Raw genomic sequence first — 230686 nt, forward strand, 5'->3', positions numbered from 1 at the left:
GTCAACAGTTTCAACAGAAAGCGCCTTTGCTTTTACTAAAAACGGCGCGTTACGCAATGCGGAATCAAATGAGTCATACTTCACATTCACTAAACTGCGCTGCTTTGGAATGGGGGTAATATCGAGTGTTGCCTCGGTAATAAAGGCCAAAGTCCCTTCTGAGCCGGTTAGAATACGCGTAAGATCAAAATGCTTCATATCATCGCTAAACACATGGCGTAAATCATAGCCCGTTAAAAAGCGATTCAATTTAGGAAATTTTTCGAGAATAAGCTGACGTTGTGCTTTGCAACGGGATAATACCGTTTGATATATCCGACCAACAGCAGAATCTTCTTTCGCAATAGTTTCAGCTAAAGCGCTGTCCATCGCGCGAGTTTCAAGCAATTCTCCGCCTAGTAAAACGGCTCTGACGCCTAATACATGATCGGAGGTTTTGCCATATACCATAGAGCCTTGCCCTGAAGCATCGGTATTGATCATTCCCCCTAATGTCGCACGATTACTGGTAGACAGTTCTGGCGCAAAAAAGAAACCATAGGGTTTTAAAAACAGATTAAGTTCATCTTTTATCACACCGGCTTCTACCTTTACCCATCGCTGTTCTGGGTTTATCTCAATAATACGTTTCATATAACGAGATAAATCCACCACGATACCCTCGGTTAACGCTTGACCATTAGTGCCGGTTCCGCCACCTCTTGGTGTCAAAGAGAGGGAATGAAAACGAGGTTCATCCACTAAACGTGCTACAATAGTCACATCCGCTGTAGAACGAGGAAAAATAACCGCCTGTGGTAGCAACTGATAAATACTGTTATCTGTTGCCATAGTGAGTCTATCGGCATAAGTGCTCGATATATCACCTGTAAAACCATTTTGTCGGAGTGTATTTAAAAATTCGGTTGTGAGTTCACTGACTTGCGGTGCTTGCGATATACGTGGGATCATTTGTTATAGCTCTTTAATCTAATTTATCCACATTGCTTTATTAAAACTATCTCAATGTATGCCAAGAGGTGCAATAATTTGAATTTGCACTTTCAGACCGATACCTGTTCACCTTATCATACAATTCTGGCAAATTGCGTAGTGACATAAACAACATGATATTTGCCATGTTTATTCATCTGCTTTTAGCATTTTATTCGTGTAGGGATTTAAAATCATGGAAAAACCGCAGATCCATACAGATATACCCAAAATTTTATTCACCGTTCTTTTTATTTCTTTTTTTATTATCGGTAGTTTTTGGATCCTGAATCCTTTTATCGTTGGTTTTATTTGGGCTGGCATGATAGTGGTTGCCACTTGGCCTTTACTCATTATTTTAGAAAAACGAGTAAAATATCGCTGGCTATCAACCATGATCATGATGATTTTAATATTACTGATTTTCGTCATTCCGATTATTTTGTTAATTAGTAGTGTTATTGACAACAGTGCTCCATTGATTGAACTAGCAAAATCACCTTCAGATATTCAACCACCACAACTACTATGGTTAAAAGAGATCCCCATGGTTGGTAATACGCTCTATGAAACTTGGCACTCTATTCTCGTTTCTGGTGGTAATGCCTTAATGGCGAAGATCCAACCCTATATTGGACAAGCAGCAAATTGGTTCTTTGCACAAGCCTTAAATATTGGCCGTTTTGCGCTTCACTTAGTTGTCATGTTACTTTTTTCAGGATTACTCTTTTTACAAGGTGAAAATGTTGTTGCTTGGTTACGTCATTTTGCTGTGCGTCTTGCCGGACAACGGGGTGATGCAGCCATTTTATTAGCCTCCATGTCAATTCGCGCAGTGGCGCTGGGTGTGGTGTTAACTGCGCTGATCCAAGCCGTTATTGGTGGTATTGGCTTAGGTATTTCGGGTGTGCCTTATGCCACAGTATTAACGGTATTGATGTTTATTTGCTGCCTTGCGCAATTAGGACCTTTGTTCGTTCTGGTTCCTTCTATTCTATGGCTATTTTGGACCGGTGATACTACATGGGGTATCGTCATGATCATTTGGGGTGGGATTGTGGCGACGATGGATGGTGTACTACGTCCATTCCTCATCAAAATGGGAGCTGACCTACCTATGGTACTGATTTTGACCGGTGTTATCGGTGGTATTTTAACACTCGGTATGATTGGTCTGTTTATTGGCCCTGTTGTATTAGCCGTAGCACACAGTTTATTGAATGCGTGGATCAATGAAGTTCCTAAACCCGATCCAGATTTAACAGAAACTGTAGAATTTATGAATAAAAACTTTATAGAAAAAGAGTAAATAATATAAAAGCATGTAAGTATCAACACTTACATGCTTTATAAGTATTACTTAAAACTTTAATAAAGATTATCAATTTATGAGTATTTTATTATTTTTATATCTTGAAATTTACAATTTGAAACAATTCTTATTTTTTTAAACCTGTTTGCTACCAGCGAGTTATATTCACTTCTTAATATCCTAATATTTTTTTGATTGAGATAATTCTTAGAGAATAATTAACTCATTTCTCTTAATATAAATCTCATCGAAACGAATGTTTCATTTAATTAATGGTTTTGCCTATTTTATTAATAGATTAAAAGGCGAGACCAAAGTATATAAAATATTGCTGTGTGTAGTCTTTGCCTGTCAGCCCATGATAGGCTTTTTTTTTATCTATTATTTATAAATAGTATAAAAAAAGCTCACATTATTTTGTGAGCTTTTAATTATTCAATAATAATATAATTATTGTTGTGCTAATTTCACCCAGGTTTTAATAACGGTATCTGGGTTTAAAGATAAGCTATCAATACCCTCTTCCATTAACCATTGTGCAAAATCTTCATGGTCAGAAGGGCCCTGTCCGCAGATCCCGACATATTTACCTTGACGTTTCGCTGATTGAATTGCCATAGATAATAGCGCTTTTACCGCATCATTACGTTCATCAAACAGTGATGAGACGACACCAGAATCACGATCTAAGCCCAATGTTAACTGAGTCATATCATTAGAGCCGATAGAGAAACCATCAAAATGAGCCAAGAATTGATCGGCTAATAAAGCATTGGATGGAATTTCACACATCATAATCACTTTTAAGCCATTCTCACCACGTTTTAAACCATTACGTGCTAACTCATCTATCACTTCTTCTGCTTGGCGCACCGTACGTACAAATGGGATCATCACTTCCACGTTAGTTAATCCCATCTCATTACGCACACGTTTCACTGCTTCACACTCGAGTGCAAAACAACGACGGAAATCATCCGATACGTAACGACCCGCACCACGGAAACCTAACATAGGGTTTTCTTCATCAGGCTCATAGCGATCGCCACCGACTAAGTTTGCATACTCATTTGATTTAAAATCAGACAAGCGAACAATGACACGTTTTGGCCAGAATGCTGCAGCGAGTGTTGCGATACCTTCGGTTAATTTACCAATATAATATTCAACAGGTGATGCATAACCCGCCATCATTTCATCAATTTCAGCTTTTAGTGCATCTGTTTGATCTTCGTATTCGAGTAAAGCGCGAGGATGCACACCAATCATACGGTTGATAATAAACTCTAAACGCGCAAGGCCTACCCCATCATTTGGTAACCCAGCAAAGTCAAAGGCGCGATCAGGATTACCGACGTTCATCATGATTTTTAAGCCAAGTTCTGGCATGTTATCGATTGCGGAGCTTTGAATAGAAAAATCGAGTTTCCCATCATAAACAAATCCGGTATCCCCTTCAGCACAAGAGACGGTGACCACTTGCCCTTCGCTAATACACTCCGTCGCATCGCCACAACCTACCACTGCTGGAATACCTAATTCACGAGCAATAATTGCCGCATGACATGTTCTTCCACCACGATTAGTCACAATCGCAGAGGCTTTTTTCATGATAGGCTCCCAATCAGGATCTGTCATATCGGTGACCAACACATCACCCGCCTCTATTCTATCCATCTCACTTAAGTTATGGATAACCTTAACCGTACCACTACCAATACGATGACCAATTGCACGACCTTCTACAATCACAGTGCCTGTTTCATTTAACTGATAGCGTTCCATAACTTGTTGGTTAGAACGAACTGTTTCTGGACGCGCTTGAACAATATATAGACGACCATTATGACCATCTTTAGCCCACTCGATATCCATTGGACGTCCATAATGTTGTTCAATCAATACCGCTTGTTTTGCTAGCTCTTGCACTTCATCATCAGTTAAAGAGAAACGATTGCGCAATGCTTCTGGCGTATCTTCAATACGGACTTGTTTACCATGCTCAATGCTATCGGCATAAACCATTTGGATCTTTTTAGACCCTAGGTTACGGCGCACAATTGCCGGTAAACCTTTCGCCAAAGTTGGTTTATGAACATAGAATTCATCTGGGTTAACTGCCCCCTGAACCACCATTTCCCCTAAACCATAAGCAGAGGTAATAAAGACTACTTGATCAAAGCCTGATTCAGTATCAATAGTAAACATCACCCCTGATGAAGCTAAATCAGAGCGAACCATACGTTGGACACCTGCAGATAAAGCAACACCGCGGTGATCGTAGCCTTGGTGAACACGATAAGAAATTGCGCGATCATTAAACAGTGAAGCAAACACGTGTTTAATCGCAACTAAAATTGCATCGATACCTTGAACGTTTAAAAATGTCTCTTGTTGGCCGGCAAAAGAAGCATCAGGCATATCTTCAGCGGTTGCTGATGATCGTACTGCAAATGAGGCTTCAGATTCACCTTCACTTAAGGTCTGATAAGCATCACGAATATCTTTCTCAAACTGAGGGGTAAAAGGTGTATCAATCACCCATTGGCGAATTTGGTTACCCGCTTGTGCTAATTGATTAACATCATCAACATCAATACTATCGAGCAGCTCATAAATACGCTGATTAATACCACTTTGTTCCAGAAAATCATTAAACGCTTGCGCTGTGGTGGCAAATCCATTAGGAACAGACACACCCAGTTCCGCAAGATTAGTGATCATTTCACCGAGGGAAGCATTTTTCCCACCAACACGATCAACGTCATTCATACCCAATTGGTTATACCAAAGTACATTGCACGGGGTGAGGCTATTGCTGGACATTGAGAACAATCCTTTTTTAAACAAATGAGAGAGAGAAAAAAAAGAAAAACCCGCTGTCAAAACGACAACATAAATAAGCGTATCACAATGTTATGGAGAATATAGAAAGGTGAATCGATCAACCAGAAAACTTTATTTTTTTATCCTTTATAATCACTAAAAATACTATAGATAATATTGTCTGAATTGCTAATTCAGCTAAAAAAAAGGTGAGAGGAATGATATTAAGTTTGAATTCAATTAACTGTGATAATAATAAACTTGTTGATAGAACTGTTTTTTTTATCTCTGACGGCACCGCTATTACCGCAGAAGTCTTAGGCCATGCGGTACTCTCACAATTCCCATTAAAAATGAAAAGCTATACCTTACCTTTTGTATCTTCTGTAGAAAGAGCGGAAGAAATAAAAAATAAGATTAATGAAATTTATAAAAAAAGTGGCGCCAAGCCTCTGGTTTTCTACTCTATTATTAGTCCTGACGTAAAACGAATAATAAATAGTAGTGAAGGATTCTGTCAGGATATTGTGCAGTCATTAGTTCTCCCCTTAGAAAAAGAAATTGGCGTTCAAGCGCTACCTCAATTAAATAAAACGCACGGTTTAACAGAAAAAAATCTCAGCAAATATGATGCTCGAATTGCTGCTATTGAATACACTTTATCTCATGATGATGGGATCTCTTTACGCAATCTCGACCAAGCGCAAGTGATCTTAATCGGTGTCTCACGCTGCGGTAAAACCCCTACCAGTTTATATTTAGCGATGCAATTTGGCATTCAAGCGGCTAATTACCCTTTTACTGCTGATGATATGGATTTTTTAAAATTGCCTCCTGAATTAAAAGAGTATCAACATAAATTGTTTGGCTTAACCATTGCCCCAGAACGCCTTGCTGCTATCCGTAGCGAACGTCGTGAAAACAGTCGTTATGCATCTATTCGTCAATGTCGTATTGAATTAGCGGAAGTTGAAGCGCTATTTAGGAAAAATAACATTCCTTACCTAAATACGACAAACTACTCTGTTGAAGAAATTTCCACTAAGGTAATTGATTCTATGGGATTAGCCAGAAGAATGTTCTAGAGACAGTAAGTTATTTTTTATTTATTTTTCACCAATAACAGTGTTGAAATTAGCTGAATTTCGTTTATTGTGATCTTAATCACTGGGTAGACTTACCCTGTATTTTTATTGAGATAAATTATGTTAAAAACAGACGAATTACGGACAAAGGCTTTAGCCAGCCTAGTAACGCCGGAAACGTTAGCTAATGAGTTACCCATCTCACAAGAGATTATCAGTAATATCACTTCTGCCCGTCAACGCATTGAAGCTATTCTCACTGGTGAAGATAAACGACTATTAGTTATTATTGGCCCTTGCTCTATACATGATCCCAAGGCGGCTAAAGAGTACGCAACAAAACTAAATCAACAAAAAGCGCGTTTTCATGACCGTCTAGAAATCGTGATGAGAACCTATTTTGAAAAACCGCGTACCGTTATTGGTTGGAAAGGCCTTATTTCTGATCCTTTCCTTGATAACTCTTGTAATGTTAATGAAGGCATTCGTATTGCAAGGAAACTGCTAATTGAGATCAACGCATTAGGACTCCCCACAGCCACTGAATTTCTTGATATGGTCACGGGGCAATATATTGCAGATTTAATCAGCTGGGGAGCAATCGGGGCAAGAACAACAGAGAGTCAAGTTCACCGTGAAATGGCCTCCGCCCTCTCTTGCCCTGTGGGATTTAAAAATGGCACTGACGGTAATATACGCATTGCGATAGATGCCATTCGTGCCGCTCGTGCCAGTCACACCTTTTTATCACCTGATAAAACGGGACGTATGACAATTTACCAAACCAGTGGAAATCCCTACGGTCATATTATTATGCGTGGTGGTAAAAAGCCTAATTATCATGCCAGTGATGTAGCAGATGCTGTTGATGCACTGAAACAACTTGATTTACCTGAACACTTGGTCATCGATTTTAGCCATGGTAATTGTGAAAAAATTCATCGTCGCCAACTTGAAGTTGCACGCAATGTCGCTCAACAAATTACGGATGGTTCACAAGCTATTGTCGGTGTTATGGCAGAAAGCTTTTTACAAGAGGGATCACAGAAAGTCACAGCAGATAAGGTGCTGACCTATGGACAATCTATCACTGATCCTTGTCTCAGTTGGGAAGATACCGAACAATTACTGGAATTATTAGCTCAAGCGGTTGAAAGTCGATTTAAATAATATCGCCAAAAAGGAGAGTTTTACCTCTCCTTTTTAACTTACACAAAAAGTCGTTATCCATCTTCATTAAGATTAAGCTTTATCTTCTCCCACGCTAATCAACTGTATGATTTTTATTCTAACACCCTATTTTTGTTGTTCTTTTGTTACTAATCATCTTAAATTTAGACGTTTACGTTAAAAAAAGCTTGTCTAAAATATTCTGATAACGATAATGATTATCATAATCATAACCTCTATCAGTATTGCTATTGAAATGAATAAAAATGTTCATAATTTAAACGATTCATCGATAACACGTGAAACAAGCTCCCCAGTCATTCAATCTATAAATAGCATAGAATTACTGGGTAAATCGGGCGTGGTTTATATTCAACATAACGGAGAGTTGTATCAGTTACGCCAAACAAAAACAGGAAAACTTATCCTAACAAAATAATTATTTAATCCCTTTTCGCAAGCCACCTATTTTGCTAGGCAGCCAGCTAATTCACTCCATATACAAGGACTTTTATGGATATTAATGGTATGTCTATGCTGAAAAGAAATTTCAAATACTCCACATTAGCTACAGCAATTTGTCTGTTATACGCGCCGACTACTTTTGCTCATATTGAAAAAGTAGAGACAGATACATTGACTGTTATTGGGCAACAAGACAATCAAATAACGGATTTTCAATCTGTCGTCGATACCCGTTCAGCACAAGCTCAAACCGCATCTACCACGGGACAATTGTTAAAACAAATCCCGGGGATCACCGTATCAGGGACGGGGATCACCAATGGTGGCAATATTATGATGCGTGGTTACGATCAAAGAGGTGTCAAAATCTTTGTGGATGGTATTCATCAACCTATTGATAATACTATGAACAAGCTTGGTGGCCTTTTTATTGAACCTTCACTTATTTCGCGCGTTAAAGTCAAACATGGTGGCTCTTCGGTTAAACATGGAAGTGGCGCGCTAGGTGGCGTTGTTTCGTTCTCAACTCTCCATCCAAATGAGTTATTAGACGCCAATAAAAACCTTGGTGCTAAATTATTTAGCTCATTCTCTTCTGCGGATAAACATTTTTCTTATGGTGGTGTGATCGCAGGTAGACATCAGTTAGTGGAAGGGTTATTGGCTTATAGCCAAAGAGAGCGTGGCCCGATACGTATTGCTGATGACTCAATATTAAATAACCACGAACGTATCAAAAATTATTTTGCAAAAGCCTATGTTTACCCTACAGAGGAACAAACCGTTATTTTTTCTGCCCGTCAATATAATAATGCAGGAGAGCAAAGAGAAGTTTTAAATCGAATGGGAGGGTTTGGAAAAAGAGACAGTAATAATATGTATCGAGCCACCAAACAAAATGATATCTCACTCACCTATCATTTAAATCCAAATAATTATGATTGGCTCGATCTGAGCACTCAACTTTATTATTCTCAGTTTAAAATTGCGCATACGTTTCTGACGGATACACGCAAAGAAATATATCCAGACATAGAAAGTGTGCTAGGTAATTCTGAAAAACGTACCCAATATACCTATGGTATGAAAGTAGAAAACGCCTTTAATTTAAATTACTTTCAAGATAGGTTGACTCAATCTGTGATTATCGGCATTGATGCTGAAAAACAGAAGATGGTATCGAATAATAAGGCTAAAAATTTCCCTTTATCACATATGGATAATGCCTCAGGTTGGGTTCATAACACGTTCAATACCCCTCTATTACCCATTACTTTAATTGCGGGTCTTCGTTACAACTATTATCAAAATGTCCCTGATAACAGTAAAACTTTAGATTACTACAAAGACTTAAATAAAAAAGGAGACATGACCTCCGCCGACAAATATCAAGAAACATATCAAAATATTTCTAAAAATATTGCGTTACGTCTCACACTGACCAAATGGTTACAGATCTATTCTTCTTATTCTGTTGCCTTTAGGGCGCCGACTTTAAGCGAAATGTATAATGACTCAGTACATTTCACTATAATTTCCCCTTTTAATAAGAAAAGCTATGATGCTCGTTGGGTTCCAAATTCCACATTAGAACCAGAGACGAATAGAACATGGGAACATGGTATCAATTTACAAAAAAATGCGTTGATTTTTACCAATGACCAGATAAACATTAAAGCTTCATATTACAGCACTGAATCGATTGACCACATTACTTATCAACAGTGGTATCATAGTCGTAAGCCTATCCAATTAAAAAATAGTCATATTGCGTTATCTCCCATTAAAGATGCTCGTGAACCTTTATTATTTCAATCAGTTAACTTGCCTAAAGCGCTTATTCACGGCTTTGATTTAAGATTGCTATATTCTCATCCATACATCGCTATGGGGGTAAATTACAATCAAACTAAAACCTTGGAACTGTCGTCTCTAGAGACTATTTCAATGGTGCGCCCTGAAACATTAACCGCTTTTATAAATGTACCCATTATCAAAACACCATTTTCTGTTGCTTGGTCAGGAAAGTTTGCCGGTCCAACGGCCAAAAAAGGCACACATAAATACCCTGGTTCAGAGGAAGTGACTACTCGATTAAAAGAAGATCTTCAGCAATACCCTGGCTATGGTGTGCATAGTTTTGCAGTCAACTATCAATCCAATAATAAAGATATACAAGCCTCATTGGTACTCGATAATGCATTCAACAAAGTGTATTACTCAACGGTAGGTGTGCCTCAAGAAGCTAGAAATATCAAAATGTCTGTCAGTTATCGCTGGTAAACAATAAAAAGAGCAATGATTTTTATCATAACGGGCTGTTGAGTTTAGCAGCCCATTTTAATAACGGAGATCGACCTGTATGTCTCAATCATCGCGATGCATAAAGGTGAGTGTTTTAGTTGTTGCAACAGCGATTAGCAGTGCATTCGCTGAAAATAAAAATCAAATCTATGGAGAAAAAAATAGCGGGGAGAGAAACACACAAATAATAACGGTTTATGCAACAGGTAACGAGCGAGATAGCTTTACATTACCAATGATGTCGACCGTCATAAAAAATAACAGTGCTTTGACAGAAACGGCTGGAAGTGCCACGGAGTTGTTGCGTCATATACCGGGCATTTCAATATCAGGAGCTGGCCGCACAAACGGTGAAACTATCAGTATGCGTGGCTACAGTAGTAACGGTGTTTTGACACTAGTAGATGGCATACGCCAAGGTACTGATACAGGTCATATTGACAGTATTTTTGTCGATCCTCTACTCATTAAACAAGTTGAAGTGGTTCGTGGCCCTTCAGCACTTTTATATGGAAGCGGTGCCCTCGGTGGGGTTGTGGCATATGATACCGTTGATGCCAGCGACTTGCTTGCAAAAAATGAACATGGTGGTGTGCGTGTTACAGCCCTTGGTAATACGGCACAACAGAGTCAAGGATTTGGCATTACCGCTTTTGGTCAACAAGACAATTTCGATGGATTACTCGCCCTCTCCGCTCGTGATAAAGGTACAACTCGCTATGGAGGCGGTTATCGTGCGCAAAACGATGAAACAATCATTAACTTATTATCTAAAGGACGTTGGTTTATTGATGATAGCAATACGTTAAGTGGCCAATTACGCTATTATCATAACAACGCACAACAGCCTAAGGATCCACAACTCGCCAATAACCCAACACCGGCTAATGTAGCGACAAATCGTACTACAACACAAAAAGATGCACAGTTAACCTATCAATATCATCCTAGTGATATGTCATGGATTAACCTAAAAACACAAGCCTATTACAGCGAGGTAGATATTAATGCGAAAACACAACAAAAAGGATTTGAAGGTAGAGAGCAAAAAACCTATGGCATTAAAATTGAAAATCGCACTCAATTAGCCACCTACCCCTTTGCTGCTCACGCTTTAACTTATGGCGGTGAGATCTATAAGCAAAAGCAATCACCCAGTGCAAATGCCGAAAGCTTCCCTAAAGCAGATATTCGTTTTATGTCAGGCTGGTTACAAGATGAAATGACTTTACGTGATGTACCCATTTCATTCATCGTCGGTACAAGGTTTGATAAATATAGCAGTCAAAATGATCGTTATGATGACATCAGCGCTGATAAATGGTCATCAAAAGGAGCCGTTAGTATTACACCCACAGATTGGTTAATGCTTTATACCTCTTATGCTCAAGCTTTTAGAGCACCAACAATTGGCGAGATGTATAACGATGCTAAACATTTTGATGCCCCATTCCCCGGAGCACCAACCAATTACTGGCGCCCTAACCCTAATTTAAAGCCCGAAACCAATTCAACAACTGAATACGGGTTCGGTTTTCAATTCGACGACTTATTATCTAATAATGATAATCTGAAAATTAAAGCTGCCCATTTCAATACGCGTGCAAAAGATTATATTGATACAGATGTCGCTATTTTTCAGGGATATACACAATCGACGAATATTCCAAGAGCAACTATTTGGGGTTGGGATATCGAGATGAATTATCAATCGAAGTTCTTTAGTTGGGATTTGGCTTATAACCATACAAAAGGAAAAGATAATGCCAGTAATGCCTCTATTACCTCTATTGAGCCAGATACATTAACCAGTCGCCTCGATATTCCCGTACCCAATAGTGATTTTTCCGTAGGTTGGGTGGGACAATTTACTAAAAAAACAGATTTTACAAAACATGATCGCTTTAATCGCCCGACCAATCGCCAACAAGCGGGTTATGGTGTCAATGATTTCTACCTCCGTTATGAAGGTAGTGCTTCATTAACAGGGCTAACAACCTCACTGGTACTGGGTAATGCATTTGATAAAAAATACTACTCTTCTGCGGGTATTCCTCAAGAGGGGCGCAATGCAAAAGTACTGGTGAGTTATCAATGGTAATTAACAATAAAATAAACGAAACAATAGGAGTTTCCGTGACTAAACCTCTTTATGAGAGCTACCTGCAAGCAAAAAATGAAAAAAAAGCATCTTATGCGCGTGATTTAGCAACTTACCTTAATGTAAGTGAAGCTGAGCTTACTCACGCGCGTGTTGGGCACGATGCTAAACGCTTACATGGTGATGTTCGTGATATTTTAACCGCTCTCGCAACCGTAGGCGAAGTGAAAGCCATTACTCGTAATGAAATTGCGGTTCATGAACATCTTGGTGAATATACCAATGCTCGTTTTAACGATCATGCAGGATTGATCTTAAACCCTCGAGCCCTCGATTTACGCTTTTTCTTCTCTCATTGGGCAAGTATCTTTGCATTAACCGAAGAGACGGCTCGTGGCATTCGTCATAGTATTCAATTCTTTGATCTTCATGGTGATTCTCTCCATAAAGTGTATACCACTGATAATACTCATATGGACGCATGGAATACCTTAATCGATACTTATTTATCACCAGAAAATCCCGTATTAGAGATTACCCCCGCTAAATCTTTTACTGATGCACCGGTAACAACGGCATTAGCACAACAGTTAGAACAGCAATGGCGCTCGATGACTGACGTTCATCAATTCTTTAAAATCCTGCAAGAAAATAATCTCAGTCGCCAGCAAGCGTTCAAAGCGGTCAGTGATGATTTAGCTTATCAAGTAGATAATAGTGCCTTAAAAACATTATTAGCACTGGCGAAAGAAGTACAAAATGAAATTATGATTTTCGTGGGAAATCGAGGTTGTGTACAGATCTTTACCGGTAAAATTGATCGTTTAGTACCTCATCAATTTGAAAATAGTGAACAAGTATGGATTAACATTTTTAATCCTGCATTTACACTGCATTTAATTGAGAGCGAAATTGTGGAAAGCTGGATCACTCGTAAGCCAACCCAAGATGGTTTTGTCACAAGTCTTGAACTATTTGATAGCAAAGGTCAACAGATTGCTCAGCTCTATGGACAACGCACTGAGGGAACAAAAGAACAACAACAATGGCGTGAGCAACTCAACGCTCTTGCTAAAATAGCTTAATAGAAGGATAGCTCAATGAAAAAATGGCTTCTTTTGATCCTGTGTAGTTTGATGACATTCACCAGCCTCGCTAAACAACGTATTGTCACTATTGGTGGTGATATTACTGAAATTGTTTTTGCATTAGGTGCAGGCGATCAGGTCATTGCTAGAGATAGTACGAGTTTAGTACCAGAGCAAGTTAAATCATTACCCGATGTGGGTTATATGCGCATGCTCAATCCTGAAGGTATTCTTTCGGTTAAACCGACGCTGATTATTGCTAGCGAATTAGCTCGCCCTTCTTTTGCATTACGTCGTATCGAAAAAGCAGGTGTACCTGTTGAAACTATTACGGGTACACGTTCATTAGAAGCCATTAATGAAAAAATCGATGCCATTGCAACCCTCTTACAAAAAGAAACAGAGAGTCAGCAATTAAAAGAAAAGCTCACTCAATCTATTAATCAAATTGCCACGACGCCTATTGATAAAAAAATTATTTATATCATGAGCCATGGTGGTGTTGCCCCTATGGCTGCCGGTCAAAATACTGCTGCAGATACGATTATCACACTGGTAGGCGGAAAAAATGCTATGCAAGGTTTTAGTAGTTACCGCTTACTGTCACAAGAAGGGGTTATTGCCAGCCAGCCTGATATTTTGTTGGTCACTAAAGAGGGAATAAAAGGTATTGGAGGTATCGAAAAACTGTGGGACTTGCCCGGCATAAAGTACACCCCCGCAGGTAAAAATAAGCGCTATATCGTTGTTGATGATATGGGTTTATTAGGCTTTACCTTATCAACCCCCAAAGTTATGCAACAAATTCGTCAAGCATTGGAGCAATAATGTCTCGTTTTCGCTCACCGTGGATGAGTATTGCCATTTTACTCATCTTATTTACCATCATTACGCTTATTTCTGTTAATAGCGGCCCGCTAGCACTCTCATTTAGTACTTTATGGGATCGCTCTTTTGATGATATAGAGTGGCAAATTTGGCTTGATATTCGTTTACCTCGAGTACTATTAGCTATTCTCGTCGGTGGCGCTTTAGCCATATCAGGCACCATCATGCAAGGACTATTTAGAAACTCACTTGCCGATCCTGGATTACTAGGTATTAGCAGTGGTGCTGCGCTAATGGTCGCTATTGTGATTATTTTACCCTTCTCTTTTTTATCCGTATTTTCTTTCTACAGTCATATTATTGCCGCCTTTATTGGCGGCTTAATAGTGGCAATGATTATTTTTTCATTGCATCAATTAAGTGATGGTAACTTGGCAAGATTGCTCCTAGCGGGAATTGCCATTAATGCGCTTTGTATGTCTTTTATTGGTGTATTGAGCTATATCAGCACAGATCAGCAACTGCGCCAATTTTCACTATGGATGATGGGCTCTTTAAGTAAAATAGACTGGAACACCTTGGCGATTGCAACTCTCGTGATTATTCCCATTAGTGCATTAGCCTGTTGGCAAGGTCATAAACTTAACCTATTACAACTCGGTGATGAAGAAGCACATTATTTAGGGTTAAATGTAAGAAAAACAAAATTTATTTTACTACTACTCAGTGCCATTTTAATCGGTTGTGCCGTTGCATTAAGTGGTGTTATTGGGTTTGTTGGTCTTGTGGTGCCCCACCTTATTCGTATGCGATTAGGCAGTAACCATATTTGGTTATTACCGGCCACCCTATTAGGGGGAGCAATACTCTTATTAGCCGCAGATACCCTGTCAAGAACCTTGGTATCCCCTGCGGAAATTCCTGTAGGACTTATTACCGGACTTCTTGGTGGACCTTATTTTCTTTGGCTTATTTTACGACAACCAGCAGGACGCATGTCATGATGGAAAATCAACACACTCCATTATTATATGGCAATAACTTGAGCTATAAAATCGGCAATAAAACTATTCTTGAGGATGTTTCTATTGCACTTAATACCGGTGAGCTTGTCACAATCATTGGTCCGAATGGTGCTGGGAAATCATCATTATTACGTTTATTGACCGGCTATACTCCCCCGACACAAGGAGAATGTTTTTTTAAAGGGAAAACTTACTCACAGTGGAATAGTCAATTATTAGCGCAAAACCGTGCTGTTATGCGACAAAACAGCCAGCTATCATTCTCTTTTTCTGTAGAAGAAGTCGTCGCTATGGGAAGAGCGCCACATGGGCAAAAACATAAACAAATCGCAATAGAAACCGCGCTATTACAAACCAATTGTTTAAAGCTTAAAACAAGAGATTACCGTCAATTATCAGGTGGAGAGCAACAAAGAGTGCAACTTGCTAGAGTGCTTGCTCAACTTTGGCAACCGACACCTGAGAATGTTGCGCTATTTCTTGATGAACCCACATCGGCACTTGACCTCTACCACCAGCAACAAAGTTTGCGTTTATTAAAGCAACTGGTCAAAACGCAAAATTTGATGGTGTGTTGTGTTCTGCACGATCTCAACCTCGCCTCCCTTTATGCTGATCGTATTTTATTACTGCATCAGGGAAAATTAGTTTGCGAAGGTACACCTCAAGATGTACTCACCGCTGAGAATATTGAAAAATGGTATGGCGCCGAGGTCAGTGTTAATACTCATCCTGAGTTATCTCAACCTCAAGTTTTTTTACGCCCATAAATAATAAAAGAGAAAGGACTGAGTCCTGTTGAATGCAGAGCTCAGTCCTTAAAAGACGCTTAATAACATAATTTCTATTGGATGATTATTACCTTCACCAAATAGAGTATTACTGCAATGGTAAAGCAAAACTCACTTTTACCGTCTCCATGGGTACTTCTGTTTTTATGCTTTGAATGCTAGGAATTTGTGTTAAATAATCAGCGTGAAAACGGCGATAAGTGGCGAGATCTTTTGTCACAATGCGAATAAGTGCATCACATTCTCCCGCCATTAGATGGCATTCAACCACTTCGGGTAATACTTTTATCGCCTTTACAAATTCTTCAATAGTTTCAGCATCTTGTGCTCTGAACCAAATTCGCGCAAATAAAGATAATCCTGCATCAACTTTACTACCATCTAATACGGCAACATAACGCGTGATCACACCTGACTCTTCAAGTAAACGTACACGACGTAAACAAGGAGATGGTGAGAGTCCCACTTCTTTTGCCAGTTCGATGTTTTGAATTTTGCCATCGCGCTGTAACACTTGCAAAATATGCTTGTCTATCTTATCCAATTTTATTGACATCAAAGATTAACCTTAGTTCTATTTGTGGAATTTTATTGCCAATTAATTATTTTTGTTAGCAACAAAGCAACCCGATTTTTACGAAAATATCATATAATTTTTCAGCTAAATTGCACAGCAAAAACGATATTTTCTTCAATTGCTCAATCAGGTGAAAAAGATGGAATTTAACACTTTGTTATTCTTTGCCCTTACAGTACTGCCTTTAATTTGCACACCTGGCCCCGATATTCTTTTTATCTCCTCACAAGGATTAGCGGGAGGAATAAAATCAGCGTGGTTTGCCAATATCGGTGTCATTTCAGGTTATATCACACATGCTATTCTTAGTGCTTTGGGTCTTGCAACGATAATGGCAACCTATCCCATTTTCTTTTATCTACTAAAGTGGCTAGGTGTGATTTATATTACCTACTTAGCAATCAAAATGCTGATATCTGCCTGCCAAAAAGGCCAACTCACACTACATGCAGATAAAAAAACACATCTCTTTCGCAAGGGCTTTTTAACGAGTTTTCTTAATCCGAAAGGCTTACTCGTCTATCTGGCTATTTTACCAAATTTTATCAATAACCAGAATGATATCGCTATGCAATCTCTGCTTTTATCTGGGATATTTATCACTATTTGTCTATTTATCTATGGCTTTTTAGGTACGATTTTCGCTTATATTGGTTTAAAAGGCGGATTAAGTGATAAAGGACGCCGTTATAATGATGGCATTGCCGGCAGTTTACTTACCTTTGCAGCCGTTAATTTAGCCCTTAATTAGAGGGCTAGCATCACTTTATAGTGATATTTGCTCAATGCCGTGCAATATGACCATTTAACTGATGAATACGTACGCTAATGTTCTATTTACGACGTAATTTTCGACACCCTTCACCAATAATTTGCATTCCTTTTTCAGTCTGACCATTCCATTGAAAAGAAGAGTTTAAACGAAAAGCATGATTAAACTGTGAACTGGTCGAAAACATAGCACCTGGTGCAATACTCACCCCTCTTTCGAGAGCAAAATGGTACAATGAATTAGCATCAAAGCTTGGCTCGAATTCTAACCATAGGAAATAGCCTCCGACAGGAATATTCACTTTAACATCTTTAGGTAAATGCGTTTGTATGGCCTGTAACATACGATAACGTCTCTGCTCTAATAATAATCTTAAGCGACGTAGGTGCCCGTCATACCCCCCTTGTGATAAATAGTCAGCGATAGCTTGTTGTGTTGGCATACTCGCTGATACAGTACTCATCATTTGTAACTGCTGTATTTTAGTCGCATGTTTTCCGGCTGCGACCCACCCGACTCGAAATCCTGGCGCTAAACATTTAGAAAAAGAAGCGCAGTGCAATACGCTATTGGATTTATCAAAGCCTTTCACAGGCATTGGCGCTTTTGGACTATTATACAGTTCACCATAGACATCATCTTCAATTAAGGTTATCTGTTTTGCCGCTAAAATTTCTACTAGTCTGATTTTATTTTCATCAGGCATAGTGCCACCTAATGGATTTTGGCAATGACTCATCAACCAACACGCTTTAATGTCGTATTGTTCTACCACCTTCTCTAACTCATCTAAACAAATGCCTGTCACCGGATCGGTTTTGATGGCAATCGCTTTTAATCGTAAACGCTCTATCGCCTGTAATGCGCCATAAAAAGCAGGAGATTCTATGACAACCCAATCTCCTGGCTCAGTAACAGCTTGTAAACTAAAACTTAATGATTCCATCGCACCTGCGGTGATCACAATATCGTCAGGCGATACATGAATACCTTGCAGTGCATAGCGTTGGGCTATATTACGACGTAGTTTTTCATTACCAGGAGGTAAATTAATCACTGAACTTTGAGGGGCTAAATGTCTAGCGGCAGAGGCTAATGCTCGGCTTAATTTAGGTTGAATGAATAAACTGGGATCTGGAAAGGCGGAACCGAACGGAATGATATTGGGATCTTTACAGGCTTGAAGAACATTGAATATAGAGGCGCTTATCTCAACATTTTCACTCATATGTAGCCCTTTGCTGGCAGTTACTTGAGCAAAACCTGTATTGCGATGTGCAACATAATAACCTGATTGCGGACGAGCGGTGATCCACCCTTGACTTTCTAACAGTTGATAAGATTGTAAAACGGTCATTAAACTTAAACCTGATTGTTTAACCGTATCCCGTAATGAGGGTAAACGATCACCTGATTGCCAAATATTATCTTCAATTTGTTGGCGTATCTGTGCCGCAAGCTGTTCATATCGAGTCATATTTACCTATTCACCCTCAAACTGTTATAGTCGTTTTTAAACTTATTGTCACTATTATAGTTTACTGTCATATGGTCTACTTATCCACACGATTTACCTGCTATTTACAGATCAGCGCGATTTGTATATCAAAATAATGAGGTTGTTTATGTTTGGGTTAAGTGCCTTTGATTTGGCGCGTATCCAATTTGCGTTTACCGTTTCTTTCCATATTATCTTCCCCGCAATTACTATAGGGCTAGCCAGCTTCTTAGCTGTCTTGGAAGGCTTATGGCTAAAAACTCGCAATAAGGATTATTTAGCGCTATTCCATTTTTGGTCAAAAATATTCGCTGTTAACTTTGCTATGGGCGTCGTCTCTGGTCTCGTTATGGCATATCAGTTCGGTACTAATTGGAGCTTTTTCTCCGATTTTGCCGGCTCTATCACCGGCCCTTTATTGACTTATGAAGTACTTACAGCATTCTTCTTAGAAGCTGGATTTCTAGGTGTGATGTTATTTGGCTGGAACAAAGTAGGTGAAAAATTACACTTTTTCGCCACTTGCATGGTGGCATTGGGTACATTAATGTCAACATTTTGGATTTTAGCCTCCAACAGTTGGATGCAAACACCACAGGGATTCGAAATCGTCAACAATCAAGTAGTTCCCGTTGATTGGCTAGCGGTTATTTTTAATCCTTCCTTCCCTTATCGTCTTGCTCATATGGGCGTTGCTGCATTTCTTGCTTCGGCATTCTTTATTGCCGCCTCGGCTTCATGGCATTTATTAAAAGGCAACAAGACCTCTGCAATGAAGAAGATGCTCTCGATGTCTATATGGATTATCTTAATCTTAGCGCCTATTCAAGCACTTATTGGTGATATGCATGGTTTAAATACGTTAAAACATCAACCCGCCAAAATTGCCGCGATTGAAGGGCATTGGCAAAATAATCCTGGTGAGGCTACACCGTTAATTCTATTTGGTATACCGGATATGGATGAAGAAAAAACCAAATATGCCCTTCAAATTCCTTATTTAGGTAGCCTGATATTAACTCATAGTTTAGATAAACAAGTACCAGCACTAAAAGAATTTCCTAAAGATGATAGGCCAAATTCACTGATTGTTTTTTGGTCATTTCGTATTATGGTCGGCCTTGGCATGCTGATGATTTTAGTGGGTGTATGGGGCACATGGTTACGTTATAAGAAAAAATTATATCAATCTAACCTCTTCTTGCGATTCACTTTTCTAATGGCTCCTTCAGGATTAATTGCCATTTTAGCGGGTTGGTTTACTACAGAAGTAGGTCGACAACCTTGGGTTGTGTATGGGATACAACGAACACGTGATGCGGTATCTGCTCATGGTGAAATGCATATGAGCATTAGCCTACTGATTTTCTTTATCGTTTATGGATCTGTATTCGGAATTGGATATGCCTATATGTTAAAACTTATCCGCAAAGGTGCGCCGGAGGTTCAAGATGGGAATTGATTTACCCGTTATTTGGTTCATCATCATCGTATTTAGCACATTAATGTATATTGTGATGGATGGCTTCGATCTCGGCATTGGCATGCTCTATCCTTTTATAAAAGAGAGAGAAGATCGCGATTTAATGATGAATACTGTCGCCCCAGTATGGGATGGCAATGAAACATGGCTAGTTTTAGGTGGTGCGGCGCTATTTGGTGCGTTTCCTTTAGCGTATTCAGTGATCCTTGATGCTTTAGCCATGCCTTTAACTATCATGCTAGTTGCGCTTATTTTCAGGGGCGTTGCTTTTGAATTTCGCTTTAAAGCCGATGACACTCATAAAGTTTTTTGGGATAACGCCTTTATTGTCGGCTCTCTATTAACCACCTTTATGCAAGGTATAGTCGTCGGTAGTATTGTTCAAGGTTTACCCATTATTGACCGTACTTTTGCAGGAAGCTATTTTGATTGGCTATCACCCTTTGCCCTGTTTTGTGGCTTTGGTCTAGTCATTGCCTACTCACTGTTAGGGTGTGGCTGGCTCATTATGAAAACTCAAGGCCATTTACAACAGAGTTTGTATAAAGTGATCTTGCCATTAACGTTCGTTATGCTAGCAGTGATAGCCATAGTCAGTTTATGGACACCATTAGCACAACCGGCGATTGCTGAACGTTGGTTTTCACTACCCAATATTTTCTTTTTCTTACCTGTACCACTGCTAGTGTTATATAGCGCTTGGTTGATTATTCGCGCAGTAAAGAAAAAAGGTCATTACTTACCTTTCTTTGCTTCTCTAGCGATTATATTTCTTGGTTTTACTGGGCTAGGGATTAGTATCTGGCCAAATATTATACCGCCGGCAATTAGTTTTATCGATGCATCAGCACCACCGGAAAGCCAAGGTTTTATGCTCGTTGGTGCGCTATTTATCATTCCCATTATTCTCGTTTATACATTCTGGAGTTATTACGTATTCAGAGGAAAAACCAATTATGAAGAAGGCTATCACTGATCCGAACCCTGAAACAAAACCCTCATTACTGAAAAAATGGGGTTGGTTAATTACCATTTGGTTTTGTAGTGTTTTAGCGCTATTTGCCGTTTCTTCGCTATTTCGTTTTTTAATGACGGCAGCGGGAATGAAAGTAAAGTAAAAAATCAATCAGGTAATATAAAAATAAAGCGGGATAAATTCCCGCTTTATTTTAGTTAAAAAAATTCCTCTTTTTAACTCGCGTTACTGTTAGTGACTCTCCCCTCATAAAAATACAAGCGCTTTAATTTGTTGATTTTTATTTTCTTTATTTACATCTTATTTGAACTACATCACGCTTCGACAAGTCAATCTTATTCATGGCTTTACTAAATTAGTGTTAATAGTGATAATGACTATCATTATTGATTGTAAATGATAATATATAACAAGTAATAAATAGCTTAGATGGGTTGGATAAACGTGAGTAATCAAGACAGCACGCAACAAAAGAATATTTATCGTCCTGCACCACCTCGTTTGGTGCAAGTAAAACGTATAGTAGATATCACGCCGGGCATGCGCTCTATTACCTTTACTAGCGATGACTTGGACAATTATCCAAGTCACACAGGGGGTGCCCATTTAAAAATATTTTTACCTGTAGAAGGCCAAACTAAACCAACAATTCCAACACTCACTGACAAAGGCCCTAGTTGGCCCGAAAACCAACCAAGAGCGATAGTACGAACTTACAGTGTGCGAGCTATTCGTCCTGAATTAAAAGAGCTTGATATTGAATTTGCGGTTCATGAAGATGCAGGGCCGGCCATTAATTTTGCTTTAAATGCCAAGGTAGGTGATTATATTGGCATTACTAATCCTGGAGGCCCTGATCCCCTATTGGCTCCCGCCTCTCATTACTATATGGCAGCCGATCCCAGCTCATTACCCGCTTTAATGGCATTAATTGAAACAATGTCACCCGATGTACAGGGTAAAGCGGTGATCCGCATAGAAAATGAATCCGATCGCCAAATCATTGATGCTCCTCAGGGGCTAGAAATTGTTTGGCTAGTCGGCTCTGTTGAAACACAAACTCAACCTCTGATTGATGAATTTATCTCTTGGTCGTTACCAAAGGAAGATGTGGCATTTTGGATCGCCGGAGAAGATAAAATTATCCGTGCACTAAGACGTTATATTCGTCGTGATAAAGGCTATGAGCGCGGACAGATTTATGCTATCCCTTATTGGCGTTTTGGCTTTAATGAAGAAGGTTATCATGCAGAGCGTCATCATGTTATGGATAATGAAGATGTAAGCTAAGCGTATTTTAGATAAAACGAGTTGGCTGTACCGGCAGCATATTAAGACCCTCATTTAATATGCTGCCTTTTTATAGGAATGATAATAGCGAAGAAATCTTTAATATTTAACTTATATAAACAATAATTCACCTAACACAACTCCTGACAAAACAAACAAAAAAACTATCAACTCATCAAAATTAAATAAATAACAGAAATAAAACCCAATTTACACAGTCAATTTAAACAAAAAAATATAAACCATTAAGCCAATCAAAAGTTTTCACTAAAATAATATTTAATTATTATTGAAACAGAACAGTAATTTAATTATTATACCGCAGCTTGACGTTACTCTTTATTAGCTAAAAATAACATATTGAACTTAATTTATTTATATTTTTAGAGTGAAAAATTCAAAAACAATAGCAAATAATAATTTTATTATCTTCAATTGATTATTAGAATTTGACTGAGTCAAAAAATAATAGAGATTAACCTAAATCTATGTATTTTTACTATTGAATTAAGGATGAAAAATGAATTGGTACTTAGAGGTTATTAAAAATAATTATGCTAATTTTTCAGGTCGTGCGCGTCGAAAAGAATATTGGATGTTTATAGTGGTAAATACCATTATTTTAGCTGTGTTATATGGGATCATGTTCTCTTCTATCGACAGTTATACTGGTGAAATGAGTGGTACAGGCTTTGCTGCTTTGATTATTATCGGTATCTACTCTTTAGCAACTATTATTCCTAATATTGCCGTGACAGTGCGCCGTTTTCATGACCAAGATAGATCTGGTTGGATGATTTTATTATCATTTATTCCTTTCGTTGGCGGACTGATCCTGTTTATTTTTATGTGCTTAGATGGTACTAGAGGTGAAAATAGATTTGGTCTTGATCCTAAAGCCTAATAGCTAATTAATTTCTATCTTAATACAGTGAGTAAACTATTTATATAATTTACTTACTGTATTGATTCTCCTTTCTCTTACAGTTACTTCTCTTATCCCCTATTAGCATAGGATTTTATGCCTGATTATTTTAAGTAATATTATCCACATACTATTATGCTCATGTATGCCATATAGTAATTTAAATAACATGAATGTTTTTTATCGGCAGCATATTAATACTCTTATTTAATATGCTGCCTTTTTTATTGCTATGCTAAAGAAATATTTTAATCACTATATGCTGCTAATACATGCTGACATAGACTAGAACGCACACAATCTTCTTCATTAAATTTAATGACACCAACACGCTCATTAGCTTGAAAACGACTTAGTGCATCTGCTAATCCTGAATTTACATTGGCAGGTAAATCGCATTGAGTAATATCACCGTTAACAATCACTGTCACATTTTCTCCCATTCGCGTTAAAAATAATTTCATTTGATTAATGGTGACATTTTGCGCTTCATCCAATATGACAAATGCATTTTCAAAAGTACGTCCTCGCATATAGGCAAATGGGGCTATTTCAACTTTGCCTATTTCAGGCCGTAAACAATATTGTAAAAAAGAGGCGCCTAAACGTTTAACTAATACATCATAGACAGGACGAAAATAAGGCGCGAATTTTTCTGCTATATCGCCAGGAAGAAAACCTAAATCTTCATCAGCTTGTAATACAGGCCGAGTAACAATAATTCGCTCTATCTCTTTATTAATAAGGGCATCAGCAGCCATTGCTGCACTTAAAAACGTTTTACCACACCCCGCTTCCCCTGTTGCAAAAACCAAATTTTGATGTTTAATAGCGTTCATATATTGGCGTTGAACTTCATTGCGAGGAGAGAGTGTTCGTTGATCACGTTTCTCTCTCGCCATACCAATTGTTTCTAGATCCCCAAATCCTGGTAAAACCATAACATTATCTCGATGGGCGGCATTACGTTGCTCTTTACGTAATGTACGTTTATTTTCTCTACGTAAACGTGTTGCTACTTTTTGTCTACTCATAATGGTATTTACCTTTGTTAGTCTCAAAAAGTCATCAGAACAATCATTGTTTGACTAGAAAATAAGGTGAGCCTCCCTCAGACTCTATTGCGCTGTAGAAAACAAAAAAGCCGGTCACAAACTTGAGCATTAAACATCAATGCACAGTTGCTACCAGCTTTGTCTTGGTGATTTAAAATTTTGATTGCTTCTGTCATTCATATTCCCCATCATGGAGTTAGAGTGAAAATTAACGAAGCTTTATGACAGTATAATGACAGAACAAAAATTTTTTCAATATTTAAGTCATTAATAACGCGATTAAGTTAACATTTTGCTAACAAAGAGCGCTATTGAGGGGAATAAAATGCGTTTTTTAAAATTACCTTTTATTTATTGGCTGCTACTCAATTGCATCCCATTTATTGGCTTTGAACTACACTCAGGCAATATAAAACCCGGTGTTTTTTTCTATTTAGGTGCTCTAACGATCATCACTTCAGGGATTTGGCTATTTTTCTGCCTTTACTTTTTTATCAAACATAATACATCTCCTAACCCTCACCAGACACCGCGCCATTTAGTCACCACAGGTCCATATAAAATAAGTAGAAATCCTATGTATCTTGGCTTTCTCGATATTAGTATTGGGCTGTTTTTTATTTTTGGTAACTGGGGATTTTTAGGGGCTGCGCTTGCCTTCTACTTTATTACCGATCGCTATACTATTGTGCAAGAAGAGAAAATATTAAGTGAGCGGTTTCCACAAGCGTGGCGACAATATTGCCGCCACGTTCGACGCTGGATATAACAGATGTAGACTAAAGCGCTTTACAGTTATTTGCTAATCGGTAACCCGCTTTAGTTGCTTCATTTTCGGTTTTAAAATATACCGCATTTTTATCTGACATGGTTCTATAACCAGTACAGTGTGAAAAATGATAAATTTTACTATTTAGATTACCTTTGATCTGCTCATCTTGGGAGACTGTGGGCGCTTTAGGCATTTCTATTTTGTCAGTTGTAGGACGATATGTTGCAGTTAATCCTGCACCACTATTTTTATGTCCTAACTGCCACTTCATTTGTCCCGTAACAAAGGGATTATGATGCCCAACAATGTTAGCAATTCGATTATCTCGCTCTCTTTCCCACGGTGTTGGTGGGTAAGCTTTATCCCATGCCATAAAAAGCTGTTGTTGTTGACGTGACATTGAGAGGTTATAACGATCATGTAAGTAGAAATAGACACGTGCAACTTGGCCTTTCACCTCATTACGAGGCTCAAAGGTGCGAGAAGCAAAATCGACCCGACTGCGACACTGGCCATATTGATAAGGCGCTTGAGATGATAATTGACCAAAGCTAAAATTACTGCGATCACCATTCACCTCTCCAATCGAAGGCGCTAGATTATGTAAATCAGCCTCAATTTTGCCAAAAATAGGATCGTTTTTAACACAGTTAGCTCGCCCACCATTTTGCCAGCATTGACGTTGATGACCAAAAACCCAAGCAGGGACGATATGTTCCCATTCAATGCGTGAAGCTCGGGTGGCTTGTGCCCTCACTTGATAACCACAACTGGCTAAATTAACACGTCCCCCCGATTTTCCTACCCACTCCCAATGACAACCACAATACAGCGTACCTTGGTTGTTTTGATTTTGATCATAATAAATGCGTTCTCTGGCTAGCTGTTTTGCTTTAGTGAAATTTTCCGGTGCCTGTGCGGATACATTTAGCGTAATAATAAATAAACCTAACGCTAAAACAATATAGTGTAATATTTTTCTCAAAGTGCTATCTACCTTATACTCTCTTTTATTAAACCTAATAAGATTTATTATTAAATAACCAACTAATAATCTTATTTTTATTTGCGCTTACCATACCTTTTTTATTTATTTGAAGATATCTTTTTAATTCATTTTTTGATGGATTTACTAAAACAATACAAATGAAAAGTGCTAGAAAAAGGCGCTATTCATGTCATTGTGTAAAAACATCTTTGCTATGGTTTAAAGATTGGTATTTTAATGGAATAGATAAAATGAATGAGAATATGCTGAATTTAATGAATGAGCTCGTGGAAATAACCAAAAAGCATGCGAACAATGAAGATGTTAAAGCGCATGCTAATTTAGAGTCAGAAAATAAATTAAGAATTCAAATTATTATTTCTGGTAAAAACGAACTGGATATTACATTAAATTCGCTACAACATGCGGTATAAAGCATTTATACACTGGGACGTTTACGATATAACCACAATCCTGGTAAAGATAGCCCAATAGAAAGAGCACCCACAATAAATGAAGCTTTAAGAAAATTAGTCACTAAAGCTTCAAAAATTTCTTCGCTATAGCCTATTTGAGTCAACTTCACCACGGAGATCATCGCAACATAAGCATTGATCCCAGGAAACATAGGAATAATCGCTGCAACAGTGAAAACTTTTGGATGAGCTAACCACCAGCGTGACCATTGAATACCTATACAACCGACTAGAATAGCGGCACAAAAGCTTGCCCACTCAATATTCATACCACTTATCATTAATACCGTACGAGAGCCATGCCCTATTGCACCTAACAACGCACAATATTTTAATGCACGTAACGGTACATTAAATACCATTGCAAACCCCACCGCAGGTATTGCCGCTAAAATCATATCTTCAATTAGCGTTAGAATAATGTTGATTATGCCCAATCTCTTAACTCCCATACTGCCATCGCTAAAATAACCCCTAAGCAGGTAGCAAGTGTTAACATCGTCGCCATCGCCCAGCGTGCGAGTCCTGTATTAACATGACCTTTAAACATATCAGCAACAGCATTAATTAAAGGAAATCCAGGAACTAATAATAGAACGCTCGCGGCCATTGATATAGTGGCAGTAACTTGAAAATAAGGGAGTTTTAGCAATAAACCTGATACTGATGTCGCAACAAATGCCGTAATACAAAAGTTGATTAAAGGATTTACTTGACGATGAGTGAGGAGCTGACGAACCCACATTCCCATTCCTCCCCCCAAAGCAGAGACTAAAAAGCCATCCCAATCACCGCCATTCAATTTGGAAAAACATCCACAAGAAAGTGCAACCATAACAATAATTATCCAACGTGGATAACGTAGTGGTTTGATATGTTCAAAACGTTTCCTTGCTTCATCAATATCCGCGAGATGATGCTCAACTAAAATAACAATGTGCTGAACTTCGGTAACAACATGCATATTGATACCACGATCAACAATTTTTCGTGTTGAGGTTTGGCAATGACCATTAACTATTGTCGTTAATACCACCGCATTGGCTGAAATGGCCGTTTCAACTTGATGAACGCCTAAAGCCAGCCCAAGTCGCGTTGAGAGCTGTTCAACCAACATACTTTCAGCACCATGTTGTAACAACAATAGCGCCGTTTGAATACATAATTTCGTAATTTCACGCTGTTTATCTTGTGAAATGGCATATTCTTCAGCCATTATCTGATTATCCATACTACGCCTTAGTATTTATCAAAAAACGCGCCATAACCAATTGAAAGCTTATCAGTATAGTTCAATCATGACGCTATCGTCTTTCTATACTATTATGAATAATTAAAATATTTAAGGCTGAAAGTAGATCAAAGTTTTCTCTTACTATCATATGATTGTAATAAATATAAAATATAGTGATTATATTTCTCAAATAGTATTGATATTAGTCATCATATGTTGCCAAAGGAAATCAAGATCTTCCGGAATAGGTTGTGAATTAAATAACTGTTTTTTAAGTTCTTTTTCTTTTATATTACCAATATGAGAAATAAGCACAGGATAAACTACATTTTTAAAAAAATGTTTCCCGTGTATATATTGTTTTAATTGTTGATCTACTGTGCATGCATTTATTTCTTGCTTTTTATGCTTGAGTTTTTCTAATAATTGAGAAGGCTCAAGATATTGATGCCACTTTTGTAAAATTTGTTCAATTTTTACTGTATCATTGCTTGTATTAAGTTCTAATAACGATTCTTTAAATCCCAAACTTCTTAATCCTTCCCATAAAGGATTAATGATTGCCCATACCGCAGCATGATTTCGCCAATTTTCAAGCTGAGTCTCGATATCTTTCCTTAATGTTTCACATCCATTTTCTATGCTATTTTTCTTATTTTCAGGTAATGCAGACCAAATTTCATCAGGAAGAACAAGATAGTTCTCAATACAAAAACGAGGAAGAATGAATAAATTGGGTAATTGTTCTTGTTTTTCCTCAATTTTAGCATTATCCCATTCATCTCTATCGACAATACCAAGCCAATCTTGTTCTTGGGCTAAAATATCCAACATATTTTGTTTCTTGCCCGTGCTAGCAATAACCCAATACTGTTCCCAACTAGGAAACTTTTTTCTTAAAAAAGCGCCAAAAGCTAACTCATCATCACTGCCTTCAACTAATAATACTTTTTTAGTTGAGCTACCTACTTGTTGATCTTTTATTCGATTAATTGTTCCATCAATTTTCGACATTCACCGATCCTTTTAGCAAAGTAAGATCAATACGTGAACCAAAATTTTCATAGCGTTGCCAAACTTCTGTTGAGTGTGACGTTAAAATTAACTGCCCTTTCTTATTAGCCACAATATTTTCGATAGCCGCTAAGAGAGGTGCTATAACAGAAGGATGTAGATGTAGATCAGGTTCATCTATTAATACAATTCCTCCTGGTTTTAGCCAACGTTGGATTGTAAATAACATAATAAGTATTTGATGTTCGCCAGAACTTAACTCATCAAACGTATGTTGCCTTCCATTTGATAAAATAATCTGTTGACGTGTACCTGGAAGAATTTCACTATCAATTCTTTTATCTGAAAAAAAGTAATTTAAACTCTTTATCATGTTAGGGTATTCATTAGGCAGTGTCGCTTTTAAATTAAACAGTGAAGTTTCTATTTGCCCATTCCAATCATTAGTCACCGTATAAGTCGCGAGCCATGCTTGGTTAAGATCGTCTGGGTATAATGATTTTCTCGTTGCTGTTGGATTTACCCATTTACGCGCTTCTGCATCTAAATAGACAATATTAGGAATAGATAATTCTGGATCCAATTCATTATAAAGTGATTGAATACGTCTTTTCCCTAAATATTTATAGGTCTCAATCAGATTATCATTATGTTTATTTTCACTAGATGGAAAATATAATTTATTTTTCTTTTTATTATTTGAAATTTCACCTATCCACATTACATCTAAATAGTTTGTTACTACTTGGGAAAAAAAATCATCTGAACCATAAAAAAGTCCAATTTTAATCTTATCATCAGAAGAAAGATTAAAATCTTCAAAAATAATAGCGATCCCTCCCCAACGTTCTAACCATTTTCGTGTATTGCTCGCTGGAGCTAACGGTTGTTCAGTACTTAGCCAAATACCTAATGCTTCCCATAAAATAGCTATGCCCCGTAATAAAGTCGATTTACCACAACCATTATTACCGGTAAATAAAACTTGAGCTTCAATCTCATTAGACCAATCATCTTCTAACTTAATAACACCATCAGCTAATGGTCCTACAGATTGTGTATAAATTGAACTAATTCTCATTGGAATGCCCTGAAATGTTTACTTTAATAGCTAAAATACCATCTCTTTATTCTCGCGTCTTTACCTCTTTCACACAACGATAAAATATTCTCTTTCTATTGTTAACTTACATCATCAATATGACTATTACGCTTTCAAATTAGTATAAAAGCACCTTAGGATGCTTTTATACCTAACTTAACTTATTCATAATCCTTTATTTATTATTTATTGCCCAGAAGTTTATTAGCTTGAGCATAAGCCCCATCAAGGGTTTCTTCAACAAAGATAGGTACACCGTACACCGCAGAAACAACGGGAGATAACTGCATCAGTTGCTCTTTATCATTTGTTTGTTGATTGACGGTCATGATCATTCCAGCACAATATTGACTTAATGGCATTTTCCCTGTTTTCAGCCAGCGTCTAACGGCTTTCATGCCCTCCATATCCTCTTGTTCATTTTTCTTGTTGATAGGTGGGTAAACCAATACAAAGTTTTGTTTTTGAGCAAGCACTAAGTCCATTTCAGCAATCCAGTTATTAGCATGCTCTAACGTTTCTGGGAAAACCTGCATGGTAATAATGGGAAATTGGTCAACAGACATTATTGTAAAATTGTTATTATTCAACATATTGTTATCTCTCAGTCATTATCTTTACTTTAGATTAGAATAATTATCATTTACATTCAATAAAAAAGGCTCTTTATTAGTGCACTGATCGCATTAATAGACAATTTTTGTCAGCAATAAATTTCTATCGACTTATATTATATTTATTCTTTTAATATATAAAACACTATAATTATTTTATATATTCTTTATAATTATTTTATTTTTAATAAATAAGCTATTCATAAAATGACCACTTTATAAATTTGAAAATATATTTAAAGTCATTTAAAGATTATCATGACAGAATTCATTAATTTATAACTAAGAGAAAATTAATATGGTAAGTTTTTTGAGAACAAAGTCCGCTGTCTTATTATCAATAGTTATTTTTCCTATTTTCTTTTTATTATCAGGCTGTTTTTCATTCGGGTTAATGTTATCAACTAAAAATGATAATGGCTATCATCGTTCTCATTGGAAAGGCGATTCAATTACCGCACTCTCTCTAGCAAAAGATAGTAACGGTACTAGCGGATGGGTATTTATTGGTGAGCATTTTGATTATTTATTAATAAGAGGTGGAGATAACGCAGTAAATATTTTAAGAGATCCTCTTATCCACCATGATAAATTGAGCGTAGAAAATCCAGTTGAATTTATTATTGATAATCAAAAGAAGCAATTTAATGGGAAAATTAAAATAAATTATAACTGGATAACTCAAACCGATAAAGAAGCAGCACTAACTTACGGTTTTATATGTAAAAAAGATATAAACACCTGTTCACTAAAAATAGATAATTTACTTGGAACAGTTCATCAAAAAAATAAAGAACAAAAAAATGAGTATTTACTACCTTTTAACCATCCCTTTAATGTTGAATTCTACCAATACAAAGAAAATCTTATTGGTGCCAGCACACCAAGAATATTATTACCCGTTACTTTGGCGCTAGATATAGTTACATCTCCTTTACAATTGCTGATGATCCCAATACTAAGCAAGTAGTATCGATAAAATAATTGATTATCAAACACTAAATATTCTAGTTTGATTAATAAGGAGATAGTGTTACCTCTATCTCCTTTTATACCATATTATACTATGATGTTAGCCTATTTCATCGCTTATAGGATTAACGCACAACCAACACAGATTGTTTGGCGTAAGCCACAATTCCTGATGCATTAGAGCCTAATAAATGAGTTGAAATGCTAGGACGACGAGAGCCAACGACAATTAAATCCGCTTTAATTTTTTCTGCCAGCTCTAACACTTTATCTCTTGCTGAGCCAAATGCGGCAGAGAAATCAACTTGCTCTTTAGGTAAATCTACAGAATTAGCTAATTCTTGCAGTTGTTCTTGAACTCGTTCAATCGCTTTATTAGCAAAAGAGCTTAACATATCATAATGGTAGCTATAACTAATTGAAAAACGTGAAACATCAGGAATAGCATGAAACAAATGGATCTTAGCCCCTTCAAGCTTTGCAATATAAACAGCGTGTTGTAAAGCCTTTTCGGTTAATTCATCTTCTGAAATATCCACAGGCACTAGAATTGTCTTATACATAGCAACTCCTCATTATTAATTATCGTCTGTTTGTTATTTTGATTTTTTCAACCAACAGTATGATTGCTAATCCTCTTCAAGATGCCATTTATGTAATTGTCGATGAATAAAAGGGGTCACCACTAATCCAATCGATAAAATAAAAACACACTGAAGAAACAAACCATAAATCGCAATAAAAAAACGCCCTGTTGGTGTTGCAGGCGCAGGCTCTACCGGTTGACCACTTAACATTGATATTGCGTTTAATGAGGACTCCATAAAAGTATGTCCTTCAATAAAATAGAACCCTAGCACGCCCGGTAATAATCCTAAAAAAAAGAATACAGTACCTATTATATAGTAGCGTAGAATACGTAGAATAAAATGGTCGAGCCTTAAAAGTTCTTGTGTAAATTTTTCCATCCCATTGACTCTATTAATGCGCAACCCAATGAAAATAATTTAATAATGGTAAAATAGATAATTTAAAAGAGAAAAAATAGGTTATGAAACCTCATAACCTATTAGCATGTGTCAATTAACGAACCACTAACACAGAAATATCTGCATAACGAACAACGCCTGCGGCCGTAGAGCCTAATAAATGTGTGCTAATGTTGGGTCTGCGAGAGCCGATAACAATTAAATCTGCTTGAATATCTTTTGCTGTCGTTAAAATTTCATCACGGGGAGAGCCAAAAGTGACAGTGTAAGCCACTTTTTCAGCAGGCAGATCCACCGAATCCACCAACATTTGCATATCATTTTCGGCTTTTACTGTCGCTTTGTCTTTAATTTCGGGATAACCCAGTGAATAAGCATTAATAATGGCTGAAGAGATAGGAAGCACATGGATAAGATGTAAATTAGCTCCTGTTTCTTTGGCTAAATAAACAGCATGGCGTACTGCTTTACTGGTTAACTCTTCTTCTACAATATCGATAGGCACTAAAATTGTTTTATACATAATAACTCCTCTCAACTCTCCATTTGCCTTAATAGTATCGCAATAACCTCAAGATTACTGTGAGTCAATTAACTAAAACCAACCTAATATCAATTATCAATCGGCTTTAAGTATTAATGAGTTACTACAAAAAATAAACTACTCAGTTAAAATAAATCAGTGCTGTGCTGTTGGTGGGTTGCCCACATTTGGTTGCGAACCGCACGGATGGTATCAATAAGCTCTGATGCGGTTAATCCTATTGGCCCTATTCCTTGTTTTATTAATTGGTCTGCGGCAATACCATGTATCCATACGGCACTCGGCACAGCCTCTGCGATTGGCATACCTTGTGCTAAAAAACTTGCCATGACACCGGTTAATACATCACCGCTCCCTGCTGTCGATAATCCACTGTTCCCTGTTGTATTTACTGTGATATTTCCTTGAGGTGAAGCAATCACCGTTCCTTGTCCTTTCACTATGGCCCAGCAATGATATTGGCGTGTAATTTCTATTGCTGCTTGTTGACGGTTATTTTGAATATCAGCAACATCACAATGAAGTAAAGTTGCGGCCTCTTTCGGATGGGGCGTTAATACACAATTAGCGGTTAAATTCGTGTTAATATGCGATAAGTTTAATTGAGCCAATAACACCAGCGCATCGGCATCAAAAACATAAGGTATTTTCTCGTTACGTTGTGCTAGTACTGTAGTCAGCAATTGTTCCGAATCAGAGGAGAGCCCTAAACCGCAGCCAATCGCCCATGCTGATATTTGTGGTTGCTCTAATAATGTTATGGCTGTTTGTAGCATCAGTTCGGGTGCACTATCAATAAAAGGCAGTGGCAATTGTGGTTGTGCAAAGCCCAAAAAGACTTTACCACACCCTGCTTTAAGCGCACTTTTTCCCGCCAAAACAATCGCACCACTCATGCCTTCTGAGCTGCCGATAATGGCTAATGTACCAAAAGTGCCTTTATGTGTATTTCCCATATTTCGCTGAGCGAGTGCAGGATAGTGAGATATTGCTTGTAATAGTTGCTCTCTGTTCATCTATTATTCCTCATATTCCTCACCTTTTATTGCTGAGTGTTTATTTTTATATCAAACCGCATTAAACGGTAATGGGTAATTTAAAGTATAGCGTGATATCGATGACATAATCATAATAAGAGTGTGCTAGCGGAAATGATTTCTTATCTACTATTTGTTTATTCGTTTTATTCATTTATTTCTTTTATGGGCGATAAGAAAAGCTATTCATACCAGATGAATACAATGTTATTCTGTTACTAGGCATTATTTTTAGGTTAATAAACAAACGATATAAAGGGAAATTCACCATGAATGAGAAGTTTAAAACACAAGCAGATGTTGAAACATTAGCGCAAGAAGTTGCATGCCTAAAAACGCTTGTGACTTATATGTTAAAAGCATTAGGTCAAGCAGATGCTGGACGCGTTATCTTAAATATTGAGCGAGCTATTTCCGAAGTTGCTGATGAACAACAAGCAGAAACCTTCCGCAACACATTAAACCAAATTAAAACAGCTTATCGTCAATAATGATATTGACGTCATCAAAGTGCAATTGCGCATGATTTTAATTTATTGTCGCTTCTTTTTGTGCTGCACAAATAAGCAAAAAGTAAATCTGAAAAGTCTATATACTTAATTCCGAAATAAACCATTCTTTATTCATTTAACTGCCCCTCTATTGTTATAGAGGGGATTTTTTTATCTGTAATAAATAACTAATGTTAATCCTATTCTGATTTAACGCTATATGGGTTTATATGTTACACTTACAGTGTACGCACCAAAAATAAACCATGAGGCTTATAATGAAACCACTTCTGTTATCCCTGCTTTTACTTCCTGCTGTTGCATTTGCTAACCCAAGTAAAATGGCTGAAGATTATTGCAATACATTCAAAGATATCTCAGTAAAAGCTTATGATACTAATGAAGCGCCTGAGAAAATCGCCAAAGACGCATTAGCAACATTGAAATCTCAAAACTTTGATTTTGCAAAACTAGATGCAACGGAAGCTGATTTTTCTAATGGCACCGTTGAAGTTGTTAAATCTTTACGTGATGCAAAAGCAGAAATTGGTTCACGTGAAGAGTTCCAAGAAGGCTTAACGCAAATTGTTGCGGCATGTAAAATTCAAATGGATTCTGTTTTACAAGAGCAGAAAAAATAATCCATTGACTGCCTTAAATGATTAAGCGCAGAGTCCAAGGAGCAGAAATAATCCTGCTCTTTTTTTATTAAAACTCCCCTATTTCATTTCTTACGTTTAACCCTGCTAACTTTTCCCTGCCGCTATTTATTGTGCATGATAGTATCCATCTATTGCGATTAAGGTTTATAATACTTTAGTAAATAATCATTAGAACTGGCCATAACAAGGAGATATTGTGAGCAACGAACAATCCATCCAGCGATTAAGAAGACTACGCCAGTCAGAGAACCTGCGCGCGCTGTTTCAAGAAACGACACTCAGCAAAAATGATCTAGCCCTACCTATTTTCGTTGAAGAAGGCTTAGAGGATTATCAGCCGATCAAAAGTATGCCAGGTGTGGTACGTATTCCTGAAAAACGCCTTGCTTATGAAATTGAGCGTATCGCTAAAGCGGGTATCAAAACGGTCATGACCTTTGGTGTCTCACACCATCTTGATGAAACAGGTAGCGACGCTTGGAAAAGCGACGGTCTAGTTTCTCGCATGTCTCGTATTTGTAAAGATGCTGTACCAGAAATGATTGTTATGTCAGATACTTGTTTCTGTGAATATACTTCACACGGACACTGTGGCGTTTTACATGGTGAACATGTCGATAATGATGAAACTATCCATAATTTAGGTCTACAGGCGGTTGCCGCCGCACAAGCTGGTGCTGATTTTATTGCTCCCTCTGCCGCAATGGATGGTCAAGTTGCCGCTATTCGTGCTGCATTAGATCAAGCAGGATTTACCGATACCGGTATTGTTTCCTACTCAACTAAATTTGCTTCTGCATTATATGGCCCATTCCGTGATGCTGCTGGCTCTCGCTTAATTGGTGATCGTAAAACATATCAAATGAATCCGATGAATCGTCGGGAAGCTATCCGCGAATCATTGATTGATGAGCAAGAAGGTGCGGATATGTTAATGGTTAAGCCTGCTGGTGCTTATTTAGATATTATTCGTGATGTTCGTGAACGTACACTATTACCGTTAGCAGCCTACCAAATTAGTGGGGAGTATGCGCAAATCAAATTTGCTGCATTAGCGGGTGCTATCGATGAAGATCGCGTGGTAATGGAAACACTAGGCTCCATTAAACGCGCAGGTGCTGATTTAATTCTCTCTTACTTTGCGCTTGATTTAGCAGAAAGAAATCTACTTTAATCACCCTTGTATCTAGATGACAAGTGAATAGATCACTAGGAATCTTCAGTATATGACTAACCCCACCACTAAAAACATGGCGGTTAGATACGCTAAATACTTCAAGTTATAACGATAATTTGAAGTATTTTTCACCCTATATTATGAGGCGACTATGGATAACTGTATTTTCTGTCAAATTGTAGCGGGAAAAGCACCTTGCCATAAAATTTGGGAGGATGAACATCATCTTGCGTTTCTTTCAATCTTCCCTAATACCAAGGGTTTTACGGTTGTTATTCCGAAAAAACACTATCCAAGTTATGCTTTTGATTTAAGCGATGAAGCCTTAGCGTTATTGATCATCGCCACTAAAAAAGTGGCAAAAATCCTAGATAAAACATTCCCAGATGTGTCACGCACGGGAATGTTTTTTGAAGGTTTTGGCGTTGATCATGTTCATAGCAAACTCAGCCCAATGCACGGCACGGGTGATATGACAAAATGGGCGCCCATTGAAAACAAACAAAAGGTTTTCTTTGATAACTACCCTGGCTATCTTTCATCTCATGATTTTGAGCGCGCAAATGATGAGGAATTAGCGCAATTAGCTGCGCTTATTCGCCAAAATAGTCAGTAATTGATCCAGCCATAATAAACTAATAGCAATAACGGATAAGCATTTATTACTTATCCGTTATTAGTTAATATTGCACAATTATTCTTTATTTATACGTAATTCGCGTTGGCTTAGCTAACATAATTTCTGTCTTAGCCGGCTCGGTTTGTGCAATCACTTTACCGTGACGAATAGAGTAACGTACAGGGACTTGACGACGTAAAGCATCAAAACCATTTTCAGCAGGAAGAATAATAAAGTTAGCACTATTACCGACTTCCACACCATAATCCGTTAATGCCAATGTTTTTGCACTATTATGACTGATAAGTTGTAATCCATTATCAATTTGCCCATAGCCCATTAACTGACAAACATGTAACCCCATATGCAGCACTTGTAGCATATTTGCTGTACCTAATGGATACCATGGATCAAAGACATCGTCATGACCAAAGCAAACATTAATACCACTCGCTAACATCTCTTTGACACGGGTGATCCCCCGACGTTTTGGATAACTATCAAAACGCCCTTGCAAATGGATATTCACTAATGGATTGGCTACAAAATTAATGCCTGACATTTTTAATAAACGAAATAAACGCGAAGTATAAGCGCCATTATAAGAGTGCATAGCGGTTGTATGACTTGCTGTTACCCGTGAGCCGATATTTTCTTTATGTGCTAATGCAGCAACGGTTTCAACAAAACGCGATTGTTCATCATCAATTTCATCACAATGCACATCAATAAGTCGATCGTATTTCAGCGCTAATGCGAAGGTTTTATGTAGTGACTCCACGCCATACTCACGGGTAAATTCAAAGTGCGGGATTGCCCCCACAACATCCGCACCTAATTTCAAGGCCTCTTCTAATAATGCTTCGCCATTAGGGTAAGATAATATCCCTTCTTGGGGAAATGCCACAATTTGTAAATCAACCCAAGGTTTGACTTCTTGTTTGACTTCTAACATGGCTTTTAAAGCCGTTAACGATGCATCAGAAACATCAACATGGGTTCTTACATGCTGAATACCATTGGCGATTTGCCATTGTAATGTTTGCCACGCCCGTTGTTTAACATCATCATGGGTGAGTAATGCTTTTCTTTCTGCCCAACGCTCAATACCTTCAAATAAGGTTCCTGATTGATTCCAGTTTGGCTGTCCTGCTGTCTGCGTGGTGTCTAAATGAATATGAGGTTCAACAAAAGGAGCGTGAACCAATCCACCTTGTGCATCTAACCCTTGGGGATGAAAATCGCTTTGCGGTTGTGGCTCAATGGCTGCAATCTGGTTATTTTTAACTGTAATGCGCCATAAACCTTCTTTTCCAGCTAAACGAGCATGATTAATTTGTTCTATATTTTTACCCAGCATGACTTATCTCCGCTTGTCGAGCTGTACGACGATTTAATATTGGATTTAATACCGCGTAACTGATTGCGCCACCTAATACGGCATTAACAGGTACGATCCCTGGTAACCAGTGACCGGCAGCAATACCGATGGCCACAGCAAGTAAGGCTACCCAGTTCACATTTTGCATTTTGTCAGCATTGAATTGATTATACCGCGCTCTATTCATCAGATAATCTGCAATAATAACGCCACCTACAGGGGGGATCGCCGCGGATAGAAAGGTTAACCAACCAACAAAATTATTATAAAGCCATAGCGCACACAATGTGCCGATAATGCCATTAACCACAGATAATTTTTTACTGGATAACCCTGTGATATTGGCAAAACCTAACCCTGATGCATATAACGCATTATCATTGGTCGTCCAGATATTTAAACCTAATACAATGATCGCCGGCAGTAATAAACCTTGCGCTATCATCACATCGGAAATATCCGCCATGCCTAATGATGCCGCTCCCGCAGCACCAAAGACAAACATCAAAGTATTTCCTAAGAAAAAAGCCACAATAGCGACAATCACGGCAATTTTAGGGTTACGTCCAAAACGAACAAAATCCGCCGTTAATGTACCGGCACTAATAAAAGAGCCTACCACCATGGCAAGGGCTAAATTAAAATCAAGTTGTTCGGCAGGCTTCACAGCCATTAGTGTATTAAGCCCTCCCATATCATGTACCGCAAGATATACCGAGTAACTTCCTAGGATAGCAATAGCAGGAACCGCAATAATGGAGAGGATAGTTAATGCAGAGATACCAAAAAACACGGTGATAGTCATTAAAATTCCTGATATTGCAATCAGGAGATTAATATCAATCCCCGTGGCTTTACCAACGGGAATAGCAAACATCGCAACACCGACACCAAACCAACCGACTTGTGTACCACCGAGTAAAAATGAGGGAAGCCAAGAGCCTTTAATACCAAAAGAGTAACGAGCAAGAAGATGAGTGGTGAGACCTGTTTTAGAACCAATAAAACCAAGAAATGCGGTGTAAATACCAAGGAGAAGATTACCGATAAGAACTGCGAGGAAGAAATCATTAAAGGAGAGACCAGTACCAAGAGCGCCGCCAGTCCACATACTGGCTGAAAAAAACGTTAATCCCAACATCACAAAGGTTAACGCTAATCCACCCTTTCTTGCGGATATGGGCACCGGGCCCTGACTATAATTGTTGTCCTGAGACACTTTAACCCCCTATTCATTTCACCAGGCCAAAAAATCTGACGCATTCTATCGGCATAAAAATTTTATGCAAACGTTTTCGTACTCTGTTTATGATAATTAATGGGATCGGTGATAGAAAAAAAATTGATATATCTCACATCAATCCTGATGTTATGGTTGTTTTACTTGAGTCACTCGACTTATTTAAAATGATTGTAAAAAGGAGATTGCTTTAGAAATATTTATGATAACAATGGAAAGTTCATAATCATTTAATTATGAAAAAATACATAAATAATATTTAATAAAACTTAAAAAAATAAAATAATAACGAAAAAAGAAGCTTTACTTTCAGTCACAAAAAAGAGGAATTTTCATTCCTCTTGACTATTGTTTTGATAAGTTAATTAATTTCTTCTGGCAGGTGAATGTCCAGCAACATAGTAATCTGCTTGGCTTGCTGGCAATGGTTTAATGCCTTTAATTTTGTCTGCCATTTTTTCAGCAATCATAATGGTTGTCGCATTTAAATTGCCAGTAATTATATTGGGCATAATGGAAGCATCAATAACTCTTAAGCTTTCTATACCATGAACGCGTCCGGCACCATCTACGACGGCCATTTCATCATTTCCCATTTTACAACTACCACAAGGGTGAAATGCTGTTTCTGCCCGTTCACGTACAAAAGCATCCAGCTGTTCATCCGTTTGAATATCTTTCCCCGGACTAATTTCTTCACCGCGATAGGGATCTAATGCAGGTTGCGCCATAATTTCTCTCGTGATACGAATAGCAGCCCTAAACTCTTGCCAATCTTGCTCTGTTGACATGTAATTAAACAAGATGCTTGGATGCTGATGTGGATCTCGTGAGGTTATTTTTATACGTCCGCGACTGGGTGAACGCATCGACCCCACATGAGCTTGAAAACCATGCACTTCCACTGCATTACTGCCATTATAATTAATCGCCACTGGTAAAAAGTGAAACTGAATATTTGGCCAAGCAAACTTTTCACTTGAGCGAATAAAACCCCCTGCTTCAAATTGATTGCTCGCGCCAATACCCGTTCCTTTAAATAACCACTCGGCACCAATTTTAGGTTGGTTATACCATTTTAACGCCGGATAAAGTGAAACGGGTTGTTTGCATTCATATTGCAGATACATCTCTAGATGATCTTGCAAATTCTGCCCTACACCCGGTAAAACATGTACTGGCGAAATATCAAACTCGTTGAGAACATCTTCAGGGCCGACACCTGAGCGTTGTAAGATTTGTGGTGATGCAATCGCCCCGGCACAAAGCAGTATTTCTTTACGTGCTTTCACATGCTGTGGCGTGGTATTCGTTCCTTTAAAATAGCGCACACCACTTGCTTTTTTACCCTCAAATTCAATAATATCGGTTGTAGCATGTGTCTCAATAGTTAAGTTTTTGCGCGATTTAGCTTGGTCAAGATAACCCCGTGCCGTACTGGCTCGACGCCCATGGGGGGTTACCGTTCTATCCATAGGGCCAAATCCTTCTTGCTGATAACCATTGAGATCATCAGTTCTAGGATATCCAGCTTGTACACCGGCTTCGACCATCGCATGGAATAAAACATTATTCCCCTTTTTCGGTGTAGTCACACTAACAGGCCCACTATCACCATGATAATCATTAGCCCCAATATCTCGGGTTTCTGCTTTACGAAAATAGGGTAAGCAATTTAAATAATTCCAATCTTCAAGGCCGGGTAATTTGGCCCACTCATCAAAATCCATCGCGTTACCACGAATGTAACACATACCATTAATGAGTGATGATCCTCCTAATCCTTTACCTCGACCGCACTCCATGCGGCGGTTATTCATATGTGGCTCAGGCTCTGTTTCATAAGCCCAATTATAGCGTCTACCCTGTAACGGATAAGCTAATGCTGCTGGCATTTGTGTGCGAAAATCGAACCTGTAGTCCGGTCCTCCAGCTTCAAGGAGCAGCACAGTAACATCAGGATCTTCTGTCAAGCGGGTAGCAAGAACGTTACCGGCTGAACCAGCACCGATAATAATGTAGTCATAGACCATTGTTATCTCCTCTGTTTCAGTCATTAAAATTAAAAATAGAATGGATTAAAAAACGGATGAAAACTCCCCAAGTTCAACTTGAATAGATTTGATTTGAGTGTAATTTTGTAGTGTGACAAGCCCATTTTCACGGCCAACACCGGAATGTTTATAACCACCAACAGGCATTTCTGCTGCAGATTCACCCCAAGTATTGATCCAGCAAATTCCGGCTTCTAATTGATGTATAACGCGATGTGCCGTTGTCAGATCTCGAGTCACCAAGCCTGCGGCTAATCCATAGACACTATTATTGGCGCGTAAAATAACTTCATCTTCTGTTTGATAACTTAAAATGCTCATTACAGGGCCGAAGATTTCGTCCTGCGTGATTTTCATATCATCAGTACAATCGGTAAATACCGTTGGCGCCACATAAGCCCCTTTCGCCAATGCACCAGCGAATAAACGTTCACCACCACAAAGTAGTTTTGCACCTTGAGCTTTACCTAACTCGATATAGCTTAAAACTTTTTCAAGATGAGGGAAGCTGACTAATGGTCCAAAGTTGGTATCCATTTCCAGTGGTGAACCAACGCGAATACGAGAGACACGCTCAATGATTTTAGCTTCAAAAGCTTGTTTTAACTTTTCTGGCACAAATACGCGTGTTCCATTGGTACATACTTGTCCTGAACTATAGAAATTAGCCATCATGGCGATATCGGCTGCGGTATCAAGATCGGCATCATCAAAAATAATTAACGGTGACTTACCACCTAGCTCCATAGTGACATCTTTTAAGCTTGATGAAGAAGCGCTCGCCATCACTTTTTTCCCAGTATCGATCCCCCCCGTAAATGAGACCTTAGCGATATCAGGGTGCTGCGTTAGCCATTGCCCTACAGTGGCATCACCCGTGACCACATTAAATACCCCTTGAGGCAAACCCGCTTCAGTATATATTTCAGCCAATTTTAATGCCGTTAATGATGTCATTTCACTCGGTTTAAAAATCATCGCATTACCTGCTGCTAATGCAGGTGCTGATTTCCATAACGCAATTTGAATTGGATAATTCCATGCACCAATGCCGGCAACAACACCTAATGGCTCACGACGGGTGTAAACAAAAGCGCTGTCACGTAGTGGGATCTGCTCCCCTTCTAGGGCAGGAATAAGACCCGCATAGTATTCCAATACATCAGCACCGGTGACAATATCGACATAACGTGTTTCAGACAGGGGTTTACCGGTGTCTAACGTTTCTAAATGCGCTAACTCATCATTACGTTCACGTAAAATATCCACGGCACGTCGAAGAATACGGGAGCGCGCCATCGCAGGCATGGCAGCCCATATTTTTTGTCCTTGCTTTGCACTTTCTACCGCCCAATTAATATCTTCTTCACAGGCTGATTGTAAATGTGCAATCACCTCACCTGTAGCAGGATTAATTGCGGCAAATTGTTCACATTCAGGTTGTGCGCAATCAACATATCCACCATGAATATAAAGCTTGTGTAACGGTGGGTTTTGCATATTTTCTCCTTTATAGTGAGTAAGTTAAGTCTGTTTATCCTGGCAAAGATTAAGTTGCATATCGATATACTCATCAGTAATTTTTTTTGCTTCTGCTAACGAAAATGGCTCCTCGCTAAGGGCACTACGTAGCCATAAACCATCGATTAAAGCGGCCAAGCCTTTGGCGGCTAAGCGTGCTTTATCTTTTGTTAACGCACGTCCAAATTCATAACAGAGATTAGAGTACAAACGTCTATCATTAACCTTTTGTAAACGATGCAAATTAGGCTGATGCATGCTACTTGCCCAAAAAGCCAGCCAAGTTTTCATTGCGGTTTCACTGGTTTGTGACGTATCAAAGTTACCATCGACAATGGCTTGAATACGCAATTTAGGCTCAGCATCGCTTAAAATACGTAATCGCATTGCGACGGCAAAACCTAACTGATATTGGATATGGCGCATTGCCGCTTCCAATAAACCATTTTTATCACGGAAGTAGTGGCTTATAATGCCATTAGATACCCCGGCCTTTCGTGCAATTAATGCAATGCTGGCATCTTGCATTCCGACCTCATTAATCACCGCTAATGTCGCCTGAATTAATTGCTGTTTACGTATCGACTGCATCCCTATCTTCGGCATGTTTTCAAGACCTAAAAAATACATTGAACACTTTTATTAAACGTTTTTTTAATTGAACATTCAATCAATATTAACTATTGTTTATCACAATTAATTCACAAATGACATAAGGAGCAGATCGTGAAAATTTGAATCTTTGCATATAAATCAATTGATTAGCAAAGAATGCAACTTTTAACTTTTAGATGAATAAATTTTTGGAATTTCTGATGACAACTCTTAATAGCTCAAAAAAACCACAGAAAGACAAGCTCAATTCTGTTGTTTTTTTCGCTTCCGCAACGCTGATTTTAGCGTTCTCTTTTTTCACTATTTTAATGACAGATACCGCCAATGCGTGGATCATTAAAACACTAGGTTGGGTATCAAAAACCTTTGGTTGGTACTATTTATTAGCGGCAACTTTGTACATTGTTTTCGTTATTTTCGTTGCCACATCTCGCTTTGGTAATATTAAATTAGGCCCAGAACAATCAAAGCCTGAATTTAGTGTATTAAGCTGGTCTGCTATGTTGTTTGCCGCGGGGATCGGGATTGACTTAATGTTTTTCTCAGTCGCTGAGCCTATTACCCAATATATGCTACCGCCTACTGGCGAAGGTGAAACAATAGAAGCAGCCCGTCAGTCGATGGTGTGGACATTATTCCACTATGGCCTGACGGGCTGGTCTATGTATGCACTGATTGGTATTGCACTCGGGTATTTTAGTTATCGTTATAATTTACCCTTGACCATCCGCTCTGCACTTTATCCTATCTTTGGTAATCGTATTTATGGCCCCATCGGTCATACGGTCGATATTGCTGCCGTATTGGGTACTATTTTTGGTATTGCCACCACCTTAGGTATTGGCGTAGTACAACTTAATTATGGGTTGAAAGTTCTCTTCGATTTACCGCAAGGGTTAGGTGTACAAGGTGGTTTAATTCTACTTTCCGTAATTATGGCGGTGATCTCAGCCACATCAGGCGTCAATAAAGGCATACGTATTCTTTCAGAATTAAATGTATTACTCGCTTTAGGGTTAATTTTATTTATCCTATTTGCTGGTGATACTGAATTTTTATTAAATGCGTTAGTACTTAATGTCGGTGATTATGTAAATCGATTCTTAGGAATGACACTAAATAGCTTTGCTTTTGATAGACCGACGGATTGGATGAATAGCTGGACACTTTTCTTCTGGGCTTGGTGGGTTGCTTGGTCACCTTTTGTGGGCTTATTTTTAGCACGTATCTCAAGGGGGAGAACTATCCGTCAATTCGTTATAGGCACCTTGATCATCCCTTTTGTATTCACGCTATTATGGTTGTCTATCTTTGGTAATAGTGCACTTTATGAAGTGATCCACGGTAATCAAACCTTTGCTGAAACAGTATTAGCCTCACCAGAAAAAGGCTTTTATTCTTTACTTGAACTCTATCCGGGATTTGGTTTAACTGCTTCCGTAGCGACTATTACAGGATTACTTTTCTATGTAACCTCGGCAGACTCCGGTTCATTAGTTTTAGGTAATTTCACTTCTCAACTGAGTGATATAAATAATGATGCCCCAAATTGGCTGCGCATATTCTGGTCTATCGCTATTGGTCTATTAACATTAGGTATGTTAATGGCAGACGGGGTTTCTGCTTTGCAAAATACCACGGTTATTATGGGATTACCTTTTAGCTTTGTTATTTTCTTTATTATGGCAGGACTATATAAGTCATTAAAAGTAGAAGATTTTAGACGCGTCAGTTCATTAAACACCAATGCGCCAGCACCTCTTTATGGTAACACCACCATGAACTGGAAACAGCGTCTAGGTCGAGTGATGAATTTCCCAGGTACTACCTATACCCAACGGATGTTAGATTTAGTTTGTACCCCAGCGATGCAAGATGTGGCTAATGAGCTGTCATTACGTGGTGCAAATGTCTCGTTTAATCTTTACCCGCTGGAAGAAGAGCCTCGTTTAAACCATTTAGAATTAGTGGTTGATTTAGGCCAAGAGCAGCATTTTATTTATCAAATATGGCCACAAAAATATTCAGTACCTGCATTTACTTATCGTGCTCGTCGAGGAAAATCCCATTATTACCGGCTAGAAACCTATTTATGGGAAGGTTCACAGGGTAACGATTTAATGGACTACACCAAGGAGCAAGTGATCAGTGATATTCTCGACCAATATGAAAAACACTTAAACTTTATTCACTTAAGTCGTGAAGCGCCCGGTGCAACATTAACATTTCCAGAATCAAATTAATTAGCGACTGAGCTATCTTATCTCTCAAGGGAACCCGTTTTATCGGTTCCCTTTTTTATTAGCCTGCATCACACACCTCATGCAATACATCGCTATTTTCTGACTTTATTTCATATTGACATGCTTAAGCTAATTCCTAAAAACTGACCTAACAGTGAATAAATAATCAAAATTAAAACATATTTATTTACTTATTGTGTTTTTTTAGTAATCTACATAAACAATAAAAATGTAGAATAATTTACTTGGGAAACATCACATGAATCGTCGTTCATTTTTAACATCATCAAGCTTAGTGATCGGGGGACTTTCATTAAGTTCGTTTGTTAGCGCTGCCTATGCCGCAGAAACTTCAAACCCTAAACAGCTATTTAATGCAGAAAATCCTTTACTGTTAAACTTTAATGAAAACTCGCTAGGCATGTCATCCAATGCCAAACAGGCGATTATTGATGCACTTCCCCATGCTTTTCGCTATCCAGATGATGCGCGAAGCGCACTTATCAGTGCATTAGGTGAAGAATTTAAGCTATCAGACAAACACATCACTCTAGGTAATGGCTCCTCTGAAACCATACAAGCAGCCGTACAATATGTGGCTAATAAAGCGCAAAAAGCAGGTAAAGCGGCACAACTAATTGTGCCTGATCCAACGTTTAATTATGCCGAACTTTATGCTGAACCTTTAGGTGTCAATATCGTAAAAGTGCCGGTTGATAACACATTGGCTTTTGATTTAACCGCCATGCAGAAAAAAGCACAAGCATTTGATGGTATTAGCATGGTATATCTGTGCAATCCTAATAACCCAACCGCAATGCTGACACCAACAGCGGCATTAACAAATTGGATCACCTCAGCAAAAGAAAATGTCTTTTTTATTATTGATGAAGCTTACGCTGAATTTGTGACAACACCTGAATTTACCAGTGCGATAGCATTAGTTGCTCAAGGTTATAAAAACTTGATTGTTACCCGTACATTTTCAAAAATTTATGCATTAGCTGGATTAAGGGTAGGCTATGGTGTGGCAGTCCCTGAGGTAATTAGTGAAGTAGATAGTTTCGTTTCTATTGATAATACCAATACTGCCGGTGCTGTTAGCGCATTAGCCTCGTTAAAAGATCACGCTTTTGTGGCATATAGTCGCAAGTCAATTGATGTATCACGACAAATGGTGGTTGATACTTTAAACGCCTTAAATATCGAGTATGCACCTTCTCACGCCAACTTTATTTTTCATAAAGTCAAAGGTGATGTGAAAACTTATCAAGAGAGAATGAAAGCGGCAAATATTATGGTAGGACGTGAGTTTCCTCCCGCATTAGGTTGGAGCCGTTTGACCTTAGGAACCCCTGAGGAGATGAGTTATTTTGTCGCGACGTTAAAAGAGTTTAGAACTAAAGGATGGATATAATCCTCTACAACCAATAGTTATAAATGTATTTAAAAGGGAACGACACAGTTCCCTTGTTATTTACAGATATTCTAAAGAAAATAATACTTCACCATTTGCACTTCCCCCAACTACGTCCTTATTAGTTGCGATATATTGCGCATAAAAATCGAGAGAAATATTATTAGTTGTCTCTACAGGGTAAATCATACTACTTTTTCCCGGTAATATTTTATTCTGATTTTTATCTAAAATAGCAATACCTATATTTTGAGCCGCATTTTTTTCTGCCAACTTAAACAAGGTACTATCCTTACTGTCAGTATCACCACTAAACATTACTTTTACACCGCTAGTAACAATACTGCAATCAGTTAAGTTAAGTGTAAACTTTACTGGCTCTGTTGTATTTTTTTGCTGAAAATCTTTTGTTCCCCAAACCCCTAAGTCAACAAATTTATTTAGCGAATCAGGGCTGACTCTACAAGTATTTGCCACAATGTTCGCTTTTATAACAATATTTGTATTAGCTAATTCTGCTGTTGCATCTTTAGTAAAAAATACTGTATATCCGCTAAAAAGTAGCATTCCCCATAATAGAAAGCGCATTATTTTTCTAGTATGTAATAACTCATTCATGATATTAGCCTATTAAAATTAAGGGAAATCAACTCTTAGAAAGCCACTTGATGTGACAGCGCCTTCAGTTGGTGTTTTTCCATCAATACTTACGGGATAAACATTAATCGTGACATTAGCATCAGCATTTTGGTTGAGTCTGAAAGGAATAAAACTTGATAAATCATTAGGTGTTAATTCAGATCCACTTGAATTAGCAACCACAAAGCCAACACTTTTATTATTAGAAACAATAGCATTACCTTGAACTGAATCTGCTTGTAATCGCATTGTTAAATCAGCACTGGCATCTATATTGTCACATTGAATACTTAAGTTTCTAGAAACCGTATTAACTCCTTCGGCTTTTTTCCCTGCTACTTTAAAACTTGATGCAGGAATATTGTCAAAATCAATATTCAACACTTGCCCTGAATTAATAACGCAAGATTGTGGAACTGTCATTGAAAGATTTAAAAATAGCTTTGTAATGATAGTTTGTTTAGTCGCACAATTCTGTGGTTGGCAAAAACCAAATTCGCCTACAAAAATATTTTTTACATAGGTACCAGAAATAATAGCCTTGTCAATTTTTATTCTGGTTTGATACTTTCTTACAGAAACGACGCTTTCTTCGTTTTCAGTATAAGTACGGGAACCACAAGTAGAGCTTAGCGTAGGTACATTATAAGGGACATAAATTGTTCTACAATTATTAGTCATTCTTAACGCAACAGAAATATAGTCATCTATCTTAGAATAAATCCAGTCATTATTGCTGGTATTTGCACTAGGAATATTACCATTGGAATATGTCGCCCATGTTTGCGCTTGTCCCGCATTCCATCTTAATGTAATTCGATTGGACAAAGTAATATCAGAAGCATCTTTAGTAACACCGACTTTATTTTCCGTCTTTGATAGTTGTCCACTAAGCGTGGAATATTCATTCGCATTACAACCACTGACACAGCTCACAGCGACTGCATTATTTGAAATAATGGCTATTATTGTAAACAATACTATTCTAATCATAATAAAATCCGTAAATATGCTTGTTTTTAATATTGGCATGTGGAAGAAATAAAATAGATACCTTTTTCTTTTGATGACTTCTCATTAATTTGGTAATCAAATATACATTGTTGATCAGCCATTTTTCCCCATTTTGCTTTTAGCCTACCAACAGGTGCTAAACCAGAGATAAAAACATTCCCATTATCGCCAACAATACCACTTACGGAACGCTCTTCATCAACAACCATCGCACCGAAAGGTATAATAGCGCCATCTTTTTTGCTTAATGTAACCATTGCTCGATAGCCAATATTCGTTTTAAAATTAGCTTCAACCAATGCCCCTTTAGTAGGAACTACATTAATAATCGTATTTTCTAATTCAATATTTTCTTCTAATGAATTAACATCTAATGAAACTCGATTATTTTTATATGTTGAAGCAAACGGTAAGACAGCATAACCATTATTATCAGTTAATATACCATTTGCATTTTCTACTTTAATATTATTAGCATCATTTGCTTTAATAAGAATATTGGTATCCCCTAAAGGTTGAGTTAAAGTAATACCTCCTGCATGAGCAACAATACCACCATTTAAACTATAATTAAACTCATGCCAATCATTACTATAATTATATCCGCTACCTATATTAGCATATTTACCTTTATAATTAGCATAAACCATTCCTGAATAACCAGAACCATTATGCGTATATCCTTGTTGAATATTATAATTTAAATTATTGTCTTCAAGGAGAGTTCCTGTTAGTCCCACTTGATTGACCCAAACATTGTCATCGCTTCTATTCATTGAGTAAACAGCATACATACTATTTCTACTTGAATGTAAGTCACTTACAGTTTGTTGGTTAAATACATCATTAAGAGGAATTGATATATTAAAAGCTACATTTTTATTATCACCACGCATACCCGGTGATTTTAATTTCGATAAACTAAGACTATAATTTATCCTATCAATATTAGCATTATAACCCAGTTGCCATAACTGTTCAGTTTCAGTTGTGCGCCAATAGTTTTGGTAAGAGCCTAAAATATACAAAGAACTATTATTGGTAATTTGCTGATTTATATTAAGTTGAAACCTCCCTTTTTTAGAATAATTTAAATTATAGTAGTTAGATAAGTTATCCTCATCTCTTATTATTCCATTATCTGTTACTATTTCACGCCCTGCCATTTTTTTATAACTAACTTCATTTAGGGTATAGTAGCCTTGCGTTGAATATCGATACCCCATTATTTGAAAGTTAGTGCCTGTGCTATTAATCGATTTAGCATAAAGTAATCGGAATGACTGCCCTTTTTTATGCTCATCGTTTGGCAATATACTATTCGCCTGTATTACATCTGCTGATATCGCCCCAAAGGTGCCTAGATTACCACCTAAACCAATCGCATAGGCTTGATAATTATTTGAAAATTGGCTTCCTCCATATAACGTCATATTATAAGGTAAGCCATATACTAAACTTAATTGACCAAAATTAGGTTTATCTTGATAATCTGCTCCGCTACGAAATTCCCCTCCAATCAATTCGTATTTTAAGCGTCCTTCACGTTGTAAAATAGGCACATTTGAATAAGGTACAACAAATTGTGTAATTTTACCGTTATTCTCTTTGATTGTGACATCTAAATTACCGCTACTTGATGTGGCATAGAGATCTTTTATTTCAAATGCACCTGGAGGTACAGAAATTTGATAAATAACAAAACCATTCTGCTTGACTGTAACAATAGCATTGCTATTCGCAATACCCTTTATCGTAGGTGCAAATCCTCTCATGCTATCAGGCAACATATTATCATCAGATTCTAGCTTAATCCCTCTAAAACCAAGACTATCAAAAATGGTTCCATTAGAAAAAGAGTCACCAAGGGTTAATTCAGCACGTAATGGAATAATAGGTTTTTGTACATATGTTCTTATATTCCTCCATTTATTTTGCTTACTTTCACCACTGGCATAGTTCCATGAACTTTCATTTCTAAATCGCCATGAACCAAGATTAATACCAGGATTTAAGTTTAAAAAATAATTATTATTATCAACGTTATCCTTAAAGTTCTTACTATTTCTTCCTGTGAAATTATAATTTAGTAAAAACGCATTAATCCCATTATCCCATTTTTCAGGTGGGATAAAGCCACGAACATTATTTTTAAACATTATTTGTGGAATACTTAAAAATAATTTTTGTCCTTCAAAATCGAATTTAACACTTGAGTTTTCTATTTTATCTAAAATATTCTCACAAGCACTATCTTTACTTTCTACCTCTTCTGATTTCTTTTTGCTATTTTCAGTTAAAGTTATTCCAAAATTTGTCAAAGTTTTATTATCTATACAAGGTAATAAACCTGTATCATCGGATGATGCATCGCTTTCATAAAATATTAAATTTTTTGTTTCAACATATTCATCGTTTACATAAATTTCTACTGAATACATTCCTTCAGGTTGGCCTTCACCTTTATCAAATCGAGATAAATCTGCTACTTCATTATCAATATTTGAAATTAAGTTAGGATTAAAAAAACTATCCGCATACACCACACCAGAAAAGCATGTACCTAAAAAGATATATAAATTAAAACATATAGTTTTAGATTTTAGCATAATAAAGCCTTATCATTAATGAATGTTATAGCATTACTTACCAATCTGTTTCGTTACTTTGGGTGTACTAGCACCATAATCATTAATAGTTTGATAAGATATTTGACTATAGTTAGGCTTGCTGACTTTAATCATTACTGTTCCCATAGGAGGAACCATAATACTATTTAGCTGTTCATTATCAGCTTCTAAATTAATTAATGTCGCATAATAAGGTGAAGGATTATTTACTATTATGTTTCCTTGTGATTTTTTAAACTCAAGACTATTAGGTACATCCTCTATGTTAAAATTTAATCCTTGAGGTCTAATAAAAATTTTTATTCTAGATAATACTGCTAGCTGTAATATATTTTTATCTTTTATTTCTTCTCGCTCAATTTCAGGGATTGCTTTTGTATTTAACCAGAACAAACTTTCTCTATCATTTGGTAATGCCTTACCAGCATAAATTATTCTTAGCTTGTTTTCACTTTCTGGTTTGCTGACAAACAGTGGTGGTGTAACAATAAATTCATTACTTTTTTGATCTTGGCTATCATCAATCCATGATTGCACTAAAAAGCGTAATCTTTTATCTGTATTATTAAGAGTAATTGACGTCTGTTTTGCATCCATAGGATAGACTATGCGTGTTGCAGCTAATGCAACACCTCCCGCATATGATAGCGATGAAAAACTGAAGAGAAAAAATAACGCAATAAAGTGTTTAGATATTAAATGCATATTAACCTCAAATGATAGGTTTATTTATTGATAATTGAAAACAAACCAAACTACGCTGTCAGCTTTTCCACCGATAACGTTTTCTTTCGTTGCCAGATAACTTGCTTTAAATTTTAGTTTTAATTCATTCTCTTCAATAAATTTATACTTATTGAATTTATTAGGAATAATTATTTCACCTTCATCATTAAATAATGCAACACCTAATCCTGAAGCTGAATTTTGTTGATCGGTGATGCTAAATAATCGTTTATCATTATTGTTTACATCACCTATAATAATTATACTGACTTTATCCGTAATACTTTTATTACATCCCATTAATTTAATAAAAAATGGGATTTTTATAGAGTGACTTCCTACTCCATGAAATTGGTTACTACTAATAACACCAAGATCAACAATTTGATATTCACTTTCAGAAGATACTGTACAAGCAGGCTCTACAATTCCCCCTTTAAAAGTCACAATACCATCGTCTAAAGAAATATTTTCCCTGTCATTAGAATAGGCTGTAAATGAAAGAGTAAAAAATAGGACAATAGAATATATTAAACTATATTTCATATTTCCCTCGATATAAAAGTATGACCTTTATCAGGTCATACTTTAAATTAATCCAATTTATTTATTCATATTGCATTTTGAAAGTTACATCAGCATCAGCATGACCAGGGGTAACGGTATCTAATGTAGATTTATAACGTGCAACAAAGTTAAGTGTATTTGATCCATCAATTAACTGTTTTGCTGTAGAAAAAACAGAGCCGTCTGGTGGTAACACTTTTCCTGTATGGTCTGTAATTTCAATACCAACGCCCGTCGCAGCACCCGCACCACCTGTTGTAATATTGCTTACAGCTAATACTGTTTTATCATTTGAATCACTTACACCTGAAAATGAAACTGAGGCATTTTGTGCGACAGTCGTATCACAAGCTTCTAAATTGATATAAAAATCAGTATTACCAACTGTTTTCCCTACACTATCAAATTGTGCGGTACGATATTGTCCAATATTAACAGTTTGATCTATTGATTTTGTACTAACAACACATGCAGCATTAACAATTTCTCCAGTAAAATTAATTTTACCACCATTAACAATAGTCGCTGCAGAAGCAACACCGCTCAGTGATAAAACAGATACTGTAAATAGAGCTTTAACTAACATCTTTTTTTTAAGCATTGACTTTTCCTTTTACATTACAGGTAAATATACACAACAACTTCACTTATAAATTAAAATAGTAAATCTATATTAGATAACAATATTTGAATCCATATACTAATTATATGATAAAGTGTTAACTGCCTTAATAAGGGTAATTTAATAAACATTAAATAAATAGGGTTTTAATTTTAAATAAAATCCCTATTAATTCATTGATATACTTAATATACTTGCCACCAATAATATTATTTATCTTACATTTAAATAATATTCTCAAAGAATGGAATATTATTATCAGAATCATATTTTATTTTATATTTTAATGTGATAACTCTTTTGGAAACCTTTTCAAAGAAATCACTTATTGAAATATCAAATATATTTAGTATGTGAAAAAGTATATCAATAGGTATTTTATTTATTCCTCGTTCATAACGAGAAATTTGTTGTTGAGAGATATTCAATAATTTTCCTAACTCAGCCCCCGTCATAGAATTACGTTGCCTTAAAAGAAAAAGTTCATATCCAATCGAATGACAAAATATTTTTCTTTCTGAAATATATTCAAAATTCAATGAGAAATTATTTATTTCCAAAATTCACTTCCTCAACTGTATTTGCATTTAATTTACTTTATGAGATTAATAAAATCAATTATTCAAAAATTTCTAACGAATTAAAAACCTCATAATAAAACACTAAATAAGAGTAGGTAAATATACTCATTTTATTTGTATCAGGGAGTTAATTGATTATCTGATTTGAATAGTCGTTTTAAGACAGTGATTAATTCTAAAATTACGAGAAAATAGACACAAATAAGACATAATAATCTATTAATGAAAACATATTAAATTTTTATTAATTTTTAATAGAAATATTTTTTATTGTTTTTGCTTACTGTAAAACCAAGGGTTAGTACAAAACTTATACTTTTTGTTTCAAATGTTATTTTAACAAAGTTACAATAATAAACTTTATTAATGATTATACCTTTATATCTCATCCTAAAAATTTTTACTTGATATAAATTAATATTTATTTATTTTTTTTGGTACTGATATTTGTAATTAGATAAGTTTTTTTAACCATTATTTTATCTTATTAAAAAATAATATTTTTATAACTATAAAAACTTTTGATATTAAAATCATAAACTGATAAAAACAACATAATTCATTGATAATAAATGATTTTCATCATTATCAACACTTTTCATATTTAAAAAAATGATAATATCAAATAGAAAATAAATTTTTAGAAAAAATCTATTACAAATAAGTTTATTTGAATATTAAATTTTTGAGCCATATGCTTTATATATAAAGAAAAAGGGCCTGAATAAATTCAGACCCTTTTTTCTATTAATATAATTTTATTATTTATTAAAGCGGATCGACTTTTAAACAAGATACCGCATGGCGGAAACTTCCCTCTAATAAGGGGCGCGTTTTAGCACATTCTTCATCAGCCATCGGACAACGTGTACGGAAAATACAGCCTGATGGTGGATTAATTGGTGAAGGAAGCTCTCCTTCTAACAAATCAATATGCTTGTTACGCTCTTTATCCGGATCAGGAATAGGCACCGCTGACATCAATGCTTTGGTATAAGGGTGTAATGGGTGATGATAAACTTCATCATAAGTCCCCAATTCCACCGCATGACCTAAATACATCACTAAGACACGATCTGAGATGTGTTTCACTACCGCAAGATCATGCGCAATAAAGATGAGCGATAATCCCATCTCTTTTTGGATATCTTTCAGTAGATTGACTACCTGAGCTTGAATAGAAACATCCAGAGCCGATACAGGTTCGTCACAGATAACCAGTTTTGGCTCTAAGATCAGTGCGCGAGCAATACCAATCCGTTGACACTGTCCACCAGAAAACTCATGAGGATAGCGATTAATTAAGTTTGGTAATAACCCCACTCGCATCATCATCGCTTTGACTTTTTCAACCACTTCAGCCTGTTTCATTTTCGGATGATAGGTTTTTAGTGGTTCAGCAATAATATCGCCAATCGTCATTCTTGGGTTTAAGGAGGCAAGTGGATCTTGGAATATCATCTGAATATCTTGACGAACATCGCGCCACTGTTTATTGCCCATGCCTAATAAGTCATGGCCTAACCAAGTGACTGTACCACCCGATGCTTTAACTAAGCCGATAATGGCACGCGCAAAAGTTGATTTACCACAACCTGATTCCCCTACTACACCTAAGGTTTCACCTTCGTATAAACGTAAGGTAACACCATCAACGGCTTTGAGGCTTTTTTTAGGTTGCCAGAACCACTGCTTATTATCTTGTACATCGAAATAAACTTTTAGATCGTTGACTTCGAGGATCACTTTTCTATCTTGTAAGGTGGCTTGGCTCATACTAACTCCTCCGCCGCTTTAAAACAGGCTCGTAATCTTCCCTGAGCAAATTGTGTTAATTGAGGTTCACTATTCAAACACTGCTCTGTTGCATATTGGCAACGAGGCTGGAATGGGCAACCTTTAGGTAAACGCAATAAGTTAGGAGGATTACCCGGAATGGTCGCCAAACGTTCATCTTCACCATCTAAACGAGGTACTGCTTGCAGCAATCCAATAGAATATGGGTGTGATGGTTGGTAGAAAATATCTCGCGCATTACCATATTCCATGGTTCGCCCAGCATACATTACCAGTACTTTGTCGCAAATACCCGCAACCACACCGAGGTCATGGGTGATCATGATAATGGCTGTATTAAGCTCTTTTTTTAGCTCGTTTAGCAGTGTCATGATTTGTGCCTGAACAGTCACATCCAGTGCCGTTGTTGGCTCATCAGCAATTAATAGTTTTGGCTTACATAATAGTGCCATCGCTATCATTACCCGTTGGCGCATCCCACCAGAGAACTCATGGGGATACATGCCCATACGTTTATGGGCTTCGGGCATTTTTACTGCATCAAGCATGCGAACAGATTCCGCATATGCATCATTTTTACTCATACCCTTATGAAGCATAAGCACTTCTATTAACTGAGTGCCGACTTTCATATAGGGGTTAAGTGAGGTCATCGGATCTTGAAATATCATGGATATTTCTTCAGCACGCATTTTGTTTAATTGACTTTGGCGTAAGTTTAAAATTTCACGACCATTAAAATGAGCACTTCCAGCAGTACGACCGTTTTTAGCTAATAATCCCATTAAGGCGAACGCCGTTTGCGATTTCCCAGAGCCAGATTCACCGACAATTCCTAAGGTTTCCCCTGCAGATAGCTCAAAGTTGAGCTTATTTACTGCGGTTACATCCCCATCTGGAGTACCAAAGGTGACACAGAGATCTTTTACACTTAACAATGGCTTATTTGTTGAATTTGTCATCATGTTCTCCTTAACGATCTTTCGGATCTAACGCGTCACGTAAACCATCACCGATAAAGTTAAAGCAAAACAAGGTGACAACTAAAAATGCAGCTGGGAAAAGTAATAACCAAGGAGAAACTTCCATTGAATTTGCACCATCACTCAGTAGTGCTCCCCAACTACTTAATGGCTCTTGTGTGCCTAATCCTAAGAAACTTAAAAATGATTCAAATAAGATCATGCTAGGAACCAGTAATGAAGCGTATACCACAACAACACCTAATACATTAGGCACGATGTGTTTAAGGACGATATTACGTGATGACACACCACAGACTAACGCCGCTTCAATAAACTCTTTACGTTTTAAACTAAGTGTTTGTCCCCGTACGATACGAGCCATATCGAGCCAAGATACCATGCCGATGGCAACAAAGATCAGTAAGATATTTTGCCCAAAAAAGGTCACCAGTAAGATAACAAAGAACATAAATGGGAAGGAGTTTAATATCTCCAGTAAACGCATCATCACTGAGTCAACGCGCCCACCGATATAACCTGCCATCGCGCCATAGAGGGTGCCAACAATCACCGCGACAAATGCCGCTGCAATACCTACCATCAGTGAAATACGTCCACCAATTGCTACACGAACTAATAAGTCACGTCCTGATGAGTCAGTGCCAAAATAGTGCGCTGAGGCAAAATCAGGTGGCATTGACATCATTTCCCAATCCGTATCGTCATAAACAAAAGGCGATAACATGGGGGCGAAAATGACAAAAAGTAAAATACAAAATAGTAGTACTAGGCTGGTGATCGCCGCTTTATTGTGCATAAAACGACGACGGGCATCTTGCCATAAACTACGACCTTCAACATCTAGCTGCTCCGAGAAATTCCCCAGAGCTTCGCTATTTTCTTTCATCGATAACATAACGTGCTCCAGTCTCTATTAATAACGAATTTTCGGATCGATTACGGCGTATAAAATATCAACAATGGCATTAAATAAAATGGTTAAACCACCCACAATAATGGTTAAACTCAATACCAATGAGTAGTCTCGATTTAATGCACCATTAACGAAAAGTTGACCAATACCCGGTAATCCAAAAATGGTTTCAATGACCATAGAGCCTGTAATAATCCCCACAAATGCCGGCCCCATATAAGAGATCACTGGCAGTAATGCTGGTTTTAACGCATGACGTAGCACTATGCGTTTCATTGGTAAGCCTTTAGCTTTGGCCGTTCTGATAAAGTTTGAGTGTAAAACTTCAATCATAGAACTACGTGTGATACGCGAAATACTTGCAATGTAGGAGAGCGATAATGCAACCATCGGCAGTAACATGTACTGAATTTGCCCACCATTCCAACCTCCCGCCGGTAACCAACGTAAGGTAATCGCAAAGATAAGCACTAATAGTGGCGCCACCACAAAGCTCGGTATCACAACCCCCGTCATGGCAAATGTCATGACGGTATAATCCCATTTGGTATTTTGATTCAGTGCGGCTATCACGCCTGCCCCCACACCAAAAATAACCGCTAATACAAAGGCCGATAGCCCTAATTTTGCAGAAACAGGGAATGCTTTACCGACTAAAGTGTTAACACTGTAGTCTTTATATTTAAAAGAAGGCCCTAAATCCCCTTTCGATAATTGAATTAAATAATCGAAGTATTGTTTGTAAATGGGATCGTTTAAATGATATTTCGCTTCGATGTTGGCCATAACTTCAGGGGGTAATTTCCTTTCCCCAGTAAAAGGGCTACCCGGCGCTAAGCGCATCATAAAGAACGAAATCGTTATTAGAATAAAAAGTGTCGGGATCGCTTCCAAAAAGCGACGAAAAATAAATTTGAGCATTGCCCGTTCCTATAACACAAACCTATTCAGGCGTGGTGATAAAAAGACCTCGCTTAACTTAAGCAAGGTCTCGCCCGATTATTTAGCAATAATATACAAGTCTTTAGTATGTAAATTATCCAGTGGATCTTTACCAGAATAACCACCGACATAAGGTTTAACCAAACGGGTGTTTACGTAGTAGTAAAGTGGAACAATGGCAGAATCTTTATCTAATACACCTTCTGCTTTTTGATAAATTTCTGCACGTTCATCATCCGATTTCACGCGTAAAGATTCTTTCATATACGCATCAAATTGTTTGTTTTTATAGTGAACGGTATTATTACTGCTGTAAGACAGCATCATGTTAAGGAATGAAGAAGGTTCGTTATAATCTGCACACCATCCTGCACGTGCAACATCATAATTACCTTGGTGACGTGTATCTAAGAACGTTTTCCACTCTTGGTTTTCAAGAGAAACCTCAGCACCTAAGTTTTTCTTCCAAATAGAAGAGGCCGCAATCGCGACTTTTTTATGTAGATCAGAGGTGTTATACAGTAACTTGAATTTTAATGGATTGGCTTTGTTATAACCCGCCTCTTCTAATAATTGGCGCGCCTTTTCATTACGTTGCTCTTGGGTCCAAGAAGCGAACCACTCTGGTTTACTCTCTTTAATGCCATCGGTGAAAGGCGGTGTAAATCCGTAAGCAGGGATATCACCTTGGTTTTTCACTTTATAGGTGATGATATCTCTATCCATAGATAGTTTTAGTGCTTCACGTACTCGTGGATCGTCAAAGGGAGCTTTCTCATTATTAATTTCATAATAATAAGTACATAAGTATGGACTGATACGTAATTCATCTGGGATCTCTTTTTTCAATTTTTGGAAAAATTCAATCGGCAGATTGCTATAAGTCATATCGATTTCACCCGCACGATAGCGGTTTACATCGGTGACTTCTGATGAGATAGGTAAAAAAGTGACTTTATTGATAACCGTATTTTTATTGTCCCAATAGGTTGGACTACGCTCTAATTCAATACGTTCGTTTACCGTCCAATTTTTCAGTACATAAGCACCATTGCCGACAAAGTTCGCAGGTTGCGTCCACTTTTCACCAAATTTTTCAATCACTTTTTGATTCACTGGCGACATCGAGGAGTGAGCTAGCAATTTAGGTAAATAAGGTACGGCCTCTGATAATGTGATTTCTAAGGTATTATTATCAAGCGCTTTAACACCTAGTTCCGTCGGTTTTTTCTTACCGGCGATAATATCGTCAATATTAACAATATGGGCATATTGTAGATAACTTTCATAAGGTGATGCTGTATTCGGATCTGCTAAACGTTGCCAGCTATAAACAAAGTCTTGCGCTGTTACAGGGTCACCGTTTGACCATTTCGCGTCTTCACGAATTTTGAACGTCCAAACAGTAAAATCTTTATTTTCCCAGCTAGTCGCAGAGCCCGGTAGAATTTCACCATCAGGCCCTACAATCGTGATCCCTTCAAATAGATCTCGTGCCAATGCAGATTCAGGTACACCCTCAATTTTATGAGGATCAAGTGATTGTGGCTCAGAGCCATTATTACGCACTAACTCTTGTTTATCAGCCAGTTTTACCCCATCAGGCACAACAGCCGCAGTAGCATTGAGCGCCGTAAAACCAAAGATAGTACCAATGGCGATCGCTAGCGCACTTTTTTTAGTTACATTTATCATCTTATCAAATACTCCCAGTTAGTGAGTCGGCCATTGTTCGGCCTTCCTGTGATGCTTCGCTGTGTTTTTGGAACGTTTTACACAACTTATTGTTTTACAAAAAATAAAATATTGTTGCGGATTGACTATCTATGCTTAACTGCATGATGTCTTTATCATTTTTGTGCCGTTATATTTTGTGTAGTACTTTTTATGCTGTACTTTTTTAAATTGCTTTTGCTAATTAAAATCAGATATAGCTATAGATGCGTTATAACTTACCAGTTTTATTTATCTGCCTTTATAAAATAGCGCTTTAAGTCCGTATAATCAAAGGGGTCTTTACCGGTAAATCCGCCCACTTTAGGACTGACCATTCTGACACTCACACGATAATAGACTGGTACAATAGCGGAGTCCTTGTCTAACAAGGCTTCAGCACGTTGATACAGTTGGTGACGCGCTTCATTATCAGTGGCCAGTAATGCATTCTTTAATGCGGCATCATAATCACTATTTTCATATAAAATAGTATTTAGACTGCTAGTGGAGAGGAAAGAGTTTAAAAATGATGTTGGTTCATTGTAATCGGCACACCATGTTGCCCTTGCTACTTGGTAATTACCTTGGTTACGATTTTCTAACGTCGTTTTCCACTCTTGATTTTGTAAAGTGACATTAGCACCAATATTCTTTTTCCACATAGAAGCGGCAGCAATAGCTTGTTGCTTATTCTGATCGGATGTGTTGTACAACAATGTAAAAGATAATGGGTTTTGGCTGTCATAACCGGCTTCTTTTAATAATTCACGCGCTCTTTCATGACGCTGTTGTTGCGTCCAACCTGCCCATTTAGGGGGTTTAAACTTGCCATTATTAATAAAAGGTGGAGTAAAAGAATAAGCCGGTATTTGCCCTTGCCCCATGATCTTTTCCGCGATAATTTCTCTATCTAAACTTAATTTTACCGCTTCACGCACACGGGGATCATCAAAAGGTGGACGTTTATTATTAAGCTCATAAAAGAAAGTACATAGGTAAGGCGTAACATGTAGATTCTCTGGTTGCTCTTGTTTCATCTTTCGATAAAGCGTAGGAGGAATAGCGCTATTGGTGATTTGAACTTCACCGCTACGGTAGCGATTAATATCACTGGTTTCTGAACTAATAGGTAAAAAAGTCGCTCGTTCAATAATGGTGTTTTTGTTATCCCAATAAAGTGGATTACGTTTTAAAGTGATTTTTTCATTAACCACCCAATTATCAATTAAATACGCCCCATTACCGACAAAGTTTTCCGGGCGAGTCCAATTGACACCATATTTTTCAACAATCTCTTTTTTAACTGGTTTTAATGAGGTGTGGTTTAGCATATCCACCAGATAGGGAACCGGTTGTGTGAGCGTAACTTGCAAAGTATGTGGATCAATTGCTTTTACCCCTAGACTCTCTGGGGATTTCTTGCCTGTCAGAATATCTGCAACATTTTCCACATAGGCATATTCAAGATAACTGGCATAAGGCGAGCCAGTTTGGGGATCCGTTAATCGACGCCAACTATAAACAAAATCATCTGCAGTAACCGGTGTACCATCACTCCATTTCGCATCATCGCGTAAATAGAAAGTCCATATTTTATTGTCTTCTGAGCTCTCCCATTTAGCGGCAACCCCCGGCATACTTTCGCCATTAGGCCCCATATAAGTGAGCCCTTCTAATAAATTTAAAATAATATTACTTTCTGGTACCCCTTCCACTTTATGTGGATCAAGGGAGGAAACTTCAGTGCCATTATTAATAACAATATCTTGTTGTTTCGCAAGAAGAGTACCTTCTGGAGGTATTACCGCATGAGAAAGAAAAGAGGTCAGCGCAAGTGATATAATGCTGACAGGAAACATCATTTTTAACATAACTTTCTTTTTCATGGGTACCTCTCCTAATAAATAATCATCTATAGCGGGGTTACTCAATTTACATATAAATTATTTTTAAATAATATTCAGATATTTCATGCTATTTAATATGTTGAGATAATTGTTAGATAAAATTAATAACAATATTCTTCTTTTTTACACTTATAGTGAATTTTGTCAATTAGTGCGGTGTTATTATCACTTAAACTTTACTAAGCCCAGTAGACTTCTATCTTATGAAAAAAGAAAATTCTCATCACGCTATCTACAACAACAAATAAACATTTAATTAACACCGCGCAACTTTTATAGATAGAAAACCTACATAGCTCACAAAATTAATATAATCAGATGGGTTTTTAGCGAGGATACAGAACTTTATGATGTGTTCGGTGTAAGTTTTTTTTCACACAACTTGATTATAAACAATAACAAATCTGTCTTTAAATGACAGAAACTGGCTAATCTAAAAATAACGGTAGATTAATAAAAAAACATTTTTATTATTTGTTTTTAAAAATTAATATATTTTTTGAAATACAATTAAAATCAGTACTATTTTCATTTATATCCCGATGAATTAGCAAAAAAATATCCTTTATCGTTGTTATGAACCATAAAGGATATTCTGAGCGTTAGCCTACTTCTTCAAAATTTTTGCTTTAATTGGCTAAAGTCGTACCAAACCATTGTAGCTTTTGATTTAAACTGACGACTTCACCAACAATAATTAATGCAGGACTTTTCATTGAGCTTGCCATTTCAGTTAGTTGCTGTAATTGACCAACAACCACTTTTTGTGTCGCCAGTGTACCTTTTTCTACTATTGCCACTGGCATAGTGGCACGCATATGCTGATTAAGTAACATTTGCTGAATGTAATCGGCTTTACTTAGCCCCATATAAAAAACCAAAGTTTGGTTATCTTGTGCGATACATTGCCATTGTGCGTCGTTCAGCCCTTTTCCATGCCCAGTAATAAAACGCACACTTTGTGCATAATCCCGATGTGTTAACGGAATACCGGCATAAGTGGTACAGCCTGATGCCGCGGTAATGCCAGGCACCACAGAAAAAGGTATTTGATGCTCAATTAAAGCTTCTAACTCTTCACTTCCTCGACCAAAAATAAAAGGATCACCCCCTTTTAACCTCACTACCCTTTTCCCTGCCTTAGCGTGATTAATAAGAATTTGGTTAATCTCCTCTTGAGGAACACAATGAAAACCAGCTCGTTTACCAACATAAATACGTTCAGCATCTCTGCGCACTAAATGCATAACCTCATCAGAGACTAATCTATCATAAACCACGACATCGGCTTGCTGACATTGTTGCAGCCCTTTAATAGTCATTAATCCAGCATCTCCAGGGCCTGCTCCCACCAACACCACACTCCCTTGGGGTTGGTTATTTTCCGCTAGCAATGTGCTGATACGTTGTTGAATACCGTTATCTCTACCTGCATCAATTTCCGCTTGTAGCGCTTTATCTGCAAAAAAACGCTCCCAAAAATAGCGTCTAGCACCCATGGTGGCAAAACGTTGTTTAACTTGCTCACGTAATTTCCCTGCTAACTGCGCTAAAGCGCCTAGCGAGTTGGGCAACCACTGTTCCATTTTTTCACGTAAGATACGTGCAAGTACTGGGGCTTTTCCTCCCGAAGAAATTGCAACCATAATAGGGGAACGGTCAATCACTGAGGGCATAATAAAGCTAGCTTGCTTGGGCGAGTCAACCACGTTACAAAAAATGCGTTGTTCTGTGGCCTGCTGATAGACGAGTTGATTCACTTGCTCATTATCTGTGGCCGCAATGACTAGCCATTTGTCAGCTAAATCAGCAACACTAAATTCAGCCGTGAAACACTGTAATCGTTGCTCGTTTTGCCACTGCATAAATTGTGGTGTGAATGTCGGTGCAACGACGGATATAACCGCTCCCGCTTCCATCAGTAAACGTGCCTTACGCTCTGCCACTTCACCGCCACCTACTAATAAACAAGGTTTATTGTTGAGCTGACAGAATATTGGAAAATAATCCATCTGGGTCCCCTATTTATTGGTTTTATCAATGACGCGAACGCACACTGACGGTATTGCCTTCGACTTTGACTTCATAATGAGTAATTGAATAGTTCTCATCTTCAAGGCAATAACCATCTGTTAAGCGAAAATGCTGCTTTTTCAGTGGACTGACGATATATAACTCATTGTCATGCTCTGCAATTAATCCCCGTGATAAAACACTCGCTTGCGCGAAGGGATCAATATTACTTAATGCGTAGAGCCGTTCATCTTGGTATGGACGGAAAATAGCCACCTGATCTTGCTCCACCAGCGCACAAACGCCAGTCCCCACAGTGATGTCATCTAATTGGCAAACCGCTATCCATTGACTCATGATTGCGTCTCCTCTGTTACCATTTTGATATCAATACGTTCATGCACGCGGGCAGGACGATGCTGAGCACGCTCTTTTACCATCTGTATATTAGGATCGGGCATCGGATTGTTAATAAAGTGCACAAAACGTTTCAATGCTTGTGGTGAATCAAGGGTTTCTTGCCACTCACAGGCTACGCGCTCTTGTAAAACTTTAAGCTCTTTTTCTAACTGTGCATTTAAGCCTAACTTGTCGTGAATAATGACCTCACGTAAATATTCAACGCCCCCTTCTAGGCTTTCTAACCAAACGGAGGTTCGTTGTAATTTGTCTGCAATACGGATATAGAACATCATAAAGCGGTCAATATAATGGATCAGCGTTTCTTCATCTAAATCCGCCGCGAATAGATCGCCATGACGTGGTTTCATGCCCCCATTACCACCAAAATAGAGATTCCAGCCTTTTTCTGTGGCAATAATCCCTACATCTTTCCCCTGAGCTTCGGAGCATTCACGGGTACAACCAGATACCCCAAATTTCATTTTATGCGGCGTGCGGATCCCTTTATAACGATGTTCTAAAAAGACACCTAATCCAACACTATCGCCAACCCCAAAACGACACCAACTGTTTCCTACACAAGTTTTTACCATACGGATCGCTTTGGCATAGGCATGGCCTGTTTCAAAACCCGCGGCAATTAATTTCTGCCAAATCGCCGGTAAATCTTGCTTCTGTGCACCAAACATCGCCATACGTTGAGAGCCTGTGATTTTGGTGTATAAATTGTATTCTTGCGCAATTTGTCCAATCGCAATAATACCCGCTGGCGTAATTTCACCGCCGGGGGAGCGTGGAATAATAGAGTAAGTGCCATCTTTTTGCAGATTGGCGAGGAAGTTATCATTCGTATCTTGTAACGCAACTAAGTCATCACGCAAGATATAGTCGTTCCAACACGAAGCCAGCAGAGAGCCGACGGTCGGTTTACAAATTTCACAGCCATAGCCTTGACCATGTTTTTTCAATAGTTCATCAAAGCTTTTCAGCCCTTCAACACGAATAAGATGATAAAGCTCTTGGCGAGAATAGTGAAAGTGTTCACAAAGGTGATGGTTAACTTCAATGCCTTGTTTTGTGAGTTCCGCATTTAATACTTGAGTGATAAGCGGAATACATCCCCCACACCCCGTTCCCGCTTTTGTTTCTGCTTTAATCGCCGCAACCGTATGACAACCTCGTTCAATAGCTTGAATAATGTCGCCTTTGCTTACATCAAAACAGGAGCAAATTTGTGCCGTTTCAGGTAATGAATCAACCCCGATTGCCGGTTTACTTCCAGCATGAGCAGGTAAGATTAATGTGTCAGGATGTTCTGGTAATTCAATTGTATTTAATGCTAACTGTAACAGATTGCCATAATCTTCCGTGTCCCCAACCAATACCGCACCTAATAGGTATTTATTGTCTTCACTCACTATCAGGCGTTTATAAATCTCTTTACCTTCATCAAGATAAATATAGCTACGACAACCTGCTTGGCGACCATGAGCATCACCAATTCCCCCTACATCAACCCCGAGTAGTTTTAATTTTGCACTTAAATCCGCCCCTTGGAATGCTGTCTGTTGACCTAATAGATGATCAACGGCTACCTGAGCCATTTTATAACCTGGGGCAACTAACCCAAATGTTTGGTTATGCCAAGAAGCACACTCCCCAATGGCATAAATATCTGCATCTGAGGTTTGGCAATAGTCATTAATCACAATTCCCCCTCGTGGTGCTATATCGAGAGAACATTGGCGTGCTAATTTATCTTTCGGACGTATACCGGTTGAAAATACGACAAAATCAACCTCAAGTGAGGAGCCATCGGCAAACTGTAATGTTTTACGCGCATTTTCCCCTGTCGATAAGATCGCTTGGGTGTTTTTCGCTGTGTGTACTTTAACCCCCATGCGCTCTATTTTACGTTTGAGTTGCTCTCCTCCCATGCTATCAAGCTGTTCTGCCATTAGCGTTGGCGCAAATTCAATCACATGGGTTTCAATACCTAAACTTTTTAGCGCACCAGCGGCTTCTAAACCTAACAGCCCGCCGCCAATAACCGCCCCTTTACGGCTTAAACGAGCACAAGCTTCAATCGCATTTAAATCTTCGATAGTTCGGTAAACAAAACAATCTGGTGAGTTGTTTCCATTAATAGGAGGAACCCATGGGTAGGAGCCTGTTGCCATGATCAATTTGTCGTAGCTAACACAACGCCCGGTATTGGTGTGCACCACTTTTTCTTCACGATTAATGGTGATCACACGCTCACCCACTAATACTTCAATATGATGTTTCTCGTAATAACCGGGTTTAACTAACGAGAGCTCTTCAGCGGTGTGATGAGAAAAATAGGAAGAGAGATGGACTCTATCATATGCAATACGAGGTTCTTCACAAAAGACGATAATATTGAACGTTTCATTGCCGCCCTTATCAATCAATTCTTCTATATAACGGTGTCCAACCATGCCGTTACCGATGATTGCGAGTGTTTTCTTGCTCATTTTTGCCTCAGATCTAAAGGTATCTAAGGTTAAAATACGAGGCTACTCATAAGAGATATTGATGAATATCAAATACAGCTTAATCAATTCAGCCAATACAACTTAATAGTCAACATATTACTACCAAAGTAGTATTTTATTCGTCGTTTGTTGCGATGAATTATTCCTCAACCATAATTAATTCAAAAGGCTTATAACGAGGTGTTATATATAAGTGTAATAAAAACTTTGCGAAATGCGCTTATTTTGCCTAAGTTAATTTCCAAAAGTAATAACTAATAAGTTATTGACATAATAACGAAAGCGAGACTATTTCAGGGAGCGTCCAATGAAAGTGAAAACCAAATTATTATCATTACTTGTGATGGGTGCTCTCAGTGCCCCTGTATTGGCAGCAACACCCGCCAATACATTGATTGTAGTACAAGGCCTTGATGATATTGTTAGCCTTGATCCTGCCGAAAGTAACGAATTATCAAGTATTCAGACCGTACCAAGTTTATATCAACGTATTGTTCAGCCTAACCGTGACAATCCAGAAATTAACGAGCCAATTTTAGTCGAGAGTTGGCAGGCTCACCCTGAACAAAAATCTATCGTCTTTAAAATTAAACAGGATGCAAAATTTGCCTCCGGTAATAGCGTACGCCCAGAAGATATTATCTTCTCTTACCAGCGTGCAGTGACGATGAATAAATCCCCTGCTTTTATTTTAAATGTGCTAGGTTGGAAAGCAGATAATATTAATACCCTATTGAAAAAAGTCAGTGATAAAGAGATTGAAGTACGTTGGACAGCAGATGTTAGCCCTGATGTGGTACTTAACATCCTTTCTACACCAATCGCTTCTATTGTTGATGAGAAATTGATTGCCGCACATATTAAAAATAATGACTTTGGTAATAATTGGCTAAAAATGAATTCGGCTGGTAGTGGTGCTTATAAAATGCGTGCCTACAAACCTCGCCAAGCCATTGTGTTAGAAGCTAACCCTCTTTCACCGACCGGTGCGCCTAAGATAGCCAATATTATTATCAAAAATGTGCCCGATCCCGCTTCACGCCGTCTGTTAATTGAAAAAGGCGATGCGGATATTGCCCGTGACTTAGGTACAGACCAAACTGCAGCATTAGCAGGTAAACCGGGCATTCAAATTTTAAATATCCCTTCTGCTGAGCAAGTCTATATGGCGTTTAATACCGGTAGCGGAAATCCGCTTCTTAGCAATCCGGCATTTTGGCAAGCAGCGCGCTATTTGGTCGATTATAAAGGGATCACCAATGACTTAATGCGTGGGCAATATTTTATTCACCAAAGTTTCTTACCGGTGGGATTACCGGGGGCATTAGAAGATAATCCATTTAGTTTTGATCCGCAAAAAGCGAAAGATATCTTAGCAAAAGCAGGAATTACTCATGCACGTTTTACTCTCGATGTAGAAAACAAAGTTCCTTACATCACCGTTGCACAATCTATTCAAGCAAGCTTTGCACAAGCGGGTGTACAGGTTGATCTGTTACCTGCTGCCGGTAGTCAAGTTTATAGCCGAGTGAGAGCAAGGCAGCACCAAGCGGCGATCCGTTTTTGGATCCCCGACTATTTTGATGCTCACTCCAATGCTAGCGCTTTTGCCTATAATGACGGGCAATCAAATACCGTGGCTTGGTTAAATAATTGGAATATTCCTGAGTTAAGTAAACAAACACTCGTCGCCCTTAATGAAGCGGATAAGGCTAAACGTCAGTCCCTTTATACTGAAATGCAAAAAGAGCTACAACGCAGTTCACCTTACGTGTTTATCGACCAAGGCAAAAATCAGATTGTATTACGGGATAACGTGAAAGGTTATGCTCAAGGTCTAAATGCCGATATGGTCTATTACGACAAAGTCACTAAGTGATCATTTTCCTGCCGCCACTCACAATCATGTTATTGTGAGTGGTCTATTTTTTGCGATTTCAAGGCTGTTGCCGTATGAATACACTCACGATATCCACTCGCCTAAAAAGCCAGTTGTTTACCTTGGTTCAAGGTATATTGACATTGGCGCTAACACTTTTAGGGTTACTGGTTATTACTTTTACGCTTTCTGCGTTTTCCCCTGTTGATCCTGTTTTACAAATTGTTGGTGATCACGCCAGTATTGAAACTTATAATCAAGTAAAACATGAGTTAGGGTTAGATTTACCCATCTACATGCAATTTTTCCACTATGTAGAAGCACTATTGCAAGGAAATTTAGGTACGGCGACGTCAACGGGTCAACCGGTATTTGATGATTTAATCGCCACCTTTCCAGCCACTTTGGAATTAGCCACTGTCGCCTTAGTCATTGGCGCTAGTTTGGGGATTTTATTTGGTGTGTTATGTGCGCGTTTTGTTGGCACCCCCTTTGATTTTACCTTACGCTTTTTAACGCTATTAGGTAGCTCAGTCCCTATTTTCTGGTTAGGTTTGATATTACTCCTTATTTTTTATGCCACATTGCAATGGACAGCAGGCCCAGGACGTTTGGATGATATTTATCAATTTACCATTGAGCCTGTAACCGGCTTTGCCTTGATTGACACTCTACTGGCAGGTGATAAAGATGCCTTTCTAAACGCCCTATCACATCTCATATTACCGGTTTCTCTGCTAGCCTATTTTGCGCTGGCATCTATTACCCGTTTAACACGCTCTGCCTGTTTAAATGAGATGAATAAAGAGTACGTCACTCTCGCCAGAGCAAAAGGGATTGGCGAATTACGTCTCTTATTTACCCATGTATTACCTAATATTCGCGGTGTGTTGATGACCATTATCGCCTTGTCTTATACAGGGATGTTAGAAGGTGCCGTATTAACAGAAACGGTATTTTCTTGGCCGGGGATTGGTCGTTATCTCACAACGGCTCTCTTTGCGGGTGATACCACCGCAATTATGGGGGGCACACTTGTTATTGGTCTATGTTTTGTGCTGATTAATAATATGACAGATATCGTTATTCGTTTGACTGATCCGAGGTTACGCTAATGTCACTCTCCTTTTTAACAAAAATAGCGCGTTCACCTTCAGCGTTTATCGGTCTGTCATTGTTGCTTCTTCTGCTACTAATTGCCATTTTTGCCCCTTGGCTAGCGCCTTATGATCCAAATTGGCAACACGCTGCACAACGCTTATTAGCCCCCAATGCTGCACACTGGTTAGGTACTGATAGTTATGGTCGCGATATTCTTTCACGCTTAATTTATGGTACACGCCCAATGTTAGGTTTGGTGGGTCTTGTTGCCTTGATAACACTACCATTAGGGCTATTTATTGGCATTTTATCCGGTTATTACGGCGGTTGGACAGAGCGGATTTTAATGCGTTTTACCGACATCATTATGTCTATGCCCTCCTTAATTTTAGCCTTTGCCTTTGTCGCCATGTTAGGGCCGGGATTACTTAACGGTGCATTAGCCCTTGCACTTACAGCATGGCCGGCTTATGCCCGCCAAGCCCGTAGTGAAATTCAACACTTACGTAATAGTGATTACCTTGCAGCCGCTGAAATGATGGGAATTAACGGTATTAGACTATTATGGGGGCATATTCTTCCTTTATGTTTACCGTCTGCCATTGTACGTTTAGCCCTTAATTTAGCGGTGATCATTCTTGCTGCAGCAGGTTTAGGTTTCCTTGGGCTAGGTGCTCGCCCTCCCATGGCGGAATGGGGAGCAATGATTGCCGAAGGGATGCCCGTTATTTTTGATCAGTGGTGGGTGGCCGCTATTCCGGGTACGGCAATTTTAATCAGTAGCCTTGCTTTTAACTTATTGGGTGATGGATTACGCGATGTATTAGGAGAAAGCCATGAATAAAGCCCCTTTAATCGAAGTCGATAATCTGTGTATTGATTTTCCACGTGCTAGAGTGGTGAATAATGTCTCCTTTCAGTTAGGACAAGAGCGGTTAGCGCTGGTGGGTGAATCTGGTTCAGGAAAATCGATGACGGCACGCTCATTAATGGGCTTAGTGCGTAAGCCGGGCAAAGTTTCTGCTGATAAATTGCATTTTATGGGGGACGATCTCCTCGCTTATTCTCCTAAGCAATGGAACCAGTTACGAGGAAAAACAATATCAATGGTATTACAAGATCCTCGTTATGCATTAAACCCAGTGAAAACCATTTATCAGCAAGTAGAAGAAACGGTAAAACTCCATCAAAAATTATCCCATAAAGATCAACATGCATTAATTACTGAAACTTTGCTTTCCGTGGGATTACCGGAACAGAGTATTTCTCGCTACCCCGGTGAATTATCGGGCGGTATGGGACAACGCGCGATGATCGCTATTGCGCTGATTAATAACCCAACGGTACTGATTGCGGATGAGCCAACTTCCGCACTAGATGCACAGCTACGACATCAAATATTAGAACTTATCATTACCCAATGCGCACAACGAGATATGGCTTTGTTGTTAATTAGCCATGATCTACCTTTAGTGGCTGAATATTGTGATCGTGTTATGGTCATGTATCAAGGGGAGCAAGTGGATGAACTTGAGGCAAAAGCATTACCTCAAGCCACACATCCATACACCCGCACCTTATGGACCTGTCGCCCTAATGCGAGTACCTATGGCACACAATTACCGGTATTAGATAGAACACTGAATTTTAAAGGTACACCTTATGCTAATTGATATTCATCATTTACGCGTTCAATTTGAACAAAATAGACAGATTAAGCAGGTGGTAAAAGGTGTCAATCTACAAGTTAAACAAGGCGAAACCTTTAGTTTAATTGGTCGTTCTGGTTGCGGTAAATCAACTGTATTACGGGTTATAGCCGGATTATTACATCATTGGCAAGGGGATATTAAGTTGTTAGGGCAAGCAATTAAGCCACAGCAACGCTTTCAAGGTAAGTTACGCCGTAACATACAGATGGTGTTTCAAGATCCCTATGCTTCATTACACCCTCAACATCGGATAGAACGAGCATTTATTGAGCCGTTAAAAATTCATCATATTGCTTATGATAAAACAACAATAACCTCAGCGTTAGAGCAAGTCGGTTTAGAAGGCGATATTGCTTATCGTTATCCACATCAACTATCAGGTGGACAACGTCAACGTGTGGCTATAGCCAGAGCATTACTGTTGCAACCACAGTTGTTATTATTAGATGAGCCAACCTCTGCACTGGATATGTCGGTACAAGCAGAAATTTTAAATCTGCTTAATACCTTAAAAAAACAGCATAACATGACTTACCTTTTGGTCAGCCATGATGCAGATGTTATTGCACATATGTCGGATAGCGCAGCGCTAATGGAAGAGGGTCAATTGACTTGCTATTATGATAGAAAAGCGCTTTCTCAAGGGCTTCATCGTCTTGATTAATTAAAAATAGCCACAAAAAAGATAACAAAGAGAGAAATGATAAGAGCAGTATTAAATATCAATACTGCTCTATTGGTAATATTACACTGTGCTTATACTAATAATCCCGGAAAAATAGAACGTAACCCAGTGACAATAAATTCAATACCTAACGACATCAACAATAACCCCATAATACGCGTGACAACGTTGATACCGGTTTGACCTAAGTATTTAACTAATAAAGTGGCACTACGAAACAGTAACCAACAACAAAAAGCAAAAAAGATACTGGTCGCAGCAAGACCTAAGAAATTAGTCACCCCTTCCCAACGTGAACTCCAAACAATACAGGAGCTAATTGCGCCAGGACCTGCCATCAATGGCAATGCTAAAGGCACCACCGCAACACTGCTACGTACTGCTGATTCATTTTTTTCTTGGTTATTTTGTTTATCTTCTCCTAAGCGCCCATTTATCATGGTCATTGCGATTGTCACTATCAGCATCCCCCCAGCGATACGAAATGAGTCAATAGAGATGCCAAAAATACTCAGTATCGAATCACCTATTAATAGGGAAATAACCAAAATAATCGCAACGGAGCCATTGGCAATTAAGTTTGTTTTATTACGTCCTGCATCCGTTTGATAACTCGTCATACTGATAAATACAGGCAAGATCCCTATCGGGTTTACAATAGCAAAAAGACCGACAAAAAATTTAATATAACCGGATAAATCCAGCAGTGCCCCCATGAAAAGCCCCTTCTTGGCTAATAAACATGCGAATTATGCTCTAAAAGATAGAGTAACTCCAAAAAATGCGCGTTACTTTAAATCAATAAACCAGTTAATTCTATTACTTAACATTATTTTGGCTAAATTTTTCGCTAGTAAACAACCATAACTCCAGTGATTTAATTTTATATCCTAGAGAGTCTTACAACAAAAAAATAGTCCATTTATTTTTGTAATTAATTATCATTACCATTTAAACACTTGCTGAAAGGTGTCAGCTTGCTATTATTGTGATGTAGATCACTTTAATTAATTAGAAAGATGATAAGCTGTCATCATTCAGAAAAAGGAGATCTTTTTAAAATATATTTGTATTTGTTATTGTTTTTTCTTAGCTTTTTAAGCAAATTAGAGCTTCTAATAATAATGACTTAAATAAGTATAGAAATTTTGATTTGAGCTATTCTTATTTAGTGATGATTTTACCGGCTAATTTGCTTAAAAAGTTTAACATTTTATCAGGAGTCTCTTTATGTCTGTAACTAACGTTACTGAACTCAATGATCTGGTTGCTCGTGTAAAAAAAGCTCAGCTTGAATTTGCTAACTTTTCTCAAGAAAAAGTTGACGCAATTTTTCGTGCTGCTGCATTAGCTGCCGCTGACGCCCGTATTCCTCTTGCAAAATTAGCTGTTGAAGAGTCTGGCATGGGTATCGTTGAAGATAAAGTGATCAAAAACCACTTTGCTTCAGAATATATCTACAATGCGTATAAGGACGAAAAAACCTGCGGTATTTTGTCTGAAGATTTAACCTACGGTACTATCACTATTGCTGAACCTATCGGTATTATCTGTGGTATCGTGCCAACAACTAACCCTACTTCTACCGCTATTTTTAAAGCATTAATCAGCTTAAAAACACGCAACGGTATTATTTTCTCTCCTCATCCACGGGCGAAATTAGCCACAAACCGTGCGGCTGAAATTGTGTTAAACGCTGCAATCGCCGCGGGTGCACCAAAAGATATTATCGGCTGGATCGATGAACCTTCAGTGGCATTATCCAATGCATTAATGCACCATGATGATATTAACCTGATCTTAGCAACAGGTGGCCCAGGAATGGTAAAAGCCGCTTACAGTTCAGGTAAACCTGCTATCGGTGTTGGTGCGGGTAATACTCCTGTTGTTATTGATGACTCAGCAGACATTAAACGTGCAGTTGCTTCTATTTTGATGTCAAAAACCTTTGATAATGGGGTTATTTGTGCTTCAGAGCAATCTGTTATCGTCGTAGACAGTATCTATAAACAAGTTCGTGAACGTTTCGCCACTCACGGCGGCTACATGTTAACCGGTAAAGAGTTAAAAGCTGTTCAAGATATTATCTTAAAAGATGGTAACTTGAATGCGGCCATCGTTGGTCAACCGGCAGTGAAAATCGCAGAAATGGCCGGTATTGAAGTGCCTGTTAACACTAAGATTTTAATTGGTGAAGTTAAAGAAACTACTGATGCAGAACCTTTTGCTCACGAAAAACTATCGCCTCTGTTAGCAATGTACCATGCACAAAACTTTGAAGATGCGGTACATAAAGCAGAAAAATTAGTTGAAATGGGCGGTATTGGTCATACTTCTTGTTTATATACCGATCAAGACAACTGTCCTGAACATGTTGCCTACTTTGGCGACAAAATGAAAACGTCCCGTATTTTAATCAATACACCGGCATCACAAGGGGGTATTGGTGACTTATACAACTTTAAACTCGCTCCTTCTCTCACTTTAGGCTGTGGCTCATGGGGTGGTAACTCCATTTCTGAGAACGTAGGGCCAAAACACCTTATCAACACTAAAACCGTGGCGAAAAGAGCAGAAAATATGTTGTGGCACAAACTTCCTAAATCAATTTATTTCCGCCGTGGTTGCTTACCTATTGCACTGGAAGAGATTGCAACTGATGGTAAAAAACGCGCATTTATCGTTACAGACAGTTTCTTATTCAACAACGGTTACGTTGATGAAGTGACCAATGTACTGAAAAAATTTGGTGTTGAAACGGAAGTTTTCTTTGAAGTTGAAGCAGATCCCACATTAAGTGTCGTACGCAAAGGTGCAGAGCAGATGAACAGCTTTAAACCTGATGTGATCATCGCATTAGGTGGCGGTTCACCAATGGATGCGGCTAAGATTATGTGGGTAATGTATGAACACCCAGAAACACACTTCGAAGAATTAGCATTACGCTTTATGGATATCCGTAAACGTATTTATAAATTCCCGAAAATGGGTGTGAAGGCTCAAATGGTAGCAATTACCACAACATCAGGTACAGGCTCTGAAGTTACACCATTTGCTGTTGTGACTGATGATGAAACAGGCCAAAAATATCCATTAGCAGACTACGCATTAACGCCAGATATGGCGATTGTAGATGCCAATCTGGTGATGAATATGCCAAAATCACTCTGTGCTTTTGGTGGTTTAGATGCGGTGACTCACGCATTAGAAGCTTATGTTTCTGTATTAGCCAATGAGTATTCTGATGGTCAGGCACTGCAAGCTCTGAAATTGCTGAAAGAATATCTGCCAGCAAGCTATCATGAAGGTGCTAAAAATCCGGTTGCTCGTGAGCGTGTCCACAATGCAGCCACCATCGCAGGTATTGCATTTGCTAACGCCTTCTTAGGGGTTTGTCACTCAATGGCGCATAAATTAGGCTCTGAATTCCATATTCCTCATGGTCTTGCCAATGCGTTATTAATTTCTAACGTTATTCGTTATAACGCGAATGATAACCCAACAAAACAGACTGCATTTAGCCAATATGACCGTCCACAAGCACGTCGTCGTTATGCTGAAATTGCTGATCACTTAGAACTGTCTGCTCCTGGTGATCGCACAGCCGCTAAGATTGAAAAACTGTTAGCTTGGTTAGAAGAGATGAAATCTTCATTAGGTATCCCTGCTTCTATCCGTGAGGCGGGCGTACAAGAAAGTGATTTCTTAGCGAAAGTGGATAAATTATCAGAAGATGCGTTTGATGATCAGTGTACCGGTGCTAACCCACGTTATCCGCTGATCTCTGAGTTAAAACAACTGTTATTAGATTCTTACTACGGTCGCGAATTTAACGAGCACCCTGTTGCTGAGGTAAAAGAAGCGAAGCCTGCGAAAAAAAGCAGTAAGAAATAATAGCGCTATCTCTGTATTAACAGATTAGCCTTCAATCTTCGATGATTGCTTTACTATAAAACCAGCCACAAGGCTGGTTTTATTTTGTCTATCAATGGATAACAATAATGTTCTAATCCCCTTATCTCTCAATTTATTTTTCTTCCTTGTATTTAATATGACGTCCAGCAAGATAGATGAGAGAGCCGCCTTGTGATTATCACTTTTAGGTATACGTTGCTAAAACAGCACCAATCGCCCTCTCCCTCATTTTTATCAACATCCATCTCTTTATTCAGCTTAACCGTGATTAAGCGCTTAACGTGCTTTACAGCGCCTTGATATCTGATTACCTAGAAATGAAAACGCTAAAATTTCTCATTGAGTTAAACCACACGACACAATTATTCTTATGATAAGGTTTATCACACAAAAATGAGAGTTGAGCAAAAGTAGGCACTATTAATGTAATAAAATGAGGTGCTTATTTTTTAATAAGCACTTTTTACCGCAACACCATAAAAAAGAGAAATATCAAAAGATTTTGATCTATCGAAGAAAGGAATAAACTTATAAAAATAAAATTTCAATAAAATATTATCGAACTCACTTTTGCTTATTAAGCAGTATATAACATTCAAAGTAGGGGCTATTTGTATATTTTTTATCTAATAAATACTACTTTAGTGGTAATTCACATGTTTATATTTGGTCTATTAAGCACAGTTTCCTCTTTTTTACTCATAACCAATATGAATATTTAGATATAAACATTTCACCTGAGCCATTAAATGGTTGAAATATTTTTTCACTCACAAGCATTTTTTCTCTTCTTTATTCAGTTTTATTAAACTATAAATAATGGCGAAGTATCAAATGTCATCATCTTAGAACATTTGTAAAAATCAATATCTACATCACAAAACAAAGAACCTACGTATATCTGATTACCTTTTTATTGATTAAAGATAATGAAACGGAGAAAACGAATAAATGTTTCTAGAAAAAAACTAACATTTTTTTACATTATTGATGCTATTTTCAGTTATGAATTATAAAATACAGTAAATATAAAACGTAACTTCTAAAAATAGATAACCTTTTTTTAGTATAACAAGAGATAACATTTATTTAGACGATTATATTTCCCCCCCTCTATTCCCGCACCAATTAACAATAGAGAAGAGGAATTTTGCATTATAACTGTTCAATTCGTCCTTTTAACGTAGCCTCTGTATAATGTTTGCGGCACACTGAAACATATTTTTCATTACCACCTATTTCCACTTGTGCGCCGTCTGAAAGTACTTTCCCATTTGCCGCTAAGCGTAATACTTTATTTGCTTTACGCCCGCAGTAACAAACTGTTTTAAGCTCAACGAGCTTGTCAGCCCATGCAAGCAAATAAGCACTACCAGTAAATAATTCACCTCTAAAATCCGTTCTTAAGCCATAGGTTAAAACGGGTATATCATAACTATCGGTAATTTCACAAAGTTGCTCTACATGTGCTTTAGTCAAAAATTGGCATTCATCAATCAAAACACAATGAATAGGCTCTTTATTATTTTCAGCTAAAATAGCATCACGAATATTCATATCATCACTGAAAAGCAATGCATCAGCACTTAACCCTATCCTTGAGGTTACTTTTCCCTTGGCAAAACGTGTGTCTATCGCTGCCGTAAAAATCAAAGTTCGCATTCCTCGCTCATTATAGTTATAAGAAGACTGCAATAAAGATGTTGATTTTCCGGCATTCATAGCTGAATAATAAAAGTAAAGCTGAGCCATCAGCTCTCTCCTTAAATAGTGTGTATTATCGCGGGAAGCAGTTTAACATAAACAAACGAGAAGTTATCAACGACAACTATTTATAGCCTTTATTTCTATAAAAGATATAGCGAAAAAAGCGCAGGATCACTGATGAGGCAAATTTTTTGTTTAAAAAATAAATAGCCTTAATAGGTACTTAACATATTAACCCCGCCTTTGATATACAGTTATTAAACTATGAAAGTTACTCTAAGCGCATTTTTAGAAAAAAATCCGTTATTATAAAAAAGTAGACAACGTTTTCTATTCTTTTACATTAGCGCTATCACCAGTTAAAAGATGTATATCATTACTAATATTTCCTTTATTGGCGAAAGATGCCCCAACTTTTAATATTTTTTTGTAAAGATATTCGTTTTAAAAAAAGAAAATTTACGTTTGGTTTGTATTTAGCTATTGCAGAATTTTAAATAGCAATCTATTATTAGTATTACATCAGCCAACAACATTTATTTGAGACCAGGAAAATGAGCGAATCTTTAAAAATATTAAATAACATCCGTACTCTTCGTGCACAGGCAAGAGAAACTTCTTTAGAAACTTTAGAAGAAATGCTTGAGAAACTTGAAGTCGTTGTTAATGAACGCCGCGAAGAAGAACAAGCAATGCAAGCTGAAATTGAAGAACGTCAGCAAAAATTACAAAAATACCGTGAGCTATTAATTGCCGATGGTATTGATCCAACTGACCTGCTTGAAGCTGCTGGCGCAAGCAAAACTGGTCGTGCTAAACGTGCAGCACGTCCTGCTAAATATTCATACGTTGATGATAATGGTGAAACTAAAACTTGGACAGGCCAAGGCCGTACACCAGCTGTAATCAAACGTGCAATTGAAGAAGAAGGCAAATCTTTAGAAGATTTCCTCATCTAATTTAATGCATACTCTATTTAAAATACCCTTTTAAAAATTAAAAGGGTATTTTTCTTGTTTAGTCATTTTTATTAAACGAGCGTTTAACTTTAATAGGCTGATGAAGCTTTTAAATAAAAAGGGCTTTACAAATATAGTGAATGTATTGATAAAATTAATTAGTTAATTTTATAATAAAAAAGGAGCTTTAAGGCTCCTTTTTGTCTTGTGCATTATATCTATGCTCTGATTATTGCTGGTAATAATCTACATACCAATCCACAAACTGCTTCACACCATACTCTACTGCAGTGTTGGGTGAAAAACCTGTTGTCTGAGCTAAATCGCTACAATCAGCACAGGTTGAAAGTACATCACCATCTTGCATCGGCATTAAGTTCAATTTAGCTTTAATATTGAGTGATTTTTCTATTGCTGTAATAAAATCCATTAACTTTGTAGGCTGTCCATTACCCACATTATATATTTTATAAGGTGCAGAACTTGATGAAGTTTCCCCCTGCTCTACGGTCCAATTTGGGTTGGGTTGAGGAATAATATTAATTAAACGTACCACAGAACTGACAATATCATCGACATAAGTGAAATCACGGGTCATATTTCCGCCATTATAAACATCGATAGGCTCACCCGCTAACATAGCTTTAGTAAATTTAAATAGTGCCATATCAGGACGCCCCCAAGGACCATATACGGTAAAAAATCGCAGTCCTGTTGTGGGTAGCTGATATAAATGAGAATAGCTATGAGACATTAATTCGTTGGCTTTTTTCGTCGCAGCATAAAGTGACACCGGATGATCAACACTATCTTCTGTAGAGAAAGGTTGCTTTTGATTTAAACCATATACCGAGCTTGATGACGAATAAATCAAATGCCCAACGTTATGATGGCGACAACCTTCTAATATATTAATATGGCCTACAATATTAGCATCGATATATGCCATTGGGTTTTCAATTGAATAACGAACGCCAGGCTGAGCCGCCAAGTGAATAACTCGATCAAAACGGTGATCAGCAAATAATTGCGCAATACTCACTGAATCTGTAATATCAATTTTATCAAATTGGAAGTTATCCAACTGATTAAGTTTAGCTAATCGTGCTTCTTTTAAGCGCACATCATAATAATCATTGAGATTATCTATCCCGACAACATGATAACCCATTTCTATCAAACGCTGGCTTAAATGGTAGCCAATAAATCCTGCTGCACCTGTTACTAATATTTTCATATTATACTCAAATAACCCAATTAATTGATTTCTGCGCTAAACGCTATCATGCTTAATATCACCTCAATTAACATCATAACGCTTAACCTAGTCAATGCCGATATATATATCAATATTAGCACTGTAATTTATCATCTTTTATAGCGGTACTTTTAAGCTTTAAGCCATAAATAAATGCCGCACCACATTATAAAATTAAAATGACAGTGCGACACTATTAACAAGATAAATCGTTAAATTTTGTTACTCAACACATTAAGCTTGCAGTGATTTTATCCATTTCGTGAACTCTTCGCCAAACTCTTCGTGCTGTAAACCATATTCAACAAAAGCTTTCATATAACCTAATTTATTACCACAATCGTGGCTTTTCCCTTGTAGGTGATAAGCTTCTACAGGCTCTTTTTCAATTAACATTGCAATCGCGTCAGTTAATTGAATTTCATCCCCTGCTCCTGGTGCCGTTTTGGCTAATAAAGGCCAAATGTTTTCAGACAACACATAACGACCAACAATAGATAAATTTGAAGGTGCTTCTTCTTTCTTCGGTTTTTCTACCACACGAGTAATGGGTTTACTGTCGCCAGGCTGTAAATGTTCTCCCATGCAGTCAACAATCCCGTAGTTAGATACTTCCTCTTCAGGAACAGGCTCTACTAAAATTTGACTTGCGCCAGATTGTTCAAAATGAGAAAGCATCTCTTTTAAATTAACCTTAGTCAGATCAGCACTATATCGGTCTAAAATAACATCCGGCAAGATAACAGCGAAAGGCTCATCACCCACCAAAGGTTTTGCACATAAAATGGCATGGCCTAACCCTTTTGCTATTCCTTGGCGAGTTTGCATAATAGTAACGTGACTTGGACAAATACCTTGTACTTCTTCCAACAACTGACGTTTAACTCGTTTTTCTAAAATAGCTTCTAATTCAAAACTGGTATCAAAATGGTTTTCAATAGAATTTTTTGAAGAGTGTGTAACTAGCACAATTTCATTGATGCCAGCTGCAATACATTCATTAACAACATATTGAATTAAAGGTTTATCAACAACAGGTAGCATCTCTTTTGGGATAGCCTTGGTGGCAGGCAACATTCTTGTTCCTAGCCCTGCAACAGGGATCACCGCTTTTCTTACTTTACGCACCACTGATGACATTACTCTTCTCCTACAAATTAAGTACCATGATATTCCTATGATGTTATGGTACATATAAAAAAATAATCGCCAGAGTATACCAGCTAATATCTACGGATAAACAGAGCATCATCGCTTAATTGAGATTGTTCTTCATTTATGTTTAATATATGTGCAATAACAGATTTTATTTAATCTAAATTTAACGTTTATGTATAGGTGAGAACATTAAATTAATTTTATGGTGCTGATTCCAAATTTTACATTGCCAATCTATTCCCACACACTTTATTTGGTTAATATATAAAGAGTGTAGTGTTCCTAAAGGTATACCACTATTTAAAACATATTTTTTATTCTCTGTTTTTATTTCAGCTCGTAGTCCTGCTGACGCTAATAATATATTTTTTTCCTTGGTGTGGTAATAACCTAAAATCAGCGGGAATGATCCTCTCACCCCCATATCCTCAAGCATTTTATTGATTTTATTCAATATGTTATACATACTAGGTAAGAAGCGTCTTTTCTCAGTAGCTTTTAGGAAACGATTAAAAACCACCCTTAAAAGCAGCGCAACGAGTAACCCATTTTCTTCATCATTAGAGACGTCAACACAGTAAAAAATGATTTGATCTTTTGATAAAGTCGCTATATCAAATAACAACCCCATTTGGGATGCATCATTTAATTGACGATAATTAACATTATATCCTGCGACAATTTGTTTAACTTGCGGTTGCATCTGTTTAACAAAGGATTGAATATAATGAGGCTGTTCTCGTAAGTTATTCCAAAGAGGTCCAAGTTGTCCCCTTGCAATTAATTCAGACTCAAAAAAACCTGGACATAATACTTCAATGACCTTCTGTTTTAACTTAGCTAAATTAGTTACGGGCTTAAGAAAAACGTCCTGAGCGCCAAAGCGCAACATATCATCAATTTCAGCCATGTTGTCAGTACATGAAATAGCAATAACAGGGAAAGACCAATGACGCTGCTCTAGATGACATAAAAAAGTCGGCCCATTCATAACAGGCATTCTGATATCACATAAAATAAGATCAGGTCTTAGTCCCTCTTCAAGTAACAACAATGCTTGGCTACCATTGTCAGTCGCATAAACGCAAGCCTTTTCGTGTGAAAAATACTCAGTGAGCATTGTGCGAAATACAACCTCATCATCAATAATGAGAATTTTTTTACCGACTAAGGCTTTATTCATTAGTAATACCCATAACTATCATTTCACTTGCGGTTTATTTAGCGTTACATTATTAGTTTAGTTCAACATTGACGTTTATTATTCCTAATCGCTATTTTTCTGATGGGGATCGTCGTATAAAAATGGATCAGGACATTACCTTGTCAAATTTATGCCCCTGCAATAGCCAATTGCCTTATAGTGAGTGCTGTGAGCCTTACTTATTAGGGACAAAAAATGCCCCTACAGCTCAAGCGTTAATGCGCTCTCGCTATAGTGCTTTTGTGACTCATAATGCAGATCACCTAATCAAAACATGGCACCCTTCGTGTCGTACACCTTCTTTACGGGATGAGTTAATCGCCACGTTTCCCAATACACAATGGCTAGGGTTACATATTATATCGGCACAAGAAAACCCTCGTGATAACGAAGCCTTTGTTGAATTCTCAGCTTGCTTTATTGAAATAAATGCTGATGATAAGCAGTATCTACATGAACGCTCTCGTTTTCTAAAAATAGACGACTGCTGGTTTTATATTGATGGTGTACAGCCTAAAGTAGGACGAAACGATCCCTGTCCTTGTGGCTCAGGCCGTAAATACAAAAAATGTTGTGAACACAACAGAAAATAATTGCAAACACAGAAGTAAATTAAAGGATTTATCCATACATGCAACACCAAAATACTCAAAAGAAAATACTACGTACTATTTGTCCAGATGCGAAAGGGCTTATCGCAAAAATTACTAATATTTGTTATAAACATCAGCTCAATATTGTTCAAAATAATGAGTTTGTTGATCATCGCACTGGACGCTTTTTTATGCGCACTGAGCTAGAAGGTATTTTTAATGATGAAACCTTTTTAGCCGATTTAGATGATGCACTTCCACAAGGCTCACAGCGAGAGCTTAATACTGCCGGTCGCCGCCGTATCGTCATTATGGTCACTAAAGAAGCCCATTGTATTGGTGACCTCTTAATGAAAAGCGCTTTTGGTGATCTGGATGTTGAAATTGCAGCAGTTATTGGTAATCACGACACGCTAAAACACCTTGTTGAGCAATTTGGGATCCCTTTCCATCTCATTAGTCATGAAGGGTTAACCCGTGATCAGCATGATGAAAAACTGATAGCACAAATTGACCAATACAAACCTGATTATGTGGTATTAGCTAAATATATGCGTGTATTAACCCCCGCATTTGTACAACATTACCCAAATCAAATTATTAATATTCATCACTCTTTCTTACCGGCATTTATTGGCGCCCGCCCATATCATCAAGCCTATGAACGTGGTGTAAAAATTATTGGCGCCACAGCTCACTATGTAAATGATAATTTAGATGAAGGCCCTATTATTACTCAAAATGTAATAAACGTAGACCACACTTTTTCAGCAGAAGATATGATGCGCGCAGGACGGGATGTAGAAAAAAACGTACTAAGCCACGCCCTCTATTGGGTGCTCTCGCAACGTGTTTTTGTCTATGGCAACAGAACAATTATTTTGTAGGCTTACCCGTTTTAAATTAGTGTAACTACGACACAAGCCTAAAGTAACAAGAGCCTGGGATAGTTATTTTATCACAGGCTCTTTTTATTTTTTGTTACACATCCAAGTCAATCACTATAGCTTTCTATCTAAAATCAATACGATATAGCACAACAGTTAAGCAAAGCGGATATTTTTAAAGCAGTTGATCGCTTTTTCTTAAAATAGCACTTTACACATCTCAGGTATTTGGTATTATTGCGCCCGCTGTCACGGACAGCAAGACAATTTAATGTTGGTGGGATACCCAAGCGGCCAAAGGGAGCAGACTGTAAATCTGCCGTCACAGACTTCGAAGGTTCGAATCCTTCTCCCACCACCATCTTCAATACTCTTCACTATTTTTTCATTCCAATTCTTTTATTAAATCAACAAACCTGTTCAATATACTCGAGTGATATTTAGATTTATAGATATAACAATTATAAATCAGCTCCGTTTGTGTTAAAGGTATAAAGCACAGTTGCTTTTCATCCTCACTTTTAATCGGGTTTTCATCAGTAAATAATAGCGAATGGTGAGTTTGAATAAAGTTTAAACAACAATTTAAATCATCCATCAATCTAATACTGACAGGTTTACCCTGATCCGCTATTTCATTTTCTAATTTCTTTATTTTTGCTGTTTTATATAAAGCGGGATCACATAACCAAATATTTTCTTTTAGCAATGTATTGATATTCTCTTGTGCTTTTTGTGCTAAGATTTGTTGGCAACATATTCCTAGATATTTATTTTTAACTTGATGTATTAAGCTAAACTTTTCACTAATAATTTTATCTGAGCTTAAGATTAACGTGTTTCCATCATAATCTGGTATCTCTTCAAAATTATCTTTCGAAAATCTCATCATATTTATATGTGAACAATTCTTATTGGCTGCTTGATAGAGTGCTGTTAAATATTGACTTTTACCCCAATCATAATAAACATGAATGCTATTATTAATAATGCCCGATGTGTGTTTTTTTGTTATCTCTTTTTCTTGCAGATAAAGTGATTTTAAATCATTATAGAGTTCTAACCCTTCTTGCGTTAAACTCATACCAAACTTTTCCCGCTTAAACAAGCGCTTCCCTAGCACGGCTTCAAAATCTTTGATTGATTTCGCTACAGGTGGTGTCGTTCGGTTCATCACACGAGCAGCTTTACTTAAGGATCCATTTTCAACGACGGCCATAAAGGCCTCTAATTTACGAGAAAAAAACATAATCCACCATTCCTTTGCTGTGTTAAACAAAACAATTAAATTAATTTTATTAATATAAATAAAACACATATTAACTGAAAGAAATCCATGCGAAATAAATATTATTTTTAATTATCTTTACCTCCTATAAATATAATTTATAATTCAATTGATATTTTTATTCTGTCATTTTGCTTTACATATAAAAAATGATAATACTTATATTCTTCTATCAAAGAATAGTTTATGTTTCTACTTTATTTAATTAATATTTTTTGTTAGGCATAAACTTATTAATATTATTAGTTGCCATACATTTTGCTATTTGGCTACGATTTATCTATATCACGCGATTATATCTCGATGACAGGTATTAACATTGGCATGTAACCGACTTACATTTATTTCATTATCCTGTTAGTATAAGTTATCCTATTATTCAATCTATAAATGGTTATAGTCACATGAAATTTGTCTCATTCAATATTAATGGATTACGTGCTCGCCCTCATCAGCTCGAAGCCATTGTAGAAAAACACCAACCCGATGTTATTGGACTGCAAGAAACAAAAGTTCATGATGATATGTTTCCATTAGAAACTGTCAGTGCCTTGGGCTACCACGTTTTTTATCATGGACAGAAAGGCCATTATGGTGTGGCTTTGTTAACTAAGGCGAAACCTGTCGCGGTACGTAAAGGATTCCCTGGTGATGGTGAAGAAGCTCAGCGTCGTATGATCATGGCGGACATTGAAACCCCCGCTGGATTATTAACGGTAATGAATGGTTATTTCCCTCAAGGTGAAAGTCGTGATCATGAGACAAAATTCCCTGCTAAAGCAAAATTCTATGCTGATCTACAGCAGTATCTGACCACCAGCTTAACGCCTTCCTCTCCCGTACTGATTATGGGGGATTTAAATATTAGCCCAACCGATAAAGATATCGGTATCGGCGAAAATAATATGAAACGTTGGCTAAAAATGGGTAAATGTTCATTTTTACCGGAAGAGCGAGAGTGGTTAGCAACGCTTATGGGTTGGGGATTAACCGATACTTACCGCGCCCAACATCCTGAAGTCGAAGACCAATTTTCTTGGTTTGATTATCGCTCAAAAGGCTTTGATGATAACCGAGGCTTACGTATCGATTTACTGCTAGCAAGTCGTTGCTTAGCAGATAATTGTATTTCAACCGGCATTGACTACGATATTCGTGCGATGGAAAAACCTTCCGATCACGCACCTGTTTGGGCCGAGTTTAAGCTTTAATTCCCTCTCCCCCCTTATTGATAAACCCCACTTTAAATAGATTAAAAGTGGGGTTTATTTATATATTAGTTAGCGTCTTACACAATCAACTAAGCATCACTCTTTATATTGCGATTCGTAGATTGAGACTGCGCTGAACGACTTTTCCCTTGTGCACTTTTTTTCGTCGCACCTTTACGTTTTTTATTCTGCGCAGGCGCAGGCAGGTTTCTAAACGCTTGAATATTAGGACGACGTTTAGCTTGAGTAATTAATTCAAATAGTGTGTTACTTAATGGCATCATAAAATCTTGATACTTAAATTGCTTCTCACTAATTTGCGTTAATATTGATTCCCAATGAGCGGTCATATCGGGTAATGTCGCCATATCTGGCAAAACATGAATTAATGCTCTTCCTGCTGGTGTCGAGTTGATAGCTCGCCCTTTCTTTTGCAGAAAGCCGCGTTTAAACAGTAATTCAATAATACCAGCCCTAGTCGCTTCAGTACCTAGCCCATCCGTCGCTCTTAGGATTTTCTTTAGCTCTTTGTCTTGCACAAAACGTGCAATACCGGTCATAGCCGAAAGTAGCGTAGCATCTGTAAAAGGTCTTGGTGGTTGGGTCTGCTTGGCAACAATTTCGCCTTTTTCACAAAGTAACTCATCACCTTTAGCCACAATAGGTAAGGCGCTACCATCATTTTCCGCATCTTGCTCTTTACTACCTAATAAGGTACGCCAGCCGGCTTGTGCTAAAAATCGTGCCTTAGCAATAAACTTTCCATTCTCAATATCGAGTTCAATCACACATTTGCGGTACACCGCATCTGGCATAAATTGCATTAGATATTGTCGGGCAATCAAATAGTAAATATTCTTTTCATTTTCACTTAATGAAATATTACCTGTTTTCGCAGTAGGAATAATGGCATGGTGCGCATCTACTTTCTTGTCATCCCAGCAACGGTTCTTTTTATCAATATCTAATGTTTCTTGTGGTAAAAGACTATTATCATGCACACTAATGGCATTCATCACCGCATGACGCCCAGCAAAGTGTTCATCAGGGAGATAGCGACTATCGGAGCGTGGATAAGTAATAAGTTTATGCGTTTCATATAAGCGTTGACATGTGTCTAACACTTGTTGAGCGCTTAAACCAAAGCGTTTCGCCGCTTCAATTTGTAAAGCAGATAATGAAAAAGGCAAAGGTGCTATTTCAGACTCTTGTTTATCTTGATAATCGGTAACATTAGCAGGCTTGCCAGCTATTCTATCAACAACATGCTCTGCTAATTTGCGATGTAATAAACGCCCTTCTTCATCTTGCCAAGGCTCGCAGTGTTCACTCGGCTGCCAAATAGCGGTAAATCGCTCATCTGCAGGAGTAACGATATGCGCTTTGACTTCAAAAAAATCTTTCGGTACAAAGTTTTCAATTTCTTCATCACGGCGTACGACTAAACCTAGCACCGGGGTTTGTACTCGCCCAACAGAGAGTACGCCTTGGTAACCATTGCGCTGTCCTAATAACGTGTAAGCGCGTGTCATGTTAATGCCATATAGCCAATCCGCCCTCGCTCTTGCTAAGGCAGAAACACATAATGGAATAAATTCATGATTGTAGCGGAGCTTATCAATTGCTCGAGATACCGCGGCGGGGTTTAAATCGTTAATCAGGCAGCGGCGTGCCTGTTTCCTTTGAGCATCACTAATATTAAGGTAATTAAGTACTTCATCTACTAACAGTTGCCCTTCGCGATCGGGGTCTCCTGCGTGGATCACTTCATCGGCTTGTTTTAGTAATGTGTTGATCGTATCTAGCTGTTTTTTCACATCAGCGCGCGGTTTGAGTTGCCATTTATTCGGAATAATGGGCAAATCATCTAACGACCAACGCGCATAGCGCGGATCATATGCATCCGGCTCAGCCTGCTCAAGTAAATGACCAACACACCACGTCACATACTGGTTATCACCACAAACAATAAAACCATCACCACGTTTATGCGGTTTTGGTAATACATCAGCAATAGCTCGAGCAAGGCTGGGTTTTTCTGCAATAAATAATCTCATTACGTTAGTTTGTCACTTCAATTAACGCTCTTCCTGCTTTCGGCTCTGTTAATTCACCGATCGAGGTCAAATCAATATTAAAGCGTTTAGCAACTTCTTTTACTTGCTCAACGGCTTCTGGCTGTACTGCCAGTAATAAGCCACCTGAAGTTTGCGGATCACATAATAATTTACGTTGCATTTCGCTGATATTACCAATCAAATGGCCATAACTTTCAAAATTACGTCCAGTACCGCCCGGTACACATCCTTGCTCTATATACGCTTCTACTTCAGGTAATCGTGGTACTTGTGAAAAGTGAATAGTGGCTTGTAATCCAGAGCCTTCACAAATCTCGCTAAGGTGACCTAATAGACCAAAACCTGTCACATCGGTCATTGCCGTGACCCCTTCAATATCAGAAAAATCAGTACCCGCTTTATTCATACGGCACATAATTTCAGTAGCTAGGCCCTGATGCTCAGGTTTTAATAAGCCTTTTTTCTCTGCGGTAGTTAATACCCCAATACCTAAAGGTTTAGTTAAAAAAAGTTGGCATCCTGCTTTAGCTGCACTGTTTTTCTTAATTTTACTCACCGGTACAACGCCCGTTACCGCTAAACCAAAAATAGGTTCAGGAGCATCAATCGAATGCCCACCAGCAAGGGAAATCCCCGCTTCTTGACAGGCGGCTCGCCCACCTTCGATAACTTCACGAGCAATTTCAGGCGCAAGTTTATCAATTGGCCAACCTAAAATTGCTATTGCCATAATAGGTTTACCCCCCATAGCGAAAATATCACTAATCGCATTAGTCGCCGCAATACGCCCAAAGTCATAGGGGTTATCAACAATTGGCATAAAAAAATCAGTGGTACTGATAATTCCAGTGCCATTACCTAAATCATAAACAGCGGCATCATCTTTCGTTTCATTACCAACCAATAAATGGGGATCGTGAAACTTAGCCTGTTCACTATGTAAAATCGTTTCCAAAACTTTTGGTGAAATTTTGCAGCCACATCCGGCACCATGACTGTATTGTGTTAAACGAATTGCTTCAGACATAACATGTCATCCTTTTAAAAATAAGTCACAAAATCAGTTAAATCAGCAGGAGAAACCGTTGTAGGTGCTTTCAATGCGGGAGTACCAAGATATAAGAAACCAACAATATGGTCGTGTTCACCACAACCTAATCCCGCTCTTACCACTGGATCATGAGTCCAAGAGCCTGAACGCCAAATACCACTATAACCTTGTGCCACTGCAGCCATTTGCATCGCCTGAACACAACAGCCTGCCGCAACAATTTGCTCCCATTCAGGAACTTTAGGATGCGCTTTAACTTTGGCAATCACGGTAATAATTAAAGGTGCACGAAAAGGTGCGTTTTTTGCTTTTTCTTCTACCTCAGCACCTAGTTGACTCACCACCGCCGCTTTATGTAATAATTGACTAAAACGCTCAATACCATCCTCTTTCATCACGACAAAGTGCCAAGGTTTAAGGGCGCCATGATCGGGGGCTCTCATACCTGCTTGTAAAATAGCTTCAAGCTGTTGGTTATTTGGGGCTGGAGTAGTCAGTCGAGACGCTGAACGTCGATTTAAAAGCAGTGTTAATGCATCCATTTTTGTATTCTCCTGTCAGTATTATTGTAGCAAAATCCCTTAAGAGCAGGGATAGACAGTTGTTATCAATTCGCAGTATAATAAAATGTTATATTACCACCACCGAGAAATTTAAGCGGATATTTTTAGCTAAAATAGGATTGTACTTAAGCCAATATTGAGCGTTTGTTCAAAATATGAATGTTTTAGCTTTTAGGTGTAATACACTGCCCAAGCGCAATAAAATACGTGACAGACTTTCGCTAGTCGCTATATTAGAATGGTGTTTAAATATTTGCAGTCTAAGTAGTCAATCGAGTTTTGTTATTAAAGGATCGAAGTGAGATGTAGGGAATATTAGCGTTTTTTATTCTAAAAATAGCCGTGACCTTTGCTGTCTATTGTTCACCTGCAAGGCATACTCTCATGTAAATAAGGTATGTTGTGGCTATACAGCTAATTTCTTGAGTCGCTCAATATTGAAATAAATACTTTAATAATAGAAACTTAAACCTTTACCATCAATTCTAGCATAACTGTTTAGGATTAATTTTTAGCTTTACATGATGTGGAGATAATATGAGTAAAATTATGGAGTTAATCGGCACTATTTTTCGATTTAGTTGGCAGGCGATTAACTTTATCAGGAAACTAATCTTAAACGTTATTTTCTTCTTTCTACTTTTTATGGGTGTAGGACTCTATTTCATCGTCCAAGAAACGCAAAAACCTACCGATTACCAAGGTGCATTACTGGTTGATTTAAAAGGCGTTATTGTTGACCAAACAGCTAACCAAAATCCTTTAGGGCAAATGAGCCGAGAGCTTTTGGGTGTTTCGGGTAGCCAGTTACAAGAAAATTCGTTATTCGAAGTCGTTGATACCTTACGCAAAGCAGCGACTGACCCCAAAATTAAAGGAATGGTACTAAAACTTGACGAATTTGCTGGGGCAGACCAACCTTCACTCAATTATGTTGGTAAAGCGCTGACTGAATTTAAAAAAACAGGCAAACCTATCTATGCGATTAGTGGTTATTATAGCCAACCGCAATATTACTTAGCCTCTTATGCAGATAAAATTTATTTAGCATCACAAGGTGCTGTGGGTATTTATGGTTTAGGTTTTAGTAATCTCTATTACAAATCGCTATTAGAAAAACTTAAAGTTAATACCCATATATTCCGTGTAGGAACCTATAAATCAGCTGTTGAACCGCTGATGCGCGATAATATGTCTGATGAAGCTCGAGCCGCATCGAATCGATTAGTTTCCGTACTCTGGTCTAATTATTTAACGCAAGTTGCAGAAAATCGTAGTATTACCAAGGAAGATGTTTTCCCTGGTGCAAAAGAGATGATTGTCGAGTTGCGTAAAGCCGATGGCGATAATGCTACTTATGCACTTAATCGCAAACTGGTCGATACTGTTAGCTCTTATGCCCAATTTGAAGCGGATATGAAAGAGACCTTTCAATGGGATCATGAAGCTAAGCAGTTTAATAATATCAGTATTTATGATTATGCCGATAACCTCACCGCATTCGCCCCAGAAAACGAAGACGGCAATATTGCGGTTGTGGTCGTTCAAGGCGCAATTATTGATGGTGAAAGCATTCCTGGCTCTGCAGGTGGTTCAACCATTGCTAATCAAATCCGTCAAGCGCGTTTAAATCCTAATATTAGAGCATTAGTATTACGAGTTAATAGCCCCGGTGGTAGTGTATCTGCATCTGAGCAGATCCGCAGTGAAATAGCCGCCTTTAAACAAGAGAAAAAACATGTCGTGGTTTCAATGGGCGGAATGGCTGCATCAGGGGGATATTGGATCTCTACACCTGCGAGTAAAATTATCGCTAGCCCTTCAACATTAACAGGCTCTATTGGTATATTTGGTGTCATCAATACCTTTGAAAATAGCTTAGAATCAATAGGTGTGCATAGTGATGGCGTGAGTACATCGCCTCTTGCAGGACTTTCGGTAACCAATAAATTACCAGAAGATTTTTCAGAGCTATTCCAACTTAATATTGAAAGTGGCTATAAAACATTCCTGAAATTAGTAGCTGAATCACGTAATAAAACACCGGCACAAGTTGATCGTATTGCGCAAGGTCGTGTTTGGGTTGGTGTTGATGCTAAACAAGTAGGATTAGTTGATGAATTTGGTGATTTCGATGATGCTATTAATGCAGCAGCAACCATGGCAAAAATCAAACAACCAGTCATTGATTGGATGAAACCGGAATTAAGCTTATCAGAGCAAATATTAATGAGCTTATCGGCCAATGCAAAAGCCATTATTCCTGATCCATTACAAGCCTATTTACCTGCACCGGTATTTAAAGAAGTTAAAACACAAACTGAGTTTTATCGTAATATGAACGATCCGCAAAACCGCTATGCGTATTGTTTATCTTGTGGTGATATTCAATAAATAAGTGTGCTCCCGCTCAATATGAGCGGGATTATCTTAGCCTTTGATTATTTTTTAGTTATTTTGCTAAATGGTGTAAATAATGATTTAAAACATCAATTGCTGTATTTCAATTGTGCTTTTTGTCTCCCCTTTCTTTTTTTATTCTGCAAACCCCCTATAATCAACTCTTTCTTATCGCTTAATTCATAAGAGTGTTAGGTCTGATGCAAAAAAAATCCATTTACGTTGTGTATACTGGTGGAACTATCGGTATGCAACATTCTGATCACGGCTATATACCTGTATCAGGACATTTACAACGCCAATTAGCTAAGATGCCCGAATTCCATCGTGAAGAGATGCCCAATTTCACAATCAAAGAGCACCTTCCTTTAATTGATTCATCAAATATTACCCCTGAAGATTGGCAATCTATCGCTGATGATATTAGCGAGAATTATTGCCACTATGATGGTTTTGTCATCTTGCATGGTACCGATACCATGGCATTTACCGCTTCTGCACTTTCCTTTATGTTTGAGGGGCTGGCAAAACCGGTTATCGTCACCGGCTCTCAAATTCCATTAGAAGCTTTACGCTCAGATGGACAAACTAACCTATTAAATGCTCTCTATATTGCTGCACATCATCCGATTAATGAAGTTGCACTGTTTTTCAACAATACTCTGTATCGTGGTAATCGTGCGATAAAAGCACATGCAGATGGCTTCAATGCTTTTGCTTCTCCTAATAGTGCACCTTTATTAGAAGCAGGCATTAATATTAAAACGTTTAAAATAAACCCATTACCTAAGCCAAAAGGTGAGTTTATTGCTCATCATATTACCCCTCAACCAATTGGTGTGGTAACAATATATCCGGGACTTTCTGATGAGGTGGTGAAAAATATCTTAATGCAACCCGTTAAGGCACTTATTTTGCGATCTTATGGTGTGGGTAATGCTCCTTCTCATCCTGCCTTGTTATCAACGCTACGCGAAGCAACTGAGCGCGGTATTGTCGTTGTTAACCTAACACAATGTATTTCTGGTCGTGTCAATATGGGAGGCTATGCAACAGGACAAGCACTTGCCGATGTTGGGGTGATCAGTGGTTATGATATGACTTTTGAAGCAGCGTTAACTAAACTCCACTATCTACTTAGTCAGCAATATAGCTATACTGAGATCTGCCGTTTAATGCAACAAAACCTCCGTGGTGAAATGACATTAAACGATGACGACTAGGTCTAATCAAAGGTAACTCCTGTGAAAAATTCAGCGTTATTATTAGTTGATCTACAAAATGATTTCTGTACCGGTGGCGCATTGGCTGTTAAGGAAAGTGATACCGTCATAGATACGGCAAATCGACTTATTGATTATTTTCAACGCCATCAGCGTCCTATTATTGCGAGTAAAGATTGGCATCCCGCAGATCATCTCAGCTTTGCAAAAAATTCAGGTACTGTTGTTGGCGAAATTGGCCAATTAAATGGCCGCCCACAAGTTTGGTGGCCAGTGCATTGTGTACAAAATAGCCATGGCGCTGATTTTCATCCATTATTAACAGATGATTTAATTAGTCATATTATTTATAAAGGCCAAAATCGACTTATCGATAGTTATAGTGCTTTTTTTGATAATGACCATGAATATCAAACAGGATTGCATACTCTTTTACAAAGCATGCAGATCGAGCATCTCACCATTCTAGGGATAGCAACTGATTATTGCGTTAAATTTACCGTGTTAGATGCATTACAATTGGGTTATCAAGTATCAGTGGTTATGGATGGTTGTCGAGGTGTCAATATTCAACCAGATGATAGCCAACTCGCATTTAATCAAATGCAACAACATGGGGCAGTTTTAGTTGATTCAGTAACAATGCTTAAAAGTGACAAATAATATAAACAACATGATTAGCAATTATCATTCTCTACTTGTATGAATAGTAGAACTAAAAAGTGGTGATTTATCCAAATAATAAACTAATAAATCACCACCGTTACGCTAACTTTCATTATTTAAATTTAAAAACGTCTTAATCATCATCCATTGGTGTTAATGTGGCTAAACGTTCAGCTTGAAATTGCGCTTTTAGCTCTTGTTTGCTTTTCATCGTAATTTGTCCGTTTGTGCCAACCGTCATATGTTCCGGATTATGGTTATTCTGCGCTTGCCATAAGAGAACAATTTGCATGCAATGCTCTTTTTGCTCTGCCGTGAGTGCAACGCCGTCTGGCCATTTACCTAGCTCAACTGCGGTAGAAAGACGTTGATAAATCTCAGGTGTGACCATTGAAATTAAATCATTAACTTCCATTGATTGCTCCATATATCAAATTACCACGCAAAAGCTGAATCGTTTTTTTATTTGTTAATTTATTGTTAATAGCGACTATTTAGCCCTTTTGCACTTCACCTGTTTCTGTATTGCTAAATGCCAAAGAGGCAGAATTAACACAATAACGTTGTCCTGTCGGTGCTGGGCCATCATTAAATACATGCCCTAAATGAGCACCACATTGATGACAGCGGATCTCTGTTCTTTTCATATTATGCGAAAAATCATCAAGATAAAGAATTGCATCATCACTTACAGGTTGATAAAAACTTGGCCAGCCACATCCTGCATCAAATTTAGTTTCCGAATAAAACAAAGGCGCAGAACAACATAAGCAATGATAAATACCTGTTTCTCTATTATGTAATAATTTACCACTAAACGGCGGTTCAGTACCCCGCTGTTGCGTCACATAATGCTGCATTTCATTGAGGTTTGATAAATCAATGTGATTGTTATCACTTGAAATATGCACTTTTTTTTCATTATTGCTCATAAACACCTCACACTGACAAAAATGTTTTTTAAAACAACAGCAAATAATAACAAAGATTTAACAACAAATCTGGAAAATATAGTCTAAAATCAATGAGAGTAATCTTTAGTTTTTGAAATGTGATACATTTCACATAACGGAGCAAAGGTAACTTCATTTATCGGCAATGATCCCGATAATACACAGCGTAATATTTATCTAAAACGACCAATCCTTAAGCAAAAAGTGTTTTTTTAATTGATTTTTTGCAATTATTGACACGATTCCGCTTGACGACTGGCGCGGTTTTGGTAACTTTAGAAGCAACTTTTTAATTCACTAATAAAGCTGGTGGAATACATATGACTATCAAAGTAGGTATTAATGGTTTTGGTCGTATCGGCCGCATCGTTTTCCGTGCTGCACAAGAACGTTCAGATATCGAAATCGTAGGTATTAACGATCTGTTAGACGCAGAATACATGGCATACATGCTGAAATACGATTCAACTCATGGTCGTTTCAACGGTACTGTTGAAGTAAAAGATGGCCACCTCGTTGTTAATGGTAAAACCATCCGCGTAACATCAGAAAGAGATCCAGCAAACCTGAAATGGAACGAAATTGGTGTTGATGTTGTTGCTGAAGCAACTGGTCTGTTCTTAACTGACGAAACTGCACGTAAACACATCCAAGCTGGTGCGAAAAAAGTTGTTCTGACTGGTCCTTCAAAAGACAGCACACCTATGTTCGTTATGGGTGTAAACCACAAATCATATGCAGGTCAAGATATCGTTTCTAACGCATCTTGTACAACTAACTGCTTAGCGCCTTTAGCAAAAGTTATCAACGACAAATTCGGTATCGTTGAAGGTCTGATGACAACTGTTCACGCAACAACTGCAACTCAACGTACTGTTGATGGTCCTTCAATGAAAGACTGGCGTGGTGGTCGTGGTGCTTCTCAAAACATCATCCCTTCATCAACTGGTGCTGCTAAAGCAGTAGGTAAAGTTATTCCTGAACTGAATGGCAAACTGACTGGTATGTCTTTCCGTGTTCCTACTCCTAACGTTTCTGTTGTTGACTTAACTGCACGTCTGGAAAAACCAGCAACTTATGCTCAAATCTGTGAAGCAATCAAAGAAGCTGCCGAAGGCGAACTGAAAGGCGTTCTGGGTTACACTGAAGATGCAGTTGTTTCAACTGACTTCAACGGTGAAGTATTAACTTCAGTATTCGATGCTAAAGCAGGTATCGCGCTGAATGACAACTTTGTTAAATTAGTTTCTTGGTACGATAACGAAGTTGGTTATTCAAACAAAGTTCTAGATCTGATTTCTCATATCTCTAAATAATTAGAGTTTAGAAAGCCAAGATTGATTTTAGAGCCACCCTTTCGGTGGCTCTTTTATTTTTTTACTCGGCAGTTTATTGTATTCAAATAGTCCGCGACATAAGGTTATAAAATAATGAATGAGAAAATTTTTTCTTTGCCGGTTATTGAACAAATATCACCTTACTTAAGTCGACGCCAATTAGGTGAACTCCCTATTCTGGTGATCTCTCACCCCAAAGTACGTGCGGCTATTAGTCTTCAAGGTGCCCATCTTATCGCATGGCAACCCGCACAAACGCATCCCGTTTTGTGGCTCAGTGAAGATGCCTTATTTACTCCCGGTGTTGCTATTCGTGGTGGTATCCCTATTTGTTGGCCTTGGTTTGCCTCAGCGGGAACACCAAGCCATGGATTTGCACGTATCTTACCTTGGGAATTTAGTGCTCATTCTGAACAAGAAGACGGAGTGCTTATCACCATGACACTCAAAGAAAGTGCACAAACTCAAAAGTATTGGCCTCATGAATTTACTGTTATTGCTCGATTTAAATTAGGTGATACCTGTGAAATTGAATTAGAGTCATACGGTGACTATGAAGCCACTGCGGCGCTACACTCCTATTTTAATGTCAGTGATATCGATAAAGTTTCCATTACAGGCCTTGGTAGTCACTATATTGACACAGTGGCGGATAAAGAAGTTTATACCAACGAAACAGCCCTACGCTTTAACGGCCGTACTGACAGACTTTATACTGAACCTGAAGATTTTAATCTTATTCATGATGATGGTTGGGATCGTACTATTGAGGTTCACCATTATCATCACAGTGATGTCGTTTGTTGGAATCCAGGTGCAGAACTCGCCAGTTCAATGAAAGATATGAGCTCAGGTGGTTACCGTAAAATGGCATGTGTTGAAACAGCTCGTATTCATCGTCCACTTAAGCCGGATAATGTTCATCCTGGACGTTTATCTGCTGTGATACGCGTACGCAAAAATATTGCTGAAAAATAGTTTGCCACTCTACTTTGTCGAACGAAAAAAGCTTCGAACAAATTCGAAGCTTTTAGTTATCGAAAGCAACTTAACTTACCGTTTTACCGTTAGAAAGTATAAGTGACACCTGTCCATAAAATAGCCGTTACCGATTTATTTACCATCGGGCTATCTTTAACTTCGCTGGGTAAGCGATCCACTCGTCCCATCGCGAAGAAATCCCAGTTTTCAGCAAACTTATAGTTAGCTGAGATTTCAACATAAGGTCTCCAGCTATCATTTGGTCGATATTCTGCTAAACCACTACGCTGAGATTCTCCCTGACTAATCCCATATGCGTAACGATTCTGCTTTTTATTTTCCCAAACAGCACCAATTCCCGGTTGAAGTGACCAATTGCCTAGTTCAAAAGGATAAAGGTAAGCAGCATCAGCAATAATGCCATTACTTTTACCTAAAAGATCACCTGAAATAATCCCTCGTAAACTTCCCCATGACTCATGATGTTTATAGGTGAATCCACCCATGACGGTATCACGGCGACGATTAAGTTTTTTCATCTGCTCATCATCAGAGTCACTTGGTTTAAATGCTTGTGGGTAATAGTGAACATCGACAGACAGCTGATCTTTCGGTGAATTCCATAAATAATATCCTGCGGCTAATGTCGCAAAATAGAAATTTTCAGATTGATAATTAACCAAAGGTACAGGTAATAAATAGTCTTTAGATTTAGCACCCTTATAAGGTGTTACTTGTGATAATACAGAACCCCCTATTGACCATTCTCCCGCAAAGGCTGTCGGTGTACTCAATCCAGCGATTATGGCTAAAGAAATAACAATTTTCTTTTTACTCACGATGATTTTCCATATTGTCTTTGATAAAACAGTGACCAAAAAACGACTGTTGTTATGGTGCACTAAAAGTTAGCTAATAGATTACAATCATTTTATTTTTTACATAAAATGACTGGCAATAAGTGCTTGTCCTAATGCAATTCCACCATCACCAGATGGCAATATCATAGGGGTTAATACCTTTTTATTGTTTAATTTTTGCTTAAACAGATCCTTAAGTAAGATATTATTGAATACCCCTCCTGTTAAAACAATAGTATCAATCTGATGTTCTTGCGCAGCTTGCAGAGCAATATCACCCAAACTTTCGGCTAATAAATAGTGAAATAACCAAGCCTTCTCACTGGTATTCAATGTGATGCTTTCCCATTGTGACCAGAAAATGGACAAATCAACATGCTTATCTTTTACAGGCATTAAATGTCCATATTGCTTGATGATATCAGCATACCGATCTACGTGACACTGTAACGCAGCACTTTGTAAGTAGCATGCCGCTTCGCCTTCCCAGCTTATTTGTTTAGGTGATAATCCCAAAGAGCAAGCAACTGCGTCAAATAATCGTCCACAAGATGATGCTAGCGGTGAATTTAAACCACGAGCCACTGCCTTACTCAAAATCTGTAACTCAGTGAGCGGAATTGCTTGGGTGATAACACTACCTTGCCAATCTTTTGTAAAAGTAGCTAAATGTGCGAACCAATTTCGCCAAGGCTGTATTGAAGCTAAATTTCCTCCCGGCATAGCAACCGCAGGTAGCCCGCCAATACGTTGAGATTTTTTATAATCCACCAGCAAACACTCGCCTCCCCATAAAGAGCCATCTTGTCCATACCCTAGACCATCAAGGGCTATACCAATTACTGCGCCTTGTTGCTGTGTATGTCCATGCTCTGCTAAGCAAGAGACAATATGTGCATGGTGATGGGGAACTTCTATAACAGGAATATGTTGCTGTTCAGCTAGCTGTTTACCTATTTGATGGCTGATATAATTAGGATGAGCATCAATGGCAATCGCTTTGGGCGTAAAACGATAGATCTGTTGAAACAGCGTGAGTGATTTCAGTAATTGTTGCCTCACACTTAAATCATCTAAATCACCTAAATGCGGCCCCATAATAGCTTGGTGCTCTTTTAAGAGACAAAACACATTTTTCAGATCCCCTCCTAAAGCCAAAATTGCAGGTTGTGCATCAAAAGTGGTTGGCAATGCGATAGCATCTGGTACATAACCCCGTGAACGGCGGATCATCACACACTGACCATCTTCAATACGCACTAATGAATCGTCCGCTCTTTGTATAATCTCCCTATTATGCATTAGAAATAATTCTGCAATATCACCAAGCTGAATTAACGCCTCTTCATTGGTTAATGCAGGAGTGTGTCCCGTCGCATTACCAGAGGTCATGACTAATGGAATTTGTGTTTCATGTGCGAGAAGATGTTGCAAAGGATTAGCTGGTAACATAACACCTACTTCTGTTAATCCAGGTGCAATCAGTTCACTTAATGAAATAGGGGCGATTTCTTTAGGAATAAGTACGATAGGTGCTGCGGTACTGGTTAATGTTTCTATCACTTTTGAGTAAAACTCGGCATTATCGCTCGGTTTTTGGATCTGCTCAGTCCCGGTTAACATCACCGCAAGTGGTTTGGCTGGACGATGTTTACGCGCTCTTAAACGCGCAACACTTTCACTATTGCGTGCGTCACAGACTAAATGAAAGCCACCAATGCCTTTTACAGCAACAATTTTCCCCGCTAATAGCGCCTGACAAGCTTGCGTTAATGCCCGCTCTTTTATTGCAAGTTGTTGCCCTTGATGATCTGCCAACCAAATATGAGGCCCACAGACAGGACAGGCATTAGGTTGTGCATGAAAACGCCTATCTGCGGGATCTTGATATTCATGTTGGCAAGTCGGACAAAATGGAAATGCAGACATAGAGGTAAAAGGCCTGTCGTAAGGCATTTTTTTTATAATAGTAAAACGGGGACCGCAATGGGTGCAGTTTATAAAAGGATAGTGATAACGACGATTTTGTGGATCAAACAACTCATCAATACAAGCCTGACAAGTCGCTGCATCAGGTACAACTTGTGTATCCATTTCTCCACCACCACTTTTTACAATAGTAAAGTCCGTGGGGAGTTGCTCCCATTGATAAGGTGTTTGTTCAATACGTTCAATGCGTGCAAGAGGAGGACATTGAGCTGTTAATGCATTAATAAAGTGTTGATTTTGCGGTGATAACGTTAAGTGGATCAATACTCCTAAGCTATCATTACTCACCTGCCCTAATAAACCAAAATGATGTGCTAATTGCCAAACAAAGGGGCGAAAGCCAACACCTTGAACCTTTCCTTTCACACGCAATGTAATGCCGTTACTCATAGGATCACCAAATCAAAATAAGTTTAAGCTTATTCTAGTTTAGTGATTATTAACAACTTTCATTTAGATCAGAAAAAGTAGAGTTTGCTACATTTATCGTCACTTCAACCGCCACTCGCGGTGCAATAGCGCACAGTAATTCATAACCAATAGTGCCACAAGCCAGTGCAACTTCATCAACCGGTAATTGATTTCCCCATAGCTCAACAGGGCTTCCATGTTCAACATCCGGCAAGTCGGTTACATCAATAGTAAGCATATCCATTGAAATACGCCCAACTAATTGTGTTTTATGTCCTTTAACGATAACGGGAGTACCATCTGGGGCATGCCTTGGATAACCATCAGCATAACCACAAGCGACAACAGCAATTCTCATATCACGTTGTGCGGTATATCGGCTACCATAACCAATTTGCTCACCTTTTTTTACTGACTGAATGGCTAATACTTCACTGTTAAAGGTCATCACAGGTTGCAAATCAAAATCAGCAATATCTTGCCACACCCCAGAGGGGGATACACCATATAAAATAATACCGGGACGAACCCATGAATGATGGGTTTGTGGTTCAAATAAAATAGCCGCAGAATTGGCTAAACAGCGCGGTAAATCATTTACCATTGAGCTATCAATAATCTGTTTTTGTGTCGCCATATTCAGCCCTGTATCAGCATTGGCAAAATGGGACATTTGTACAATAGAGCCAATGTTAGTTATGCCTTTTGCTCTTTGTATGGCTTGCTGATAGTCTTCTGGTCGGTAACCTAACCGATTCATGCCACTATTGAGTTTCAGATAAATATTGATAGGCCGCTCTAATTGCGCTTGCTCAATGGCTTCAAATTGCCAATCAGCATGCACAACCGTCGTTAATGAATAACGCTCTAATAAATACACATCATCTGGTTTGAAAAAACCTTCAAGCAAAAGAATGGGGCCTACCCATCCTTGCTCTCTTAGCATAATTGCTTTATCTAATTCAATTAAGGCAAAACCATCGGTATGACTTAATGCAGGCCAAACACAAGAAAGACCATGTCCATAAGCATCAGCTTTAACCACTGACCATACTTTACTTCCCTGCGCTTTCGATTTGATCACCGAAAGATTATGACTCAGCGCATCTAAATTTATGCTAATTTTGGCAGGTCTGGACATCGTCTCTCCTTAATTAATAAACAGCGTCAAGTTTTTGCCCTGGACGGAGCAATTTAGTATTAAATCCATCGATATAACGGAACACGGAGAGATCATCTGCAGCAATTGCCGTTTTATTACCTGATATTAAATCAGCTAACAGTTGTCCTGAGCCACATGCCATCGTCCATCCTAATGTACCATGCCCCGTATTTAGGGATAAATTACGATATGCGGTTGGCCCAACTATCGGTGTACCATCTGGCGTCATTGGCCTTAAGCCTGTCCAGAATGTCGCTTTACTGATATCACCACCACCCTCATAGAGATCTTGAACAACCATTTTGAGCGTTTCACAACGTGATTTTAAAATATTCAAATTAAAACCTACCACTTCCGCCATACCGCCCACACGAATGCGATTATCAAAGCGAGTCACCGCAATCTTATATGTTTCATCTAAAATAGTGGATGTTGGTGCTCTGCTTGCATCAATAATAGGCATGGTTAATGAATAGCCTTTTAAAGGATAAACCGGAATTGTGATTTTATTTTTCAAAAATTCAGTCGAGTACGATCCCATGGCGACAACATAGTGATCTGCGGTTAATAAACCATCATGGCATTGCACACCGGTGACTTTATCACCATCAAAAAGTAGGTGTTTTATTTCTTTATTAAATAAGAAGGTAACCCCGGCCTCTTCAGCCATTTTAGCCAGTTTCTTAGTAAAGATTTGGCAATCACCCGTTTCATCATTAGGAAGACGTAATCCTCCGGTAAGTTTATGACTCACATGCTCTAAAGCGGGTTCTGCTGATTTTAGTTGCTCGGCTGTTAGCAGTTCATAAGCCACACCTTCTTGCTTTAATACAGCAATATCATTAGCGGCATTATCAAATTGTTTTTGATCACGAAATAGCTGTAACGTTCCCCCTTGGCGTCCTTCGTATTCAATACCGGTATCTTGGCGTAATTGACGGATACAATCACGACTATACTCAGCAATACGCACCATACGACTCTTATTCATCGCATAATGAGAAGCATCACAATTACGTAGCATTTGCCACATCCAGCGTAATTGGAACAGTGAGCCATCAGGTCGGATCGCTAAAGGTGCATGTTTTTGAAACATCCATTTTACTGCTTTTAATGGAATACCCGGGGCACCCCAAGGTGTTGCATAACCCGGAGATATTTGCCCTGCATTACCTGCACTCGTCTCTTCTGCCGCACTACTTTGCCTATCGACAACAATGACTTCATGCCCTTGTTGTACTAAGTACCACGCACTTGTTACACCAATAACGCCGCCACCTAAGATGATCACTTTCATGGCTAGACTCCAAATAATTTACATTGATATAACATAAGAATAATATTCCATACACAAAAAGCCAGCACAGAATAATCATCTAGCACCACAAAAAAGCAAATTTTAGAGTCAAATCACATTTAATTAGTAATAACAGTGTTAGTTTTGCAGAGTAATTATTAATTCTATTTAAAAATCAAGTTGATAGAGTATTTAGCGCTTTTTATAAAAATAATACATAAATATATTATTCAAATATAAATTAAATAAGCCAATAAAAACCCATCATGCAATTTTTATGAAAAACCAAAAAAATTATCATTATCAGAATATAATATTAAGATGAGATATGTTTCAAATTTTTTTTACTAAAAATAGCCAAATTAAAGTATCACCTAAAAATGGCTGGTTAAACTAGGCTTGCTGTTTTTAGCCCGCTATTCTTTCACTTCTCCAATAATAGTCATCATATTTCTATTACTACCATTTTCTGGATAATAAAAAATCAGCACTGGATCAATAAGATCCAATGCTGATGTTAAGACGGGATAAACGCGATGAATTAACGTTTTACTTCTTCTAAGTCACTAGGTAGTGGCGATTGAAGCTCATGCCAAATAATGCCACTCTCTTTTCCGTATTGGCGAACGCAATCCATAACATGCTCAGTATCTTTTTGTTCACATAGCAACGCCAATTTTTTATAAAATGATAGCGCCAACTCTTTCGCCTGAACATTAGAGAAATAATAACGCCCTACACGGGTATATAATCCCTTAAGTCCGTTTAAGATCAATCCATAAATAGGATTACCGCTGGCAAATGCCAAACCACGGAAAATGTTATAGTCCAACTCACTAAACTCATCAGCACTATTTTCAGTCGTTAGTTGATGAGTCAGTACTTCTAGGGATTTTTCTGGATTATTTTTAAATGCCGTGCGAATAAAAATTGCTGAGATATTCGTTCTTACGGCTAATAAATTATCGATTAATTGTGGCACGCGATCATGATCAAGACGCGCGACAGTTTCAAGAATATTAAGACCTGACGTTTCCCAAAAGTTATTCACTTTAGTTGGTTTTCCATGCTGGATAGTTAACCAACCATCACGAGCTAAACGTTGCAAAACCTCTCTCAATGTCGTTCTTGTCACACCAATTAATTCGGAAAGCTCACGTTCTGCGGGCAGAATAGAACCTGGTGGAAAACGGTTGTTCCAAATACTTTCAACAATGTACTCTTCCGCAAAACCTGCGGGGCTTTGAGCCTTAATAACCATATTTTTATTTCTTCCGAAGCGTTTTTTCTGCTAATAATAGAAAAGATAATATCAGAATGCTTAATTTTGATATAGCTCAACCATCGCTAAATAGTGAATGGCATCATAAAACATGACACTGTTTTATCAATTTATTATTTACGAATACGCTTAATTTCACAGCGATTAGAGCGTATTATGACTAGATTGCGCATTTTAGGCGCCTAAAATCTCTATTCGGAGGATAAAAAACATAATGGATATGAGTATAAGACAAGCATTACTGAAAAATTTCATGGGGAACTCCCCTGATTGGTATAAGCTTGCTATTATTACTTTTTTAATCATCAACCCACTGATTTTTTTCTTTGTTGACCCTTTCATTGCTGGCTGGCTACTCGTTGTTGAGTTTATCTTCACTTTAGCCATGGCATTAAAATGTTATCCGCTACAACCAGGGGGATTACTTGCTATTGAGGCCGTCATTATTGGTATGACAACGCCGAAACAAATAGGTCATGAAATAGCCAACAACCTTGAAGTCATTTTATTACTGGTCTTTATGGTTGCGGGTATTTATTTTATGAAGCAATTACTTCTATTTGCTTTTACAAAATTACTCCTCTCTATTCGATCTAAACGCTTATTATCATTAGCATTCTGTTTTGCTAGTGCCTTTTTATCTGCTTTTTTAGACGCTTTAACCGTGATTGCCGTGGTGATCAGTGTTTCTTTAGGCTTCTATTCCATCTACCATAACTTTGCCTCTAACCAGGCTGATGCAGAGTTAAGCAATGATGGCTTTATTGATAGCACAGAGAAAAAACAGACCTTAGAACAATTCCGTGCTTTCTTACGTAGCTTAATGATGCATGCCGGTGTTGGTACAGCATTAGGTGGTGTGATGACGATGGTTGGTGAGCCACAAAACTTGATCATTGCAAAACACTTAGAATGGGATTTTGTCACCTTCTTTATCAGGATGTCACCCGTTACTATTCCCGTTTTCTTTGCTGGACTTGCAGTATGTTATTTGGTTGAGCGCTTTAAGCTGTTTGGTTATGGTGCCGAGCTACCTGAATTAGTGCGTAAAGTTCTCACTGACTACGATAAAAAGAACAGTGAAAAACGAACTCAACAAGAAAAAGCCCAGTTATTAATCCAAGCATTAATTGGTATTTGGTTAATTGTTGCACTGGCCTTACACCTTGCTGAGGTTGGTATTATTGGTCTTTCTGTTATTATCTTAGCCACCACTTTCTGTGGTATCACTGAAGAGCACGCTTTAGGTAAAGCTTTTGAAGAAGCACTGCCTTTCACCGCATTACTTACGGTATTCTTCTCCGTTGTTGCCGTGATTATTGATCAACAGCTATTTGGTCCTATTATTCAATTTGTTCTACAGGCATCAGAATCTTCACAACTGTCACTCTTTTATCTCTTTAATGGCCTACTTTCTGCCATTTCAGATAATGTATTTGTGGGTACGGTCTATATCAGTGAAGCATTAAGCGCATTGCAAGAAGGATTAATTAGCCAATCTCAATATGAACATATTGGTGTCGCAATTAATACTGGGACTAACTTACCGTCAGTGGCAACGCCAAACGGACAAGCGGCTTTCTTATTCTTATTAACTTCAGCATTATCCCCGCTGATCCGCTTATCTTATGGACGTATGGTGATGATGGCTCTTCCTTATACCATTGTTATGACACTGTTAGGATTACTAGCTGTAGAATTCTGGCTCGTGCCAATGACACATTGGTTATATGAAATTGGCTTAATCGCTATTCCATAAAAAACCATCATGAAATGAGTATTTTTTAGGGCTTTTAATGTTTAAAAGCCCTATTTTTTCATAAAAACACCTATTAATGTAAATATTTGTGAAATAAGAGATTTTACCTTTTTTTTAGTCTAGTTTTTAGGCAGAATAACAACTTATTTCAATATTATCATGGACATTGTTATGTTGAGTGCTCTTCGTCACTGGTCACAAAGTCGTTTTTCATGGTTACTGCTGGCATTAACGGCAATTGGTCTTGAAGGTGCGGCATTGTATTTTCAGTACGGAATGGAATTAATGCCTTGTGTGATGTGTGTTTATCAGCGCATTGCTGTATTAGGGATCTTAGTTGCCGCATTAATTGGTTTTTCTTCGCCAAAACTGACACTAATGCGCATGGCGGGTAGTTTTTTATGGCTTTATGCCTCATACCGCGGTATTGAGCTAGCTTGGGAACATACGCAACTTATTCTTAATCCATCACCTTTTGCAACTTGTGATTTCTTTGTTACCTTGCCTTCTTGGTTTGCATTGCAAGATTGGTTCCCTGCCGTATTCCAAGCATCGGGGGATTGTTCTGTTAGCCAATGGCGGTTCTTGTCATTAGAAATGCCACAATGGATGTTAATTATCTTTTCTGCTTATTTTATTGTTGGTTTATTAGTATTAATCAGCCAAGTCACCTCTTCTTTTTCCAAAAAAGACTAACATACGCTACTGTTAGCTATAGAAAGATAGAGCGCAGATAAATTATTATCATCACAAAAATAGGCGCTTAATCAGACATTAAGCGCCTATTTTTCTAATTATCATTTATTTATGCATATCCCCAAGCGTATTAACCTGGAATACAGGCACCATCAATCAACGCTTGTTCACTACAACGTTTACCATTAGCAAATTGACAAACGGGTGTTTGACCGCCGTGTAATTCATAAGTTAACGCAGGCACTCCACCAGAAAATATACAGGTCTCTTTTGCTGGTTCCTCTAAAGGAATAGAAGGTGTGGTCGCTATCGTTTTATTGCTATTAATCACTTGAGCGGTGGTATTTTGCGCTTGTTTAGATTGACTACAGCCAGTAAGCAACGCAAAGCTGGTCAACATCAACAAAAAACACGTTGCTTTCATTTTTCTTTGCATTATAAAAACACCTAAATTATCTCTGTTATCTCTGATTAGTGTGAGGTGCTATTGGAAAGTAAGTTAATCACTAAGACGCCGGCAATAATTAATGTCATACCGACGATGGCGGGTAAATCGAGTTTTTGTTGATAGACAAAAACAGCCGCAACAGAAACTAAAACAATACCTAATCCGCTCCAAATTGCATATGCAATACCCAGTGGCATGACTTTCACAACTTGAGATAGCGCCCAAAAAGAAAAACAATACCCCACCACGACGACAATAGATGGATATAATCGACTAAAGCCATCGGATGCTTTTAACACCGTTGTTGCAATAACTTCAGATATAATGGCTAATATTAGGTAAGTTAATCCATTCATTTCTTCGCCCTACTAAGATCCAAATTCAATTTTGTGAATTCTATCACAAGATATTTCTGTGATATCTATTTTAGAACAACAAAAAAGGCATCTATTCAGCGCAATAGATGCCTTAAAATGCTATTTATAGATTTTGTTTAATGGAGCCGGTTTTTTTCGCGAGGTTTGCCTCCCATCGCAACACGATAACGGGTAAAAATAAAGCCACACCACGCTAGTGCAATAATACTTAAGGCTGTTCCTGCATAGCCGATATTTGGCATTCCCGCGTGCAATATTACTTGATTACCTAACAAAGCCCCTGCCCCAATACCGATATTAAAGATACCTGAGTAGATCGACATGGCGATATCTGTTGCATCAGGTGCTAAGTCAATCACTTTAACCTGCAATCCTAACGCAATACACATAAAGCCTATCCCCCAAAAGATGATTAAGGCAATAAATGTGAGTGTATGTTGGCTACTTATCATCAGCGTACTTAAGCATACGGTTAAGAGAATAAGTGCAAAGAATAAGAATGAGGTTGGCATTTTGGTACTATAGCGACTAAATAACACACTCCCCAAAATTCCTGCACCGCCAAAAATCAGTAATACAATAGTGGCAAAATTTTCATCTAATTTTGCAATATCAATAACAAAAGGCTCAATATAACTATAAGCAGTAAAATGAGCGGTTACTGCGATCACCGTTAGTAAGAAAATACCCACTAATGGTGCTCGTTTTAGCAATATTGGGACACTTTTTAACGAGCCGGAATGTTCACTGGGTAATAAAGGTAAATAGCGCATTAAAGCAAGCATGGTTATCAGCGCCAGTACACCTATACCCAAAAAGGTAGCTCGCCATCCTAACCATTGTCCAACCACCCTTCCCAGAGGTAAACCCAGCACGGTAGCTAGTGCAACACCGGTTGCTAATAAACTTAATGCTTGTGCTTTTTTACCATGGGGTGCCATTCTTATTGCTAATGAGGCAGTAATCGACCAAAAAACAGCATGAGCAAAGGCGACTCCAACCCGACCTACAATTAGCGAATTAAAATCCCATGCCACGCCAGATAAGACATGGCTTAGAATAAATACAATAAACAAAATAATCAGTAGCTTACGTCGCTCTACTTTGCTGGTCATTATCATTAATGGCAAAGACATTAGGGCAACAACCCAAGCATAAATAGTGATCATCAACCCTGTTTGAGCCGGCACCATGGCAAAACTTTCAGAAATATTACTTAACAATGCAACAGGTACAAACTCTGTCGTATTAAATACGAAAGCAGCAAATGATAGAATAATTACCCTGATCCACGCCGTCTTACGGCTTACTTCATTAATGCTATTGGGTGTGGTGATATTCATAATTGTTTAAATACTTTTCAGTGAATTTTATAAATAGATAAAAGATACTTATGTACTACTGCCAGTGAATTTCATAAAAAGAAGCGCAAATACCCATCGTTATATTTTATAACATCTAAATAGAATAGATAATAAAGCGTGTTTTATAAAGCGATAAGTAAAGATAAAAACAAACTAATGAATAGAAAAACATCTGACTAAAACGAATCAGCCTATTATGTTAGCATAGGCATAGCGCTAAATTAAATCCCTACATTGGCTTCTTTTTAACGTTAACATTTTATTTGGATCGCAAAAGGGAGATCGGCAAGGAAAAATAGCGTTACTGAATCACATTTTTATTAATAAAAAATGATAACCATTTCATGCTATTATAAATAGATCTTCACGGGCTTATTGTTGCAGTTAGTCTAATAATAGAGAGTCTATATTATAAAAACAAAGAGAATAACTATACAGTAGCTTAATACTTATGGATTAATTCTGTCTATAAATTGAATAGCTTGCTCACAGGCAAAGCTTTGGGCTGGAGATGAGCTATCATTAAGGCTATTTTTAATAGCAAAAATTTGCTCAATTGATGACCGAGGAAGTAACAAACTACCTTCCGCTAGTGCTTTTTCAACACTGTCTAATTTAGACACGAGTTGATTACAACTTTCACTGTTTTCTAATGATTGATAACGTGCCATGACATCATCACGCTTACCTTTGACAAAAGAAAACATATCGTTGATTTGTGTTGAGGAGTTTTCAATAACATTACGGCTATTATTCCAAGCAGCAACGGTATCTTCTTTAAATACAGAAACAACTAAGATTGCAACAAAAATAGCAATCATAATAGTCAATGATATAATTCCTCCTGCAATAATAATTATTTGTTTCATGAAAGCCCCCACATCACTAATCATCTTTGTATCTGTATATAATTAAAGCCATTCATATTCAATATTGATTACAATTCTTTTTATTTTTTACATTTTATTACGCAGACAGGTAGCCCTATTGGCATAAGAAATAATTTATTGTTATAATTTAAATATTGTTAAGTTATTATACTTAAATTCTGATTTTAATTATTATTTGGATATGCGTTAAAAATAAGATTTATCGCAAGTATATCTGGTTTTCATTATAGCCATTATAACGATTATTTATTCAAGCATATTGATAATACTTTATAAGATAAAACGTCATTAAAAGTAAAGTATTCTAAACTTTTAGTTGTAACCTTGACCTTCCCCTAAGGGGGATCTTTAGAATAAAGATAATTCATACAATATAAAGGGAACAATGATGAAAAAAGTTTTACCTATCGCCATCGTTTTAATGGGTTCACTCTCTTTTGGTGCAATAGCCAATAATTCACATATGAATATGAATATGGGTACTAATGTGGCACAGAGTAACTCTCCTATGAACCAAGAGCTCATGGATTCAATGAATAAAATGCATGAAAATATGGCAAAAGGAATGAATAGTGCTAATGCAGATGTTGCATTTGCGCAGGGAATGATTGCTCACCATTTGGGAGCAATTGATATGGCAAAAATCGAGCTAAAGTATGGTACTGATCCTGAAATGCGCAAATTAGCACAAGCTATTATTGATGCACAAGGCCCTGAAATTGAACAAATGCAAAAATGGTTAGAAAAAAATAATACCAATATGCAAAATAACTAATATTTGAAACGCAGACGTTCTATTAAGGAAAGTCTGCGTTTTCTTACATTGCCATGTCATTAACCTGTAACTATTAGCGAAATAACAGCATTATATCTTCTCTATTTAATGTTATTGCACTATTAAACATCAGTATACCTAAAAATATAAACAATATTCCTGCTAATAGACGTAGTAGCTCCGCCATATACCTAAAAGATAAATTAGTATTTTTTACCGAAAACCGATAAGCAACATTTCGCATATAATAAACTGTTAATGCAATTGCAGTAATGGTTAAAGCCGTTCCTATTGCCATTGCAATGACAGCTGCTATTCCCCAAAGATAGATATTTAATGCATATGAAAATAACAATACTAACAATGCGCCAGAGCAAGGGCGGCTACCAATAGCGAATAGTACCAACAATTGTGCCGACCAATTCCCTTGTAATTCATTGGAAGTCACCACATGTTTATGACCACAACATGATGTTTGTGAGATGGTTTGATTGCTTTTATGTTTATAGAGATATCTAGATCGCTTGATGATAGGTGTTGCCTGTTTAATATAAAAAGCACGCTTTTTATAGTCTGACAATAAACGACGAATAGACTGGATAAAAATAATAATGCCAGATAATGAAATTAATAAATAGCTACTATTTTCAATGTAATGACTCGCTATTTTTAAATGAGAGCTTGATAGGTTTAATATTATTAATATAACAGTGATGATAACTATGGCAACTGTACCTTGTAGCAATGAAGCAAGGACACTTAACCACGCACTTTGTTTTAATTTAGTCGGGTGAGTAGCAATATAAGTACTAATAATGACTTTTCCATGCCCAGGGCCAACAGCATGCAGTAACCCATACAAAAAACTAACACCTATTAATATAAAGCCTACTTGCCAATTATTTTCGCTAATATCTTGCATTAATTCTGCAAGATAGCTATTGATAACTTTTTGCCATTGAACATTAAAATAAGTTAGTTCAGACCAATAATAAGCAATCAATAACAAACAACTGGCTATCACTGTGAGTAAGCTAATTAGTAATCCCCTTTCCTTCGTTATATTTATTGGCATAATACTTGTACTCGTTGTGTAAAAGAGAGCCCTAAATTTAAATCACTATCAGTAGAGCCATTGATATCTAATGATTGTGCATATTCTTTTAAACTTTCATCAGCAAAAGGTTCAATCAGTTTGTGTTTACAATCAGCGATCATTTCTAAAGGCAATATGATCTGTGTATTGTCACGATAGGTCATGCTGACATAAAAAGTGGGATCATAAGTTAAAAGTTCAAAATGATGTTTAGCGAATGGCAATGGGGTGATAAATAGCACATCAAAGCTAAACTTCACCTGTAACTTCTCTTTTATAAGAGTGTAATGGCTTGGTATACGACGAAACTTTTGTTTTTTCCCATCCATATAAAACTCGGAAAAATAGTTCTGAGATAATATATTGCTCATTAATCTCGCCGCCTGTTTTTTCCAAATATCACTTTCTGGTTGCGCATTATATATATCGTACAGAATATCCATTGAGGTTATCGGATCCATAACCCAAGAAAAAGTTAATCCAATTAACTTATCATCTTGTGTATTAAAAGTTGTTTGCATATCAATAAAGCTATGAGGATGTGCTAAAACTTTTGGTGTAGTCATCAATAAAAAGAAAGACATCAATATCGGAACTGCTCGCCAAGAGAAATTTTTAAAATTAGCTATCCACATAAACAAAACCACCCATGATATTTTGTTATAATATAACATCACGGATTTGTAAAATGATAGTCATTTTATGAAATTATTCTAGGTGTGTTATAACTTGGTTTAGTGAAAGCGAGGTGTTTAGAAAGCAAAAAGCCACCCTATTGGGTGGCTTAGTATTTTTAACTTACTAAAGTAGTAGTAAAGTTTTATATGGTGCCCAGGGCGGGACTTGAACCCGCACAGCCTAGAGGCCGAGGGATTTTAAATCCCTTGTGTCTACCGATTTCACCACCTGGGCTAAATTGTATTTATTTATTTTTCTTGGTACTTATTTATTAGTTAAGTACATAATAAATAAACTTAAATCATTTTTTGTTTTAACTTTATGTAACTAATAACAATATTTATTACGCTAAAACTACTTTTCCTATACCAACCACCAGCGTTGTAGTTAGAAGAAAAAACGGACCTAAATTAAGGTCCGTATTTTATATGGTGCCCAGGGCGGGACTTGAACCCGCACAGCCTAAAGGCCGAGGGATTTTAAATCCCTTGTGTCTACCGATTTCACCACCTGGGCTAAATTCTGTGGTGCGTCCGTAAAATTATAACTAATTTTTACTGGTAAGGACGACTAACTACTTCCCAATGCCATTATTTATGGTCTTTTTACACCACTCTCTCAATTAGGAGTGGTGCCCAGGGCGGGACTTGAACCCGCACAGCCTAAAGGCCGAGGGATTTTAAATCCCTTGTGTCTACCGATTTCACCACCTGGGCATTTATGGAGGCGCGTCCCGGAATCGAACCGAGGTACACGGATTTGCAATCCGCTGCATGACCACTCTGCCAACGCGCCTCAACTGCTCAATCTCTTAAGAGATTGGAGCGGGAAACGAGACTCGAACTCGCGACCCCAACCTTGGCAAGGTTGTGCTCTACCAACTGAGCTATTCCCGCTTTACCGAACTTGCTGATTTACTTATTTATTTCTGTAAACCGTTGTGCCTTTCGATGCGTTGCATTCTACTGATTTCCTGAATCTAGTCAACACTATATTTGCATCTTTTTGACTGTTCGGTGAATTTTCAGTCATTTCGATCAAGCTTCACGCAAATCTGACCATGCAGCACTCAAATATTGGAACATAGACCAGAATGTTAATACCGTCGCAATGTATAACAATACAAATCCGAACCACTCAGCTTCAATAGTCGGACGCCATAATAGCACAACAAGTGCACCCATTTGTGCGGTAGTCTTCACTTTTCCGATCCAAGAAACTGCCACACTATTACGTTTACCTAATTCAGCCATCCACTCTCTTAGTGATGAGATGATAATTTCACGTGCGATCATGGTCGCTGCCGGTAAAGTGATCCACCATACATGATAGTGTTCAGTAATTAATACTAATGCTGTAGCAACCATTACCTTATCCGCAACTGGATCAAGGAAAGCCCCAAAGCGAGTGGTTTGCTTCCAACGGCGGGCTAAAAAACCGTCAAACCAGTCAGTGGCGGCAGCTACCATAAAAATAATGGCACAAATAAGGGGAGCATCTTTAAATGGTAAATAAAACACCAAAACAAAGAATGGAATTAAAGCGACACGAAATAAAGTTAGCCAAGTTGGAATATTTAGTTGCATAGCGTTCTACACGACCTAGAAAAGTGAGAGTTATTAATATGGTGCATCAATACACTTAGTGTTTCAACGCATTAAAAATTTTTTCTGCTAACGCGGTCGAAATTGTGGGAACTTTCGCAATTTCTTCAACGCTTGCATCACGTAAAGCTTGTAAACCACCCATATACTTCAATAGCATTTGACGTCGTTTTGGTCCCACCCCCTCAATCGATTCTAGAGAGCTGGTGTTTTTAACCTTAGCACGACGCTGACGATGCCCCGTTATTGCGTGACGATGCGACTCATCACGAATATGTTGGATCAAATGTAACGCGGGTGAATCAGAAGGAAGTGCCACACCTTCGCCTTCTGGTTTAAAAAATAGTGTCTCTAACCCCGCTTTACGATCACTCCCCTTCGCGACACCAATTAATTTAGGGTGTGATTTATCCCAATCGACATCAAGTGATTGAAATACGTCAATGGCTTGTGCTAATTGCCCTTTACCACCATCGATAAAAATAATATCAGGTATTTTACTCTCTTCTAATGACTTGCCATAACGACGAGTCAAAACTTGATTCATCGCGGCATAATCATCCCCCGGAGTGATCCCACTAATATTATAGCGCCTGTATTCCGATTTTAATGGGCCATTCATGTCAAATACGACACATGAAGCCACAGTTTGCTCTCCCATAGTGTGACTAATATCAAAACATTCCATTCGTTTTATCTCTTTCATCTCTAAAAGTGACATTAACGAGTTATAACGTTGAGAAATGGTTGATTGTTCAACTTGCTTAGTGGCTAATGCCGTAGCTGCATTAGTTCGTGCTAGTTTTAAATAGCGTGCTCTATCACCACGGGGTTTAGTTTGGATATGGATCTTACGTCCTGCTATCGAAGAAATTGACTCCGCTAAAATCGTTTTATCTTCAAGATTAAAATCGAGCAAAATTTCTGTGGGTAAAGTGCGGATCGCACTGCCTTGTAAATAAAATTGTCCAATAAAGGTTTGTACCACTTCGTCTAATGATGTATTTGCCGGTACTTTAGGAAAATAACTACGACTACCAAGCACTTTACCTTGACGGAAAAAGAGCACATACACACAAGCAATAGCACCATTAAATGCCACGCTAATCACATCGAGATCATCGCCAATATTAGCCACAAACTGTTTTTCAGTAACTTGTCTTACCGCGTGAATTTGGTCACGAATACGCGCAGCCTCTTCAAAGCGTAACGCTTGGCTTGCCTCTTCCATTCGTTTAATTAAGCCTTCAATCACTTGGCTGTCATCGCCGGATAAAAAAAGACGCACATAATTGACTTGCTGTGCATACTCTTCATCAGAGACATAACCTTTTACACAAGGGGCGAGACAACGGCCTATTTGATATTGCAAACAAGGGCGTGAGCGATTGCGGTAAACACTATCTTCACATTGACGAATAGGAAATAATTTTTGCATCAAAGCTAATGTTTCTCTCACCGCCAAAGAGTTAGGGAAAGGGCCAAAGTATTCCCCTTTAGCATGTTTAGCACCACGATAACTCGCCAATCTTGGGTGTTTGTCTGCACTTAAATAAATATACGGATAGGACTTATCATCTCGTAGTAACACATTATAGCGAGGCTGATAACGCTGAATATAGCTATGCTCTAAAAGTAGCGCTTCTGTCTCCGTATGTGTCACGGTAACATCAATATTGGCAATACATTTTACTAATGCTTCTGTTTTACGACTATTCACCTGAGCACGAAAGTAGCTTGATAATCGTTTTTTCAGATCTTTTGCTTTTCCAACATAAATAACGGTGCCTGAGGCGTCATACATTCGATACACACCCGGTTGACTCGTTACTCGACTTAGAAATGCTTTAGCATCAAATATGTTTTCCACTTTGTAAGTAACTCTCTATCTCGATTAACCCATAACGAACTGCTATATGAGTTAATTCTACATCACCTGAGATTTTAAGTTTACTAAACATTCGATAACGATAGCTATTTACTGTTTTAGTGCTGATATTCAGCTCTTGTGCAATTTGTGCTATTTTTTTCCCTCTTATAATCATCGACATTATCTGTAACTCTCTTTCAGAAAGATGATGTAGCGGATTTAAGTCTGCTTGTACTTTAGTTAGTGCAATATCCATAGCAATTTCTGGACTAATATAACGTTGACCAATACAGACTTGTCGAATGGCCTGAAGCACATTCGCAGCAGAGGAATCTATAACGATAAACCCTTCAATACCTAACTGTAGCAATGTGACGGAAAGTATTGAGTCTATTTTAGGCGAAATAACCACTATTTTTATAATGGGAGAAAAACGTTTAATTCTTTTTATTACATCTATTAAAGAGACAGTAGGTAAAGAATAAAAAATAATAAGATTGACAGAATATTGTCTGCAATAACGAAAAGCTTCACTTTCATCATTCATAATCTTACGAATGTTAATTTTTTTAATCTGGCAAAGTAATTTTTCTATACCTAAACTAAATATTTCAACTTGACTGATTACTAGAGTATTTATCAACGATATCAATCCTTAAAAATATTTAATAAAATTAAAAATAAATCAAGGCAATAAAATTTATAATGACAAATGCTATTATAATATCGTTAGAATTTCCATATTTTTATTTTTTATTCACGCAACAATGATATTATAAATAAATTATTATTCTTACCGCATTAATTAATAATGTATTAAAATCATACACACATTTATAAAGAATATAAAATAAAGCTAATAACATATAATAATAATTAATTATAGGAATAAAGTACTTCCTATATAAAATATAAGAAGCACTTTAGTACTTTAAAAATGATCAAATGTCACCGCTTTATCAAAAGATAATTTACCTAATCGTGGAAAAGGTTTTCCTTTACCTTTACCAATGGCAATCATTAAACAGATAGCATAGTGATCAGGCAAGTTAATTGTTTTTGCTACCTCGGCAAAATCAAACCCATCCATAGGACAAGAATCAAAACCGCGCTCTTGTGCTAATAACATCAGTGTTTGAGCAAACAAACCCGCACTACGCATAATCTCATCCCGTTGTACTTGTGGTTTATTACGATAATAACTATCAACAGCACTGCACATAATATCTCTGACTTCAGGGTTAGCATCTTGCCAAATTGTTTTAACTTCACTCTCCCAAACATTGAGATCTGCACATAAAACAATCAGCATAGCAGAGTCTGTTATTTGAGGCTGATCCCAACCCACTTTTCTTAATGCTTGACGTTGCTTAACATCATCAACAACCAAAAGACGCCAATGCTGCAGATTAAATGCACTTGGCGTATATTGTAACGCATCTTCAAGTAAGGCTTTTTTCTCTTCTTGTGGTATTTTGAAATCAGCATCAAACTGTTTTGTTGCACGACGGTTTTTTACTGCATCAATTACATTCATTATTTTCCATCCATTTGCTAATCATTGACATTTATTTATCTATTATAGAAGAAATGCGTTCAGTATGCAGACTGTGCTATTATTTCTAATTATCTTTGTTAATTAATCAGTTATAACGAAAAAACTACTTATTAATAACAAAATATCGTTATAATAGTATTATCAAATATACGATAAACCTTTATTTTTCCTATTTGTTTTTAAGCGTAAAAGAAGGCGAAAACAATTGATTTAAGCCTAACACTTAAATTTGAAAAAAGGGTATCATCAAAGGCTACTATTCAATATAACAGACCTTGCAAAGTATATTAACCCTATGAAATTAAATGATGAATTAACTAATTCTATCGCATCAGTCACAGAAGCTGCTGCTATTGCGGCTATGCCATGGGTAGGTAAACAAGATAAAAATGCGGCAGATGCTGCCGCAGTTGCCGCCATGCGAGAGCGCCTTAATAGCCTTAATATCAATGGCCAAATTGTTATTGGTGAAGGTGAAATTGATGAAGCACCTATGCTCTATATTGGCGAACCAGTAGGCAACGGCCAAGGTGAAAAAATAGAAATCGCCGTTGATCCTATCGATGGTACTCGCATGGTCGCTACCGGTGAAAATAATTCTTTGGCTATTTTAGCTGCAGGTTTTGAAGGTAGTTTTTTACAAGCACCCGATATGTACATGGAAAAACTGGTTGTCGGTAAAAAAGCAGCAGGTGTGATCGACCTTAACCATTGCCTTGAATATAACCTTGATGCTATTGCACAAACATTAAATAAATCATTAAGCCAGTTAACACTAGCTATTTTAGATAAACCGCGCCATCACGATATTATCATTGATTTGCGTAATAGAGGTATTAATGTCATCACTTTGCCGGATGGCGATGTGCTTGCTTCTTTATATGCCACAATGCCTAATAATCCTATTGATGTTATGTACGGCATTGGTGGCGCGCCAGAAGGTGTAATTAGTGCCGCTATTGCTAAAGCTTTAGGTGGTGATATGCAAGCGCGCCTTATTACCCGCGATATTGCTAAAGGTAATAATGCAACAAATAGAGAAATTGCAGCACAAGAAATCTCTCGATGCCATAATATGGGAACTGATGTTAATATTACATTGCCACTTGAAATATTGGTGCGCCATCAGGATGTTATGTTTGCAGCAACCGCAATTACTGCCGGTGACCTATTATCCGGTGTCACTGAACAAAGCGATTATTTGCGTACACACTCGTTAGTGATTAATGGCTCCACACACTCATTACGTTATATCGAAAACTATCATTTACGCTAACACGAGAATAACAACTAAAAAAGCGACACGGGCTTACGTGTCGCAAAATGTATTTAAGGGGTATTTATAGTTATAATTAATTCATGCTAATAAATTAGCTGGATTATCAATACACAGCTTATCTATTATCGTCTTATCAATGCCACGCTGTGCTAATAATGAAAGAAAAACGTTAGGCACAAAACCCCAACCATTTCCGCCATTTTTTGCCCACATCTGTTTTAAAAACACATCATGACTTAATACAATTTGGTTACCATAACCTCTTTCTATTAAGGTTGCGACAGCTTCAACCGTATCCATCACACTGGGTGCCGCGCCTTCTTTAGGGAAAGAAATATCAAGACCTATCATGTCAAATTCAAGCCAAACACCTCGATCAAGCATTTTGCATTGATAATCGATATCTTTACCAGAAGGATCTGAATGGGCTAACGATATTTTGGCTGGATCACACCCCATTTCTGTTAAAAGAATATCTAATACTTCATCACCACGGCGTTGCCAACCTGGCATATGAATATTCATTGAGGCATAAGGGTTATTATTTTGAGCCAGTGCAGCGGCACGTAAACTATTTTTTTCACCATCTGTAAAGAAAGGAGATACACCAATTTCGCCAATCATACCAGCACGAATATCTGTACCGTCAATGCCGATATTTAATTCATCATCGATCATTTTTGCCATCGCATCAATATCATCAGCTAGGCGTTTTCCTTCAAATTTCTCAATATAAAGGCCGGAAGAAGCAACGACATTAATCCCCGTTAATTCTGCAACTTGTTTTAATTTTCTAATATCACGACCAATTGACGATGAACCTGTAGCATCAACAATCGTTTTGCCCCCAAGCTCTTTAAAATTATTTAATTCAAAAATAACGTCTTCAATGGGTTTTTTATCCATATTATCGCAACAACAATATGGATCGTATTTTAGTCCCCACTGAATATCTGCACTGACTTTTTTATCTACTAAAACGTGTGAGAATTCATAAAAAGGTTCATCAACAACGCCAGATAAATCATTAAATAAATGTTCGTGAGGTAGTGTCAGCCCCATATCCGCTTTTTTAACCGGACCCGTTACCGTTTGAATATAACCTTTCATGATTATGCCCCTGCTCTTTTTACTGATTTAGTCGCTTTAAACTCAGGAATGGTAGTAACAATGGCGCCGACTAAGGCAAATAACGTACCGATGATTGTGACTAAATAAACAGTATTTCCCAACGAAGGTAATAATAGGTCAATTAATACTGAACCCAGTAATTGGCCCGCAGTTGATGCAACACCTAACATTAGTAACCCTAAGCCTCGTACTAAAATAGCCATTAATGCAATAGACATTAACCCTAAAGGCCCACCTAAATACATCCACCATGTAGCAGGAAGCTCCAGTGTTATATGCCCTAACGCCATACGTACTACTAACGCAATCGTTAAAACAGTAAATCCAACAATAAAGTTCCAAGTAATAGAAACCATCATCGAACCTGTTGCTTCAGCCACTTTTGAATTACCTGCTGGTTGCCATCCCGCTAATAAACCCGCTAAAAAAGGTAGAATAGCTAAGTAAATAAAAGAGGTTGAATGCCACTGCGGAGAAACGACAAAAAGAGTAGCAACAACAGCTAATACGGCACCTAATACACGATATGGGGTGAAGTATTTCTTCTCATCCACACCTATACCAAAGCGGTCACATAATAAACCTGATAATAACAGTGCTGAAATTAATGCTGTTTGGAATGTAGCTATTCCTAATGCACTGGCTGATGCTCCTTCAGAAAAAACCACCATTGCGCCACAGAGGCCAGCAAACCAGTTCCATAATGGAATTTTACGTGTTTTAATTAATGTCGGAATAGAAGCAAATTGCTGACGATATTGTTTTTTGGACATAATGATAAAAAACATGACCACTAAACCACTGGCAAAAGAGATAACTGCACTAGCATTACCGTCTTTTAATACATGTCCCAGTTGCCCATTCACCGCAGACTGCATTGGTGATAGCATCCCTGCTAACACAGTTGCTACCATCAGCAAGGGTGTTGATAAATTTTTTGTACTCATAAGATGTTCCTTTTGGATTATTGACTATGAGTGATTTCTTTTTTATTTTTCAAGTAATCGGTTATTTTGTTATTAGCGCAGAGTGTATCTCCGCGCTTTTTTACTTTTCTTACTGCTATTGTTATTAAGAACTAACGTGCGATTTGCTTTAGAATATTGACCCACATATCAGCATAATGTGGCCATGCTAAAAACTCTTTGCTCCCCCAATGCGGTGAACAGTCACTCATAAAACAAGCTGTTTTTCCTTTTTCAAATTGACCAAACACCAGTAGTGGATCTTCGCCAATATTCAAAACCGTTTCAGTGTTATGTTTAGCGAACACTTTGTTATAACCAAGGAACATCGGCCATTCACTAAAACCTTTTATCGTGGCATGCTCTGCATTAACTGGAGTTGCGAATACTCCTTCTGGGGCTTCCACACGATCATCACCCTCTAACATTTCAACAGGTAACACTTGTGCCAATAAGGTATTTTTATAGTTTGCTTTCGCTTCAATACCCATAAATGATAGATAGCCGCCAATCATTAATAAGCCACCACCATTAGCAACAAACTGTTTAATTAGCCCTAATGCATTTGGAAGTACTTTCATGTTGTAGAAAGTATCGTTTTGCAAGAGGAAAGTATTAGCACCAATATCACTGATCACGATGACATCATATTTTGCTAATTCTTCATCAGTCTGAGGAAATGCGACCTGAACGGTATGTGCAGGCATATAATCAACTGCTACCCCTTTTTCCCTTAAACAATTTAATAAAAAAGTGGCACCTTCCTCATATTTACTAGAAGTGAAACTGTCGTAGCCTTTTGAGTGGATCATATGAATGTGCCATGACTCACCAATAAATAAGATTTTCATTTTTTTTCCTCTTTCAAAAAGATTATTTATTCAGGGGATTGAGTGACAATCTGTGAATATGTTGTTTGATTGATGCGATGCATGACATTAATATCTTCAGGCATTTCTGAAGCATTACTCGTCTCAACAGCTAGTGATGCAAAAGCTGATGCATAGCGTAACGCGTAAGAAAACTGTTTTCCTTTTGCTAATGAGGCTGCTAGTGCACCATTAAAAGCATCACCAGCGCCCGCTGTATTTTTTACCACCGCAGGATAAGCTGGTGAGTAAATATATTTATAACCGTCATAAGCTAATGAACCTTTACTACCTAAAGTAATGACAACTTTATTAACACCTTTTTGATAAATAGCATTGGCTGCATTTTTAGCAGATACTAAATCAACAACTTCAATACCTGATAATAAGCTGGCTTCTGTTTCATTAGGTGTTAATATATCTAACATTGGCAATAGCTTATCAATAACTTTATTGTAAGGTGCAGGATTTAAAATAATGGGAATATTATTTTCATTCCCGATTGAAATAATTTCCTTTAATGCTTCAATATTAGTTTCTAATTGCAATAAAATTATATCGGCATCTATAATTTTATCTTTTTGTATTTTTACCTCATCAGAAGAAATATCCATATTAGCCCCTGAATAAATAGAAATAATATTTTCACCACTCTCTTCTGACACAAAGATTGATGCTGTTCCAGTTTGATGATTTTCAGTTTGATATATCGTTGATGTTTTTATTCTTGATGACGATATAAAATTTACTGCATAATCACTAAACTGATCAGTACCGATTTTGGTGATAAAATGCACCTGTGCATCAGCATAACTTGCCGCTAATGCTTGATTACATCCTTTACCTCCTGGTGAGAAGATAAATTTATTCGCCAATAAAGATTCCCCGGTTTCTGGCAGTCTGGGCAAATAACTAATCATATCAACATTAAATGAACCTAATACACATACTTTATTTACTGCCGGCTGCCCCGCTAAATTAATTTTATCAATTTGATCATTACATTCTAAAAATTGTATGATTTCTTTTTTGGCAACTTTGTCTAATGTTTCAAATTCAATAAAGGCCCCACCATGGCATCTTTTAATTATTCCTTTCTCAGCCAATGTATTTAAATCTGATCGTATCGTTTCTTTGGTAACACTAAGCTCTTTTGCTAAAACAGAAACTTTTACTGCACCATGACCTTTGATCAGATTAACAATTTTTTTATGACGCTCTGCTTTCATTTAATGTTACCTCTATGGCAACAACTTTAATTTATTAGTTGTTATGGGATTGTGATTACAATCATATGTTATTTATTAAAAGCAAAAAAAAGCAGAAACACAAAAATAAAAAACAAAAAAAAGCAGAAATAAATAATGATAGTAATAAGATTACTTAATATATAGAAGCCATCTCCCCTCTCATAAAAACACAAATAAAATCAAATAATAAAATAACAAACACTATATTGATTATAAAACAATCTAATATTAATTATTTGTTTTTTAAAACTTAAATAATTAACTTAAAAAACAATAAAAAATAAAAACCTTATTTTATAATAATTTAGAGTTACTAGAATAATCAAAAATAAAAACAATCATCACTATGTTTAAATAATCAACTATTTTAGTGAATCGAGCAAAGCTTAAAATAAATTAATCTTCCATTTTTATAGTTCATAAATTAGTACAATTCTTCTTACCATTAAAATGTATAGCCAATGATAATGTAAATTAATCATGTCAACTTATAATTAGAAATACAGATACAATGATTAAAATAGAAGCAGTTTTTATTGTCTCATTTTGTGAGGTAGATAACATTAATAACAACAGTCATTGAACAAACTAAGTATAAATAACCTATTTTAAGTAGGCAAAGTAAGTAAAAATCTTGCTTTATTTATTGATTTATTTTTTTACTCGTCAATCTTTGGCTTATTTTGTAAATAGCTGAGAATACTAAACCACTAACAGCAACTCACTGATACAAAATATAACTCCAATAAAAAATAAAAACTTAGATATAAAAACTAAAAATCAAAAAATTCAAGAAGATAAAATCAGCAACAATGTGTTCTAAAATATCTAATACCTAAATAGATTGTAAAACAACCTATTTATCAGACATATTCCGACACATTTATTTTCTAGCGATGTTTAAACTTAGTGTCTAAGATTATAAATATAAATTGAGCACCAATAATCTGATAAATACACAACGTAAAGACATAAGGATATACCTATGAAAATAAAATCACTTATTGCTATTTCATTATTAAGTGTTAGTGCTTCTCTTTTTGCCGCTGAAAGCACCAGCACAACACAACAAGTTCAAGGCGTAACTCAAGCACAAAAAGATCTCAATGATTATGAAAAAGTCATGGTAGAAAAAGTTTGGGTTACCACGCAAGCCATTGACGAGAAAGGCAATAAAGTTGACGCTAATAATCCACAAGTCAGTAATTATTTTGGCCTAGCAGAATATTATCCTAATGGCACTTTTATTATGTTTACCCCTGAAGGTAAACAAAAAATGCAAGGGGATTGGTCAATGTCTAATGATGGAAAAACGCGTACATTAGTTGCCAAAGATGCACAAGGAAAAACACTATTTACTCGTGATGTAGAAAATATCACCATCAATAATGATGAGTATACCTATCGTATTTACCCAACTGAAGGGGATAATACTGTTTATTTTGATATTATTCATCACGTTAAGAAATAATCATAATACGTTGTTTCACCTGTTATAAATAATTAAGGGCTATTTTATGGTAAGTAAAATAGCCCTTTTTTTAGTTGTATGACCTTAATATAACTAGCCTTAAATCAAATTTTGAGCTTCCCCATCAACCCAATAAATCACATTAAGCGCTTCTTCTGGTGTTGGGACTTCCAGTTTGCTCAACATTCTTTCCATCACTTTATCGGGAACCGCTTCCTTTCTTGCGCTGTTTTGTTTTTTCCATTGCAAATAAGGGACTTCAATATATACCAATGTCACTTTAGCTTGATAACGATAAAACAGAGCAATAAGTTGATTACGCATTTGTTTAGTAATATTTGTTGCATTCCAAACAAAAGGCTTATGCTCTCTTAAATATATTCTCGCTTGCTCTTTGGCAAGTTGTGCAATCCATCCATTCGCATCACGATCATCTGGTTTTATATTATGCTGCTGACGTAATGCATCTAAACTTACTACAGGCATATCTGCACAATATTGGCGAATATAACTATCTTTGCCCATTCCCGGTAGCCCACAAAGCACAATAACTTCACTTCCTTGCTCAGGATAAGGTTCATAGTGAGGATCGACACTATTTTCACTATGAAAATAGTGAAATCGAGCGCCATCAGAAATAAATCGTGCGGGTGTTCTCCAACAATTTAATTCTTCACAGTAAAGTGTAAATAACGCTATTTTATCCAATAAAGAGGGCTTATCTTCACAGCTTCGTCCCAGAACATCCGCCTTAGCCAGCAATGCCAATAAATAACAATCTACCCTTAACGAAGCCGCTAATAAGGCTTTTTTAGGATCGGGTTTATCCATTAACCATAAAGGTAATCCGTGATAGCGTACTAATGCCGCAATCTGTTCTCTATCAATAAAGCTAACCGGCACTTTTTCATATAAAAAACGTCTTGTCGTTAATTCTCCTTTACGAGCATGGCCTGGCGAAATAATTCGCCCATTCTCTTCACGGGTAGTTGAACGTTTTTCTACATCATGTAAAAGTGCTGCAATCCATAGAATTTGTTGCTCTCTTTCTGACAGCTCTTGGTATTCAGGGAGTGATTTTATAGCGTGGATCACCTGCTGTGTATGAATAGCTACATCACCTTCAGCATGGTGGATCGGATCTTGTCGAACACCGGACATATCACTAATTTCATCATAGTACTCACCAAGTTGTTCCCATGACATTTCGCTATGTAATTTTTTATGAAGCATCATGAGACTCCTGTGTTTTTTCCCAAATCAGTGGCGCTCTTTTCCAATTACGTTTCCAATGCACATCTGTTTTAACATGATCTTTTCTCACATATTTAAACACCCGATGTGAAAATTCATCTAATGAAAATGCTTGAGCATCTCGTGTGACAATGCCTTCCATCGCACTTGGTTTCTTGGTTAACACATCTCGTGATTGAAAAGAGCTATGCTTTTGTGCGTGTAAAATAATATTCTTTTCAAACTCTATTTTATTTTCCGATTTTGGTAGCGAGATTTCCGGTACGGTGGGTAAATCAAATAAAGTGGCATAAAATTGCACTTCTTCCCAACTTAGCCATTTATCCTGACAACGTATGGCAAAAACATAGAAATACTCTTCCAAATGTTGGTATTCAATAGAATGAATGGCATAAAGATTTTCACCAAAAATATCTAAATTACCTAAATCATTTCTGATGGATTGCCAACGCTGGCGTAGTTGTACTGTCCATGCAGATTGTGTCGGAGTCGCATGAGAGCGAGCAAAAACTCCCATTCGATTTAAGCAATTATTTTCACCATCTAATTTTTCAGTATGAATAAGATGCTTTATTTTGCAGATATCTTGCCACCAATTGGCATTAATACGATCATCGCTTGTTGTGCCTGGTGAAAAAGGATAGTGATATGTTCTGTCATATTTTTTTGATTGATTATTCATTGTGTTATACTCATTAAGTAACAGGAACCCTACTAAATTTATATTAAAATTCAGTGAGTATATTTATCTGTATTTGCACTATTTATCTTCAGTGCCTTAATGCGTATTACATAACCACAACCTAATAACTCAAAAATAACAAAAGAAATAATTTTTGACATACTACCTGTATTATCAAGATAGCACTAGAAAAAAATGTTTATATTTATTATTCATTTTCTCTCAATTTTTTTCGTTATTTAACACTCCATGATGATTGTTCATCTATCCTTAATAGGGTGACAACGCTAATAATGTCACTCTATGGGTATTTATACTTAAATAATGATAAATATCTTAATCCTCAGTCGCTGTTTACATAACGATATTGCACATGGGAGGTAGTATGTATCACGATCTTCAAGGAAAAGTTGCTGTAGTAACAGGTTCGTCACGAGGAATTGGTGCAGCAGTAGTGACGAGATTAGTTCAAGAAGGAATGAACGTTGTTATCAACTATCACTCTGATGAAAATGAAGCTCAAGCATTAGCCGATAGCCTAAATAGACATGGTAAAGGTAAAGCGATTATTTTTGGCGGTGACATTAGTGATGAAAAAATTGCTCATAACTTTATTTATAAGGCGATTGACCACTTTGGTCAGCTCGATCTTCTGATCAATAATGCGGGAATTGAGACACAAACCCCTTCCCATGCAGTGAATTTAGAAGATTGGCGTAAAATTATTGATATAAATTTAACCAGTTATTTTCTAACGGCTCGCTCCGCATTGAAATATTTCGTTGAGAATAAGATCAAAGGCAATATTATTAATATGTCTTCTGTTCATGAAGTGATCCCATGGCCGACTTTTGCTAGTTACGCTGCCAGTAAAGGTGGCGTGAGAATGTTAACGCAATCACTGGCTCTTGAATATGCACACTATGGTATTCGTATTAACGCCATTGGCCCAGGTGCTATTAATACCCCAATAAATAAAGAAAAAATGCAAGATGATGCGTTACGCAAAGAATTAGAAGAGATGATCCCAATGAAATATGCCGCAGAGCCTGAAGCAGTGGCTAATGTTGCTGCTTGGTTAGCATCGGAGCAATCTACTTATATTACTGGACAAACTATTTTCATTGATGGCGGTATGACACTTTATCCCTCATTTCAAGGTGGAAAAGGTTAAAGCCGTTCACTGTCGTCCATACTGTTAAGATAACCTTCTTTCCAAATTTTGCGGTTTATTTATACTTATTCTTTGGGAAGAAGGCTTTTATCCTTATTTTATTCAATCAAAATAACATTTTCGGAATGGATAATATTATCAGGAAAAATAAGTGCTCTTTCAGAAATAAACGGCATATGTAATGTACGTGTGCCCGTTGAAATAGAAACCCCTGCTTTTAACCATGCATCAGCCACCAGCTCTGTACAAAAAACACCTTTATCTTGCTGAATACTGAAGTTTTCCCCTACTCGATTTAAAACAGCTTCTAACGCTTGTTGTCGTGCTTGTTCACTTCCACGCACTTGGTAAAAGCGTACAGAATTAGGCTTAGCACGACTGATAAAGAAATCCAAACTATCGATAGTAACACCATCTTTACTATCAGCATGTTCACTGGGTGTTGAGTGAACAACCTGTATACCTTGCTCAGTTATCCACAACATTCCTACGTGGCTGAACCCGCTGTTATCAACTTGCTTTATTATGTCGCTAATAACTTCATCACCATCGCGAAAAACCAGATCACCACTTTTTAACTGATAAGGGAAAGCGAGCACAGTCAATGTGCTCGCTAAGTATAAAGTTAATGCAAGAGTAAAGCGTATTATCACTTAACTTCAACTTTCCATTTGCCATCAACTTTGATCATATTTTGATTTTCTGTTTTTTCTTCACCATTTTTCAACACTGTTTTGAGTGTGACAACGGCTTTATTTTTATCTTCGCTGTATTCAACTTTTGCTACTTCAACCTTACCCAAGCCACCTTGCTCTTTAATTTTTTTGCCCGCTTCGGCAACGATCATTTTAAATTTGCCGGTAATTTGCTCTGCCATTGGATCTTTTTCTAAATCACCAAAATACATTAATGACACAGCCTTATCACCATCACCGGAAGCGACAGCTTCAATAAATTCAACCGCGGCTTTTCCTGCTTCGTCTTGTTTATCACCACATGCAGATAATGTCATCATTGCCACCGCAAGAAACATAAATCCCATCATTTTCTTTAACATAAATTCACCATCACCATAAATATTTAATTTAATACAATAAGCATCTTATATAAAAAGGAAAACCATCTCATACAACACACTAATTTATTTATAAACTATGTTTGTGCAATAGAAAAATAACTTTTCTATCGCGGAATTATACGTGACATTAATAGGTTTCGTCATAAATTTTTTTTAATATAGAATAATCCTAGTAAAAAATATTTGAAAAAATCCCCCCAACAATCGAGTAAAATATTTCTATCTATATTTATAAAAAAATATTGAATATATAATGAATCTAAAAGTGAGCAGAAACATTATTACCATATAAAACTTTTTTATGTTCTATTTTTGTATTTTTATCTCGAAAAAAGAGGATCGGCAACGCATCACGCTGTCGCCATTAACAGATTCAATAAAAATAGTTATCTGTTAGCAAAATAGGTAAAATGCCATATCATTGACAAAGCTTATTTTAAAACACACAAAGACAGTATGTTGCAAAATCAGTTACGATAGTGATACAAAATTACAATAATGTTTATCTCAATAAAACAAATCTATTTGTTTTTTAATATTTAATCATGATATGACAACACGATTTTCTAAGTAGACCTATAACATTTCGGTGTAAAATACAAATAAAGACTAGAAATTTTGTGACACAATGCGCCTTTTTACACCATTAAGTCAATTTAAGATAAATAGAAACTGCATTTTGGATCATGAATAGGTAATCTAGCCATCTGATTTCAATGACCAAACATGAATAGTTATAAGGGTATGCTATGTTTACTTCACAGCTCATGCTGGTCGGTTATGTTTTATTAGTCAGTCCATGCGGGCATGATTCTTGTGATGCGGTTCCAGTAACAGAAACCATTTATACCAAGGATGAATGTACTATTCGCTTAAACTATCTCAAAAAGAAAAGACCCGATCTCTATATTTTTTGTGGTGAAGTATTACGTGATCCCGAAGTGACCGATGAAAATCCATACCTAACACCGCCAAATAGCGCCGATGATGTCTTTCAATTAAAATAATCACCCTTTTTCGTTGAACACCCCACAAAATACAATTTAATTTGTTTTCTAGTTACGGTATACTCTTTATACTTAAAATATGTAAGGACACGTATTAGGAGTCACTCATGTCTATTGCAAAACGCACCAAAGACAAACGTATTGCGTTAGGTTTAACACAGTCTGAGCTTGCTACCTTGGCTGGTACAACGCAACAATCAATTGAACAACTTGAGAGTGGCAAAACCAAACGCCCTCGTTTTTTACCTGAATTAGCAAAAGCGTTAAATTGTGAATTATCGTGGTTGCTCGAAGGGGATAATAAACAAACACACGCTTCTGAAATACCTCCCCAAGATGAATGGCATTCAGTCAGTGAATGGGATAACGATACCCCTCTCAATGCTGATGAAGTCGAGATCCGTTATTTTAAAAGTATTGAACTTGCCGCTGGTGATGGCTGCTGTACTAACGAAGATCATAATGGTTATAAATTGAGATTCTCCAAAAGCACACTACGCCGCTATGGCGCTTCACCACAAAATGTGATCTGTTTTTCCGTCTATGGTGATAGTATGTCTCCGGTTATTCCAAATGGTTCAACAGTGACCGTTGATACAGGTAATACGCGGATTGTGGATGGCGGTATTTATGCTATCGAACAAGATTCATTATTTAGAATAAAATTGCTCTACCGTCAGCCAGGCGGAAAATTAATTATTCGTAGCTACAATAAAGATGAATTTCCTGATGAATTTGCAGAAATTGACTCCGTTAAAATTATGGGACGCGTTATTCACTGGTCTGTGATGGCTTGGTGATCATCTGCATATTTTTATTTTAGTTTTTACTTTCTTGCACAATTTTCCCATTAGATAATAACAGCGTTTTATCTGCTAATGCTTGCAATTCACGAGGCTCATGAGTGACTATTATCATCGTTATCTGCTGTTTTTTTAATGAGATAATAAGCTCCCACAGCTGATAACGTGTTTCCCAATCCAAACTTGAAAAGGGTTCATCCATTAATAACAGTTTGGGTTGGCTAATGAGTGCTCTTGCTAATGCAACTCGTTGCTGCTCTCCCCCTGATATTTGAGATGGATAACGTGTTGCTAAATGAGCAATTCCCATCTGTTCAAGTAACGCTATCTCTTTTTCTTTACTGCGCTTTTGCTTAGCCGCATATTGTGCCAGCCATAAATTTTGCTTTACAGTGAGAAAAGGGAATAAATAAAGACGCTGATTTAAATAACGACAGGGGCGCTGCCAAACAGGTAATTTATTCATATTTTGGTTAGCTAAAACAATATCCCCTGTATAGCCGGTATAACCCGCAATAGCATTGAGTAACGTTGTTTTGCCGCTACCTGATGAGCCACTGATCCCTAAACAACACCCTTGCTCTAGGTGTAATGAAACCTCGGTTAAAATACCGGTAGTTAACGAGTGAATGGTTAACATGCTAATTTCCTATCACGCTGTAAACGGTGTAAAGCAAACAATAGAGTAATTGCAATTGCTATCAGTACTAAAGCGCAACCTATCGCAAGCGAGAAATCACCACTCGCTATATTTAAATAGATTGCCATTGGTAAGGTTTCTGTTTTTAATCGTGTGGCCCCTGCCAACATTAATGTTGCCCCAAACTCCCCTAATGCTCGAGAAAAAGCCACAATACAACCACTGATTAATACAGACCAACAAAGTGGGATCTCAACCAAAATAAGCGTTTTTGTTGGTGTTAATCCTAAATTCTGTGCGGTTTGAATATAAGCAGGATCAATGGCTTTAAACGCCGCAAGGCTATTACGCATAATGATTGCACTTGCCACATATGTTTGAGCAATAATAATCCCCAAGGGAGAAAAAAGGGCGCGAGATAATTGAGGGAAAACCCCTGTTAAAGGCCCTTGATGACCTAACAATAATAATAATCCAATACCTATTACCAAAGGAGGCGTGACTAAGGGTAAATCGAGTAACGCATCAATAAAACGCTGTCCTTTAAATGACGATCTTGCCATCACCCAAGCTGCAGGTACAGCTAAGAGCACGGCTAAACACAATGATGTTAACGCGGTGCTCAGTGACATCAATACGGCAAAATGAAATTCAGCATCAGTAATAACCATGGTGAGTTCGTGATAAGAGAGTTGGCAAATTAATGCAATAAGTGATCCCAATATCAAAAATAATAATAATAAAAGTGGTATTAGTGCCCAACGATACACAGTGAAGCCTTCTCTTAATCTACTAATGACATTTATTGTAAAAATGAAAAAAGCCACCTGTGAGCCGGTGGCAAAAATACAAATAATGTGAGAAAAATCTATGGTTTTGAAATAACAGGTAGAAAACCATAATCAGTAAAAGCCTTTATTCCTTCGGGACGAGAAAAATAATCAGCCAATTGTTGTGCTTGTGTGGGGTTTGTTGAGGTTTTTAACACCGCTAGTGTCGCAATTTCTTCGGGGCTTCCTTCAGGTATGGGTAATAAAACTAATTTATCTTGGTTTTTCATTGCATCAGCGTAACCAATAATGGCAGCATCAACCTCACCATTTAATAAATACATAAGTAACTGTTTAATGGTTGCTGTACGAACAACCACTTTATTTCGTAACTGCTCACCTTGGCCTGACGCTTCGATTAATTGTTCACCGCTTTTACCTAATGCAATTGCTTTTGCATCTCCCATACCTAATTTCAATGAACTATTTGCAAGATCTGTAATAGTTTTGATCTCACCGATTTTATCTTTTCTGACAGCAATAACAGGAATATGACGCACAATAGGATATTGGCTAACCACCTGATTTTGTTTCGCTAATTTTTCTACATACTCTTGAGAGCCGGGAAAAAACAGATCACCTTGTTGAGTGAGATTAAAGCGTGTAAGAATTTGGCCTGAACCGCCATATTCGATAGTCACTGTATTGCCGGTTTCTTTTTCAAATAGACCAACAACTTGCTCTACAGGCTGTTTTAATCCTGCGCCAGCATAAAGATGAAGCTCTACAGCAAAGCTATTATGGCAAAATAATCCTAGTGCAAAACCTAAACCTACCAAAACTTGGCGTTTCATAACATCCTCAAACACAATATCGTTATATAATTTTTTATATAATGATAGATATGAGAAATTAAGGCAAGATCTTAGTAAGAAAAAAACAGCAAAGTGCTAGCAAGCTATCATTTTACTTTTCATCTCTAATTTATTTATTAAGATATTTTTATCACTCTGTCGCTAGAATAAAAATACATAATCACTCATATTTTGATATGCAATCTAGATGAAAAATAACAGCAATATTAATAACAAATCCTCGTTTAAACGAGGATCTCACTATTAAATACTCAATTCCAATAATGCTAATGCCGTCACTTCATCGATGACAATATCTGTAGCATATCCCCCTTTTATTGCGCCTATGGTTGCAGCAACATTTTCAACGCCTCCAGCAATAAAAATACGCTGTGGGATCTGTCTTAACTGTGCAAGACTAATTCCCATAATTCTAAGGTCGATATCAGAAAGCAGAGGATTACCTTGTGCATCATAGAATCGACCACAAATGACACCAACAGCACCTAAATCGCGATATTGTGCCATCTCATTTGTGGTGAGTACGCCTGTTGTAATCAAAGGATTGTCATCTTGAGTATTACCCACTACAAACAAAGCTTTATTACATTGATTTAAAGCAGAGAAATTACGCCGTATTATGGGTTCTGCTTGTAGCTCCATTGCCAAACGTGCATTTGACACTACAGCCGGTACATGCAAATTAATACTGCAACCTGAAAACTTATTGGCGATCAAAGCGGCAGATTCCGCAGTAGTAAAATCAGGTTGTGGAGCTACAGCCCCAATCATTTGTAACACAGTGACATTTTCTAGTGTTTTAGTGGGGAGATAGTGCCCTAGTTTATGGATTGTTCTTCCCCAAGCTACGCCTAAAATATCATCATTGCTGATTATCTGAGAAAGATACATAGCTCCTGCTTTAGCTAATCTTTCTCGATTCATATTTGATGTTTGTTGCGATTTATTCTTTTCTTCATCAGGTAAAATAAGCACATTATTAAGATTAAATTTTGCTTTTATTCTGATTGAATAATCAATCGTAGAAAATACTGATGAATCCAAGCTTATATTAACGAAACCTTTTTCTCTCGCGAGATGTAAATACTTCACAACAGTCACTCGAGAAACGCTCATAATATTTGCAACTTCACTTTGACTGAGTCCGTCCTGATAGTAAAGCCATGCAGCATAAAGAACGGGATCATTATCAAATAAACTCGCATTTTTTAGCGAATTATTATCCATTTTAAACCCCACTATTTTTTATAAATCTTATTAATAATTAATTTATTTTATATTTACGATATTGCAGAAGGTAATAACAATTTTTGTTGAATATGTTCTTATAACACAATTAGATACATTTCATTTAACAACTACTAATATCGGCAAATGGGTGTTTTTCTTTACAAAAAGAAACTGAAAATATGTAAAATCAACTTAATAATGCCGTAATTATCTCATATCGAGAAAGTTTTTTTTGAAAATATGTTTTTATTCGGTTAAAAAGAGAAATCTTAGCGTTAAGTTTTAAAAAGTTTTATTTTGATGATATTAAAGTTAATTACCCTATAACAAATTAACCATAGACTCATTAATACAGAGGAAAAATATGATTATCGCTTATTCAACAGCCCCTAATGAAACTGTCGCCCATGAAATAGCTCACCATCTTATACAGGCAAAGCTTGCAGCTTGTATTAACGTCCTTCCTAATATCAAATCTATCTATCATTGGAATAATGAAATTGTTGAAGATAATGAGGTACTTATGATGATCAAAAGCGAGAGTTCAAAACAACAGATTTTGATTGATACACTAGTAAAAATGCACCCTTACGATACACCAGAAGTCATTATTGTTCCTATAGAAAATGGGTTTCATGGTTATCTAGAATGGATACATCAAAGCCTAAATTAATGATTATTTCATTGCATTATCATGCTATTTCATCTTATTTGTGATAAAAATGATAGAATTTTGTAAATAAAACAACACTTACAATCTCAATAATGAGACAAATAAACAAAGTAAAATATTAAGATTAATTACTATTTAACTGCTAAATCATTTTTAAAAACTTTTCTTTTTGAGATTATCTTTATATTCACAGAAAAAATATAAGCAATAAATTATTATTAAATTTTTATAAGTCAAAGAAATGAACAATAATACGCTAATGAGCAAAGGAAAAAATAAAAAAACAACAAACTGGTTTTTATAGGTTATTATCCTAAAGAATAAATTTAACCGATATCTTACCCTGGTTATTTTCTGTTATAATTAACAAGCTTTCTCTATATTACATGTAAAAAAGGAGTGAGTTGTGAAAACAAACAGAGTCGCAAGACGTATTTTAGGTTTACCTTATAATTTAAGTCGGTCTAAAAAGAAAGTGCGTTTTTCCATTATTACGCCTACAGAAAGTGATAATCTTCCCGCAGAGTTAAAAAATGCAACTCGGATCTGTTTAAAACAAGATTTCAGAAAAAATGCGCAAAATAAGCGTATTTATATGAAATTAACCGATGCTTATCCAGATTATCTTCTAGTAAGTTAATTACTTATGCCTAATGTTAGATTATAAATAACTTTTATTTTATTATTTATAACTAATAGTTTATCCCTTACAACCTTGTAAGGGATAATAGTATTCTATTATTGATATAATTCTTTACGAATATTCACTAATACTTGCTTAATTAATTGAGGATTGATTTTTTCTGGTAATTGACTTTGTTGAAAAGCTTGCTCAATTTTTTCTATTAATATTTTACTTCGCTCAAATAATGTTTCATAACTTAAAGCCCCAGATTTAATTTCTAACAATTCATCCCTGTTATCACACCAAACTTTGACTTTTTTTTCAGTGGCAATTCCTAATGCAATATAAAGCAACCTAAAAGTGTGCATCATATTTTTACTATCGTAACTTCGTCCATGTTCAATATTTTGCTGATAGCGGGCTTCATTACGCTCCTCAACCCATTGCCAATAAGCATGATACTGCTTGCAATAGGTACTGTAGCCGTCTTTATTAAAACTAAGATAGGCTTGTAATATGGCTGTTTCAGAGACACTGCTTAGTAAAACATCGGTGGCATTATCTTTTTTTATTACGCCTTGATAATCACTATTTGGATCATAAAAAACTGCATAAAGATTTTGTGCATGATTGATTTTAACCAACCCAATATTTTGCTGCTCCCAACAACGTTTTTTAAGCCAATTATTCAGTAATAGGCTTTTTCCATTTTCAATGATATAACAGAAATCAAGGATCGTTTTTAACTCTTTATCTATAGGATCCATGATTTTCTTATTTAACCCTTGCGCTTTTTTTATTTGCCCTTGAGCATAATGCACAAAAGTCTGTACGCATTCCTTTGATAAAAACCATTCTGGGTTAAATTGCATAAATAATGGATGACGATAAATAACAACATGCTCTGGTGCATTTAATAATTCTAAAATATTAGGATTAGACGCACACAGTAATTCAACAAATCGCCCTAATTCATAATAAACGATATCATTAGTTTTATTACTTACTTGTGGCACATAATCAGAGCAATAAAACATCTCTTTAGGTAGATAAAAAACACCTTTAATATCAGTATCTGAACTATCTGTTGCCAAATTTTGTGAACGACTACCTGAAATTGTTTCAAATAAAAGGTAAGGCTTTATATTGTCAATGGTCAGTTTCATCAAGTATTTTCCTAAACCAATTATTTAATATTTCACTATCTGGTACGGTGCGTTTCGCTAATTGAGTTGCTGTTTCTTGCCATAAAAAAGTGATCAGTTTTTGCATATTATCGGTTGGTAGCCAAGTAAAGTGTTCATCTTTATCTGCTTTAAAGCTCACTAACTCTCGAATAATTATTTGCTCATCTGTGGTTAATATATTTATTAGCTGATTAAGCTCCATCGGTGGGATATTCCCCGTTTTTACTGTCCAATAAGCAGCTAAAAGTGAACGTAAGAGATAGAAATATTTTTTTAATTTTATGGGCTCATCTATCGCTTTACTTGCATGACTCTCTTCAAAATGATGTCTACTAACGGCTTTTGCGATCCCTCTATAATGATGAACAATGATTTGGGGTTGATAATATAATTGTGCCAACTCAAATAATTCTTTTTGGATACCAGCATATTGTTGATAAACAATAGGTGATTGTAACCACTCAAATAAGATAGCATTTGACTTACGTAATAGATGCAATGCTTTCGTAATATCCCAAGCTCCTACATCAAACCAATTATTTTCTATCCACTCAAATGTTTCTTTAGGTTTATCAATTGAAAGATATGCATTGCGAGGCCGTATAAAAATACCTCGTACATCATAGTCACTATCCGTTGATGCGAAGCCCCAAGCACGGCTTCCACTTTCAGCAACATAAAGTAGTTTTATTTGATGCGTTTGCTCTATTTGTGGCAGTTTTTTTAATATCTGATTATGCATGATGATGTTACTCGGTATTTCCTTACAACTCTTAAATTTAATAATGTTGCCAATTATGATGATGACTAGAGCTAACAATAGCAACATAACTACTTTAGTGTCTTAATTTTATAATTTATATTTTGATACCGTCGCCTATACCGTCATTTTTTTCGGTTCTTGTCAACCATTAGCAACCATAGAAAACAAAAAAGCCACCAGTAACATACTGATGGCTCTTGGTTTTTTAACCTTTATCAACTAGTGCTGATAAACGGTATTTTATTCCCACTCAATCGTTGCTGGTGGTTTTCCGCTGATATCATAAACCACGCGAGAAATACCATTTACTTCATTGATAATGCGGTTAGAAACACGGCCTAAGAAATCGTAAGGTAGGTGTGCCCAATGTGCAGTCATAAAGTCTACGGTTTCTACAGCACGTAATGAAACTACCCAGTCGTATTTACGGCCATCGCCCATAACACCCACTGAACGGACAGGTAGGAATACTGTAAATGCTTGGCTGACTTTATTGTATAAATCGGCTTTATGTAGCTCTTCAATAAAGATAGCGTCAGCACGACGTAGTAAATCACAATACTCTTTCTTGATTTCACCCAATACGCGCACCCCTAAACCTGGTCCTGGGAATGGATGACGGTATAGCATGTCGTAAGGTAAACCTAACTCAAGTCCGATTTTACGCACTTCATCTTTAAATAGTTCTTTTAATGGCTCCACTAAACCTAACTTCATATCTTCAGGTAAGCCACCTACGTTATGGTGTGATTTGATCACATGCGCTTTACCTGTTGCAGATGCGGCTGATTCAATCACATCAGGATAGATTGTGCCTTGTGCTAGCCATTTGACTTGCGGTAATTTAACCGCTTCTTCATCAAAGATTTCAATGAAGGTATGACCGATAATTTTGCGTTTTTTCTCCGGATCGTTTTCACCTTTTAGCGCAGTTAAGAAACGATCTTCAGCTTCAACATGGATAATATTGAGGTCAAATTTGCCTTTAAACATCGCCATAACTTGTTCGGCTTCGTTAAGGCGTAATAAGCCATTATCAACAAATACACAGGTTAAGCGTTTACCAATGGCACGATTTAATAATAATGCGGTAACAGAAGAGTCTACACCACCCGATAGCGCGAGAATAACGTGATCGTCGCCAATTTGTTGTTTTAAACGAGCAACAGTATCTTCAATAATCGCCGCGGATGTCCATAATGCGTCACAACCACAGATATCTAACACAAAGCGTTTTAAAATGGCTAAACCTTGATGGGTATGGGTAACTTCTGGGTGGAACTGTACACCATAGAAACGCTTCTCTTCATTTGCCATAATCGCAAATGGGCAAGTTTCAGTGCTAGCAATAGTGACAAAATCAGCGGGAATAGCCGTAACTTTATCACCGTGGCTCATCCATACATCTAATAAAGGTTTGCCATCTTCACTTACGGAGTCTTGAATATCACGGAACAGTTCGCAGGTTTCGCGGATCTCAACTTGTGAATAACCAAATTCACGTTCACCTGAGACTTCAACATCACCGCCTAATTGCATAGACATAGTTTGCATGCCATAGCAGATGCCTAATACCGGCACCCCCGCATTAAAGACGTATTCCGGAGCGCGTGGGCTATTGTCTTCTGTAGTACTTTCAGGGCCACCAGACAGAATAATACCATTGGGGTTAAATTCACGAATTTGTTCTTCGGTAACATCCCATGCCCAGAGTTCACAATAAACGCCGATTTCGCGAATACGGCGAGCAATAAGTTGTGTATATTGCGAACCGAAATCAAGGATAAGAATGCGATGATTATGGATATTTGCTGTCATTTGTGGTGAATTCCAAAACAAATAAAAAGTCATTAAATTGAAAGGCTTGTTAACATTTTCTGTTTTCAAGCCTTTCTCGAATAATTACATACCTAAACGATAGTTAGGCGATTCTTTCGTGATAGTCACATCATGAACATGGCTTTCCTGAATACCCGCACCACTGATGCGAACAAATTCAGCTTTGGTATTTAATTCTTTGATGGTTGCACAGCCTGTTAAGCCCATACATGAACGTAAGCCACCCATTTGTTGGTGAACGATATTTTTCAGTAAGCCTTTATATGCCACACGACCTTCAATACCTTCTGGTACTAATTTGTCTGCTGCATTATCAGTTTGGAAATAACGATCTGATGAACCTTTAGACATTGCGCCTAAAGAGCCCATACCGCGGTAAGATTTATAAGAGCGACCTTGGAATAGCTCGATTTCACCCGGAGATTCTTCTGTACCTGCAAACATAGAGCCAACCATTACACATGCTGCTCCAGCGGCTAATGCTTTAGCAATATCACCAGAGAAACGAATACCACCATCAGCAATCACCGGAATATTGCGATCTTTCAGTGCTTCAACAGCATCAGCAATCGCAGTGATTTGTGGAACCCCAACACCTGTTACGATACGAGTGGTACAAATAGAGCCAGGGCCAATACCCACTTTAACAGCACTCACACCTGCATCCGCCAGCGCTAAAGCCCCTTCTGCGGTTGCCACATTACCCCCAATAATAGGTAAGTTTGGATATAAAGCGCGAGTTTCACGAATACGCTGTAATACCCCTTCGGAATGACCATGTGAGGAGTCGATAAGAAGAACATCAACACCAGCTGCCACTAATGCGGCGATACGCTCTTCGTTACCTGCACCAGCGCCAACCGCAGCACCTACACGTAAACGACCATGCTCATCTTTACATGCATTAGGCTTGCGTTCTGCTTTTTTGAAATCTTTAACGGTGATCATGCCTTTTAAGTGGAAATGATCATCGACTACTAAGGCTTTTTCTACGCGCTTCTCATGCATTTTTTGCATAACAACATCACGCGCTTCACCTTCTTTAACGGTAACTAAACGCTCTTTTGGCGTCATTACCGCAGTGACAGGTTGATCTAAATCAGTGACAAAGCGAACATCACGACCAGTAATAATACCCACTAATTCATTATCTTTAGTCACTACCGGATAGCCAGCAAAACCATTACGCTCTGTCATTGCTTGGACTTCGCGTAAAGAAGTTTCTGGTGTTACCGTGATAGGATCCGTCACAACACCGCTTTCATGTTTTTTAACACGACGAACTTCTTCAGCTTGGCGTTCGATAGGCATGTTTTTGTGGATAAAACCAATTCCACCTTCTTGAGCTAATGCAATAGCTAAAGATGCTTCAGTCACAGTATCCATTGCAGCAGAAAGCATAGGCACATTTAAGCGAATTGTTTCAGTCAGTTGAGTAGATAAATCAGCAGTATTAGGAAGGACAGTCGAGTGTGCAGGAACTAACAAAACATCATCAAATGTAAGTGCTTCTTTTTTAATTCGTAACATAGCAATATCTCACCAAGGCGGCTTTTAAGAAATGGAAAATATTGCCGCGGCATTATACACACCGTAATCGGTTGCTTCTAGCTTTTTTTGAAAATTTTTATTGATCCTCTGGCTAACTTAGGTAGTATCAGTCAATTAAGTCTTTGTTTTAAAATTTGATCTGGCTCACATGACTCTACCGATAAACAATAATATTTTTACTGTTAGCCGTCTAAATAAGACCGTTCGCCAGTTATTAGAAATGGAAATGGGTCGCATTTGGATCAGTGCTGAAATTTCCAATTTTACTCAACCTGCTTCTGGTCATTGGTATTTCACGTTAAAAGATACCCATGCTCAAATTAGAGCGGCGATGTTTCGCGGTCAAAACACAAAAGTCACTTTTCGCCCTCAACATGGTCAGCAAGTATTAGTACGTGCGACTATCACGCTGTACGAACCTCGTGGTGATTACCAACTGATTGTCGAAAGCATGCAACCGGCGGGTGATGGATTATTACAGCAGCAATTTGAGCTTTTAAAACAAAAACTAAGTGCTGAAGGTTTATTTGATGCTCTTCATAAAAAACCACTACCAACACCTGCTAAACAAATTGGGGTGATCACCTCCTCAACTGGCGCAGCCTTACACGATATTTTAAATATTTTACGTCGTCGTGATCCCTCATTACCTATTATTATTTATCCCACAGCCGTTCAAGGTGCGGAAGCACCAATGCAGATAGTCCATGCCATTGAGCTGGCTAACCGTCGTAAAGAATGTGATGTGCTAATTGTCGGCCGAGGTGGCGGCTCATTGGAAGATCTCTGGGCATTTAACGATGAGCGCGTAGCCCGTGCTATTTTTGCTAGTGATATTCCTATTGTCAGTGCCGTGGGTCATGAAACTGATGTGACTATTGCTGATTTTATTGCCGATCTTAGAGCGCCAACCCCTTCTGCCGCTGCTGAGTTAATTAGTCGCAACAAACTTGAGCTATTACGCCAATTGCAGTCACAGCAACAACGTCTTGAAATGGCGATGGATTATTATCTAGCAAAAAAATTACGCGCACTAACACAACTTCATCATCGCTTACAACAACAGCATCCACACTTACGCCTTGCTCGCCAACAAAATGTATTGGCTACAACTAAACAGCGTTTAGTGACCAGTTTTCAGCGCCTCCTACAAACAAAACAGAATCAACATACTCAGCTACAAAAACGCCTTAATTACCAAGAGCCAAGCCCTCAAATACAAGCACTACTGCGCCAACAACAACAGTTAATTTATCGTATGAGAGAAAGTATTTCACAACAGCTTGCTCGTCAACGTGAACAATTTGCAATTAGCTGTTCACGTTTAGAAAGTGTGAGTCCTCTCGCAACCCTTTCTCGTGGTTACAGTATTAGTGAAGTTGCTTCAGGTGACGTACTGAAAAATACGAAACAAGTTAAAAAAGGTGATACGCTAAAAACGCGTGTTGAAGATGGCTGGATCACCAGTGAAGTGATAAATACACAAAAAATACCTGCTAAACGTAAACCAGCCCCCAAGAGTAAGTCATCCATTTAAACCATATACATGGCAACCATAACAACGGCATCTTAATGATGCCGTTTGTGTTACTTGGTAACGATGGATAGCAGAAAACGCTTTCGCCCTGCTTTCAGGGTATATTACCGTTTATATTAAAAACGAATTTCTCCACCAAACAGGAAACTTCTGCCTCTAGCCGTTTGTTTATTTTGTCCCTGTTCATCCATAATTGGCGCTGAATTACTTCTATCAAGTGCATTTGAATAATTTTTATTCATGAGATTATGTACCGCAAATTTTAATGACACATTTTTATTCATTTGATAGTTAGCGTACGCGTTGATCACGGTAGGGATTTTTTCTTGTTCGACCATGGGAATAGTGCCTGTATCAAAATCAAACCCTTCAGCTGAAGCTTTACGACTTTTACCGGTAATTTGAATGATGGTGCCTAATTCGAGAGATCGGTCATCGAATAACCTCACACCAGCATCAATCGTTGCGTAGTATTTGGGAAGTTCTGATGCAGGACTTTGCCCAAAATCCCCCATCGCAAGAGAAGTGGGTTGTGAGGTGCGCTCATTGCTATAAGAAAGCGTGGTATAAAATACATCAGCATCATAGTTTACTTGTAGTTCATAGCCTCTCATCGTCACAGGATCAAGGCTATTTGTGTATAAATAGATATTTCCATCGTATTCCATGCCACTGTAGTCATCGTCAGTAAAAGTGCCATCGATTTTACAACGTTTACCCCCTTTACAAACATTATAAGAATCACTGGAAATATAGTTTTTAACTTTAGTATGATACCAAAGTGCTTTTAAGCGAAAGCTGTCTCCAGCAACAATTAAATCAGGGCGATAACTATTAAAACCTATTTGGAAAGTATCCGCTTTCTCACTTCTTAAAAAGGGGTTCATCGATGCCCCACCTTCATTAGCAAAGAAAATTTCCTGTGGGTTTGGTGCCCTTGTCGTATGGGCATAACTGATAAATGGTTCAAATTCAGGGATAATTTGTGCAGAAAAGAGTGCTCCCGGCTCCCACGCTTTTTCGTGGCGATTAACATTCATCGCACCTTCAGGGAAACACGCTGCTTTGGGATCACAAGCGGGTTTATATCCTTTAATATGATAATCCGTATAGTTTAAATTTAATGCGAGGGTATAAATATCGTATTCAAATTTTATTTGTGAAAAAAGACTGCTGATGTCGTTTTTTCCTTGCGGAGCAAATACATTGTATTCAATCATATTTTGTGATTGCCATGGATCGCTCGAAGGAGCTGTCACTTCTCGATTATAATCAATCGACATCAGTTTAGTGCCTAATGTTAGTGCCATATCCAGCTCATGATAATTAAATCGACTGGTATTTTTAGCGACAAGTGCATTGGAAATATTTTTCGCATGTCCATTGCGTAATGACATTAAAGAGTCACCGGCAAATTTTTGCGAAGCTTGGCTTCTACTCAATAATATTTCACTATCAAAAAGATCGTTTAGTGGGGTATAACGATATTTAGCATAATAATCTTGGCTCTCTATGGTTCTTCGATTAAATTTATTATTATAAAACCGACCGCTTAATTCTATTTCATGAGAATCATTAGGTTTAAACGATATTTTTGCTAATTCAGAATGTGGCTTTTGGTTAAAGTCTTTAGTGGTTGCAAACTCATGACTATTAAAACCTGCCCCATTTTTATAAGAAGATTCAATATTATGTCCACTTATGGCAAATATAGCGCCAATATAACCATCATGATTAAGTATCGGCTGTTTTCCTGCAATCGCAACCATACCGTTATAACCTAATCCATTAGTCCCTCGAGCCGCTTTACTTCTTATTCCCCAACGATGATTAGAAAATAAAACATCATCAATACCTATTGTTTTAAAATTAGCACTCCCCGCTAACGCATTAATACTATTTTCACCATCTTGTTGACCACGAGAAATATCAATTTGCACAATAAAGTTAGGATCGATCATGCTATTAAACTGGTTGTATGGTTGTCCACCATGCGCATATTGGCTAGGTGACGTGCTATACATCGTTTGTGTCACCCCATCAATCATCATATTGACTCGACCAAAACCACTTAATCCCCGGATATTAACCCCAACACCCGGCTGACTGGCATCCATTTGGGTGTAAGTTCCCGGTGTAGATCGTAATGCTTGTTCTACCGAGCTAAGATTATTGATTTCACCAATAGCGCTATAAGCCCCCGGCTTAGATAACGCTTTTTGCTCTGGTGTTTGTTTTTGTGCCGATGAGACTTTTAAACTACTAAATTGAACTGTTTTTTCCGTTTCAGCCGCAAACACCAGAGAATGAATACCAGAAAATAGAATACAAGAGCCAAGTATTTTCCTTGTTAATTGAGTTTTCATAATAAACCTATTCTTTGTTTTATTTAAATAGGCTCACTTTGCTTTCTATAAGCTAAAAGTTATTTAATTTAATAAATAACGATATTGTTATTATTGTTTTATAAGATAAAAATTAATAGCATTAACCCTGTCTCTCATTAAAGAGAGACAGGTTAATCATTAAAAATTTAAAAGGCTTGGTTTAATTACTTGATATTTTGTGTCTTAAAATAAATATCAGGCTGCTCTAACATTAAAATAAAGGCATATTCTCTCGCAGTATCACGTAGACGATTAAAACGACCGGATTTACCTCCATGTCCTGCACTCATATCGGTTTCAAGCAGAAGTAAATTATTATCTGTTTTTAATTCACGTAATTTAGCCACCCATTTTGCCGGCTCCCAATATTGAACTTGAGAATCATGTAAACCTGTAGTGACCAATAAATGAGGATAGGCTTTGGCCTCAACATTATCGTAAGGGCTATAAGATTTTAAGCGGAAATAAACATCTTTATCTGCAGGATCACCCCACTCTTCATATTCACCTGTTGTTAGCGGAATAGAAGCATCCAGCATGGTTGTCAAAACATCGACAAATGGTACCTGAGCCACAACACCACGGTAGAGTTCAGGTGCCATATTGATAACGGCTCCCATAAGTAATCCACCAGCACTACCGCCCATCGCGTAGACATGTTTGGGTGCACCATAACCTTGGTTAATAAGGTATTTTGTGGCATCGATAAAGTCAGTAAAGGAGTTGACTTTATGCTCCATTTTCCCTTGGTTATACCAGCGTTTGCCTAATTCACCACCACCTCTAACATGGACAATGGCATATACAAAACCTCTATCTAATAAACTTAAACGGGCAGAGCTAAACGAGGGGTCGATACTGCTGCCGTAAGAGCCATAACCGTAAATTAAGATTGGATTTTCGCCTTTCTTAAATAAGTCTTTACGATAAACCAGCGATACAGGCACCTCGACACCATCTTGTGCTTTTACCCAAATACGTTCACTTTCATACAAATCATGCTTAAAGCCTTTCACTTCCTGCTGTTTAAGCAATTGTTTTTCTTTGGTTTGCATATTCCATTGATAGGTAGAAGAAGGCGTAGTCATTGAGGTATAACCAAAACGTAACTCTTCACTATCAGCTTGTGGATTGACACTTAGCCATGCCATATAGACAGGATCATCAAAAATAATATTTGTTGATTGTCCTGTTTTCCAATCAATTTGGCGTAATGACACTAAACCTTGTTTGCGCTCTTCAAGCACTAACCAACGATTAAACAGTTCGAAGCTTTCCAAGTCTACTTCTGGCTGAGGAGCAATTACGGTTTGCCAAGGTGCATCGATAGAGGCCGTTTTATAAAGACCATATAGCTCACTTTCATGATTAGAGCGAATATAAAATTCACCTTTAAAATGATCGATATAATATTCTCGCCCTTCTTGGCGAGGAGAAAAAACCACCATGGGTTTTTCTGGTGCATTGGCATCAATTAAACGATATTCAGAGGTTGTAGAGCTTGCAATAGTGACTAGAATATAATCTTCTGATTTGCTTTTCTCCATCCAGGTATAAAAACGATCATCATTCTCTTCAAAGATTTTCACGTCTTGTTTTCTATCACTACCGTATTGATGGCGATAAATTTGGTATGGCAATAAAGTTTGCGGATCTTTATCTACATAGAACAGTGTTTGGCTATCATTTGCCCATACTAAATTCGCTGAAATATTGGTTAAAACATTCTCTTGCCATGTTTTATCTGTCAGATCTTTATAAGCAACTGTATAGTTACGACGTCCTTCTTTATCTTCAGCAATAGCAATACGTTTGTTATCTGGACTAATGGCTAAATCACCTAATTGATAAAACTCATGCCCTTTAGCTCGCTCATTACCATCAACAAGAATTTCCCATTCTCCATCACTTCCTATTGGTTTACGTTGATAAATAGGAAAGTCTTTACCTTCTTGGTAAATGGTTTGGTAAGTATAGCCATTATAATCATAAGGCACTGAGGCATCATTTTGTGCCATACGCTCAACCATCTCATTATAGAGCGTATTTTCTAGTGTTTTGCCCGCTGCCATTACTGACTCAGTATAAGCATTTTCAGCCTTAAGATAGTCAATAACTTGTTTATCTTTGCGTGCATCATCCCTAAGCCAATAATAATTATCAGTACGAGTGTCACCATGATCTGTCATCACATGGGGGATTTTATTCGCTTTCGGTGGCATCATAATAACGTCCTTCTCTGTTTGAGCCATTGTCGGTGTTGCGGTGATCAAGATTGCCATCATGGCACCTGTTAATCCCTGCGTCACCGTTTTTCTTGTCGCGGATAACATGTTTAATTCCTTGTTATGTTAGGATTATAAAGTCAATGTGGAAAATTCAATTGCCATTTCAATTGTTATTTGACCATTAAAAAGCAGTTCTTCTGGGGGCTTTGGTAATGGCTGAGCACGCTTAATAACACTTTGTGCCTCTTTATCTAGTGAGCGCACACCACTGCTATTAATCAATTCGCAGGCTATGACATAACCTTGTCCATCAACAATAAAACGCACTTTAGGTGCTCCCGTACGCCCTTTTCTTTTCGCTTCTTCAGGATAAGCTTTATAACGATTTAAATGACCTTTGGCCTTAGCTTGCCATAATGCCAAGGCATCTGCTTCTTTATTTGCATCACTATCATAATTTGCAGAAACATCGTTAGCCTGTTGTTTCGCAACAGAATGGCTTGTTGAGGGCGCGGATAAACTCGATACATTTTCACTGACAATAGGTGAAGGTTTGGTTGGTGCAATTGAAGGGGCAACCTTAACTGAAGTCTGGTTTTGTAGCACTTTTTTCGGCTTTTCAAGCAAAATATCTGCATTTTCATTAATAATAAGATTGGGTTGTTTCTCCGCAATCTCTTGCTGCTGCTTTTTTTGGCTGGCGACAGCCATTTGCTGATCAACACCGACAATCTGTTTTTCTTTATTCACCGCTTGGACGTTTTCACTTAAGCTAAGCATAACAGCCGGTGCAGGTTGATGGATTATCACCGGGCGTTGTTGCGTGATATAAAAATAACTAATGACTAAAGTAAAATGAAATACTATTGATAAAATAAAGCCTGAATATCGACAAGGCTGTAATTGCGCCATTTGGTTAACGGAAGAAGAGATCAACATATGCGTATTATCAATAATCAAGGATGGGCTGCAGGAGTTATCCACAAATAATCGGCATGTTCAGAGGTAATATCGCTACCTTCTTCTGCCATAATAAGTACCGTGACTGTTTCATTAGGGGCTAAATCTTTAATATGTAAAGGTACACCCATTAATTTAGTGGCATGAAATGAGCCGGCAATCAACAGTGCGGGCATAGGGGCATTTAATAAACTTTTTGCCATTGCACGATCACGCAGTTGTTGGATCACGGTCATTTTTTCAATTTGTGTTTTATCAAGTGCACCACCATGAGAAAGCTCAATAGTTTTACTAATAAGCTGACGAACAGCAGGTTGCGTTGAATATTCACCTTCAATATTAGGTGGATTTTTATATGCATTTGTAATATCACTGCGATCGATATTAGCAGCTAACAATGGATAATCTGCTTGTAGCCCTTCTTTAATCAGATTGCCATACCCTTTCCAAGACCAGCCTTTATTCCAATTGAGTACAGACATTAAACGTTCATCACGTAAATATTGTGAGCTAGAGTAACGTTTTTTCGTATTATCAACTAAGTTTTGCTGATCTGGCGTCAACATCTCTAATAAAACCGCACCTTGAGGACGTTTATTGGGAAGTTGTGTCATTAACCAATACTCAATCTCATGGTGATATTGATTGTCATGTTTTTCGCCAACAATCACCCGCGATTGGCTGGCTAATTGAGTTAATAGCGCATTAGCTGTGATTGTCTTTCCTGTACGCGTATCAATAATATTGGCTGATGTAATAATAGCGGGAGTTGTGCTAGGTACGGTGTTTTTTTCTACTGTACTACATGCGCAGACAGTAATAAGTGAAGCTAATAACAGGAACCATTTAGATATTGAAAAAAACATATTAACCTTATAGTTATATTTACTTATTTTTAATATAGGCTTAGATTAATATTAATAAGAATAATTATCAATATCATTGTTATAATTATTTGTATTTAATGTTGACGGATTGATACCGTAAAATAAAAACGCCTTTTATTAAAAAAGGCGCTTTGCTTAAAGTGGTTATTTTAATCAGTTTAGCGATTAGCGTTGAGATTGTGTTTGTGCTTCAACCACAGCTAATGCCACCATATTAACAATGCGACGAACAGATGCAATTGGCGTTAAAATATGGGCAGGCTTAGCAACTCCCATTAACACTGGACCTACCGTTACCCCATCGGAGCTAGTGACACGTAATAAGTTATAGCTAATGCGCGCCGCTTCCATTGTTGGCATCACTAACAGATTAGCTGAACCTTTTAGTGGGCTGTCTGGCATAATATCGCGACGAATTGACTCAACTAGAGCAGCATCAGCATGCATTTCACCATCAATTTCTAATTCTGGTGCGCGTTGTTTAATAAGCTCTAACGCTTTTCTTAATTTTATGGATGATGGGCTGTCAAAAGAGCCAAAACTTGAGCGGGATACTAATGCTGCTTTTGGCTCAATACCAAAGCGACGAATAGTATCTGCCGCCATTATAGTGATGTCAGCAAGTTGCTCAGCGGTAGGATCTTCATTTACATAGGTATCAGTAATAAAGGTGTTACCACTCGGCAGTAATAGTGCATTCATCGCCCCTGCAGTATTAGATCCTTCACGTAAACCAAAAACATTTTTATATATTTCAAAATGTTCCGAATAACTTCCCACGGTTCCACAGATCAAGCCGTCTGCTTCCCCTCTACGTACCATAATTGCGCCAATCAGTGTTGGATTACCAATAACGGCTCGACGAGCTTGTTCTTGCGAAACACCACGACGTTTCATTATTTGATAATATTCTTGCCAATACTCTTTAAAACGCGGATCGTTTTCATTGTTTACAACTTCAAAATCTCTACCCGCTTGAATATGTAAGCCTAATTTCTGAATACGCATTTCAATCACACTAGGACGACCAATTAGGATCGGCTCAGCAAGTCCTAAAGTGACTAATTCTTGAGTCGCATGCAGAACGCGGTTATCTTCCCCTTCCGCCAATACAATGCGTTTTTTCTCTTTTTTCGCTTGAGCAAAGATAGGTTTCATAAATAAATTCGTTTTATAAACGAATTCATTGAGGTGTTCGATATAAGCGGCGAAATCTTCAATTGGACGGGTTGCTACACCTGAATCCATTGCAGCTTTTGCAACGGCAGGCGCAATTTTAACAATTAAACGTGGATCAAAAGGTTTTGGAATAATGTATTCTGGGCCAAATGACAGTTCTTGATCGCCATATGCGCTAGCAACCTCTTCATTTTGTTCTGCCAGTGCCAATTCAGCAATTGCATGTACACAGGCAAGTTTCATCTCTTCATTGATAGCGGTTGCCCCCACATCCAGCGCACCACGGAAAATGAACGGGAAACAGAGAACATTATTGACCTGATTAGGAAAATCAGAGCGTCCGGTACAAATAATCGCATCTGATCGTACCGCTTTGACTAACGGTGGTAAAATTTCTGGCTCCGGATTTGCTAGCGCAAGGATCAGCGGGTCGCGTGCCATTTTTTTCACCATCTCTTGGGTCAGTACCCCCGGCCCTGAGCACCCTAAGAAAATATCGGCATCGTTGATCACATCATCAAGTGTGCGGCTGCCGTTATCTTTAATCGCATAAGCCGCTTTAGTTTCTGCCATATTGGCTTCACGGCCTTGATAAATAACCCCTTTTGAGTCACAAACAACAATATTTTCACGCTTTAACCCTAAAGCGACAAGAAGGTTCATACACGCGATAGAAGCAGCACCGGCACCTGAAACCACTAAGCGAACTTTATCAATATTTTTACGAACAATACGTAACCCGTTGATAATAGCGGCCGTAGAAATAATTGCCGTACCATGCTGATCATCATGAAAGACAGGGATATTCATTCTCTCACGCAGTTTTTGTTCAATATAGAAGCATTCCGGTGCTTTAATATCTTCTAAATTGATCCCACCAAAAGTCGGTTCTAATGAAGCGATAATATCCACCAATTTATCAGGATCGGTTTCATTCACTTCAATATCAAATACATCAATGCCGGAGAATTTTTTAAATAATACGCCTTTACCTTCCATCACAGGTTTACCTGCTAAGGCGCCAATATTACCGAGTCCTAAAACAGCCGTACCATTAGAGATAACGGCAACCAAATTACCTTTCGCTGTAAAGCGATACGCAGCTAAAGGATTAGCCGCAATTTCAAGGCAAGGAGCCGCAACACCCGGTGAATAAGCTAATGCTAAGTCACGTTGTGTTATTAGTGGTTTAGTTGGTGTCACTGTGATTTTGCCAGGATTAGGGAATTCATGAAAATCCAATGCACTTTGTTGTAGTTTGTCTTCCATCTTCATATCCTTTGTATCAATAGGGTAAGGGCTTGGTTAGTATAATGGTAATAGCTCGTTAAATCATGATGGTATCGACACTTTTTTCAAATTAGTTCATCTCATTTATTATAAACCGCTCATACCTATTTCTGGGTATATTATTAACCCAGTTTAATTTCATTATGGAAATAAACACGAACAGAAAAAATACAATCTTTGTTTATTATTTATCTATAACTAAATTAACTCTTAAAATAATTAAACTTTTTATATTGTTTTATAAATCAATAACTATTTTTACTTGTAGTTGCATTTTAATATAGTTAAAAATTAACTTAATACATTGTAATAAAAGGATTTATCTATCATTAGAACTTTTATTAGTCGTTTTGGTTATTTTCTTTTTTACCCGTAACAATAATTGGTGTAATATTGCCAACCGTCAATTTTATTTTCTTATTGTTTTAATAAGATATCTGATTCTAATTTTTATTCCTTATTTGGAATTTATTTTTTATTTTCTGCTGTTGAAAAGATTACGCATATTATTTTTTAGGGAGAGGGGTTATGCCTAGCTACTCAATTATGATAGTGGATGATCACCCTATCATGAGATATGGATTACGGCTATTGTTAGAGCAAGACAAGGAATTTATTGTAGTAAGCGAAAGTGGCAATGCTCAAGAAGCAATCACCACAGCAAAACAGTTAAATCCTGATCTTATTATGATGGATTTACACCTTCAAGGACGCTCTGGTATTGATATTATTCGTTCTCTGCGTCGCTGTGGTTTAACATCTTATGTATTGGTTTTATCAATTTCAGATTCTCGCAATGATGTGTATGCTGCATTAGATGCTGGTGCTAACGGTTATTTATTGAAAGAGTGTGAACTTGATATGTTGCTACTCAGTTTACGTAAAGCGGTGGTTGGGCGCCCCGTTTACAGTGAAAAAGTTTGGCAATATATCCAATTAAGACAAAACTATTCTGATCCGCTATCTGCGTTAACAAAAAGAGAACTTGATGTCCTTCAAGAAGTGGCGGTGGGAATGAAAAATAAACAGATTGCCGAAAATCTGTTTATCTCAGAAGAAACCGTCAAAGTACATATTCGTAATATCTTAAAGAAACTACAAGTGACATCACGTTTAGCGGCGAGCCTTATCTTAATTAAGCATCAGCACTAAACGAATTTACCCCGACATTAAGTCGGGGTAATTAAGTTCTTAAGGAAGCCATTCTCTCACTTTAGAAAATCACTCAATAGGGACAGGATAACTTAATACTTTGAAGTGATTATCGGGTAACTTTTCAATTTTTAACTGATAAAGCTCTCGGTTGATACCGTTAATCACTATATCCAGTTCACTAAATGCTGACTGTACATCACTATTTCTAGCCCAAGCAGGAATATCTTTGACACCATAATAAAAATAGATAGTACTTTTATCTGAATCGATAGGTTGTATCTCTTTTATTTGGCTAATAAAAAGGTGTCCATAACAAAAATCTTGATATGGTTGCCAAGCTTTTCGTCCCTTCTCGCTTAGAGAGAACACCCACTCGTCACCATCGACAGTTTGTTCAATTAAACCAGCATCCATTAATGCATTCATTCGCTCTAAAACCCATGGAGCATCATTTTCATTACTGTAAACGGGCCATTTCCCTTCGCCTAAACACAATAAATAATCACTGTTAAAAAATGCCTGTAGGGCTGTTTTATACTCATCAACCTTTTTGCTGTCTTCATCTTCATTAGCCCAGCTAAAAGTAGAGAGTAAAAGCAATATAAGACTCAGTGAAATACTTTTCATATTTTCTTTTACCAACGGAAATCTTTATTTCTATTACTCTACGTTACACAATTCGTTACACTTAGGTGACAGGTTAATATCCAATATATTTTATAATGTAAATAGGATTTTTCACTACAACAAAACCTGCTACTTTGGATCTGTATAACACTTATACGTATTGATACCAATATTACGTATTGTCATATAAGGAAAATATCATGTCTACTACTAACCTGACATACACGATGTACGGCATAAAAAATTGCGATACAATCAAAAAAGCACGTAAATGGCTAGATGATAATCATATTCCTTATGTTTTTCATGATTACCGTAAAGACGGTTTGAAGGAAGCATTATTACTCACCTTTACAGAAAATTTAGATTGGCAGACATTGGTGAACAAAAGAGGAACAACTTGGCGTCAATTATCTGATGAAGAAAAAAATGCTATCACTGATGTGAATGCAGCCATTGCACTTATGCTTGATAAACCTGCCATTATTAAACGTCCAATTTTAGTCTCTTCTGATAATCGTTTTATGGTAGGTTTTAATGCTAATGATTACCTGACTTTTACAGGAGCCTAATTTTTATGTCCTGCCCTGTTATTGAACTTGCACAACAACTTATTTCTCGACCTTCCGTAAGCCCAGATGACCAAGGTTGTCAGCAACTGATCATCGAAAGATTAACACCTTTGGGCTTTACCATTGAAAAAATGCCTTTTGGTCAGACCGAAAATCTTTGGGCATGTCGTGGTGGTGAGGGAGAAACCCTCGCATTTGCAGGACATACCGATGTTGTTCCTCCCGGCGCTAATGCATTATGGGATAACCCGCCTTTTGAGCCATCTATTCGTGATGGAATGTTATATGGCCGAGGTGCCGCCGATATGAAAGGCTCTCTCGCAGCCATGGTTGTCGCGGCTGAACGATTTGTACATGCTTATCCGCAACATCGTGGGCGTCTTGCTTTTTTAATTACCTCCGATGAAGAAGCCGATGCGCATGATGGTACCGTTAAAGTGGTCGAGTCATTAATATCTCGAGGAGAGCGACTTGATTATTGCTTAGTGGGTGAACCATCAAGTCAGCATCAACTCGGCGATATGATAAAAAATGGCCGACGGGGTTCAATAACAGCAAATGTCACTATTTATGGTACGCAGGGCCACGTTGCTTACCCTCACCTTGCACAAAACCCTATTCATATGGCGTCACCTTTTATTCACGAGTTAGTGAATACGGTATGGGATAATGGCAATGAGTATTTTCCCGCCACTACCATGCAAATTGCCAATATTCATAGTGGAACAGGCAGTAATAATGTGATCCCAGGTGAGTTATTTATACAGTTTAACTTTCGTTTTAGCACCGCTATTACAGATGAAGAAATTCGTCAACGTACTGAAGCATTACTACAAAAATATCAGTTGCGTTATCACATTTCTTGGTCTTTATCTGGGCAACCTTTTATCACTGGTGAAGGAAAACTACTGGATGCGGTACGTTATTCAGTAAAACACTACACCAATATAGAGCCAACGCTTTCAACTAGCGGAGGCACCTCCGATGGACGATTTATCGCCCAAATGGGTGCGCAAGTTGTTGAATTAGGGCCTATTAATGCCACCATTCATAAAGTAAATGAGTGTGTCAGTGCTGCTGATTTACAACAACTTAGTCGCATCTATCAGCGGATCATGGAGCAGATTATTTTATGATAACCCCTTTAATGTTAACGGGTCGTTCTACGGATCATTTAGTGACTTTATCAGAACGACATCATTTACAGTTTAACGCGACAAAAGCCTTTTTAGCGTTACAACAGCAAGCGGCCAAAGCGGGATTTAAATTAATGCCTGCCAGTTCATTTAGAAGTTTTGAACGTCAGTTAGCGATATGGAATGGCAAATTTGAAGGCACTCGCCCTGTATTAGATGCTGAAAGTCAACCTATTGATATTCAGACATTATCAGAAGGCCAACGCTGTGAGGCGATTTTAAAATGGTCTGCATTACCCGGAGCAAGTCGCCATCATTGGGGCACCGAAATTGATTTTTACGATCCTTTCCGTTTACCTAATGGGCAATCATTGCAATTAGAACCTTGGGAGTATGAACAAGGGGGCTATTTTGCACAACTTAATGACTGGCTGACTGAAAATATGTCAGCTTACGATTTTTATCGCCCTTTTACCGATAAAGAGAGTTATATTGCCTATGAGCCTTGGCATATCAGTTATTTGCCTCTCTCTTATGAAGCTTCACAGGCCTATACTATCGATATCCTTCGCGCTGTTTTAGAAGAAGAGCCGATTTTAGGTAAACAATGGCTATTAGATAACTTAGAAACGGTTTATCAACGCTATATTGTGCTACCAGAATAATTAGATTTTATTTATCTTAGGAGACATCTTGTTTATCTATTACAGGAAGTCTCCACATAAATATCAACAGACAGGCTAAAATTATCAGCAATAAAATTCTCACCCACCACATTGAGACCAACCATAGCGAGATAGCAAAAGTCACTAAAATGACTAAAATAGCTTTCGGCTTAGCCCCCTTAGGCATGGCGCGATAAGTTTGCCAATAACGCAAATAACCACCAAACCAAGAGCGATATAGCAACCAGTGATGAAAGCGTGTTGATGAGCGAGAAAAACACCATGCAGCTAATAACAAAAATGGTGTAGTGGGTAACACGGGTAAAACAACACCTAATGTGGCTAATCCAACAGATAACCACCCTGCTATAATCAATAATATCCGTTTCATGTTATGCTTTCCAAATTATGCTTGGTCGCTCTAAGGTAAAGAGTAAATAAAAAAGCTCCTCATTCTCAATAACAATTTTAAAACATAAGGCGGGTTTATGCACTGGATCACTGACTATTGGTGGGTTATTTTAATTCTTTTAGTTGGAATAATTATTAATGCCATAAAAGATATGAATAAAATAGATCCAAAACAGTTTCTAAAAAATAAACGGAAACTGCCTCCCCATCGCGATTTTAATGATAAATGGGATGATGAGGACGATTGGCCCAACAAAAATGACCAGAAGAAGTAGTCGTTAACCAATGTTGGTAAGCCTGTGCTAATTGCTCATCTTTTTCTGCCATCAGTTGTTGGCATTGCCGACGTAGTGTCGTGACAAGGGCTTTCTTACCCGATAACGAAAATTGTTTTACACAGGCCTCTACAGATTGCTTATCAATAAAAAATGCCACTAATAACGGGTAGCGTGATCTATCACCTTGCAGAAAATAACCAACACTTTGATATACCGTTAATATAGAGCGATGGGCGAAAGCAAAACCTGCCATCATCAGCCAGTGATCTGCTTCACTGGCGCTAGGCAATGCAGTAGCAAGAGAGATACCTGTTTGCTGAGTGATATAATCACTTTGTAATGCGAGTGCTTGTTGTGCAACTTGTAATAATTGCTGCCCCTGAGCACTGATTGGGTAAATAGCCATAGTAGTATAACAGCCACTACTGGCTTCTTTATGAACGCCTAATCTCACCAGATAAAAACCACATTGTTGCCAAAAATTGGCTAATGCGTCGGTATAGCCAAAACTGACAGAAAGGTAATCAATATTCTGTTTCTGGCACTGCTTAGCAATATCCGCAACTAATTTTGCAGCGACTTTTTGACGTCGATATGCTGGCAATACCGCAATTCGGCTGATGCGTAATGAAGTTAAACACATTGCCTCAATGGATAAGCCGTAAGTGACTAACGATTGGGCAACAAGATTACCTTTTGGTCGACGTATACCTCGCCAAACATCTTGTGCTAAGGCTTTCGCTAGTCCCCCTTCTTCAATACACCACACCGCCCCAACAAGATGCCGATGAATAAATGCAGACCAATAATGCTGTTTTTGTCCATCGAATAAACGTCGAAGATCTAAAGGTGTGGTTCGATAATGAGCACTGGTTAAAAGTTGATAAAAATTGGCTCGTTGTTCACTATCGAAATGCTGGCATGAGGTGATCACCACCTCGCCAGATTGGTTAGCATGATGAAAAGAAGGCTCATCAAGTAACAACAGTTGATTCAGCCAATTTTCGAGTGGATCGTCCTGCGCCCAGCGAATAGGTACGGTGAGTTGATAATTTTGTAACTTTGGAATGCTATCACCCAGTTTTAAAATAAAGCCGCGCCCTGTTCCTTCATAGCCTTGTACCGTGGTGGTCATTAACACTCGAGGGAAGTGCTGACAAAGAGCTATCAGTTGAGCAATGGGTATAGTCGCCGCTTCATCAATAATTAACCAATCTCGACACAAATGCTCTGTATCACAAAGGGCTAACAAATTATCCGGTGAGTAGAACTCGATGGTTTTATGTGTATGAGATAATAGCACTTCAATACTGTTTCTCGCAGGGGCACAAACCGTCACTGAGCCAGGCCATTGCTCTATCAACATTCCTGCTAACGCTGATTTTCCTCTGCCTCGTGGTGCCGTGATACTCCATACGCCAGATTTTGCCTGTAAAAGATGCGCTAATAACTGTCGCTGTTGTATGGTTGGCATCCCTTGAGGCAACGCCCACTGTTGGCCTGTATTTTTTATTTCAGGTAGAACAAGGGGCTGCGATGCTTGCCAAATAATGGCCTGTTTATCTGCTAGTGTAATTTTTGCTAACCAAGCCATAAAATGGGGAGTAGATATAACCCCTTGCGCATCATTCCAGCGCTGACTATCGTTATCAATATAATGTTGCCACTGAACAATATCGGGTAAACATAAGATAAGCCAACTTCCTGCTTTCAACGTTCCCGTTAGCATCGCTAGTGCATCAGCATTAAAAGCATGGTTAGCGTCAAATACAGCGTGAAGATATTCACGGCCTAATAGTTGATGAGCATGTTCTGGTTTTATCGCCTCAGACATCTCTGAAGAGAGTATTAGCCAATCGCCTTTACACTGCTGTTGGATAGCTCGAAGTTGTTCCCTTTGCCATGTATAGCTCCCCGCTAAAAGGAGTAATCGCCGCTGGCCTAGTCGAGCGAAGGCTTGTTGATAGCGCAATAAATCTAAAGATGGCACTACTATGACTTACCTATCAATAACGAAAGGATCCCCGCAGCAATCAGTGGACCTACTGGAACCCCTCTAAATAGAGCGACACCAATAACAGTTCCTACGAGTAAACCCGCTACCGTTGACGGTTGGTTATTCATAAGTGACACCCCCCGTGCCCCTAACCAAGAGACGATGATACCAATTGCAATCGCTAGTAATGATTTCCAATTTAAAAAAGAATTGAAAACTTCTTGTGCGGAAATGCGGCCTGTGGCAATCGGTGTCATAACACCTATGGTGAGGATCAAGATCCCAATGGTCATACCGTATTTTTCGACTAATGGAAAATATTGGTTTAACGGTGTGATTTTAATAACCAATAAAAAGATCATCGCTAAAGTGACAGTCATATTATGACTAATAATGCCCAGGCCTGCGAGTACCAGCAAAATTAGCAATGAGGGATCAACATTACTCATCTATTTTTATAATCCTTCTCTTTCTCTGAATCATTCTAATATCATTTAAGCGTGAGATGTTATTAGTTCAATGACGAAGAAGCAAATGTATCACAAGATTTAATATCGCCACTATTGTAGCCGCGCATAAACCATGTCTTACGTTGTTCTGCAGTGCCGTGAGTAAAGCTATCCGGTACAGCGTAACCCTGTTGTTGGCGTTGCAGCCTATCATCACCGATAGCTTGTGCGGTTTTAATGGCCGTCAGTAAGTCCGCTTCATCAACACGGCCTTCACCGGCAATAAAGCGCCCCCACATACCCGCAAAACAATCAGCTTGCAGTTCTAGTCTTACTGATAAGCGATTTGCTTCCACTTTTGAACGTGCCATTTGCTGTTTTTCACGCATTTGTGTGGTGATACCAAGTAGATGCTGAACATGATGTCCCACTTCATGAGAAATCACATAACCTTGAGCAAACTCTCCACCCCCACCAAGGCTGTTTTTCATTTCATTATAAAAAGAGAGATCGAGATAAATTTTTTGGTCTGCAGGACAATAAAAAGGCCCCATCATTTTAGTGCCGGTACCGCATTGCGTTGTGGTACTGTTGGTATATAGCACTAATTTAGGATCACGATATTGCTCGCCGGCTTTGGCAAACATCCCTTGCCAAAAATCTTCCGTACTGGCTAATACAACACTGCTAAAATCTGCCGCTTCATTATAAAGGGCGGATTGTTGTTGGCTATTTTGTGTTGGTTGTGATGTTTGCCCTGTAAGCGAATTAAAATCAAACCCCATAAAGCTTGCGATCACCAAAATAATAATGATCACAAAGCCATATTTTGTACGTAATAATAGTGCAATTAATCCTAATGGGAGATTACCACCACCGGATGCAGAAGAAGGCTGCCCTCTTCTATCTTCAACATTATTGCTTCTTCGGCGATCATTCCAACGCATAACCCTTCCCCATTATGTAATTCACTTAATTTTAATTGCTAGGTCATTTTGATGACAACTTATCTTAGATAATAACAAAAATTATCTCATCGCTATTGCCTATTTTTTAAGAGCAAAATAATAGCACCCATTAGTCACTTTCAATTCATCTTAGTTAATTTTTCTTTATAGCATATTAAAAAGGTCAGTTTTTAAGCTGACCTTTTTCTTTTATGGATAATATTGCTGACGTAATCGATTGCGCAGTTAGTCTAAAGAAACACCAATTCGACGTGCAACTTCTTCATAGGCTTCAATTAATCCACCTAAACTTTGACGGAAGCGATCTTTATCCATTTTATCTAAGGTGTTTTTATCCCATAAACGGCTACCATCTGGTGAGAATTCATCCCCCAGCACAACTTTACCGTTAAAGAGGCCAAACTCTAATTTAAAGTCAACGAGGATCAGACCGGCTTTATCAAATAGTTCACTGAGGACATCGTTTGCTTTATAACTAAGACGTTTCATTTCTGCGAGGTTTTCTTTTGATACCCAACCAAAAGTTTCACAGTAAGATTCATTAACCATCGGATCATGACGGGCATCGTCTTTTAAGAAGAGATCAAAAATAGGTGGGTTTAAGACAGTACCTTCTTCAATACCTAAACGTTTAACCAGTGATCCAGCCGCTCGGTTACGAATAACACATTCAACAGGCACCATATCGAGTTTTTTTACTAGCACTTCATTATCAGAGAGCAAACGTTCCATCTGCGTTGGGATACCCGCTTCTTCCAATTTGTTCATAATGAAATAATTGAACTTATTGTTCACCATTCCTTTACGATCAAACTGTTCAATACGTTGGCCATCTAACGCTGATGTATCGTTTCTGAATTCAAGAATAAGATAATCAGAAGACTCAGTGGTATAAACCGTTTTCGCTTTACCACGATACAACTCAGCTTTTTTTTGCATCTGACACACTCCAAAGATGTGATAGGTTTAACAAGAAACTTGCTTTCCATACTCTACTCTAGATTGGATAAAAAAGCTTTTAAAACGTGGAGGGGATCACTAAAAAATATCACTGTCGACTATTTTTTAGCGGCTCTAATCAATAAGAGAAATAAGTGAATTGAGTGATAAAAAGGCCGCACATTTTATGTACGGCCTGATATTTAATAGATAAAAAGAGCTTTTATTTTATTGGCTTACTAAAGGCCGCTTTCATTGCAGCAACCATCTGATCATTTTCAGACTGTGTAAGAGGTTTACCTTTATCACTGATAAATTGCAAACTACTGCGGTTATTTAAGTCACCGACTTGTAGTTTGTAATCCCCTTCATTAATTGTCGGTTTATCAACCCCTAACGTGCTCCAACTTGCACTACTTAAGCCTTTATAAGTCACTTCAATTGAACCTTTCGAACGAGTACGATCGCCCATTTTCATACCCACGCTTTCTAGCGCGATAGGTAATCTATCCCACACAACATCAAATGGTGCTCGAACAATAATGACAGGCAGTCCGGCATTATCACTTCCCGTTTGTACGTCGATAATACCTTGCAAATTACTCGTTGCGCTATTTTCACTTAAGTTACGCATGCGGTTTAAACCGTCAACCACTTCATTTAATAGTAAGGTGTTATAACGCTTCACTTCCATTGGATCGGAAATCTCGTTTTCACCTTGGCGTAACCCAGTATTCGTAATCGTTAATATCACAACATTACCTGACTGGCTTATCGCTAAATTATGGCGACTTTGGAAAGGCACATTTTCATCAGCACGAGTCCAAGTGATCCAATCGGTAACAATCTGTTTTTGTCCTGCATCACTTTTAGCCAGTGCCACACCTTTATCCGCTAAAACAGCAGAAACTTGCTCGTATAAGGTGGTATTTTCGGGCGTGTTGGGTAATAACAGTCGGCTATTATCCGCATTATTCTCACTACGTGAGCCACTTAATAAGTTTAAAGCCTGTGTTGGTGGGCGAATATCTAATGCTAAACCCACAGGTTCACTCTTTTTAGGCGTAGGAATATCATATTCCCCATTTTGCAAAGGCAACACCATACCCGCTGGGACAACTAAATTTTTTAGCGCTGCTGACTCTAAATACGACTCGTCACCACTGACTTGACGTTTATAGCGCTGATCACTGGAACAGGCTGCCAATAAAACCACCAGCGACAGACCCGCGACTTTCATAATCTTTGATTTATGCAATAGTGTTGCCATTAAAATTCCCTAAGTTTTACAGTATTCCCGCTGTTAACAGCGCTTTCTCTACGATATCCTGACCCGCTGATGTTAATGGAGTCATCGGTAAGCGCAATGTGGCGTCTTCAATCAATCCAATACGTTGACACGCCCATTTAGCTGGGATTGGGTTAGGTTCAACAAATAACTGATGATGTAAGTCCATCAGGCGTCGATTAAGTTCACGTGCTTTTGCAAACTCACCCGCTTTTGCCAATCGACATAATTCTACCATTTCTAACGCAGCAACGTTAGCAGTAACCGAAATAACACCATGACCGCCAAGTTGCATAAAGTCTAATGAGGATGCGTCATCTCCACTTAATAAGATAAAACTATCATCATTAACTAACTGTTGGATTTGACTAACACGACTTAAGTTCCCTGTCGCCTCTTTAATTGCCACAATATTATCCAACTGAGCTAAACGTGCAACTGTTACTGGCAATAAATCACATCCTGTACGGCCGGGCACATTATACAAGATTTGGGGTAAAGCCGTGCTTTCAGAAATCGCTTTAAAATGTTGATAAAGCCCTTCTTGGGAAGGTTTATTATAGTATGGAGTAACCGTTAAGCACCCTGCAATACCTTTATTTTCAAACTGTTGTGTAAACCAAATAGCTTCAGAAGTTGCATTAGCCCCCGTGCCTGCAATCACAGGAATACGACCATCAGCCATATCCAGAGTCATTAATACGACATCAACATGCTCATCATGGCTTAATGTTGCCGATTCTCCCGTTGTTCCCACAGAGACAATAGCATCTGTACCCGCTTTAACATGATAATCGACCAACTTGCGTAAACTAACTCGGTCAACATTGCCTTTCGCATCCATAGGGGTGACTAATGCCACCATACTGCCTGTAAAATCAAAATTGTTACTTACCATAATTCATTGCTCCGAGATAGACTTATACACAATGGTACTCATTCATTGCTCTATTGAAAACTACTTAACTCTAGGTTTCTAATGAAATTTGCTAATATTCTTTGATTTGAATTAAAGAGAGATAATAATGAAAGATAGTGCGCTTCTGATCTTGGCAGAAATCAAATTTTGTGTTTACCTGTTAGGAATAAACTGAAAGTCAAAAGGAAGCCTATTTTGCCTATACCTGATAAACATTTTCTCGTACTCACTGCATTAGGGACTGACCGTCCTGGTATCGTTGATACCATTACGCAATTAGTTAGCCAATGCGGGTGTAATATCGAAGACAGCCGGCTTGCGATGTTCGGTCAAGAATTTACGTTTATCATGCTACTTTCTGGTGGTTGGAATGCGATTGCCCAACTTGAAGCATTACTGCCGATAAAAAGTGCAGAACTTGATTTATTGACTGTGATGAAAAGAACCAAAATGGGTGCGCCAGTCTCTTACCCATCAACCATTACTGCAAAAGTAGATATAGAAGATGCCCCCGGCATTGTTGAACGTTTTACCAATTTATTTAGTCAACATCACTTTAATCTTGCAGAATTAGTTTCTAAAACCCATCCTTCTGAGGATGGTACTCCTGCTCGTTTAGAAATTCAGATCACGGCCCATAATCCGCTAGATGATCATGGTCTCGTTATTCATGAGAAATTCAATCAATTATGTACAGAGTTAAACGCTCAAGGCACAATAAGTATCGTAAATAGTCTGATGATGAAACAATAAAAGAATGGAGAATTAGGTAATGAACCCATTAAAAGCCGGTGATAAGGCACCTCAATTCAGTCTGCCTGATCAAGATGGAGAAATCATTAATCTGTCTGATTTTGCTGGCCAACGTGTGCTCGTTTATTTTTATCCAAAAGCGATGACACCAGGCTGTACAACGCAAGCTTGTGGCTTACGTGATGAGATGGATACACTAAAAAAAGCCAACGTCGAGGTATTGGGAATTAGTACTGATAAGTCAGAAAAACTTTCCCGTTTTGCCGAAAAAGAGATGTTAAACTTCACCTTACTTTCTGATGAAGATCATAAAGTTGCAGAGCAATTTGGCATTTGGGGTGAAAAACAATTTATGGGGAAAACTTACGATGGTATTCATCGTACGACGTTCCTAATTGATAAAAACGGTGTGATTGAACATGTGTTTGATAATTTTAAAACCAGCAATCACCACCAAGTGGTTATCGATTATTTAGCTGCACACCCATAGTTTATGATCACAGCTTAGTGCTGATAAATAAAACAGACAGCCATTAACTATCGCTGTCTGTTTTTTTATTATCAATAAGTTGATGATAAATCGCGTCTATATTACTTTTTCTTTTCTAATGTTTCTAAAGGTGGCTCATTGGCAATTTCATCAGGCAGCGCATGTAATACTGCTTTGATTAACGTCGCTAAAGGAATGGCGAAAAACACCCCCCAAAAGCCCCACATACCACCAAATATAATCACGGATAAGATAATGACTAAGGGGTGCATATTGACAGCTTCAGAGAATAATATCGGTACTAATAAGTTGCTATCTAAACCTTGAACCACTAAGTAAGCGATAAATAGCGCCCAAAAATCAGAGCCTAATCCCCATTGAGAAAGTGCAATTACAATGACTGGAATAGTCGCGAGTACCGCCCCCACATAAGGCACTAAAACCGAAACGCCAACTAAAACCGCTAATAAGACTGAATAACGCAAATCAAAAAAAGCAAAGACAAAATAGGTAAATACACCAACAATCACCATTTCGGTAACCTTACCACGAATATAGTTGGTGATTTGCTGATTAACCTCAATCCACACTTGTGCTGCAAGAATTCTATTTTTGGGTAATACCCGACGGACAGCATTGAGCATTTGTTGCTTATCTTTTAATAAAAAGAACGTCATTAATGGCACAAGGATCAGATAAATAGAGAGCGTGATAACACCGATTAAAGAGGCTAAAGAGACTTTTAACACTGACTCTGCCACCGTTGAAAATTTACTGCGCAAGTTTTCCGCCATCATATCCACGATGCCAACATCCATTAATGCGGGGAATCGTTCAGGTAATTCTCGAGCAAATGCATTGAATTTATTGATCATATTAGGGATATCTGAAATTAGCGTCATGGCTTGTTGCCATACCGTTGGCGCTAAAATCAAAATAACAATGGCACTAATACCTATAAATAGTGTCAGAACGATTGATACGGCCCAAATTCGTGCACATCCTAACTTCTCAAGTAAGTGTGTTGGCCATTCCAGCAAATAAGCTAATACAATGGCGACTAATAATGGTGCAAGTATGCCACTGAAAAAGTAGATAATTGAAAAACCGGCAATTAAGATCACCACCAGCGCGATAACTTGGGGATCAGCAAATCGACGTTTATACCATTGAACAAGCAAGTCCAGCATGAAAATAGAGGTCCTTTATAATAATAAGTCAAATATATCTATATGTATTGATTTACATAATCAATAATCTTTTGACGGATTTTACGTTAGCTTTTGCTATGATACATCATTAATTATAAATTTTTCGTTAAGATAGCTATCAGGATGTTGTTGTATGAAACTCAGACTTAAAAAACCACTGGTCGCGCTTCTTGTTTCTACTTTGCTATCAACATCAGTGTTGCCTGCTCACGCTGCGATTGATATTGAAGATACCCTGCCCGATATGGGAACGACAGCAGGCTCAACATTGAGTATCAATCAAGAAATCGCTATGGGTGATTACTATACTCGCCAATTAAGAAATAGTGCACCATTAGTTTTTGACCCTCTACTTTCTAATTACATCAATAACTTAGGTCAAAGATTAGTCTCTAATGCCAGTTCGGTAAAAACCCCCTTTCACTTTTATTTAGTGAATAACCCCAATATTAATGCCTTTGCTTATTTTGGTGGCAATATCGTATTGCACTCAGCACTATTTAGATACAGTCGCAATGAAAGTGAATTAGCTTCTGTTATCGCCCACGAAATTTCTCACGTTACCCAGCGTCATCTTGCAAGAATGTTAGAAGATCAGTCTAAAACCACGCCACTGGCTATGGCTGGAATATTAGGCTCTATTTTAATATTTATGGCTAACCCCAATGCTGGTTTAGCCACCTTTACGGGAAGTATGGCGGGGATGCAACAAAACATGATCACCTTCACGCAAATGAACGAACAAGAAGCTGATCGGATAGGAATACAAACTCTTTATCGTGCAGGGTTTGATCCACAAGGTATGCCTAATTTTATGCAGATCTTAGCAGACCAAGTGCGCTATAGTTCTAAGCCGCCTGAAATGCTATTAACGCACCCCTTACCTGACAGCCGTTTATCTGATGCACGTAGCCGAGCAGCGCAATATGCTCCGCGCAAAGTGCCACAATCGGCTAATTTTCTCTATGCTAAAATGCGGGTATTGACCATGCTAGAGAAAAACCCCGCATCAAGTAACGCCTTGCAAACCACGCTGGATCAGTTTAGGCAAGGAACGGAATTAGAAAAATCAGCCGCCAATTATGCACAAGCCTTACTCTATTCTCGTGATCGTAAATTTAATGACGCGAGAAAAATACTCGCCCCTATGCTGGCAAAAGAGCCAAATAATATCTGGCTTATTGATGCCATTACCGATATTGACGTAGAGCAAAACCGTGCTGCAGAAGCGATAACACGTTTACAACAAGCGCTTAAGCAATCACCTAATAACAAAGTACTGACGGTTAATTTAGCTAATGCTTATATGCAAAATAAGCAATATAACGAAGCTAATCGATTATTATATCGCTATACCTTTGACAATCCTGACGATCCTATTGGTTGGCAATTGGTGGCGGAAAATGCGGCAAAACAAGGTAATCGAGCCCAAGAGCTTGCAGCTTACGCTGAAGATTTGGCATTACGAGGAGATTTTGAAACTGCCATTCGTTATCTTGGTGATGCGAGTCGTCAAGTAAAATTAGGCAGTAATGAGCAAGCTCGTTTTGATGCACGTATTGATCAATTGCGTAAACTTCAACATAAAGACAGTCAATTTAAATAAGGGATAATATGACCAACAAAGTAACGATTTATCATAATCCGCGCTGTTCTAAAAGCCGTGAAACCTTACATTTATTAGAAGATATGCATATCACCCCTGACGTTATTCATTATTTAGATACGCCGCCTTCTGTTGATGAGTTAAAAGCATTACTCAAAGCGCTAGATTTTGACGATGCAAGAAAATTAATGCGCACCAAAGAAGAAATTTATAAAACCCTAAAGCTTGCTGATGAGAGCTCACAAGAAGCATTAATTCAGGCCATGCATAATCATCCTAAATTAATTGAACGTCCTATTGTGGTCGTTGGCAATAAAGCGCGTTTAGGTCGTCCACCTGAGCAAGTTACCGCCCTTTTTAAGTAGGCTAAATTGGCAATTGCCGACATTGACGGTATGGCGCATCACTAAAACGTAATCTGAGTGATTTCAGAGCATTGAGACGAGAAACCTTACGGCTGTTTTCAAAGATCGGTGATGCGCCCTAATAACTCATTATCTGCAGTGCGCTCAAAATGACAGAAAACCAACACGTTATACCTATTAACTTACTTCACTCCTCTTCATATCAATAACACAATTCTCTACTGCTTTATTACCACATCACAACGGTGTTACCGCCATCTGTATATTCTAAAGGTCACTAATGTTAATTTTATATTACAAGCACTAAGGAAACACGATAGTTATTTCCATTAGTAGAATAAGGTAGTTTATTGCTTGCTTTCAAAATATTTCATCTTAATTTCATTTTTTTTATAGTGAATATTTTACCAAGATCAAAAATATCTATCACGATCACATTATCCTGTTACAAATAACAGCCAACAGAAAAAATTTATGAAACGTTTCATTTGTATTGTGACAAAAGTCTCTTTACACGAGTGAATTCCTACTTATTATGGTCTTCAGAAAATATGATGGCAGATTTGATTTGCGATACACTTCGAACCATTTTTATTTTCGTTATCATCCAATTCAGAAATTAATATTAGAGATACAATTTAAACAATACTGCAACATAGCAAAATACGTTAATTCGCCACTTCTTTTACACATGCCTACTCGCTATCTCACTAGAGATAGTGCGTTATGTTTTTTTTAAAAGTGTATAGATATCGGCAAACTAACTGAAAATATAGCCAACATATGGGCGACTAAAACTAATCAATCATCAAAATACCAGATGATTGCCAGGCTAATAGGAAATTTAATGAACATCGTACATAGACTCAAACTTGTTTCATTCCTCCAATTTTTTATTTGGGGCTCTTGGCTTGTTACGTTTGCTTCATATCTATTTGATAAATTACATTTTAAAGGTACTGACGTTGGGCTAATTTTTAGTGCTTTAGGATTAGCATCACTGATCGCACCGGTGATCATGGGATTTATTGCGGACAAGATAAATAACCGTAAGCTGGTCTTTATTACCCTGCATATTTTATCCGCGTTTGCTTTAGTACTGATGTCTCAAATGACCACAGTGACTACCCTCTTCTTTGCGACACTTCTGCATTTATTGTTCTTTATGCCAAGCATTTCTATGGCAAACAGTATTATTTTTGAGTTACTAGAGCAAAAACACCTAGAGCCAAATGACTATTTCCCCAAAATCCGTGTTTATGGCACCGTGGGTTTTATTGCTGCAATGTGGGTTATTAGCTTCTTAGGTTTCGGTAATAGCTACGATCAACTGTTTGTTGCTGCAATAGCCTCTATTATCTTAGCGGTATTTGCGATGTTTTTACCGGCGACAAAAGCGACAGATAAAACAGAAGCAAAAGAAGAAGTGGCCGCTTTTAGCTTATCGAATACCTTACAAGTGTTTAAAAAGAAAAATGTGGTTATTTTCCTTTTCTTTGCCACATTGTTAGGTTCAGTATTGCAAATTACCAATACATTTGGGGTTCCATTCTTACAAGATATGGCCAAAGCACCTAATGCTGATGACTCTTTCTTGGCTCATTATCCTTCTGTTTTCTTATCCATTTCTCAAATTTCTGAAGTGGTCTTTATTCTATTTTTACCCCTGTTATTAAAACGAGTGAGAATAGAAACTATCGTATTATTTAGTATGATTGCATGGATCTTACGTTTTGGTTTCTTCGCTTACGGTGACTATTCATCATTAGGCCAAATCGTTCTGTTGTTATCCATGATTGTCTATGGTTGTGCTTTCGATTTCTTTAATATCTCCGGCTCGCTATTCCTAGAAAAAGAGATCCCATTACAATATCGCTCTACCGCACAAGGTATGTTTATGACCTTAGTGAATGGTTTTGGTACTTATTTAGGTGCGATGCTAAGTGGCTGGGTTATTGATTTGTATACCACAGATGGTGTTATTGATTGGCAGTCATTCTGGTTGATCTTTACGGGTTACACTGTGGCTATCACCGCACTTTATCTGATTTACTTAGTGGTTCCGCAGAAGAAAACAAAAGTTGTAGAAGCACATTAATTATTTCCCCCATTCTTTATTTGTTGCACTCACCGCTTATCTTTCGAGATAAGCGGTTTTTTATTACTGGTTATCTATTGCATAATGCGTTGTTTTAAATAGATTGCGATTAAAGCTTAAGAATATCTTTTACGAAAGGAATGGTCAGCTTACGTTGAGCCACAATAGAGGCGTGATCGAGTTCATCTAGCATTTCAAATAATGTGCGCATTTTTCTATCTAAGCGCTTTAATACAAAACGACCCACATCTTCGGGTAATTCAAATCCACGTAGTTTCGCTCTTAATTGTAGTGCTTGAATTTTTTCTTCATCGCTTAGCGGTTGTAAGCGATAAATTTGCCCCCAATCTAGGCGAGAAGCGAGATCAGGAAGTTGTAAATCAATTTGACGGGGAGGTCTATCCCCTGTGATTAATAGACAGGTGCGACCAAGTTCTAATACGCGATTATACAGATTAAACAGAGCAAGTTCCCACTCTTCATCACCCGCAATACATTGAACGTTATCGATACAAACTAATGAAAGATGCTCCATACCTTCAAGCACATCTGGTACGAAATAAGCCCGTTTATCAAGAGGAACATAACCAACTGCATCTCCGGCTAAAGAAAGCTCTGCACAAGCTGCATGCAACAAGTGGCTTTTTCCGCCCCCATCACGAGACCAGAAATAGATATAACTGCCATGTGATTGGTGAATAGCAGTTTGGATCGCTGCAACGAGTGATGCATTTTCCCCTGCGTAAAAGCTATCGAATGTCTCATCATCGGGCAGAGATAGTGGTAATGATAGCTGTGATGGCGTATTCAGAAGCACCTCACCTGAATAGTTTAATAAACGTCGTGATTCTAACACAAATTCTATCAATGACAGAATCAATATTAAAAAAGCAAGACGAGCTGCTTAAGATGACAGCAATAAATAGCGAAACTGTTTATTTTGACATCAATATAAGATCAGTTTAGCCATTCTATTTCACTATTTAAACGTTATCTTAGAGAGATCGTGACCTGAGGGTTGCTGGTAAATATCTAATTTAAAATACTTAGCACAAGCATTTATATACTCAAAAATTTCTGATTGTGTCTCTTCATATTCCACCCATGTGGTAGCACGAGTAAAACAATATAATTCAACGGGTAGTCCCATTGGTGTGGGGGGCATTGTTCTTATCACCAAATACATATCCGGCCTAACATCACCACGCATTTTGATCCAATTTAACATATACTTTCTAAAAAGTTGTAGATTGGTCACTCCGTTGGTTTCTAACCAAGTATTAATATCACCTATCTCTTCTTCTTTACCTTCTAACATCGCTTCAATGCTTTTTTTAAGTGGCGCAGTATTTTTTAGCTCCTGCACTAACTGTTCTGTAGCAAATGAAATAGAGGATTGATCAATATAGAAACTACGCTTGATACGACGGCCTCCTGAAGAGAACATCGGTTGCCAGTTAGTGTATTTTTCGGTTAAAAAGTCCTTTGTGGGTATACGAGAAATCGTGTTATCCCAATTACGTACTGTAATTGTGTGCAGTGCGATATCAATCACTTCACCACTAATATTACTGCTGGGTAATTCAATCCAATCATATAGTTTTAACACTTTACCATTTGAGATCAGAATATTAGCGACGAATGAGATAAGGGTATGTTGGAAAACAAACATCAATACCGCAGCGATCGCACCAAAGCTGGAAATAATAATCAGTGGGGATTGTTCAGTAAATAGCGCGATAATAAGAATAAAGGCGATGATCCACACCACTATCTTAGCAATTTCAATATAACCTTTAATCGAATTGTTACGGTGCCACGATTTTTTAGCATGCCTGATATTGAAAATATCTAACGCGTTATTAAGAAGAGAAGCAATATTGATGACGATAAAAGCACGACAAACCGTTTCAAAGATAATATTCATCTGTGCTGAAAAAGAAGGCAATAACTGGTTTATATAGAGAACCAGAGTGACTGCAACAATAGAGGCACTTTTTTTCGCAATATCTTCTATCGTCTCTTCATCTGAGAGTTCGGTGAATAAAAACAATAGACGCTTGGCTATACGACGAAAGATCATCTTTGCCAGAAACCACACCACCAGCAACGTGATCACTAAAAACAGCGTGGTGAAAATCTGCTTAGATACGATAAAGTCGTATATATCAACAAGTTTTTCCATAACTAGCGTCGTCACCCTTTTAAAAGCTTTGTTACAACCTTAAAACAACTTTTAGCTCAATAATAGCTAAAAAGTATCGCTATCACTAAACCACTAACAATCTCATTGTCTCATTTATTTGCGTTAAATAAATATTATTATTAAGTTTATTTTCTTTTTCTAAGTTTTAAACGCTTTTTATAACAAAAGAGTTCTTGTTTATCTTATAAGAATAAAAAAATAACCAATAAAAAAAGCAGTCTATGACTGCTTTTTAGTTCAATGACGAAATATTAGCGAAAAAAGCTCATCAATGATTACTTGGTGTTTGTATGTTCGTTAATTGACTCCAGAGTATCATCCACTAACTCAGTTTCTGGGCGAATAATACTCACCAGCTTAAACACTAAACTTAAAACAATACCGACTATCGTTGCTAAGGCCATGCCTTTTAGTTCAGCTGCGCCAATTTGAATTGATGCACCACTTACACCGACAATTAAAATGATCGCTGTTAATATCAAGTTTTGTGGTTTGTTATAATCAACTTTCGAATCTAATAATACGCGAATACCGGACGCCCCTATTACACCATACAGTAATAAAGAGACACCGCCCATTACCGGTACGGGAACCGCTGCAATCGCGGCTGCCAATTTACCAACACAAGAAAGTAAGATAGCGATAATTGCTGCACCACCAATGACCCAAGTGCTATACACTTTAGTAATAGCCATAACACCGATATTTTCACCGTAAGTCGTGTTAGGTGTAGAGCCAAAAAATCCGGAGATAATGGTTGAAAAACCATTTGCAAACATAGAGCGATGTAAGCCTGGGTTTTTCATGAGATCACGTTGAACAATATTCGCGGTTACCACAAGGTGCCCTACGTGTTCGGCAATAACCACTAATGCCGCCGGCAAGATAATAAAAATAGCACTCCACTCAAAACGCGGCGAATAAAAGGTAGGCAGAGCAAACCAATTGGCTTCTTTAATCGGTGTCACATCAACCACGCCCATAAAGAAAGAGAGTGCGTAACCGGCTAACACGCCAATAAGAATAGGAATAATAGCCAAAAATCCCCTAAACATCACTGAGCCTAAAATAGTCACACCCAGTGTCACCATAGAGATTATCAATGTTTGGCTATCAACGGGATTATCTGCGCTAGGTAATAATCCAGCCATATTAGCGGCGGTTCCGGCCAACTCAAGACCTATTACGGCAACGATTGCGCCCATTGCCGCAGGAGGAAACATCACATTAATCCATCCTCGTCCGGCGATTTTCACAATGCCAGCAACAAGGCAAAATAGCACCCCACAGACAATAAACCCGCCCAATGCTAATTCATAGCCTAAAGGAAGTAGCAATAACACCGGAGAGATAAAGGCGAAACTTGAACCTAAATAAGCAGGAATACGACCTTTACAGATAAAGAGATAAAGCAGAGTACCGATACCGTTAAACAATAATATGGTGGCCGGATTAACCTTAAACAAAATCGGCACAAGTACAGTAGCACCAAACATGGCAAACAGATGTTGAAAACTCAATGGGATTGTTTGTAATAATGGTGGGCGCTCTTCTACCCCGATTGCACGACGAGTCATGCTTACGACCTCTCTTTAAAATAGATATAAATGGAATTTAAATTTCAGCGATAAAACAAACCAATAAGTGATCCAAAAAAAAGCCGACTATCAAAGTCGGCTTAATCATTATTTTGTACCAAATATCTTATCACCCGCATCACCAAGGCCTGGGACAATGTACCCATGCTCATTAAGATGCTTATCAATCGATGCAGTATATAACTCAACATCAGGATGAGCTTCTTCTAATGCTTTGATCCCCTCAGGCGCAGCCACTAACACTAAAACTTTAATTGAAGTACAGCCTGAATTTTTTAATAAATCAATTGTGGCAATCATAGAGCCACCAGTTGCTAACATTGGGTCAACAACAAGTGCCATACGTTCTTCAATATGAGAGGCTAGTTTCTGGAAGTAAGGGACGGGCTTTAAGGTTTCTTCATCGCGGTAAACACCAACTACACTGATCCGGGCACTAGGAATATTTTCTAATACTCCATCCATCATCCCAAGACCGGCACGGAGGATAGGTACAACAGTAATTTTTTTTCCTTTAATCTGTTCTATCTCAACCGGGCCACACCAACCTTCAATTGTTACCGTCTCTGTTTCTAAATCGGCGGTAGCTTCATACGTCAGTAGACTGGAAACTTCTGAAGCCAATTCACGAAAGCGTTTAGTGCTTATATCATGATCTCGCATCAGCCCCAATTTATGTTGAATGAGTGGGTGTTTTACCTCAACGATCTTCATAATTTCTCCTAATGTACGACGCAGCCAGACAAAAAAATCGCGAGATTATACCGCTTTTTTAGTGACTTTCCATCGTTTTTCTATTGATATTGATCAATCGCACAGCTTTTAACCACACTAACATGAATAATTGTGATCTAAAAAGAAGATCCTCGCAAACGTTTGCTTTGCCTGTTAGAATAGCCACCGCACACATTTTTTCTTAACAGCAACTTGCCGTGAGGGCTAGACGTGACTAACAAATCCTCTCTCAGCTATAAAGATGCCGGTGTCGATATTGATGCAGGTAATGCTTTAGTCGATCGTATTAAAAGTGTAGTAAAAGAAACTCGCCGTCCTGAAGTTATGGGGGGTTTAGGTGGTTTTGGTGCATTATGCGCTATTCCCACTAAATACCGCGAACCTATTTTAGTGTCAGGCACTGACGGTGTCGGTACTAAACTTCGCCTTGCGATGGACTTAAATCGCCACGATGATATTGGTATCGATTTAGTCGCAATGTGTGTTAACGATTTAATCGTTCAAGGTGCTGAGCCTCTCTTCTTTCTTGACTACTATGCCACAGGCAAGTTAGATGTCGATACTGCCGCACGGGTTGTAACGGGTATCGCTGAAGGTTGTAAGCAATCCGGCTGTGCCTTAGTGGGTGGCGAAACAGCGGAAATGCCCGGCATGTATCATGGTAACGATTATGATATCGCCGGTTTTTGTGTTGGTGTCGTTGAAAAATCACAGATTATCGATGGTAGCAAAGTTAAAGCGGGTGATGCATTAATTGCTCTCGCTTCAAGTGGCCCTCATTCTAATGGCTATTCACTGATCAGAAAAATTCTTGAAGTCAGTGGTGCCTGTGCTGAAACTACCCCATTAGGTGATACATCACTGGCTGATAAACTCTTAGCGCCAACCCGTATTTATGTAAAATCACTCCTGTCATTAATTGAAAACGTTGATATTCACGCAGTGGCACATATTACTGGCGGTGGATTTTGGGAAAATATTCCGCGCGTGCTACCTGAAAATACGCAAGCTCGTATTAATAGCCAAAGTTGGCAATGGCCTGAGGTCTTTAACTGGCTACAACAGGCAGGTAATGTCAGCACTCATGAAATGTATCGTACCTTTAACTGTGGTGTCGGCTTATTAATCGCCGTGAGCCAAGCTGATGTTGAAAAAACGCTATCACATCTTAATGCCTGTGGTGAAAAGGCATGGTTAATTGGTGATATTGCCCCGCAAGCAGCGGGTGATGCACAAGTGATTATCAATTAGTAAAAGTACCCCCATGAAAAATATTGTGGTTCTGATCTCAGGAAATGGTAGCAACCTACAGGCGATTATTGACGCCTGTAGGGCGCATAAAATCGCAGGCCAAGTTGTGGCTGTTTTCAGCAATAAAGCACAAGCTTATGGGCTTGAACGAGCGAGACAAGCGGATATCCCTGCTTACTTTATCGATCCGGCTGATTATCCTGATAGAGAAGCTTATGATAAAGCGTTAATCACTCAAATTGATGGCTATCAGCCTGATATTGTGGTTCTTGCTGGCTTTATGCGTATTTTATCGCCGTTATTTGTCAACCATTATCAGCATAAGCTATTAAATATTCATCCCTCTTTACTTCCCAAATATCCCGGTCTGCATACACATAAACAAGTTATTGAGAATAAAGATACTTTTCATGGTACTACCGTACACTTTGTCACGGAAGAATTAGACGGTGGCCCGATGATCATTCAAGCGCGTATTCCCGTCTCTCCTGATGATACCGAACAAAGTTTGCAAGCAAAAATACAAACACAAGAGTATCGCATTTATCCTCTCGCAATTAGTTGGTTAGCAGAAGAGAGATTAAAAATGATAGATAATCGGGCGCTACTTGATGGTAATGTTCTGTTTGACAATCTTGATTAACGGTTTCACTTAAGATAAAAAGTCACTTTGTGCTACACTGTAGCCCGCGGTGACTTTTATTGTGTCACCCTTTTCTCTTTTTATTCAATGCATTTTCACCGAGGTGCTTATGTCCGGTGGTAAGAAAGTTCCACCTATAAAATTACGTCCTCTCGAAAGAGAAGACCTTCCTTTTGTCCATAAACTTGATAATAATGCTAGCGTTATGCGCTACTGGTTTGAAGAGCCTTATGAAGCATTTATTGAGTTAAGCGACCTATATGAAAAACATATTCACGACCAAAGTGAACGACGTTTTATTGCTGAAAGTGAAGGCACAAAAGTCGGTTTAGTTGAGCTGGTTGAAATTGATTATGTTCATCGTCGTGCTGAGTTTCAAATCATTATCGCCCCTGCTCATCAAGGCCATGGTTATGCAGCCCGCGCGGCAAAGTTAGCGATGGACTACGCTTTTTCTGTACTTAATTTATACAAACTCTATTTAATCGTCGATAAAGAGAATGCTAAAGCGATTCATATTTATGAAAAGCTTGGCTTTAAGAAAGAAGGTGATTTAATAGATGAGTTTTTTGTTAATGGCTCTTACCGTTCTGCGATTAGAATGTGTACATTCCAAGCCCCTTATTTTGAACAAAAAGCCAAAGCAGCAAGACCGGAAAATTTTGTTAAACCGGGTGCAACGATAAAACAATATGTCTGATTAATTCAGATAATAAGATTTAACTTTAACCCATGTTGGAGTTCAGATGTCCCAAGAACGACTCTATATTGATAAAGAGATCAGCTGGCTTGCGTTTAACGAGCGAGTATTGCAAGAGGCGGCAGATAAACGTAACCCGCTAATCGAAAGGGTCAGGTTTTTGGGGATCTATTCAAATAATCTTGATGAGTTTTATAAAGTTCGCTTTGCGGATGTAAAACGGCGTATTTTAATTAATGAGGAGCGCGGCTCACGCTCTGGCTCTAGTCACGCTCGTCATTTAATCAAAAAAATCCAATCTAAAGTTGCCAAAGCCGACCAAGAATTCGACGCACTGTATAACGACTTGCTTTTAGAAATGGCGCGTAATCAGATTTTTTTAATCAATGAACGGCAAATTTCACCTAATCAACAAATTTGGTTACGCCAATATTTTCGCCAAAACTTAAGAAAACATATCACGCCGATCCTTATCAACCCTGAAACTAATTTGGTTGAGTTTTTAAAAGATGACTACACATATTTAGCCGTTGAAATTGCTCAGGGGCAAACTATTCACTACGCTTTGTTAGAGATCCCCTCTGATAAAGTCCCTCGTTTTGTTATTCTGCCTACAGAACAAGGCCGAGGTAAGAAAAAGTCAATGATTTTGCTGGATAATATCTTACGCTATTGTCTTGATGAGATTTTTAAAGGCTTCTTTGACTATGATTCTTTAAATGCTTATTCCATGAAAATGACACGTGATGCTGAATATGATTTAGCCACTGAAATGGAATCCAGCTTATTAGAAATGATGTCATCTACCTTAAAACAGCGCCTTACCGCTGAGCCTGTTCGTTTTGTCTATCAACGTGATATGCCCGATGAAATGGTTGCTTTACTGCGTAGCAAATTAGGTTTATCTAATAATGACTCGGTCATTGCTGGTGGGCGTTATCACAACTTTAAAGACTTTATTAATTTTCCTAATGAGGGAAGTAAGTTTCTATTAAATAAACCTATTCCTCGTTTACGGCATGTTTGGTTTGATAATTTCCGTAATGGCTTTGATGCAATTCGTGAACGTGATGTGTTACTTTATTATCCTTATCATACCTTTGAGCATGTATTGGAATTATTACGCCAAGCGTCTTTTGATCCCAGTGTCATTTCAATAAAAATCAATATCTATCGCGTAGCAAAAGACTCTCGGATTATCGATTCGATGATCCACGCCGCCCACAATGGTAAGCGTGTCACTGTGGTCGTTGAATTACAAGCTCGCTTTGATGAAGCCGCGAATATACATTGGGCTAAACGCTTAACCGAAGCTGGCGTCCACGTTATCTTTTCAGCGCCCGGCTTAAAAATTCATGCGAAATTATTTATTATTTCTCGTTTAGAAGAAGGCGAAATCATTCGCTATGCGCATATTGGTACTGGGAATTTTAATGAAAAAACCGCACGCCTTTATACCGATTATTCTCTGTTAACCGCGAATACAGAAATTAATAATGAAGTACGTCGAGTGTTCAATTTTATTGAAAACCCTTATCGTCCGGTGACTTTTGAACATTTAATGGTATCACCGCAAAACTCACGTATTTTGTTAAACCAGTTGATCACAAATGAAATTCACAATGCTCAAGCGGGGCACCCTGCGGGTATTACCTTAAAAGTTAACAATTTAGTCGATGAAGAGTTAGTTAATCGTCTTTATGATGCCTCACAAGCAGGTGTTAAAATCCGCCTATTAGTACGCGGTATGTGCTCTTTAGTCCCTAATCAGCCCGATTTTAGTGAAAATATTCAGGTCACCAGTATTGTTGACCGCTTTTTAGAGCATGATCGTGTTTATGTCTTTACCAATAAAGGGGATGAGAAAATTTTCCTATCATCCGCAGACTGGATGACTCGTAACCTTGATTATCGTATTGAAGTTGCCGTACCACTACTCGACCCTCAGCTAAAACAGCGTATTTTGGATATTCTTGAGATCCAGTTTAATGATACTGTAAAAGCACGATATTTAGATAAAGATCTAACAAATAGCTATGTTCCTCGAGGAAATAAACGTAAGATCCGCGCCCAACTTGCTGTATATGAATACCTTAAATCATTAGAACAACCAGGATCACGAGCGTAATCAATGCCTTTATTACAAGATGACTCTTCTTCACCACGTCCTTTAGAAATTGCGGCTATAGACCTTGGTTCTAATAGTTTTCATATGATCATAGCCCGTGTTGTCAATGGTGCCTTACAGGTATTAAGTCGTTTAAAACAACGGGTATATCTTGCCGATGGTCTTGATGATAATGATAAACTCAGTGAAGAAGCAATGTTGCGGGGGCTTTCTGCACTTTCCCTTTTTGCTGAAAGGTTACAGGGATTTCCAGCAGAAAATGTCACTGTGGTCGGTACACATACGTTACGGGTTGCTAGCAATGCCAAAGTCTTTTTGCAACGCGCAAAAGAGGTGATGCCCTATCCTATTGAAATTATTTCTGGTCACGAAGAAGCACGCCTGATCTTTATGGGCGTTGAGCATACGCAATCTGAAAAAGGGCGTAAGCTAGTGATTGATATTGGTGGAGGCTCTACCGAATTAGTGATCGGAGAAAATTTTGAACCCATCTTGATCGAAAGCCAGCGTATGGGGTGTGTCAGCTTTAGCCGTCAATTTTTCCCGAACCAAAAAATTAGCGAATCCGCTTTTCGTAAAGCACGCGAAAAAGCAGCACGTAAAATGGAAAAAATTGCTTGGCAATATAAAATGACCGGCTGGGATGTCGCATTAGGCGCATCGGGTACTATCAAAGCTGCACATGAAATTTTGGTTGAATTTGGTGAAAAAGATGGTGTTATCACCCCTGAACGCCTATTAATGTTGACCAAACAGGTACTACGGTTTAAAAAATTTAAAGATATCACCCTACCGGGGTTATCCGATGAGCGTAAACACAGTTTTGTACCTGGTTTAGCCATTTTATGCGGTATTTTCGACACTTTAGGCTTAAAGGCACTCCATTTATCTGATGGTGCATTACGTGAAGGTGTATTGTATGAAATGGAAGGCCGTTTTCGTCATCAAGATATTCGCCAGCGTACCGCCAAAAGCCTTGCTGAACACTATAATATCGATCGTGAACAAGCTAAGCGCGTCCTCACCACAATGCAATCACTGTATGCTCAGTGGGCGGAACAAAATCCTAAACTGGTTCGTCCTGATCTAGAAGCGATTTTAGTATGGGCGGTGATGTTGCATGAAGTGGGATTAAGTATCAATTTAAGTGGTTTGCATCGTCATTCTGCTTATATTCTTTCGAATACAGATTTACCCGGTTTTAATCAAGAACAACAACAATTATTAACTACATTAGTTCGTTATCATCGCAAAGCAATTAAGTTTGATGAGTTACCTAAATTTAATCTATATAAAAAGAAACAGTATTATCCATTAGTACAAATACTTAGGTTAGCAACACTACTTAATAATCAGCGTCAATCAACCACTAAACCGGTTTCTTTACGTTTAGTGACCGATGATAATCACTGGACACTCTATTTTCCTAAAAATTATCTTGCCGATAACACATTGATGGAATTGGATTTAGAAAAAGAACAGGAGCATTGGCAGGCCGTTCCGGGCTGGAAACTGGATATAAAAGAGGAATCTGCTTAACAATATGATATTATACAGAAAAAGACGCGGTATAATGCGTCTTTTGTTGCATTTATCATACAACAACTATCACATAACAACGTAAGGTTTGATTTGTGACGATAATATGAAAATACCCAATGTAATATTTTCAAGATCGCTATTTTTTTATATGGAGAAGACCGATAATCATCCTAAAATGGAATAATGAATACTAATGGTTATCTCCCTCGTAAGAATTAAAAAGGAATAACATGTCTCAATCAGCTATCAATAATGATACTGCGGCTGCCATCAATCCATATTCACAAAAAGTGGCACACCTGCGTCAGCAAATTCTGAACATCTTTCTTGAAGATGACCGTTTTGTTGAAACAGTGTTAGGTGAAGCAAGTGAAAGTGATAGGCTGAGCCACCATGAACTTCATGAAAAAATCACCACTGTTAGAGAATTACTACAAGATCTACACGCGGCAGATATTGCAGATATTCTTGAAGCCCTTCCCTATGATGAACGTTTAGCCCTATGGCATTTGGTTGATAATAATGAGCGTGGTGCGGTTTTAGTCGAAGCCTCTGTCGCCGTTTGGGACAGCCTAATTAAAGATATGACGGATCGTGAATTATTACGCTCAGTCGCTTCTTTGCATGTGGATGAACAGGCCTATATTGCGGAGCATTTACCCCGTGATACCATGCGTCGTCTTTTGACCTATTTAGAACCAAGTCTGCGTAATAGGATCAGAGAAGTCCTGCAATATCCGAAGGATAGTGTTGGACAGATGATGGATTTTGAGTTTGTCACCGTGCGTGGCAACGTAACATTAAAAACGGTTCAACGTTATTTACGCCAACGTGGCTCTATTCCTGAAGCTACGGATAAAATTTTCGTTATTGATAATGCCAATCATCTGTTAGGTGAATTACCCTTAACCACAGTATTAACCCAGTCGCCGGATAAACGGGTCTCTGATGTCATGAAAACCGATACTGTCAGCTTTATGCCCGAAGAGAAAGGCGAAGATGCAGCGGGTGCATTCGAACGTTATGACTTAATTTCGGCTGCAGTTGTTGATAGTAATGGCCTGTTAATGGGACGTTTAACCGTTGAAGATATCGTCGATAATATGCATGAAGAGAGCGATACCAACATTCGTCGTATGGGGGGGTTAAGCCCAGAAGAGGATGTATTCGCCCCTGTCGGGCAAGCGGTTAAAACACGTTGGACATGGCTTGCTATCAACTTATGTACTGCTTTTGTCGCTTCTCGTGTTATCGGTGTGTTTGAGCATACCATTTCCCAATTAGTCGCCTTAGCAACTTTAATGCCCATTGTTGCAGGTATTGGGGGAAATACCGGTAACCAAACCATTACTATGATTGTGCGTGCATTAGCACTACATCAAATTCAGACTGGTAGTTTCTCGTTCTTAATTTTAAGAGAGTTAGGTGTTGCCCTTATCAACGGTATTGTTTGGGGGGGAATAATGGGAGTTGTAACTTACTTCCTTTATGGTGATGTTGCGATGGGCGCCGTAATGACAATGGCCATGGTACTCAACCTATTAATGGCTGCCTTGATGGGAGTATTAATACCGATGACCATGATAAAACTGGGTAAAGATCCGGCCATTGGCTCAAGTGTGATGATCACCGCGATCACCGATACCGGTGGCTTCTTTATTTTCTTAGGCCTAGCCACTATTTTCTTAGTTTAACAAGACAGATAAAAACGCCACTGTAGAGTACATCACAGTGGCGTTTTTGTTTTTATAGATTTTTTAGGCTGTTGTTGAAAGAAAGTAATAGACCAGTAGTAATGCGACAACAAGCGATACCATAAACGTTCTTCTTACCGCAACACTGACTGATAAATTATCTTGTTGCAGACTCCCATACAGCGTTTTTTTTAGTAGCAGACTACTAGCTAAAGCGACAACAAACACAGATGCAAATAGCACAATCGCGGCTAACAACACCGCACTTATCGAAATTGAATTCATCATTCCCCCCTGCTATATCCACCGACATCTGATGTAATTATAACCAGATAATGACGCTTTGAGATGATTTTTGCTGTTTTTCCCTATTTATCATTTAACTATTTAAAATCTATATTTTAAATAAAAATGCGTAACCATGCTTAAATCAACCAATTTTATTGACATTTAATATTAATAATTTTCAATTTTAAGAAATTTAAAACCAATGAATAAATGAGTTTATTTTAGATGAATACCCTAAAAATAATGCCAATAACAGGTTATATTGCTACAAAACACCAATATTTATTAATTAATAATCTAATTATTATTTAATTAACAAGAAATAATAAATTAAAATAACGCTAATTTTATTATTTAATTCAATTTAGAAAAATTGAAATGATATTCAATAAATAGTTTTTTTAACCATAACTAATAAATGAAAATAAAGGTAAGAACAAAACCTCTAATTTTATTAAAAAACTACACAAGAAAACAAAAACCGCCCTAAAAATCACAAAACAAACAAAACTTAGCATTAAAAACTACAGATGCTCACAATGACAACTTATCAAATTGTTTTATTTTATGCTCTTTACTTCATAAAGAGCTTCCTGATATAACTATTTACATCATTACAATATTATTCTTTCTTGTATAAAAGACGATAAATAACTTTTTAACGTTATTTATTGCCACCTTTGTGATCAACTTTTTTAAGAATTTTATTGATGGTTTAGTTATTTACTCTTTTTTATCACGATGATTAATATAGGTTGTTATTATGACATCACAATCACACTCCACTCAGCCGTTGAGTCAACCTACGGCAAGACCTTTAAACCGCAACGACTATAAAACGTTGGGTTTATCCTCACTAGGAGGAACATTGGAGTTCTATGATTTCGTGATCTTCGTGTTCTTTACGAAAACATTGAGCCATTTATTCTTTCCTGGTGATAACGCTTTTATCGCTCAGATGCAGACATTAGGTATTTTTGCTGCCGGTTATCTTGCTCGTCCTTTAGGTGGCATCATTATGGCTCACTATGGCGATATTATCGGCCGTAAACGTATGTTTACCTTAAGTATCTTTTTAATGGCTGTACCTACTTTGGTGATTGGCTTATTACCTACCTATGCCAGCATCGGTGTGGCTGCACCGTTATTACTGTTATTGATGCGTATTATGCAAGGGGCGGCTATCGGTGGTGAAATGCCCGGGGCTTGGGTATTTATTGCCGAACACACACCGAAACAGCGTTATGGCTTAGGGGTGGGTACCTTAACATCCGGTATTACTGGTGGCATCTTATTAGGCTCTATCGTCGCTATTATTGTACAACGCAGCTATAGCGCTCAAGAAGTGAATGATTTTGCATGGCGAATTCCCTTTATTTTAGGTGGTATATTTGGCTTGATCTCGGTTTATTTACGTCGTTTTTTACAAGAAACACCTATCTTTAAAGAGATGGCGGCTAAAAAAGCCTTAGCACAAGAAATGCCGGTGGTTTCGGTTATCAAAAACCATAAACAAGCCTGTTTAATTACTGCAGCATTAACATGGTCTTTATCTACAGCTATTGTTGTTACTATTTTGATGACACCCAGTGTCATTGTTGAAGGGATCTACAAAATAGACAGAACAACATCGTTAGAAGCTAACTGTGTTGCCACCTTAACGCTGACCTTAGGATGTATCTTCTGGGGCTGGTTGGGGGATAAATTAGGAACCCGTGCATCCATGACCTTATCATGGGGTGGATTAATTGTTACTGCATTCCATTTTTATGGAAGCTTAGATGCCAATATGTCTGGTATCCAATTAGCATTTAACTATGGTTTGATGGGCTTTTTTGTCGGTGCAATTGCCACAACGCCAATTGTGAGTACTAGAGCATTTCCTCCTTCAATTCGTTTTTCTGGTCTCTCTTTTGCTTATAATATGGCCTATGCCGTATTTGGTGGCTTAACGCCAATGTTAACGGGCGCTTGGTTGGAAAAAACGGCAATGGCAGGAGCTTATTATGTTGCAGCTGTTTCTGCATTAGCCATTGTTATCGCATTCTTGCCTTTAGCTTATAAAGGCTGGATCGCGGTAAACGCCAGCTCACGGGAAAAAGAGATAGCGTTGCAAGTTGATAAAGTCGCTAGTTAATCGTTGCTAGCAAGAAATATTTTACTCTCCTTAGAATTTATTATTCACAACAACACCACCCTAATAGGTGGTGTTGTTGCATCAATATAATTAATCTAATCACTGTAGTTTATCTGAATTTAATCTTGTTATATATCAATCAATTGATAATACACAATTTGCTCTTTACCCTGTTAAAGAATATTTTTATATCGCAGGGAGTGCTTAAAGCTAAATGGTTAACAAAAAAAATTTGCATAAAGAATTGGCACAATTAGAAGCCGAAGGTCATATCCCCTATAAAATCCAAGAGGAAAACCAGCAAAAAAGATGGCAATGGAAACATTACACGTCAGGAGTGCACTATTTTGCACCTACAGATCCATTAGAAATGGGTCGCTACAATGATCCAACAGGCATAACGGGAATATGCTATACCGCTGATTATGCAGTTGTAGCTATTGCTGAATCATTAGGACGTCACTATCAACATAATAAAGCTTTTATTTTAGGTCTTAGTGATCTAAAAAAAGCTCAGATATACACACTTGCAACTACACGTAAAACAAAACTTATTGATATACCAAAGTTACAGGGCATATTGCATATCACTGCAGACCAAGTCATGGGGAAAAGTTATGACATTACTCAGAATATTGTTGATTGGGCAGCCAATACCCCAGGGCTTGATTATGATGGTATAACCTACTCTTCAAGGCATTACTATGGAATGTGTACAGCCTTTTGGTGTAGAAAACATATTATCCCTCCTCTTGTTGATATTTCTCACTGCTCCCTTGATTTATACACAGATTGTAAAAAAGAAAATTTTCCGCAAAATTGGCCCTATCAAGACATTACAGGACTTGAGATCATTACTGAAACATTACATTTTAAGATCAACGATAATGAGTAGATTTTTATTAGTTTGAAATATGTTTTCCAAAAAGTTTAGCTTGATGAATAATTTCTTGCATTTGTTCACTCATGCGTCCATATTTTTTAAGCGCATCAATAACATTAATATCTTGTTCATCCTCAAAAAAATACATACTCGTTAAAAATGATACTTTTGTTGTTGAGCTTAAACCATCCAATAAAATTAAGATCTCATCTAATCCATCCACTAATCGATTACCATCAAATTGAAAAATAGGTAATCGATATTCTCCTCCCATTTTAACCGCTAATAGTTTATTAGCCTTTAACCGATTATTAATCGTTTGACGTTTTACTCCCAAAATAGCTGCAGCTTGGCTAGCTCTACATGTGCCTCCAAGCTCTTTTAGCCGTTCAGAAAACTTAATAGCACCTTCGTTTAAACGGGCTATTTTACGTTGTTCTCTTGGTGAAATTGCAGACGAACGTATCAGTTGAGTTTCAAAAATTAACTGAGCCAATTCGTTATCACTCATTTTTAAAGCACTTGCTAAACTTTTCTTCTCTGCTAATTCATTAACCAATTCTTTTGTAAGAACAGTCATTCTTTCTAGAACAGCCACTCTCTCTACCGATAATTGTTGTGATGTTCGTTTTTGTATTACGCTGTTCATACCCACCTCTTTTTTACATTTTATTCATTATATAGTGAGTAAAGTGTATAAAACAAGTATAAATAAAAAACAACATTATCAAGTACTATAGATATTTTTTGTTAAAATTAACTTTATTTTTAAATAGATATAAAAAAGGATGCCCTAAGGCATCCTTTTATTGTCTGACAATAAATTTCACATATTACTGTGTCATTTTACTCAGCATAGGGGCAGTAAATAGCATTAACAGTGCAATAACACCTGTTACGATACCTATTTGTAAAAATACACTGCTATAAATTTCTAATGATGCGTGTGCATTTTGTACGTCTTCAGGAACGGCCATTAAGCTTGCCACTTTACCAGCAATAATTGCAGCTGCCGCAGATGTTAAGAACCATGCGCCCATAATAAAGCCCATTAAACGCTGTGGCACTAGTTGGGCCACCATCGCAAGACCTAATCCTGAGATCATAAGCTCACCAATACTTTGAAAGCCATAACTGGCAACAAGCCACCATGATGAAACGATGCCAGCTTCATTTGCCATACTCGCCCCCAATGGTAATACTAAGAATGCAGTTGCACTCAAAAACATTCCCACTGTGAATTTATAAGGCATGGGTAATTTATCACCCATAAAGTTATATATAGCAGCCAATAATGGACTAGCTAGCATGATCCAAAATGGGTTAAGTGATTGAAATTGCTCTGGCTCAACACTAAAGCCTAAAATAGCGTGTTCAACATTATGGATTGCAAAAAAGTTTAATGATGTTGGCATTTGATCATAAAGAACAAAAAATACCACGGCTTCCACCATCAGTAAGAAAGCGACGATCATTTTACGCCGTGCAACCCCTTTCATCATAAAAGTTTCACGGGCAAAAATCAGGATAATACCTAATGAAATAATCGCTAAAGACCATGTTGCCACTTCATTATTATGTAATAACCACGTTGATACTGCCGTTAAAGCAACAATCCCCACCAGCGTTAATAACAGTTTCAGGTAGTTTAGTGGCTCAAAGTCAGGCCTAGAGCCTTTATCTTTGATCCAACCGCGACATAGCATAAAGTTTGCCAGTGTGATCAACATCCCCACCACACTTAATGCGAAAGCGACATCCCAACCATAATTCGCCGCTAACCATGGTGTCGCTAACATGGATAAAAATGATCCCACATTAATCGACATATAGTACATGGTAAATGCACCATCTAATTGTGGATCATCTTTCTCATAACAGGTGGCTAATAAAGAGGAAGGATTGGCTTTAAATAAACCATTACCCACCGCAATAGTGGCTAATCCCCAGTAAATCATATCTTTATCATGATCGGAGAAAGCAACCATGGCATAACCAATTGCCAGCACAATAGCCCCTAGGACAATAACCCTTTTTGTCCCGAGAATTTTATCGCCAAGCCAGCCACCAATTGCCACAAAGCCATAAACTAATGCGGTAAATGCGGCAAAAACAGTGATAGCTTCCGCCTCACTCATACCCAGCATTTTAACCAGATAAACGGCCATGATCCCTTGTAAGCCGTAATATCCAAAACGTTCCCATAATTCGATTGAGAAGATGAGATAAAATGCACGAGGCTGTTTAAACGCATTCAGACTCGGTTTCTGTTCATCTTCAGGTGTGTTTGCAGTTGACACTAAAAACCTCTAGTTATTCTATTATGCCCTTATTTTTGGGCTGCTTTTACCAAAAACATTGTGATTCAAGACAGAGTTAAAGCGCGGTGTTATTCATACTGAATTGTTATTCTTAACAAAGAGTTCAACACAGAGAAAAACAAGGTTGGCATTCTATCACCGGAAAGAATAATTATCTAAGAATTATAACTAACTATTGCGTTTTATCATAGTTGACGCCATTTGTACAAAATAGTTATGCGTTCAAAAAATCAACAAACAAAATAACTCACTGATTATTAATCATTTATTTTATGCTGGTTTATTCATCATCATCACTATATAAAAATAAAGTGCGCCGAGATAGCTAGCTAGAAATCGTTTTTTCTCTTTATAAAAAGATATAACCCCAGCATATTATTGCTAAGTGACAACAACTGATTAGAATATAATCAATAAACACATTCCTTGACTCAATTTTCATATTTCCTCCATTTTTACCCCTAAAGAAATAGGTAGAATGTCATAATTGATTGTGTCATTTCATTTTTTCTCAATTAGCGAGTTGTCAGTAGGATCACCAACGCAATGAATAACAACAAAAAGACCAAAAAAAGATTTTCTCTTATTATCATCCTGCTTATTGTTATCGCTGGCGCTATCGCCTATTGGCAATACTCTTCAAACAACAGCGCACCTCCTGTGAGTAAAGATACCCCTACTGCGAATACACCAAATAGAAGTACAGCTGGCTCAAGACGACCACCGATGCCTCCTGTACAAGTGGCGACATCTGCACAAGAAGATGTGCCGCAATTTTTAACTGCTTTAGGTACAGTGAAAGCCGTCAATAGTGTGACCGTGACAAGCCGTGTGGAAGGGCAATTAATGGCGTTGCATTTCACCGAAGGCCAACAAGTGAATCAAGGCGATTTGTTAGCAGAAATCGACCCACGTCCTTTTGAAGTGCAATTAGCGCAAGCTAAAGGGCAATTGGCAAAAGATCAGGCCACACTGGCAAATGCGCGCCTTGATTTAGCTCGCTACCAAAAACTGGCAAAGACCCATTTGGTTTCACAACAAGAATTAGACAACCAAGCGGCTTTAGTCAAACAGTCTGAAGCCAGTATTAGTATCGATAAAGCAGCAATTAATAATGCACAATTACAATTAACCTATAGCAAAATAACGGCCCCTATTTCAGGACGGGTTGGATTAAAGCAGGTTGATGTCGGTAACTATATTTCTGGTGGCTCATCTACGCCAATTGTCGTTATTAATCAGATGGATCCTGTTGATGTGCTCTTTACATTACCAGAGCAAGATCTATCACAGGTTATCTTAGCCCGTAAAAATAACCCTACATTACCGGTTATTGCATTAGACAGAAATAATAAAATTGAATTAGCACAAGGGGCACTATTTAGTGTTGATAATCAAATTGATGCCACTACAGGGACTATCAAATTAAAAGCCCGTTTTCCTCAACAAGAAAGTACGCTATTTCCCAATCAATTTGTCAATATTCGTTTATATGTCACTACATTAGAAAAAGCGGTAGTGATCCCCAATGCAGCATTACAAATGGGAAATGAAGGACACTTTGTTTGGGTTGTTGATGAGGAAAACAAAGTCAGCAAACTCGCTGTTGAGGTTGCATCACAAAATGCAGATAAAGTTGTCATTGCCTCAGGGTTATCCGCTAATCAACGTGTTGTCACCGATGGTGTGGATAGATTAACGCAAGGTGCCAAAGTCGAGATTGTAACACCGCTGGCACCTAAAGCTAAAACCACTGATCCCGTTGTTGCGGAGAAAGCATAATGAGCGAAAAAATCCCCGCTACAGGTGGTGGGCCATCTCGTTTATTTATTTTACGTCCAGTGGCAACAACGCTGTTTATGGTCGCGATTTTATTAGCAGGAATTGTCGGTTATCGTATGCTGCCAGTGTCGGCATTACCTGAAGTTGATTATCCGACCATTCAAGTCGTCACACTCTATCCTGGGGCAAACCCCGAGGTGATGACCTCTGCGGTAACAGCACCGTTAGAGCGTCAATTTGGACAGATGTCAGGCTTAAAACAGATGTCCTCACAAAGTTCAGGTGGGGCATCAGTCATTACACTGATGTTCCAACTCACATTACCGTTAGATGTCGCAGAGCAAGAAGTACAAGCGGCCATTAATGCAGCAACTAACTTATTACCTACTGATTTACCTTATCCGCCCATTTACAGCAAAGTAAATCCGGCTGATCCGCCAGTGCTAACCTTAGCCGTCACCAGTTCTGTATTGCCGATGACACAGCTACAGGATATGGTAGAAACGCGAATATCGCAGAAAATATCGCAAGTTAACGGCGTTGGTTTAGTCTCTTTAGCCGGCGGACAACGCCCTGCTGTGCGCGTAAAATTGAATGCCCAAGCTGCCGCCTCTTATGGGTTAGATAGTGAAACAATCCGCGTGGCTATTAATAATGCCAATGTTAACTCTGCCAAAGGTAGCCTTGATGGCCCCACTCGCTCGGTAACATTATCCGCCAACGATCAAATGAAATCATTAGATGATTATCGCAAACTGATTGTTAGCTATAAAAATGGCGCCCCCATCCGCCTTGCCGATATTGCCACCATTGAACAAGCCCCAGAAAATAACCAGCTTGGTGCTTGGGCCAATAATCAACAAGCCATTATTATCAATGTGCAACGCCAACCGGGTGTTAATGTTATTGAAACAACGGATAATATTCGTAATTTATTACCGGATTTAGTGTCTAATTTGCCTAAGTCGGTAAATGTTGAGATCTTAACCGATAGAACCACGACTATTCGGGCATCAGTGAAAGATGTCCAGTTTGAACTGGGCTTGGCGATTGCACTTGTGGTCATGGTTATCTATCTATTTTTACGTAATGGTGTTGCCACTCTTATTCCTAGCATTGCCGTCCCCCTCTCCTTAGTGGGTACTTTTGCGGTGATGTATTTTTGCGGTTTTTCTGTCAATAACCTCACCTTAATGGCACTTACCATTGCGACAGGCTTTGTGGTTGATGACGCCATTGTGGTGATAGAAAATATCTCCCGTTATCTAGAGCGAGGAGATAAGCCGTTAACCGCAGCCTTAAAAGGGGCGGGAGAAATCGGCTTTACTATTATCTCACTGACTTTTTCTTTAATTGCCGTACTGATCCCTCTGTTATTTATGGGAGATATTGTTGGTCGTTTATTTAGAGAGTTTGCCATTACCTTAGCCGTGGCGATTTTAATTTCCGCGGTAGTCTCTTTAACCTTAACGCCGATGATGTGCGCACGCTTACTTAAACCAGAAAGTCAAATTAAGCACAATCGTTTTGAAATGGCTTGTGAGCGCTTTTTTGAAAAGATGATCGCCGTGTATGCGGTTTGGTTAAAACGTGTATTAAATCATCAATGGATAACATTAGGTGTTGCCCTCAGTACATTAGCATTAACAGTTTTGCTCTATCTATTTATCCCTAAAGGCTTTTTCCCTTTACAAGATAATGGGTTACTACAAGGTACAATAGAAACCTCACAATCCATTTCTTATCAAGCGATGGTTGAAAAACAGCAACAAGTGGTTGAGAAACTGATTGACGATCCGGCTGTTGAAAATATTGCGAGCTTTGTGGGTATCGATGGCAGTAATGCCACCCTCAATACAGGTCGCTTGCAAATTACCTTAAAACCCCTCGATCAACGTGATTCACGTATTGATGAAATTATTCCTCGTTTACAAGCACGAGTCGCGTCTATTGCAGGAATTACACTCTATTTACAACCCACACAAGACTTAACTATTGATACACAAGTTTCCCGTACTCAATATCAATTTACCTTGCAAGCAACCTCGCTCGATGAGCTTGCCTATTGGGTGCCTAAATTATCACAGGCACTACAAGAGAGTCCGGAACTTACCGACATCAGCAGTGATTGGCAAGCTGATGGGATGATGGCCTATATCAATGTAGATAGAGATTCAGCCAGTCGCTTAGGGATCTCAATGAGTGCCATTGATAATGCGCTGTATAATGCCTTTGGACAGCGACTTATTTCAACGATTTACACCCAAGCAAATCAGTATCGTGTTGTCTTAGAACAGAATATGCACAATAGTGAAGGACTACAGGCACTTTCTGCAGTTCATTTAACCGGCAAAGAGGGTGCTATGGTGCCACTCTTATCTATTGCCTCTGTGGAGCAACGTCTCGCGCCTTTATCTATCAATCACCAAGAGCAATTTCCTGCTACCACATTCTCATTTAATGTCGCGAAAGACGCATCTCTTGAAGCTGCTGTTAATGCCGTTAAGCAAGCAGAAGAGCAAATTGCGATGCCAAAAGATATTACGACACAGTTTCAAGGGGCTACATTAGCTTTTGAAAGCGCCCTTTCCAGCACGCTGTGGCTTATCATTGCGGCCATCGTTGCTATGTATATTGTATTAGGCGTGTTATACGAAAGTTTTATTCACCCAATTACTATTTTATCTACCCTACCTACTGCGGGTGTCGGTGCTTTATTGGCACTGATGGCAGCCGGTAATGAGCTAGATATTATTGCGATTATTGGCATCATTTTGTTGATTGGTATTGTTAAGAAAAATGCCATCATGATGATCGATTTCGCACTGGCCGCTGAAAGAGAACAAGGACTATCTCCTTACGAAGCAATTTATCAAGCTTGTCTGCTACGTTTTCGCCCTATTTTAATGACCACTATGGCTGCGTTATTAGGTGCATTACCTTTAATGCTAAGCACTGGCGTAGGGGCTGAATTACGCCAACCATTAGGTGTATGCATGGTGGGAGGCTTAATTATGAGTCAAATACTCACCTTATTTACCACCCCTGTTATCTATTTGCTGTTTGATAAGTTATCACTTTACCTTAATCGCCATAAACGCGTTGAACATGATAATGGAGCGGTGTCATGAAGCTGTTTGCTCTATTTATTCAACGACCTGTTGCTACTACACTACTTAGCCTAGCCATTTCTCTTTGTGGTGCGTTAGGTTTTATGTTGTTACCTGTCGCACCACTGCCACAAGTTGATTATCCGGTCATTAATATTTATGCCTCATTACCGGGGGCATCACCTGAAACGATGGCTTCTTCTGTTGCCACTCCCCTTGAACGCTCCTTAGGGCGTATTGCGGGGATTGATGAGATGACGTCAAGTAGTGCTTTAGGTAGTACCAGTATCACATTAGTATTTGACTTAAATAAAGATATTAATACCGCAGCTAGAGATGTACAGGCTGCGTTAAATGCCTCACAAAGCCTATTACCTTCAGGTATGCCAAGTCGCCCGCGTTATTACAAATCAAATCCTTCTGATGCACCGATTATGATCTTAACGCTGACCTCAGAGACACAAAATACCGGTGAGCTTTATGATCTCGCATCAACACGCTTGGCACAAAAAATTTCGCAAATTGAAGGAGTAAGTGAAGTTTCCGTAGGGGGAGGTTCATTGCCGGCTGTGCGTGTTGCACTCAATCCTGATGCGCTATTTAATCAAAATGTCAGTCTTGATGATGTACGCAAAGCCATTAGTCAATCCAATGTCAGAAGACCACAAGGCTTTATTCATAATGATGAAAATCGTTGGCAGATACAAACTAACGATGAGTTAAGCAAAGCTCAAGATTATCGCCCAATTATTGTGCATTATAATCAAGATGCTATCGTGCGTTTAAGTGATGTTGCCCAAGTGACAGACTCTGTACAAAACGCACGGGCGGCAGGAATGAGTGGTGGTGAACCGGCTATTTTACTGGTTATTCGCCGTGAAGCAGGCGCCAATATCATCGAAACTGTCAACCGCATTCGTGATGAACTCCCCGAATTACGTGAGCTACTCCCTGCCAGTGTCAATTTAAAGGTAGCTCAAGATAGAACCCCCACTATTCGTGCCTCGTTAGCAGAAGTTGAACGCGCATTAGCGATTGCCGTGGCACTGGTTATTTTAGTGGTATTCTTATTTCTACGTTCAGGGCGTGCTACCTTGATCCCCGCTGTTGCCGTACCCGTTTCATTAATTGGTACTTTTTCAGCCATGTATTTATGTGGCTTTAGCTTAAACAATCTATCATTAATGGCATTAACGGTTGCAACCGGCTTTGTCGTGGATGATGCGATTGTCGTACTCGAAAATATCTCTCGCCATATCGAAAATGGCTTAAAACCTAAACAAGCCGCCCTAAAAGGGGTTAGCGAAGTGGGCTTTACGGTACTTTCAATGAGTATTTCATTGGTGGCGGTATTTATTCCTCTCTTGTTGATGGATGGCCTTGTCGGACGACTTTTTAAAGAGTTTGCCATTACCTTAACCACCGCGATTGGGATCTCTTTATTTGTCTCCTTAACATTAACCCCAATGATGTGTGCCCATTTATTAAAAGGCATAAAACCCAAAGCACAGTCACATTTACGCGGATTTGGTAAGTTAATTTTTCGCTTACAACAAGGTTACAGTGTCACACTACAAGCGGCATTACGGCATAAACGCTGGATCATGGCTATTTTTATTACCACCTTAGGACTGAATGCTTATTTATATATCAGTGCGCCGAAAACCTTTTTTCCAGATCAAGATACCGGTCGTTTAATGGGATTTGTACGTGCAGACCAAAGTATTTCATTCCAATCGATGAAAGAAAAAATGACCCGTTTTATGCAGGAGATTAATGCAGATAAAGATGTTGATAGCGTCACGGGATTTACGGGGGGAGGACGTATTAATAGTGGATTTATGTTTATTTCACTTAATCCGCTCTCAGAGCGCACAGATAGTGCAAATCAAGTGATCAATCGCCTTCGTATCAAACTGGCTAATGAACCCGGTGCAACACTATTTTTAATGCCTGTACAAGATGTACGTGCTGGAGGACGCCAAGCTAATGCCAGTTATCAGTTTACTTTACTCGCTGATGATTTAAGTGAATTACGTAAATGGGAGCCATTAATACGTAAAGCGTTAGGCGAATTACCTGAGCTGGTTGATGTCAACTCAGATAAAGAAGATAAAGGTGCCGAAATGGCACTCACTTATGATCGCGATACTATGTCGCAATTAGGCATTAATGTCAGTGATGCCAATAATTTATTAAATAACGCCTTTGGACAGCGGCAGATCTCTACCATTTATGCCCCGCTAAATCAGTATAAAGTCGTGATGGAAGTGTCTGAACAATATACGCAAGATGTTTCTGCACTGGATAAAATGTATGTGATGAATACACAAGGTGAACGTATTCCATTATCTGCATTTGCCAGTTGGTATCCCGCTAATGCACCTTTAAGTGTTAATCACCAAGGGTTGTCTGCCGCCTCTACCATCGCTTTTAATGTGCCAGAGGGCTATACCTTATCTGATGCCATTAACGCCATTGAGCGAACCATGACAGAGTTAGGTGTACCTAACACGGTACGAGGCACCTTTGCGGGTACAGCGCAAATTTTTCAAGAAACCATTAAGTCACAGCTTATCTTGATCTTAGCGGCTATTGTCACCGTCTATATTGTCCTTGGTGTGCTTTATGAGAGCTATATTCATCCATTGACTATTTTATCCACATTGCCTTCTGCCGGTGTTGGCGCATTATTAGCACTGCGCTTGTTTGATACCCCCTTTAGCTTAATTGCTCTTATTGGCATTATGTTGTTAATTGGTATTGTGAAGAAAAATGCCATTATTATGGTGGATTTTGCGATTACGGCTCAACGAGAAGGAAAACTATCCGCTCAAGAAGCGATTATTCAAGCCAGTTTATTGCGTTTCCGCCCTATTATTATGACTACCTTAGCCGCGCTCTTTGGCGCTTTACCTCTGATGCTAAGTAGTGGTGATGGTGCGGAATTAAGGCAGCCATTAGGCATTACCATTGTGGGTGGCTTGCTTATGAGCCAATTATTAACCCTGTATACCACTCCGATTATCTATCTGTTTTTTGATGGTGTTCGCCAACGTTGGCAACAGCGACGCCATAACAAAAAAGAGGCAAATGCATGAAACTAAGAAGTAAGCTATTTTTGGTGATCTTCGCGACTTGCATGATAGTGGTATTTGCTATGCATATCGGTATTCGTAGTAGCTTCCAGCAGGGGTTTATTGGCTATATCAAGAAAAACAGTGAACAGCGGGCAACCTTGTTAGCCGAAGCGTTAAGCGATCAATATCAATTAACCGGAGATTGGCGTTTTCTCAATCGAGACGATCGCTCTATTTATCAGATACTACGAACCATTGACCAAATAAGTCAAAGTGGTGAAGGCCCTGCCCCTCGAGGATGGCGTACTCAGTTTTGGATCGTCGATAAACAGATGAAACGCTTATTTGGCCATGATAATCAATTTCCCGCAGAAACCTTTAAAAAACCTATTACTTATCATGATGAAATTGTCGGCTGGGTGATTGTCAGTGCAGCGGATAAAATCAGCAACGAAGCAGATATTAGCTTTGATAAGCAACAGTTACGCACCAGTTGGATCATTGCCGGCTTAACGGTGCTTTTTGCGCTATTAATTACGTTAATACTGTCACGCAGCATGATCCGCCCAGTAAAGCGATTAGTGGAGGCAACCCATAAATTAGCCGCTGGCGATTTTGCTGTTCGCGTGACCCCAACCAATAAAGATGAAATCAGCCAGCTAGCAACGGATTTTAATCAACTTGCCAGTACACTGGAAAAAAATGAGCAAATTCGCCGTGATTATATGGCAGATATCTCCCATGAGTTACGTACGCCATTGGCTATCTTAAAAGGAGAGCTTGAAGCGTTACAAGATGGTGTAAGAAAGCCAACTGCAGAAACGTTAAATTCATTACTCTTTGAAGTAACAAATTTAACTAAACTGGTAAACGATCTACATCAGTTATCATTATCTGATAGAGGCTCTTTGACCTATCGTAAGGATTTTATTGATATTAATGAAATTATTTTGTTAGCTGTCGCCTCTTATCGGCATATTTATCAAGCCAAAGAGATTGCTTTACAGACTGATTTAGATGATAACGTCAAACTGATTGTTCAAGCTGATCCGGATAGGTTGATCCAACTTTTTCATAATCTATTAGAAAACAGTGTTCGTTATACCAATTCTGGTGGTCAATTGCATATTAGTAGCAAAAGAGAACATAATAATGTGTTGATTGTGTGGGAAGATAGTGCCCCGGGGCTAGATAAAGCACAATATGAAGCGGTATTCCAACGTTTTTATCGGGCTGAAAGCTCTCGTAATCGTTCCAGCGGCGGCTCTGGTTTGGGGCTTGCGATTTGCGAAAATATTGTCGAAGCTCATAATGGTAAAATCATGGCTATGCCATCCGCTATCGGTGGAGTAAAAATACTTATCGTATTACCTGTCTATTCTGAAGATAATTAAATTTTGCTCTATTGATTATACTGAATATTATTGTCCTAATTGATAACTATTGAGCCATATAGACAATGACCACGACCACATCTACATATTCAATTTTAATCGTTGAAGATGAGCCGAAATTGGCACAATTACTTATTGATTATCTTCAAGCATCTGATTATCAAACGCAGTGGCTGGCAGATGGTACTGAGGTTATACAACATATCAAACAATCTCATTACGATTTAGTCCTGCTTGATCTGATGCTACCGGGTAAAGATGGCATTACCCTATGCAAAGAGTTACGTCAGTTCTCCGATATTCCTATTATTATGGTCACCGCAAAAACAGAAGAAGTAGACCGACTATTAGGGTTGGAAATTGGTGCTGATGATTATATTTGCAAACCTTATAGCCCTCGAGAAGTGGTTGCCCGTGTAAAAACATTATTGCGTCGCTATTATCGGCCACAGGATATTGTGCAAAATAGCGCCTTAGTTATTATTGATGAGCAGGCTTACCAAATTCAATATCATAATAAAATTCTTGATTTAACTACCGCTGAATTTCGTCTTATTAAAGCATTAGCTACACAACCGGGCAAAGTGTTAAGCCGTGACCAGTTAATGGATCATCTGTATGATGATTATCGCATCGTAACCGACCGTACTATTGATAGCCATATAAAAAACTTACGGCGCAAACTTGAGCAACTTAACGATCAAATTGAATTTATTCGTTCAATTTATGGACAAGGCTATCGTTGGGAAACCGCAGCCTATCGTTTTCGATGATATTTTTTCAGGAATACATTGAACCTCGCTACAGTTAAGCGCTAGAATCCTCCCCTTTATGATATACCCTTACCTTTTGTGTAGGGGACTGACTTGAAATCAGAACCAGGAAATTAATCATGTTTACACCCGAATTGCTCTCTCCTGCAGGCTCATTAAAAAATATGCGCTATGCATTCGCTTATGGCGCAGACGCGGTCTATGCAGGTCAGCCTCGCTATAGTTTACGCGTACGTAATAATGAGTTTAATCACGAAAACCTTGCTAAAGGAATACAAGAAGCGCATGAATTAGGTAAACGCTTCTATGTTGTGGTTAACATCGCCCCCCATAATGCAAAATTAAAAACCTTTATCCGTGACTTAAAACCAGTTATTGATATGGGGCCTGATGCGCTGATTATGTCTGATCCGGGTTTGATCATGATGGTGCGTGAAGCTTTCCCTGATATGGATATCCACCTTTCAGTACAAGCTAACGCCGTTAACTGGGCTACCGTAAAATTCTGGCGTCAAATGGGCTTAACTCGCGTTATTCTTTCTCGTGAGCTATCTATTGACGAAATTGCAGAAATTCGTAAACAAGTCCCTGATATGGAGCTTGAAGTCTTCGTTCACGGGGCCTTGTGTATGGCTTATTCGGGTCGTTGCTTATTATCAGGCTATATCAATAAACGTGACCCAAACCAAGGTACATGCACAAATGCCTGCCGTTGGGAATACAAAGTTGAAGAAGGCAAAGAAGATGAAGTGGGGAATATCATCGAGAAGTACCAACCTATCCCGGTAAAAAATGTTGAGCCAACGTTAGGTGTAGGTGCCCCCACTGATAAAGTGTTCTTAATTGAAGAAGCTAAACGTCCGGGTGAATATATGACTGCGTTCGAAGACGAACACGGTACTTATATTATGAACTCAAAAGATCTGCGCGCTATCGAACACGTTGAGCAATTAACTAAGATGGGTGTACATTCACTGAAAATTGAAGGTCGTACTAAATCTTTCTATTATTGCGCACGCACAGCACAGATGTATCGCCGTGCTATTGATGATGCTGTTGCAGGTAAGCCTTTCGATCCGACACTGCTGACAACGCTAGAAGGTTTGGCACACCGCGGTTATACCGAAGGTTTTTTACGTCGCCATACCCATGATGCCTACCAAACCTATGAATACGGCTATTCTGTATCAGATACACAACAGTTTGTAGGGGAATTTACAGGTAAACGTGTTAACGGTTTAGCTGAAGTGGATGTTAAAAATAAATTTATCTTAGGTGATAGCTTAGAGCTAATGACACCAACAGGAAATATTCAATTCACTTTAGATGCGTTATTTAATAAAAAACAACAACCGACAGATGTTGCTCCGGGTAATGGCCATGTGGTTTATTTACCTGTTCCTGACGATGTTGATTTAAACTTTGCACTGCTTATTCGTAATCTGCCAGGAACGACAACCCGTCAACCTCATAAAATTGATGCGGTAGAAGTGAAGTAAATCATCATTATCTGATTTGATGTGGTCAATTTCAAAGATAGATCACATCAATACCTATTCATTTGCCGTATTATCTATTTCGAAAAATAAAGAACTAGAATGAATACAGTAAGACTAGGAACCACCTCCTTGGCAAATCCAATCTCCCTTGGATTTGCCTTTTCTTTTTTTATCCCCCGCTATTTTTATTATTATTTTTTGAGTAACGTAAATTGCTTTTGGCTTTGGTGATACTTTGTAAAAAAAATGGTAATTCGCCTAATATCCATTATCTTTAAATAAGTCATATTAATTAAGGAGTCATATTGATGGGCCAAATCAGTTTGCTGATTATCAATGGAAAAAACTCAGGCAATGAGGCTCTGCGACAAGCGGTTTATCAACAACGCAAGGAAGGTAATGATATCCAAGTCAGAGTGACATGGGAATCAAGTGATATTCAACGCTTTGTGCAAGAAGCACTACATATTCAAGCGCAAACCATTATCGCCGCAGGGGGTGATGGTACGATCAACAATGTCGCCTCTGAGCTGGTTCGTTTAGCCCCCTCTTCGCCCCCCGCGTTAGGCATTATCCCTTTAGGGACTGCAAATGATTTTGCCACCAGTGCACAAATCCCATTAGAGATGGACAAAGCGCTCAGTTTAGCGATTAAAGGTCGCGCCGTTCCTGTCGATATTATTAATGTGAACAAAACACATTACTTTATCAATATGGCCTCAGGAGGCTTTGGTACCAAGATCACCACTGAAACCCCTGAAGCACTAAAATCTGCCTTAGGTGGTGCTGCTTATTTTATTAATGGTTTATTGCGTATTGATACCTTAAAAGCGGATCAATGCACCGTTGAAGCTGAAAATTTTCATTGGAAAGGTGAAGCTTTAATTATCGGTATTGGTAATGGACGCCAAGCGGGAGGTGGACAACAACTTTGCCCCGAAGCACTGATTAATGACAATAAACTCAATATTACCCTTGTTGAAGCCCGTGAATTGCTTCCTTCTCTATTAACCAGTCTGTTCGATCGTAAGAAAAATGACAAAATTATTGAGCGAGAAAGTGATTGGGTCACTATTAGTGCGGCTCATGAAATGGTATTTAATTTAGATGGTGAACCCCTTTTAGGGGATAAATTTGAATTTATTGTACTACCTGAAGCGATCCACTGCCGGTTACCGCCCCAATGTGACTTGTTATCTTAATGTAGATAAATGACAATCACTATCATCTCATCGTGAACTGGAGTAAGTAATGACTGATATAGTAAGTTTGTTAGGTGCTGATGCTAACTCATTATTGGAACATCGCTGCCAAACCATCCCAAGCGAAAATCTCTACCTGCCAGGTTCTGACTTTGTTGATCGTGTGATGATTGATAACAATCGCCCTAATACCGTATTGCGTTCTATGCAAACCCTGTTTAACCATGGTCGTTTAGCAGGAACGGGTTATCTTTCTATTTTACCTGTCGATCAGGGTGTTGAACACTCTGCCGCTGCCTCATTTGCCGCGAACCCACTCTATTTTGATCCCAAAAATATTGTTGAGCTTGCCATTGAAGCCGGATGTAACTGTGTTGCTTCCACCTATGGTGTTCTAGCTTCTGTTTCTCGTCGTTATGCACACAAAATCCCATTTTTGGTAAAACTTAATCATAACGAAACATTAAGCTATCCAACTCAATACGACCAAACGCTATATGCCAGTGTTGAACAAGCCTTTGAAATGGGCGCTGTTGCTGTAGGTGCGACTATCTATTTTGGTTCTCCAGAAAGCCGCCGCCAAATCGAAGAGATCTCGATGGCATTTGAACGTGCCCATGAATTAGGCATGGTTACCGTATTATGGGCATATTTACGTAATCCAGCCTTTAAGAAAGATGGGGTTGATTACCATGCAAGTGCTGATTTAACAGGTCAAGCTAACCATTTAGCATCAACCATTGGTGCCGATATTGTTAAACAGAAAATGGCTGAAAATAACGGTGGCTTTAAAGCGATTGGTTTTGGTCATACTGATGAGCGTGTTTACACTAAACTGACGAGCGAAAACCCCATTGATTTAGTGCGTTACCAATTAGCTAACTGCTATATGGGACGTGCAGGATTAATTAACTCAGGTGGAGCATCGGGTAATAATGATCTTGCTGATGCAGTACGTACTGCAGTCATTAATAAACGTGCTGGGGGCATGGGGCTTATCTTAGGTCGTAAAGCCTTTAAGAAATCCATGAAAGACGGTGTTGCTCTAATTAATGCCGTACAAGATGTCTATTTAGATAAATCTGTGACTATTGCTTAATTTTTTACGATTAAATTACGCATTGAAGCCCCTTTAATAGGGGCTTTTTGATATCACCACCAGCGATGAAAATGATGTACAGGGCCGAAACCTTGTCCCACCTCTAAACTGTCTGCCTGTTCTAACGCTTGCTGTAAATAGGCTTTTGCTTGTTCAACACAACTTTGCCAATCAGAAACTTGAGGACGAATAGCAGCTAAAGCGGCTGAAAGTGTGCATCCCGTACCGTGAGTATTTTTTGTATTGATGCGCGGTGAAGTAAATCGCCATTGCCCATCTTGGGTCAATAACCAATCAGGACTTTCTTTCTCGCTTAAATGGCCCCCTTTCATCAATACCGCCTGACAACCTTGATAAAGTAATGCTTCACCTTGTTGTTTCATAGTTGTTTCATCTGTCGCGATATCACAACCTAATAGTGCTGCCGCCTCAGGCAGATTTGGCGTGATCAAATCAACGCGGGGTAATAACTGAGTGAACATTTTATCAATAGCATCAGGTTGTAACAGTGGATCGCCGCTTTTGGCAAGCATAACAGTATCAAGTACGACAAAAGGAATGGGATATTGCTGCAGTTTATCGCAAACGACATCAATAATACTGGCATTAGAAAGCATACCAATTTTAGCGCTATCTATTCTGACATCAGAAAGTACCGCATCTAATTGTGCTGCGACAAAATCTGGGGATAAATCATAGACAGAGTGTACACCACAGGTATTTTGCGCTACCAGTGCAGTCATGACTGTTGTGCCATATACACCCAGTGCGGAAAATGTTTTCAGATCAGCCTGTATCCCCGCCCCACCACTCGGATCGGTGCCGGCGATAGACAACGCGTTATATCTCACTGATTAACTCCTCCTTTACCAGTTACAGAAAAGTCGGGCTCTGTTAATCAGCACAGTGACCTTGACTTCCCTACGCTGGCATTATCCAGATCAGGTTATACGGGTTCATCTCAGCCAATAGGCGCCCCGAGCCAAAGCTTATATGATATAAGCCACAAGAGTATCGCATGCAGAAGATAAAGAAGCTAGTTTGATAGTGACAACCTTTATCAGCTCACTTAACGTGCTTTAAGTTAACTTTTCTATTTTAGAAGATAAATTAATCTAGCTTATCTATAATAGAGGCAGGCTCGATGATTTATATTTTATTAGCTATCAATCTTGAATATATATTCTCAACATAAAACAATGATAAGCATAAAATAAAATATTTTGCTCATTTTAACGACAATCGATATATAATCTGCTAAATGAGGTATTTATAATGCATTTCTTGACCACCACTGATATGCGGAGGGGCTAAATGAAAAATGAACCATCGCAACAACAAAATGGACAATCAATGCCTTATCTTATTCCTGATGCAGATTTTAATGCGAAATTAAAACTACCAGCCAAAAATATTGAACATACAATACAATTTATAACCCAAGGGGTAAAAGATATTTCTTTAGACGGTTTTGAAATTCCTACGGGCTATCGGTTAGTTAAAGCTGTTCATAGAGATCAATATAGACTTATTACTACTAATAAAGAAAGCGAAACAGCCTATTTAGTTGAACTAAGATTTCGACAAGATATCGTTTATGGACAAACAACATGTACTCAAATAAAAGTATGGCGTTCTCGCCTTCCTAAACATCGCAATGTAATAAGAGATTTACCCCGCACTTTCTTTTATAACCTATTAAAAGTACACAATATTGTTGTGACTGATGAGGAACAAACCTCTGATGGTAAAGGTTTTTGGATTGATATGATTTTATGGGCTTTTAGTGAAGGATATTATATTTATGCTTCAGATGGCACTGAAATGGATCGACCATTACATTTAATTGATAGTGTGGAAGACTTTTATAATAAATGGGATGCGTTTTGCTGGGAAAAAGATCGCGATATTCATACTCATCGACTATTAGTTATTAGTAAAGAACCGTTATCTCAATAATTAAACGATTTTTTCTTAAAATCTGTGGGTTTTCCCCTCGTTACTCATAACTCACAGATTTACCCCTTCTTTAGGGGTGCTATAGTGAAGTGATCACTTTATCCAGCAGCCATAAAACTTAAACACTTTATAAACACATCTTCGTTTTTTGCTTTTTTTATTTAACTCTCATTATTAATTACTCTATTATCCTGCTCCTTTGCAATTTTGCCCATATAACAAACACTATTCATTATTAACGTTATATTAATATTTCAATATGCGATAAAAAAACCGATGGATATGTAATCGTTATATTATGTTATAATGTTTTTTAGATAATATTTAATCGTTATTATCTTGCTTAGTTTGTTTTATTCTAAAATCTAATAAATTATGTATCATTATTAAGCTTAATAAATCCTCAATTATATTAACTAATACTATAAATAATTATCTTTTAAATGGGAGCAACTGAGATACATCTCTTTGTAACCATTTGAAATTAAATATAATGTTATTAAAATAGTTCAATTTCGGATAGCTCTTATCTGAATATTTCACTAATTCAATAACACTATGGCACAAATTTTTTTAACATTACCAGAACCACCGCAATGCCGTATTCGGAGTTATATATGTCATCTACCTATTTTCACTCTAGCCTATTAGCAGCTACACTGTTTTCAGTTACGTTAACAGCACCTGCTTTTGCTTCTGAAAATACGCAAAACACACCTCAGACTATTACGACAAAAAAACCTCAGCCAGCAGAGAACACTTTCTCAGAAAAAAATGAGGAAAGCTATTGGGGAAAATTTAAACGTAATCTTACCCAAACTTGGGATAATGACCAATATAACTACTATTTACCGGTATGGACTTGGCATAACCGTTTTACTTACGATAAAGAAAAAACCAATCGTTATAACGAAACGCCTTGGGGATTTGGTATGGGTAAATATCGTTATGATAATGAGGGTGATTGGCATGGCTTATATGCTATGGCCTTTATGGATTCCAATAATCGTGTACAACCTATTATGGGCTATGGTTTTGAAAAAATGTGGTATCCCGGTGGAGATAGAGAGGGTTTTCGCATGGGGGCGGGCTTTACCTTAAGTGTGACTGCTCGTCATGAGTATAACTATATTCCTATGCCATTACCTCTACCGCTAGTGTCAGTCGGTTATGAACACTTATCATTACAGGCGACTTATGTACCAGGAACCTATAATAACGGTAATGTTTTATTTGCTTGGTTACGTTGGCAGTGATCGATTGCCCTAATAAAAAATAAAGTGACTCTTTTTAGAGTCACTTTTTTAATATCGCGTTTTTCTTATCTTTCGCTTAGGCTAACTTAGCCAAGATAATTTAACTATCTTGCCTTGCTTGTGTGGTTGTCAGCGATTTTTTAGTTCTTGAGATCTTAAAACCTATCCAGAGCAAGCCTACCCAAAATGGCATCAAAATAACGGAAATATTAATTTTTGGCATCATTAGAATAATGACCAAAATCATACATAAAAAGGCTAAACACAGATAGTTACCATAAGGATACCAAAGTGCTTTAAATGAAGGCTCTACACCCTCTTTAATTTTAGCTGCACGGAATTTTAAGTTTGCTAAACAGATCATGATCCAGTTAAGCACTAATGTTGTTACCACTAATGCCATTAATAGCTCTAAAGCTTGATCAGGGAGTAAATAGTTAACCAAAATCCCGAGTGATGTGGCTATCGCAGATAACCCCAAAGAAATAACAGGTACACCACGTTTATTAACCTTAGATAATGAATGCGGTGCATTGCCTTGTTTGGCTAAACCGTACAGCATCCGGCTATTAGAATAAACGCCACTGTTATAGACAGATAATGCCGCGGTTAAAACCACCGCATTTAAAATATGGGCAACAACAAAATTATCTAAATTATGGAAAATAAGTACGAAAGGACTTTCTCCTTTCACCACTTGGGTCCAAGGATAAAGAGAAAGCAGTACAATCAATGAACCAATATAGAAAATCAAAATACGATAAACAACTTGGTTAGTTGCTTTGGGAATACTTACTTTAGGATTTTCTGCTTCTGCGGCGGTGATCCCCACCAGCTCAAGTCCCCCAAATGAGAACATCACAATAGCTAATGCAGACATAAACCCAGTAAAGCCATGAGGGAAGAAACCTAGCTCCCATAAATTGCTCACAGAAGCTTGCGGACCACCATTACCACTGACCAATAAATAGCTACCAAATAAAATCATACCAACGATCGCCAAAACTTTTATAATGGCAAACCAAAACTCGGTTTCACCATACATTCTGACATTAATTAGGTTAATTAAATTAATAGCAACAAAAAACACCGCTACCGAAACCCACACCGGAATATCAGGTAACCAATAATTAATATATTTTCCTGCGGCGGTTAATTCAGCCATACCGACAAGAATAAACATAACCCAGTAGTTCCAACCTGATAAAAAGCCAGCAAATGGCCCCCAATACTTATTGGCAAAGTGACTAAATGAACCCGCAACCGGCTCTTCGGCAACCATTTCACCAAGTTGGCGCATGATCATAAACGCAATAAAACCACCAATCGCATAGCCTAATATAACTGATGGCCCAGTCATATTAATGGTTTGCGCGATACCAAGAAACAGACCAGCGCCGACAGCCCCACCCAGCGCAATCAGCTGGATATGTCGATTTTTAAGACCGCGCTTTAATTCTGCTTGTTGCGACTCTTTCGCCATACATCCTCTTTTCTTCATCTATCAGGTAAAAGTGTAAATCAATGTTTACGATTTTGTTTATTTCAAGCCACCATTAAAACACTAATCTGACTTGAATAACAAATACATTTTGTGATAGAGGGGAAAAAGCATAGAAAGCGGGTTTTTTACGGCTGCTTAGAGGGGAATAAGATGGTAAAGCGACAGATACCTTGCTGAAAATCTTCGCCTTGATCGCAAAAATTATCTAACGCCACAAGGTACAACCCCAAGCTGATAGCTAATATAATTATTAAGCTAATAATTATTTTCTTTGCGTTCAAATTAAAATCCTTTAAATACATTTTGTTAATAGTACTTATTACAAAATAGGCATTCGCTTTAATACGATAACAACGCCTATCACTGTTGTTATAAAATTCGCAATAAGTTATCTCTAAGATTAAATTTAGCATAGTTTTCATAAAGAAAGTTAAATGCTTCCTCGACAGAAAACAGATAATTGGCACTATTTTTTCTTAATTGTACGCAAAATAGGCATTTTTATTTTAATTACACATTTTGCCAACACATAGAAACAGCAATCAACTAATATGGATTTCTCTGTTTGCCACTTTTTGTATAATATTAAGGAGTTAATTTTGTTTTTTACCTTAACTTCATCGATAGAATGGAACTGTAATGCCACAAGATAATCATCTCGCATTAGTTTGCGCGCTAAGTAAATGGATTGAGGAGCATTTAGGTCGCGTAATACACCTTGAAGAGCTAGCGGCTTACTCCGGCTATTCCCTTTGGCATATGCAGAAAATTTTTAAAGAAGTCACGGGCACCTCTTTAGGAAAGTATATTCGCCAACGCCGTTTAGCGGGGGCTATCCATCTTTTACGCACCAGTGACCGCTCAATATTTGATATTGCATTAGATTTCGGCTTTGGCTCGCAATCACACTTTACTTATATGTTTCGTAAAGAGTATGGCATCACTCCATTTGACTTTAGGCAAAATCAAAATATCGAGTTAGAGACAAAACAGCCCTTACATTTGCAATCACTTTGTTGTGATTAGACTGACTTTTATGTGGCATAGAGATATTCTCTTTCGTGTCACATAAATAAAGCCCCAGTTATGTGATGATAATACCTCGCCCTTACCAACCATTAACTGCTTTACTTTAATATGGGGATGATAATGAGTATTAAGCTTATCGTTATTGATTTAGATGGAACGTTACTAAACGAACAACATGAGATCACACCTGAAGTACATCAAGCGATCCAACATGCTAAAAATTCTGGAGTGCATATTGTTCTTGCATCTGGGCGATCTTTTAACGGCATCTCTCCCTATTTAAAAGCACTGAATCTTGATACATCTGATAACTTTTGCATTAGCAATAATGGTAGCCAAATTCACCAAGCAGAAAATGGTGAAATTATCACCGAAGACTTGCTCAATTTTGAAGATTACCTCTATTTTGAAGATCTCTCCCGTGAGATAGGTGTTCACTTTCATGTTTTAAGTGATAATAAAATTTATACCACCAATCGCCATATTAGCCATTTTACTTGTCGTGAAGCATTCTTAACGTGGACACCTCTCTATTATCGCCCCTTAAGCGAAATGCAAAGAGATATGCGCTTTAGTAAATTTATGATCGTTGGTACACCTACGGTATTAGATAACGCAATGCAATATTTACCTGCTAATATCTATCAACAATACAGCATATTACGTAGCGCTCCTTATTTTATTGAGATATTAAATACCGATGTCAATAAAGGAAACGCGGTACAAAAAATAGCAGAACATTTAAAAATCACTCCAGAGAAAATAATGTGTATTGGCGATCAAGATAATGATTTAGCGATGTTACAGTATGCGGGATTGGGTGTTGCGATGGGAAACGCCCCTGAAGAGATCAAAAAAGTGGCGAAATTTATTACATTATCTAATAAAGAACACGGTGTTGCTGTCGCTATCAATAAATTTATTTAAACACGATATTTTTTGTGTTTTATCACTAATGTCTACAAAATTATATAGCAATTGTGATCCTAGCTAGAGGATCACACTGCTTGCCCCCCTGCTTTATAGCCATTTATTATGCTCCTTTTCCTGCTGGATCAGGATTAAACACCTATTTCTTCTTACATCTCCGTCAGAATTTGTTACTATCAATTCTCTTTTCGTTATTCAAACACTATTTTTACAAGATAATTACCTAGTAATTAGGCTAAATATAGAATAACAAGTATAAATTATTAATATATTCTCTCTCAGACAGGTAGTATTAGTTATGCTTTCAACAAAAGACATGCTAGTCCTTGGAATGATGGTTTTTGCTCTTTTCCTTGGCGCTGGTAATATTATTTTCCCTCCAATGGCAGGTTTCCAATCTGGAAACCAATGGTTTAGTACGTCATTAGGATTTTTGGTTACAGGTGTCTTACTCCCTTTTTTAACCTTAGTCACCGTAGCTATTCGTGGACGTGGTGAACGCCTTTCTATCGACTTGCCATCATGGTTTGCGGTGTTATTTTGGATTGCACTTTACCTGATTGTCGGTTCTACCTTTGCAATGCCTCGGGTCACGAACACCGCCTATGAGATGGGATTTTTACCTCTTGGTCTTATTGAAAAAAATACTACGACCCATCTGACTTTCGCATTAATATTTAACCTATTAAGTATGTTCTTTATGCTTAAACAAGGTACGATGATCAGTGCCATCGGTAAATTCATGACCCCAGCGCTCTTAATACTTCTGGTTGTCGTTGGTATTGCTGTAGTGGCTAAACCGCTTTCCCCTATTGAAGAGCCTACCGGCCTTTATGCGGTAAATGGCTTCTTCTCCGGTATTATTGACGGTTATCAAACCATGGATGTGCTATCTGCTATGGCTTTTGGCGGGATCGTCGCTCGTGCGTTATATACCAAAGGGATCACCAATCCTAAACAAATTGGTTTTATCACCATAAAAGCGGGGATGATTTCGGTTTTACTCTTAGCCGCCCTTTATTTATGTTTATTCTATTTAGGTGCCACAAGTCACGCAGTATCTGTTTTTGCTGATCCGGCACTAAATGCCACTAACGGTGGTCAAATCTTCTCACGCTACGTAGACGCTTTATTTGGCTCTGTCGGTACTTGGTTGATGGGCGGGATTGTTTTATTAGCCAGTATGACAACCTTAGTCGGGGTTACTAGTGCTGCGGCAGACTACTTTGCGACATTCCATCATCGTTTAGGCTATCGCTTCTGGGTTGTAGTATTTACACTGTTAACGACGTTAGTCTCTACTTTTGGTCTTGATACCTTATTACGTGTCACTATTCCTGCATTATTAATGATTTATCCAACATCGGTGACACTAGTCTTACTACAATTTGTTCGCCATAAACTAAAATCACCGCGTTTTACTTACCGCTTTACAATCTGTGTCATTGTTTTAATGAGCCTACTTGACACATTAAAACAGTTAAAATGGCTAAATGGAGATTTATTACAACTATTTAGTTACATTCCACTGTCTGAGTATGGGCTAGGTTGGTTATTACCGGGTATTATTGCATTCGCAATTTCATTACTAATTAGTCTCAGTTTTAAAGAAACCGACACAGAAATTGCTACACCTAATACAGTAAAATAAATCCATTATAGCAACTAGCCCCAAAGTAAATGGTCACTTTGGGGCTAGTTTTTATCCTTAATAACGATCAATTATCTGAATGTTTTATTGGCTCAGTTGATGGCTGTATCCACTTAGTTCGATATTTATCAATTAACGCCATTAAAATAGCTTCTGACTGCGCATCAGGAATACCTTTAATATCACTTGGTCTAAAATGCATTTGAAATGCGCTAACCACTTTTTGCGTTTCAGGATCTAATATCCCTGTTGTTGGTGTTTGATAACCATACTTCGCTAACAAGGTTTGAAAATTAGCAATATCAACAGGCTCCGATGCAGCTCTTCCCGCTAAATAGAAAGTAACTGTTTCATCATCTGGCCAAGCGCCTATTCCTTGTTTCGCTAATTCAGCCCATGGGAAAAGTGGCCCTGGATCAACTTTGCGTTGTGGTGCAATATCACTATGCCCGACTACATTTTGTGGTTCAATACCATAGCGTTGAATAATATCTTTCATCATCATAGTAATGGTTGAGAGTTGTTCTGCGGTATAAGGTAACCACTCTCTTAATGTACCCTGATCGTTATAACCATAATTCACTATCTCAATACCAATTGAACCATCATTCAAACCTGCACTATTTCCCCACTGACTTAGCCCTGCATGCCATGCTCTTTTATCTTCACTCACTAAAGCAAACACAACCGGCTTACCATCAACATAATTTGGTTTGGTAGGAATTAAATAATGACTGCTTACATTTCCCGAAGTTAACGTTTTTAACGATTCTTTATCGTCAACGGCGGTGTAGTGCATAACTAAAAATTTTACGCGATTATCTTGCCCAGGATTATTGGGAACAACTTGTGCAAAATAATCCCCCCTATCAATAAGCTGAGGTTGCTGAACACAACCTGAAAGCAACCCCAAAGTAACAAGTAAAAAGAGACTGTAGCGACTAAAGATCATTATCCATCCTGAATACATTAGACTATAAATTTAAGGCTAAATTGTAGACAAAAAACCCATATTAAAAAATATGGGTTTTGTATTTTGGTTTTTTTTTAATAATTTTTTAATGAATACCGTACTTGCTCAATTATTGCCTCACCTTTTCACAGCGGACTAACGGCTCATTCGGTAAAGGCTCTTTATCCCAAATACCTTGCTCTATATCATTTTGTAATTCAGGGTATTGGCGAATATTGAAAGTGGGTAATACACCAGCTTGTCGCTGTTGGTTATAATCTTTAATTAACTTCAAAGCGACGCCTGAAAGTAAAATAATGGCAATTAAGTTAGTGACAGCCATCAATCCCATCGAGAGATCAGCCATTTTCCACACTAACGGCATTTCAGCCAAAGCGCCAAACATCACCATCGCCAGTACAGCTGATCTGAGTAAGAATAGCCCTGTCATATGATTGCGGCCTAAAAAAATCATATTACTTTCAGCATAGGCATAATTTGCAATAATCGATGTAAAGGCAAAGAAAAAAATCGCAACAGCAATAAAAGTACTCCCCCAACCACCGACAGTTGACGATAATGCTAGCTGGGTTAACTGAATACCATTAATACCATCTTGATAATTATCTAACACACCTGAAGATAAAATAATCACTGCAGTCGCACTACAAATCACCAAGGTATCCATAAATACCCCTAACATCTGAATATAACCTTGCGATGCTGGATGAGGTGGGTAAGGTGTTGCAGAAGCGGCGGCATTAGGTGCAGATCCCATACCTGCTTCATTAGAAAATAGGCCGCGTTGAATACCTTGGGTCATCGCTTGACTAATACCATAGCCAATTGCCCCTGCTGCGGCTTCCTGTAAACCAAATGCGCTTTTAAAAATTAGCATAAACACTTCAGGTAAACGTTCAAAATGATCTGCGACAACCCAAAATGCTAATAATAAATAGGCGATAGCCATAATGGGTACAACCAGCTCAGCAACACGCGCAATCCAACGTAGACCGCCAAAAATAATAAAGCCGCTCATCACCACCAGTCCAATACCAACATATAATGGATCGAAATTAAATGCTGATGCAGCTGCTTGCGCTATTGAGTTAGCTTGTACCGCATTAAAAACAAGTCCGAAGGCAATGATGAGGAAAATGGCGAATAATACGCCCATCCAACGCATATTGAGACCTTTTGTCATATAATAAGCAGGGCCACCGCGATAGTTACCTTCATCATCTTTAGTTTTATACAACTGTGCTAATGTACTTTCTATTAAGGAAGTCGCCATACCTATAATTGCAACTACCCACATCCAAAAAATGGCCCCAGGGCCACCTGCGGTCAGCGCAATTGCTACACCGGTTAAGTTACCTGTTCCAACACGTGCAGCTAAACTTGTACATAAAGCTTGGAATGAAGAGATACCTGATTTATCTGACTTATGACTATTTTTTAAAATAGAAAACATATGACCAAAATGGCGGATTTGAATAAATCCTGTTCGAATAGTGAAATAAATACCCACACCAAGGAGTAAGTAAATAAGTACATATCCCCATAAAATGTTATTTGCAAAGTTAATTAGCCCTGTCAAATTAATCCCCTTATGTAATAACGTATATAACCTATCCTTACATCGCTATTGAAATAAAAAACAGATAAACACCTATAATTGAACCAATAAATGGCTTATGTATGTCTTTATCTCATATCAAAAATGATTGTCTAAAAAGCGACTTAAATGTAACACAAGATTATACGATATGTATATTTTTTGTTTATTTTTTTATTATTTAATCATTCTATTTAATTATCTTATTAACTAGAAACTTTAGCATAACAAAATAAAAAACCTATAAATATCATTTAGATAAATAATTAAAACATTCTATATTATATAATAAAATAAATTTACTGATCTACAAAATATTGTTAATTGATTATTTAACAACATGCTAAAAGATGAAAAAAACACCAATAAGAATTGATTGCCAAATATACAATTTTCATTTTAAAGTGAGATTTAAATCAAATAAGTGGATTTATTAATTAAATATTCTCTTAGTAGTAATGCTAATAAGAATTTGAAAAGTGCATTAGCATTATAAGAAATGCATAGTGAAAAAATAATATAACTTTAACGAACGGAATTATTATTTTTTAACAAAATATTAATAACTTTACTTTAGGGGCAGGACTATTACGAACTCTATTAATAAAAAATGTTTTAAAGTACTCCGTTTTTCTTCTCTATCTTCTTTGTTTTTACTTAAATTTTATTTTACTTATTTCCATTTTCTGCTTATTTATTAGCGCCTTTTCCCTTTTGTTTCCATAACAATTTAATGTTGATTATTTTTTGATTAATAAAAAAATCAATATTCACGTAAATTTACTTATTAACCATTTAGTTAATTTTATTTATAATACATTTTTCCCTGGTGTTGTATTATTTTTTGCCCTGTTTCCCCAACAGGGCTTTTTTTTATCCTTATTTTTCATTCTGTTAGTGATTACTCAATCGTTTTTATAAAAATTAACTTAAAAAATAAAACATAAAATAGACAATATTAACATTTTATTAAAATTTAATTATTACTTTATCTATAATGTAAAAATAATTGATATAAATAAAATTGATCTAGATCAAATATAAAACTCGTCAAAATTGGTTACTAACTCAGGGAAACATTAAAAAAACTAATTTTAAATATAATTAATTCAATATAATAAATATGTTACCTTGGCTAGCTAAAAAATGTACCAGTAGAATAATTTATTTAAAGGCAATATTATTTACTACTAATAACTATTAGTAATAAAGTTTTTTATCCATTATCTATACAATTGCTTTCTATTTCTTTTTTTAAAATTTTTTAAAATAATTTCTTTTAGTTACTTGCATTACTCATCGCTCTCTTTTACTTTACTCTCATATAACAAGGGAGAAAGTACGATGGGTTATAACCTTGCTGAACTTACACAAGAAGAAAAAGATAAAATTAATGTCAACCTAGCCGCTTCAGGGGTTGCCTTTAAAGAGCGTTATAATATGCCAGTAGTAGCTGATGCGATAGCAAGAGAGCAACCTCAAGCTTTACAAAGCTATTTTCAAGAAAGAGTGACCTTTTATCGAGCACGAAGCCAACACTATTCTCGCTTACCTTTTGAGTCGAAATAAATACCGTGCTCAATATTAAAAAAAGAGATAAACATTTACGTTTATCTCTTTTTTATTTTCAAGTAATGATATAAAAAATGGGCGAAAAATCGCTATTTTTTATCAGTTAAATGATACTATTTACTTGATATATAGGTAATTTTATTCTCATCACAATTAACTTCAACATTGTAACGTAGATCGGTACGAGCACCTCTTACATCCAAGATAACATGATAGCTATTATCTCTTTTGATAACATCGTTCGCATTAATATTCGCCACAGGTTTTGGTCCTAGCGCTTTTTTATCATCCTGCCAGCGAGGTAATCGATTGAGTAAATAATCATTTTTCACTCTAGTGGCAAGTTGTTCTTTATCAAGATTAACACAACTAGCAAAAGGGGCTGAGCGCACAACATTATTATCATTATTCACATTTGTGACACTTTCTGCAGAGGCTCCAAAAGAAACCGCAAGAAAAAAACCTGCACCAAGTATCCCTGTTTGACCAACTAATTTGCTTAATTTCATAATAACCTCCCGAAAATATCCCTTAAAGCAGGACGAGTTTCTATTAAGCATAGCATAAGCAAAACAGGGTATTTGTGACATTTGTTAAAAAAATGTTTTAATCATTGTCATCGTCAAACACAATAGAGACTGATTCACGAGTCGTGTGTTTTTCTCTTAATTCTTGAGCGACCAATTGGATCGCCTCACCACTACTCATACCTTCGGACATCAGATGTTGAATTTTTTCTACTGCTTTTTGTTGTTCTTCATGTGTTAATGTAGGCATTCCTAGAAACATAATGTTACTCTTATCTTAATCGATTTCTATGTTGGTCTTTACAATAATGCAATCACTGAACTAATGATTGATAGTGTAAATGATACAGAATACTTGTTTAAATGGTCATAAAATGGATATGCAATTACAGCAACGTGAATTAACTTATACCCCTGATTTAGCATTACGGGTATTTGCACCTATCGCCTCTTTGTCTTGGTCTAGTTTACTGCATTCAGGTTTTGCCGAACATCACCATAATCGTTTTGATATTGTTGTATCCGATCCTGCTATTACCTTAGAAACACGCAAACAAATTACCACTATTAAAGAGAAAACCGGTCGAGTCAAACGCTCTAAAAAAGATCCCTTTACGCTTATCCAAACAGCATTAGACGCTTTTAATTTTCATCCAGTCAGTGATGAAACGCTTCCTTTTCTAGGTGGCGCATTAGGTATATGGAGTTACGATTTAGGTCGTCGCATTGAAATATTACCAGAATTAGCAAAAAATGAACTTAATTTCGCTGATATGGCTATCGGTATTTATGATTGGGCACTAATTGTTGACCATCAACTGAAAAAAGCCACATTAATAAGCTACCAAGATATTGACGCACGTCTCCAATGGCTAGCAAAGCACGCTGATAATAACACAATAGAAAAAAAAGAACCTTTTGTCTTAACTTCTCCATGGCAATCAAACATGAGTAGTGATGAATACAATGAAAAAATTGCTAAAATTCATCAATACTTACTTTCAGGGGATTGCTATCAAGTCAATTTAGCGCAACGTTTTTGTGCTAATTATAGCGGTGATGAATGGAATGCATTTTTAACACTAAATCAAGCGAATAAAGCACCATTTTCTGCTTTTATGCATTTACCTCATCATTTTGTTATGAGTATTTCTCCTGAACGTTTTATTCATTTAAGTGATCATAAAATTGAAACACGTCCAATAAAGGGTACCCTTCCCCGTAAAGCGCATCCCGATGAAGATGATGAACAAGCGCAATTGCTGGCAAATTCTCGTAAAGATCGTGCTGAAAACTTAATGATTGTCGATTTAATGCGCAATGATATTGGTAAAGTTGCCACAACAGGATCAGTCAAAGTACCTGAATTATTCGTTGTTGAACGCTTTCCCGCCGTACACCACTTAGTCAGCACCATTACCGCTGAACTTCCAGAAAATTTAAACGCAACTGACTTATTACGTGCGGCCTTCCCCGGTGGCTCCATTACTGGCGCACCTAAAATTAGAGCAATGGAGATTATCGAAGAACTAGAGCCACATCGTCGCCATGGATATTGTGGTGCCATTGGCTATATTAGTTTTTGTGGTACGATGGATACTAATATCTCAATTAGAACCCTACTGACGGAAAAAAATAAAATTTACTGTTGGGCGGGGGGTGGAATTGTCGCTGATAGCGTTGCCGAACAAGAGTACCAAGAAACCTTTGATAAACTTGGTCAAATATTAACTGTTTTAAGTGAAGTTTCTCCCGATGACACTTATTGATACCTTTATCAATCGCTTTCAACTTACTTTACCTGAGCCGGTAAATCAGCCTATTGATGCTAAAAAATCGGCAGCAGTTTTACTGCCGATTATCAATAAGCCTAATCCAACGATCCTCTTAACAGAGCGCGCATCAACGTTGCGCTCTCATGCCGGACAAGTTGCGCTCCCCGGAGGGAAACGCGATCCACAAGATAAAAGCCTCATTGAAACGGCATTACGTGAAGCCCATGAAGAGGTCGATATTCCGCCCAGTATGGTTTCTGTGATCGGCCAATTAGCCCCATTACGCAGTTCAGAAGGTTATTTAGTAACCCCCATTGTCGGGGTGATCCCCCCCAATTTATCTTTACGGCATAATCCCACAGAAGTCGCTTCTGTCTTTGAAATGCCATTAAGTTATGTACTCAATACTCAGCGCTATTTACCGTTAGATTTTCGTCGTGCCGGTAAAATGCATCGCATCTATTTTTACCCTTATGAAGGGCATTTGGTGTGGGGACTAACCGCAGCTATTTTACATAACCTCGCGTTGCATATTACTTAATTTATTATTTTATTACCCTACGCTATCTTTTTATCGTCACCACTACAACTGTACTTAGCTATTTTAAAAAAATGTTGTAAACTAGACTATTAACGGGACGATATAATCGTAAAAACGCTCCCCTTACTATAAATAACTATATTTTTATTATTTTTTTAACCCTCACTCTTATTAAGGAGTCTGACGTGATTAGCGTTTTCGACATGTTTAAAGTGGGCATTGGGCCATCTAGCTCTCACACCGTAGGCCCCATGAAAGCGGGGAAAGAATTTGTCGATGATTTAGTCAGCCAGGATCTGATTGCGTCTGTCACTCGCGTAGCTGTTGATGTATACGGCTCATTGTCATTGACAGGCAAAGGTCACCACACTGATATCGCAATTATTATGGGCTTAGCAGGTAATGCACCCGCTACTGTCGATATTGACAGCATTCCCGGTTTTATTCGTGAAGTTGAAGAAACTGGCCGTTTACCATTAGCAAATGGATTAAAAGTTGTCGATTTTCCAGCTGAAAGTATGCATTTTAGCAATGATAATCTTTCATTACATGAAAATGGCATGACAATTCATGCTTTTGCAGGTGACAAAGAAATTTATCGTAAAACCTACTACTCTATTGGTGGTGGATTTATTGTTGATGAAGAAAACTTCGGCAAATCTGTGCTTGACAGCCAACCTGTTTCTTATCCGTATGCAAGCGCTGAAGAGTTATTAAAACATTGTAAAGAAACCGGATTATCAATCTCTAGCTTAATGATGAAAAATGAGCTAGATCTTCATACTCAAGCCGAAATTAGTGCCTATTTTGCTGATGTTTATAAAACCATGCAAGAGTGTATCGAGCATGGTTTAAATACCGAAGGCGTATTACCGGGACCACTTCGTGTTCCTCGTCGTGCTGCGTCACTAAATCGTTTATTAACTTCCAGTAATAGCCTGTCAAACGATCCGATGAAAGTCGTTGATCTTATCAATATGTTTGCACTGGCAGTGAATGAAGAAAATGCCGCAGGTGGACGAGTGGTCACCGCACCAACTAATGGCGCATGTGGTATTGTTCCAGCTGTATTGGCTTATTACGATCGCTGTATTGAAAAGGTCACGCCTGAAATTTATACCCGTTATTTCTTAGCCTCAGGAGCGATTGGTATTCTTTACAAAATGAATGCTTCTATTTCTGGCGCTGAAGTAGGTTGCCAAGGCGAAGTGGGCGTTGCTTGCTCAATGGCTGCCGCAGGACTTGCTGAATTACTCGGTGCTAGCCCTGAACAAGTCTGTGTTGCTGCTGAAATCGGTATGGAGCATAACTTAGGTTTAACTTGCGATCCTGTTGCAGGACAAGTACAAGTTCCTTGTATTGAACGTAATGCAATTGCCTCTGTTAAAGCGGTAAATGCTGCTCGTATGGCATTACGTCGTACCAGTGAACCACGAGTTTCACTTGATAAAGTGATTGAAACTATGTACGAAACAGGTAAAGACATGAACGCAAAATATCGCGAAACCTCTCGTGGTGGATTAGCAATAAAAGTTCAATGTGACTAATTAGCCTGATTTTATTTCTAAAGTCCATTTATAATAAATGGACTTTTTTTATTTAAATAATAGTTAAACCGATTAAAAATAATAACCCTATAAATAACACCTATATTATTTATCTATAAATTACTTCTCTATTTTAAAATGTCAGTTAATAACTATATACCTACCAAATATAGGTTTATTTAACTTTCATTTAATTTATTCTCATTTTTATAACTTATAATTTATGTGTGTATTAATTTTTTATTTTATCTAAAAAATAAGATAAAAATAAATAAATACATTGTTTATTATATGGTTAATATTTCATCATATTGAATTTTATCATTTTTTTAACATGATAATAATATAAAAAATATATTTTCAAACGAAAAAACAATAATGATAATTATTATCAATATCATCTTTTAAATATATGAAATAATATGTTGCCTTTCATAAATAATATGATATCTTCTGCATCAAGTCATTGGGGAGTAGCCTGTCTTAAAATAAATCTCATTATTTTAAGAAGTCTGTATCAACATACTCGCTTATTTTTATTTAGCGTGGTACAGACGCCATTATTTGGTTGGCAAGACCATAGACACATAATTGTACTTCTTTGGTTGGGGGTCAATTGTGTGTATATGGAAACACCCCAACCGAGGCTATTGTTATGAGTTTTTACGCCACAATTATTCTCGCCCTTGCTCTTTCTATGGACGCATTTGCCGTCGCTGTCTGTAAAGGCGCCACCTTACATAAACCTCATTTTCGTGAAGCCCTCCGCACCGGTTTTATCTTTGGTATTATTGAAGCAAGCACCCCGATTATTGGTTGGGCATTAGGTTTATATACCAGTCAATATATTATTCAGTGGGATCACTGGGTCGCCTTTGGTTTATTGGTTATATTGGGTGGACGAATGATTTATCAGAGTTTAAAGCGTGGTGATGATTGCATTTGTGAAGAGGCTCCTCAACGTCACGGTTCACTCTCTTTAATTGCGACAGGTATTGCCACCAGCCTTGATGCGATGGCAATTGGTGTCGGCTTAGCCTTTCTACAAGTCGATATTGTCCATACCGCGATGACCATCGGTATGATGACCATGATTATGGCAACACTGGGTATGCTGATCGGTCGCTATATTGGCCCTGTGCTTGGCAAAAAAGCTGAAATTATCGGGGGTATGGTGTTGATTGCTATCGGCTTTAATATTCTTTTTGAACATCTTGATCTGTTTATGTACGCACATTAAGTCGTCATAATATGAAAAAGCTTAGGTATGAACACAACCTAAGCTTTTTTATTCTAAACACGTTGATAAACACGAATTAAAAAATCAGTTTCACAAGCAAATTGCTCTGTTTTATCTAATGTCTCTTTTACCTCTTCACTCGCACGCCAAGCAAAAGGCGTCATTTGTAATAAATCAACCGCTTGTTTACCTGTTAACGCCATATTATAAGCAACTTGATGCTGTGCTATTAGCTTGAACCCAGCAAATATTTCATCTTTTAGTGGATGAAGATGCACTGTTGAATAAATCAACGCTTTGAGTTGATAAAGATGGCGTGGTGCGGGTGTCACCGTAATAATATATCCATCTTGAGCAATAACTCGCGTTAATTCGCCGGCATTGCAAGGGGCATAAATACGTACCACTGCATTTAATGACGCATCACAAAAAGGCAGACGTTGGCTGGACGCAACGCAAAACTGAATAGGAGCATAGCGTTTTGCTGCATATTTAATGGCAACCTTCGCCACATCTAAGCCATAGACTTGTGGATTTTTTGACTTTAGTTGTTGATATATCTGATAGGTATAATACCCTTCTCCACAACCAATATCTAACACCTGAGGATTATCTTTCGGTAAATATTCAGCCACTAATTGAGCCACTTTGTCTCGCATTGGTTGATAAAAGCCCGCATCTAAAAAATCACGCCGAGCACTAATCATCTCTGCACTATCCCCCGGCTCTTTAGAACGTTTAAATTGTACCGGGAGTAAATTAACATACCCCTCTTTAGCGCAATCAAATTGATGGTGATTGTCACAAACCCAACTATGGGCTTTAAGAGCAAGTGGCTGGGAGCAAAGTGGACATTGATAAGACATAATATTTTTACATATTCCAAAATAAAATTGGGAGAGATAATAACATATCTCCCCCAATCATGCGGAAAACCTTAATGCACAGAGACCATTTCAATGCATTGTTGACATATTGTTATTCGGTTAGCTTCGTTTTAATTTTTCGGTATTTGCAATAAATAACGCGATAACGAGCAATAAAATGGCACCGGACTGAATCAAAGTATCTACCGAGTCTTTATGTTCAACAATAATCAGACGCACAATAGCTGTAATACCTATATAAATAAAATACCTTAAAGGGAAATGACCACCGGATAAAAAATATTTTACAATCAATGCGATAAACTCAAAATAGAGGAAGTAGATCAAAATTCCTTCTAATAACTGATAAGAAGATTCTTCAGCAGCTAAGTTAAATAATAAAGAGGCGATAACATAAGTTTCTTTGATCAAAAAACTGACTAATACGATGGCTAGAATAAGTAATCCGCAATTCAGCACCCATTGTAATATTGTTGCAATACATTTTAATAATTCTTCGCTTGATTTTCTCATAGCTTTATAACCTAAGGTTATCATTTATTGATAACAAATAATGATAGTAAACTACCTGTCGTTAACTTGGCACAAGTTTAATAGAACAATCTTTTTTCCACACCTATTTTTTATCTTTTAGGGCTAAAAACCCCAAAATAATGGCGCCATAATCGCAATATTCATCTTTAAATTTCAGCTTAGCCACTAAATTACCTATACTACTCGAGTGAAAAGGTTAATTTTTTACAGAAGGTAAATTATGGCTAAAACAATACTGGTAGCAATTGACTTATTAGAAGATGATAGAATTCACCGTATGGTTAAAGATATTCAATTTCTAGCAAGAAAAGCTGATCACTATTTTCATTTTGTCACAGTCATGCCTAATTTACGCTCTCTTGAAGCTTATGGACTTGATTGTGATAGCCCTTCAGTTATAGAGAAAAAACATCAAGCCGTTATTTTGTTAACTGAAAAACTAGCACACTGTGTTCAACAACAATTCCAATTACCTAAAGAGCAGTACCAATGCCATGCCCTTATAGGGACACCAAATTATAATATTCTCGAACTCGCCAATAAGATGGATGTAGACACTATTGTCATTGGCTCTAGCTCTCGTAATAGACATAATATATTGCTTGGCTCTACTGCAGATTATATTGTTAACAACACCAATTGTTCTGTTTTAGTGATCCGTTGATAATTGACGATACATTGTTAATAAAAAATGCTAGGATTAAAATCAAAAACCTTTTTTTAATCCCACACTAAAATCAACCATCCCATTTTTGATTAACATATTGATGTATCATTTAAAAAATAATCTTTGCCCTGTATTAAAATCTTTGGCATTAAGATAGCTACGGCCAAGCGCACCGGTACAATGGCAACCATAAACCTCAACATGGTGACCTATTGCTTTTTTCGCTCTTTTTAACGCCGCCAGTGAGGCACAGCGAAGATGTAGCCCTCCGACAATAGCTTGGATCTTGTCATTTCCCGTTATTTTTTTCGCATGGCGAATAATCGCATCAATACCAGAATGGCTACATCCTGTAATAATCACCAGTCCTTGCTGACCTTGCCAAATTAGAAAACTATCATCAAGTACATAATCATCCGTTTCGCTACTTTCACTGACAATAACGCCATAACGTTTATGTATTTGACGCTCTGTCACTTGGCCAGAATAGATAAATCTTTTATCGATAGCTTTAGGTGTCACTGTTAACTGAAATGAAAACTGCTGTTCTAGCTGCTGTCGGTTAAAAAATGGAGTAAGGCGCTTAAATTTAATAGACTGGCGCCCCATAAAAAGTGCTGAATAACGTACTGAAAATAAATCAGGATGGGCAATAATATGTGGCTTAGTAATAAAGAAATCCTCATTTAAATGAGTTAATCCACCAAAATGATCATAGTGCCCATGGGAAATAACAATTGTCGTTAATGACGTCAAATCAATCGCCATTTTTTTAGCATTATTGATAAAAGTGAGATCTTTACCAGTATCAAATAAAATTTTACTTTCGCTTTCAGTGTCTTCTAATAGCAGTGAAAGGCCAGGATAATGGCTAAGAGCGGGATCGCTTGTCTTATTTTCTAGTAGTGCCGTAATAGTAAGCATAATTTTTAATTATTATCTTATAGGGGATAATGCATGATAATTAAAAACAGCTAGAGTGCCAAATTAAAAAAGCAGTTGATAAGACGCCGTCAACCGCTTAATGGTATTGCTAATAAAATAAAGAGTCGGCTATCTTGCTACCATCACTGAACGTTTCGCATAACGGGTAATATCTGCCGCTGTTGAGCCTAAATGATAGCTGTCTACTTCAGGATTATGTGAGCTAACAACAATTAAATCAGCATTAACCTGATCGGCTATCTGCAATATGCCATCCCGTGGTTTACCAATACAGATATGTGTTTCAATACGATCTTCCGGTAAATCAAATCGAGCAATAATTTTTTTTAACTCTTTTTCTGCTGATTTTTTTAAGCATACTTGGTCAAGTTGATCGCCATTCATCACTAAGCGATAATAAGAAGATTGTGGCAACTTTGGTAAAACATACAAAAAATGGACATAGGGATCTTCTCTTTTGGCAATGTTCTCCACTAATGTAATGGCTTTATTTAGTAAGTTATCTTCATCGATATCAATGGGAACCAAAATAGTCTTATACATATCGCCTCCTATTATTTTTTAATTGTAGGATAGTCTATTTTGAAAAAAATACCGGATATAGTTAACATATTTAAGAAATAGATTAATAATAATAGATATGTATAATTCACATGCACTTAAAGTTTTTGAATTAAATTATACTTAGAGAAAATAAAATTTATTTTAAAATAATACATTACTTTAAATTTTAAATTAAAAAATAAAATAACAAATTTATATTCAAAATATTCTGACTAATGGTTTAACTCAAATTAAAGTATAACCCTATCGAAAAAGATAGGGTTATATTTATCCAATGACCATCAATTCAACTAAAAAAGATTAATTTTTTAATTGTGCTTTTTGTTTACGCTTTTTCACAAAATGATACCCTATTCCTAAAGCAATAAACCAAATGGGCGTTACCATCAGTGCTTGACGGGTATCATGTTCAAATGCCAATAACACGACCATAAACACAAAAAATGCTAAGCATAGCCATGACATCACTATCCCTAATGGCATTTTATAAATAGATTGTTGATGTAATTGAGGACGTTTCTTACGATATGCTAAATAGCAGCATAAGATCATACTCCAAATAAACATAAATAATAACGCAGAGACCGTTGTTACTAACGTAAATACCCGCATCACATCTGGAATAAAATAAATTAGTACAATACCGCAAGATAAACAGAGACTCGTAAAGAGTAAACCATTGGCAGGTACTGAACGTTTTGATAGCTGGCTAAACTGTTTTGGTGCCTCCCCCTCTTTCGATAAACCAAATAGCATACGACTGGTTGAGAAGATACCACTATTTGCTGAAGAGGCGGCTGCCGTTAATACCACAAAGTTAACTAAACTGGCTGCGGCTGGAATACCAATCATGACAAAGAGTTCTACAAACGGGCTTTTGTCTGCCAAAATCGAACGCCACGGCGTTACTGACATAATAATCGCCAAAGCCAAAACATAAAAAGTAATAATACGAATAGGAATAGCGTTAATCGCCTTAGGTAATGATTTCTCAGGATCACGTGTTTCAGCCGCTGCTGTACCTACCAGTTCAATCCCCACAAAGGCAAAGATAGCAATTTGAAAACCAGCAAAAAATCCGCTGATCCCTTTAGGGAACATACCGCCATCATTCCAGATATTTTCAATAGTTGCCGTGTGGCCGGCTGGAGATTGAAAATTTATGCTAATCAATACGATACCAACAATAATTAAAGAGACAATAGCGGTAATTTTGATCATCGAAAACCAAAATTCCATTTCCCCAAATAATTTTACTGTGGCTAAATTCAAAATAAGTAGTGTCAGCACACAAATAAAAGACGTTCCCCATTCAGGAAAATTGGGCGCCCAATAACTAATATAGGAGGTAATGGCAACAATATCGGCGATACCGGTGATAACCCAGCAAAACCAATAACTCCATCCAACAAAAAAGCCTGCCCAAGGCCCTAATAAATCCCCGGCAAAATCGCTAAATGATTTATATTCTAAATTTGATAATAATAGCTCTCCCATTGCTCGCATAACAAAGAACAGGACAAAGCCGATTATCATGTAAACAAAAATAATCGATGGTCCAGCTAGCGAAATGGTTTTCCCAGAACCCATAAATAAACCAGTACCGATAGCACCACCAATAGCGATTAATTGGATATGACGATTGGTTAGCCCGCGTTGTAGAGTGGCATTTTTCACTCTAACGGGCTGAGTAACTTCTGTTTGCTCTTCCATACAATACCTGAAATGTTTTCATATTTTTGATGTTGTTACGCCACTTTTTTATTTTTTCGCCGTGGCTAAGTTTGCGAAATTATTGTGACACAAATCTCAGAATAAGTAATGAAAAGATCACTTTTAGTAAAATGAGTGACGATTTGATAACCAAATAATATCCTTTCTTCATTTTAATAGACGATATTTTATACATTTGGAAAAAATTTCAAATTAAGGGTTGACCCGCCCTTAAGAGAGGAGAATAATTAGCGCATCGGGTTGTTAGCTCAGTTGGTAGAGCAGTTGACTCTTAATCAATTGGTCGGGGGTTCGAGCCCCCCACAACCCACCAAATTTACGCTGAGTAATCAGTCAGATAGGCCACTTAGTGATAAGTGGCTTTTTTGTTTCTATCGCTAAGTGTCGCAAAAGTGTCTAAACATATAATGATTATCACGCTCATTAATTGCGTTATATAGCTGACTAATATTTAACCTATAAATTGTGATTAAAAAATAAGTGTATTACAAAATATTAAACCAATAAAAATATTAGTATCAGTATTATTGACTAATAACAGCATCAATGAAGTTTGATGGGTTAAATATCGCTTTGATTAAGCAATCTTAATGCTATTAATATCATGCTAAACAAAACCCTTTAATGGTTAATATTTACTGTTATTTTGCCAAAAAAATACCACCTATATTCTTATATAGATGGTATTTCATTAAATAAAATCTTACTGCTTATTAATAATTAAGTGTTACGATATTCCGCTTCTGCTTCATCAAAACGTTGTTGATTTTCTGCCGTTGGTGACTTACCCATTAAACTGACAATAACAATGGCTATGGACGCGAAAATAAAGCCCGGAATAATTTCATAAAGACCGAACCATTTATATTGCATCCATACCAGTACCGTTAATGCACCAATTAACATTCCCGCAAAAGCACCATTACGAGTCATACGTTTCCAAGTGACAGAGATAAGGATCACCGGACCAAATGCAGCACCAAATCCTGCCCAAGCATTACTCACCAAATCAAGTACTTTATTTTCTGGATCACGGGCTAAATAAATAGCGATAACCGCAACTAATAACACCATGCCACGACCAACCCAAACTAGCTCTTTTTGACTGGCATTTTTACGAATAAAAGGCTTATATAAATCTTCAGTTAATGCACTGGCGCAGACTAATAATTGGCAGCTTAACGTACTCATTACCGCAGCTAAAATCGCAGATAACAAAATACCAGCTATCCACGGGTTAAAAAGTAACGAAGCTAATTCCATAAAGATACGCTCATTTTTAGCCATAACCGGACCTGCAACGGTCGGATTAACTTCAAAATAAGCAATACCAAAGAAGCCCACCGCCACCGTTCCGCCTAAACAGAGGATCATCCAAGTCATACCAATACGGCGCGCTTTACGAATAGTTTGATTTGAATCTGCAGCCATAAAACGCGCGAGAATATGAGGCTGTCCAAAATAACCTAATCCCCAAGCTAATAATGAAACAATAGCAATAAAATCAAGCCCTTTAAACATATCAAGATAAGCCGGATCTTTCGCTTTAATGATCTCTATAGAGGTGTCAATTCCACCAATTGAGAAAATAACAATAATTGGTGTCAGAATAAGTGCGAAAATCATTAATGTGGCTTGTACCGTATCCGTCCAACTTACCGCCAAAAAACCACCTAGGAAAGTATATGCAATGGTTGCTAGTGCACCATAAATCATCGCTTCATGATAAGGAATGCCAAAGGTAGACTCAAAAAGCATACCTCCTGCGACGACACCTGATGCACAATAAATAGTGAAGAAAATAAGAATAACTAACGCAGAAATAATGCGTAGCATTTTGCTTTTGTCATCAAAGCGAGAAGTTAAATAGTCTGGTAGAGTCAGTGCATTATTGTTTTTTTCTGTTTGTAAACGTAATCGCCCTGCAACTAAACGCCAGTTAAGCCATGCACCTAAACATAAACCAATGGCTATCCAACTTTCGGAGATCCCCGCAAAAAAAACCACACCTGGTAATCCCATTAATAGCCAGCCACTCATATCAGAAGCGCCCGCAGAAAGTGCCGTTACTACACTACCAAGCCTTCGGCCCCCTAAAATATAATCATCAAAATTTTTTGTTGATCGATACGCTAGATAGCCGATAAAAAGCATCCCCAATATATAGATCGTAAAGGTAATTAGCATTGGCGAATTTAGAGCCATAATCGCAGTTCTCCATATATCTGTTACGATCAATTGCTATGCTTTCAACTTATGCAGGAACGTTGCACTTCGTTGCACACCAATGACCTTATCAGTTTTTATTTAAAATAATTTCTTACTGTAACAAATAAAACATTCATATCAATCCTAGAATAGGTTATAAGCATTTAACAAGAAATTAACGTATCGGTGTTTAATTTTTGTATGTAACTTCACACTATTTGCTTCGGTTGAAAGAGATTAATATTATCTTCCCATTGAAGAAAAATATATAAGCCAATGAATTATAAGTATTATTTATCTATCTAAGATAGTATTTTTTAACCATTTATAAAACCTGACAACTTTCACATTATTTATAAATTTATTGTTAACAATGTTGCACAAAGTTGCAACATGACTGATATTAAGAAAAATAACTGGTCAATGTGCCGTATAAGTAAGATGCACGATATGAGGAGCACTGCATGAGTAGCACAACAATGGGTGTTAGACTTGATGAAGAAACCCGTAATAGATTAAAAGATGCTGCACAAAAATTAGATAGAACATCTCATTGGCTAATTAAACAAGCCATCTTCAATTATCTTGAACAAATTGAAAATGATCAGCTCACCCTAACCCCTATTACACAGGCTGAGCAAGATATTGAAGAAAGCACTGATCCCCTAACGGCACATTATCAACCGTTTTTAGAATTTGCAGAGCAGATCCACCCACAATCGGTGTTACGCTCGGCAATTACTTCTGCTTATCGTATACCTGAAACACAAGCAGTGCCTATGCTACTACAGCAGGCAACGCTACCTGAGCATGAGGCTCAAGCCACGCATAAACTGGCTTACTCCATTGCAGAAAAATTACGCAAACAAAAACAGGGTGTTGGACGCTCAGGTCTGGTACAAGGCTTACTGCAAGAGTTTTCTCTCTCTTCCCAAGAGGGGGTTGCCTTAATGTGTTTAGCCGAAGCTTTATTGCGTATTCCTGATAAAGCAACCCGTGATGCCCTGATCCGAGATAAAATTAGCCATGGCAATTGGCGCTCGCATTTAGGGCAAAGCCAATCTATGTTTGTCAATGCCGCCACTTGGGGTCTACTGTTTACAGGCAAACTCGTCTCTACCCATAACGAAGAGAAATTATCTAATTCTCTAAATCGCATTTTAACTAAAAGTGGTGAACCTTTAGTGCGTAAAGGCGTTGATATGGCGATGCGGTTAATGGGGGAACAATTTGTCACCGGTGAAACTATCTCCCAAGCGTTAGCCAATGCACGCAAACTTGAAGAAAAAGGCTTTAGATATTCCTATGATATGCTAGGAGAAGCGGCCCTAACGGAAAAAGATGCGCAAGACTATTTAGTCTCTTATCAACAAGCCATCCATGCCATTGGTAAAGCCTCTAATGGACGAGGTATTTATGAAGGACCGGGGATCTCCATTAAACTTTCAGCATTACATCCCCGTTATAGTCGAGCTCAATATGATAGAGTGATGTCGGAGCTTTACCCTCGCCTACTCTCTTTAACGCTACAAGCCAAGCAATATGATATTGGTATTAATATTGATGCAGAAGAAGCGGATAGACTGGAAATATCCCTCGATTTATTAGAAAAACTCTGCTTCGAGCCTGAATTAGCGGGTTGGAATGGTATAGGATTTGTTATTCAAGCCTATCAGAAACGCTGCCCTTTAGTGATTGATTATATTATTGATTTAGCTCGCCGCAGTCGTCGCCGTTTAATGATCCGTTTAGTAAAAGGGGCTTATTGGGATAGTGAGATTAAACGCGCGCAAATGGATGGACTGGAAGATTATCCTGTTTATACCCGTAAAGTATATACCGATGTCTCTTACCTTGCGTGTGCGAAAAAACTGCTTGCTTCACCGAATTATATTTATCCGCAATTTGCCACGCATAATGCCCATACTTTATCAGCCATTTATCATCTAGCGGGTCAAAATTACTATCCTGGTCAATATGAATTCCAATGCTTACACGGTATGGGTGAACCCCTCTATGCACAAGTTGTGGGTAAAATTGCTGATGGTAAACTTGGTCGCCCTTGTCGTATCTATGCGCCAGTAGGTACTCATGAAACCCTACTGGCTTACCTTGTGCGTCGATTATTAGAAAATGGTGCAAATACCTCGTTTGTAAATCGTATCGCTGACACCACCATCTCCTTAGATGAATTAGTTGCCGATCCGGTTAAAGAGATCAATAAAATTGCGCAAGCTGAAGGACAAATCGGACTTTCACATCCTAAAATCCCGCTCCCAATGCAGCTTTATGGTGATGAACGCAAAAATTCACCGGGGATTGATATGTCTAATGAGCATCGTTTAGCCTCATTATCCAGTGCATTACTGACCTCTGCGATGGAAAAAATTCACAGTCATCCTCTCCTTGGTGGTGAGTGTAATAGTGCAGAAGAAGTGATTGCACCACAATCTATACTCAATCCGGCAAATCACACCGATGTCGTCGGTACAGTACGTGAAACAACGGCCGCCGAAGCTAATTTTGCTTTAGATATTGCCCAAGAAAATGGTGAAATTTGGTTTGCAACCCCACCTGCGGAAAGAGCGGCGTTTTTAGTCCGCACAGCAGAACTGATGGAACAGCAAATGGGTCCATTAATGGGTGTCTTAGTCAGAGAAGCGGGCAAAACCTATAGTAATGCTATTGCAGAAGTGCGTGAGGCGATTGATTTTCTTTATTATTACTCAGCACAAGTGGCAAATGATTTTGATAATAATACCCATCGTCCTTTAGGCCCTGTTGTCTGTATTAGTCCTTGGAACTTCCCATTAGCCATCTTTAGTGGACAAATTGCAGCAGCGTTAGCGGCAGGTAATACCGTACTG

The 230686-nt window shown here is 37.9% G+C and carries 201 protein-coding genes, 7 tRNA genes and 2 riboswitches (2 of these 210 only partly in view); of the genes, 91 read left to right on the forward strand and 117 right to left on the reverse strand.

Translation table 11 applies throughout. The features are described 5' to 3' along the window. Window positions 1-951 carry the 5' portion of a D-2-hydroxyglutarate dehydrogenase YdiJ gene (gene ydiJ / locus PMI_RS06865; RefSeq protein WP_012367984.1) on the reverse strand. It extends 2106 nt beyond the left edge of the window, so only the first 951 of its 3057 coding nucleotides appear in the window; the start codon lies at window positions 949-951; its stop codon lies off the left edge, out of view. 217 nt (window positions 952-1168) lie between these two features. Between ydiJ and ydiK the strand changes: the two genes are divergently transcribed. Continuing rightward, window positions 1169-2281, forward strand: a complete 1113-nt coding sequence (ydiK, locus tag PMI_RS06870) for an AI-2E family transporter YdiK (RefSeq protein WP_004243171.1) — start codon at window positions 1169-1171, stop codon at window positions 2279-2281. A gap of 453 nt (window positions 2282-2734) precedes the next feature. Here ydiK and ppsA read toward each other — a convergent pair whose 3' ends face one another. After that, a complete protein-coding gene (ppsA, locus tag PMI_RS06875) occupies window positions 2735-5110 on the reverse strand; it encodes a phosphoenolpyruvate synthase (RefSeq protein WP_004243172.1) in 2376 nt (791 codons plus the stop codon). 218 nt (window positions 5111-5328) lie between these two features. Here ppsA and ppsR point away from each other — a divergent pair, with 218 nt between their 5' ends. The 9 genes from ppsR (at window position 5329) to PMI_RS06920 (ending at window position 15946) form a co-directional block, all read left to right on the forward strand. Continuing rightward, on the forward strand, window positions 5329-6195 hold the full coding sequence (gene ppsR, locus PMI_RS06880) for a posphoenolpyruvate synthetase regulatory kinase/phosphorylase PpsR (RefSeq protein ID WP_012367985.1): 867 nt from the start codon (window positions 5329-5331) through the stop codon (window positions 6193-6195). A gap of 120 nt (window positions 6196-6315) precedes the next feature. After that, a complete protein-coding gene (locus PMI_RS06885) occupies window positions 6316-7365 on the forward strand; it encodes a 3-deoxy-7-phosphoheptulonate synthase (protein WP_004243174.1) in 1050 nt (349 codons plus the stop codon). Between the two features lie 214 nt (window positions 7366-7579). After that, a complete protein-coding gene (hemP, locus tag PMI_RS06890) occupies window positions 7580-7804 on the forward strand; it encodes a hemin uptake protein HemP (RefSeq protein WP_004243175.1) in 225 nt (74 codons plus the stop codon). Window positions 7805-7878: 74 nt separating this feature from the next. Then, window positions 7879-10113 (forward strand): TonB-dependent receptor domain-containing protein, encoded by a 2235-nt coding sequence (locus tag PMI_RS06895; protein ID WP_012367987.1) that lies wholly within the window; start codon window positions 7879-7881, stop codon window positions 10111-10113. A 79-nt stretch (window positions 10114-10192) separates the two neighbouring features. Continuing rightward, window positions 10193-12235 (forward strand): TonB-dependent hemoglobin/transferrin/lactoferrin family receptor, encoded by a 2043-nt coding sequence (locus tag PMI_RS06900; RefSeq protein ID WP_012367988.1) that lies wholly within the window; start codon window positions 10193-10195, stop codon window positions 12233-12235. Between the two features lie 35 nt (window positions 12236-12270). Continuing rightward, window positions 12271-13320: a hemin-degrading factor gene (locus PMI_RS06905; RefSeq protein WP_036907935.1), complete on the forward strand. Its 1050-nt coding sequence runs from the start codon at window positions 12271-12273 to the stop codon at window positions 13318-13320. Between the two features lie 15 nt (window positions 13321-13335). Further along, entirely contained in the window at window positions 13336-14151 is an 816-nt protein-coding gene (locus PMI_RS06910; protein WP_004243179.1) for a heme/hemin ABC transporter substrate-binding protein, read from the forward strand. Next, window positions 14151-15155, forward strand: coding sequence for a FecCD family ABC transporter permease (locus PMI_RS06915; protein ID WP_004248185.1), 1005 nt, complete (start codon window positions 14151-14153; stop codon window positions 15153-15155). Before PMI_RS06910 ends, PMI_RS06915 begins: the two co-directional genes overlap by 1 nt. Beyond that, window positions 15152-15946, forward strand: a complete 795-nt coding sequence (locus PMI_RS06920) for a heme ABC transporter ATP-binding protein (RefSeq protein ID WP_004243181.1) — start codon at window positions 15152-15154, stop codon at window positions 15944-15946. Before PMI_RS06915 ends, PMI_RS06920 begins: the two co-directional genes overlap by 4 nt. A 109-nt stretch (window positions 15947-16055) precedes the next feature. Here PMI_RS06920 and PMI_RS06925 read toward each other — a convergent pair whose 3' ends face one another. Further along, entirely contained in the window at window positions 16056-16523 is a 468-nt protein-coding gene (locus PMI_RS06925) for an Lrp/AsnC family transcriptional regulator (protein ID WP_004243182.1), read from the reverse strand. 160 nt (window positions 16524-16683) lie between these two features. On the opposite strand from PMI_RS06925, the gene PMI_RS06930 reads away from it, so the two are divergent. Next, on the forward strand, window positions 16684-17295 hold the full coding sequence (locus PMI_RS06930) for a LysE family translocator (protein ID WP_012367990.1): 612 nt from the start codon (window positions 16684-16686) through the stop codon (window positions 17293-17295). Between the two features lie 82 nt (window positions 17296-17377). Here PMI_RS06930 and PMI_RS06935 read toward each other — a convergent pair whose 3' ends face one another. Then, a complete protein-coding gene (locus tag PMI_RS06935) occupies window positions 17378-18793 on the reverse strand; it encodes an aminotransferase-like domain-containing protein (RefSeq protein WP_012367991.1) in 1416 nt (471 codons plus the stop codon). Between the two features lie 148 nt (window positions 18794-18941). Here PMI_RS06935 and PMI_RS06940 point away from each other — a divergent pair, with 148 nt between their 5' ends. From PMI_RS06940 to PMI_RS06955, 5 genes are all read left to right on the forward strand, one after another. Further along, window positions 18942-20276 carry a cytochrome ubiquinol oxidase subunit I gene (locus PMI_RS06940; RefSeq protein ID WP_012367992.1) on the forward strand — a complete coding sequence of 445 codons (1335 nt, stop codon included), beginning with the start codon at window positions 18942-18944 and terminating at the stop codon, window positions 20274-20276. Then, window positions 20266-21273 carry a cytochrome d ubiquinol oxidase subunit II gene (cydB, locus tag PMI_RS06945; protein ID WP_012367993.1) on the forward strand — a complete coding sequence of 336 codons (1008 nt, stop codon included), beginning with the start codon at window positions 20266-20268 and terminating at the stop codon, window positions 21271-21273. The genes PMI_RS06940 and cydB overlap by 11 nt, the downstream gene beginning before the upstream one ends. After that, on the forward strand, window positions 21254-21415 hold the full coding sequence (locus PMI_RS18980) for a DUF2474 domain-containing protein (RefSeq protein ID WP_004243187.1): 162 nt from the start codon (window positions 21254-21256) through the stop codon (window positions 21413-21415). The genes cydB and PMI_RS18980 overlap by 20 nt, the downstream gene beginning before the upstream one ends. Before the next feature lie 287 nt (window positions 21416-21702). Continuing rightward, window positions 21703-22563: a siderophore-interacting protein gene (locus tag PMI_RS06950; RefSeq protein ID WP_004243188.1), complete on the forward strand. Its 861-nt coding sequence runs from the start codon at window positions 21703-21705 to the stop codon at window positions 22561-22563. 520 nt (window positions 22564-23083) lie between these two features. Beyond that, window positions 23084-23467, forward strand: coding sequence for a DUF805 domain-containing protein (locus tag PMI_RS06955; RefSeq protein WP_012367994.1), 384 nt, complete (start codon window positions 23084-23086; stop codon window positions 23465-23467). Window positions 23468-23736: 269 nt separating this feature from the next. Here PMI_RS06955 and phoH read toward each other — a convergent pair whose 3' ends face one another. Next, complete coding sequence (gene phoH / locus PMI_RS06960) at window positions 23737-24522, reverse strand: phosphate starvation-inducible protein PhoH (RefSeq protein WP_012367995.1); 786 nt, start codon at window positions 24520-24522, stop codon at window positions 23737-23739. Window positions 24523-24868: 346 nt separating this feature from the next. On the opposite strand from phoH, the gene PMI_RS06965 reads away from it, so the two are divergent. Beyond that, entirely contained in the window at window positions 24869-25312 is a 444-nt protein-coding gene (locus PMI_RS06965; protein ID WP_012367996.1) for a methyltransferase family protein, read from the forward strand. A gap of 10 nt (window positions 25313-25322) precedes the next feature. Here the strand turns inward: PMI_RS06965 and PMI_RS06970 are convergent, their stop codons facing one another. After that, window positions 25323-26300: an endonuclease gene (locus PMI_RS06970; RefSeq protein WP_004243194.1), complete on the reverse strand. Its 978-nt coding sequence runs from the start codon at window positions 26298-26300 to the stop codon at window positions 25323-25325. Between the two features lie 254 nt (window positions 26301-26554). Here PMI_RS06970 and PMI_RS06975 point away from each other — a divergent pair, with 254 nt between their 5' ends. Further along, a complete protein-coding gene (locus tag PMI_RS06975; RefSeq protein WP_004248195.1) occupies window positions 26555-26737 on the forward strand; it encodes a hypothetical protein in 183 nt (60 codons plus the stop codon). A 5-nt stretch (window positions 26738-26742) separates the two neighbouring features. Here PMI_RS06975 and PMI_RS06980 read toward each other — a convergent pair whose 3' ends face one another. The 5 genes from PMI_RS06980 to PMI_RS07000 form a co-directional block, all read right to left on the reverse strand. Next, the gene (locus PMI_RS06980; protein ID WP_004243197.1) at window positions 26743-27231 is read right to left on the reverse strand and encodes a threonine/serine exporter; all 489 of its coding nucleotides are present in this window, start codon (window positions 27229-27231) and stop codon (window positions 26743-26745) included. Next, complete coding sequence (locus PMI_RS06985; protein WP_004243198.1) at window positions 27207-28010, reverse strand: threonine/serine exporter family protein; 804 nt, start codon at window positions 28008-28010, stop codon at window positions 27207-27209. The genes PMI_RS06980 and PMI_RS06985 overlap by 25 nt, the downstream gene beginning before the upstream one ends. A gap of 189 nt (window positions 28011-28199) precedes the next feature. Then, window positions 28200-29027 (reverse strand): DUF4435 domain-containing protein, encoded by an 828-nt coding sequence (locus PMI_RS06990; protein ID WP_004243199.1) that lies wholly within the window; start codon window positions 29025-29027, stop codon window positions 28200-28202. After that, window positions 29014-30108 carry an AAA family ATPase gene (locus PMI_RS06995; protein WP_004248199.1) on the reverse strand — a complete coding sequence of 365 codons (1095 nt, stop codon included), beginning with the start codon at window positions 30106-30108 and terminating at the stop codon, window positions 29014-29016. Before PMI_RS06995 ends, PMI_RS06990 begins: the two co-directional genes overlap by 14 nt. 203 nt (window positions 30109-30311) lie before the next feature. Continuing rightward, the gene (locus tag PMI_RS07000; protein ID WP_004243201.1) at window positions 30312-30722 is read right to left on the reverse strand and encodes a hypothetical protein; all 411 of its coding nucleotides are present in this window, start codon (window positions 30720-30722) and stop codon (window positions 30312-30314) included. Window positions 30723-31041: 319 nt separating this feature from the next. Here PMI_RS07000 and PMI_RS07005 point away from each other — a divergent pair, with 319 nt between their 5' ends. Further along, complete coding sequence (locus PMI_RS07005) at window positions 31042-31713, forward strand: YidX family protein (protein WP_012367997.1); 672 nt, start codon at window positions 31042-31044, stop codon at window positions 31711-31713. A 127-nt stretch (window positions 31714-31840) separates the two neighbouring features. Here the strand turns inward: PMI_RS07005 and PMI_RS07010 are convergent, their stop codons facing one another. The 4 genes from PMI_RS07010 to PMI_RS07025 all read right to left on the reverse strand — a co-directional run bounded on the left by PMI_RS07010 (window position 31841) and on the right by PMI_RS07025 (window position 34264). Further along, window positions 31841-32278, reverse strand: a complete 438-nt coding sequence (locus PMI_RS07010) for a universal stress protein (RefSeq protein ID WP_004243203.1) — start codon at window positions 32276-32278, stop codon at window positions 31841-31843. A gap of 66 nt (window positions 32279-32344) precedes the next feature. After that, window positions 32345-32683 carry a hypothetical protein gene (locus PMI_RS07015; protein WP_004243204.1) on the reverse strand — a complete coding sequence of 113 codons (339 nt, stop codon included), beginning with the start codon at window positions 32681-32683 and terminating at the stop codon, window positions 32345-32347. Between the two features lie 115 nt (window positions 32684-32798). Then, window positions 32799-33227, reverse strand: a complete 429-nt coding sequence (locus PMI_RS07020; RefSeq protein WP_004243205.1) for a universal stress protein — start codon at window positions 33225-33227, stop codon at window positions 32799-32801. Window positions 33228-33373: 146 nt separating this feature from the next. Then, window positions 33374-34264 (reverse strand): NAD(P)H-hydrate dehydratase, encoded by an 891-nt coding sequence (locus tag PMI_RS07025; RefSeq protein ID WP_012367998.1) that lies wholly within the window; start codon window positions 34262-34264, stop codon window positions 33374-33376. A gap of 290 nt (window positions 34265-34554) precedes the next feature. Between PMI_RS07025 and PMI_RS07030 the strand changes: the two genes are divergently transcribed. The 4 genes from PMI_RS07030 to PMI_RS07045 all read left to right on the forward strand — a co-directional run bounded on the left by PMI_RS07030 (window position 34555) and on the right by PMI_RS07045 (window position 37231). Beyond that, window positions 34555-34776 carry a DUF2594 family protein gene (locus PMI_RS07030; protein WP_012367999.1) on the forward strand — a complete coding sequence of 74 codons (222 nt, stop codon included), beginning with the start codon at window positions 34555-34557 and terminating at the stop codon, window positions 34774-34776. A gap of 278 nt (window positions 34777-35054) precedes the next feature. Continuing rightward, window positions 35055-35417 (forward strand): hypothetical protein, encoded by a 363-nt coding sequence (locus tag PMI_RS07035; protein ID WP_004248202.1) that lies wholly within the window; start codon window positions 35055-35057, stop codon window positions 35415-35417. 217 nt (window positions 35418-35634) lie between these two features. After that, window positions 35635-36612 (forward strand): porphobilinogen synthase, encoded by a 978-nt coding sequence (gene hemB, locus PMI_RS07040; protein ID WP_012368000.1) that lies wholly within the window; start codon window positions 35635-35637, stop codon window positions 36610-36612. A gap of 154 nt (window positions 36613-36766) precedes the next feature. Next, window positions 36767-37231, forward strand: coding sequence for an HIT family protein (locus PMI_RS07045; RefSeq protein WP_004243211.1), 465 nt, complete (start codon window positions 36767-36769; stop codon window positions 37229-37231). 85 nt (window positions 37232-37316) lie between these two features. Here the strand turns inward: PMI_RS07045 and PMI_RS07050 are convergent, their stop codons facing one another. From PMI_RS07050 to betI, 5 genes are all read right to left on the reverse strand, one after another. Then, window positions 37317-38594 carry a cytosine deaminase gene (locus tag PMI_RS07050; RefSeq protein WP_012368001.1) on the reverse strand — a complete coding sequence of 426 codons (1278 nt, stop codon included), beginning with the start codon at window positions 38592-38594 and terminating at the stop codon, window positions 37317-37319. Continuing rightward, the gene (gene codB, locus PMI_RS07055; RefSeq protein WP_004248204.1) at window positions 38584-39834 is read right to left on the reverse strand and encodes a cytosine permease; all 1251 of its coding nucleotides are present in this window, start codon (window positions 39832-39834) and stop codon (window positions 38584-38586) included. Before codB ends, PMI_RS07050 begins: the two co-directional genes overlap by 11 nt. A gap of 386 nt (window positions 39835-40220) precedes the next feature. Then, window positions 40221-41888, reverse strand: a complete 1668-nt coding sequence (gene betA / locus PMI_RS07060; protein WP_004250946.1) for a choline dehydrogenase — start codon at window positions 41886-41888, stop codon at window positions 40221-40223. Window positions 41889-41933: 45 nt separating this feature from the next. Next, a complete protein-coding gene (betB, locus tag PMI_RS07065) occupies window positions 41934-43409 on the reverse strand; it encodes a betaine-aldehyde dehydrogenase (protein ID WP_004243216.1) in 1476 nt (491 codons plus the stop codon). A gap of 24 nt (window positions 43410-43433) precedes the next feature. Further along, entirely contained in the window at window positions 43434-44036 is a 603-nt protein-coding gene (gene betI / locus PMI_RS07070; protein ID WP_004248206.1) for a transcriptional regulator BetI, read from the reverse strand. Between the two features lie 209 nt (window positions 44037-44245). Here betI and PMI_RS07075 point away from each other — a divergent pair, with 209 nt between their 5' ends. Continuing rightward, the gene (locus PMI_RS07075) at window positions 44246-46288 is read left to right on the forward strand and encodes a choline transporter (protein WP_004248207.1); all 2043 of its coding nucleotides are present in this window, start codon (window positions 44246-44248) and stop codon (window positions 46286-46288) included. A gap of 259 nt (window positions 46289-46547) precedes the next feature. Next, window positions 46548-47705, forward strand: a complete 1158-nt coding sequence (locus tag PMI_RS07080; RefSeq protein ID WP_012368002.1) for a pyridoxal phosphate-dependent aminotransferase — start codon at window positions 46548-46550, stop codon at window positions 47703-47705. A 60-nt stretch (window positions 47706-47765) separates the two neighbouring features. Here the strand turns inward: PMI_RS07080 and PMI_RS07085 are convergent, their stop codons facing one another. From PMI_RS07085 to nirB, 16 genes are all read right to left on the reverse strand, one after another. After that, entirely contained in the window at window positions 47766-48323 is a 558-nt protein-coding gene (locus PMI_RS07085) for a fimbrial protein (RefSeq protein ID WP_004248209.1), read from the reverse strand. Between the two features lie 18 nt (window positions 48324-48341). Continuing rightward, window positions 48342-49337 (reverse strand): fimbrial protein, encoded by a 996-nt coding sequence (locus PMI_RS07090; RefSeq protein WP_004250941.1) that lies wholly within the window; start codon window positions 49335-49337, stop codon window positions 48342-48344. A gap of 26 nt (window positions 49338-49363) precedes the next feature. Beyond that, a complete protein-coding gene (locus PMI_RS07095; RefSeq protein ID WP_012368004.1) occupies window positions 49364-51967 on the reverse strand; it encodes a fimbria/pilus outer membrane usher protein in 2604 nt (867 codons plus the stop codon). Window positions 51968-52000: 33 nt separating this feature from the next. Beyond that, the gene (locus tag PMI_RS07100; RefSeq protein WP_004243223.1) at window positions 52001-52693 is read right to left on the reverse strand and encodes a fimbria/pilus periplasmic chaperone; all 693 of its coding nucleotides are present in this window, start codon (window positions 52691-52693) and stop codon (window positions 52001-52003) included. A 24-nt stretch (window positions 52694-52717) separates the two neighbouring features. Further along, a complete protein-coding gene (locus tag PMI_RS07105; RefSeq protein ID WP_004243224.1) occupies window positions 52718-53260 on the reverse strand; it encodes a fimbrial protein in 543 nt (180 codons plus the stop codon). 61 nt (window positions 53261-53321) lie between these two features. After that, window positions 53322-53882, reverse strand: a complete 561-nt coding sequence (fimA, locus tag PMI_RS07110) for a type 1 fimbrial major subunit FimA (protein WP_004243225.1) — start codon at window positions 53880-53882, stop codon at window positions 53322-53324. Between the two features lie 245 nt (window positions 53883-54127). Beyond that, the gene (locus tag PMI_RS07115; protein ID WP_012368005.1) at window positions 54128-54463 is read right to left on the reverse strand and encodes a helix-turn-helix domain-containing protein; all 336 of its coding nucleotides are present in this window, start codon (window positions 54461-54463) and stop codon (window positions 54128-54130) included. Between the two features lie 789 nt (window positions 54464-55252). Beyond that, window positions 55253-56260, reverse strand: a complete 1008-nt coding sequence (gene oppF / locus PMI_RS07120) for a murein tripeptide/oligopeptide ABC transporter ATP binding protein OppF (protein ID WP_012368006.1) — start codon at window positions 56258-56260, stop codon at window positions 55253-55255. After that, complete coding sequence (locus PMI_RS07125) at window positions 56257-57246, reverse strand: ABC transporter ATP-binding protein (RefSeq protein ID WP_004243228.1); 990 nt, start codon at window positions 57244-57246, stop codon at window positions 56257-56259. Before PMI_RS07125 ends, oppF begins: the two co-directional genes overlap by 4 nt. Window positions 57247-57253: 7 nt before the next feature. After that, window positions 57254-58162: an oligopeptide ABC transporter permease OppC gene (oppC, locus tag PMI_RS07130; RefSeq protein ID WP_004243229.1), complete on the reverse strand. Its 909-nt coding sequence runs from the start codon at window positions 58160-58162 to the stop codon at window positions 57254-57256. An 18-nt stretch (window positions 58163-58180) separates the two neighbouring features. Next, entirely contained in the window at window positions 58181-59101 is a 921-nt protein-coding gene (oppB, locus tag PMI_RS07135; protein WP_004243230.1) for an oligopeptide ABC transporter permease OppB, read from the reverse strand. A gap of 78 nt (window positions 59102-59179) precedes the next feature. Beyond that, window positions 59180-60817, reverse strand: coding sequence for an oligopeptide ABC transporter substrate-binding protein OppA (gene oppA / locus PMI_RS07140; RefSeq protein ID WP_004248215.1), 1638 nt, complete (start codon window positions 60815-60817; stop codon window positions 59180-59182). A 266-nt stretch (window positions 60818-61083) separates the two neighbouring features. Further along, window positions 61084-62724: an ABC transporter substrate-binding protein gene (locus PMI_RS07145; protein ID WP_012368007.1), complete on the reverse strand. Its 1641-nt coding sequence runs from the start codon at window positions 62722-62724 to the stop codon at window positions 61084-61086. A 650-nt stretch (window positions 62725-63374) separates the two neighbouring features. Next, on the reverse strand, window positions 63375-64757 hold the full coding sequence (cysG, locus tag PMI_RS07150; protein ID WP_012368008.1) for a siroheme synthase CysG: 1383 nt from the start codon (window positions 64755-64757) through the stop codon (window positions 63375-63377). Window positions 64758-64782: 25 nt separating this feature from the next. Continuing rightward, window positions 64783-65115, reverse strand: a complete 333-nt coding sequence (gene nirD / locus PMI_RS07155; protein WP_012368009.1) for a nitrite reductase small subunit NirD — start codon at window positions 65113-65115, stop codon at window positions 64783-64785. Then, window positions 65112-67658 carry a nitrite reductase large subunit NirB gene (gene nirB, locus PMI_RS07160; protein ID WP_012368010.1) on the reverse strand — a complete coding sequence of 849 codons (2547 nt, stop codon included), beginning with the start codon at window positions 67656-67658 and terminating at the stop codon, window positions 65112-65114. The genes nirD and nirB overlap by 4 nt, the downstream gene beginning before the upstream one ends. A 334-nt stretch (window positions 67659-67992) precedes the next feature. Between nirB and PMI_RS07165 the strand changes: the two genes are divergently transcribed. From PMI_RS07165 to PMI_RS07185, 5 genes are all read left to right on the forward strand, one after another. After that, complete coding sequence (locus tag PMI_RS07165; RefSeq protein WP_170827679.1) at window positions 67993-69558, forward strand: ABC transporter substrate-binding protein; 1566 nt, start codon at window positions 67993-67995, stop codon at window positions 69556-69558. 74 nt (window positions 69559-69632) lie between these two features. Then, window positions 69633-70673: an ABC transporter permease gene (locus tag PMI_RS07170; RefSeq protein WP_004243238.1), complete on the forward strand. Its 1041-nt coding sequence runs from the start codon at window positions 69633-69635 to the stop codon at window positions 70671-70673. Then, a complete protein-coding gene (locus tag PMI_RS07175; RefSeq protein WP_004243239.1) occupies window positions 70673-71503 on the forward strand; it encodes an ABC transporter permease in 831 nt (276 codons plus the stop codon). The genes PMI_RS07170 and PMI_RS07175 overlap by 1 nt, the downstream gene beginning before the upstream one ends. Next, the gene (locus PMI_RS07180) at window positions 71496-72332 is read left to right on the forward strand and encodes an ABC transporter ATP-binding protein (RefSeq protein ID WP_012368011.1); all 837 of its coding nucleotides are present in this window, start codon (window positions 71496-71498) and stop codon (window positions 72330-72332) included. The genes PMI_RS07175 and PMI_RS07180 overlap by 8 nt, the downstream gene beginning before the upstream one ends. Continuing rightward, the gene (locus PMI_RS07185) at window positions 72322-73035 is read left to right on the forward strand and encodes an ABC transporter ATP-binding protein (RefSeq protein ID WP_004243243.1); all 714 of its coding nucleotides are present in this window, start codon (window positions 72322-72324) and stop codon (window positions 73033-73035) included. Before PMI_RS07180 ends, PMI_RS07185 begins: the two co-directional genes overlap by 11 nt. A 92-nt stretch (window positions 73036-73127) precedes the next feature. Here the strand turns inward: PMI_RS07185 and PMI_RS07190 are convergent, their stop codons facing one another. Then, the gene (locus tag PMI_RS07190) at window positions 73128-73772 is read right to left on the reverse strand and encodes a YchE family NAAT transporter (protein ID WP_004243244.1); all 645 of its coding nucleotides are present in this window, start codon (window positions 73770-73772) and stop codon (window positions 73128-73130) included. A 514-nt stretch (window positions 73773-74286) separates the two neighbouring features. On the opposite strand from PMI_RS07190, the gene adhE reads away from it, so the two are divergent. Beyond that, window positions 74287-76950, forward strand: coding sequence for a bifunctional acetaldehyde-CoA/alcohol dehydrogenase (gene adhE, locus PMI_RS07195; protein ID WP_004243246.1), 2664 nt, complete (start codon window positions 74287-74289; stop codon window positions 76948-76950). Between the two features lie 1176 nt (window positions 76951-78126). On the opposite strand, the gene PMI_RS07200 is transcribed toward adhE, so the two are convergent. Next, entirely contained in the window at window positions 78127-78723 is a 597-nt protein-coding gene (locus PMI_RS07200; protein ID WP_004243248.1) for a thymidine kinase, read from the reverse strand. Window positions 78724-79232: 509 nt separating this feature from the next. Here PMI_RS07200 and hns point away from each other — a divergent pair. Next, window positions 79233-79637, forward strand: coding sequence for a histone-like nucleoid-structuring protein H-NS (hns, locus tag PMI_RS07205; protein WP_004243249.1), 405 nt, complete (start codon window positions 79233-79235; stop codon window positions 79635-79637). A 229-nt stretch (window positions 79638-79866) separates the two neighbouring features. Here hns and PMI_RS07210 read toward each other — a convergent pair whose 3' ends face one another. The 3 genes from PMI_RS07210 to rssB form a co-directional block, all read right to left on the reverse strand. After that, window positions 79867-80874 carry an NAD-dependent epimerase gene (locus PMI_RS07210; protein ID WP_012368012.1) on the reverse strand — a complete coding sequence of 336 codons (1008 nt, stop codon included), beginning with the start codon at window positions 80872-80874 and terminating at the stop codon, window positions 79867-79869. A 255-nt stretch (window positions 80875-81129) separates the two neighbouring features. Next, window positions 81130-82035, reverse strand: coding sequence for a UTP--glucose-1-phosphate uridylyltransferase GalU (gene galU, locus PMI_RS07215; RefSeq protein ID WP_004243251.1), 906 nt, complete (start codon window positions 82033-82035; stop codon window positions 81130-81132). A gap of 181 nt (window positions 82036-82216) precedes the next feature. Further along, window positions 82217-83236, reverse strand: coding sequence for a two-component system response regulator RssB (gene rssB, locus PMI_RS07220; protein WP_012368013.1), 1020 nt, complete (start codon window positions 83234-83236; stop codon window positions 82217-82219). A 122-nt stretch (window positions 83237-83358) separates the two neighbouring features. On the opposite strand from rssB, the gene PMI_RS07225 reads away from it, so the two are divergent. The 3 genes from PMI_RS07225 (at window position 83359) to PMI_RS07235 (ending at window position 85098) form a co-directional block, all read left to right on the forward strand. Further along, window positions 83359-83850: a YchJ family protein gene (locus PMI_RS07225; RefSeq protein WP_004243253.1), complete on the forward strand. Its 492-nt coding sequence runs from the start codon at window positions 83359-83361 to the stop codon at window positions 83848-83850. Window positions 83851-83888: 38 nt separating this feature from the next. After that, window positions 83889-84737, forward strand: a complete 849-nt coding sequence (purU, locus tag PMI_RS07230; RefSeq protein WP_004243254.1) for a formyltetrahydrofolate deformylase — start codon at window positions 83889-83891, stop codon at window positions 84735-84737. Window positions 84738-85013: 276 nt separating this feature from the next. Then, window positions 85014-85098, forward strand: a tRNA-Tyr gene (locus PMI_RS07235). Window positions 85099-85122: 24 nt separating this feature from the next. Here PMI_RS07235 and PMI_RS07240 read toward each other — a convergent pair. Further along, on the reverse strand, window positions 85123-85986 hold the full coding sequence (locus tag PMI_RS07240; protein WP_012368015.1) for a helix-turn-helix domain-containing protein: 864 nt from the start codon (window positions 85984-85986) through the stop codon (window positions 85123-85125). A 443-nt stretch (window positions 85987-86429) separates the two neighbouring features. Between PMI_RS07240 and xthA the strand changes: the two genes are divergently transcribed. Then, a complete protein-coding gene (gene xthA / locus PMI_RS07245; RefSeq protein WP_004248228.1) occupies window positions 86430-87236 on the forward strand; it encodes an exodeoxyribonuclease III in 807 nt (268 codons plus the stop codon). An 89-nt stretch (window positions 87237-87325) separates the two neighbouring features. Here the strand turns inward: xthA and PMI_RS07250 are convergent, their stop codons facing one another. From PMI_RS07250 to PMI_RS07260, 3 genes are read right to left on the reverse strand one after another with little or no spacing between them, the layout of a single operon-like run. After that, complete coding sequence (locus tag PMI_RS07250; protein ID WP_004250914.1) at window positions 87326-89293, reverse strand: DNA topoisomerase III; 1968 nt, start codon at window positions 89291-89293, stop codon at window positions 87326-87328. A gap of 4 nt (window positions 89294-89297) precedes the next feature. Next, a complete protein-coding gene (gene selD / locus PMI_RS07255) occupies window positions 89298-90341 on the reverse strand; it encodes a selenide, water dikinase SelD (RefSeq protein ID WP_004243259.1) in 1044 nt (347 codons plus the stop codon). A 14-nt stretch (window positions 90342-90355) separates the two neighbouring features. Continuing rightward, window positions 90356-90907 (reverse strand): NAD(P)H nitroreductase, encoded by a 552-nt coding sequence (locus PMI_RS07260; protein ID WP_004243260.1) that lies wholly within the window; start codon window positions 90905-90907, stop codon window positions 90356-90358. A gap of 558 nt (window positions 90908-91465) precedes the next feature. On the opposite strand from PMI_RS07260, the gene sppA reads away from it, so the two are divergent. The 3 genes from sppA (at window position 91466) to pncA (ending at window position 95214) form a co-directional block, all read left to right on the forward strand. After that, window positions 91466-93322, forward strand: a complete 1857-nt coding sequence (gene sppA / locus PMI_RS07265) for a signal peptide peptidase SppA (protein ID WP_004243261.1) — start codon at window positions 91466-91468, stop codon at window positions 93320-93322. 206 nt (window positions 93323-93528) lie between these two features. Beyond that, a complete protein-coding gene (ansA, locus tag PMI_RS07270) occupies window positions 93529-94551 on the forward strand; it encodes an asparaginase (protein WP_004243262.1) in 1023 nt (340 codons plus the stop codon). Between the two features lie 21 nt (window positions 94552-94572). Next, window positions 94573-95214 carry a bifunctional nicotinamidase/pyrazinamidase gene (gene pncA, locus PMI_RS07275; RefSeq protein WP_004248237.1) on the forward strand — a complete coding sequence of 214 codons (642 nt, stop codon included), beginning with the start codon at window positions 94573-94575 and terminating at the stop codon, window positions 95212-95214. Between the two features lie 136 nt (window positions 95215-95350). Here the strand turns inward: pncA and PMI_RS07280 are convergent, their stop codons facing one another. Beyond that, the gene (locus PMI_RS07280) at window positions 95351-95632 is read right to left on the reverse strand and encodes a YeaC family protein (protein WP_004248238.1); all 282 of its coding nucleotides are present in this window, start codon (window positions 95630-95632) and stop codon (window positions 95351-95353) included. A gap of 79 nt (window positions 95633-95711) precedes the next feature. Next, on the reverse strand, window positions 95712-96149 hold the full coding sequence (gene msrB / locus PMI_RS07285) for a peptide-methionine (R)-S-oxide reductase MsrB (protein WP_004243267.1): 438 nt from the start codon (window positions 96147-96149) through the stop codon (window positions 95712-95714). Window positions 96150-96490: 341 nt separating this feature from the next. On the opposite strand from msrB, the gene gapA reads away from it, so the two are divergent. Together gapA and PMI_RS07295 are read left to right on the forward strand one after the other, a co-directional pair. Beyond that, window positions 96491-97486 carry a glyceraldehyde-3-phosphate dehydrogenase gene (gene gapA, locus PMI_RS07290; protein ID WP_004243268.1) on the forward strand — a complete coding sequence of 332 codons (996 nt, stop codon included), beginning with the start codon at window positions 96491-96493 and terminating at the stop codon, window positions 97484-97486. Window positions 97487-97600: 114 nt separating this feature from the next. After that, on the forward strand, window positions 97601-98485 hold the full coding sequence (locus tag PMI_RS07295) for a D-hexose-6-phosphate mutarotase (protein WP_012368016.1): 885 nt from the start codon (window positions 97601-97603) through the stop codon (window positions 98483-98485). 89 nt (window positions 98486-98574) lie between these two features. Here PMI_RS07295 and PMI_RS07300 read toward each other — a convergent pair whose 3' ends face one another. The 5 genes from PMI_RS07300 to fadR form a co-directional block, all read right to left on the reverse strand. Continuing rightward, a complete protein-coding gene (locus PMI_RS07300) occupies window positions 98575-99327 on the reverse strand; it encodes a MipA/OmpV family protein (RefSeq protein ID WP_004243270.1) in 753 nt (250 codons plus the stop codon). Between the two features lie 99 nt (window positions 99328-99426). Next, a complete protein-coding gene (hypF, locus tag PMI_RS07305) occupies window positions 99427-101727 on the reverse strand; it encodes a carbamoyltransferase HypF (protein WP_012368017.1) in 2301 nt (766 codons plus the stop codon). Between the two features lie 49 nt (window positions 101728-101776). Then, on the reverse strand, window positions 101777-102889 hold the full coding sequence (gene alr / locus PMI_RS07310; RefSeq protein WP_012368018.1) for an alanine racemase: 1113 nt from the start codon (window positions 102887-102889) through the stop codon (window positions 101777-101779). Between the two features lie 13 nt (window positions 102890-102902). Continuing rightward, the gene (locus PMI_RS07315; protein WP_004243273.1) at window positions 102903-104207 is read right to left on the reverse strand and encodes a D-amino acid dehydrogenase; all 1305 of its coding nucleotides are present in this window, start codon (window positions 104205-104207) and stop codon (window positions 102903-102905) included. Window positions 104208-104748: 541 nt separating this feature from the next. After that, window positions 104749-105468: a fatty acid metabolism transcriptional regulator FadR gene (fadR, locus tag PMI_RS07320; protein ID WP_004243274.1), complete on the reverse strand. Its 720-nt coding sequence runs from the start codon at window positions 105466-105468 to the stop codon at window positions 104749-104751. A gap of 235 nt (window positions 105469-105703) precedes the next feature. Here fadR and nhaB point away from each other — a divergent pair, with 235 nt between their 5' ends. Together nhaB and dsbB are read left to right on the forward strand one after the other, a co-directional pair. Then, window positions 105704-107248: a sodium/proton antiporter NhaB gene (gene nhaB, locus PMI_RS07325; RefSeq protein ID WP_004243275.1), complete on the forward strand. Its 1545-nt coding sequence runs from the start codon at window positions 105704-105706 to the stop codon at window positions 107246-107248. Window positions 107249-107419: 171 nt separating this feature from the next. Then, window positions 107420-107944 carry a disulfide bond formation protein DsbB gene (gene dsbB / locus PMI_RS07330; protein ID WP_004248244.1) on the forward strand — a complete coding sequence of 175 codons (525 nt, stop codon included), beginning with the start codon at window positions 107420-107422 and terminating at the stop codon, window positions 107942-107944. A gap of 130 nt (window positions 107945-108074) precedes the next feature. On the opposite strand, the gene PMI_RS07335 is transcribed toward dsbB, so the two are convergent. From PMI_RS07335 to PMI_RS07350, 4 genes are all read right to left on the reverse strand, one after another. Next, complete coding sequence (locus PMI_RS07335; protein WP_004250912.1) at window positions 108075-108380, reverse strand: putative hemolysin; 306 nt, start codon at window positions 108378-108380, stop codon at window positions 108075-108077. A 35-nt stretch (window positions 108381-108415) separates the two neighbouring features. Next, window positions 108416-108748: an SMR family transporter gene (locus tag PMI_RS07340; protein WP_004243278.1), complete on the reverse strand. Its 333-nt coding sequence runs from the start codon at window positions 108746-108748 to the stop codon at window positions 108416-108418. A gap of 137 nt (window positions 108749-108885) precedes the next feature. Then, complete coding sequence (locus PMI_RS07345; RefSeq protein WP_012368019.1) at window positions 108886-110112, reverse strand: sugar transporter; 1227 nt, start codon at window positions 110110-110112, stop codon at window positions 108886-108888. Window positions 110113-110582: 470 nt separating this feature from the next. Continuing rightward, window positions 110583-111002 (reverse strand): hypothetical protein, encoded by a 420-nt coding sequence (locus tag PMI_RS07350; protein ID WP_135050041.1) that lies wholly within the window; start codon window positions 111000-111002, stop codon window positions 110583-110585. A gap of 406 nt (window positions 111003-111408) precedes the next feature. On the opposite strand from PMI_RS07350, the gene copM reads away from it, so the two are divergent. Further along, the gene (copM, locus tag PMI_RS07355) at window positions 111409-111798 is read left to right on the forward strand and encodes a CopM family metallochaperone (protein ID WP_004243281.1); all 390 of its coding nucleotides are present in this window, start codon (window positions 111409-111411) and stop codon (window positions 111796-111798) included. 73 nt (window positions 111799-111871) lie between these two features. Here copM and PMI_RS07360 read toward each other — a convergent pair whose 3' ends face one another. The 11 genes from PMI_RS07360 to PMI_RS07410 form a co-directional block, all read right to left on the reverse strand. After that, the gene (locus tag PMI_RS07360; protein ID WP_004248251.1) at window positions 111872-112873 is read right to left on the reverse strand and encodes a nickel/cobalt transporter; all 1002 of its coding nucleotides are present in this window, start codon (window positions 112871-112873) and stop codon (window positions 111872-111874) included. Next, a complete protein-coding gene (locus PMI_RS07365) occupies window positions 112864-113529 on the reverse strand; it encodes a DUF1007 family protein (RefSeq protein ID WP_012368020.1) in 666 nt (221 codons plus the stop codon). Before PMI_RS07365 ends, PMI_RS07360 begins: the two co-directional genes overlap by 10 nt. A gap of 190 nt (window positions 113530-113719) precedes the next feature. Beyond that, a tRNA-Leu gene (locus tag PMI_RS07370) sits at window positions 113720-113806 on the reverse strand. A gap of 195 nt (window positions 113807-114001) precedes the next feature. Next, window positions 114002-114088, reverse strand: a tRNA-Leu gene (locus PMI_RS07375). Between the two features lie 113 nt (window positions 114089-114201). Next, window positions 114202-114288: transfer RNA gene (locus PMI_RS07380), tRNA-Leu, on the reverse strand. A gap of 5 nt (window positions 114289-114293) precedes the next feature. Continuing rightward, window positions 114294-114367, reverse strand: a tRNA-Cys gene (locus tag PMI_RS07385). A 25-nt stretch (window positions 114368-114392) separates the two neighbouring features. Then, window positions 114393-114468 (reverse strand) — tRNA-Gly (locus tag PMI_RS07390). 141 nt (window positions 114469-114609) lie between these two features. Next, window positions 114610-115158 carry a CDP-diacylglycerol--glycerol-3-phosphate 3-phosphatidyltransferase gene (pgsA, locus tag PMI_RS07395; protein ID WP_004243285.1) on the reverse strand — a complete coding sequence of 183 codons (549 nt, stop codon included), beginning with the start codon at window positions 115156-115158 and terminating at the stop codon, window positions 114610-114612. Window positions 115159-115213: 55 nt separating this feature from the next. Then, entirely contained in the window at window positions 115214-117046 is a 1833-nt protein-coding gene (uvrC, locus tag PMI_RS07400) for an excinuclease ABC subunit UvrC (RefSeq protein WP_004243286.1), read from the reverse strand. Further along, window positions 117030-117593, reverse strand: coding sequence for a LuxR C-terminal-related transcriptional regulator (locus PMI_RS07405; protein ID WP_109024023.1), 564 nt, complete (start codon window positions 117591-117593; stop codon window positions 117030-117032). Before PMI_RS07405 ends, uvrC begins: the two co-directional genes overlap by 17 nt. A gap of 384 nt (window positions 117594-117977) precedes the next feature. Next, window positions 117978-118583 (reverse strand): nitroreductase family protein, encoded by a 606-nt coding sequence (locus PMI_RS07410; RefSeq protein WP_004243288.1) that lies wholly within the window; start codon window positions 118581-118583, stop codon window positions 117978-117980. 316 nt (window positions 118584-118899) lie between these two features. Here PMI_RS07410 and glpX point away from each other — a divergent pair, with 316 nt between their 5' ends. Next, complete coding sequence (glpX, locus tag PMI_RS07415; protein WP_004248255.1) at window positions 118900-119880, forward strand: class II fructose-bisphosphatase; 981 nt, start codon at window positions 118900-118902, stop codon at window positions 119878-119880. An 81-nt stretch (window positions 119881-119961) separates the two neighbouring features. Here glpX and PMI_RS07420 read toward each other — a convergent pair whose 3' ends face one another. The 4 genes from PMI_RS07420 to PMI_RS07435 form a co-directional block, all read right to left on the reverse strand. After that, window positions 119962-120993 (reverse strand): methylphosphonate esterase, encoded by a 1032-nt coding sequence (locus PMI_RS07420; RefSeq protein WP_004243291.1) that lies wholly within the window; start codon window positions 120991-120993, stop codon window positions 119962-119964. 2 nt (window positions 120994-120995) lie between these two features. Then, entirely contained in the window at window positions 120996-121961 is a 966-nt protein-coding gene (locus PMI_RS07425) for a DMT family transporter (protein ID WP_004243293.1), read from the reverse strand. A 131-nt stretch (window positions 121962-122092) separates the two neighbouring features. Further along, window positions 122093-122830: a glutamine amidotransferase gene (locus PMI_RS07430; protein ID WP_004243294.1), complete on the reverse strand. Its 738-nt coding sequence runs from the start codon at window positions 122828-122830 to the stop codon at window positions 122093-122095. Window positions 122831-122856: 26 nt separating this feature from the next. Next, window positions 122857-124077 (reverse strand): PfkB family carbohydrate kinase, encoded by a 1221-nt coding sequence (locus tag PMI_RS07435; protein ID WP_004243297.1) that lies wholly within the window; start codon window positions 124075-124077, stop codon window positions 122857-122859. A gap of 1006 nt (window positions 124078-125083) precedes the next feature. Between PMI_RS07435 and PMI_RS07440 the strand changes: the two genes are divergently transcribed. Continuing rightward, entirely contained in the window at window positions 125084-125569 is a 486-nt protein-coding gene (locus PMI_RS07440; protein WP_004243298.1) for a DUF4822 domain-containing protein, read from the forward strand. A 99-nt stretch (window positions 125570-125668) separates the two neighbouring features. Here PMI_RS07440 and PMI_RS07445 read toward each other — a convergent pair whose 3' ends face one another. Then, on the reverse strand, window positions 125669-126805 hold the full coding sequence (locus PMI_RS07445) for an AAA family ATPase (RefSeq protein WP_012368021.1): 1137 nt from the start codon (window positions 126803-126805) through the stop codon (window positions 125669-125671). Further along, on the reverse strand, window positions 126792-127505 hold the full coding sequence (locus tag PMI_RS07450; protein ID WP_004243300.1) for an RNA ligase family protein: 714 nt from the start codon (window positions 127503-127505) through the stop codon (window positions 126792-126794). The genes PMI_RS07445 and PMI_RS07450 overlap by 14 nt, the downstream gene beginning before the upstream one ends. 385 nt (window positions 127506-127890) lie before the next feature. Between PMI_RS07450 and PMI_RS07455 the strand changes: the two genes are divergently transcribed. Further along, window positions 127891-128679, forward strand: a complete 789-nt coding sequence (locus PMI_RS07455; protein WP_012368022.1) for a glucose 1-dehydrogenase — start codon at window positions 127891-127893, stop codon at window positions 128677-128679. A 98-nt stretch (window positions 128680-128777) separates the two neighbouring features. On the opposite strand, the gene PMI_RS07460 is transcribed toward PMI_RS07455, so the two are convergent. After that, window positions 128778-129278 (reverse strand): YiiX/YebB-like N1pC/P60 family cysteine hydrolase, encoded by a 501-nt coding sequence (locus tag PMI_RS07460; RefSeq protein ID WP_232504917.1) that lies wholly within the window; start codon window positions 129276-129278, stop codon window positions 128778-128780. A 50-nt stretch (window positions 129279-129328) separates the two neighbouring features. Continuing rightward, window positions 129329-129736 carry a DUF4878 domain-containing protein gene (locus PMI_RS07465; protein ID WP_004243305.1) on the reverse strand — a complete coding sequence of 136 codons (408 nt, stop codon included), beginning with the start codon at window positions 129734-129736 and terminating at the stop codon, window positions 129329-129331. 770 nt (window positions 129737-130506) lie between these two features. Between PMI_RS07465 and PMI_RS07470 the strand changes: the two genes are divergently transcribed. Both PMI_RS07470 and PMI_RS07475 read left to right on the forward strand, forming a co-directional pair. Further along, entirely contained in the window at window positions 130507-130764 is a 258-nt protein-coding gene (locus tag PMI_RS07470) for a hypothetical protein (protein WP_004243308.1), read from the forward strand. 107 nt (window positions 130765-130871) lie between these two features. Next, entirely contained in the window at window positions 130872-131564 is a 693-nt protein-coding gene (locus tag PMI_RS07475; RefSeq protein WP_004243309.1) for an XRE family transcriptional regulator, read from the forward strand. A 19-nt stretch (window positions 131565-131583) separates the two neighbouring features. Here the strand turns inward: PMI_RS07475 and PMI_RS07480 are convergent, their stop codons facing one another. The 4 genes from PMI_RS07480 to PMI_RS07495 all read right to left on the reverse strand — a co-directional run bounded on the left by PMI_RS07480 (window position 131584) and on the right by PMI_RS07495 (window position 135079). Beyond that, a complete protein-coding gene (locus PMI_RS07480; RefSeq protein WP_012368025.1) occupies window positions 131584-132207 on the reverse strand; it encodes an ABC transporter ATP-binding protein in 624 nt (207 codons plus the stop codon). Then, window positions 132201-132977 (reverse strand): ABC transporter permease, encoded by a 777-nt coding sequence (locus tag PMI_RS07485; protein ID WP_004243311.1) that lies wholly within the window; start codon window positions 132975-132977, stop codon window positions 132201-132203. The genes PMI_RS07480 and PMI_RS07485 overlap by 7 nt, the downstream gene beginning before the upstream one ends. 98 nt (window positions 132978-133075) lie before the next feature. Further along, on the reverse strand, window positions 133076-133831 hold the full coding sequence (modA, locus tag PMI_RS07490; RefSeq protein WP_004250908.1) for a molybdate ABC transporter substrate-binding protein: 756 nt from the start codon (window positions 133829-133831) through the stop codon (window positions 133076-133078). Between the two features lie 264 nt (window positions 133832-134095). Next, a complete protein-coding gene (locus PMI_RS07495; RefSeq protein ID WP_004243314.1) occupies window positions 134096-135079 on the reverse strand; it encodes a sugar-binding transcriptional regulator in 984 nt (327 codons plus the stop codon). Between the two features lie 367 nt (window positions 135080-135446). On the opposite strand from PMI_RS07495, the gene cutA reads away from it, so the two are divergent. Together cutA and sra are read left to right on the forward strand one after the other, a co-directional pair. After that, the gene (cutA, locus tag PMI_RS07500) at window positions 135447-135755 is read left to right on the forward strand and encodes a divalent-cation tolerance protein CutA (protein ID WP_004243315.1); all 309 of its coding nucleotides are present in this window, start codon (window positions 135447-135449) and stop codon (window positions 135753-135755) included. 406 nt (window positions 135756-136161) lie between these two features. Continuing rightward, on the forward strand, window positions 136162-136395 hold the full coding sequence (sra, locus tag PMI_RS07505; RefSeq protein ID WP_004243316.1) for a stationary-phase-induced ribosome-associated protein: 234 nt from the start codon (window positions 136162-136164) through the stop codon (window positions 136393-136395). Between the two features lie 98 nt (window positions 136396-136493). On the opposite strand, the gene PMI_RS07510 is transcribed toward sra, so the two are convergent. The 4 genes from PMI_RS07510 to guaB all read right to left on the reverse strand — a co-directional run bounded on the left by PMI_RS07510 (window position 136494) and on the right by guaB (window position 141699). Continuing rightward, entirely contained in the window at window positions 136494-137546 is a 1053-nt protein-coding gene (locus PMI_RS07510) for a DNA polymerase beta superfamily protein (protein WP_012368027.1), read from the reverse strand. Further along, window positions 137530-138309: a nucleotidyltransferase domain-containing protein gene (locus PMI_RS07515; protein ID WP_012368028.1), complete on the reverse strand. Its 780-nt coding sequence runs from the start codon at window positions 138307-138309 to the stop codon at window positions 137530-137532. Before PMI_RS07515 ends, PMI_RS07510 begins: the two co-directional genes overlap by 17 nt. 261 nt (window positions 138310-138570) lie before the next feature. Next, entirely contained in the window at window positions 138571-140148 is a 1578-nt protein-coding gene (gene guaA, locus PMI_RS07520; protein WP_004250844.1) for a glutamine-hydrolyzing GMP synthase, read from the reverse strand. A gap of 84 nt (window positions 140149-140232) precedes the next feature. Next, a complete protein-coding gene (gene guaB, locus PMI_RS07525; RefSeq protein ID WP_004243391.1) occupies window positions 140233-141699 on the reverse strand; it encodes an IMP dehydrogenase in 1467 nt (488 codons plus the stop codon). Between the two features lie 169 nt (window positions 141700-141868). On the opposite strand from guaB, the gene xseA reads away from it, so the two are divergent. Then, window positions 141869-143257 carry an exodeoxyribonuclease VII large subunit gene (gene xseA / locus PMI_RS07530; RefSeq protein WP_004243392.1) on the forward strand — a complete coding sequence of 463 codons (1389 nt, stop codon included), beginning with the start codon at window positions 141869-141871 and terminating at the stop codon, window positions 143255-143257. Between the two features lie 116 nt (window positions 143258-143373). Here the strand turns inward: xseA and PMI_RS07535 are convergent, their stop codons facing one another. The 5 genes from PMI_RS07535 to maeB all read right to left on the reverse strand — a co-directional run bounded on the left by PMI_RS07535 (window position 143374) and on the right by maeB (window position 152167). Continuing rightward, the gene (locus PMI_RS07535; protein WP_012368029.1) at window positions 143374-145623 is read right to left on the reverse strand and encodes a TonB-dependent receptor domain-containing protein; all 2250 of its coding nucleotides are present in this window, start codon (window positions 145621-145623) and stop codon (window positions 143374-143376) included. A 185-nt stretch (window positions 145624-145808) separates the two neighbouring features. Then, window positions 145809-147977 carry a S9 family peptidase gene (locus PMI_RS07540; RefSeq protein WP_086935852.1) on the reverse strand — a complete coding sequence of 723 codons (2169 nt, stop codon included), beginning with the start codon at window positions 147975-147977 and terminating at the stop codon, window positions 145809-145811. Between the two features lie 24 nt (window positions 147978-148001). Then, a complete protein-coding gene (locus PMI_RS07545) occupies window positions 148002-148856 on the reverse strand; it encodes a TonB family protein (RefSeq protein ID WP_223304308.1) in 855 nt (284 codons plus the stop codon). Beyond that, on the reverse strand, window positions 148829-149698 hold the full coding sequence (locus PMI_RS07550; RefSeq protein ID WP_012368031.1) for a ChaN family lipoprotein: 870 nt from the start codon (window positions 149696-149698) through the stop codon (window positions 148829-148831). Before PMI_RS07550 ends, PMI_RS07545 begins: the two co-directional genes overlap by 28 nt. 186 nt (window positions 149699-149884) lie before the next feature. Next, window positions 149885-152167: an NADP-dependent oxaloacetate-decarboxylating malate dehydrogenase gene (gene maeB, locus PMI_RS07555; protein WP_004250839.1), complete on the reverse strand. Its 2283-nt coding sequence runs from the start codon at window positions 152165-152167 to the stop codon at window positions 149885-149887. 549 nt (window positions 152168-152716) lie between these two features. Here maeB and PMI_RS07560 point away from each other — a divergent pair. Further along, window positions 152717-153340: a response regulator gene (locus tag PMI_RS07560; protein WP_004248273.1), complete on the forward strand. Its 624-nt coding sequence runs from the start codon at window positions 152717-152719 to the stop codon at window positions 153338-153340. A 69-nt stretch (window positions 153341-153409) separates the two neighbouring features. Here PMI_RS07560 and PMI_RS07565 read toward each other — a convergent pair whose 3' ends face one another. Beyond that, complete coding sequence (locus PMI_RS07565; RefSeq protein WP_004248274.1) at window positions 153410-153970, reverse strand: hypothetical protein; 561 nt, start codon at window positions 153968-153970, stop codon at window positions 153410-153412. Between the two features lie 200 nt (window positions 153971-154170). Here PMI_RS07565 and PMI_RS07570 point away from each other — a divergent pair, with 200 nt between their 5' ends. From PMI_RS07570 to PMI_RS07580, 3 genes are read left to right on the forward strand one after another with little or no spacing between them, the layout of a single operon-like run. Next, window positions 154171-154542: an ArsC family reductase gene (locus PMI_RS07570; protein ID WP_004248275.1), complete on the forward strand. Its 372-nt coding sequence runs from the start codon at window positions 154171-154173 to the stop codon at window positions 154540-154542. Between the two features lie 5 nt (window positions 154543-154547). Further along, the gene (gene dapE / locus PMI_RS07575) at window positions 154548-155678 is read left to right on the forward strand and encodes a succinyl-diaminopimelate desuccinylase (protein WP_012368032.1); all 1131 of its coding nucleotides are present in this window, start codon (window positions 154548-154550) and stop codon (window positions 155676-155678) included. Next, window positions 155675-156343 (forward strand): M15 family metallopeptidase, encoded by a 669-nt coding sequence (locus PMI_RS07580; RefSeq protein ID WP_004250835.1) that lies wholly within the window; start codon window positions 155675-155677, stop codon window positions 156341-156343. The genes dapE and PMI_RS07580 overlap by 4 nt, the downstream gene beginning before the upstream one ends. A 16-nt stretch (window positions 156344-156359) precedes the next feature. On the opposite strand, the gene PMI_RS07585 is transcribed toward PMI_RS07580, so the two are convergent. Beyond that, entirely contained in the window at window positions 156360-156734 is a 375-nt protein-coding gene (locus PMI_RS07585) for a DUF454 family protein (RefSeq protein ID WP_004250834.1), read from the reverse strand. 97 nt (window positions 156735-156831) lie between these two features. On the opposite strand from PMI_RS07585, the gene PMI_RS07590 reads away from it, so the two are divergent. Further along, entirely contained in the window at window positions 156832-157029 is a 198-nt protein-coding gene (locus PMI_RS07590) for a YpfN family protein (protein WP_004243408.1), read from the forward strand. Here PMI_RS07590 and PMI_RS07595 read toward each other — a convergent pair. The 6 genes from PMI_RS07595 to dapA form a co-directional block, all read right to left on the reverse strand. Beyond that, window positions 156971-159022 carry a tRNA(Met) cytidine acetyltransferase TmcA gene (locus tag PMI_RS07595; protein WP_012368033.1) on the reverse strand — a complete coding sequence of 684 codons (2052 nt, stop codon included), beginning with the start codon at window positions 159020-159022 and terminating at the stop codon, window positions 156971-156973. The genes PMI_RS07590 and PMI_RS07595 overlap by 59 nt on opposite strands. A 2-nt stretch (window positions 159023-159024) precedes the next feature. Then, window positions 159025-159477, reverse strand: coding sequence for a DUF441 domain-containing protein (locus PMI_RS07600; protein WP_012368034.1), 453 nt, complete (start codon window positions 159475-159477; stop codon window positions 159025-159027). Between the two features lie 62 nt (window positions 159478-159539). Further along, window positions 159540-160424, reverse strand: a complete 885-nt coding sequence (gene ypfJ, locus PMI_RS07605; RefSeq protein ID WP_004243412.1) for a KPN_02809 family neutral zinc metallopeptidase — start codon at window positions 160422-160424, stop codon at window positions 159540-159542. Between the two features lie 246 nt (window positions 160425-160670). Then, window positions 160671-161384 (reverse strand): phosphoribosylaminoimidazolesuccinocarboxamide synthase, encoded by a 714-nt coding sequence (gene purC, locus PMI_RS07610; protein ID WP_004243413.1) that lies wholly within the window; start codon window positions 161382-161384, stop codon window positions 160671-160673. A gap of 223 nt (window positions 161385-161607) precedes the next feature. After that, a complete protein-coding gene (gene bamC, locus PMI_RS07615; protein WP_004243414.1) occupies window positions 161608-162654 on the reverse strand; it encodes an outer membrane protein assembly factor BamC in 1047 nt (348 codons plus the stop codon). A gap of 16 nt (window positions 162655-162670) precedes the next feature. Beyond that, window positions 162671-163570, reverse strand: coding sequence for a 4-hydroxy-tetrahydrodipicolinate synthase (dapA, locus tag PMI_RS07620; RefSeq protein WP_004243415.1), 900 nt, complete (start codon window positions 163568-163570; stop codon window positions 162671-162673). Window positions 163571-163786: 216 nt separating this feature from the next. Between dapA and PMI_RS07625 the strand changes: the two genes are divergently transcribed. Further along, on the forward strand, window positions 163787-164344 hold the full coding sequence (locus PMI_RS07625) for a glycine cleavage system transcriptional repressor (RefSeq protein WP_004248283.1): 558 nt from the start codon (window positions 163787-163789) through the stop codon (window positions 164342-164344). Between the two features lie 19 nt (window positions 164345-164363). Then, a complete protein-coding gene (gene bcp, locus PMI_RS07630) occupies window positions 164364-164834 on the forward strand; it encodes a thioredoxin-dependent thiol peroxidase (protein WP_004243417.1) in 471 nt (156 codons plus the stop codon). A 101-nt stretch (window positions 164835-164935) separates the two neighbouring features. On the opposite strand, the gene PMI_RS07635 is transcribed toward bcp, so the two are convergent. Further along, the gene (locus PMI_RS07635; protein ID WP_004243419.1) at window positions 164936-166024 is read right to left on the reverse strand and encodes an AI-2E family transporter; all 1089 of its coding nucleotides are present in this window, start codon (window positions 166022-166024) and stop codon (window positions 164936-164938) included. 154 nt (window positions 166025-166178) lie between these two features. On the opposite strand from PMI_RS07635, the gene bepA reads away from it, so the two are divergent. The 3 genes from bepA (at window position 166179) to PMI_RS07650 (ending at window position 170114) form a co-directional block, all read left to right on the forward strand. Beyond that, window positions 166179-167651, forward strand: a complete 1473-nt coding sequence (gene bepA / locus PMI_RS07640; RefSeq protein WP_004248284.1) for a beta-barrel assembly-enhancing protease — start codon at window positions 166179-166181, stop codon at window positions 167649-167651. An 8-nt stretch (window positions 167652-167659) separates the two neighbouring features. Continuing rightward, window positions 167660-168016: an arsenate reductase (glutaredoxin) gene (gene arsC / locus PMI_RS07645; protein ID WP_012368035.1), complete on the forward strand. Its 357-nt coding sequence runs from the start codon at window positions 167660-167662 to the stop codon at window positions 168014-168016. Between the two features lie 847 nt (window positions 168017-168863). Beyond that, a complete protein-coding gene (locus tag PMI_RS07650) occupies window positions 168864-170114 on the forward strand; it encodes an MFS transporter (protein WP_012368036.1) in 1251 nt (416 codons plus the stop codon). A gap of 109 nt (window positions 170115-170223) precedes the next feature. Here PMI_RS07650 and hda read toward each other — a convergent pair whose 3' ends face one another. The 4 genes from hda to upp form a co-directional block, all read right to left on the reverse strand. Continuing rightward, complete coding sequence (gene hda, locus PMI_RS07655) at window positions 170224-170931, reverse strand: DnaA inactivator Hda (protein WP_036896130.1); 708 nt, start codon at window positions 170929-170931, stop codon at window positions 170224-170226. A gap of 162 nt (window positions 170932-171093) precedes the next feature. Continuing rightward, window positions 171094-172299: a mechanosensitive ion channel family protein gene (locus PMI_RS07660; protein WP_004243426.1), complete on the reverse strand. Its 1206-nt coding sequence runs from the start codon at window positions 172297-172299 to the stop codon at window positions 171094-171096. A 296-nt stretch (window positions 172300-172595) separates the two neighbouring features. Further along, entirely contained in the window at window positions 172596-173897 is a 1302-nt protein-coding gene (gene uraA / locus PMI_RS07665; RefSeq protein WP_004243429.1) for a uracil permease, read from the reverse strand. A gap of 108 nt (window positions 173898-174005) precedes the next feature. Next, window positions 174006-174632, reverse strand: a complete 627-nt coding sequence (gene upp / locus PMI_RS07670) for a uracil phosphoribosyltransferase (RefSeq protein WP_004248287.1) — start codon at window positions 174630-174632, stop codon at window positions 174006-174008. Between the two features lie 231 nt (window positions 174633-174863). Between upp and purM the strand changes: the two genes are divergently transcribed. The 6 genes from purM to mgtE all read left to right on the forward strand — a co-directional run bounded on the left by purM (window position 174864) and on the right by mgtE (window position 182611). Continuing rightward, a complete protein-coding gene (gene purM, locus PMI_RS07675; protein WP_004248288.1) occupies window positions 174864-175904 on the forward strand; it encodes a phosphoribosylformylglycinamidine cyclo-ligase in 1041 nt (346 codons plus the stop codon). A 13-nt stretch (window positions 175905-175917) separates the two neighbouring features. Next, a complete protein-coding gene (gene purN, locus PMI_RS07680; RefSeq protein ID WP_004243435.1) occupies window positions 175918-176547 on the forward strand; it encodes a phosphoribosylglycinamide formyltransferase in 630 nt (209 codons plus the stop codon). A 109-nt stretch (window positions 176548-176656) separates the two neighbouring features. Next, window positions 176657-177247: a spermidine N1-acetyltransferase gene (speG, locus tag PMI_RS07685; RefSeq protein ID WP_004243436.1), complete on the forward strand. Its 591-nt coding sequence runs from the start codon at window positions 176657-176659 to the stop codon at window positions 177245-177247. A gap of 46 nt (window positions 177248-177293) precedes the next feature. Next, window positions 177294-179375: a polyphosphate kinase 1 gene (gene ppk1 / locus PMI_RS07690; protein ID WP_004243437.1), complete on the forward strand. Its 2082-nt coding sequence runs from the start codon at window positions 177294-177296 to the stop codon at window positions 179373-179375. A gap of 3 nt (window positions 179376-179378) precedes the next feature. Further along, window positions 179379-180914: an exopolyphosphatase gene (gene ppx, locus PMI_RS07695; protein WP_004243438.1), complete on the forward strand. Its 1536-nt coding sequence runs from the start codon at window positions 179379-179381 to the stop codon at window positions 180912-180914. A 233-nt stretch (window positions 180915-181147) separates the two neighbouring features. Continuing rightward, window positions 181148-182611: a magnesium transporter gene (gene mgtE, locus PMI_RS07700; protein WP_012368037.1), complete on the forward strand. Its 1464-nt coding sequence runs from the start codon at window positions 181148-181150 to the stop codon at window positions 182609-182611. Window positions 182612-182674: 63 nt separating this feature from the next. Here the strand turns inward: mgtE and PMI_RS07705 are convergent, their stop codons facing one another. Next, window positions 182675-182899, reverse strand: a complete 225-nt coding sequence (locus PMI_RS07705; RefSeq protein ID WP_232504911.1) for a hypothetical protein — start codon at window positions 182897-182899, stop codon at window positions 182675-182677. Between the two features lie 763 nt (window positions 182900-183662). Here PMI_RS07705 and PMI_RS07710 point away from each other — a divergent pair. Together PMI_RS07710 and PMI_RS07715 are read left to right on the forward strand one after the other, a co-directional pair. Continuing rightward, window positions 183663-185036 carry an MFS transporter gene (locus PMI_RS07710; protein WP_012368038.1) on the forward strand — a complete coding sequence of 458 codons (1374 nt, stop codon included), beginning with the start codon at window positions 183663-183665 and terminating at the stop codon, window positions 185034-185036. Window positions 185037-185250: 214 nt separating this feature from the next. Further along, window positions 185251-185931 (forward strand): RES domain-containing protein, encoded by a 681-nt coding sequence (locus PMI_RS07715; RefSeq protein WP_004248293.1) that lies wholly within the window; start codon window positions 185251-185253, stop codon window positions 185929-185931. Between the two features lie 7 nt (window positions 185932-185938). On the opposite strand, the gene PMI_RS07720 is transcribed toward PMI_RS07715, so the two are convergent. Next, complete coding sequence (locus tag PMI_RS07720) at window positions 185939-186568, reverse strand: helix-turn-helix domain-containing protein (RefSeq protein ID WP_012368039.1); 630 nt, start codon at window positions 186566-186568, stop codon at window positions 185939-185941. Window positions 186569-186752: 184 nt separating this feature from the next. Further along, window positions 186753-188219, reverse strand: coding sequence for a dipeptide/tripeptide permease DtpA (gene dtpA / locus PMI_RS07725; RefSeq protein ID WP_004243443.1), 1467 nt, complete (start codon window positions 188217-188219; stop codon window positions 186753-186755). A 567-nt stretch (window positions 188220-188786) separates the two neighbouring features. Here dtpA and PMI_RS07730 point away from each other — a divergent pair. The 8 genes from PMI_RS07730 (at window position 188787) to fbaB (ending at window position 202179) form a co-directional block, all read left to right on the forward strand. Then, entirely contained in the window at window positions 188787-190022 is a 1236-nt protein-coding gene (locus PMI_RS07730) for an MdtA/MuxA family multidrug efflux RND transporter periplasmic adaptor subunit (RefSeq protein ID WP_012368040.1), read from the forward strand. Further along, on the forward strand, window positions 190022-193153 hold the full coding sequence (locus tag PMI_RS07735) for an MdtB/MuxB family multidrug efflux RND transporter permease subunit (RefSeq protein ID WP_004243446.1): 3132 nt from the start codon (window positions 190022-190024) through the stop codon (window positions 193151-193153). The genes PMI_RS07730 and PMI_RS07735 overlap by 1 nt, the downstream gene beginning before the upstream one ends. Next, window positions 193150-196233, forward strand: a complete 3084-nt coding sequence (gene mdtC / locus PMI_RS07740) for a multidrug efflux RND transporter permease subunit MdtC (RefSeq protein WP_004243447.1) — start codon at window positions 193150-193152, stop codon at window positions 196231-196233. Before PMI_RS07735 ends, mdtC begins: the two co-directional genes overlap by 4 nt. Next, window positions 196230-197606: an envelope stress sensor histidine kinase BaeS gene (gene baeS, locus PMI_RS07745; protein WP_012368041.1), complete on the forward strand. Its 1377-nt coding sequence runs from the start codon at window positions 196230-196232 to the stop codon at window positions 197604-197606. The genes mdtC and baeS overlap by 4 nt, the downstream gene beginning before the upstream one ends. Window positions 197607-197671: 65 nt before the next feature. Beyond that, window positions 197672-198379 carry an envelope stress response regulator BaeR gene (baeR, locus tag PMI_RS07750; RefSeq protein WP_004243449.1) on the forward strand — a complete coding sequence of 236 codons (708 nt, stop codon included), beginning with the start codon at window positions 197672-197674 and terminating at the stop codon, window positions 198377-198379. 119 nt (window positions 198380-198498) lie between these two features. After that, entirely contained in the window at window positions 198499-199878 is a 1380-nt protein-coding gene (gene trhP / locus PMI_RS07755) for a prephenate-dependent tRNA uridine(34) hydroxylase TrhP (RefSeq protein WP_012368042.1), read from the forward strand. A 308-nt stretch (window positions 199879-200186) separates the two neighbouring features. After that, the gene (gene yegS, locus PMI_RS07760; RefSeq protein ID WP_004243451.1) at window positions 200187-201080 is read left to right on the forward strand and encodes a lipid kinase YegS; all 894 of its coding nucleotides are present in this window, start codon (window positions 200187-200189) and stop codon (window positions 201078-201080) included. A 49-nt stretch (window positions 201081-201129) separates the two neighbouring features. Continuing rightward, a complete protein-coding gene (gene fbaB, locus PMI_RS07765) occupies window positions 201130-202179 on the forward strand; it encodes a class I fructose-bisphosphate aldolase (RefSeq protein WP_004243453.1) in 1050 nt (349 codons plus the stop codon). Window positions 202180-202232: 53 nt separating this feature from the next. Here the strand turns inward: fbaB and thiD are convergent, their stop codons facing one another. Next, window positions 202233-203030: a bifunctional hydroxymethylpyrimidine kinase/phosphomethylpyrimidine kinase gene (thiD, locus tag PMI_RS07770; RefSeq protein WP_004248297.1), complete on the reverse strand. Its 798-nt coding sequence runs from the start codon at window positions 203028-203030 to the stop codon at window positions 202233-202235. A gap of 50 nt (window positions 203031-203080) precedes the next feature. Further along, window positions 203081-203169, reverse strand: a riboswitch (TPP riboswitch). A 324-nt stretch (window positions 203170-203493) separates the two neighbouring features. Between thiD and PMI_RS07775 the strand changes: the two genes are divergently transcribed. Both PMI_RS07775 and pagP read left to right on the forward strand, forming a co-directional pair. Continuing rightward, window positions 203494-204138, forward strand: a complete 645-nt coding sequence (locus tag PMI_RS07775) for a hypothetical protein (RefSeq protein WP_004243455.1) — start codon at window positions 203494-203496, stop codon at window positions 204136-204138. A 617-nt stretch (window positions 204139-204755) separates the two neighbouring features. After that, on the forward strand, window positions 204756-205394 hold the full coding sequence (pagP, locus tag PMI_RS07780; protein ID WP_232504912.1) for a lipid IV(A) palmitoyltransferase PagP: 639 nt from the start codon (window positions 204756-204758) through the stop codon (window positions 205392-205394). Window positions 205395-205494: 100 nt separating this feature from the next. Here the strand turns inward: pagP and PMI_RS07785 are convergent, their stop codons facing one another. Then, window positions 205495-206877, reverse strand: a complete 1383-nt coding sequence (locus PMI_RS07785) for an amino acid permease (protein WP_004248300.1) — start codon at window positions 206875-206877, stop codon at window positions 205495-205497. A 146-nt stretch (window positions 206878-207023) separates the two neighbouring features. Then, window positions 207024-207320, reverse strand: a complete 297-nt coding sequence (gene mgrB, locus PMI_RS19785) for a PhoP/PhoQ regulatory lipoprotein MgrB (RefSeq protein WP_004243459.1) — start codon at window positions 207318-207320, stop codon at window positions 207024-207026. 217 nt (window positions 207321-207537) lie between these two features. Here mgrB and PMI_RS07795 point away from each other — a divergent pair, with 217 nt between their 5' ends. The 3 genes from PMI_RS07795 to brnQ all read left to right on the forward strand — a co-directional run bounded on the left by PMI_RS07795 (window position 207538) and on the right by brnQ (window position 210508). After that, entirely contained in the window at window positions 207538-207924 is a 387-nt protein-coding gene (locus tag PMI_RS07795) for a helix-turn-helix domain-containing protein (protein WP_004243460.1), read from the forward strand. A 123-nt stretch (window positions 207925-208047) separates the two neighbouring features. After that, entirely contained in the window at window positions 208048-208854 is an 807-nt protein-coding gene (gene yidA, locus PMI_RS07800) for a sugar-phosphatase (RefSeq protein WP_004248301.1), read from the forward strand. A 301-nt stretch (window positions 208855-209155) separates the two neighbouring features. Then, entirely contained in the window at window positions 209156-210508 is a 1353-nt protein-coding gene (gene brnQ / locus PMI_RS07805; protein WP_004243464.1) for a branched-chain amino acid transport system II carrier protein, read from the forward strand. A gap of 67 nt (window positions 210509-210575) precedes the next feature. Here brnQ and PMI_RS07810 read toward each other — a convergent pair whose 3' ends face one another. Next, window positions 210576-211460, reverse strand: a complete 885-nt coding sequence (locus tag PMI_RS07810) for a peptidoglycan recognition protein family protein (RefSeq protein WP_012368044.1) — start codon at window positions 211458-211460, stop codon at window positions 210576-210578. Between the two features lie 130 nt (window positions 211461-211590). Beyond that, entirely contained in the window at window positions 211591-213060 is a 1470-nt protein-coding gene (locus PMI_RS07815) for an alanine/glycine:cation symporter family protein (protein WP_004243466.1), read from the reverse strand. Window positions 213061-214422: 1362 nt separating this feature from the next. On the opposite strand from PMI_RS07815, the gene PMI_RS07820 reads away from it, so the two are divergent. After that, on the forward strand, window positions 214423-214647 hold the full coding sequence (locus tag PMI_RS07820; protein ID WP_004243467.1) for a DNA polymerase III subunit theta: 225 nt from the start codon (window positions 214423-214425) through the stop codon (window positions 214645-214647). A 116-nt stretch (window positions 214648-214763) separates the two neighbouring features. Here the strand turns inward: PMI_RS07820 and yebF are convergent, their stop codons facing one another. Together yebF and PMI_RS07830 are read right to left on the reverse strand one after the other, a co-directional pair. Further along, window positions 214764-215159: a protein YebF gene (yebF, locus tag PMI_RS07825; protein WP_012368045.1), complete on the reverse strand. Its 396-nt coding sequence runs from the start codon at window positions 215157-215159 to the stop codon at window positions 214764-214766. A gap of 97 nt (window positions 215160-215256) precedes the next feature. Next, the gene (locus PMI_RS07830; RefSeq protein ID WP_004243469.1) at window positions 215257-215439 is read right to left on the reverse strand and encodes a YoaH family protein; all 183 of its coding nucleotides are present in this window, start codon (window positions 215437-215439) and stop codon (window positions 215257-215259) included. A 79-nt stretch (window positions 215440-215518) separates the two neighbouring features. Here PMI_RS07830 and pabB point away from each other — a divergent pair, with 79 nt between their 5' ends. From pabB to mntP, 4 genes are all read left to right on the forward strand, one after another. After that, on the forward strand, window positions 215519-216946 hold the full coding sequence (gene pabB, locus PMI_RS07835) for an aminodeoxychorismate synthase component 1 (RefSeq protein ID WP_004248307.1): 1428 nt from the start codon (window positions 215519-215521) through the stop codon (window positions 216944-216946). After that, window positions 216933-217493, forward strand: a complete 561-nt coding sequence (locus tag PMI_RS07840) for a CoA pyrophosphatase (protein WP_004243472.1) — start codon at window positions 216933-216935, stop codon at window positions 217491-217493. The genes pabB and PMI_RS07840 overlap by 14 nt, the downstream gene beginning before the upstream one ends. Before the next feature lie 185 nt (window positions 217494-217678). Further along, complete coding sequence (locus tag PMI_RS07845) at window positions 217679-219040, forward strand: L-serine ammonia-lyase (protein WP_004248310.1); 1362 nt, start codon at window positions 217679-217681, stop codon at window positions 219038-219040. Between the two features lie 456 nt (window positions 219041-219496). Beyond that, a riboswitch (yybP-ykoY riboswitch) is annotated at window positions 219497-219635 on the forward strand. 60 nt (window positions 219636-219695) lie between these two features. Then, on the forward strand, window positions 219696-220280 hold the full coding sequence (mntP, locus tag PMI_RS07850; RefSeq protein ID WP_004248311.1) for a manganese efflux pump MntP: 585 nt from the start codon (window positions 219696-219698) through the stop codon (window positions 220278-220280). 53 nt (window positions 220281-220333) lie between these two features. On the opposite strand, the gene rlmA is transcribed toward mntP, so the two are convergent. Together rlmA and psiE are read right to left on the reverse strand one after the other, a co-directional pair. Beyond that, window positions 220334-221146: a 23S rRNA (guanine(745)-N(1))-methyltransferase gene (gene rlmA, locus PMI_RS07855; protein WP_012368047.1), complete on the reverse strand. Its 813-nt coding sequence runs from the start codon at window positions 221144-221146 to the stop codon at window positions 220334-220336. Between the two features lie 120 nt (window positions 221147-221266). Continuing rightward, window positions 221267-221680: a phosphate-starvation-inducible protein PsiE gene (psiE, locus tag PMI_RS07860; RefSeq protein ID WP_004248313.1), complete on the reverse strand. Its 414-nt coding sequence runs from the start codon at window positions 221678-221680 to the stop codon at window positions 221267-221269. A 241-nt stretch (window positions 221681-221921) separates the two neighbouring features. On the opposite strand from psiE, the gene PMI_RS07865 reads away from it, so the two are divergent. Further along, window positions 221922-222365 carry a universal stress protein gene (locus tag PMI_RS07865; protein WP_004243477.1) on the forward strand — a complete coding sequence of 148 codons (444 nt, stop codon included), beginning with the start codon at window positions 221922-221924 and terminating at the stop codon, window positions 222363-222365. 108 nt (window positions 222366-222473) lie between these two features. Here the strand turns inward: PMI_RS07865 and PMI_RS07870 are convergent, their stop codons facing one another. From PMI_RS07870 to cycA, 3 genes are all read right to left on the reverse strand, one after another. Further along, window positions 222474-223292: an MBL fold metallo-hydrolase gene (locus PMI_RS07870; protein WP_012368048.1), complete on the reverse strand. Its 819-nt coding sequence runs from the start codon at window positions 223290-223292 to the stop codon at window positions 222474-222476. 129 nt (window positions 223293-223421) lie between these two features. Then, window positions 223422-223856, reverse strand: coding sequence for a universal stress protein (locus PMI_RS07875; RefSeq protein ID WP_012368049.1), 435 nt, complete (start codon window positions 223854-223856; stop codon window positions 223422-223424). A 321-nt stretch (window positions 223857-224177) separates the two neighbouring features. Next, complete coding sequence (gene cycA, locus PMI_RS07880; RefSeq protein ID WP_004243480.1) at window positions 224178-225590, reverse strand: D-serine/D-alanine/glycine transporter; 1413 nt, start codon at window positions 225588-225590, stop codon at window positions 224178-224180. 258 nt (window positions 225591-225848) lie between these two features. Between cycA and PMI_RS07885 the strand changes: the two genes are divergently transcribed. Next, window positions 225849-225924 (forward strand) — tRNA-Lys (locus tag PMI_RS07885). Window positions 225925-226331: 407 nt separating this feature from the next. On the opposite strand, the gene putP is transcribed toward PMI_RS07885, so the two are convergent. Continuing rightward, a complete protein-coding gene (gene putP, locus PMI_RS07890) occupies window positions 226332-227816 on the reverse strand; it encodes a sodium/proline symporter PutP (RefSeq protein ID WP_004243490.1) in 1485 nt (494 codons plus the stop codon). Between the two features lie 467 nt (window positions 227817-228283). On the opposite strand from putP, the gene putA reads away from it, so the two are divergent. Next, window positions 228284-230686, forward strand: the 5' portion of a protein-coding gene (gene putA, locus PMI_RS07895; protein ID WP_012368050.1) for a trifunctional transcriptional regulator/proline dehydrogenase/L-glutamate gamma-semialdehyde dehydrogenase. Its footprint extends 1566 nt past the window's final position; 2403 of the gene's 3969 nt are visible here — the first part of the coding sequence; the start codon lies at window positions 228284-228286; the stop codon falls past the right edge of the window.

This window comes from Proteus mirabilis HI4320, from assembly GCF_000069965.1.
Lineage (GTDB): Bacteria > Pseudomonadota > Gammaproteobacteria > Enterobacterales > Enterobacteriaceae > Proteus > Proteus mirabilis.

Excerpts from the sequence above, each read along its gene's own strand:
- PMI_RS07105 (WP_004243224.1), bottom strand. The coding sequence starts at position 53,260 with ATGAAATATAGTTTAATATATTCTATTGTCCTATTTTTTACTCTTTCA.
- glpX (WP_004248255.1), top strand. The coding sequence starts at position 118,900 with ATGAAATTAAATGATGAATTAACTAATTCTATCGCATCAGTCACAGAA.
- alr (WP_012368018.1), bottom strand. The coding sequence starts at position 102,889 with ATGTCCAGACCTGCCAAAATTAGCATAAATTTAGATGCGCTGAGTCAT.
- PMI_RS07480 (WP_012368025.1), bottom strand. The coding sequence starts at position 132,207 with ATGTTAACCATTCACTCGTTAACTACCGGTATTTTAACCGAGGTTTCA.
- PMI_RS07315 (WP_004243273.1), bottom strand. The coding sequence starts at position 104,207 with ATGAAAGTGATCATCTTAGGTGGCGGCGTTATTGGTGTAACAAGTGCG.
- PMI_RS07535 (WP_012368029.1), bottom strand. The coding sequence starts at position 145,623 with ATGAAAACTCAATTAACAAGGAAAATACTTGGCTCTTGTATTCTATTT.
- mgrB (WP_004243459.1), bottom strand. The coding sequence starts at position 207,320 with ATGAAAACTATGCTAAATTTAATCTTAGAGATAACTTATTGCGAATTT.
- PMI_RS18980 (WP_004243187.1), top strand. The coding sequence starts at position 21,254 with ATGAAGAAGGCTATCACTGATCCGAACCCTGAAACAAAACCCTCATTA.
- mgtE (WP_012368037.1), top strand. The coding sequence starts at position 181,148 with ATGTCTCAATCAGCTATCAATAATGATACTGCGGCTGCCATCAATCCA.
- oppF (WP_012368006.1), bottom strand. The coding sequence starts at position 56,260 with ATGAGCCAAGCCACCTTACAAGATAGAAAAGTGATCCTCGAAGTCAAC.
- ydiK (WP_004243171.1), top strand. The coding sequence starts at position 1,169 with ATGGAAAAACCGCAGATCCATACAGATATACCCAAAATTTTATTCACC.
- PMI_RS07705 (WP_232504911.1), bottom strand. The coding sequence starts at position 182,899 with ATGATGAATTCAATTTCGATAAGTGCGGTGTTGTTAGCCGCGATTGTG.
- PMI_RS07075 (WP_004248207.1), top strand. The coding sequence starts at position 44,246 with ATGACAACTCTTAATAGCTCAAAAAAACCACAGAAAGACAAGCTCAAT.
- PMI_RS07810 (WP_012368044.1), bottom strand. The coding sequence starts at position 211,460 with ATGATCTTTAGTCGCTACAGTCTCTTTTTACTTGTTACTTTGGGGTTG.
- PMI_RS07465 (WP_004243305.1), bottom strand. The coding sequence starts at position 129,736 with ATGTTAAAGAAAATGATGGGATTTATGTTTCTTGCGGTGGCAATGATG.
- PMI_RS06990 (WP_004243199.1), bottom strand. The coding sequence starts at position 29,027 with ATGTCGAAAATTGATGGAACAATTAATCGAATAAAAGATCAACAAGTA.
- PMI_RS07260 (WP_004243260.1), bottom strand. The coding sequence starts at position 90,907 with ATGGATGCATTAACACTGCTTTTAAATCGACGTTCAGCGTCTCGACTG.
- PMI_RS07420 (WP_004243291.1), bottom strand. The coding sequence starts at position 120,993 with ATGAAAGGTTATATTCAAACGGTAACGGGTCCGGTTAAAAAAGCGGAT.
- PMI_RS07295 (WP_012368016.1), top strand. The coding sequence starts at position 97,601 with ATGAATGAGAAAATTTTTTCTTTGCCGGTTATTGAACAAATATCACCT.
- cysG (WP_012368008.1), bottom strand. The coding sequence starts at position 64,757 with ATGGATTATTTTCCAATATTCTGTCAGCTCAACAATAAACCTTGTTTA.
- psiE (WP_004248313.1), bottom strand. The coding sequence starts at position 221,680 with ATGAGAAAATCAAGCGAAGAATTATTAAAATGTATTGCAACAATATTA.
- PMI_RS07455 (WP_012368022.1), top strand. The coding sequence starts at position 127,891 with ATGTATCACGATCTTCAAGGAAAAGTTGCTGTAGTAACAGGTTCGTCA.
- putP (WP_004243490.1), bottom strand. The coding sequence starts at position 227,816 with ATGGCTCTAAATTCGCCAATGCTAATTACCTTTACGATCTATATATTG.
- mntP (WP_004248311.1), top strand. The coding sequence starts at position 219,696 with ATGAGTTTTTACGCCACAATTATTCTCGCCCTTGCTCTTTCTATGGAC.
- PMI_RS07200 (WP_004243248.1), bottom strand. The coding sequence starts at position 78,723 with ATGGCTCAGCTTTACTTTTATTATTCAGCTATGAATGCCGGAAAATCA.
- arsC (WP_012368035.1), top strand. The coding sequence starts at position 167,660 with ATGACCAACAAAGTAACGATTTATCATAATCCGCGCTGTTCTAAAAGC.
- PMI_RS07870 (WP_012368048.1), bottom strand. The coding sequence starts at position 223,292 with ATGCTTACTATTACGGCACTACTAGAAAATAAGACAAGCGATCCCGCT.
- PMI_RS06895 (WP_012367987.1), top strand. The coding sequence starts at position 7,879 with ATGGATATTAATGGTATGTCTATGCTGAAAAGAAATTTCAAATACTCC.
- PMI_RS07635 (WP_004243419.1), bottom strand. The coding sequence starts at position 166,024 with ATGCTGGACTTGCTTGTTCAATGGTATAAACGTCGATTTGCTGATCCC.
- baeR (WP_004243449.1), top strand. The coding sequence starts at position 197,672 with ATGACCACGACCACATCTACATATTCAATTTTAATCGTTGAAGATGAG.
- PMI_RS06925 (WP_004243182.1), bottom strand. The coding sequence starts at position 16,523 with ATGTCAATAAAATTGGATAAGATAGACAAGCATATTTTGCAAGTGTTA.
- selD (WP_004243259.1), bottom strand. The coding sequence starts at position 90,341 with ATGTCTGAAGCAATTCGTTTAACACAATACAGTCATGGTGCCGGATGT.
- PMI_RS07035 (WP_004248202.1), top strand. The coding sequence starts at position 35,055 with ATGAAACCACTTCTGTTATCCCTGCTTTTACTTCCTGCTGTTGCATTT.
- PMI_RS07510 (WP_012368027.1), bottom strand. The coding sequence starts at position 137,546 with ATGAAACTGACCATTGACAATATAAAGCCTTACCTTTTATTTGAAACA.
- PMI_RS06955 (WP_012367994.1), top strand. The coding sequence starts at position 23,084 with ATGAATTGGTACTTAGAGGTTATTAAAAATAATTATGCTAATTTTTCA.
- trhP (WP_012368042.1), top strand. The coding sequence starts at position 198,499 with ATGTTTACACCCGAATTGCTCTCTCCTGCAGGCTCATTAAAAAATATG.
- PMI_RS07240 (WP_012368015.1), bottom strand. The coding sequence starts at position 85,986 with ATGTTTTTTTCTCGTAAATTAGAGGCCTTTATGGCCGTCGTTGAAAAT.
- PMI_RS07340 (WP_004243278.1), bottom strand. The coding sequence starts at position 108,748 with ATGAATGGATTAACTTACCTAATATTAGCCATTATATCTGAAGTTATT.
- betA (WP_004250946.1), bottom strand. The coding sequence starts at position 41,888 with ATGGTCTATGACTACATTATTATCGGTGCTGGTTCAGCCGGTAACGTT.
- PMI_RS07840 (WP_004243472.1), top strand. The coding sequence starts at position 216,933 with ATGACACTTATTGATACCTTTATCAATCGCTTTCAACTTACTTTACCT.
- PMI_RS07865 (WP_004243477.1), top strand. The coding sequence starts at position 221,922 with ATGGCTAAAACAATACTGGTAGCAATTGACTTATTAGAAGATGATAGA.
- PMI_RS07425 (WP_004243293.1), bottom strand. The coding sequence starts at position 121,961 with ATGAGTACAAAAAATTTATCAACACCCTTGCTGATGGTAGCAACTGTG.
- hypF (WP_012368017.1), bottom strand. The coding sequence starts at position 101,727 with ATGAGTAACGGCATTACATTGCGTGTGAAAGGAAAGGTTCAAGGTGTT.
- upp (WP_004248287.1), bottom strand. The coding sequence starts at position 174,632 with ATGAAGATCGTTGAGGTAAAACACCCACTCATTCAACATAAATTGGGG.
- cutA (WP_004243315.1), top strand. The coding sequence starts at position 135,447 with ATGATTATCGCTTATTCAACAGCCCCTAATGAAACTGTCGCCCATGAA.
- adhE (WP_004243246.1), top strand. The coding sequence starts at position 74,287 with ATGTCTGTAACTAACGTTACTGAACTCAATGATCTGGTTGCTCGTGTA.
- PMI_RS07100 (WP_004243223.1), bottom strand. The coding sequence starts at position 52,693 with ATGCATTTAATATCTAAACACTTTATTGCGTTATTTTTTCTCTTCAGT.
- PMI_RS06980 (WP_004243197.1), bottom strand. The coding sequence starts at position 27,231 with ATGGGAGTTAAGAGATTGGGCATAATCAACATTATTCTAACGCTAATT.
- PMI_RS06995 (WP_004248199.1), bottom strand. The coding sequence starts at position 30,108 with ATGAGAATTAGTTCAATTTATACACAATCTGTAGGACCATTAGCTGAT.
- PMI_RS07650 (WP_012368036.1), top strand. The coding sequence starts at position 168,864 with ATGAACATCGTACATAGACTCAAACTTGTTTCATTCCTCCAATTTTTT.
- PMI_RS07580 (WP_004250835.1), top strand. The coding sequence starts at position 155,675 with ATGATAACCCCTTTAATGTTAACGGGTCGTTCTACGGATCATTTAGTG.
- ansA (WP_004243262.1), top strand. The coding sequence starts at position 93,529 with ATGCAAAAAAAATCCATTTACGTTGTGTATACTGGTGGAACTATCGGT.
- PMI_RS07475 (WP_004243309.1), top strand. The coding sequence starts at position 130,872 with ATGTCTATTGCAAAACGCACCAAAGACAAACGTATTGCGTTAGGTTTA.
- PMI_RS07550 (WP_012368031.1), bottom strand. The coding sequence starts at position 149,698 with ATGTTTTTTTCAATATCTAAATGGTTCCTGTTATTAGCTTCACTTATT.
- PMI_RS07250 (WP_004250914.1), bottom strand. The coding sequence starts at position 89,293 with ATGAGATTATTTATTGCAGAAAAACCCAGCCTTGCTCGAGCTATTGCT.
- PMI_RS06900 (WP_012367988.1), top strand. The coding sequence starts at position 10,193 with ATGTCTCAATCATCGCGATGCATAAAGGTGAGTGTTTTAGTTGTTGCA.
- PMI_RS07775 (WP_004243455.1), top strand. The coding sequence starts at position 203,494 with ATGAAAAATGAACCATCGCAACAACAAAATGGACAATCAATGCCTTAT.
- PMI_RS07085 (WP_004248209.1), bottom strand. The coding sequence starts at position 48,323 with ATGAATGAGTTATTACATACTAGAAAAATAATGCGCTTTCTATTATGG.
- PMI_RS07450 (WP_004243300.1), bottom strand. The coding sequence starts at position 127,505 with ATGAATAATCAATCAAAAAAATATGACAGAACATATCACTATCCTTTT.
- PMI_RS07715 (WP_004248293.1), top strand. The coding sequence starts at position 185,251 with ATGGTTAACAAAAAAAATTTGCATAAAGAATTGGCACAATTAGAAGCC.
- PMI_RS06915 (WP_004248185.1), top strand. The coding sequence starts at position 14,151 with ATGTCTCGTTTTCGCTCACCGTGGATGAGTATTGCCATTTTACTCATC.
- PMI_RS07830 (WP_004243469.1), bottom strand. The coding sequence starts at position 215,439 with ATGTTTCTAGGAATGCCTACATTAACACATGAAGAACAACAAAAAGCA.
- PMI_RS07590 (WP_004243408.1), top strand. The coding sequence starts at position 156,832 with ATGCACTGGATCACTGACTATTGGTGGGTTATTTTAATTCTTTTAGTT.
- xseA (WP_004243392.1), top strand. The coding sequence starts at position 141,869 with ATGACTCTACCGATAAACAATAATATTTTTACTGTTAGCCGTCTAAAT.
- PMI_RS07730 (WP_012368040.1), top strand. The coding sequence starts at position 188,787 with ATGAATAACAACAAAAAGACCAAAAAAAGATTTTCTCTTATTATCATC.
- maeB (WP_004250839.1), bottom strand. The coding sequence starts at position 152,167 with ATGGAAGACAAACTACAACAAAGTGCATTGGATTTTCATGAATTCCCT.
- PMI_RS06910 (WP_004243179.1), top strand. The coding sequence starts at position 13,336 with ATGAAAAAATGGCTTCTTTTGATCCTGTGTAGTTTGATGACATTCACC.
- cydB (WP_012367993.1), top strand. The coding sequence starts at position 20,266 with ATGGGAATTGATTTACCCGTTATTTGGTTCATCATCATCGTATTTAGC.
- PMI_RS07660 (WP_004243426.1), bottom strand. The coding sequence starts at position 172,299 with ATGGAAAAACTTGTTGATATATACGACTTTATCGTATCTAAGCAGATT.
- fadR (WP_004243274.1), bottom strand. The coding sequence starts at position 105,468 with ATGGTTATTAAGGCTCAAAGCCCCGCAGGTTTTGCGGAAGAGTACATT.
- PMI_RS07360 (WP_004248251.1), bottom strand. The coding sequence starts at position 112,873 with ATGCCAATAAATATAACGAAGGAAAGGGGATTACTAATTAGCTTACTC.
- purN (WP_004243435.1), top strand. The coding sequence starts at position 175,918 with ATGAAAAATATTGTGGTTCTGATCTCAGGAAATGGTAGCAACCTACAG.
- PMI_RS07785 (WP_004248300.1), bottom strand. The coding sequence starts at position 206,877 with ATGGCGAAAGAGTCGCAACAAGCAGAATTAAAGCGCGGTCTTAAAAAT.
- PMI_RS07515 (WP_012368028.1), bottom strand. The coding sequence starts at position 138,309 with ATGCATAATCAGATATTAAAAAAACTGCCACAAATAGAGCAAACGCAT.
- modA (WP_004250908.1), bottom strand. The coding sequence starts at position 133,831 with ATGAAACGCCAAGTTTTGGTAGGTTTAGGTTTTGCACTAGGATTATTT.
- hemP (WP_004243175.1), top strand. The coding sequence starts at position 7,580 with ATGATTATCATAATCATAACCTCTATCAGTATTGCTATTGAAATGAAT.
- PMI_RS07565 (WP_004248274.1), bottom strand. The coding sequence starts at position 153,970 with ATGAAAAGTATTTCACTGAGTCTTATATTGCTTTTACTCTCTACTTTT.
- PMI_RS07585 (WP_004250834.1), bottom strand. The coding sequence starts at position 156,734 with ATGAAACGGATATTATTGATTATAGCAGGGTGGTTATCTGTTGGATTA.
- PMI_RS07210 (WP_012368012.1), bottom strand. The coding sequence starts at position 80,874 with ATGAAAATATTAGTAACAGGTGCAGCAGGATTTATTGGCTACCATTTA.
- PMI_RS07495 (WP_004243314.1), bottom strand. The coding sequence starts at position 135,079 with ATGGATAATAATTCGCTAAAAAATGCGAGTTTATTTGATAATGATCCC.
- ppsA (WP_004243172.1), bottom strand. The coding sequence starts at position 5,110 with ATGTCCAGCAATAGCCTCACCCCGTGCAATGTACTTTGGTATAACCAA.
- nirD (WP_012368009.1), bottom strand. The coding sequence starts at position 65,115 with ATGAGTCAATGGATAGCGGTTTGCCAATTAGATGACATCACTGTGGGG.
- PMI_RS07560 (WP_004248273.1), top strand. The coding sequence starts at position 152,717 with ATGCCTAGCTACTCAATTATGATAGTGGATGATCACCCTATCATGAGA.
- baeS (WP_012368041.1), top strand. The coding sequence starts at position 196,230 with ATGAAACTAAGAAGTAAGCTATTTTTGGTGATCTTCGCGACTTGCATG.
- yebF (WP_012368045.1), bottom strand. The coding sequence starts at position 215,159 with ATGAAATTAAGCAAATTAGTTGGTCAAACAGGGATACTTGGTGCAGGT.
- cycA (WP_004243480.1), bottom strand. The coding sequence starts at position 225,590 with ATGGAAGAGCAAACAGAAGTTACTCAGCCCGTTAGAGTGAAAAATGCC.
- PMI_RS07720 (WP_012368039.1), bottom strand. The coding sequence starts at position 186,568 with ATGAACAGCGTAATACAAAAACGAACATCACAACAATTATCGGTAGAG.
- ppk1 (WP_004243437.1), top strand. The coding sequence starts at position 177,294 with ATGTCCCAAGAACGACTCTATATTGATAAAGAGATCAGCTGGCTTGCG.
- hns (WP_004243249.1), top strand. The coding sequence starts at position 79,233 with ATGAGCGAATCTTTAAAAATATTAAATAACATCCGTACTCTTCGTGCA.
- PMI_RS07090 (WP_004250941.1), bottom strand. The coding sequence starts at position 49,337 with ATGATTAGAATAGTATTGTTTACAATAATAGCCATTATTTCAAATAAT.
- rssB (WP_012368013.1), bottom strand. The coding sequence starts at position 83,236 with ATGAATAAAGCCTTAGTCGGTAAAAAAATTCTCATTATTGATGATGAG.
- PMI_RS07145 (WP_012368007.1), bottom strand. The coding sequence starts at position 62,724 with ATGAAAAAGAAAGTTATGTTAAAAATGATGTTTCCTGTCAGCATTATA.
- pagP (WP_232504912.1), top strand. The coding sequence starts at position 204,756 with ATGTCATCTACCTATTTTCACTCTAGCCTATTAGCAGCTACACTGTTT.
- PMI_RS07405 (WP_109024023.1), bottom strand. The coding sequence starts at position 117,593 with ATGAATGATGAAAGTGAAGCTTTTCGTTATTGCAGACAATATTCTGTC.
- PMI_RS07540 (WP_086935852.1), bottom strand. The coding sequence starts at position 147,977 with ATGTTATCCGCGACAAGAAAAACGGTGACGCAGGGATTAACAGGTGCC.
- PMI_RS07795 (WP_004243460.1), top strand. The coding sequence starts at position 207,538 with ATGCCACAAGATAATCATCTCGCATTAGTTTGCGCGCTAAGTAAATGG.
- PMI_RS07875 (WP_012368049.1), bottom strand. The coding sequence starts at position 223,856 with ATGTATAAGACTATTTTGGTTCCCATTGATATCGATGAAGATAACTTA.
- betB (WP_004243216.1), bottom strand. The coding sequence starts at position 43,409 with ATGCAAAACCCACCGTTACACAAGCTTTATATTCATGGTGGATATGTT.
- PMI_RS06950 (WP_004243188.1), top strand. The coding sequence starts at position 21,703 with ATGGGTTGGATAAACGTGAGTAATCAAGACAGCACGCAACAAAAGAAT.
- PMI_RS07095 (WP_012368004.1), bottom strand. The coding sequence starts at position 51,967 with ATGCTAAAATCTAAAACTATATGTTTTAATTTATATATCTTTTTAGGT.
- purU (WP_004243254.1), top strand. The coding sequence starts at position 83,889 with ATGCAACACCAAAATACTCAAAAGAAAATACTACGTACTATTTGTCCA.
- mdtC (WP_004243447.1), top strand. The coding sequence starts at position 193,150 with ATGAAGCTGTTTGCTCTATTTATTCAACGACCTGTTGCTACTACACTA.
- PMI_RS06940 (WP_012367992.1), top strand. The coding sequence starts at position 18,942 with ATGTTTGGGTTAAGTGCCTTTGATTTGGCGCGTATCCAATTTGCGTTT.
- copM (WP_004243281.1), top strand. The coding sequence starts at position 111,409 with ATGATGAAAAAAGTTTTACCTATCGCCATCGTTTTAATGGGTTCACTC.
- PMI_RS06965 (WP_012367996.1), top strand. The coding sequence starts at position 24,869 with ATGCGTTTTTTAAAATTACCTTTTATTTATTGGCTGCTACTCAATTGC.
- pgsA (WP_004243285.1), bottom strand. The coding sequence starts at position 115,158 with ATGCAACTAAATATTCCAACTTGGCTAACTTTATTTCGTGTCGCTTTA.
- PMI_RS07365 (WP_012368020.1), bottom strand. The coding sequence starts at position 113,529 with ATGTGGATAGCTAATTTTAAAAATTTCTCTTGGCGAGCAGTTCCGATA.
- PMI_RS07600 (WP_012368034.1), bottom strand. The coding sequence starts at position 159,477 with ATGAGTAATGTTGATCCCTCATTGCTAATTTTGCTGGTACTCGCAGGC.
- PMI_RS07430 (WP_004243294.1), bottom strand. The coding sequence starts at position 122,830 with ATGAAAATCTTATTTATTGGTGAGTCATGGCACATTCATATGATCCAC.
- PMI_RS06920 (WP_004243181.1), top strand. The coding sequence starts at position 15,152 with ATGATGGAAAATCAACACACTCCATTATTATATGGCAATAACTTGAGC.
- PMI_RS07025 (WP_012367998.1), bottom strand. The coding sequence starts at position 34,264 with ATGAACAGAGAGCAACTATTACAAGCAATATCTCACTATCCTGCACTC.
- PMI_RS07050 (WP_012368001.1), bottom strand. The coding sequence starts at position 38,594 with ATGCTGGGTAAAAATATAGAACAAATTAATCATGCTCGTTTAGCTGGA.
- sppA (WP_004243261.1), top strand. The coding sequence starts at position 91,466 with ATGAGTAAAATTATGGAGTTAATCGGCACTATTTTTCGATTTAGTTGG.
- uraA (WP_004243429.1), bottom strand. The coding sequence starts at position 173,897 with ATGACTCGTCGTGCAATCGGGGTAGAAGAGCGCCCACCATTATTACAA.
- PMI_RS07280 (WP_004248238.1), bottom strand. The coding sequence starts at position 95,632 with ATGGAAGTTAATGATTTAATTTCAATGGTCACACCTGAGATTTATCAA.
- PMI_RS07125 (WP_004243228.1), bottom strand. The coding sequence starts at position 57,246 with ATGATGACAAATTCAACAAATAAGCCATTGTTAAGTGTAAAAGATCTC.
- PMI_RS06935 (WP_012367991.1), bottom strand. The coding sequence starts at position 18,793 with ATGACTCGATATGAACAGCTTGCGGCACAGATACGCCAACAAATTGAA.
- PMI_RS07080 (WP_012368002.1), top strand. The coding sequence starts at position 46,548 with ATGAATCGTCGTTCATTTTTAACATCATCAAGCTTAGTGATCGGGGGA.
- galU (WP_004243251.1), bottom strand. The coding sequence starts at position 82,035 with ATGTCATCAGTGGTGCGTAAAGTAAGAAAAGCGGTGATCCCTGTTGCA.
- PMI_RS06885 (WP_004243174.1), top strand. The coding sequence starts at position 6,316 with ATGTTAAAAACAGACGAATTACGGACAAAGGCTTTAGCCAGCCTAGTA.
- purC (WP_004243413.1), bottom strand. The coding sequence starts at position 161,384 with ATGCAAAAAAAAGCTGAGTTGTATCGTGGTAAAGCGAAAACGGTTTAT.
- phoH (WP_012367995.1), bottom strand. The coding sequence starts at position 24,522 with ATGAGTAGACAAAAAGTAGCAACACGTTTACGTAGAGAAAATAAACGT.
- PMI_RS07225 (WP_004243253.1), top strand. The coding sequence starts at position 83,359 with ATGGATCAGGACATTACCTTGTCAAATTTATGCCCCTGCAATAGCCAA.
- ppx (WP_004243438.1), top strand. The coding sequence starts at position 179,379 with ATGCCTTTATTACAAGATGACTCTTCTTCACCACGTCCTTTAGAAATT.
- PMI_RS07445 (WP_012368021.1), bottom strand. The coding sequence starts at position 126,805 with ATGATGCTTCATAAAAAATTACATAGCGAAATGTCATGGGAACAACTT.
- gapA (WP_004243268.1), top strand. The coding sequence starts at position 96,491 with ATGACTATCAAAGTAGGTATTAATGGTTTTGGTCGTATCGGCCGCATC.
- brnQ (WP_004243464.1), top strand. The coding sequence starts at position 209,156 with ATGCTTTCAACAAAAGACATGCTAGTCCTTGGAATGATGGTTTTTGCT.
- PMI_RS07010 (WP_004243203.1), bottom strand. The coding sequence starts at position 32,278 with ATGTATAAGACAATTCTAGTGCCTGTGGATATTTCAGAAGATGAATTA.
- PMI_RS07570 (WP_004248275.1), top strand. The coding sequence starts at position 154,171 with ATGTCTACTACTAACCTGACATACACGATGTACGGCATAAAAAATTGC.
- dsbB (WP_004248244.1), top strand. The coding sequence starts at position 107,420 with ATGTTGAGTGCTCTTCGTCACTGGTCACAAAGTCGTTTTTCATGGTTA.
- PMI_RS07470 (WP_004243308.1), top strand. The coding sequence starts at position 130,507 with ATGTTTACTTCACAGCTCATGCTGGTCGGTTATGTTTTATTAGTCAGT.
- bepA (WP_004248284.1), top strand. The coding sequence starts at position 166,179 with ATGAAACTCAGACTTAAAAAACCACTGGTCGCGCTTCTTGTTTCTACT.
- dapA (WP_004243415.1), bottom strand. The coding sequence starts at position 163,570 with ATGGTAAGTAACAATTTTGATTTTACAGGCAGTATGGTGGCATTAGTC.
- PMI_RS07435 (WP_004243297.1), bottom strand. The coding sequence starts at position 124,077 with ATGAAAGCAGAGCGTCATAAAAAAATTGTTAATCTGATCAAAGGTCAT.
- PMI_RS07190 (WP_004243244.1), bottom strand. The coding sequence starts at position 73,772 with ATGGGGGCACTGCTGGATTTATCCGGTTATATTAAATTTTTTGTCGGT.
- PMI_RS07180 (WP_012368011.1), top strand. The coding sequence starts at position 71,496 with ATGAATAAAGCCCCTTTAATCGAAGTCGATAATCTGTGTATTGATTTT.
- msrB (WP_004243267.1), bottom strand. The coding sequence starts at position 96,149 with ATGAGCAATAATGAAAAAAAAGTGCATATTTCAAGTGATAACAATCAC.
- guaA (WP_004250844.1), bottom strand. The coding sequence starts at position 140,148 with ATGACAGCAAATATCCATAATCATCGCATTCTTATCCTTGATTTCGGT.
- PMI_RS07045 (WP_004243211.1), top strand. The coding sequence starts at position 36,767 with ATGGATAACTGTATTTTCTGTCAAATTGTAGCGGGAAAAGCACCTTGC.
- betI (WP_004248206.1), bottom strand. The coding sequence starts at position 44,036 with ATGCCGAAGATAGGGATGCAGTCGATACGTAAACAGCAATTAATTCAG.
- guaB (WP_004243391.1), bottom strand. The coding sequence starts at position 141,699 with ATGTTACGAATTAAAAAAGAAGCACTTACATTTGATGATGTTTTGTTA.
- oppB (WP_004243230.1), bottom strand. The coding sequence starts at position 59,101 with ATGCTCAAATTTATTTTTCGTCGCTTTTTGGAAGCGATCCCGACACTT.
- PMI_RS07345 (WP_012368019.1), bottom strand. The coding sequence starts at position 110,112 with ATGAATATCACCACACCCAATAGCATTAATGAAGTAAGCCGTAAGACG.
- PMI_RS06975 (WP_004248195.1), top strand. The coding sequence starts at position 26,555 with ATGAATGAGAATATGCTGAATTTAATGAATGAGCTCGTGGAAATAACC.
- PMI_RS07000 (WP_004243201.1), bottom strand. The coding sequence starts at position 30,722 with ATGTTGAATAATAACAATTTTACAATAATGTCTGTTGACCAATTTCCC.
- oppC (WP_004243229.1), bottom strand. The coding sequence starts at position 58,162 with ATGTTATCGATGAAAGAAAATAGCGAAGCTCTGGGGAATTTCTCGGAG.
- bamC (WP_004243414.1), bottom strand. The coding sequence starts at position 162,654 with ATGGCAACACTATTGCATAAATCAAAGATTATGAAAGTCGCGGGTCTG.
- xthA (WP_004248228.1), top strand. The coding sequence starts at position 86,430 with ATGAAATTTGTCTCATTCAATATTAATGGATTACGTGCTCGCCCTCAT.
- PMI_RS06985 (WP_004243198.1), bottom strand. The coding sequence starts at position 28,010 with ATGGATAATCAGATAATGGCTGAAGAATATGCCATTTCACAAGATAAA.
- PMI_RS07175 (WP_004243239.1), top strand. The coding sequence starts at position 70,673 with ATGTCACTCTCCTTTTTAACAAAAATAGCGCGTTCACCTTCAGCGTTT.
- fimA (WP_004243225.1), bottom strand. The coding sequence starts at position 53,882 with ATGCTTAAAAAAAAGATGTTAGTTAAAGCTCTATTTACAGTATCTGTT.
- PMI_RS07020 (WP_004243205.1), bottom strand. The coding sequence starts at position 33,227 with ATGTATAAAACAATTTTAGTGCCTATCGATATTGTAGAAGAAGAGTTA.
- PMI_RS07335 (WP_004250912.1), bottom strand. The coding sequence starts at position 108,380 with ATGCAAAGAAAAATGAAAGCAACGTGTTTTTTGTTGATGTTGACCAGC.
- nirB (WP_012368010.1), bottom strand. The coding sequence starts at position 67,658 with ATGAGCAAGAAAACACTCGCAATCATCGGTAACGGCATGGTTGGACAC.
- PMI_RS07440 (WP_004243298.1), top strand. The coding sequence starts at position 125,084 with ATGAAAATAAAATCACTTATTGCTATTTCATTATTAAGTGTTAGTGCT.
- PMI_RS07820 (WP_004243467.1), top strand. The coding sequence starts at position 214,423 with ATGGGTTATAACCTTGCTGAACTTACACAAGAAGAAAAAGATAAAATT.
- bcp (WP_004243417.1), top strand. The coding sequence starts at position 164,364 with ATGAACCCATTAAAAGCCGGTGATAAGGCACCTCAATTCAGTCTGCCT.
- oppA (WP_004248215.1), bottom strand. The coding sequence starts at position 60,817 with ATGATAAATGTAACTAAAAAAAGTGCGCTAGCGATCGCCATTGGTACT.
- ppsR (WP_012367985.1), top strand. The coding sequence starts at position 5,329 with ATGATATTAAGTTTGAATTCAATTAACTGTGATAATAATAAACTTGTT.
- speG (WP_004243436.1), top strand. The coding sequence starts at position 176,657 with ATGTCCGGTGGTAAGAAAGTTCCACCTATAAAATTACGTCCTCTCGAA.
- PMI_RS07015 (WP_004243204.1), bottom strand. The coding sequence starts at position 32,683 with ATGGAAAAATTTACACAAGAACTTTTAAGGCTCGACCATTTTATTCTA.
- pabB (WP_004248307.1), top strand. The coding sequence starts at position 215,519 with ATGATACAGAATACTTGTTTAAATGGTCATAAAATGGATATGCAATTA.
- yidA (WP_004248301.1), top strand. The coding sequence starts at position 208,048 with ATGAGTATTAAGCTTATCGTTATTGATTTAGATGGAACGTTACTAAAC.
- rlmA (WP_012368047.1), bottom strand. The coding sequence starts at position 221,146 with ATGTCTTATCAATGTCCACTTTGCTCCCAGCCACTTGCTCTTAAAGCC.
- PMI_RS07030 (WP_012367999.1), top strand. The coding sequence starts at position 34,555 with ATGAATGAGAAGTTTAAAACACAAGCAGATGTTGAAACATTAGCGCAA.
- dapE (WP_012368032.1), top strand. The coding sequence starts at position 154,548 with ATGTCCTGCCCTGTTATTGAACTTGCACAACAACTTATTTCTCGACCT.
- PMI_RS07185 (WP_004243243.1), top strand. The coding sequence starts at position 72,322 with ATGCTAATTGATATTCATCATTTACGCGTTCAATTTGAACAAAATAGA.
- ypfJ (WP_004243412.1), bottom strand. The coding sequence starts at position 160,424 with ATGCGTTGGAATGATCGCCGAAGAAGCAATAATGTTGAAGATAGAAGA.
- PMI_RS07170 (WP_004243238.1), top strand. The coding sequence starts at position 69,633 with ATGAATACACTCACGATATCCACTCGCCTAAAAAGCCAGTTGTTTACC.
- nhaB (WP_004243275.1), top strand. The coding sequence starts at position 105,704 with ATGGATATGAGTATAAGACAAGCATTACTGAAAAATTTCATGGGGAAC.
- PMI_RS07735 (WP_004243446.1), top strand. The coding sequence starts at position 190,022 with ATGAGCGAAAAAATCCCCGCTACAGGTGGTGGGCCATCTCGTTTATTT.
- PMI_RS07005 (WP_012367997.1), top strand. The coding sequence starts at position 31,042 with ATGGTAAGTTTTTTGAGAACAAAGTCCGCTGTCTTATTATCAATAGTT.
- yegS (WP_004243451.1), top strand. The coding sequence starts at position 200,187 with ATGGGCCAAATCAGTTTGCTGATTATCAATGGAAAAAACTCAGGCAAT.
- PMI_RS06930 (WP_012367990.1), top strand. The coding sequence starts at position 16,684 with ATGGAATTTAACACTTTGTTATTCTTTGCCCTTACAGTACTGCCTTTA.
- fbaB (WP_004243453.1), top strand. The coding sequence starts at position 201,130 with ATGACTGATATAGTAAGTTTGTTAGGTGCTGATGCTAACTCATTATTG.
- PMI_RS07710 (WP_012368038.1), top strand. The coding sequence starts at position 183,663 with ATGACATCACAATCACACTCCACTCAGCCGTTGAGTCAACCTACGGCA.
- PMI_RS07410 (WP_004243288.1), bottom strand. The coding sequence starts at position 118,583 with ATGAATGTAATTGATGCAGTAAAAAACCGTCGTGCAACAAAACAGTTT.
- PMI_RS07350 (WP_135050041.1), bottom strand. The coding sequence starts at position 111,002 with ATGAAACAAATAATTATTATTGCAGGAGGAATTATATCATTGACTATT.